This is a genomic window from Salinibacillus aidingensis (assembly GCF_039522525.1).
GTDB classification, from domain to species: Bacteria; Bacillota; Bacilli; order Bacillales; family Alkalibacillaceae; genus Salinibacillus; species Salinibacillus aidingensis.
Genome location: NZ_BAAADO010000006.1, coordinates 1 through 230,686 on the forward strand (window position 1 = coordinate 1; position 230,686 = coordinate 230,686).

The window sequence follows — 230,686 nt, forward strand, 5'->3', positions numbered from 1 at the left end:
AAGGTGTTATTACATCATCAGTACAAAAATATAAAAGTTCGGGTCGCATAAATTAGGAGTGAGCGAAGTGCTCACCCCAACATTTGACTTGGAACCATAAAAAAATTATCAAAAAGACTAAAACAAGTGGTAATCGTGTCGATATAAAAAGTGTAGTTAAATTTATTACTAAAGGCGGCCGACTTTAGTATCTACCAAATTAAAGCCACAGGGACGTGGCAAGTTAAATTTCAAGGAGGAATTTTATAATGAGAATTAATCACAACATAGCGGCGCTTAACACGTATCGTCAGTTAGGTAGTGCACAAAGTGCACAACAAAATTCAATGGAAAAATTATCATCAGGTCTTCGTATTAATAAAGCTGGAGACGATGCAGCTGGTCTAGCTATTTCCGAAAAAATGCGTGGACAAATCCGTGGTTTAGAACAAGCACAAACAAACGCACAAGATGGTATTTCTATGGTTCAAACTGCAGAAGGTGCATTAAATGAAACCCACAGCATTTTACAACGTATGCGTGAGCTGGCTACTCAAGCATCAAACGATACAAACACTGCACAAGACCGTGGTGAAATTCAGAAAGAAATGGACCAATTGACTTCTGAAATTAATCGTATTGGTAATACTACTGAATTTAATACGCAGAAGTTATTAAATGGTGGTAGTGAGAGTACTTCGTCGGTTGATATAACAACTAATGCCACTGCTGTTGAAGCTGCTAATGCAACTGTTACCGGGGAAATTAGTGATGTTACGGCAAAAGGTGAGTATGATGCAGGTACAAAAGCTTCATCAACTGCCGAAAATACTGCTGATGCTTCAGGTGATTTCTCCGGTATTACTAGTGCAAGTATAGATGTTACTGTTGGATCAACTACTTATACTATGGATAATGCTGCGATTGCAGGACTTGGTGATTTATCGTCTACAAGTGAAGCTGATTTAGCAACAGAACTAGGTAAAGCAGAATCAAGTGGTGGAGAAAAATTATCAGAAGTTGCTGATGTAAAGATTAACAGTGATGGAAAGTTAGAAATCACAGCTCAAAATGCTGCTTCTGGTACAGACGTTAGTGTGTCAGTCACAAATGCTACTGCTACTGATGGCAGTACTTCAGTAGAGGGTGTTTTTGGCTTTGGGACTACGGATGACGTTTCAGGGGCTGATGCAACACCAGAAAAATTCGATTTCTCCATTGACACACAATTTGGAGTTGGGGACCAAATTACAGTTGATGACCAAACTCTTACAGCTGTAGCTGCAGATGCAGCGTCTACAAGTGCCAATGAGTTTAAAATTGGTGAAGATAAAGAAGCAACAGCATCTAATATAGCGACTGCATTAGGTACTAGTACTAGTAATTATAATGTCTCTGAATCAGACGGTACTTTTACACTAACTCAGAAAACTGCAGCAGATCCAAGTAGTAATGAACCGACTGTTACCCTTGGAGGATCAGCAACCGCTGGCGATTATAGCTTTGATTTGTCACAACCTAAAGCAGACGATAAGATTTCAATTGATGGTGAAGAGTTTACATTTACAGATGATCCTTCACAAACCGGAGCTGGTTATGTACAAATTGGTGCAGACTCTGATGCTACAGCATCAAATCTAAGATCAGCCATTGATGGAAATGCAACTTTAAGCGGTAATTATAATGCTGCAGGTGGTTCAGGATCAACTATTAACCTTGTTCAATCCTCTGCTGATGAAACTAATGGAGCACCAGAAGTTGAAATGACAAAAGCTGAAGGAAATGGCTTTTCTGCTAATTTCCAAATTGGAGCTAATACAGGTCAAAGCCTAGGAATCGAAGTAAATGATATGCGTGCGTCTGCATTAGGTATTAGTGGTTCTGAAGATGGGTCTATTACTGTAACAAATTCTGATGGTGAACAGGTTACTGCTACTTTTTCAAGTGATTCAGATGTAACAAACGGCACTGATAATACAGGAGTAGAAGCTGGTTTAGATGTATCTACTCATGAGAATGCATCTGCTGCAATTTCTGTACTTGATGATGCTATTAATGCTGTTTCTGCAGAACGTTCAAAACTAGGTGCGGTTCAAAACCGTCTAGATCACACAATCAATAACTTAGGTACATCTTCTGAAAACCTAACTGCTGCGGAATCTCGTATCCGTGATGTAGATATGGCAAAAGAAATGATGGAACAAACGAAGAACTCGATTCTTTCTCAAGCTTCACAAAGTATGTTGGCTCAAGCTAATCAGCAGCCACAAGGAGTTTTACAACTTCTACAATAATCTATAACTTCTAGCAAGGTTTTAGTTTAGAGACCTTAGATTCTATTAAATCTAAGGTCTCTTTTTTAGATTAAACTCGGAGGAAAATGAATATGAGAATCAATCATAATATAGCGGCACTTAATACTTACCGGCAATTAGGCACAGCAAATAATGCACAACAAAGCTCAATGGAAAAGTTATCGTCAGGTCTTCGTATTAATAATACTTCTGATGATGCAGCGGGTCTCGCAATCTCCGAAAAAATGCGTGGGCAAATACGAGGGTTAGAACAAGCGCAAACAAATGCCCAAGATGGTATTTCTTTGCTTCAAACTGCTGAAGGTGCCTTAAATGAAACACATTCCATATTACAACGGATGCGTGAACTAGCGACACAAGCAGCAAATGATACGAATACAACTGAAGATCGTCAAGAGATTCAAAAGGAAATTAATCAATTGACATCGGAAATTAATCGCATAGGGAATACGACGGAGTTTAATACGAAAAATCTATTAAATGCTGGTGTAAGTGATTCTGATACTGTGAATAACATATTAGATGGAATTCAGAATAAAGGTTGGTTGACTCAAGCCGAGGATCGTATTTTTAATGAGTTCGGTTTAAAAGGGAATGGAGAAAATCTTGAAATAAAGTTAGAAACTGATTCTCCCGGTGGAACAGCAGCCTACGTAACAGGTTCGACGGGAACAACAGACCAAACCCTTACCATTGATGTAAGTGACTTCACTCCAAGCTCTGGTAATAGTGGGGATAATGGAACGGGTGGGGCAGGATATAGTGATCGAATTTTAGCCCATGAAATGGTTCACGCAACAATGAATTCGGAATTTGGTGTAGAAGACACAATTGAAATGGCAAGTTGGTTTAAAGAAGGTTCAGCTGAGTTAATTCAGGGTGGAGACGAAAGATTAGAGGGTTACATTTCAGATGGTGTAGGTGGTCTTGATTCTGATAAGGTAGATGATATGGTTTCACATGCAACAGATCTTTTAAACGGTGCTGAATGGAATGGAGACAGTAAAGATTATGCAGCAGGATATTTAATCATGAAATATGTTGATGATCAGGCAACTGGAACGATGGCAGATCTAATGGGAGATATTAAGTCATCGGTAGGTGCTAAGACAGGAAGCGAAGCGGTTGAATCTGCAATTGTAGGTAATACTTCAGCTGCAGATTTTAGTGCCTTTGTATCTAATTTTTCCTCATTAGATGCAGCTGCACTAGACGGTTTTATTAACTTTACAGATGGTGCAGAAGCAGATACGGGTCCTATAGGTGGTTCTGATAACGGAGGTTCCGCTCTTACTGCTGAAAATGTCTTTGATAACACAACAGGTGTTACAGAAGGTCAAGTTTCAAAGAATTTTAATGCCACTCTACCAGATGCAAGTGATGTATCGTCAACTATTAACTTACAAATAGGTGCTAATACAGGACAAAGTATGAGCATCAATCTAAAGGATATGCGTGCTGATGCTCTAAATGTTAGTGGTGGAGCAGGAGAAGAAGTTACTGCAGAGGATGGCGAAACAAAAGCATACTATACGGAAATTAATAATTCAGATTCGTCTAGCGGTGTAACAAATGGGACGGATAATGAAGTGGTAGAATATGCCTTAGATGTGTCTACCCATGAAAAAGCGTCCGCAGCAATTGAAGTTTATAATGATGCCATTGCGAAAGTATCATCTTTCCGTTCAGAGCTAGGGGCATCACAAAACCGTCTTGAACATACAATTAATAACCTAAATACCTCTGCAGAGAACTTAACTGCTGCTGAGTCTCGTATCCGTGATGTAGATATGGCGGAAGAAATGATGGAACAAACTAAGAATTCAATTCTTAGCCAAGCATCACAATCAATTTTGGCTCAAGCCCAGCAATTATCACAAGGAGTACTACAACTTCTACAGTAATTGTTGGCAGGGCGTCTTATCTAGTAATAGATAAGAGCATAACTAGGTGAATTGCTGGAACTTCCTAAAACTCTTTTCATCACAACGTAGCTGGAAATGGCAAGCGTGAAGGTTCAAAAAGGAAAGAGATACATGGATAATCAGCAGCCAAGCTCCTGTGCAGAAATGCTGGATAAGGTTCAACGACTAGAGAACACGGTCTAAGGTAAAAACTATGACTATGAATCTCGTAGGGTGGCAACAGCCATTCGAAGTGCCTAGCCCCACAAATGAAACAATGGTGGGTGAAGATATAGTCTATTCTATGATCGAAAGACATAGCGGCAAAGCAAGCCAACCAACAACCACAAGGAGTACTACAGTTACTTCAATAAGGTTAAATTATATAGAAGAGACTCTAGTATAGCTAGGGTCTCTTTCTTTATTAAATTCAATTTTTGTAGGGAGACACGGGAATGGATAATAACCATCAAGAACATAAAAATTTCTTAGAAATACAACTGCAATGGTGCAAGGAACAGGATAATCTATTAGAACAAATGGAAATAAAACTTTATGAAATGAGGAAAATAGCAGAATACGCTATTGAACATGACCTAACAACAATAGAGTCGATTAGGCTAAATGCCAAAATGGACATCTTGAAAAGTGAAGTGCTTGATTTGCAACAGCAATTATACTCAATTCTTCAGTAATAATAAGAGGCTTATTTTAAGCACTTTCGTCTTCGATCTTTGGCTCAGGTTGTACATAAGGCTTTTTATTTTTCATAATACTAAACACAATATTCACCAACCGTCGCTCCACATACACCATTGCTTGTTTCTTCTTTCGACATTCTTTCGCATACTTATTATCTTTTGACCAGAACTGTTCTCTACAGGCACTATTCCTGCAATTTTGGCTAACTTTGCACTGTTTGGAAACCGATTAATGTCTCCGATGTTTGCGATAAGTGTAGCAGCTATAATGGTGTCTATACCACTTATGGTTTTAATAGGATAATTTGTTTCCTGAATTAAGACGTCTCTAGCTTTTCTTTCAATTTTTCAACTTCGTCTTCAATTTGGTTACAAAGTCTATATAAGAGCGAATGAGGTCATTACGTTCTTGCTGGTATCGATTGTCCCAATAGCCACTTTCTTTCACTTCTTTTATAATTTCCTCTGCTTTATTCAAAGGGGCACTTTTGTTATATTATTGTCTTAATACATTTTTGTTCATCTATATTTTTTAGAAGATCTGGTGATGGAAAGTTATAAAAAAATCCTCTAGATGTTTTACTATTTAAGTCCTTGAAAAAAGATTTGTAGCTTGGATAATGATGACTAACAAGTTGTGTAAACTCACTTTAAAGTTTGTAGCCATATTCATATAATTGTTTCGGCTGTTTAATGTTTGTTTTAGGCCTTTCCATAGGCCAGTAGAATCCCTTCTTCGCTTACCAACCATTTTGTTGATGGAGCGCAAGGGTCAAGCGCTTTTGGCTTGACGCTTAAGTGACATCAACTACGCTTTTGGAAGCCGAAGAAGGATGTAACTCTTTGTTACTCTGAGAGACTCTAGCCTTACTCTAATTCGAAAATGTTCTCGGTTTCTAAATCCGTAAGAAATCCGTTTTCTATTTTTGATTTTGTGATTCGTACCTACTGTTTTGGCATTTGTATAGGGTAACCGAAAATATTCTAGGATATGAATTTTCCATGTATCCAGCGTTTTTGTATACTCATGAAACGCTGAGAAAGGGCTCATCCTTGCTTGCTCAATCCAAGTATTTAAAAATGCTTCAGCCTCTTCATATGTTGATTGTTCATAGAAGTCATAAAACCATTCTTTTAAGTAATAAGCATGAGCGATTTCAGGTGATTCCTCATGGTATTCTTTCAGCTTTTGATGTTGTTTTTCGGTTAGACGAAAAGGGCTCTTTAATAACGCAAATCTACCCTTTTTAAGTCCTTTAATCTGGGCATTATGAGCTTTTCTGACTTGATCAAAGGCGTGATTCACTTTTTGAACTACATGATACTTATCAATCACGATTGGGACATCTGGATATAATTGTTTGGCTACTTTATGGAATGGCCCCCACATGTCCATGACAAGGGTTTTCAACCCTTTGTCTTCCAAACTTTCAAGGATCTCTAGAGCTGATTGATATTCACGGTCTGTGCCCATTTCATGGACGTTACCCGTTATAATATCTGTCACAACGGTTTCGTAACGGTGGCCTTTTCGAACGGCAACATCATCGATGCCAACTACACCAGAAGTTTGTTCATCTTGTATTTCATTCTTTGCCATTTTGTAACAGATACGTTCGATTGTTTTGTATCTCATCGCCAATTGACGGCTCACATAACTAATCGTTGTATCACGACATTGTTCAAATATGTGTTCCTGCAATCGATAGGTTTGATGGCTTCCAGATGGTACAGATGATAAAGGTTCACTAAACACTTCCTTGCAGTTCTGACAACGCTATCGTTTGACATGAATGAGTAGATGCAAATGTTTATGAAATAGATTCATATCCCTTACTCTTCGTAGACGTTTGTCGTGTCGTTTAAGGTTTGAAAAACCGCAGTGAATGCATCGATTTGGTGGTTCGATCGTTTCCACCTCTAGTAGTATTCTTTTTTCTTGAATGGTCTGTTTTAAAATCATAAATTCCGGCAATCCTAGTGGTAAACTTATATTAGTTTGCACTCGCTATTTCCTCCATTTCATTGATTGGTCTCTATGAAAAGGATTGCCAAGAAATAGCGGGTTTTTTCATGTTTATTGTATATTTTTCACAGAAAGTGACGATAAATCATTTTTAATAAATCGATTAATCCTAGATTTTCAAATGTTGAGAAGTTCTCTTTTGATAGAATAATCTTTCTAGGTACGTTTGAATGAGTATCTATTTTTAAGTTGCCGTCATCCTGATACCTATGTCAGTAATCCGATTAAAATACTGATATAAATAGGGAAAAGGAATAATCTTTTTGCGATTGTTATACTAGATAGACTCCAGTTCAGTAACCATAGATGACGTTATAGATAAAACATAGAAACTTTCTGTAAATCCGTATTTTACTTGGTTGTTTTACGATGCTTCGGTTGGTTTAAAGGTATAGATTTTTCTAGTTCATCATAGCAATGACATACCCATTCAACATCTTTACAGGTATGAGTGAACTGAAATCTTGGCTTTCTACCTTTTTGTTTTGGTAATGGAACCATCCCCAAGCAGTTTCCCCATCATTTTAGATTTAAATGCATTATCAGCAGCTAGCTCCCCCCTCTCTACAAACGTGTGTTCCTATAAATATAATATACTTTGTCAAAAATAACTCAATTAATATATTTATAGATGTTGACAGTTTTTACATTAATATATCCAATCTGAAATGAGAAATTTTAAATCGCGAATCTCCGTTCTATTAAGTTAAATTGATTGATAAAATACAATATAAACACAAACTAAAGATTTCTGAGTAATTGCCGATATTCATAGTAGAAGAATACACGGAATGATAACCTGAGGAGTGAATCATAGATGAGCGATATGCGAATCGGTGGACTGGCAAGTGGTATGGATATAGATAAGATGGTGAATGACCTGATGAAGGCGGAGCGGATGCCGCTTCAAAAGATGGAGCAGGATCAAAAGTGGATGACCTGGAAACGGGACGCCTATCGGGAAATGAACACGTCATTGTTTAATCTTGATCAGATGGCCCTTGATTTAAAAATGTCGGATACATTTCAAAGTAAATCGACCTCATCCTCAAATTCAGCAGCTGTGACGGCAACAGCCAATACCACAGCCACAGAAGGGAACTACAATATACAAGTCGAACGTTTGGCTACTGCCGCTATTAATGTAAGTGATTCAGGGATATCTAAGCCTGATGGAGAACAAATTGATCCGGATAAGTCTTTGTCATCTCAGGCGGATAAGTTTAAAAATCCGATTGAATACGGTGAGTTTGAAATTGTTACCTATAATGAAGATGGCAATCCCAATGATCCGTTAACCGTAAATGTAACAGAGGATATGTCTTTAAACGATGTTTTAGGCGAAATTAGTGATAGTGATATTGGGGTCAGAGCCTTTTATAATACAGAATCAGATAAAGTTGTGCTGGAGCGAACTGAAACGGGCAATTTCAATCAGGATTCAAGCCGGTTTTTAGGGGCCGAGATTGGTTTTAATGGTCAGACAGCTTCGTTTCTATCTGACACATTGCAGGTGAAAAATGGAAATTATAACGACGCAGAAGGAAAATGGGAGCTGAATGAAGATGGGGGTCAGGATGCAAAATTTACGTATAATAATGCCCTGACTATTGAGACACACAATAACCAGTATAACTTAAATGGCGTAACTTTTAATTTTCACAATACAACCGCAACCTCGGACCCTGATGTTTACAACAATGTAAAAGTGTCTGTCACGAATAACACAGATCATGCCGTAGAGAAAATCACGAAATTTGTTGAGAAGTATAATGAAGTGATTGAAAAGGTTAACGGCAAGCTGACTGAGGATCGTTATCGTGACTATAAGCCGTTAACAGATAAGCAGAAAGAAGAAATGGATGAAAATGAGATAGAGCTGTGGAATGAAAAGGCAAAAAGCGGTCTTCTGAGAAGTGATAGCATTCTTAGTAACAGTCTGTATGATATGCGCAGTGCATGGTATGGGAATGTAGATACGGGCAGCAAATTCTCTCAAGTTGCCGAGGTCGGAATTGAAACGACCAGCAACTATCTTGATGGCGGTAAATTAACGATTGATGAAGATAAATTAAGGAATGCCATTAACGAAGACCCTGAAGCTGTTCAAAAGTTATTTAACAATGATGTAGAAGGTGAGTCCAGAGGGATTTTAAATCGGCTGGAGGACTCTCTTCAAGGGGTTAGAGACAGAATTTCCGAACGGGCAGGAAAGGGCGGTCAGACTCTTCAGCAATATACGATGGGAAGAAGACTTGATGACCTGAATGACCGGATAAGTGCCTTTGAAGATCGACTCGTACAGGTTGAGGACCGCTACTGGAGCCAGTTCACTGAAATGGAAAAGGCCATTCAGCGGATGAACTCCCAATCAAACTATCTCATGCAGCAATTTGGATAATAGAAGTCAGTAATAACAGGGGAAAATTTATGAATATAAAACCAATGTTAAAGTGAGCGTTTAGCTCACTTTAACTATTTTCAAGCATAACTTTTCCAGTAAATGATCTCTCTCCTCTCAAAAACTACTGAAACTACTCTTCCTCAGTTTTCTCGCAATTTATGTTGAAAATTAACCCTTCCCGCATGTCACAAAATCATCACATTTTCTTTTTTATATACTTTAAATCAATAGTAAATTTTACCGATATTGACATTGTGCCTAATCAAAGGTTCATTCAAAAACTACATACAATGGGACAAGGAGGCATGAGGATTGACAGAAAAGCAATGATCGCCGCAAAAATCCAGCAAGACTATACATAATAAAGGAGCCAGACAACAACTATGAAATTTTTATCATCAATGAAATCCAAAATGATTATATCCTTCCTGTTAATCACTCTCATACCAATCGTCATTATTGGATTAACGCTGAGCAACAAGACAGCAACAGAATTGGAAGAATCTTTTAAGAGTTCGACACAGTCACAGGTTCAGCTGATTAATGAGTCGATCAACACCTATTTCGAAGGGGTTGAGGAGAATGTCAACCTGCTGGCGGATCATGCGACCATCAGGCAGGCGGATGACAGCATCACCACCTACATAAACGCAACGAAGGCTAATGGAAATATCACCATGACCCCGTCTGAAAATGGTGGTATTGAAGCTGAGATTTTTAATGTGTACAAGAATTTTGCCGCCTCTCACCCGAATACAGCTTATGCCTACATGGGGACGGAGGATGGTGGCTATGTACAATGGCCGGAAGGGGATACAAACGAAAATTATGATCCAAGAGAGCGTCCTTTCTATAAAAAAGCTATGGAGAACCCGGGTGAGGTTGTTCGGACAAGTCCGTATTACTTTGCGGCCGATGACTCCGAAATTATCAGTACGGTCCGGACCATTGAGGATGAAGAGGGTAATGTGATTGGCATGCAGGGACTTGATGTGAGTCTTGAGGGTCTCACGAGCATGGTTGAGGATATAAAGGTTGGAGAGACCGGCTATGTCATGCTCGCGGATGCAGACGGGACCATCCTGACGAACCCGAATAATCCTGAGACCAATTTTAAAAACATCAGTGAATTGGATATTCCTAAGCTGCAAAACATAGCCAGCATGGATGACCAGACGCTTGAGGGGAACATTAATGGATTGCCGCATTTCATGAATGTCTTTACCTCTCCGGAAACCGGCTGGAAGCTTATCGCCGTTCAGAAAAAATCAGAAATTGGGGATAAGGTAAACGAAATTAATACTTATATCCTGATTATATCAGCGGTGTTTGCTATTATGGCGGCTATTTTTGCTTATATAATGGCCAAGCGTTTTTCCAATCCGATTTTACAGGTTGTCGGCCATCTGCAGACCATGGCGTCCGGTGATTTTTCCGAGGAAGTCCCTGATAAGCTGGCCCAGCGGAAGGATGAAACCGGAACATTGGCTAATGCTCTGAAGACGACCCAAAGCAGTGTGCGCAGCCTGCTGAATAAAGTGCGTGATTCTGCACTTACCGTGATTGACTCGTCCAAAACATTAGCTGAAAGCACGGAACAGACACGTACAGCCACGACTGAAATTTCACAGGCCATTAACCAGGTAGCGACAAGTGCATCCGAACAAGCAGAGAACCTTGAGGATGGCGAATCGAACCTGCAGGCGTTAAATGAGCAGATTGAAAAAGTATCCAATGAAAATAACGTCATCAATGATTTAACTGCGCAAATGAACAGCCTGAAGGAAAGTGGTCTGACAACCGTTGAGGACCTGATGAATAAAACGGAGGAAAACCGTGCATCCACGGATGAAGTGAGTCAGGTAATTGATGATATGGACCAGCTATCTCAGGAAATAGGAAACTTTACAAGTACGATTTTAGAAATAACGGACCAGACAAATCTCCTGGCGTTGAATGCATCGATTGAAGCAGCGCGGGCTGGTGAACATGGGAAAGGATTCGCTGTGGTTGCGGATGAGATTCGCAAACTGGCGGATGAATCTGCGCAGGCTGCCGATCAGATTAAATCGATTGTCAGCAAGGTACAGAGCCAGTCCAGACAAGCTGTAGAATCCATCGATAAAACGAAAGGCTTCACGTATGAGAATGAAGAAAAAGTCAATGCAACGAAAGAGCTGTTCAATGAACTATCCACCATTGTTCAGACCTTGACGGAAAACACAGGAAAAGTATCCGACTACTCGAACACGATGCTTGCGAAAAAGAATGAAATGACCGATGTGATTCAATCACTTGCGGCTTCCAGTCAGGAAACGGCATCCAGTTCTGAGGAAGTTTCAGCATCAGCGGAAGAGCAACTGTCCGTCGTTGAAGAGCTGAGTAACCATTCCGAAAATGTGAAAGAGCTGGCTGAATCCCTGCAGCAGGAAATCGGGCGTTTCCGTGTTTGATGCTACAGGTGACGGGCTCTATACATGTTTATTGGATTAGAATCTATTAAATTAGATTCTAATCCTTTTTTTAATTTCTTTTCCTCAACATCTTCCATTTCTAACCGATATATATATATAGGCACCTATTTTCTGAGAGGAAGGATTTATTACATGAAATCATTAAGAAATCAATTTTTACTCATTACACTATGTCTAACATTCTTACCAACAATCTTATTGTATTCTATTGGTAAACAGGAGATTTCCATTTTAATTTTAACGCTGAGTATCGTTTTGTCACTTTTGATCATTGCAATAGCATTTGTATTTTTACATAAAAAGGTCATGCAACCCCTTAAAAATATTCATGGTTTTTTAAGCGATGATAAGCAGGAGACGGATATTAACTTGCATCGTTCCTTACCAAAAGAATGGAAGGATCTTTATCAGGCTGTTCAAAATCCTGAGGTACGTCCACAAATGGAATCGGCTATTGCACCAGACACATTGACTGAATTGACATCCATCCAAAGTGAACTGGCCAGTACTTGCGAAAACCAAACGTATCAGGAATTAAGCGCTAGTGCACAGGATGTTTTAAAAGGTGGAAATTTACAGTCAGAAAATGTGGATAAAAGCATCCATTTAATGACAGATATCGTGGATCGGGTTTCGGATATTTCCCAAACGACTCAACACGTGACGGACTACGCCAACGATGCCCTGAATACTTCTCAGGAAGGCAGTTCCTCCATAAGTAATGTCATGAATCAAATGGAATCCATCGATGCACGCTTCCAACAATTGTCAGATGTCATTATGAGATTAGATAAGCATTCTGGTGACATCGGGGATATTATCAATGTTATCACGGGTATTTCAGAACAAACGAACCTGTTAGCTCTAAATGCCAGTATTGAAGCAGCAAGAGCAGGTGAAAATGGAAAAGGCTTTGCAGTAGTGGCAGAGGAAGTTCGAAAACTGGCAGAAGAATCAGCCACATCAGCGAAAAAAATTGAAGAGTTAATTCAAGCTATACAGACCGAATCTAAAAACAGTGTGAAGTTTATGAAAGAAGGAAAAACCCAAGTCACAGCAGGTCTTGATCTTGTTAATCAGGCCGATCACTCATTCGGTAAAATTGAAAACACAATCAATCATTTAACAACGCAAATTGAAAATGTATCCAGTTCATTGCAGGAATTAACAGCAAGTACAGATGAAGTTATCAATATTACACAGCTTACGAAAAAGTTCCAGGAAAGCGGCAATGAGAAGATTGAAAGTGTTGTGGAGCTTGTGGAAGCAGACAAACAATTATATGACAAAATTGAGGAACTCCATCGTCAGTTAGGAGCCATAACTTCAAGGTTGGGTGCGGGTTCGTCCATTTAAAGAGAAAGAATTCTATCAACCTTTTACTATTGAAAAGGAATGATAAAGAAGAATAGGAGTTTAGTCAATCATGCAACATAAAAATTTTTACACAAATGCTTTAAAATCCAGTTTTTATCAAACAAAATTTGCGAATGAGAATCCGATGAGTTGGGATAATTTACCTGTCACTACGAAAGAAGAATTACGTGAAGTGGAACCATTGGATCTATTAGGTACTGATTTCTCTCAGGTAGCCACCTATCATGAAACTAGTGGTACAACGGGAACGCCTACACCAAGCTGGTATTCTCATAATGATGTGGAAAAAGAAGCTGAAACGATTATTAGATCTGAATTAAACTTAAATGAGCAGGATTTAGTTTTAACCCGACTTCCATTTGCTCTGGCCATACCAGGTTTTATTATGTATTGGGCCTGTCAAAAAACAGGTGCTGGTCACTTAGCAGCAGATAAACTACTGCAAATTACACCAGACATTAGAGTGATTGAATTGATGAAGCGAACGGAACCAACCATTCTATGTTGTCTGCCTTCAGAAGCAGAGAAGTTATATGAAGTTTCCAGACAGGCTGGAGCGGAAAATCCTTCACCTAAACTTAGAGCTCTAGTACTGGCTGGGGAACTTATCTCACCAGCTCGAAAGGCACATTTTGAACGTCTATGGGGAGTTCCAGTGTATGGACTGTTTGGAAGTACGGAAACAGGGGGATTATATACAACCTGTGAAAACGGAAATTACCATATGGACCGGGAAGATGTCATCATTGAGATTGTAAATGAACATCATGAACCACTTGGAGAAGATAAAAAAGGGTATTGTTTAATTTCAACAAAAAGAGAAGGAATGCCTCTGGTTAAATATTCTAATCAGGATATTGTTGAAAGAAAGCAGAGCAGCTCTTGTGGCTGTGGCAATTCACATCCTGTTTTAATGCATTATGGCAGACGCTCTGATGAAATTCATTATCAGGGTCAAACGATTTCCCTATATGAACTTCAGGAAATGGTGTATACCTTAACTTATGTCCCTGTGCGCTGGCAAGTAAATGTATATAAGGATCGATATGAATTTGTCTATCAAATTGTTGGGGACAAACGTGAAGCGACCAGAGCAACGATTGAAGAGGAATTGCAGGCAAAATCAGATATCCCTTTTCAAGCTCGTACAGAGGAATTGATTGATGAGAAAACCTTGCTGGACAAGCCGGCATGGTCGAAGCATTCGTTTATTAATAAATATGAATAGATTTGCTGAGGTTGTTTTTTAGTACACTAAGGGAATCATTGGAAGTTATCCTTTTATCTTTACGATGAGTCTATTATGATGATATCAAAGGAGGGTTTACATATGGATATACCTGCTATGTCAATGGGCTTAAACCATGCAGGCCTAAAACAGGATGTAGGGTTATCGCTCATGAATAAAACGATGAATCAGGCTGAATCTAAAGGTCAGAACATGATTAAAATGCTGGAAGAATCTAATGTGAAGACGATGCAGCATGCGGCCCAGCCTCATTTAGGAAGCTCAATTGATGTAAAAGCTTAAGTAAGCGAAAACGTCCATCTGCTCAGCAGATGGACGTTTTATTATTATATTTGAATGGAGAGTTTCTTTCGACAAAATTCGGGTGGTGACAAACCCGGGTGGTGACAGGCACCTATTAAAGTTTAAACCGCTCGACCAGGTTCCGTAATTCATCGGATAGTTTGGATAGTTCATCTGAGCTGCTGGATACCTCTTCCATAGAGCTATTGGTCTGCTGTGCTGATGCCGATGCTTCTTCTACATCAGATGCCGTTTCTTCTGAGGAAGTGGCAATTTCCTCGATGGAAGATGTCATTTGCTGACTGGCAGAAGCCATGTTGGATAGGTGATTGGCAACGGTATCGATACTGTCTGCCATTTCCTCCATAGCCTGGTTGATTTGGCTAAAGGTCTGCCCTGTGTTTTGGATTTGACGGGTACCTTTTTCAACTTCAGAATAGCCATTTTCCAAGGATTCCACAACTCCGCTCGTTTCGCCCTGGATGGTTCCTACAATTTCCGTAATATCCGTCACGGAATTCGCCACCTGCTCGGCCAGCTTTCTCACTTCATCAGCTACAACGGCAAACCCTTGTCCATGTTCTCCCGCCCGCGCGGCTTCAATGGCTGCATTTAAGGCCAGCAGGTTTGTCTGTTCAGCAATATCACGAATGACGGTCACAAGCTGGGTAATCTTCTGTGACTGGTGGTCCAATTCCTGAACCTTTTCTACGGAACGCTGCACAAGGGTATCTACATTTTTCATTTGCTGTACGGATTCTTCCATAAGCTTAGCGCCGTCTTCCGTCATATGTAACACATGGGTTGAAGTCTGTTCCATCTGCTCCCCTCGTGAATTCGCCTCCTGAACATTGGAGGTAAATGATGTGGCATTTGAGGATAAAGTCTGGACATGGTTGGCTTGTGTTTCAGAGCTTGAGGCGATTTCCTCCATGGTAGCGGCGATCTGCTCTGAGCCCTGCTTCACTTCATCCGCAGATTTCGTTAATTTATCACTCTGATTGGATACGGTTTCAGTTACAGAATGGATTTTTTGCAACAGCTCCCGTGTATTTTCGTTCATTTGATTCGTAGCCTTGACTAATTGCCCAATTTCATCATGGGATTGAATGTCCAAGTAGTCATGAGATAAGTCCCTGGCCGCAATCGCCTTCATTCGATCCATCACTTTTGTAATCGGTTTTGAAATGCTGCGGGATGTCAGTAAAGCTACGATGATACCAACGATGATGATCACGATAGCCATAATGCCGCCCGCAATCCACACTGTTTGTCCGGTCGCTATAACGGATGTTCCGGATTTTTCAATCACACTCTCCTGGTTGGCCCCCATTTCTTCAAAGTTTCTCATAATCTGCCGGGCTCCGGGACTAACCTGTAAGTTCATGATATGCATGGCCTCTTCTTCATTGCCATTGTCATAGGCCGTAAAAACATCTGCAATTTTCTGATCCCATTCTTTCTTCTTATTAATAAATTCCTGTGCCTGCTCAGAATCCGTGAGGGACAGCATCTCTTTTTCCAGTTCCTTATTGATTTCCATCAGTTCGTTATAGTCCTGGCGGGAGGAGCTGTCGTTATATAATAAAAAGCTTCGTAAGGATAAGGTTCTCTCTGCGATGTTATAAGCCATTTTTTCACTAACTGTGAGTAAGGGTAAATCCTCATTCAGGATTTGTTTTACTTCCTGATTCGAGTTGTCCACGGCAACAAAGTTATAGCTGCTTAGGATGAGGACAAGGACCATAATAATGGAAAACCCAAATAATATTTTGGATTTTAATGTTTTGAATCGAAATCGAATGTTAAACGGAAATTTTTCTTTCATCTTTACACCTCATTTTCATGCTGTATTTGCTGTTCGTGTACTATTCGGTACATGGATATACAGAATATGTCAGCAGAAGGAATGGAATAGGTCTATTTTCTCTCACAAACATCCTTAAATTTCCTTTATATGAAACTTTTAGTCCACCACTAAAAGATTAAGATTTTTTCATAAAAACGTCAAATTTTTAAATTCTGCAGTAAAGATTATTAGTTTTTCTTTTGAGTGGGCTAAAACTATTAAAAAAATTACCGATATAATGATTAGAAATAAAACTGAGGAGTTGCTGAGCATGGATGTAGGTAAAGTTTTATCTGGGTCCCAACTCCTGCAGCGGTCCGAGCATCATATGAATATTTCATCAACTAGAGAGAGTACCAATGCGGATGGGAAACGTAGTGATGATCAAAAAGCAGAGGATTCATATGCAAAAACGTTAAGCCGTGAAGAAGCAAAGCACATGATTGAAGGATTAAATAAGTTTTTAGAACCAACAGATACCTCGATTCGATATGAATATCACGAGAAACTGGAAGATTATTATGTGACGATTGTTGATGAGAAATCTGATGAAGTCATCAAAGAAATTCCACCTAAGAAAATGCTGGATATTTATGCAGCCATGGCGGAATTTATGGGATTTATTGTTGATGAAAAAGTATAAAGTGAAACTTCCATCAGTGGGGTTTTCTACATCCCCCACGGATGGTTAGTTGAACTTATCAGGTTTTACTGGCCGTTTATCCCCCACATAGTCTTGTTGGGTTACCCTCAAAACTTGAAGTGGGGTATTACGGCCGGTTAATACGTGATAGATAGCAAGAAAGCCGCTTTTTTTGAAATACAAAAGGTGGCACAATGGAATGAGAGAAGGAGGACCTTACCGTGGCAAATCCATATGCAGCTAAACAGCAGGCCTATCAGAATAACGCTGTCAACACCGCATCACCAGGAGAGTTAACCTTGATGCTTTATAATGGCTGTCTCAAATTCATAAGACATGCCAAAAAAGCCATGAATGAAAAGAACTATGAGACAAAAAATACAAATATCCAAAAAGCCCAGCGAATCATTCAGGAGTTAATGGTAACCATGGATCCTGAAAGCGACATTTCCGATCAGGTCATGCCGCTATATGATTACATTAACCGTCGTCTTATGGAAGCGAATATCGAAAATGACCCTGAGATTTTAGATGAGGCGTCCGAGCTTGTGACAGAATTCCGGGACACCTGGAAAGAGGTTATTCAGATCACCCGTCAGCAGCAGTATGGCCAGGGCGGGAATGCTTAATGAGCGCTGTAAAGGAACTACATACAATCACCACAGACTTTTACAATTATCTTTATCAGCAGGAATTGGACAGAGATCAGGAATCGTTACTGGAAAGCCTGACTGATTTCCTGAATAAGAGAGAAACGTTCATGAATCAGATCAAACCTCCTTATACAGATGAGGAAAAAAAGCTGGGGAAAGAGATCGTTCGTATGGACCGTGAAATTGAAGATTCTTTCCAGGAGCAATTTACCCAGCTGAAAGGATCCATGAAGCAAATTCAGAGTCAAAAACGAAACAACCAGAAATACATTAATCCTTATCAAAATGTATCCACAGTCGATGGGATGTTTTTTGATAAAAGAAATTAGGTGAAATGGTGGCAAATTTAGAAGTACAAGAAGTGGAATTCCTGCAAAAATATCATGAACTGCTGGAGGGGATGAGTGAAGCCCTGGAGCATCTTGGCCAGATGCCGGATGTTGGAGAGTCCAGTATAGCTGAAACTCTTTTTGCCGATTTAGTCAAAGGCATGCAGCAGCTTCATGCCAGTCATGATCAGCTGGCCCCTCTGCTTAACGTAGAAACCCTTGACCAATTCGACAGGCTCGTCCAGTCCATGTCGAAATGGTTTGAGCAGGATGTGGATAAAGCGGCTCTATTATCCAATGAAGTGATCCCTGCTTTTCTTGACTGGAAACAGGATATGGATGATCGGATTGAGCCTTTGATTGCGCATTAAAATCGAATAGATAAAGAGTTGCAAGCCCCTGTCATGATGAGTTCGTGTCAGGGGTTTCACTTAAGGAAGTGTGGGGTTTGGAGACAAGGAAATCAGACGGTGTTCGACAAAACGTGACACAAGATCCTCACAAACAAACTTTTTCGTTTATAGAGGAATTTTAGGGGGAATGGTAGAATAAACAATACATAAGGATGAAAGGAGGAACTTCTTATGAACTTTAACATAAGAGGCGAAAATCTTGAAGTTACAAATGCAATTCAGGAGTATGTAGAGAAAAAGATCGGCAAGCTGAAAAAGTACTTTGACAGCAAAATCACTTCTGATGTGAATGTGAACCTTAGTGTTTATGAGGGAGAACAGCGCATTGAAGTAACGATACCTATGCAAGACCTCCTATTACGAGCTGAAGAACATCATTCCGATTTATACGCGGCAATAGATTTGGTTGTAGATAAACTTGAACGTCAAATTCGTAAATATAAAACAAAAATCAATCGAAAATTCCGTCAGCAGGGCGCACCTAAATATGTCTTTGCAGAAATGGAAAAAGAGATTTTTGATCAGGATCAAGCATACGAAGAAGACGACGATTTTGAAATAGTACGTACAAAGACATTTGACTTGAAACCAATGGCATCTGAAGAAGCTATCCTCCAGATGGATATGCTTGGACATACATTCTTCGTATTTACGAATGCGGAGACAGGTGATACAAATGTGGTTTACCGTCGAAATGATGGACGTTACGGTTTAATTGAGCCCAGCTAATCAAATATATGATACATCCTTATGCTTTAGTTAAGTCCTGCCTATGTACAGGGCTTTTTCTTTTTTATCACGCATTAACTGACCGTAATACCCCCACTGATGGATGTTTCCCTTTATAGAATTAAATCATTCAGGAACGTCCGCATTCAGCTCAATCGCCCGGCGACAAGCGAGACTTCCTTCATCCTCTGGCTCTTTCGGATTCGTTTCTTTCTGCCCTATATAGATTATACAAATGCTGTTTAAAATATGTATTCCAAAAAAATACTGCCTTTTGAAAATTTGTCCAAAATTTAATTTTAACTAAAGAAACTTCATGTAATACCCCTAAAACTGACAAAATTCGCCACAAAACCGTCAAAATCCGACCCTGTTTTTTAATTTCAGCGATTTTTCTTCCTTTCCTGTTCGTGGTATAACTATTTTAACGAAAGCAAAGGAGGCGTATTCATGTCCCACCAAAGCTGCCCTCACTGCCAAAGACAAGAGAACCGGATCAAACAGCATGAAAAGTACATAGCACAACTGGTTGAATATGTTGCTAAAATGAATCAGCGTATGACCGATTTGGAAAAAAGGCATGTAAAAAAAGTTTGATTCCTCTTATTCCACGGTTTCCAGCAGGGGGCTATCCGCTCCCTGCACACCTCTCCATTCCGTTTTGAATACGGTTCCTCAATATATGCAGCCACTGCGCTGCATTTTTTCTTTTTTATAGGGTCGCAATCTATGTGCACTACGCCTTTTATTGTCATGATGAATCCTTTAGTGTTATGATGTAGTGAGGACTATTATAATAAAGTGTGATCTTACTAAATAGAGGTGCGAATGTATGCGAGGATTATTGAAAAAAGTTTTTGGCGATGGAAATACACGCCAGCTTAAAAAACTGGAAACAACAGCAGAACAGATTGAAGCACTTGAACCCGAAATCAAAAAATTATCAGATGATGGATTAAGGAAAAAAACAGAGGAATTTAAACAACGTCTCGAAAAGGGCGAGACCTTAGATGATATTTTAGTAGAAGCTTATGCCGTTGTCCGTGAAGGAGCAAGACGTGTTTTGAATATGCGTCCTTTCCATGTACAGCTGCTGGGAGCGATTGCCCTTCACAACGGTGATATCGCAGAAATGAAAACAGGTGAAGGAAAAACGCTTGCCTCCACTATGCCCGCCTATTTGAATGCTTTATCAGGCAAAGGCGTTCATATTGTTACCGTCAACGATTACCTGGCCGACCGTGATGCGAAGGAAATGGGCGAGCTTTATCAGTTTCTTGGACTAACGGTAGGCCTGAACGCGAACGGCATGTCCAAGGAAGAGAAGAAGGAAGCCTATGCAGCGGATATTACGTACGGAACCAACAATGAATTTGGTTTTGATTATTTGCGTGACAATATGGTGCTTTACAAAGAGCAGATGGTTCAGCGTCCGTTAAATTATGCCATCATTGATGAGGTAGACTCAATCTTAATCGATGAGGCCCGTACACCTCTGATTATTTCCGGATCTGCCTCCCGTTCTGAAAATATGTATCTTCGTGCGGATCAATTTGTCCGTACATTAAAAAATGAAGAAGACTATACCTACGATGAGAAAACGAAAAACGTACAGCTGACCGAGGAAGGAAACAACAAGGCTGAGCGCTTCTTCAATATCGACAACCTGTATGATTTATCCAACGTATCCCTGACTCACCACATCACTCAGGCGTTAAAAGCCCATGTGATTATGCAGCGTGATGCGGATTATGTGGTGCAGGAAGGCGAGGTTGTCATTGTTGACCAGTTCACCGGCCGTCTGATGAAGGGACGTCGCTACAGTGATGGTCTGCACCAGGCCATTGAGGCGAAGGAAGGCATGCAGATTCAAAAGGAAAGCATGACCCTTGCAACGATTACCTTCCAGAACCTTTTCCGTATGTATCAGAAAATTGCCGGTATGACCGGTACCGCGAAAACAGAGGAAGAGGAATTCCGGAATATTTACAACATGAATGTCGTTGTGATTCCAACCAACAAGCCGATTACCCGTGATGACCGCCCTGACTATATTTACAAAACAATGGACGGCAAGTTTCGTGCAGTCGTCAACGATATTAAAGAGCGTCATGAAAAGGGACAGCCTGTGCTCGTGGGTACGGTTGCGGTTGAGACTTCGGAATTAATTTCGAAAATGCTTAAAAAAGCCCGTGTTCCGCATAACGTGTTAAACGCAAAAAACCACTTCCGTGAAGCGGAAATTATTTTAGAGGCAGGGAAACAGGGTGCCGTGACCATTGCAACCAACATGGCCGGTCGTGGTACGGATATTAAACTCGGAGATGGAGTTGTGGAACGCGGCGGTTTAGCGGTTATTGGTACCGAGCGTCACGAATCACGGCGAATCGATAACCAGCTCCGTGGACGTTCCGGACGTCAGGGAGATCCGGGTATATCCCAGTTCTACCTATCTCTTGAGGACGAATTGATGCGCCGCTTCGGATCGGATAACATGAAATCCATGATGGAGCGTCTCGGCATGGATGAGGATCAGCCGATTGAAAGTAAAATGGTTTCCCGTGCAGTGGAATCTGCTCAGAAACGGGTGGAAGGAAATAACTTCGATGCCCGTAAGACCCTGCTTGCCTACGATGATGTATTGCGTCAGCAGCGCGAAATTATTTATCAGCAGCGCTATGAGGTGCTTGAGTCAGACAACCTCCGGGAAATTGTTGAGGGCATGATTCAGTCAACCGTTGAACGTGTGGTTGGATCCTATACAGCCGAGGATGTACCGGAAGAATGGAACCTGGATGGCCTAGTTTCTTACGTGAACAGTAATCTTCTGGAGGAAAATGAGCTTTCCCAAAATATGCTGAAGGGTCTTGAGCCGGAAGAGATCACAGAGCATATTATCAATATGATTAAGCAAAAATATGATGAGAAAGAGCAGGAAATTTCCTCAGAGCAAATGCGTGAGTTTGAAAAAGTAATCCTGCTGCGTACGGTTGATACGAAATGGATGGACCACATCGACCAGATGGATCAGCTTCGTCAGGGTATTCACCTGCGCGCGTATGGACAGAACGATCCACTCCGCGAGTATCAAATGGAAGGCTACTCCATGTTTGAGCAAATGGTGGCCGATATCGAGGAAGAGGTCTCCCGCTATATTATGAAAGCCCAGATCCGTGACAACCTGCAGCGTCAGGAGGTTGTTAAAGGGACTCAGGCTGTATCAGGCGGAGGCGAAGAAAAGCAGAAGAAACGCAGGCCATACGTAAAATCCCAGGCTGTCGGTCGTAATGATCCATGCCCATGCGGCAGCGGTAAGAAATACAAACACTGCCATGGTGCATAACAATTCAAGAGACACTCCATCCCCATCTTTGGAGTGTCTCTTGAATTGTCTGTGTTAGGATAGAAGCAGTGCAGGTTATAGTAAATTAGAGATTGATTTTAGAGGTGATAATGATGGATTTAACAGATATTAAACAGGAAATTGACAAAATGAACAGGCGAATCGATGACTTTAGGGGGTCTCTTTGACTTAGAAGAGGATCGTAAGCGAATAGCTGAGCTTGAACAGGAAATGACCGCTCCGGGATTCTGGGATGATCAGGAAACGGCCCAGAAAGTCATTGGAGAGGTGAACAGTCTAAAAGAACTCGTTCAGTCGTTCGAAAAAAATGAAGAAAGTCTGGAGAACCTTGAAGCCACGTATGAATTGGTAAAAGAAGAAGATGATCCGGAGCTTAGAGAAGAGCTGGAAGAGGAAGTTAAAACTGTAACAAATGATTTAAATGAATTCGAGCTTTACTTACTTTTAAGTGAACCGTATGATAAAAACAATGCGATTCTCGAGCTTCATCCGGGAGCCGGCGGTACCGAATCACAGGATTGGGCGAGTATGCTGCTCCGTATGTATACCCGCTGGGCGGAGAGTAAGGACTTTAAAGTAGAAACACTGGATTACCTGCCGGGCGATGAAGCCGGCGTAAAAAGTGTAACGCTATTAATTAAAGGTCATAATGCCTATGGTTATTTGAAAGCGGAGAAGGGCGTTCATCGTTTGGTGCGCATCTCTCCATTTGATTCATCAGGCCGTCGTCATACATCCTTTGTTTCCTGCGAGGTTATGCCTGAATTCGATAATGATGTTGAAATTGACGTTAAGCAGGAGGATTTAAAAATTGACACCTACCGTTCCAGCGGGGCAGGTGGTCAGCACGTAAACACAACTGATTCAGCCGTTCGGATTACCCACCTGCCAACAAACATTGTGGTCACGTGTCAGTCCGAACGCTCTCAGATTAAAAACCGTGAACAGGCCATGAAAATGCTGAAATCCAAGCTGTATCAAAAAGAAATTGAACGACAGCAGGCAGAGCTGGATGAAATTCGCGGGGAACAAAAGGAGATTGGCTGGGGAAGCCAGATCCGCTCCTACGTTTTCCACCCGTACTCCATGGTGAAAGACCACCGAACCAACGTTGAAATTGGCAATACACAGGGAGTTATGGATGGGCGCATTGATCCATTTATCGATGCTTATTTACGTTCGCAAATGTAATTTATTTAATAAATGGGAAACCAGAGGGAATTTGCCCTCTGGTTTTTTTGGTTTTGCCCTCTGGTTTTTTTGGTTTCTTAAGTTGGATTAATCCATCCTCTGCTTGATTGAACAGCGGGAAGCCCAATACTACTTTTATAAAAAGAATTATTCCAAAATGCAGATAATTAAATCAAAATTCTATGAATTGTGCCTGTACCACAGGGAATTCAACCAGTTTTGAAAATAATTAAACCTGTTTTAAAAATAATCTGTCCTGCATTTGGAAAAATTAATCCGGAATCGGGGAATTTAATCTGAATTTCGCCGGATTAATCGTAAAAGTGGAAAATGAATCTCAACACAGCATCATTCGTCCTTATATGACCGGATTGATCCGTCCAAGTCAGGATTAAACCTGATCGACTGTTATTTATCCATATCGACCGGAATTCAGCCTGCCCGGCCCATGAAAAAATCCCCCGACCTCTCACTTGTTCACCGCGTTACTACTGTAAAGCGTTAATTTGCCGGCGTTCACAGGCGTTTTTTCGTATGTTATAGTTTTTAGCGGTACGCAAAGGTTTGACGGAAAAAGAGGTGTTTCTAAATGATGGAGAACCGGGAAGGCAATCGTATGCAGTTTGTTGCATTGGAATATTTATATGTCATTTTAGGTTCATTTTTTGTTGCGATTGGATTCAACTTATTTTTGCTTCCTAATGGGGTGGCTTCCGGCGGAGTGTCCGGGATTAGTACGTTAACAGATGAATTGTTCGGCTGGGAACCGGCGTTTGTGCAGGGATTTCTAAATGTTCCTTTATTTATCGCCGGCGTAGTTATTCTTGGGGCTAACTTTGGGCTCAAATCATTTCTTGGAACGATTATGCTACCGATCTTTGTTTATTTAACAAGAGAGTGGGATCCTGCAACGCTAAATCCGCTCTTAGCATCGGTGTTTGGTGGAATTTTAGTCGGGGCAGGTCTTGGTATCGTCTTCCGTGGGCGGGCGTCTACCGGCGGAACAGATGTAGCGGCTGCTATTTTACATAAATTTACCGGTATTTCTCTGGGAATCTGTATGGCATTCATTGATGGGTTGATTGTCACATCAGCGGCGTTTGTCTTTAATCTTGAGCATTCCCTTTACGCACTGGTTGGATTATTTATGACCAGCCGGACGATAGATATTATTCAGGTTGGTTTTACGACTTCAAAAAATGTCATGATTATTACGGATAATCTGGAAGAAATGCGGAAAACTATTTTTGAAGAAATAGATAGAGGTGTCACCATCCTGCGCGGGGAAGGTGGATACACGAGAGAAAATCGCAACATTATGATGTGCGTGGTCGATCAAAAAGAATTCACCAAATTGACAAAAACCGTGAACAAGGTTGATTCAGAGGCATTCGTCATTGCCATGTCTGCAGCAGAGGTACTTGGCGAGGGTTTTAAAAAACAATGAATAGGTTATAATATCCATGAGATGCAGTATTTGGCATTTCAATATACGAAGAAGGGGGATTTGTTCAAATGAAAAAAGCACTAATAGCCATGCTGTTCGGCTCTGCTCTGGTACTTGCAGCTTGTGGCGGTGGTGATGATAATGCAGGTGAAGACACTGGCAACAATGATGCTGGTACTGAGCAGCAGGCAGAAGAAAATGGCGACACAGGGAATGCAGATGGCGGAACTGTTGATACCGCAGCTGCTGAAAAAATCGCACAAAACAACTGTGCAACCTGCCACGGCGGAGATCTCTCCGGACAGGGAAATGCAGCTGACTTGACGACCATTGGATCCAGACTTTCAAAAGAGGAAATTGTAGACGTTATTCAAAATGGTAAAGGCGGTATGCCACCTGTAAACATCAGTGAAGAAGATGCAAATACCGTTGCATCATGGTTAGCTACTAAAAAATAATAATAAACAAGTAACCTGAAATTTGGCCAAGCCCATTTTTCGGGTTTTCTTTTTTTTCTCCGATATCCCCATATCATACGGTTTTTCCAGGCGATAATTACCCTTTCCTCCGATAACCTCCTTCACCACACAACACATTCTTTCCATTGAAATACAACTGTAATAAAATTCCCCCTAAAAATTTTGTAGATTGATGTTATAATAGAACATAGTAAAATTACACTAACCGATAAATTGGCCGTAGTTTCAACAACGTTATATAAAAACCAAAATTTTTCGTGAGAATGGACATGCAATGGAAGTACATAAACATACAGCTACAACAGAATTACAACCGGAGAGGCATAGGTGGTATGAAACATGATTGAATTAAGAGATGTAAGAAAAACGTATCACAATGGTGTTACGGCTCTTCAGGGAATAGATGTTAACATTCAGCAGGGGGAATTCGTTTATGTAGTTGGACCCAGCGGTGCCGGGAAGTCAACGTTCATTCGACTCATGTATCGGGAGGTTAAGCCCTCAAGTGGTGATGTCGTGATAAACGGCCACAATTTAGCAGAAATCAAAGAGAAAGAAATCCCTCATTTAAGAAGGGGCATTGGGGTTGTTTATCAGGATTTCAAGCTTTTACCCTCTCTGACAGTCTATGAAAATGTTTCCTTTGCCCTTGAAGTTATAGAAGATTCGCCCAAAAAAATCCGTCGAAAGGTGATGGATGTTCTTGATCTGGTAAATTTAAAAAATAAAGCCCGCTTTAAGCCGGATGAACTTTCCGGTGGTGAGCAGCAGCGTGTATCCATTGCACGTGCTATTGTGAATAATCCTCATTTAATGATTGCTGACGAACCAACAGGAAACCTCGACCCTGATACTTCATGGGAAATTATGAAAATATTTGAGGAAGTCAACGCGAGAGGAACGACCGTGATTATGGCAACCCACAGCAAAGATATCGTTAACACATTAAAAAAGAGAGTCATAGCAATTGAACATGGACGAGTCGTTCGTGATGAACAGCGAGGTGACTACGGATATGAAAGCTAGGACATTCAAGCGTCACCTAAGAGAAGGAAGCAAGAATATTTTTCGTAACGGCTGGATGACTTTTGCATCCGTAGCTTCGGTTACCACAACGCTGATCTTAGTAGGCGTCTTCCTCGTCATTATGCTGAACTTAAATGAAATGGCAGAAAAAGTGGAAGAGGACGTGCAAATTCGGGCCTTTATTGATCTGGCAGCGAATCAGGAGGATATTGATTCCTTAAAGAAAGAGATCACGAACATACCGGAAGTTTCCACAATTGAATTTTCTTCAAAAGAAGAGGAACTGAAAAACTTAATGTCTAGCTTAGGTGCTGACGGAGACATGATGGCGATGGTGAATCAGGATAATCCGTTAAATGATGCATTCATTATCAAAACGGAAGATCCCCTTGATACATTTGATGTTGCCAGTAAAGTAGAGTCTTTGGACCATGTTTCTTCGACGGAATATGGCGACCAGGTGATTCAGAAGCTTTTCACCTTTAATGAGTATGCGAGATATATAGGGATTGGCTTAATTACCGCACTGGTTTTAACAGCCGCCTTTTTAATCTCTAATACGATCAAAATTACCATTATGGCCAGAAGTACAGAGATTGGAATTATGAAGCTGGTTGGTGCGACAAATGGTTTTATACGCTGGCCTTTCTTTATTGAAGGACTATTAATGGGGATTCTCGGTTCGATCATTCCGATTATTTTCGTCGTAAGCGGGTATTATTACTTATTTGAAAATATGAAGGACAAGACATTCGTGCCATTTTTTGAGCTTATACCGTTTAACCCCTTTGTATGGCAGGTTTCTCTGATTCTATTAGGAATTGGCGCCTTTATCGGGGTCTGGGGAAGTATTATGAGTGTACGAAAATTCCTTAAAGTTTAAGTTTCATAGATAAAATGTTGTTTGGGGGAGGAGTCAGAGCCTTGAAAAATCGAATTTTTTCCGTACTGAGTATTTTAATGCTGCTCGCAGTAACGTTTTCTTTTTCAGGTGTGGAAAAGTCTTATGCCACTTCTGAAGGGGAACTTCGAGATGAAATTGATGATCTGGAAAATAAGAAAGATAATACCAATAAAGAAAAAGAGGAACTGGAGAACAGTGAACAGGAAATAGAAGAAAAAATAGAAGAAAATCAGGCTGAACAGGATCGTATCCTGAGCCAGATTGAAGAAATCGATCAGGAAGTAGCGGAAACACAAAAGAATATAGAAAATACTGAACAGGAAATCAGCCAGACAGAAATAGAAATAAAGAAATTAAAAGAAAACATCAAAGAAACTGAAAAACGGATTGCTGAGAGGGACGAGCTTTTGAAAAACCGTCTTCGCACAATGCAGCAAAATGGGGGATCCGTGAGCTATTTAGAGGTTCTGCTAGGTGCTCAGGACTTTGGGGACTTCCTGACTCGTACAAACGCTGTGTCTAAAATCATGGATTCTGATAAGAAAATCCTGGAAGAGCAAAAAGCAGAAAAAGAACAGCTGGAAAAGGACAAAGCTGAAGTAGAGAAGAAGAAAGAGGAGCTTGTGGCTAAGAAAGACGAGCTTGAATCTGCAAAAGCTAAACTTGATCGGCAGAAAGAGGAAAAAGCAGCTCTTGTTGCTAAGTTAAAAGAAGAAGAAAAAGAGCTTCATAAGCATAAAATGTCACTTCAGGAAGAACAGGAGATTTTACAAAAGCAACAGGAAGCTTACAAGCGCATGATTGAAGAGAAAAAAGAAAAATTAGAACAGTTAAGCACTCCACCAGCCAATAATAATAGTGGCGGAAGTGGAACTCCACCTATATCGAGTGGTAAATTTACAGTACCCGCAGAAGCGATGGTAACGTCAGAATTTGCAAGTCGCTGGGGAAGAATGCATTATGGTATAGACGTTTCTAAATATGGGAAAGTTCCTATTGTAGCATCAGCATCAGGTATGGTTTATCGGGCATATCGCTCATCCTCATATGGAAATGTGGTCTACATAACGCATAGTATGGGCGGGCAGCAATATACAACCTTATATGCACATATGAGATACTATACGGTCTCTGAAGGTCAGTACGTACAAAAAGGACAAGTGATCGGTTATATGGGTAATACTGGTAATTCTACAGGACAGCATCTTCATTTTGAATTGCATGAAGGACCGTGGACAAGTGACAAGCGTTATGCTGTCAACCCTCGTAAATACATCAGCTTCTAAAGCAGACATGTTTACGGTGACAAGTTCATATAGTAATATTAAAGGCATCGCACATATTTACGGTGGGATGCCTTTACATATTGGAGAAGGATTCATACACAAATCTTCCACAGCCAGGATGAGTGGTTATTGTTGAGGTGAGAGAAAATGAACGTGAAAAAGAGCTATTTGGCTGTACTTGTGATTGTAGCTATGGTTCTGGGATCTGCTCTGACTTATGTAGGTACAGAGGTAGTGGGCCTGGGGCAATCCGGTGAGGCCGAAAATGGTGGACAATCAGAAATAAGCACAGATGAAGAAAAGAAGGAAATCATTGAAGAGTTCGGTGACATGAATGCTTTTTCAAAAGTGATGCGTGCATATTCCATTATTGAAAGCAACTATGTTGAAGACGTGAAGCAGAAAACAATGATCGAAGGCGCGATCCGTGGAATGCTCGATTCACTGGAAGATCCCCACAGCGTTTATATGGACAAAGAAACGGTTGATCAATTTAATCAGAGTATTGAGTCATCCTTTGAGGGGATTGGGGCGGAGGTAAGCATGAGCGATGGACATGTTACCATTGTTTCCCCGATTAAAGGCTCCCCTGCGGAGGAAGCAGGGCTGCAGCCGAAAGATCAAATACTGAAGGTGGATGGAAATAGTCTTGAAGGGCTCAGCCTGAATGAGGCTGTGGCAAAAATACGTGGTGAAAAAGGGACGGAGGTTGAATTAACCATTCAGCGTCCAGGTATATCGGATACGATTAAAGTATCTGTTGTCCGTGATAATATTCCAGTGGAAACCGTTTATCCTGAAGTAAAAAATGAGAACGGTAAGAAAACAGGAGTCATTCAAATTACCTCGTTCTCTCAAAAAACAGCGGAGGAATTTAACAAGGCTCTTTCTGATTTAGAGGATAAAGGCATTGAAGGCTTAGTCATTGATGTAAGAGGCAATCCAGGCGGGTTGTTTACATCTGTGGAAACCATACTGGAGAATTTCATCCCTGAGGACCAGCCCTACGTCATTTTTGAAGAAAAGAATGGAGAAAAAGTACGCTACTACTCTGGAACGAAGGAGAAAAAAGATTACCCGATTACCGTGCTCACCAACCAGGGCAGTGCATCAGCCTCGGAAATTTTAGCCGCTGCAATGAAGGAAGCGGGCTATCCTGTTGTGGGGGAAAAGAGCTATGGAAAAGGTACCGTGCAGAAAACACTCGGTATGGGCGATGGAAGCCAGATTAAACTGACAACATTCAAGTGGCTGACACCAGATGGCAAGTGGATTAATGAAAAAGGAATCAAGCCGACTGTTGAAGTAAAGCAGCCTGAATTTTTCTACACGACACCTGTCGATATTAACAATTCATTAACCTACAACATGAATAATGAAAGTGTAGCAAACATTCAGAAGATGCTGGAGGGCATTGGTTATGAGCCGGGCAGAACGGACGGCTACTTCAGTGAACAAACGGTAGAAGCTGTGGAAGCCTTTCAAAAGGATCATGATCTTAAGGTTACCGGAGAGGTGAATCAGAAAACAGGTGAAGAAATTCAGACACTCGTCATTGAAGCTGTTTCTTCACCGGAAAATGACCGTCAATTGAACCGAGCTTTAGAAGTTTTATACCAATAGCAGTTATAGAGAGGCAGCCTGTCATTCGGAAGGAGTGACAGGCTGTTTGTTTAAAAATTTCTTCTCCAAGAATCAATATCTGGGACTAGCAGGATTAGATAATATTTTGTAGAATTTATAATAACGAATGCATTACAAATCGGAGGTACAACATGATAAATCTTTGGCTTACGGAAATTGGAGAGGGCTTCATTTGGTTGATTGGACAACCCCTGCTATATTGGGCGATTGTGTTAACCATCCTTACATCTTACTATCGAAGAAAACAGGAGCGGACGGACTTCGGTTCCAGTGTTTATAAGTCTGGTACAGAATGGAAGAGAACATGGCTGCTCTGCGTCATTAGTGGCATCGTGATTTCTGCTTCCCTGATTGTTACGGGCGGAATTTTATCCTATCCTGTCTGGTTACTGATTTCCGTGTTATCGATCATCGTTACCATTACTGGACGTCTCTATTTGCTTTCGGCCGGATATCTTATGGGAATCACGGTTATCCTCCTGGCTGTTATGCAGCAGTATACGCTGACCATTGATGTGCTGCCGGCACAGTGGATGGAGGAACTCATGAATGTCAGTCCTCCTCTTATCCTCGCTTTAACCGCCGTATTCTTAATTATAGAATCTATTTTATGGTTTACGGCCGATAAGGAGTATGCTTTTCCTAAACTTATTAAAGGAAAGAGGGGAAAGTATATTGGCTTGCACAATGTGAAGCGATTGAGTGTTGTACCTATGCTTGTGCCTGTTCCTGGCGGGGCGATTGACGGCCTGTTTTCCTGGTGGCCGCTTCTTCCCATTGGTGATCATGGTTATGGACTCATGCTGTTTCCTTTTCTCATGGGTATACAGCAGGCATTTCAGGGTCACTTCTCCAATCAGGGTGGAAAACTGTTTGGGAAATGGGTGCTGACGCTGGGGCTTATTACCGGTATTTTTGCGGCTGGAAGCTTTTATGACCCGCTCTTTATCTATATAGGTGCGGCTGTCGCGATATTAGGACGGGCGATCATACAATTATATGTCCGGTTTGTAGATCGGGAAAAAACAAGCATTTTCAGACCGCAGTCAGACGGCTTAATTATTTTAGCCGTTATTAAGGATTCACCGGCCGATAAGATGGGACTGAAAACCGGTGAAAGAGTGGAAAAGGTACACCAGATCCCCGTCACAAACGAAATTGAATTTTACGATGCGTTGCAGGAAAGCCGGACGTTTTGTAAGCTTGAGGTTCGGGATGTTCATGGAGAAATCCGCTTTGTACAGGGACCGATGTATCAGGGAGATCACCATGAGCTGGGGCTGGTGTTTGTGAAAGAAAAGCCGAGATTCAGATTGTATCAGGATTTACCTAATCATGTTGTATAATGGACAGAACGAGGACCAGGTGTTCACAGCACCTGGTTTTTTTGGTAGCTAATAGATGGACCAATTCAAACAAAAAAGTATACCAAAGTATAATTTCCACCCTTTTCCTTACGTGGTATGTTATGTGAGAAACGAGAAGGAAGGGGAATGGAGAAAATGAAAAAAGTCTTATCAATAAGTTTTTTGATTATGCTTGTTATGGTATTTACCATTGGGTGCAGCTCTATCACGATACCTGGTGAAAACGGTGAGGAAATGGAAATTGATCTATCAGAGACTGAAGATGGAAATGTAGATGTATCAATGAAGGCTTCGGAAGGAAATGAAGAAAGCTTTGAAATGAGTTCAGATGGGGAATCGGCTACAATCTCCTCCTCGGATGGAGAGACCTCATTCAGTAGTCAATCCGGAGAGAATGTGTCTTTGCCCAAAAGCTTTCCCAAGGATTTTCCGATGCCAAGTGGAGCCGAACTGATTGCGGTATCCGAAATGAATGATCTGGCACGGGAGGGTGTGGAAATAGATTCGGTGAGCTATAACTTTTCAGGCGACATTAACAAGGCTATGGATGATTTTAAAACATTTGCTGAATCCAATGGCTATGAAATTGTAGCCGAGACCAACATTAATGGCATGCTGACCATTCAAGCTGAAAAAGGCGAGAATGAGTATTTTTCCGGTTCACTCATTCCAGAAGCGGAAGATGAAACACAAATTGCAGCCGATGTACAAATTGGCTCCCCTAATTAATGCCCCATTGATGATAAATTCTAATAGGTATAAACCTTTGCCTGGATGCTTTCGTCCAGGTTTTTTTGTTTTAAGCTTAATTAAGGTAAAGAACGATGAATCCATCCCTATTTGGCAGGATTCGCTTCCTTATGGATCAATTCTCAAAATCTCCGCTCAAATGTCTCCCAATATCCATTTAATCTCTAACCACGAATCAACGTCCAGACTATCCTTTAAAAAACGATAACCTCTATTCCAGCAAAAAATGAACATGAATTTTCCCTGGAAGGTAAACCTAAAACTACAAAATGTGTGAGAAATTGTTGAACGATGGATGAAAACCTTTGCATAACTTGTATGTACAAGTTATATAACACAAAATAATCTGGAATAGATTTAGGAGGTCTTTCTGGTGATCGATAAAGAAAGAAATGATCGGGAAATGATTGTTGCGCCTCTCAGTGGTGTGATTAAAAATATTGAGGATGTACCGGATCCCACATTTGCCCAGAAAATGATGGGGGATGGAATGGCGATTGAGCCAACAGAGGGTAAAGTCGTCGCCCCTGTAGCCGGTGAGATTGTACAAATTTTTCCTACCAAACATGCCGTTGGTCTTCGCAGTGAGTCAGGTATTGAAGTGCTCATCCATATTGGACTGGAAACCGTTGCATTAGATGGGGAAGGCTTTGAAGCCCATGTAAAGCAAGGGGATAAGGTAAAAGCCGGCGACCCGCTTGTAACGTTTGATCTGGAGTTTATTAAGGAAAAAGCGGCCAGTCATATAACGCCCGTTGTGATTACCAATGGCGATGCTTTGGAAGTGTTTAAAAAAACAGAGGAAGAAAACGTAACAGCCGGAGAATCACCACTTTTCCAGGCAAAGGTGAAGGGCGATCAGGATAGTGAAAAACCGGAAGATGAAGGGGCGGAAGAAAAGCCGGCTGAACAGCCACAGGCCCAGGCTTCAAATCAAAGCGGCGGGCAGTATAATGATGAGGCAAAGGTAATTGTTGATGCTGTTGGTGGTTTAGACAACATCATGGCCGCCACACATTGTGTAACACGACTTCGCTTTGCTTTATCCGATGAAGAGAAAGTCGATGAAGAAAAACTGAAAAACATGGATTTGGTCAAAGGTCAATTTGCTGCCAATGGTCAATATCAGGTGGTCATTGGACAGGGAACGGTAGATAAGGTTTATAAAGCGATGGTCAAAGAGACAGGAATTGAAGAAGCATCTAAAGAGGATGTAAAAGCAGCAGGAGGCCAGCAGCAGAACGCATTACAGCGCGGTGTAAAAGTACTTGCTGATATCTTTATTCCGATTCTTCCTGCCATTGTTACGGCCGGTTTACTGCTTGGTATTAACAACATACTGGTTAACCCGATCTTTACGGATGAATCCATCATTGAAATGTTCCCATCCTGGTCGGGAATTGCGGACATGATTAACATTATCGCCAATACGGCCTTCACATTCCTGCCAGCATTGATCGGCTGGTCGGCCGTGAAACGATTTGGCGGAAATCCGCTATTAGGTATTGTTTTAGGTTTAATCATGGTTCACCCGGATTTAACCCCTGCCGGTGATTTTGCTCAGGGAAAAGGGGAAACATGGAATTTATTTGGATTTCAAGTTAATCAGTTAAGCTATCAGGGTCAGGTTCTGCCCGTATTAGTAGCAGGCTGGGTACTTGCGAGAATCCAAGTCTGGCTGGAAAAACGGGTCATGGACTCCCTGCAGCTGTTGATTGTTCCTCCAGTTGCTCTTTTAGTTACTGGATTCCTTGCCTTTATCATTATAGGACCCGTCACATATACAGTGGGTACGTGGATTACAGATGGCGTTGTATGGGTATTTGAGGTTGCACCTATTATCGGTGGTCTGCTCTATGGCTTCCTTTATGCACCGCTCGTTATTACCGGTATGCACCATACATTCCTGGCTGTGGACCTACAGCTTATCGGAAGTACGGGCACAACCTTCCTATGGCCAATCGTCGCTCTTTCGAATGTTGCTCAGGGTGCTGCCGTATTTGCGATTATGCTGGCGGCTAAAGATGAAAAAGTCAAAGGTCTGGCCGGAACATCGGGAATTTCCGCAATGCTCGGAATTACGGAACCGGCGATGTTTGGTGTGAATTTACAGTATAAATATCCATTCTATGCCGCTATTTCCGGTACAGCTATCGCTGGTGCGTTTATTACCTTCCAGGATGTATTAGCAAGCTCGATTGGAATTGGAGGTCTGCCAGCACCACTATCCATTCAATCCGGAGTATGGTCCTTCATTATCGGAATTGTAATAGTCCTCATGATTCCGTTTGTGATTACCTACTTCATTGCCAGAAGAAAATTTCGTTAATTTCGAACAACAGGAGTGAGTCACGTGTCAGAAGCATGGTGGAAAAAAGCAGTCGTATACCAGATTTACCCAAAAAGCTTCCGGGATACGACAGGAAATGGAATGGGAGACATTCAGGGGATTATTCAGAAATTAGACTATCTTCATAAGCTTGGTGTCGACGTTATCTGGCTGACACCGGTTTATAAGTCTCCGCAGAAAGATAATGGCTATGATATTAGCAACTATTATTCCATTGAGCCCCAGTACGGGACGATGGAGGATTTTGAAGAGCTGCTGACGGAAACCCATAAGCGGGGTATGAAGCTGATCATGGATCTCGTCATCAATCATACGTCAACTGAACACGAGTGGTTTAAACAGGCGGCTTCGTCAAAAGACAACGAGTACAGGGACTTTTACATCTGGAAGGATCCTGTTGATGGAGACATGCCGAACAACTGGCAATCCAAGTTCGGCGGACCAGCCTGGGAGTTTGATGAAAAGAGTGGTCAATATTACCTTCATTTGTTTGATGTAACACAGGCGGATATTAACTGGGAAAACCCCGTTGTTCGGGAAAAGCTTTATGACATGATCAAATTCTGGGCGGAAAAAGGCATCGATGGCTTCCGTCTGGATGTCATCAATCTGATTTCCAAGAATCAGGATTTCCCAAGTGATGATACAGGGGATGGCCGGAAGTTTTACACGGACGGACCCCGTATTCACGAATATTTACATGAGATGAATCAAAAAGCCTTTTCTCCTTACAACATGATGACCGTTGGGGAAATGTCCTCAACCAAGCTGGAAAACTGTGTGCTGTATACCAATCCGGAGCGGGAAGAGCTTGATATGACTTTCCAATTCCATCATTTAAAGGTGGATTATCCGAATGGGGAAAAATGGACGAAGGCACCTTTTGATTTTCTGGAGCTGAAAAAAATTCTTTCCTATTGGCAGAAAGGCATGCATGAAGGCGGGGGCTGGAATGCACTCTTCTGGTGTAACCACGACCAGCCTCGTGTCGTCTCCCGTTTTGGTGATGTGGAGAACTATCATGAGAAATCGGCGAAAATGCTGGGAACCACCATTCATATGATGCAGGGAACCCCTTATATTTATCAGGGAGAAGAGTTTGGCATGACCAATCCCGGGTTTACATCGATCGATCAGTACCGGGATGTGGAGTCTTTAAATGCCTATAAACTTCTGCAGCAGGAAGGAAAATCTGACGAAGAAATTATCGGGATTCTTCAGCAGAAGTCCCGGGATAATTCCCGTACACCGATGCAGTGGAACAGTAGCGAAAATGCAGGATTCACCGAGGGGACACCTTGGATTGGTGTGGCTGATAACTATCAGGAAATCAATGCAGAGAACGCTGTGCAGAATCCAAATTCAATTTTTTATCACTATCAGCAGCTGATTCAATTGCGCAAAAAGTATGATATTATTACGTATGGAGATTATCAGTTACTGTTGGAAGATGATTCACAAATCTTTGCATATACACGTAATTGGGAGAATGAGCAGCTGATTGTTGTAAGCAACTTCTACGGGCAGGAAGCAAATGTAAAGCTTCCGGTAAACGCTGAAGGAAGTATCGAGATTCTCATTTCCAATTATGACGATTCGTCCACAGCATTGGATTCTTTGCAGCTAAGACCTTATGAATCGGTCGTGTATCATGTGAAATCATGAGGGATGGGGAATGAAGAAGAAATATCTTGCTATTTATGAAGATTTAATCCAAAAAATCAGGGAGCATACTTTAGCCGCTTCTACATTGCTTCCTTCTGTGAATGAACTGGCTGGTGAATATGCGACCTCCAGAGAAACGATTCGGAAGGCGCTGGATTTACTTTCACAGGAGGGTTACATTCAAAAGATTCACGGGAAAGGGTCGGTTGTGCTTGATTTAAGTAATTTTTCCTTTCCTGTTTCCGGAATTGTCAGCTATAAAGGACTGGCTGATCGCCTAAAGCTTGACAGTAAGACACATGTAAAGGGAATGAATGTACTGGAAGCGGGTTCTGATGTTCATAAGATTCTTAAAGCGACGGATAAAAGTCAAATTTGGAAGGTTGACCGTGTAAGAGAAATTTCCGGGAAAAAATCATTCTGGACAAAGACTATTTTCTGTCTGAGTTTGTCCCCTTCTGCCCCGGGAGATTTGTGAGAGCTCGATTTACGATTATGCCGAACGGGAATTAGGCTTAACGATCAGCTTTGCGGAAAAGGAAATTACCGTGGAAGAACCAACTGAAGAGGATGCAGAGCTTCTTGATTTAGAAGGGTATTCCAGTATCGTCGTCATTAAGAGTCTTGTTTATTTAGAGGATACAAGTCTTTTTCAATATACAGAATCACGGCATCGTCCGGATAAGTTTCGCTTTGTGGACTTTGCCAGACGAGTGTAAACATGAAAGCTGTCTCCTGCAGGCAGCTTTTTACTATAAGACAGGTAAACAACAAGAACTGTTACATAGGAGGATAAATAAAAATGGAAAAAACCTGGTGGAAGGAAAGTGTCGTTTATCAGATTTATCCCCGAAGCTTTAATGACAGCAATGGGGATGGAATTGGAGATATTCAGGGAATCATCGAAAAACTGGATTATTTAAAGGAACTGGGCATCGACGTCATTTGGCTGTCTCCTGTTTATAAATCCCCAAATGATGACAATGGTTACGACATCTCGGATTACTATGACATTATGGATGATTTTGGAACGATGGAGGACTGGGAGCGTTTGCTGGATGAGATCCACGCCCGGGGGATGAAACTCATTATGGATTTGGTTGTGAATCATTCCTCCGATGAACATGAGTGGTTCCAGCAGGCGAAAAAATCGAAGGACAATCCATACAGAGACTATTACATCTGGCGTAAAGGGAAAGACGGCAGGGAGCCGAACAACTGGAAGTCGACCTTCAGCGGCTCAGCCTGGGAATATAACGAAGCGACGGGCGATTATTACTTACATATTTTCAGTAAAAAACAGCCTGACTTAAACTGGGAAAATCCGGAGCTTCGACAGGACGTTTATAAGATGATGAAATGGTGGCTCGATAAAGGGGTTGACGGGTTCCGCATGGACGTCATTAACTTTATCTCCAAAGTTCCTGGTCTGCCGGACGCTCCCAACCCAAATGGAGAACCTTATGTATCCGGCAGCCGCTACTTTAAAAATGGGCCTCGCATTCATGAGTTTCTGCAGGAAATGAATGAGGAAGTGCTGGCCCATTATGATGTGATGACTGTTGGGGAAATGCCGGGGGTTGACGTTGAAGAAGCAAAAAAATATACCCATTTTGAGCGTAATGAGCTCCAAATGGTTTTTCAGTTTGAGCATATGGATTTAGATTCCGGACCGGACGGCAAGTGGGATTTAAAGCCACTGGATTTAAGGGACTTAAAAGCGAGCATTTCCAGATGGCAGAATGGCTTAAATGGAGCCGGATGGAACAGTCTTTACTTAAATAATCATGATCAGCCCCGTGTCGTTTCACGGTTTGGCAATGATCAGGAATATCGTGTGGAGTCAGCCAAAATGCTCGCCACCTTCCTCCATATGCTGCAGGGAACCCCTTATATTTATCAAGGGGAAGAAATCGGAATGACCAATGTTCATTTTGAAGATATTGAAGATTATCAGGATATCGAAATTCGGAATATGTACAAGGAAAAAGTGGTGGAGGGAAATGCAGACCACGACCAGGTGATGGAATCGATTTATACCAAGGGCCGGGATAATGCCCGTACGCCTTTTCAATGGAACGACCTGGAGCATGCCGGCTTTACAACGGGAGAACCGTGGATCAAAGTAAATCCAAACTACAAACACATTAACGCAGAGAAAGCGACCGCTGATCCAGATTCCATTTTTCATTATTATCGTCAATTAATTCAGCTTCGGAAACAGCAACCCATCATTGTTTATGGGGATTACGAGTTAATTCTTCCGGTGCACGAGCAGATTTACGCCTATATTCGCCATTACGAAGGAGAAAAATTGCTGGTTATTACAAATTTCGGTGAAGAACCGGTGGATTTCTCTCTTCCTGAGGAGATTGAATTTGAACCGGAAGAACGATTAATTGGCAATTATGCTGATGATCAAAGTCATCCAGGTTCTTTTACATTAAAGCCATATGAGGCAAGAGTATATAAAGGAAAATAGTGCCGAATCGACAAAACACCACCATATTCTTGGTGGTGTTCGTTATATCTCATATGGTATACTGTTTTCGAAATATTTTAAATATTTTAAGGTGGTCGTTTCGTCATATGGCCTTTAAAAACTCGAACCAGCAAAATCGAATTCCCTCCTTTCATCCATCCGATTACGATTTTTTTATTGGACGGGAAGAGGAACTGAATGAATTGGAAGAATTATTGACTTTACCTGAAACATCGCCGTATAAAATGATTTATATCCATGGGATTGCCGGAATTGGAAAAACCCTCCTGGTCAGGATGCTTCAGTATCGACTGTCCCTTGAAGAGCTTCCGTTTTTTACGCTGGATTGCAGAGGGTTAAAGGCTATTCCTGACTTATTTACCCAATCACTGGAGGATATCCTGAACAATCATTCTCAGAGCTTTCCAGGCTTTACACAACGGCAGAATAAGCCTTTTCTTTTATTTATTGATCATTATGATGAAGAAAATCTGATTGCAGAATGGATTCAGGAGCATGTCATCACGGAAATTCCGGACGATGTAAAAATTATCCTGGCCGGACGGAATTCACTCCGTGGTGAATGGCTGGCATCACCAGCCTGGCAGCAGTCCATTCAGACGATAGAATTAAAAAAATTATCCTTTCAAGAAGTGAAGGAATATGTGAAACGTCGAGGCTTTCATCAAACCTCGACGATTTATAAATTATGGCATTTTACAAAAGGGCACCCGCTTGCTCTGTCCTTATTCACAGCGGCTTTGGTAAGAGATAAAAGTGCTGAGCTGAATTTCCGTGAACAGTTTGAGGTCATCGAATATCTGGTTCAGGCATTTTTGAAAGAAGTTGAACGGGACCCGGAGTTCCGCTATTTACTGGAGATTTCCACCATCCTGCACAGCTTTAATGAGGAAGGTCTGTCTTATATTAATAATAAGGAAGTGTCGAGTTTACAATTTGATCGTCTGGTTACATTGTCCTTTGTCAGGCAGGGCAAAAATGGCTGGTTTCTGGACCCTTTCATTCGGCAGGTGATGAATGAATATTTTAAACACCGCCACCCCCAACGGTTTGAAGAAATATCCAAGCGGGCTGCCGCTTATTATCGGCAGAAAATCTTTTCCAGCTCGGGCCGGAAAAATCTCGAATACTATATTTCGGAATTTATTTATCATTTAGGGGATGATTTAATAGGTACGTCTTTGTTTGATTTGGCTGAAGGCTCGAATTATCGTCTGGAAACCGGAAGCCGGCATAATTTTCTCGAGATTGCAGAGTATTTTGAGGGGCGTCAGGGGCATGCGCCCAACTATGAAGTGGATTACTATCATCCAGGTACGGATCAGAATCATCAATTTCGGGTGTCGAGTGAACACAATCAGCGTGAAAATGAATTAATTGACGTTCAGACGTTGAAGCAGCTCGGCTATGATGTTTTTAAAATGCTTAAGGACGAAAAAGGAAAAACGGTTGGCATATCGATAGTCATCCCCATCCACCGTAAAACGATCCCTACTTTAAAGAATATGCCGGTTACGAGAAGCTATTTTAATAGACTTTCAGTAGGAGAGCTGAGTGAATTAAAGGTGGCTGAGGATGAGGTGGCCGGCTGGTTTATCCGGATGATTGATGTTCATAACCCTGAAGACCCGGTGAAACGATCCTATTTGCTGTACAGACTTATGCCTCTGCTATTATCCGGGGGACGCATCATCGCATCCACACCGTTAAAAATGTATCAGGAAATGCTGCAGCGGCTGGGCTTTCAGCAGGTAAAAGGTGCTACCCACTTTGATTACGGTCCTAATGTCCCATCTCCTACGTTTATACTGGATGTCCGAGGGCCCCGGCTTGTCTCCTATTTAGATGAACTGGCTTCAAGCCTTGCACGGCAGACCAACCTGAATCTGCCGAAAAAAAGTCTTCCCTTTTCACCAAGAGAATTCGAGGTTGCTGAATTAATTGTAGAGGGGCTGACAAACGGAGAGATTGCGAATCGATTATCCGTAAGTCAGATAACAGTAAAAAAGCATGTCAGTCAGCTACTGAAAAAAATGGAGGTGAAAAACCGGGCCCAGCTCATTCGCCGCCTGCTGGATTATGTGAAGGAATCGGATTAATAGATGATGATCATTGGATAGGAGTGAAAACCCCGGCGTGGTGGCCGGGGTTTTTGCTGATTCTGGAGTTGGAGACAGGTGCAATGGTGAGGGCCATCTGTGCAATATTTTATAGGGGAAATGGCCTTCATAAAGGGAATGAAGGCCATTTAAATATAAGAATCCCTGGCTGGTTGCCTTCAACCAGGGGATGAAGGTAACTTTGGTGAACAACCTGCAGGCTATAGTCCTTCATTGCCTTTCCACTTCCTTTGCAATACGCTGCAAAAAAACATATCCTATTAATAGAACAGAAAAGAAGTGTAAAAAAATAGAATGTTTGTTCGTTTTTTGTTATACTTTAGGAAGACTTGATGAGCCAACGAAAAAAATATGTGAAACGTCGATTTCGGAACAAAGTACTGGGAAACAGGCTTTGATTATACATTGGTTGTCGGAGAATGGAGGTTCGGTGATTGGATACGCAATTTCAGTTGGAGTCAAAATACAGTCCACAGGGAGATCAGCCTACTGCTATTAAAGAGCTGGTGGGTGGAATTCAGAAAGGCACGAAGCATCAGACACTGCTTGGTGCTACGGGGACAGGGAAGACGTTTACAGTTTCGAACGTGATTAAGGAAGTGAATAAGCCTACCCTTGTAATTGCCCATAATAAAACATTGGCAGGCCAGCTCTACAGTGAGTTTAAGGAGTATTTCCCCAACAACGCTGTGGAATATTTTGTGAGCTATTATGATTATTATCAGCCTGAGGCCTATGTGCCGCAGACAGATACCTTCATTGAAAAAGATGCAAGCATTAATGATGAGATTGATAAATTGCGGCACTCGGCGACATCTGCTTTATTTGAACGCCGGGATGTCATTATTGTGTCGAGTGTTTCCTGTATTTATGGCTTAGGTTCCCCGGAGGAATATGGGGAAATGGTAGTTTCCTTACGTATAGGTATGGAAAAGGATCGGGATGCATTGCTTCGTGATCTGGTTGATATTCAGTATGCCCGTAATGATATTGATTTCCAGCGGGGGACCTTCCGTGTGCGTGGAGACTCCGTCGAAATTATTCCGGCCTCCCGTGAAGAGCATTGCCTGAGGGTGGAATTTTTCGGTGATGAAATTGATCGGATTCGGGAAGTGGATGCTTTAACCGGTGAAATTATTGGGGACCGTGAGCATGTGGCGATTTTCCCGGCTTCCCACTTCGTCACCCGGGAAGAGAAAATGAAGCGTGCGATTACGAATATTGAGAAGGAGCTGGAGGAGCGCTTATCCGAGCTTAGAGCCAATAACAAGCTTCTGGAAGCTCAGCGGTTAGAGCAGCGGACCAACTATGATCTGGAAATGATGAGGGAAATGGGCTTCTGTTCCGGAATCGAGAACTATTCCCGGCATTTGACCTTCCGTGAACCGGGAGCAACACCTTATACATTGCTTGATTACTTTCCGGATGACTTTCTTCTGGTTGTGGATGAGTCACACGTAACCCTTCCTCAGGTACGGGGAATGTACAATGGGGACAGAGCCCGGAAGCAGACGCTGGTTGATCACGGTTTCCGTCTGCCATCCGCTTTGGACAACCGTCCGTTAAAATTTGAGGAATTTGAAAAGCATATTAACCAATCGATTTTTGTATCCGCAACACCAGGTCCGTATGAGCTTGAGCATACACCGAAAATGACCGAGCAGATTATCCGGCCAACCGGCTTGCTGGATCCGGAAATTGACGTCCGTCCAATCAAAGGACAGATTGATGACTTAATCGGTGAAGTGAAGGAGCGTTCGGAGCGGAATGAACGTGTACTTGTCACAACTTTAACGATTAAAATGGCTGAGGATCTGACCGACTACTTAAAGGATGTTGGATTTAAAGTTGCCTATCTCCATTCTGAGATTAAAACCCTTGAACGAATTGAAGTGATCCGGGATTTACGCCTCGGAAAATATGACGTATTAGTCGGAATTAACCTGCTCAGGGAAGGGCTGGACATTCCTGAGGTGTCCCTGGTAGCAATTCTTGATGCGGATAAGGAAGGATTCCTGAGGTCACAGCGCTCCCTGATTCAGACAACAGGTCGTGCTGCCCGGAATGCTCAGGGTAAAGTCATTATGTATGCCGATAAAATTACGGATTCCATGCAGATTGCTATCGATGAAACCTATCGACGCAGGGAAAAGCAGATTGCCTATAATGAAGAGCATGGAATTGTGCCACAGACGATTCAAAAGGATATTCATGATGTGATCAAGGCAACAACAGCTGCAGAAGAAGAGGAAAAAGAGGATAAGGTTCAGTCGCTGACAAACCTATCAAAGGAAGAAAAGCAGAAGACCATCGAACAGATGGAAAAGGAAATGAAGCAGGCAGCGAAAGATCTCGATTTCGAACGGGCAGCAGAATTAAGAGATATTATCTTGGAGTTAAAGGCGGAAGGATGAGTGTAACATGGCAATGAAGTCAATAAAGGTACAAGGGGCAAGAGCCCATAATTTAAAGGATATAGATGTAGATATACCTAAGAATAAGCTTGTTGTGATGACCGGTCTTTCCGGATCGGGAAAATCCTCTCTGGCCTTTGATACGATTTATGCAGAAGGGCAGAGAAGATATGTAGAGTCTTTATCAGCCTATGCGAGACAATTTTTAGGACAGATGGATAAGCCTGATGTGGATGCCATTGAAGGTCTTTCACCAGCCATATCCATTGATCAGAAAACAACCAGCCGAAATCCCCGCTCAACCGTAGGAACCGTAACTGAAATTTATGATTATTTGCGTTTGCTTTATGCCCGAGTAGGACAACCGTATTGTCCGAAGCACGGGATTGAGATTACCTCACAGACCGTAGAGCAAATGGTGGACCGGATTATGGAATATCCCGAGCGGACAAAGATGCAGATTTTAGCACCGGTGGTTTCCGGCCGAAAAGGGGAACATGAACAGGTCATTGAGAACTTACAAAAGGAAGGCTTCGTGCGGATTCGTGTAGATGGGGAAATGTACGAGGTCACAGATGAACTGAACCTTGATAAAAATAAAAAACATTCCATTGAGGTGGTGATTGACCGCGTCATTGTAAAGGAAGGGGCCGAATCCCGCTTGAGTGACTCGGTAGAAACCGCTCTGAAACATGGGGACGGAAAGGTTATCATTGATATCATTGGTGATGAGGAACTGCTGTTCAGTGAGAAGCATGCCTGTCCTATTTGCGGTTTTTCCATTGATGAGCTGGAGCCTAGGATGTTTTCCTTTAACAGTCCGTTTGGTGCCTGCCCTACCTGTGATGGACTGGGGACGAATCTGGAGGTGGACGTTGATCTGGTCATTCCGGACAGGAACCTGTCTCTAAATGAACACGCCATTGCCCCATGGGAGCCAACAAGGTATCAATATTACCCGCAGCTCCTGAAGAGTGTATGTGAGCATTATGATATTCCGATGGATGTGCCTGTGAAGGATATTCCGGAAGATCAAATGAATAAGATTTTATATGGAAGCGGAAAAGAACGTATTCATTTCCACTATACGAATGACCGTGGCCACGTCCGGGATAATCACGTTTATTTTGAAGGTGTCATACGGAATGTGGAAAGACGCTACAGAGAGTCCACTTCGGATTGGGTCAGGGAACAAATGGAAAAATATATGGTTCATAAAGCCTGTCCAACCTGTCAGGGATATCGTCTCAGCGAAGAGGCTTTATCCGTTAAAATCGATGGAAAACATATCAGCTTTGTGACGGATTATTCGATTGCAGAAGCCCGTGAGTTTTTCCAGACCCTCCATTTATCTGAAAAAGAAGAGCAGATTGCCCGCATGATTTTAAAGGAAATTTCCGATCGTCTCACCTTTTTACAAAATGTCGGTCTGGAGTATCTGACCTTATCCCGTTCAGCAGGCACACTCTCAGGAGGGGAAGCTCAGCGGATCCGGCTTGCGACTCAAATCGGTTCGGCTTTAACCGGAGTGCTGTATGTACTGGATGAGCCATCAATAGGCTTGCATCAGCGGGACAACAACCGGTTGATTTCCACACTGCAGCAGATGCGTGATTTGGATAATACGTTAATTGTCGTCGAGCATGATGAGGACACGATGCTGGCTGCTGATTATATAGTGGACATTGGACCTGGAGCAGGCTCTCATGGCGGGGAGCTTGTCGCCAGCGGTACGCCAAAGCAGGTCATGAAAAGACGGGGTTCATTAACCGGGCAGTATTTATCCGGCAAAAAATTCATCCCGCTTCCGAATGAACGGCGAACTCCGGATGGCCGCTTTATTGAAATTAAAGGTGCGGAGGAAAACAATTTAAAAAATGTGGACGTTCAAATTCCGCTTGGGATTTTGAATGTCGTGACCGGTGTTTCCGGATCAGGGAAAAGCTCGCTGATCAATGAAATTTTATATAAATCCCTGTCTCAGCAGCTGTATAAAAGTAAAGTGAAGCCAGGTCAATTTGAAGAAATCAACGGTCTGGAGCACCTGGATAAAGTCATTGATATTGACCAGTCTCCAATTGGACGTACGCCCCGATCTAATCCGGCTACGTATACAGGCGTCTTCGATGATATTCGCGATGTCTTTTCCCAGACGAATGAGGCTAAGATTCGCGGGTATAAGAAAGGACGTTTCAGCTTTAATGTCAAAGGCGGCCGCTGTGAAGCCTGTCATGGAGACGGAATCATAAAAATAGAAATGCACTTTTTACCAGATGTGTATGTTCCGTGTGAGGTTTGTCATGGCAAGCGCTACAATCGTGAAACCCTTGAGGTCAAATATAAAGGAAAAACGATTGCTGATGTTTTAGAGATGCGTGTAGAGGAAGCGCTCGACTTTTTCGAAAACATTCCGAAAATCAAGCGGAAGATTCAGACGATTGCCGATGTCGGACTGGGATATATCAAGCTTGGACAGCCGGCAACCACATTATCCGGCGGGGAGGCTCAGCGTATGAAGCTGGCCAGTGAGCTTCACCGTCGTTCCAATGGGAAAACCCTCTACATTCTGGATGAGCCTACAACCGGATTACATGTTCATGATATTAAACGCTTGCTGACGGTTCTTCAGCGTCTGGTGGCGAATGGAGATACCGTGTTAATCATTGAGCATAATCTGGATGTCATTAAGACTGCAGATTATTTAATCGATTTAGGTCCTGAAGGTGGAGAAGGTGGAGGTAGCATTGTCGCTGCCGGAACACCAGAGGAGGTAGCTGACCAGGAGGACGTTTCTTATACCGGAAAATACTTAAAGCCCATATTGGAGCGTGATCGCAAACGTATGGAGGATATGGTGAAGGAAAAGGCCACTTCATAGAGGAGCATGTGATTATAGGTGAAGAGAGGAGATTTTTTGATGAAAGCAATTGAAATGGATGAAGTCCAGAAAGCACTGGAACAGTATGCTGAACAGGATGTATATATCCATGTGGAAACCACCAATGGGGCGTACGCAAAGCATTTTGACCGTAACGCCCATAACGTTGGTGCTTATGTCCGTAATACACAGGTTCAATATACACAGGCCAAAATTGTGGATGCAGAGGATGCATTTCGTGTCGGCCTGAAGCTGGAAAAAGGCTGGATTTACGCAGAAGGTCTTACCGATTGGGAATGGAATGAAAATGGAGAATTGCTGCTGGCAGGCCATGACGCAGAGGGACGGTTAATGGTAGCCCTTCAGATTAGCAAAAATCCATTTCGGTATTAATGAAAAGAGAGGGGAATTTAGTCGTGCATAAACATGTGGTTGTCATTTATCCGCATCCAGATGATGAGTCATTTGGAAGTTCAGGAACTATGACACAATTTCGGAAAGAAGGGGTTCCGGTCACTTATCTGTGTGGAACGCTTGGAGAAATGGGCAGAAATATGGGGAATCCCTTTTTTGCCAACCGGGAAACCCTTCCAGATATTCGAAAAAAAGAGCTGCTTGATGCCTGTGAAATTCTGGATGTTGATGTAAAAATGCTGGGGTATCGTGACAAAACGATTGAATTTGAATCAAGGGATGAGATGGCCGAGCATCTGAAGAGTTATTTGGATGAACTAAAGCCTACCCTTGTGATTACCCATTATCCTGGGGAAGCGGTCCATCCTGATCATGATGCCATGGGTGCCGCAGCAATTGAAGCTGTAAAGCGGATCAATCCTGAGGAGCGTCCGGAAGTCTGGGCTCAGGCGATTACCAACAGACGCTATGAAAAGCTAGGCCGTCCGCAAATTGTAAACAATGTCGCGGACGAATTCGATATAAAACTCTCGGCCATTCAGGCGCACCGCTCCCAGTTTGAAGGCATGTTCCAGAAAATAAAGCAGAGCCCTGACTTTAAAGGGCAATATGAGGACGTATTAGAACGATTTAAGCAAGAGGAATTTTATAAATGGACATTTAATAACTAATCAGCGTATGCGTACGCTGATTTTTTATTGCTGTAGGAAATTATAAAATTACGGATTTATGGATAAAAAATCAGGAGTGGCCACGTCCGGCTCCCATTCAGATGATTCAAATAACTCTTGTGTTTCCACTGACACTTTAGTACTTTAAGAGAAGAAGCGATTCAGGAAGGAGAATCATGATGGAACAGGAGCGAAAACGGATTTTAAAGCTGATTGAAGAAGGGAAACTGTCCGCAGATGAAGCAAATGAGCTTCTGCAGGCACTTGATGATGCTGAACAGGCAAAGGAAAAGGAAGAAAGCAGTAAACCGCAGTTTCCTTCAACTGTTGTTCATGAGGATCAGGAAAATCAGCACCGGGAGAGGAATGAAACATCCAGACAGGCCTCGACGAAAGAGAAGATATTTGACTTTATTGATGCCACCGTTGAAAAAATAAAAAAAGCAGATATTGATTTTAACTTTGGGCCTCATAAGCAGGTTTCGCACATTTTTCAGTACCAGGATACCTCTGTTTCATCATTTGAAATAGATGTTGAAAACGGAGGCATAGAGGTTAAGTCGTGGGATGAGAAGGATATTCGACTGGAATGTAAGGCCAAAGTGTACAAAGCAAACGATGAAAAACAGGCGAAGGAAATGCTGCTGAAGGAAATGTCAGTGGATATCGATACCGGGCAACTGAAGGTTAACCTTGATGCAAAAAGAATAAAAGCAGATTTTCGAATATGGATTCCGGAGCATATGTATGAAGCATCTTCCATAAAAGTCTTTAATGGTTCCGTTAACGTGCAGGATATGAAGGTTCCGAACCTGAAAGTGAAAACCTCAAACGGAAAAATTGAATTAAGTAATATGACAGGTGAAAAGTGGGAGGTGGAATCGGTCAACAGCAACATCCGCCTTGACAATGTAAAAGGGAACCAATGTGAAATTGAAACCTTAAACGGATCGATCTTTGTAGATGGCGAGTGGGAGGAAGTTGAGTCCCAGGTGATTAATGGCAGTATTAAAGGCTATTTACGAGGAGAGAAAGCGAAAAGTGGATACTTTAAGTCGACCACAGGCTCCATATCCTTGTTTGTCCCTTCCGATCAATCCGTGGATGGAGAGCTTTCATCCAGTGTCGGAAACGTTCAATGCTATTTACCCGGCCACACTATGCTCAAAAGTGAAAAGGAAGTGCTGAAGAAATCCATGCATTTCCAGACCAATGGACATGAGCCTGTACTGTATTTAGAAGCCGAATCCAAAACGGGTACAGTGAAGGTAAGTCCACTTGACTAAGTAAAAGCTTGGAAGGAGGAAAACCTATGATTAAAAACTGGGCGTTATCCATTGTGTTAAACGCCGTGGCCATACTGGCGGCTGCGCAATTATTTGATGGCATGATTGTAACGGATTTTGTAACGGCTATTCTTGCAAGCCTGATTCTGTCTCTGCTAAACGTCATTGTTAAACCTGTTTTAGTTTTCTTCACTCTGCCAATCACAATTTTTTCCCTGGGGCTTTTCCTGTTTGTGATTAATGCCATCACACTGATGATCACCCAGGCGATTATCGGGGATGCCTTTATCATCGAAGGTTTTGGAACCGCAATCCTGGCTGCAATTGTATTATCTGTGCTGAATGTATTGCTGCAAAAGCTGGTCGTAGATGCGTTTAAAAAATAAGCCTGCTCCTCCTCATAAGGGAATAGAATCACCAGCTGGTTAAACTTCCTGATCTTTTTGTGAAACCAAAAGCTTTAGTGTAAAATAAACGATAAATCGTGCTAAAATAAGGAGCAGCAATGGAACGCATGTAGGAGGAAAAATACATATGGCTAAAGTACGCACGAAAGATATTATAGAACGGTTTAATCTTGAACTGGTTGCAGGTAAAAATGGCATTCACCGGGAGATTGTAAAAAGTGATATTTCAAGGCCCGGACTGGAAATGGCAGGCTATTTTAAGCATTATGCCGCTGAACGTATTCAGTTATTAGGAAAAACCGAAATTTCTTTTTTCAGTGAATTATCTGATGATATGAGGCAGGATCGGGTGATGAGGCTTTGTACAGACGTAACTCCCGGGATTATCATTTCACGGGCAATGGACGTGCCACAGGAGCTGATTGAAGCGGGACAAAATGCAGGAGTTCCTATTATGAGATCCCCGCTTAAAACGACCAGTGTGATTAGTCGAATGACGAATTACCTGGAATCAAAATTTGCCCCTTTCACCGCTATTCATGGGGTGCTTGTGGATATTTACGGGGTTGGTGTTCTCATCACCGGTCAAAGCGGGGTGGGGAAAAGCGAAACGGCATTAGAGTTAGTTAAAAGAGGGCATCGCCTGGTTGCGGATGATAGTGTGGAGATACGCCAGGAGGATCTTGATACTCTTATCGGAAATTCCCCGCCACTTATTGAACATTTACTGGAAATTCGCGGTCTGGGGATTATCGATGTGATGACGCTGTTTGGTGCCGGTGCAGTGCGCAGCCATAAGAGAATAACTCTCGTGATCAACCTCGAATTGTGGGATAAAGATAAACAGTATGATAGACTTGGTTTGGATGAAGAAACGATGAAAATTATGGATGTTGAACTGCCACAGGCAACGATTCCTGTCCGGCCTGGACGGAACTTAGCTGTTATTATTGAGGTAGCAGCGATGAACTTCCGCCTGAAACGAATGGGGATTAATGCTGCCAGAGATTTTACTCAACGTCTTACGCAGATGATTGATTCTGATGATGATAAATACGAAAAATAAGGAGAGGAAATCATGTTTTTCAACATACAACCCTATGACCGAGTCTTTATTGAACTAGGACCTGTCCCTATTTACTGGTATGGCGTGATCATCGCTACCGGTGCTGCACTTGGTTTGTGGCTGGCAACCCGGGAGGCAAAACGACTGGGTCTTAAGGAAGACATTTTTGTTGATTTACTTATATTTGCGATTCCTGCAGCGATCCTGTTTGCGAGAATCTATTACGTCATCTTTGAATGGGATCGCTATGCCGGCGCGCCATGGTGGAAAGTTTTTGCTGTCTGGGAAGGTGGTATTGCCATTCATGGAGCCCTGATTGGTTCTGTTTTAACCGCCTGGCTATTTGCCAAAGTGAAAGGAATATCCTTTTGGATGCTGGCAGATATCGCCGCACCAAGTCTTTTGTTAGGTCAGGCGATTGGCCGCTGGGGTAATTTTATGAACCAGGAGGCTCACGGAGGTCCTGTGACTGAAGACGCCTATAACAATTTCATTCAGTACATTCCCGATTTTATTACCAATCAAATGATTATTGAGGGTGTCATGTATCAGCCTACTTTTTTATATGAATCTGTCTGGAACATCTTAGGACTCATTCTGCTGCTTTATTTACGTAAGGTTAATCCAAGACGCGGAGAACTATTTTTCAGCTATCTAATCTGGTATTCCTTTGGGCGATTCTTTATCGAGGGATTACGAACAGATAGTTTATATCTAATGGGAACAGATATTCGTGTAGCTCGGCTCATCTCGGTATTACTGATTGCCGCCAGTGTGGCGCTAATGTACTTTCGTCGTAAAAAAGGCTATGCAAATGTACATTACAATGGGCAATTACCATCTAAAAAATAGGAGGTTATGTTGTGTCAGGAATTTTACAGCGTGGACTTAAAAGTGGACTTTCGTTAACGTGGATGCTCGGAAAAATTATATTTCCTGTCACGTTAATCATTACCATTATTGGCCATACGCCTTTTTTTCCAATCATTATCGACTGGCTGGAACCTCTGATGAAGCTGCTGGGACTTCCTGGCGAAGCTGCAGTTCCACTGGTACTGGGGAATTTTTCTAACCTTTACGCCGGTATTGGTGCGATTATCACCTTTGATTTTACGGTAAAAGAAGTATTTATAATGGCCATTATGCTATCATTTTCTCATAACTTATTGATTGAATCGTCCATAGCTTCCAAAGTTGGCGTAAGTTGGTGGCTGATTTCAGGCATTCGAATCGGACTTGCGGTCATCTCGGCGGTCATCATCAACCTGTTCTGGAGCGGCGGACAGGAAATGGCTCAGTATGGGCTTATTTCATCCGGTCCTGAACCGGAAACCTGGGGTGGAATTCTCTATTTAGGTCTGGAAACCGCCGTTATTGCGATTCTTCAATTAGCAGCTATTGTCATTCCATTAATGGTGGTTATGCAGTGGTTAAAGGAAAAAGGCTACTTCACCGTTATGTCCAACTGGCTGGCTCCTTTCACGAAAATATTAGGAGTTGAGCGCAATGCATCGATGACCCTTGTTACAGGTCTGACGATTGGTTTAGCCTATGGTGCCGGCCTTATGTTTCAGGCTGTTCAGGAAGAGGGAATTTCGAAAAAGGATATGACTCTGGTTTTAATATTCCTTGTATCCTGTCACGCAGTTGTAGAGGATACACTTGTCTTTGCACCACTTGGGATTCCACTTTGGCCATTACTGCTCATCAGGCTGATAACGGCTATCATTCTTACCGCAACAATTGGCTTAATCTGGAATCGCATGGAACTTCATAAGAGAAAGGATACGACAGCACATGAGCATACGTACACTTCTGTTTGATCTGGATGGCACCTTAATTGATACAAATGAACTGATTATCTCTTCTTTTCTGCATACACTTGAGCAGTATGTTCCTGGTAAGTATAAGAGAGAGGACGTATACGATTTTATCGGCCCTTCCTTATGGGATAGCTTTGGTCAGGTTATGCCGGACAAAGTGGATGAAATGGTAGAGACCTATCGAAAACATAATTTGGAGCATCATGATTCCTTTGTGGTTGCCTATGATGGCGTGCCTGAAACGATTCAGAAACTGAAAGAGGATGGCTATAAGCTCGGAATTGTCACAACAAAAGTTGGGGATACCGCCAAAAGAGGACTAAAGGTTACAGAACTGGCCGCTTACTTTGATGTTCTGATCGGACTGGATGATGTCCGGCACGAAAAACCTCATCCCGAACCGATTTATCAGGCTTTATCAGCTTTGGATGCAAAAGCTGACGAAGCCATTATGGTGGGAGATAATACCCATGATATCCTTGCCGGACAAAATGCGGGTGTGAAGACTGCCGGTGTTGCGTGGACGATTAAGGGAAGAGAAACCTTAGAGTCCCTGAATCCGGATTATATGCTTGATAATATGCAGGATTTGCTAACGATTGCAGGGAAGTGATGATGTGAGAAGAACAGACCGATACCGTGTCGAGGGAGCGAATTCCTTGTGGCATGTTTATAAGACTGTACCGTTCTGGAAGGTCGTCAAAAATTTCATTGTCATTCAACTGGCACGGTATACGCCTTTTTTATCCATGAAAAATTGGATGTATCGAAAGTTTCTGAGGATGAATGTGGGGAAACAGACCTCCTTTGCCTTAATGGTCATGCTTGATGTGATGTTTCCCGAAAAAATTTCCGTGGGCCGAAACACGGTCATTGGCTACAACACAACGATTCTAGCCCACGAATATTTAATAAAGGAATATCGTCTCGGTAAAGTGGAAATTGGAGATGAAGTGATGATCGGAGCCAATTCCACCATACTTCCCGGAGTCAAAATCGGTGATCATGCCATTGTTTCCGCAGGTACCGTTGTCCACAAGGATGTACCTGCCGGGAGCTTTGTAGGCGGTAATCCGATGCAGCTGATTTATACAAAAGAGGAAATGGATGAACGGAGAAAACAGGATACCTATTTTTCTCATAAAGAGGTTTAAAACGCTGGTTTTATGAACGGAATGGTTCATAGGGCCTGCGTTTTTTATTTCGAGGATCGTTTATGGGATTCCAGGGAGGCCATAACATTCAGGTTTGATACGTCTTGAGTATATAGCATGACTTATAGTTCAATTCGACCTGCAACCAGTCGTTCATAAAGTGAAACTTCCATCAGTGGGGGTTTTCTCCATCCCCCACGGATGGTTAGTTGAACTTATCAGGTTTTTACTGGCCGTTTATCCCCCACTTAGTCTTATTGGGTTACCCTCAAAACTTGAAGTGAGGGTATTACGGCCAGTTAATACGTGATAAAACTTTAATAGAATGTCAAGGAAAATTGAGCAAAAATTCTAGTATTTCTCACATTTATATAATAGAATAAAAGTACGCGGCAGGGTTATAGAATCTAATGATTTGAATGCTGGTGTGAGCATTCAAAATCCTTGAGGAGGATATTTTCTATGAAAAAGATTGTGAATGACCCTAACAAAGTTGTTGAAGAAATGCTGCAAGGATTTGTTGCTGCACATCCCGATGATGTTAAGCAATTACCAGGTACAACCGTTATTGCACGAAAAGATGCCCCTGTATCAAATAAAGTGGGCCTTGTGAGTGGAGGAGGAAGCGGTCACGAACCCGCACACGCCGGCTATGTAGGCGAAGGGATGCTGGATGCTGCGGTTGCCGGTGAGGTTTTTACTTCCCCTACTCCGGATCAGGTATTTGAAGCGATTAAAGCCGTTGACGGTGGATCAGGTGTATTTTTGGTTATTAAAAACTATACAGGCGATGTAATGAACTTTGAGATGGCAGCTGAAATGGCTGAAGCAGAAGGAATTAAAGTCCAGCAGGTCGTTGTAAATGATGATGTAGCTGTTGAGGATAGTTCATTTACGACAGGACGCCGGGGAATTGCCGGTACAATTTTTGTTCATAAGATCGCAGGAGCTAAGGCTGCTCAGGGTGCTTCTTTAGATGAAGTAAAGGCTGTGGCCGATAAAGTGGTTGCAAACGTCCGCTCAATAGGAATGGCCCTGACCCCATGTACCGTTCCTGCTGCCGGTGAACCGAGCTTTGTCTTAGAGGAAGACGAAATGGAAGTGGGTATTGGTATCCACGGAGAGCCGGGAATTGAGCGCAAAAAAATCACAAGTGCTGATGATATTGCAACCGAGCTAACAGAAAAAGTATTAGATGATATGAATCTTACAGGCGGTGAAGAAATCGCTGTGATGGTGAATGGTCTCGGCGCAACCCCTGAAATGGAACTATATATTGTGAACAGGAAAGTAAATGAGCTGCTTTCCGATAAAGGAATTAAAATCTATGACTCATTTGTCGGAGAGTATATGACATCGTTAGAAATGGCGGGGTGCTCTGTAACCCTTCTTAAAGTGGATCAGGAGTTAAAGAAACTTTTAGAAGCAGATTCCAAGGCTCCGGCATTTCGTCGCTAAAATGGGGGGAACCATATGGAATTACAAGTCAAACACGTGATAACCTGGATGGAAAAAGCCAACGAAAAAATACAATCCAATAAAGAATACTTAACGTCCCTTGATCAGGCAATCGGTGATGGGGACCATGGGCTTAATATGGCCCGGGGATTTCAGGAGGTCGTAAATAAAGTTACGGAATCTGACTATACCAATGTTTCTGATATTCTTAAAGACGTATCCATGACTCTTTTGTCAAAAGTAGGCGGAGCATCAGGCCCGTTATATGGTACGGCTTTTCTGAAAATGTCTACTGCTGTAAAAGGAACAGAGAGCGTTGATTTTCCCCGGTTCAGGACTGCAGTAGAGGAGGCAGTTAATGGTGTGAAGCAGCGGGGAAAAGCAAATCAGGGTGAAAAAACCATGCTTGATGTATGGGAGCCCGTTGCAGAGTTGTTACAGAATCAGGAAGACCTTGAAGCAGAAGAACTTGCTTCCACAGCAAGAAAAGCAATGGAAGCAACCAAAGACATCGAAGCGAAAAAAGGTCGTGCTGCCTACTTAAAAGAACGTTCCATCGGTCATTTAGACCCTGGTTCTGTCTCATCCTATTACATTTTCTCGGCACTTGCGGAAGTGCTGGACGAAGGAGCTTAACTCATCATGTCATATGTAGGAATTGTACTGATTTCACACAGCCCAAAAGTTGTAGAAGGAATTAAAGATATTATCCGGCAAATGGTTCCGGATGTACCTGTTGAACCCGCCGGGGGTACGGATGATGATTCCATTGGTACCAATGTGGAAAAAATTCAACAGGCCATTGAAAATGCCTACAGTGAAAAGGGTGTACTCCTCTTTTTCGATTTGGGGAGTGCCATGATGAATGCGGAATTAGCGGTTGAAATGGCGGATTACGATCAGGTGAAAGTCGTGAAAGCACCACTGCTGGAAGGATCTTACGTTGCTGCGGTGGAATCAGGAATGGGAAAAACATTAGAGGAAGTTGAAAAGGCTGCTCAAAGCGTCTTAGAAGAAATGGAATGACATAAAGAGGTTCCCTCCAGAGATGTATAGATTGCTCTCTATGGAGGGATTCTTTTATATAGAGTATTATTGTAAAAGCAGAAGTACTAAAAAGAGGGGAGTGTCCTTTTGGGGGATTTTAATAGCAAAATTGTTCCTGCACTTCGGAATAATAAAGATTTTGAACGAATGTTGGAAAGTGACCATGAAATTCTTGTGTTACTTGAAACAAGGCTTTCACAATTGTCAGGATTGGTCAAATATGCGCATCAGCGAGAAAAAAAGGTATTTATTCATGCTGACCTTGTTCAGGGACTGAAGGCAGATGAATACGGAATCGAGTTTCTAATTAACAACATTAAAGTCGATGGGATTATTTCAACGAGAGGAAATGTTATTACATTAGCCAAAAAGCATCGCATCTTTGCCATTCAGCGATTATTTGTTCTCGACAGCCACGCACTGGAACATAATCTGAAAATCTGTAATCGGGTCCAGCCGGATTATATCGAAGTTTTACCTGGAATTATTCCTAAAATCATCAAAGAGGTTTATAAAAAAACAGGTATTCCTGTTATTGCAGGCGGATTGATTCGGTCAAAGCAGGATATTGATGATGCATTGGAGAGCGGTGCTGCAGCTGTGACAACCTCCAACTATGAGCTTTGGAAATAAAAAACTATTAAATCTGAATAAATTATGAAAATACTTATTGACAGCGTTTTCATATTCGTGTAATATGATAGATAACAAGTTAATGATCGTGATGGAGATAATGAGAGCCACACTTTTACCGTACTATCTTTTACGAAAGAAGTATGCAGGAAAGGTGTGGTTTTTTTATTGTTCTATCACAGCACGTGCTAAAAACTTGTTGAATCTGGTTTTATAAAATAGTATATCGGGGAGTGTTGGAGATGTCTGAATTTCTTGCAGAAGTTATTGGAACCATGATCCTGATCATCTTTGGTGGTGGCGTTGTTGCCAGTAACGTACTTAATAAATCAAAAGGGGAAGGCGGCGGCTGGGTGCTTATCACACTTGGCTGGGGACTTGCAGTTGCTTTAGCCGTTTTTGCCGTCGGAAGTGTATCAGGCGCACATATTAATCCAGCTGTTACGTTAGGATTTGCATCGATTGGAGATTTCCCTTGGGAAAAGGTACCAATGTATATCTCAGCACAAATCATAGGTGCATTCATTGGAGGCATTATCGTATTCTTCGCTTATTTACCCCATTGGAGAGAAACATCAGAAGCAGGCCTGAAGTTAGCTGTCTTCTCAACGGATCCAGCGGTTCGCAGTCCGTTATCAAACTTTGTTACAGAGCTGATTGGTACATTTGTTCTTGTTATGGGATTACTTTTCATCGGAGCTAACGAATTCACAGAAGGCTTAAATCCATTAGTTGTCGGTTTACTCATTGTTGCGATTGGTATGTCTCTAGGGGGACCTACCGGCTATGCCATTAACCCGGCTCGTGACTTAGGGCCAAGAATTGCACACACTGTATTACCCATACCAGGTAAAGGAAGTTCTGACTGGGGATATGCATGGGTACCAGTATTAGGTCCGGCATTAGGTGGTATTTACGGTGCATTGTTCTATGCAGCGATCTTTACAGGTGAGTATTCTGGAGCATTTTGGGCAGTAAGTGCTATTGTAGCTGTGGTATTAATAGCGGCAGCGGGAACAGAACTGAAAAAAGCCAATGAAGCTCCAGTTGATCATAAAGCTTCACAATCATTATAAGGAGGAGAGACACTATGAGTAAATTTATTCTATCTTTAGACCAGGGAACAACAAGTTCACGGGCGATTTTGTTTAACCATGAAGGGGAAATCGTGGAAACCGCCCAGAAGGAATTCGAGCAGTTCTTTCCAAAGCCAGGCTGGGTGGAGCATGATGCCAATGAAATCTGGACATCTGTTCTGTCCTGTATTTCAGAAGTACTTAGAAAGGCAGACGTTGAACCTGATCAGGTAGCAGGAATTGGGATTACAAACCAGCGTGAAACTACTGTAGTCTGGGATCGGAACACAGGTAAGCCAATTTACAAGGCGATTGTCTGGCAATCCCGTCAAACAGAAGGCATTTGTCAGGAGCTGCGTGAACAGGGACACAACGATCTGTTTAATGAGAAAACCGGACTTCTTCTGGATCCATATTTCTCGGGTACAAAAGTAAAATGGATTCTGGATAATGTTGAAGGGGCGAGAGAAAAGGCTGATAAAGGTGAGCTTCAATTTGGTACCATTGACACTTGGCTGGTTTACAAGCTTTCCGGTGGTAAGGCTCATGTTACCGACTACTCCAATGCATCCCGTACACTAATGTTTAACATTTATGACCTGAAATGGGACGATGAGCTTCTCGATATTCTGACTGTACCGAAGAGCATGCTTCCGGAAGTTCGCCAGTCCTCTGAAGTTTATGCAAATACGGTTGACTATCACTTCTTTGGCAAAGAGGTTCCAATTGCAGGTATTGCCGGTGACCAGCAAGCTGCCCTGTTTGGTCAGGCCTGCTTTGATGAAGGAATGGTTAAAAACACTTATGGTACAGGTGGATTCCTGCTCATGAACACAGGGAAAGAAGGCGTTAAATCGAAAAATGGTTTATTAACCACACTTGCCTGGGGTGTTGACGGAAAAGTTGAATACGCTTTGGAAGGAAGTATCTTCGTTTCCGGTTCTGCGATTCAGTGGCTTCGTGACGGTCTTGAAATCATAGATAATTCACCACAAAGTGAAGACTATGCCACAAATGTAGATTCCACAGATGGTGTCTATGTAGTACCAGCTTTCGTTGGTTTAGGTACTCCTTACTGGGATAGTGAAGCACGAGGAGCGGTATTTGGACTTACTCGCGGTACAACCAAGGAGCATTTTGTTCGTGCTACCCTTGAGTCACTGGCTTATCAGTCCAAAGATCTTGTTGATGCCATGGTCGCTGATTCAGGAATCGACGTTAAATCGCTGCGTGTCGATGGTGGGGCGGTTAAAAACAACTTCCTCATGCAATTCCAAAGTGATATCTTAGGCGTTCAGGTAGACCGGCCTGTCATTAATGAAACCACTGCCCTAGGTGCTGCTTATCTTGCTGGTTTGGCTGTGGGCTACTGGAACGACAAAGAGGAAATCGCAAAGCAGTGGAAGATTGAGCGTACATTTAAAGACAATCTTGATGATAACAAACGTAATGAACTATACGAGGGCTGGAAGAAAGCTGTTTCTGCAACCCGTGCATTCAAGTAATTAACAGATAAATTCGGTTTTAAGGGAGTCATTTGTATCTCTGTCAATCCCCTACAACACACCTAATGGGGAACCCTGCCCGCGCACACGAGATCGTTAAAATGACTTCCCATAAACCGGTTCGCGTGTTATAATAAAATTAAGTTAATAGTTTGGACGGAGAATCCTGAGAGACCACAAATACTCTATACATTGTATAGGGGACATTTGTGGTCTCTTTTTTGGTTGTATCCGTTTGCAATAAAGGTTAACCATATTATTAAGAGTTTTTTATGATAAAAGGAGCGATGGACGATGTTCTCAAGTCTAAATCGTAAAGAAATGAAAGGGAAAATGAAGGACGAATCTCTGGATTTGCTTGTTATTGGGGGAGGAATTACAGGTGCAGGTATTGCGCTTGATGCGGTAACACGAGGAATGAAGGTAGCTGTAGTGGAAATGCAGGACTTCGCAGCAGGTACATCAAGCCGATCAACAAAGCTCGTTCATGGTGGTCTTCGTTACTTAAAACAATTTGAAATCGGGGTTGTTTCCGAAACAGGTAAGGAACGAGCCATTGTTTATGAAAATGGTCCTCATGTTACAACTCCGGAATGGATGATGCTGCCATTTTATAAAGGCGGCACATTCGGTCCATTCACCACGAACATTGGTTTACGTGTTTATGATTTTCTTGCCGGCGTTAAAAAGACAGAAAGAAGGCAGATGTTTAAACCGGAAGAAGCCATAAATCGAGAGCCACTGTTAAATGCAAAGGGTCTTAAGGGGGCAGGTTACTATGTAGAATATAAAACCGATGATGCCCGTTTGACGATTGAAGTGATGAAAAAGGCTGTAGAAAAGGGAGCACTTGCCCTGAACTATACAAAAGTGACAGATCTCATTTATGACAATAACCGTGTTGTAGGTGTAGAAACAGAGGATCAAACCGATGGAAGTCATGACCAGCTATATGCGAAAAAAATTGTCAATGCAGCAGGTCCATGGGTTGATACCTTACGAGAAAAAGACAACTCCAAGCGTGGCAAATACCTGCATCTTACAAAAGGGATTCATCTTGTATTTGATGAGGACCGTTTCCCTCTGAAGCAGGCCATTTACTTCGACACCCCTGATGGCCGTATGGTTTTTGCGATTCCGAGAGAAGGAAAAACCTATGTAGGGACTACGGACACGGTTTATGAGGGCAATATTGCACATCCCAAAATGACGGTAGAGGACCGGGATTATGTCTTAAAGGCGATTGATTATATGTTCCCGACTGTTGGAATTAAAGCCGAGGACATTGAGTCAAGCTGGGCAGGTTTACGTCCGCTTATCCATGAAGAAGGGAAAGACCCTTCCGAAATCTCCCGTAAAGATGAAATTTTCGTTTCGGACTCCGGGTTCATTTCCATTGCAGGCGGAAAATTAACTGGCTACCGTAAAATGGCCGAAAGCATTGTTGATTTGGTTGGGAAACAGCTTCATGAAGAAGAAGGTAGATCATTCCCGGGAACACAAACGAAAGAGTTACGAATTTCCGGTGGAGACGTAGGAGGTTCTTCAGGCTTTGAAAGATTTGTCCCTCAGAAGATTCGTGAAGGAGCAGAAGCCGGCCTTGATGAAGGCGTTGCAGAATCTCTGGTTAAACGCTATGGTTCTAATATTGATTCTATTTATGATATATATCAGAATGAGCAGGACACAGCCAAAGCTGAAAATCTGGACCCCGTAGTCTATGCCATGCTTCGATACGGCATTGAGCAGGAGCTTGTTTATAAACCGGTTGATTTCTTTATAAGACGTACAGGTGCTTTATTCTTTGATATTAACTGGGTTCGTGAGCATAAAGATTCGGTGATCACCTATATGGCTAAGCAATTTACTTGGTCTGATGATCAAAAGAAAGAATATACCGAACAGCTTGAACAGCTAATGTATGAAGCCACACATCCAGTGGAAGAAGATTAATCATATCACGCATGAACTGGCCGTAATACCCCCACTTCAAGTCTTGAGGGTACCCCATCAAGACTAAGTGGGGGATAAACGGCCAGTAAATTCCTGATAAGTTCAACTAACCATAAGTGGGGGAGGGAGAAAACCTCCCACTGACGGAAGTTTCACTTTATACGAAGGGCTGACCACACTTTAAGGTCAGCCTTTCTTTATATATTGAGAGTGCTCATTTACTATTTATAAAGTTCTTCAAAAACCTCCTTCACACGCTCTACAGCTAAAGCACTGCCTCCATCATCCTGGACATTTTTAAGCAGCATAGAAATCATAAGGTCCTGGTTTTCGGAGTCATAGGCAACAAAGAGACCGTTTTCCTTTCCTTCTTTATCCTGACTTGCCTTTAGCTCGGCAGTTCCTGTTTTACCGGCCAGAGGAACCTGCTGGATGTTTGCTTCCCGGGCTGTTCCGTTTGTACTGGAAACGACTTTTCTCAGAGCCTGGTGAATGTAATCTGCATGTTCAGCACTGACCAGATTTTCTTTCCAGACCTTGGGTTCCTGTTCCGCCAAAAGCTGTGGTTTGATAAGATTTCCTTCGTTTAAAACAGGAGTAAACATGGCTGTCAGGTGCAAAATGCTTACCTGCAGTTCTCCTTGCCCATATCCGGTGTCAGCAAGCATAATTTCTTCATCCAAGTTCCCGCTGTTTGAAATTTTGGATTGCGGAATTCCATAGGGGTAAGGGATATCTTCATTAAACCCAAAATTCTTAAGTCCGGAAACCATATTATCAGCACCAATGTCCAAGGCCGTTTGTGCAAAGTAGATGTTATCTGAATAAACCAGTGCATCCTCCAGGTTTACAGGGTGGCCCGGATCGGTTACTCTGCGGACGGCATAATTTCCCCAGCCATCCTTTTTCCACGTTTCCCCCTGAATATTTCGGGTTTGTTCAGGTGTGATGGCTTCCGATGACAATCCAATCATCGCTGTTACAGGCTTAAATGTTGATCCTGGAGCATATAAGGATGTGAAACGGTTAAGTAATGGTTTGGTCTTATCTTCCAATAATTTAGCATAGGCATTGGACGTTAGTCCGTTTGGATCAAAAGACGGAGAACTGACAAGGGCAAGTGTTTCCCCGGTTTTTGGATGAATGGCAGCGGCCGATCCTTGTCGCTGATTCATTTTTTCATAAATCGTCTTCTGGACCTTTGAATCAATAGTGACGTGAATATCCTGGCCTGCTTTTGCCTTTTTAGAAGCAACGGTTACTTTCTGCCCATTGGCCTTTTTGATAGAAATATCTGCTCCCGGTTCACCTCTGAGTTCCTCTTCATATAAGAGTTCAAGTCCTCGTTTTCCTATTTTGTCCTGGGCAGAATAACCGCCGTCTTCATGCTCCTCTAATTCCTCTGCTGTAATATCGCCTGTGTATCCGACGAGATGGGCGCCCGCTTCACCTAACGGATAGTAACGTCCGACCTGATCCTGGTAAAAGACGCCCGGCAAGGCCATTAGTTCGTCAAATAGCTCCTGATCATTTGGATTGATGGTTCGAAGCGGAACAAATAAATCGGGCTGTACCCAATCCTGATTCAGCTGTTGTTTAATGTATTCCACATCTAAATGCAATTGCTCCGACAATGCCTTGATTGTTTCCTGCTCATGTCCTTCCATGGCTGAAGGCTTAATGCCCATTAGAGGTAACGTATCGTTTATCGCCAATCCATTACCATTCCGGTCAAAAATCTGTCCGCGGGGAGCGGCGGTTGTATCGAGGCCGACTTCATCTCCATCTTCAAGTTGTTTAAAGATATAAGTGGTATCCCAATTTACATACCAGTTTTCTTCTTCGTTACGGGTTTCTTTCACCAGTGTCATTTCATGGTCAAAAGAGACAGGACCTGCAATGGACTTCATTTCCACATGTATGGGAAATGAAGCTTCTTTCACTTTTTCATAATCGGGCTGTTCATCGTCCGACGGCTTTTCAAAACTGACTTTAATATCGTTTATTTCCAAGTCACTGTATAAATCCTTATAGCGACCAGCCATGTCCTCTTTTGCATAGTTCTCTTTAGCCGTTGCTGACAAATAATCCTCATACATTTGATCAAAATTCTGTTCATTCCACAGGCTGATGTATTCCGACAGGCGTTCATCCGGTGTCACCTGATCACCTTTACATGCGCCGAGGAATGATAATAACAAAATGGCTGAAAACAAAATCCATTTCCTTTTCATACCAGCCACATCCTTTTTATGTAATATTATTACTATTTTACCCAGTCGTTGACGTTGCTTCAAGATATCAAATGACTCAATAATAAATATATGGAAACGGTCTTCTGAACCGGGAAATTTGTTGTAAAACGATTTTCTCAATCATTTTATTCCTCACCTGAGTGTGTTATACTTTTAATGGTTATATGTGTTGATAGGAGGCACTTCATGGCAAATACCGAGAATCACCAAATTGATAATCAATTAAATGTCATCCCGTTCTTATTGGAAGGGGAGTTTTATTTTTCACAAGGTGTAAAAGCCTTTCAAAAGCATAACTTTCAAAAAGCAGAGAAATGGCTGAAGCGGGCGATTGAACTGGAACCGGACAATCCACTTTACCCAAGCCAGCTGTCTGTACTATATACTGAAACAAAAGCCTATGATCAGGCGAACCAGATGCTTATGAAGGTTCTTGATGATTTTGGCGAGTCCTATGTAGATTGTTATTATTTACTGGCTAATAATTATGCTCATCTTGGTCTGTTTCAGGATGCTCAAAAAAATATAGAAATTTATTTGAATAAAGCCCCAAATGGAGAATTTGCAGATGAGGCAAAGGAGTTACTGGAATTATTAAAGGCTTATAATGATGATATTGAGGAAGATGAGGATGAGTGGATTTTTGATGAGGAGGATGAATTATTAACTTATCAGGAATCGGCTTTTTATTATCTTGAGCATCATGACTGGGAGCAGGCACTTCCAATTATAGAGCACATGATGGCCCGCTATCCTGACTATGTTTTGGCGAAGCATGACTTTGCCTGGGCCTTGTTCTTTTCAGGTCAGCAGGAGAGAGCGCTGAAACTCGAAAAAGAAGCCTATGAAGAAGACCCTTCCAGCATTCACAGCATTGTAAATTTAGCGATATTTCATTGGGAAATGGGTGAACAGGATACATCCGGCCAGTACATAGAATGGCTGGAAAATGTTTATCCTATACATGATCAGCAACGGCTTAAAGTTGCAACAGCTTTTGCCCATACAGAACATTATGAGCTGGCATATCAACGTTTTAAAGATTTACCGAGGCATAAACTGAAAAATCACCTTTCTTACTATAAATGGTACAGTATTGCTGCTTATAAGATGGGATTGAAATCAAAGGCTGTTGAAGTCTGGAAGGAAGGATGCAATCGACATCCCCGTTTAAAAGAAATCGGCAGGCAGCATCCTATTGAAAGAAATGATTGAGCATTTCAATAGACGTTTAAATCCCTATCTAATACGATAATACTAAAGGGTAAAGAAATGTATGAACGAAGGGAATGATAGCAATGGCTTCCGAGGACAAAATTTATGATGTCATTATCGCCGGTGCAGGTCCAGCTGGTCTTACAGCAGCTGTTTACACGTCGCGTGCCGACCTGGATACGCTAATGCTTGAAAGAGGAATTCCGGGTGGTCAAATGGCGAATACAGAGGACGTTGAAAACTATCCGGGCTTTGACCATATTTTAGGACCTGATTTGTCTAATAAAATGTTCGAGCATGCGAAGAAGTTTGGTGCAGAATATGGCTATGGAGATATAAAGGAAATCAAGGACGGGAAGGAATATAAAACGGTTATAGCAGGTGAAAAGGAATATAAAGCCCGTGCCGTTATTATTTCAACCGGTGCTGAATATAAAAAATTAGGTGTACCTGGTGAAGAAGAACTGGGTGGCCGGGGCGTTTCCTACTGTGCAGTCTGTGACGGTGCATTCTTCAAAGGTCGTAACCTTATCGTTGTGGGCGGCGGAGATTCTGCTGTTGAGGAAGGCGTTTATTTAACCCGCTTTGCAGATAAAGTAACGATTGTACACCGTCGTGATGAACTGCGTGCGCAGAAGATTCTGCAGCAAAGAGCGTTTGATAATGAAAAAATCGACTTTATCTGGGATACCGAAGTGAAAGAGATTAACGGAAAAGACGGTAAAGTGGGCAGCGTAACTCTTTATAATAATAAAACAGAAGAAACGTATGAGAAGGATATCGATGGTGCATTTATCTACATTGGTATGCTCCCGCTTAATGAACCATTTAAAAATATGGGAATCACGAACGAGGAAGGCTATATTAAAACGAATGAAAACATGGAAACAGAAATTTCAGGGATTTTTGCAGCCGGAGATATTCGTGAAAAGGATTTACGCCAGATTGTAACAGCAACAGGTGACGGAAGTATTGCTGCTCAATCTGCACAGGTATATGTGGAAAACCTGTTAGAGGAATTGAAGGTTGAACAGTAATACAGATTTTAAAGGAGATTTACTGAAACGTAATTTCCTTTTAATGCTGTTGTAATGTGTGTGAAATAATTTTTGGGTACAATAGAATTAAGAAAAAATTGACCCCCTTTTAAAAGATAGATTCACTATTAGGCACAGGCCATTTTATAGCCTGTGCTTTATTTTTGTATTTCTTCATTATACCCTGACTTTAATAAAGACGAGCCTGGCAATTATAAACAGTGGGATTTCATATCGGGTTCATTGGTTTTCCTATTTTTTCGTAGTATAATAAAGGGAGAGACAAGGGGGAAACACACCCTGATGGATTTTTTCCACGCACAACGAGCTGTAATTAAGGATGATGGTGTGTGACTTTCCCATTTGAGGTGATGAATTTGCAGCGCGTAACAAACTGTGTTTTACAATATGAAGATCATATTTTAATGTTGAAGAAACCGCGAAGAAACTGGTATGCCGCACCAGGAGGTAAAATGGAGCCTGGTGAGCATATTCAGCAATCAGTCAGGCGGGAGTTTTCGGAAGAGACAGGATTAACACTCGTGGACCCGGAATTAAAGGGTGTTTTTACATTTGTTATTAAGGAAGATGATCAGACGATTGATGAGTGGATGATGTTTACCTTTTCCGGTCGGCAATATCAGGGTACGTTAAATGAATATTGCAGAGAAGGAGAACTGGAATGGGTACCGGTCAGTGATGTGCTGAACAAGGACATGGCTGAAGGAGACCAGGTGATTTATAAACATATACTAAATCGAAATGATGTGTTATATGGTACATTTACATATACATCAAACGATGAACTTATCTCATTTCAGGTCGATTAAGCAGTAAAGGGGGCAATCCTATGAGCGAACAATCACAAAAAGTGGAGCTGGTGATTATAACAGGAATGTCAGGGGCAGGAAAAACAGTGGCCGTACAGAGCTTTGAAGATTTAGGGTATTTTTGTGTGGATAATTTACCGCCCGCACTGCTTCCGAAGTTTCTGGAATTAATGAAAGAAAACGATCAGCGTACACCTAAAGTAGCTGTCGTGATGGACCTAAGAGGAAGAGAGTTTTTTGATACATTAATTGATACATTAGTTCAGGTCGGGAAAGAGGACTGGATTTCTGAACAAATCCTCTTCCTGGAGGCAGATAATGATGTACTGGTTTCCCGCTACAAAGAAACGCGTCGTTCCCATCCTTTAGCTCCGGATGGCCTTCCTTTAGAGGGGATTAAAAAAGAGCGCGAGTTACTCGATGAGCTAAAGGGAAGAGCACAAATTATTATCGATTCATCTGATAAAAAACCACGAAAATTAAGAGAGGAAATTCTGCAGGCTTTTAAGGATCAGTCCCAGCATGTTTTCTCCATGAACGTCGTTTCCTTTGGATTTAAGCATGGGGTTCCGATTGATGCCGATCTGGTTTTTGATGTTCGCTTTCTTCCCAACCCCCATTATGTAGAATCGATGCGTCCTTTAACTGGAAAGGATGCTGAAGTTGCGGAATATGTTTTTAAATGGGCTGAAACAGACACTTTTATGAATAAACTGTTAGATATGCTGTCCTTTATGCTCCCGCAATATAAAAAAGAGGGTAAGCGTCAGTTGGTTGTGGGTGTAGGCTGTACAGGCGGACAGCATCGTTCTGTGGCTATTGCCGAAAAAATAGCCGACTATTTCCAAAGCGAATATGACACATATGTAACGCACCGAGAGATTGACAAAAAGAAAGGATAGCCATGTTTATGAGAGATAAACGGAAACCCAATGTAGTGGTGATTGGCGGCGGTACAGGTATGCCGGTGTTAATACGCGGACTGAAGGACTATCCATTAGATTTATCTGCTATCGTAACGGTAGCTGATGATGGAGGAAGTTCCGGACGCCTGCGCAGCGAAATGGCCATTCCTGCTCCTGGTGATATACGTAATGTGATTGCAGCCATGTCTGACGCAGAACCGATGATATTACAGATGTTTCAGCACCGATTTGAAAATGGGAACAGTTTATCCGGGCATTCACTGGGGAATTTGCTGCTCGCTGCCATGACCTCGATTACCGGTGATTTTTACAAAGGAATTAAGGAAATTTCCCGTGTATTAAATGTAAAAGGCAGGATTTACCCGATTGCAAACCAGAATATGTTTCTCCATGCGGAAATGGAGGATGGAAGTATCATCTCAGGTGAATCCCAAATTCCTTTAGTTAATAAAACGATTAAACGGGTATTTTTAAGCCCTGATCATATTGAACCACTTCCTGAAGCGATTCAGGCTATTAAAAATGCGGATTTAATTGTGATTGCCCCGGGCAGTCTTTATACAAGTATCCTTCCCAATATTATTATTCCTGAAATTGGAGAAGCTCTGAAAAAGCGGACAGGTAAAACGGTATATGTCTGTAATGTTATGACTCAATACGGAGAAACACAGGGCTATACAGCTGCCGATCATGTGCAGGCGATTCAGGATCATACTGGAGATCAGTGTGTGGATTCTATTGTTGTTCACAATGCGCCCATCGAACATGATGTTCAAAAGCTTTACGAAGAAGAAAAGGCAGAACCGGTTGTCTATGATATTCAACGCCTGCTTAAGATGGGACTGGAAATTATCGAGGGGGACATTATTGACCACACGAAAGTAAAATTACGACATGATACAGATAAAATTGCAAAACTATTATATTCATTAATGGAAAAATGAGTGTGAGGGGGTGCGGGAAGTGTCATTTGCTTCAGATATCAAAAAAGAATTAACGAAGGTCGAAGTTGATGCATGCTGTGTTGAAGCGGAATTGTCGGCATTAATTAAAATGAACGGGTCCATCTCCATATCGAATCAGGAATATATTTTGGATATCCAGACGGAAAATGCTGCGATTGCCCGGAGAATGTACACCTTACTAAAACAATTATACAGCCATCCGATTGAATTACTGGTACGAAAGAAAATGCGGCTGAAGAAGAATAATGTGTATATTGTCCGGCTCAAAAAAGACGTTCAGCCTCTCCTCGAGCAGCTTGAGATCCTGGATTCTCCGTTTAGCTTCAACCATGAAATAGCCGAAAAGTACATGGAAAAAACCTGCTGCAGGCGTTCCTATTTACGTGGGGCTTTTCTGGCTGGCGGATCTGTAAATAATCCTGAAACATCCTCATATCATTTGGAGATTTCATCGTTACATGAAGATCACAATGAAGCCTTATGTGGCCTCATGAATAAGTTCAACTTACACGCAAGAACGCTTGAGAGACGTAAGGGTTACATTACGTATTTAAAAGAGGCAGACAAGATTACGGAGCTTTTAATTAATTTAGGGGCTCATCAGGCACTGCTGAAATTTGAAGATGTGCGGATTATGAGGGATATGAGGAATTCGGTCAACAGACTGGTGAACTGTGAAACCGCCAATTTAAATAAAACAATCGGTGCAGCTTTCCGACAGGTTGAAAATATCCGATATATTGAGCAGACGGTTGGTCTGGAAGCTCTGCCTGACCGCTTGCAGGAAATAGCTGAACTTCGATTGAAACATCAGGATGTTTCTTTGAAAGAACTGGGTGAATTGGTTTCGACAGGTAAAATCAGTAAGTCGGGTATTAATCATCGTTTGAAAAAGATTGATGAGTTTTCTGAAAAACTAAGACGTGGAGAAATAAGTGAAGTGTAATACAAAAGGTTAGGCAAAGGATATGGGTCAGTACCCATGTCCTTTGCTGTTGCTTAGGAAATTATAAAATAAGCGATTTGTGGATAATAAAGACATGAGAGGCCACGTCCGGCTCCAGCGCCCAGCGACTAGCGAGACTTCCTTCACCTCCGTACGATAAGTCAACATCGACTCACAAGGTTTCTCGTGTTTCCTTTTCCGCGAGTTAACCGGCTGTAAGACCCCCTGTAGAAATAAATGGGGGGTCAACAGACAGTAAACACCCGATTTGTTCAACTAACAATCAGTGGGAATGAACCCCACTGATTGAAGTTTCACTTTATCTCCTACGGCTCAGTCCAGTCCGTACGTCGCTAATAGAAAAGCGGAGGCGACCGTTTAGGCCCGACGGCATAAGCAGAATATCCGGAGTGGCCGCTTTTTGGCCATGGAGGTTATTCTGCTTATGACCGCTTGGGCCTGGGAGCCGCAGCTGGACAAACGGGCGCTTCCGCCTTTGTTCCATCTTAAAATGAATGAATATTCATTTTATTTTTTCGTTTTCTTTTTGCCTTTTCCATGGTATAATGGCTTTAATTAAAACGCTTTCATAAATGATTTTTTGCTGGTTTATTCCTTTGGATAGCCATTGTACATATATTATACAAACATAGATATGGAGAGCAGAGAGGAGAATACAGATTGGTAGAACGAAAGGTTACGGTTGAATTGTCAACAGGCTTGCAGGCAAGGCCGGCTGCAAAATTTGTGCAGGAGGCCAATCGCTTTTCAGCAGATATATTTATTGAAAAAGATCAAAAACGTATAAATGGCAAGAGTATTATGGGATTGATGAGCCTGGCTATTGGGAGCGGTGAGGAAATTCTTCTCCAGGCCGATGGATCCGATGAACAGGATGCCATAAATGAACTAGCCACATTCGTTATGGTGGAGTGAGTGCACACATTGAAAGACAAAAACAAAAGGCATACCAATCACAGCGATTGGTATGCCTTTTGTACGGTGTTTTCGGTTTTCAGCTAAACTGCTTAATTCTTTGTCTCCATTACCTGGTCAATAAGTCCGTAATCAACGGCTTGCTGAGCGGACATGAAGTTGTCGCGGTCTGTGTCGCGCTCGATGACTTCAATTGGCTGTCCTGTACGCTCAGACAGGATTTGATTTAACTTTTTACGCATTTCAAGAATACGCTCTGCATGAATCTGAATGTCAGAAGCCTGCCCTTGTGTTCCACCAAGTGGCTGGTGAATCATGACTTCACTGTTTGGAAGGGCATAACGTTTACCTTTTGCTCCGGCATTAAGCAGGAATGCACCCATGGATGCAGCCATACCAATGCAGATGGTGGAAACATCAGGTTTAATGAACTGCATGGTATCGTAAATCGCCATACCTGCAGTGATGGAACCACCCGGAGAGTTAATGTAAAGGGAAATATCTTTATCCGGATCTTCAGCTGCAAGGAAAAGCATTTGGGCTACGACAGTGTTGGCAACATTGTCGTCAATTCCGCTTCCCAGCATAATAATACGGTCCTTCAGCAGTCTTGAGTAAATATCATAAGCACGTTCACCGCGATTGGTTTGTTCAATAACCGTTGGGATTAAATTCATAAAGTGATCCTCCTTGTTTCCTAAGTATTTTCGTCTGGCTAACTGATTAGCTAGCTTTTACTGGTCATTTTTTTGTTGACATGTTTATCATACCTAATTGGTCAATAAAGGTCAAACGAAAAACATTCATTCTCTTTATTGTTTTCATTCGTGCTTTTCTTTATCTTTCCTGCCAGACTTTTACCTTAAATTATATGTATCACATCAGAAACTAATCCCTACTATCCTCTCCTGTATAGGATAGAGATATACAAGGGGAATTTCATCAGGTATATAGGGTGAAATGTCTTTGATTGATGATAATATTTAATTATCACGTATTAACTGGCCGTAATACCCCGACTTCAAGTTTTGAGGGTAACCCAACAAGACTAAGTGGGGGATGGAGAAAACCCCCACTGATGGAAGTTTCACTTTATTGAACAGCTTCTTATTCCCCCCTTGCGTTTTTCCTTTTTCAGCTTTATAATAAAATATGTCGCTTTCTTCTTAACATAAAAATATGCCCTCGTGGTGTAACGGATAGCACGCGAGATTCCGGTTCTCGTAATAGGGGTTCGATTCCCTTCGAGGGCGCTCATTAATCAAAAAAAGGCAGCTTTTACAGCTGCCTTTTTTGTATTTACAATTTAGTGGATTTTTGCTCGGAAATCTTAAGAGGCCACCCAGCGTCATTTCCGCCCTTGATTACACTTCCTCATCCGAGCGGAACAATAACGGCAGACAAATCAATCCGCAGATTCCGACAACGGCATAAATTATACGGGGTAATAATTCATCCTGATCACCGCCTCCTAATAGTGCAGCTACCAGATCAAAATTAAAGAACCCGATTAATCCCCAATTAATAGCTCCGACAATGGTTAAAAACAATGCGAATCTTTGCAGACCATTCATATTTTGAACCTCCTTTAAAAGTCCTTACTTTTAGGATGTAAAAAAGTGGAACATTTATGCAAAATTTTAAAACTCTTAGGAAGGCAACTTTTTGGTATAATTTATATAGATAAACTTCTTTTTTAAAGGGGAGGCGTAAGGATGAAGCCAAAATTAACGCAGGAACAAAAGCTCACCTGGAAGCTGACACAGCAGCTCGGGCAGGCTATTGAACTCCTGCAGTATAATGGTTTTCAACTTCAGCAGTTTTTAGAAAAGCAAATGAAGGAAAATCCCCTGATAGAAGTAGAAACGGAGAGGACGGTACCTGATTATACACCTGCTAAACGTGGAATGGGATTTGATGAGAGCTTCTGGATCGATGATAGCCAGGATTTAGCCGGATATGTAAAAGAGCAGTTGCTGGATAAGAAACTGTCACCTACATTTAAGCAGATTGTAGAGTATGGCATTGATTCCCTGGATGAAAATGGCTATTTAACGATTGCATTAACCGATTGGCAATTTGCTTTTCAGACAGATGAGGAAACGATAGGAGAAGCCTTAGAGCTGATTCAAAGTCTGGATCCGGCGGGCATAGGGGCCAGAAACCTCCAGGAGTGTCTTGCTCTTCAGCTTTTTCGGAGTTCAGCGCCCAGTCGCCTGGCTATAAATATCGTTACCAACCACCTGGATTGGATTGCTGATGACCGGGTGGAAGATTTAATGATGGAGTATGGAGTTTCTGAAGCAGCCATTGAGGAGGCGATTCAGGATATCCAAAGCCTTCATCCGAAACCGGGCATACTGGTTGCCGGGAATACATCGTCTCCAATCATTCCTGATGGCGAGGTATTTCAAAGTAATGGGGTCTGGAAGGTGGCACTGACTGGTTGGAACAGTCCGACGATTACGATTGTTGACTATTCTATAGATCATAGCAGATTATCCCCGGAAGAAAGAGATTTTTTTCAAAAGTATACACAAGAGGGGAAATGGCTGCAAAAAGCACTTTCCCAGCGTTTGGACAGTCTTGATCGGGTTTTTAAATCCATTGTCAGACGACAGATTGCTTTCTTTGATTATGGTCCTGAGCATTTGAAACCACTGGTACTGCGGGAGATCGCTGAAGAAACAGGCTTACATGTTTCTACTGTAAGCCGTGCTGTGAAGGAAAAATACTTACAAACCCCTCATGGCATGTTTCCTGTGAAGTTTTTCTTTCAGCCCGGACTTCAGGGGGGAACAGGTGATGTGAGTGCCTATGCAATCAAACATCTTATTAAGGAAATGATTTCGCATGAGGATAAGCAAAAGCCTTTATCTGATCAGAAACTATCAGAAATGCTGAAAAATGAGTTTCAGATTGAAGTCTCAAGGCGTACCGTGGCAAAATACCGATTAGCACTTAAGCTGCCTTCCTCGAGCAAACGAAAAAGGAGACGAAACAAATGAAGAACAACATTATTTTTTATACCAAAGAGAATTGTCCGCTATGTGATGAAGCACGCAGCCTTTTAATGCTGCTGCAGACGGAATATGAGTTTAATATAGAGGAAAAGGATATTTATCAGGATGATCAGCTACTGGAGAAATATCAGATTTCGATCCCTGTTATTCGTGTGGATGGGGAAGAAATCGACGGCTCGCAAATGAATCTTCAACAAATAAGAAAAGTTTTTGACAAAAAGCTAAGATAATTGCATAATGAAAAGTGGATTGATAAACTAAGAATTAAGAATTGATGTATTTTTTTGCAGCATTCGGGACAAAATAGTCCATGGTGGGACGAAAACAACCCGATGGTCAGCAAAGGCTTGGTCACACTGATGTATCACTTAAAAGGGGCTTGCACATGAAAGACCTGATTTCTTTACAACAGAAAGTTTTCCCGGAAGTTATGGAAATTATGGAACGGCGCACAAATTTATTAAAAAGTATAGAGTTGTTACAGCCTATTGGGCGAAGAAGCTTAGCCGAACAGGTCAAGCTTACGGAACGACTCGTGCGCGGGGAAGTTGAATTTTTCCAGAAGCAGGGCTTTGTGGACATTACTTCAAAGGGAATACATATGACAACAGAAGGAGCAAGGATTGCCGAACAGCTGGAGCAGCTTATGAGAGAGATTTCCGGTGTGAAGGTTCTTGAGCACCAGGTAAAGGAAAAACTCCAGCTGGATAAAGTAATAGTGGTACCAGGTAATAGTGACAAGGAAAGAAGGGTAAAACAAGAGTTAGGTAAGGCTTGTGTTTCCTACTTGAAGGATGTCATTAAGGACCACATGACCATAGCGGTTACAGGTGGTAGCACCATGTCACTGGTTGCTGAATCTATGACACCTTTAAATAAAAAGGATTGCCTGTTTGTCCCTTCCCGTGGTGGTCTTGGGGAGCAGGTTGAAAATCAGGCCAACACCATATGTGCACAAATGGCCAAAAGAGCCCAAGGGGAATACCGGCTTCTTTATGTACCCGATCCAATCAGTGAAAAAGCCTATCAATCCATTATAGAAGAACCAGCTGTGAAGGAAATATCCAATGAAATTCAGAATGCAGATATCGTTTTACACGGAATCGGTGATGCGATCACGATGGCGAACAGAAGAAAAACGCCGAAAAGTCAGTTGGAGAAAATAAAGGAAGCTGACGGTGCAGGAGAAGCTTTTGGATATTACTTTGATAAATCCGGAAACATTGTACACAAAGTCCGGACCGTTGGATTGCAGATGGAAGATTTGCAAAAGATAAACCAAGTTATAGCTGTAGCAGGTGGAACATCCAAAGCTGATGCGATTGAATCCTATTTCAAGCAAGGGCAAAGCAATGTTCTTATAACCGATGAAGCTGCAGCAGAAAAGCTGTTAAAGGGATAACCCTTTCACATAAAATATGATTTAAATTTCTAAGGAGGAATTATAAATGGTAAAAGTAGGGATTAACGGTTTTGGCCGAATTGGTCGTAACGTATTCCGTGCAGCACTAAATAACAATGATGTAGAGGTTGTGGCTATCAATGATTTAACTGATGCTAATATGCTGGCCCACCTTCTTCAATACGATACTGTTCATGGGAAGCTTGACCAGGAAGTAACTGTTGATGGTGAAAACCTTGTCGTAGGTGGTAAAACTATTCAAGTACTTTCTGAAAGAGATCCTGCAAACTTAGGCTGGGGAGACCTTGGCGTTGAGATTGTTATCGAATCCACAGGTCGTTTCACTCAGCGTGACGATGCTAAGAAACACCTTGATGCAGGTGCGAAAAAGGTTATCATCTCTGCACCAGCTAAGCAGGAAGACCTTACAGTCGTTATGGGCGTTAACGAAGACAAGTATGACCCTGAAAGTCATCACGTACTTTCCAATGCATCCTGTACAACAAACTGCCTGGCACCATTTGCGAAAGTGCTAAATGATAAGTTCGGTATTAAGCGTGGACTTATGACAACTGTTCACTCTTATACAAATGACCAGCAAATCCTGGACTTACCACATAAAGACTATCGTCGTGCCCGTGCAGCAAGTGAAAATATTATTCCAACTACAACTGGTGCAGCAAAAGCTGTTTCCCTTGTACTTCCAGAGCTTGAAGGCAAATTAAATGGTATGGCTATGCGTGTGCCAACACCAAACGTTTCCCTTGTAGACTTAGTGGCCGAGCTTGATGAAAATGTAACAGCTGAAGATGTAAATGCTGCGCTTAAGGAAGCTGCTGAAGGTGAGCTTAAAGGTGTACTTGGTTACTCCGAAGAGCCATTAGTTTCCCGTGACTATAACGGAAGCACAGAATCTTCAACCATTGATGCGCTGACAACTCAAGTACTTGAAGACAACATGGTTAAGGTTATTTCCTGGTATGATAACGAGTCCGGTTACTCCAACCGTTGTGTAGACCTGGCTGCATATATTGCCAGCAAAGGTTTATAATACCAGTAGAGGAAAATAACCTCCCCTAACAGGATAGATTTAACACAAAAGGAGGAAGGGAATATCCCTCCTCCTTGTAATGTTTTTAAAATAGCTTATACATATGGCTCAACAAAAGGAGGGCTTTGTCATGAACAAACAGACAATCCGTGATGTTGATGTGAAAGGGAAGAAGGTTTTCTGTCGTGTTGATTTTAACGTACCGATGAAGGATGGAGAAATCACCGATGAAACCAGAATAAAGGCAGCCTTGCCAACCATCGAATTCCTTGTTGGAAATGGTGCTAAAGTTATTCTGGCCAGTCACCTGGGGCGTCCAAAAGGTGAAGTGGTTGATGAATTACGTCTTGATCCTGTTGCCCAACGGTTGAGTGATCATCTCAACAAACCGGTTACCAAAACGGATCAGGTTTACGGTGATGAAGTAAATCAGGCGATTAAGGAAATGGAAAATGGCGATGTTGTTTTACTTGAAAATGTACGTTTTGAAGCAGGAGAAAAGAAAAATGATGCAGAGCTTGCGAAGGCCTTTGCAGATTTAGCAGATTTGTATGTGAATGATGCATTCGGAGCTGCTCACCGTGCCCATGCTTCCACTGAAGGTGTGGCTCAATATCTCCCAGCTGTAGCCGGATTCCTTATGGAGAAAGAGCTGAAAGTATTGGGCAATGCATTAGAAAATCCAGATCGTCCATTTACAGCCATCATTGGTGGTGCCAAAGTTAAAGATAAAATTGGAGTTATTGATCACTTGATTGATAAAGCCGATCATTTAATCCTTGGCGGGGGCCTTGCTTACACATTTATTAAAGCCATGGGTCATGAGATTGGAAAGTCATTATTAGAAGAAGATAAAATTGATATGGCCAAGGATTACATGAACAAAGCCAAAGAGAAGGGCGTAAACTTATACCTTCCTAAGGATGTTGTTGTAGGCGATGACTTTTCTGAAGAAGCCAATACAAAGGTGGTCTCCATTGAAGATATTCCTTCTGACTGGGAAGGTATGGATATTGGACCGGAAACACGGAAGACCTTTGACCAGGTTATTAAAGACTCCAAACTGGTGATTTGGAATGGACCAATGGGTGTATTTGAGCTCGAATTGTTTGCCAATGGTACAAAATCTGTTGCCGAATCTCTTGCTGAAACGGATGCTTATACCGTTATCGGCGGTGGGGACTCTGCAGCAGCTGTCGAAAAGTTTGGCATGGCTGACCGTATGGACCATATTTCAACCGGTGGCGGTGCTTCCCTTGAATTTATGGAAGGAAAAGTTCTTCCAGGTGTTGCAGCCTTAAACGATAAGGAGTAATTCCTATTTAAAATAGAATTTGTTGATGAGGTGATCGAATGCGCAAAAAGATTATTGCAGGAAACTGGAAAATGAATAAAGTGGTTTCTGAAGCCAAACAGTTTTTAAGTGACGTCAAAGAAAACGTTCCATCTTCAGATCAGGTTGAAAGTGTTGTATGTGCACCATTCGTATCCCTTCCAGCTTTAGTAGAGCAGGCAAAAGGAACAGATGTGAAAATTGCGGCACAAAATATGCACTTTGAAGAAAATGGCGCATTTACAGGTGAAGTCAGTCCTGTCATGCTTCAGGATCTTGGCGTTGAATATGTAGTTTTAGGCCATTCCGAGCGCCGGGAAATGTTTAATGAAACCGATGAGTCCGTAAACAAAAAGGTTCATGCAGCCTTTTCCCATGAACTGACACCTATTGTTTGCGTTGGAGAAACGTTAGAGCAACGAGAAGCCAATGAAACGAAACCTCATGTTGAAAAGCAGGTAAAAGCCGCTCTTGAGGGTCTTTCTGAAGAGCAGGTAAAACAAGTTGTTCTTGCTTATGAGCCTATCTGGGCCATCGGTACAGGCAAAACTGCAACTTCCGAACAGGCAAATGAGGTTTGCACACATATCCGTGATGTCGTTCAATCAGCCGTTTCTGAAACAGCAGCAGATGCCATTCGTATTCAATATGGCGGCAGCGTGAAGCCGGCAAATGTTGATGAATTACTTGCACAATCCGATATCGACGGTGCGCTTGTAGGCGGTGCAAGTCTTGAGGCTGACTCCTTCTTAAAATTAGTGGAGGCAGGCAAAAATGAGTAAGGATAAATTAGCAGCATTAATTATTTTAGATGGTTTTGCAATAAGGGACGAGGAAAAAGGAAATGCGGTAAAACAGGCAAACACACCTAATTTTGACCGTTACTGGAGCCAGTTTCCGCACACACAATTGCAGGCAAGTGGAAAAGCAGTAGGACTTCCTGATGGCCAGATGGGGAACTCTGAGGTAGGCCACCTGAATATTGGCGCAGGACGTGTGGTTTACCAGAGTCTGACTCGAATTAACCTATCTATTGAGGATCAGAGCTTTTTCCAGAATGAACAATTTAACGACGTTGTTGAGCATGTAAAAAGTAAGGATAAAGCCCTTCACATCTTTGGCCTCTTATCTGATGGCGGGGTTCACAGCCATATTGAGCATTTATACGCGCTTCTTAAGATGGCAGCTGACAACGGCCTGGAAAAAGTGTATGTCCATGCGTTTCTTGATGGACGTGACGTAGGTCCAAAAACCGGTTCGACATACATTAATCAGACCGAGGAAAAAATGAAGGAATACGGTGTAGGGGAATTTGCTACCATTTCCGGCCGTTATTACGCAATGGACCGTGATAAACGCTGGGAGCGTATTGAGCTTGCTTACCGTGCGATGGTCTATGGCGAAGGACCTAAATTCAATAATCCTCACGAAGCATTAGAAGATGCCTATGAGGATGAAGTCTTTGATGAATTTGTTATTCCGGCGGTTATGACGGATGAAAACGGCGATCCTGTTGCAACCATTGAAGATGAGGATGCCATCATCTTTTATAACTTCCGTCCGGACCGGGCTTCCCAGATGACCAGAACTTTTACGAACCCGGACTTTGCCGGATTTGATTTAGGAGAAAAGGCACCGAAGAATGTACAGTTTGTCATGCTTACTCAATACAGTGATGACATTGATGCCAACGTTGCCTTTGGTCCGAATAACTTAAAGAATACGATAGGTGAGGTTGTTTCAAAAGAAGGTTTAACTCAATTGCGCATTGCAGAAACAGAAAAATATCCGCATGTGACCTACTTTATGAGTGGGGGTCGTGAGCAAACCTTTGAAGGTGAAGACCGAATTTTAATAAATTCGCCTAAAGTACCAACCTATGACCTCAAACCGGAAATGAGTGTCTATGAAGTCACAGATGCATTGCTGAAGGACCTTGACGAGGATAAGCACAATGTAATTCTCTTAAACTTTGCAAATCCTGATATGGTCGGGCATTCCGGCAGGTTAGAGCCTACAATAAAAGCAATTGAAGCGGTTGATGAATGTTTAGGAAAAGTTGTGGACAAAATTTTAGAAAAGGGTGGCCATGCAGTTATTACAGCCGATCACGGCAACTCAGATGAAGTGATTACGCTGGATGATAAACCAATGACTGCTCATACGACAAATCCAGTCCCTGTTATCGTTACGAAAGAGGGCGTGGAATTACGTGAAGAAGGGATTTTGGGAGACTTATCTCCAACCATCCTTGATTTACTGAACGTTGAAAAACCGATTGAAATGACAGGTGAATCGTTAATTAAAAAATAAAAAATGATTTGGCTGACAGGATTGAATGTCAACATAACGAAATCATACATGAAATGAATAGAAAAAGGAGAGTATCAATATGCCATACATTACAGATGTTTATGCTCGCGAAGTATTGGACTCACGCGGCAATCCAACCGTTGAAGTTGAAGTATATACAGAATCAGGTGCTTACGGTTCTGCACTTGTACCTAGTGGTGCATCAACAGGTGAATACGAAGCTGTTGAATTACGTGACGGAGATAAAGACCGCTATCTTGGTAAAGGAGTTTCCAACGCAGTAAGCAACGTAAACGAAATTATTGCACCGGAACTCATTGGATATGATGCCACTCGTCAGGTGGACATTGATGAAATTATGATTCAATTAGATGGCACAAATAATAAAGGCAATCTGGGAGCCAATGCGATTTTAGGTGTATCCATGGCTGTTGCACATGCGGCTGCCGACTATGTTGGTCTTCCTCTTTACCAGTACTTAGGTGGATTCAGCGCAAAAGTGCTTCCAACTCCAATGATGAATATCTTAAACGGTGGTGAGCACGCAGATAATAACGTGGATATTCAGGAATTCATGATTATGCCAGCAGGTGCTCCAAGCTTTAAAGAGGCTCTTCGTATGGGAGCAGAAATTTTCCACAGCCTGAAAAAAGTGCTAAGCTCCAAAGGCTATAATACTGGTGTTGGTGATGAAGGTGGGTTCGCGCCAAACCTTAAGTCAAATGAAGAGGCCCTATCCACGATTGTAGAAGCAATTGAAGCAGCTGGCTATAAACCAGGTGAACAAGTGAAGCTTGCCATGGATGTTGCTTCCTCTGAGATTTATGAGGATGGAAAATATAATCTTAAAGGGGAAGGCGTTGTTCGTACCTCTGAAGAAATGGTTCAATGGTATGAAGATCTTGTGAACCGATTCCCTATTGTTTCCATTGAAGATGGTCTTGATGAGGATGATTGGGAAGGCCACAAGCAGCTTACCGAACGTATCGGTGACCGTGTGCAGCTAGTAGGAGATGATCTGTTTGTAACCAACACGGAACGCCTTGGACGTGGTATTGAGCAGGGCGTAGGTAACTCCATTCTTGTTAAAGTAAACCAGATTGGAACACTTACCGAAACCTTCGAAGCCATTGAAATGGCGAAAACGGCCGGCTATACAGCTGTTATTTCCCACCGTTCCGGGGAAACAGAGGATGCAACCATCGCAGACATTGCCGTTGCTACCAACGCAGGCCAAATCAAAACCGGTGCCCCATCCCGTACCGATCGAGTAGCTAAGTATAATCAGCTTCTAAGAATTGAAGATATTCTTGGTGCAACCTCAAACTATGCAGGTGCAGAAGCCTTTTACAACCTGAATAAATAATGATTGATATAAAAAACGGCATCCTTTTTGGGTGCCGTTTTTCTGTAGTTATAAATGTTTGATGAGGGCAAGTAAAAGGCAGCCTTTAAGCTGCCTCAATGAAAATCATATTGTACCTGATTAGTATCCGCCGCCGTATCCATAAGGGGAAAAAGGATAGAAATATGGGTATGGGAACATTCTTCCTATAAAGCGGAATGGGAATCGTTGTCTGCGGAATCGGCGATATCTTCTCCGGCGGGGACGACCGTATCCGTCGTAGCCATCTCCATTATAGCCGTACCCATAATCATTGTCTCCATAATCATAGCCAAATTGTCTGTTTGTGATTTCTCCGTCAATGTCTTCTGCGACTAATATGACGACATTTTCCGCATCGATGTCGTCGATAATCCCATCGAACTGTGAACCATCATTTAATTGTACGATAACATGATAATTCATATACGTTTGACATTGGTTTTTCATGTGGTCAGGCTGAAAACTTCCCTGAGTTTGAGTCTGATAAGGATTCATTTGATTATAGTGATGCACTTGTAAATCTCTCCCTTCTTTTCATTCATTTCCAGGATATTCAACTACTAATTAGGTTGTTAATGAATGGGAGAAAAAATCATTGATATTTTATAAAAGGCTATTTTAACTTAGTTTGTTGCTCTAGCCACCGCAGTTGAAATACACTACGCTTTCTATGGGTGAGCGGTGAGCCTCCTCGTGCTCTTAAAATTACGGTTATTGCAAGGGCCTGAATGGCAATAACGAAAATAAACGTCGGACTGATTCCCATCACATCAGAGCTAATTGAAAAAGCTGTAAACTCATCATCATAAAATCCTCCCTGTTTTGGAAATCTGCCTTACCAATGGTGATTCTTTCTATCTTCATTGTGCAGGGGGGATCTTCCGAGTTCCTTGATTTAAAATCTAGTTTTTAGAGAATATAAAAAACCGGCAAACGATTGTCTGCCGGTTTTATATCATTATGATTCCGTAATGTTTTTTACGAACTCAACAACTTCTTCTGCTGTTGATTTTGATAAGATTTCATCCTTGTAAGAGGAAATCTCTTCTTTAGATAGTTTCAGCAGCTGTGAGCGTGCGGGTAAAATAGAGGTGGCGCTCATGCTGAATTCATCCAGACCTAAGCCTAAAAGAATTGGAATCGCAATAGGATCCCCGGCCATTTCGCCGCACATACCTGCCCATTTTCCTTCTGCGTGAGCCGCTTCAATCACATTGCTGACCAGATTTAGAATAGCAGGATGGTATGGTTGATATAAGTATGAGACCTTTTCATTCATACGGTCTGCTGCCATAGTGTATTGGATTAAGTCGTTTGTACCAATACTGAAGAAATCGACTTCCTTGGCAAATTGTCTGGCAATAACTGCAGTGGAAGGAATTTCAACCATGATACCAACTTCGATATCATCAGAAACTTCTTTTCCTTCCTGTTTCAAGTTATCTTTTTCCTCAAGAAGAATGGCTTTTGCCTGTTTAAATTCGTCAATGGTAGCCACCATTGGGAACATAATTTTCAGGTTGCCATAGACACTTGCACGTAGTAAGGCACGTAACTGTGTACGGAAAATATCGTCACGTTCCAGGCAGAAACGAATCGCTCTAAATCCTAAGAATGGATTTAATTCCTTAGGTAAATCCAGGTAATCAAGCTCTTTGTCTCCACCAATATCAAGAGTACGAACAACGACAGGCTTGTCACTGCCTACACCTTCGAGAACGGCTTTATAGGCATCGTATTGCTCCTCTTCTGTTGGAAGACTGCTTTTTCCCATATAAAGAAATTCGGTACGGTAAAGACCTACACCCTCGCCACCATTACGTAGAACACCTTCTACATCATCCGGAGTACCAATATTGGCAACGAGCTCGACACGTTTGTCATCAGCAGTTACAGATGGTTCATCCTTTAATTTGGCCCATTCTGCTTTTTGTTCTTCAAACTGTGCCTGCTTTTGTTCATAGGCCTTTCGTTCACTATCATCAGGATTTATCAGAACTGTACCATCCAATCCGTCAATAATAACCATATCTCCATCATTAATGGTTTGGGTGACTTCCTTTGCACCAACTACAGCAGGAATCTCCAAAGATCTTGCCATGATGGCGGAGTGTGAAGTACGTCCTCCAATATCGGTTGTAAACCCTTTGACGAACTGCTTGTTTAACTGGGCTGTATCGGATGGAGTTAAATCCTGGGCAACCACAACAACCTCCTCATCAATTAAGGCTGGGTTTGGAAATGGCCGTTCTAATAAATGAGCAAGGATTCGTTTGGTAACGTCGCGGATGTCAGCTGCGCGCTCCCGCATATATTCGTTATCCATGTTTTCAAACATTGTGATAAACATATTAGCGGTTTCATCCAGTGCAGCCTCAGCGTTTACCTGATCTGATTTGATTTTATCTTCAATCGGCTGGATTAACTCAGGATCATCTAATACTAATAGGTGAGCAGAAAATATTTCAGCATGTTCATCACCCATTTTTTCCTTTGCATGAGCTTTAATCTTTTCCAGCTCTGATTTTGATTTCTCAATTGCGGCTTCTAATCGTTGAATCTCCTCTTCCGGATTCTGATCTTTTTTCGTCTCAAACGTAAGGTCAGGTGTTTCTAAAAGGTAAGCCTTTGCAATGGCAATCCCATTAGAAGCCGCAATCCCTGTTAATTGACTCATAAAATTACTCCCCCAGGTTTTCATTTTTCATTACGTCAGCGAGTGCGTTAATCGCGTCTTCTTCGTCGTTACCTTCAGCTGTAATTTTAACTTCTGCGCCAGTTGGAATCCCGAGAGACATAATTCCCATAATGGATTTCAGGTTTACTGACTTTTCGTTATATACCATATTTATATCTGAATTAAATTTACCTGCATTTTGTACCAATAAAGTGGCAGGGCGTGCATGAACCCCTTCAGCTGCTGTAATTTTAAAAGTTTTTTCGACCATAGTGATTTCCTCCTATATTATTGTTTCTTTATGTTTGTTACCGAATTCATAAGTGAGCAATGTTATTCATTCTTTTAGTTTCATCTACTTAATGGTAAATATTCTTATACGGTATTTAGGGTTAAAAATGAATTCAGTAGACAAACCTTTAATCACTTCTATAATTTTATCGCAAGGCCAATATGAATATCAATGAAAATCACTTACTTTTCATCAAAAAACGACATTTTGTTCACAAATTGTTCTCTTTACTTGCTTCTATGGTTTCACCTTGCTACGTATATGTTTTTATGCTACATTTAGTAGAGATATAAACATATGCTAAATAGGGATTGAGTGTTTTTATATTACTTTTTTGATATAAGTTGTCCCGCATGTTATTGGAGGTGCAGGAAATACCATGTATGGTACACTGGTTACGTTACTAATTATTGACGCTATTATTATGATTGTTCTCGTTTTATTACAATCAGGAAAAAGTGCTGGTCTGTCTGGAGCGATTTCGGGTGGTGCTGAGCAGTTATTCGGGAAGCAAAAGGCACGTGGAATTGATGCTGTACTTCACCGTGCAACGATTGTTGCTGGAATACTCTTTTTTGTCATTACATTTGCGTTAGGTTATATTGTTCAGTAAACAGCAAGATTTACTTGCTGTTTTTTTATATGTTAAATAAGGTATAGGTAAATACACCGAATTTCCCAGTACTGGTGAGATTCGTGTCTTTCTAATGGGCGAAAAATGATAAGGCGAAAAATTACATAGGCTACGAAAGAGGAGTTGACAAACATGAAAATCAAAACACCTGAACCATTTACATTTGAAGCTGGAAAACGTGCGGTGCTCCTGCTCCATGGATTTACCGGTCACTCTGCTGATGTCCGGATGCTTGGCCGATTCCTGCAAAAGAAAGGCTATACATGTCATGCACCTATTTATCGTGGACATGGTGCACCCCCGGAGGAGTTAATTAAATATGATACAGATAACTGGTGGGAAGACGTTCAGCAGGCGCTGCATCACTTGCGTATCCTTGGGTATGATGAAATAGCTGTTGCCGGGCTGTCACTGGGAGGTGTTATGGGCCTAAAGCTTGCCTATTCTGAACCAATCATGGGTGTTGCACCTATGTGTGCCCCTATGTTCTTTGATAATACCTCACAGCTGTCCAAAGGTTTTCAGCAGTTTGCCAAGGAATATAAACAGCTGGAAGAAAAGGATAGTGATCAGATTAAGGATGAAGTCCGCCAACTGATGGAAAATTCCACACATACATTTGAAAAACTTGGAGAATTTATAACCGACGTTCATGATCATATTGATGAAATTTATACGCCAACCTTTGTTGTTCAGGCCGGAAAAGACGAAATGATTAACCCGGAAAGTGCCAATTACATTCATGATCAGGTAGAAACTGACGAAAAACAAATCAAATGGTATGAAGACTCTACCCATGTCATTACCCTATCCAACGAAAAAGAACAACTATACGAAGACATTTATCAGTTTCTCGAATCCCTCGATTGGACATACTAGGTAGAAAAGCGGAAGGGGGCTGGTTAGAACCGACTGTGTAAGCAGGTCCCATGGAGTGGCGAGTTTTTGGCCATGTAATGGGAATTGCTTACATCAGCGAGGTTCTGGCCCCTGTAGCTGGACAAAGAAAAGCGGAGGCGACCGGTTAGGTCATACGGGATAAGACAAAGACATGGTGGTTTTGCCACGTAATGGCTTTGGCTTATATCCGTTTTGACCTGGGAACCCCAGCTGGACAAAGAACAACGAAGGCGAAAAAGCGATGAAAAACATTCCCCCTTCAAAGGAAGGTGAGAGAACATGAGTGAAATTAAGGAAAAAATTCTTTCCTATTTTAATGAAAATGCCAAACCACTGTCTGTACATGAAATTGAGGAAGTTCTTGAATTAGATGAGAATGTAGAATCTTTTAAAGATTTAGTCAAAACGTTAAACGAACTGGAGCAGGAAGGGGAGCTAGTTCGGACACGTAAAAATCGCTATGGATTGCCTGAAAAAATGAATTTAATCCGTGGAACCATTCAGATGCATGCGAAGGGATTTGCCTTTTTAATCCCTGATGAGGAAGAAAAAGATGATGTATTTATTAATCACCGCGATTTAAATTCTGCGATGAATGATGATCGGGTATTAGTACGGATTGAGTCAGGGGCAACTAGTGGCCAACGCCCTGAGGGAACGGTTATACGTATTCTGGAAAGGAACACAAATCGTATTGTCGGCACTTTCCAGGACAATGGTTATTTTGGTTTTGTCATTCCGGATGATAAACGAATTCCTAACGATATTTTCATCCCAAAAGGCATGACAAGCGGGGCCGTTGATGGCCATAAGGTAATTGTGGAAATTACGAAATATCCCGAGGACCGCATGAGTGCCGAGGGGGCAGTAGTGGAAATTCTTGGTCACAAAAACGATCCTGGCATTGATATTTTATCCGTTATTTATAAGCATGGAATTAAATCTGACTTTCCGGATGAAGTGATGGAGCAGGCCACCCAGGTTCCGGATACCATTGACCCGTCTGAATTGAAAAATCGCCGGGATCTTCGGGATGAATTGATTATTACCATTGATGGTGCCGATGCGAAAGACCTGGATGATGCGGTTACGGTTAATCGACTGGAAAATGGGAACTACAAATTAGGCGTCTATATCGCGGATGTTTCCTACTATGTAAAAGAAGATTCGCCTATTGATAAGGAAGCATTGGAACGTGGTACCAGTGTATATTTAACAGACCGAGTCATTCCGATGATCCCGCATCGTCTGTCTAACGGGATTTGTTCATTGAATCCCCGTGTGGATCGCCTGACGCTATCCTGTGAAATGGAAATCACGGATGAAGGTGAGATTGTTAATCACGATATTTTTCAGAGTGTTATTAAAACAACCGAGCGCATGACTTATCATGATGTAAATGAAATTTTAGTCAATGAGGATCAGGAACTGAAGCAGAAGTATGAGCATATCACACCAATGCTTAAGGATATGGAGGCTTTGGCACAGATTCTCCGGACGAAGCGGATGGAACGTGGTGCAATTGACTTTGACTTTAAAGAAGCTAAGGTCGAGGTGAATGAGGCAGGAGAAGCTACAGATGTCGTGTTAAGAGAACGCTCCGTTGGTGAAAAGCTGATTGAGGAATTTATGCTGGCTGCCAATGAAACCGTAGCTGAGCACTTCCATTGGATGCAGGTTCCTTTTATCCATCGTATTCACGAGGATCCAAAACCGGAAAAACTGGAGCATTTCTTTGAGTTTATCGCCAATCTTGGCTATGTGGTCCGGGGAACCGCTAATGACATTCACCCGAAGGCTTTGCAGTCTGTCCTTGAGGAAGTAAAAGGGACCCAGGAGGACATGGTGATATCCAAACTGATGCTCCGTTCCATGCAGCAGGCGAAGTATGATCCTCAAAGCTTAGGTCACTTCGGGCTGTCAACAGAGTTTTATACCCATTTTACATCACCAATCCGACGTTATCCGGATTTAACGGTTCATCGCCTGATCCGGACGTACCTTGTTGAAGAGAAAATGGACGAGAATACAAGGGAAAAGTGGAAGGATAAGCTGCCTGAGATTGCGAGACACACCTCGTTTATGGAAAGACGGGCTGTCGATGCAGAGCGTGAGACGGATGACCTCAAAAAGTGTGAATTTATGAAGACGAAAATTGGACAGGAATTTGACGGTGTGATTAGTTCAGTTACCGGTTTTGGACTGTTTGTCGAGCTGCCAAATACGATTGAAGGTCTTGTTCACGTCAGCTTTTTAACCGATGACTATTACCACTTTGATGAACGTCATTATGCCATGATTGGTGAACGGACAGGTAATGTCTTCAGAATTGGTGACGAGCTGACGGTTCGCTGTGTCAATGTGAATATTGAAGAGCGTGATATTGATTTTGAAATTGTCGGCATGAAACCGCGAAAAGAGAGACCTGTAAAAGAACGGCCTACGGTGATTAAAACGAAAGAAAAGAAGTCGAAGCCGAAAGAAAGCAAAAACGGTCCTAAGAAGGAGAAAAAGGGCGGTAAGAAGTCAAAGCATAAGCCGTTTTATCAAAGTGCACCGAAAAAAGGGAAAAAGAAGTAAAAAAAGCTGGAACAAATTGTTCTTTTAAGAAGTTTCTGAATTAGGGTTGGTGTTTAAAACCGCTCCGGAAATATACTTCGCTTTCCGCGGGCGGCTGGTGAGCCTCCTCGCGCTTTCGCACTTGTCCAGTTACGGCTCCCAGGCCCAAGCAGTCATAAGCAGAATCCACTACGTGACAAAAAGCGTGTCACTTCATGGATTCTGCTTATGCTGTCGGACCTAAACGGTCGCCTTCACTTTTCTTTGCGGGGTCTCACCTAGGCCTTTCTCCCGCGACGAACAGGACGTTCTAGTGTCGGCGTTGGCACAGGACGTGCCGTTTTTAGCCGACCAGGAGTCTACGTATATTTCCTGCGCTAAAATGGTTTATAAATTTCGTTATATCCACATTAGATTATGGTGAACGTTTCCCATCTGTTTCCTTCCAGACTCCGTGTAATACCCATGGCTTACGGATTTCGAATGAATCAAGGTTTTTTGCCCGGTCCAATCCTTCCTGCATGAAGTCAATCCATAGTCTGTGTTCCGTAAAGTTTGTCTCCAGTTGATTCATAACTGTATCCCAGAAACCAGGCTGTTCAAAGTGATCATTCCACGGATACATCACCATAGCATAAAGCTCTTTCTTCTGATCCTCTTTCATGATAAAGAAACGGGTTCGATCTTTATTGGCGAAAAATAGTGATTCCGCTAAATCTTCGTTTGTCAGGAAGTTATCCTGATAAGGGAATGGATAATAGCACTGATAAGGAAAAACTTCAAAATCACTTTTCTCAAATAAATTTAAAATCTCACGCTTTTCCTCTGTGGTTTCAAGCTGATCCCATAGAGGCCCAGCTGTTCCCTTAACCGTTTCCCCATTATTAAGTTTTACTGGATATAATGGAGGGTGAGATGGAAACCCGAGCTTTTCAAGAACTTTTAAAGCAGGCTTGTTATGAATTTCTGTATTGGCTCCAATCCATTTAATATCCTTTCTTTCTTTTAAATCCCTGATGATATGTTTAAGGAGCTCAGTCGCATTGCCCTTAGCTAAAAAACGCCGATCGCTTCGGAGTCTGCCGAGCATCGCATACTGACGCAAGTAGATGGAGTACCCGGCTACCGTAAGCATCTGGTTTCTATCAAACAGACCGTATAAAGCATGCTCATCGCTATGAATAAGCTTTTGGAAAATCCGGACTACATAATCATCTTCAATCCCTGTCTTCATATTTGTTAAATACTCAAAATCATTGTCATTCAGTCTGCGAATTTGCAACAGTCGATTGGTCATGATGAAGGACCCCCTAAGTATAATTTCCCCTCCTTATATTCTCATAAAGGAAAAAAATAAGTCCATGAAAATGTTTGAAATATGTGAAGAGTTCTTTTACACGCTTATTATAACCTTTGTTTTCTTTTTATGAAGGGTGACTTTTGTGTTAAAATAAGGGGTATGTGACGAATAGGAGGTTTTGCTATGCCAAAAGGTCAAGGGAATGTCATAGCGCAAAATCGTAAAGCCAATCATGATTATTTTATAGAAGAAACGTTCGAGGCAGGTATTGTGTTAAAAGGGACGGAAATTAAATCTGTCCGGGATCGCCGTGTCAATCTTAAAGACTCATTCGCCCGGGTTGAACGTGGGGAGGTCTTTCTTCATAATATGCATATTTCCACGTATGAACAGGGCAATCGGTATAACCATGATCCGGTACGTACGAGAAAGCTGCTGCTTCATCGTAAGGAAATAGACAAATTAGTCGGGAAAACCCAGCAGGAAGGGTATTCGTTAATTCCGCTCAAAATGTACATCAAAAACGGTGTAGCAAAGGTTTTAATTGGCCTCGGTAAGGGGAAGAAGAAGTATGATAAACGGGAAACCTTAAAACGCAAGCAGGCCAAGCGGGATATGGAGCGGGCGATGAAGAATCAGTTTTAACAGGAAGTACCAGCTTCAGCCTGTTGAAAATCGCTGCTGATGTGTTATAATAAGTATTGTCGTTGAAAGAGACGACATTGGCGAACTCAAGGTCGCTATCTCTTAAAATAATCCGGGGACGTTACGGATTCGACAGGGGTAGATCGAGCTTGGGTTGCGTGTCGAGGTTACGTCTCGTAAAACGTTACTCAGTTAAATATAACTGGAAACAATAATAACACTACTCTAGCAGCAGCGTAAGCTCTGCTAGGATCCTTCCTGCTATCGCCCATGTGGCAGATTGAAGGGTCTCAAACTATAGTGGGCTATGCTGTTAGTCGCCGTCTGAGGCTGACAGAAGAATTCTAATCAGACTAGCCACTTGGAAGCCAGTCGTTAGGCTGAAAAGCTGGCGAAGGACAATATAACGACTACACACGTAGATACCCGAGTGACGATATCTCTGGACGTGGGTTCGATTAGACGATAGTCGCCTTATGTGGTAACACATAAGTGAAAATCCGGCTTTATCGGTGAAACCTAAGTCACCATACGGGTGATAAGGCAATACCGAGCAGTATGTGGAGCAATCCAACAGCTGTGTATCGACTTATAGGCTGCCATTCTAAAATGGTAGTACTAGGATGTGAAATGCTGCCGGGGCAACCGGTAAATCTAAATTTCACATAAGACGCCGGAGGACCTGAGGAACAGGTTCAAGATATAGTCAGTGCCATGACGAAAGCATGGAAGTGCACGTCCCACCGTCTCCACCATACATAATATGGTGGTTTTTTTATGTCTAATATTCATAAAACACCTTCTCAATCCTGCTATCTTTGTTTGAAGCCCTCCATTAAACCAGCCATTTATTTGATTTTTCCATTCCAGGTTATGAATCGCTTTTTGGTTTGTTTTTTCCGATTAATAGAGAAACTTTTGTGAATGGGGATTCCACTTATAATTATCCTTTGAGTTCCCGTTTTGAGGAAATGGATACCATTGTTGTTTTTGATGATGTATTGGTTCCATGGGATCGTGTTTTTTTTCTACAATAATATTCAGGTTGCCAATACCTTTAAGGAACAAAGTACATTTCTTCCCTTTACCCTCCACCAAGTGGTATCCAGACAAGTGGTTAAAGTTGAATTCATTCTCGGTGTTGCCCAGTCTATTGTACACACCATTAATATCAGTGAATATCAACATGTGCAGGAGCAGGTTTCAGAAATTATCATAGCTCTGGAATCAATGAAAGCCCTGCTGACCAAGGCTGAGGTGAACGCTGCTATTGATCAATTTGGACTTATGAGGCCTGAGGTAGAACCACTCAAAGTTGCTATAAGTTATTTCCCGAAAGTCTATCCCCGATTAGTGGAAATCATACAGCTGCTTGGTTCCAGTGGGATTGTGATGCTCCCCGGTGAAGAGGACTTTGCTTCGGAAATAAGGGGAGATTTACATCAGTATTTACAAAGCGCAACGAAAAATGCTGCGCATCGGGTGAAATTATTTCGGTTAGCCTGGGATTTAACCATGAGCGCTTTTGGCACACGCCAGACCCAATATGAACGATTCTTTTTTGGAAATCCTGTTCGGCTAACCACTGATTTATATTGGAATTATGATAAAATTCAGGTGCCTGTCACTTTTGCACAAGGGAAAAAGTGACAGGCACCTATTTTTAATATCCAAATCGATTCAGTCTCTCATAGTAGTTTTTAAGGAATTCAAAAAACACCTGCTCTGATGGGGCGACTTCCCGTTTTGATGGCAGGATAATTCCGACGGTACGTGAGACGTTCGGCTCAATAATTTCAATGGATTTGGTATCCCGCATCGGCAGGTCAGTCAGGGTGATTTCGGGAAGGATGCTCACACCAAGTCCGGCCGAAACCAGCCCTTTAATCGTATCCACATCTTCCCCTTCAAAAGCAATTCTTGGCTGAAAACCAACCTGCGTACAGGCCTTCATAATAATATCCCGAATATGATATCCCTGTCTGAAAATGACAAAAGGCTCATGTCGTAATTGCATGAGTCGTAAATAGGGCTCGTTTGTTAATTCGTGACTGGCTGGTAATAAGGCCATCATTTTTTCGGTAAAGAAGATGTGCCCTTTCACATCATCGTGGCTGGTTGGAACAGGAGAAACGAAGGCAATATCGATTTGACCGGAAATTACTGCGTCTGTTAATTCTTTTACGGTTCCCTGATGTAATTGAAAGCCGATCTGCGGATGTTCCTTTCGAAAGGCAGAGATCACATTCGGCAGAGTTTTTGCCGCCAGACTTATCGGAAAGCCGAGCCGGATGGTACCACTTTCCGGATTTAAGAAATCATAAACCGCTTTTTCTGCCTTATCGAACTCAAGCATCGCCCTCTCCACATGTTCAAGGAAAAGCTCTCCGACTGATGTGAGCTGAATCTTCCGCCCCCCGCGTAAAAACAGCTTAACCCCAAGTTCATCCTCCAAATTCGCAATCTGTCTGCTTACAGCTGACTGAGCGACGTGTAATTCCAGAGCGGCCTCACTCACATGCTCCAATTCCGCGACTTTTATAAAATATTTAATTTGCCTGAGTTCCATCCTCTCACCCTTTAATGAACTGTTATCTCATTTTGCGATGAATCATATCTCATATATGTATTGAAAGCATAACAGAAAAATTATAGGATATAAATACCTTGTTGTCGTACTTTTTATAATTTTTTAAATAAATTCAAATTTGTTGGAAACATGGAAGAGACACTCGCATCTGGCGAGTTTATTTTTTCTAAGAACATAAGAATGTCTGCGAGCGATTTTTCTCGATTGGCATTCGGAAGGTTCTATGATTTGATCTGTCAGTTACAGTTCTTATTTAAATCAATGGAAAAGGTGGGATTAAGCAATGATTCAGACAGGGCTTCCGAAACAGCAGGGACTGTATGATCCCAAATTTGAAAGTGATGCTTGTGGTATAGGTTTTATTGCAAATATAGATGGTCACCAAACCCATCAAATGATTCAGGATGCCATTACGATCCTCTGTCGCCTGGAGCATCGTGGGGGGCGAGGATCGGATCCAAATACAGGTGACGGTGCAGGAATCATGATGCAGATTCCGGATGAATTGTACCGGAAAGAATGGAACCAGATGCTCCCGAAGCAGGGAGATTATGCTGTTGGGATGCTGTTTTTGCCACAACAGGAACATTTAAGGAAGAAAGCCGAGTCTGTTATAGAGCGGGTGATAGAAGAGGAACATCATGAACTCATTGGCTGGCGGACCGTTCCTGTAAATGAGTCCATTCTATCAGAGACTGCTGCATCCACCATGCCATACATCCGCCAGGTTTTTATTAAAAAGCCTGAAGAGCTGTATTCTGATGAAAAATTTAAACAATCGCTTTACTTAATTCGGCGCATCATTGAAAAGCGTGTCCATAATATGGAAGAGCTTAAAAAAGGCCCGTTTTATTTTGCCAGTCTCTCTCCTGAGACCATTGTATATAAAGGAATGCTAACCCCGGAACAGATGGATGAATTTTACCTGGACCTAAAGAATGCAGTCGCTAAAACCGCATTTGGTATGGTCCACTCCCGTTATAGTACGAATACGTTTCCTTCCTGGGAGCGGGCACACCCGAACCGTATGTTAATGCATAATGGGGAGATTAATACCATTACAGGAAATGTGAATTGGATGAAGGCCCGGGAAACTGCCGCTGTATCTCATGTTTTTGAGGAACGTCATAAGGAATTGCTGCCGATTATTGATGAGGATTCCAGTGACTCGGGGATGCTCGACCAGACTTTTGAGTATCTGGTGACCAATGGACGTTCCATGTCACAGACGGCGATGATGATGGTGCCTGAGGCCTGGGATCTGAATGAACAGATGCAGGATCCTGAACGGGCCTGTTTTGAGTATTTAAGTACCATCATGGAGCCATGGGATGGACCTACAGCCATTGCGTATACAGATGGAAAGCAAATTGGAGCATCCTTGGACCGTAATGGGCTCCGTCCGGCACGTTTTTATATTACAGAGGATAATCGCATTGTGCTGTCTTCGGAAGTAGGGGTTGTAGATATTGAGCCGGAGCGGATCGTTCAAAAAGGACGACTGGCACCAGGGGAAATGATTTTAGTTGACATAGATAAGCATCAGGTCATGTTTAATGAAGATATCAAACGGGAGATCGCATCAAAATTCCCGTATCGTGAATGGCTGAAGGATTCACAGGTGCAGTTAAAAGGATTACCGGAAACAGACGCCTTTGAGGAAATATCCGAGGATGAACTTCTTCCGTTTCAGCTGGCGAATGGCTATACAAAAGAAGAAATGATGAAAAACCTTTTACCCATGGTCACCGAAAAGAAAGACCCAATTGGATCCATGGGAAATGATACTCCGTTAGCTGTACTATCAGAGCAGCCGCAGCTCCTGTTTAACTACTTTAAGCAGTTATTTGCCCAGGTGACAAATCCACCCATTGATGCCATTCGGGAAAAAGGGGTAACGTCAACGACATCCTATCTGGGTCCCCGTCATAATTTCTTAGATGATGGACCAGAGCACTGCAAACGAATTCGGCTATATACACCGGTTCTGACAAAGCAGGAGTTTGATGCAGTGATTCATAACAGCCGAAGTGACTTCCGCTTTGAAAAAGTATCCATGACCTATCCGGTTTCACACGGAGCAAGTGGAATGGAACCTGCTTTGGAATCCCTTTTTCAGCAGGTGGAGCGGGCTATAGAACAAGGGGTTTCCATGATTGTATTAACAGATCGTGATCTATCGAGTGAGAGAGTGGCGATCCCATCATTATTGGTTGTTAGTGGTTTACACCATTACCTGGTTCGTAAGGGATTACGGACAAAGGCAAGCTTGCTTTTGGAAACCTCTGAAGCACGGGACGTTCATCAGTTCTCCGTCTTAATCGGATATGGTGCAGATATTATTTATCCATATCTAGCTTATCGTTCCATTCAAAACCTGGTGGATTATGAATTTGTTGAGGACTATAGCTACGAGCAGGCCATAGAGCGCTACAGGGATGCAGCCACTTCCGGTATCGTTAAAGTAATGTCAAAAATGGGGATTTCCACCATTCAAAGCTACCGGGGAGCACAGACCTTTGAAGCAATTGGTATTGACCGTGAAGTCATTCATAAGTACTTCTATGGTACATCTTCAAAGATTGGAGGCATTGGTCTCGAAACCATCGCCCAAGAGTCTCTGACCCGGCACCGTATCGCCTATGAAGACAGACGTTCCACATTACCATCCGGTGGTGACATGCAATGGCGTCATGATGGGGAGTACCACGGGTTTAACCCACAAACCATTCATACTCTTCAGCATGCCGCACGGATGAACAGTAAAACCTTGTATAAAAAGTTCTCTGATTTAGTAGAAAACGAAAAAGTGACGTACTTACGAGACCTGCTGGATTTTAATTTTGATAAATCTGAATCCGTGCCACTTGAAGAAGTAGAATCAGCAGAGTCCATTTGGAAGAGGTTTAAAACCGGGGCCATGTCCTATGGTGCTCTCAGTCAGGAGGCACATGAGACGCTGGCCATCGCCATGAACCGTATTGGCGGAAAAAGTAACAGCGGTGAAGGTGGAGAAGATCCGAATCGCTTCACACCAGATGAAAATGGAGATTTTAGAAGAAGTGCCATCAAGCAGGTTGCCTCTGGACGCTTTGGGGTTACGAGTTATTATTTAACCAATGCTGATGAAATCCAAATTAAAATGGCTCAGGGAGCAAAACCAGGAGAAGGGGGCCATCTGCCAGGTAAAAAAGTACACCCATGGATCGCTGACGTACGTAAATCCACACCAGGTGTCGGACTGATTTCTCCGCCGCCGCATCATGACATTTATTCGATTGAGGATCTCGCTCAATTAATCTATGACTTAAAGCATGCAAACACGGATGCACGCCTGAATGTAAAGCTTGTTTCAAAATCAGGCGTTGGAACGATTGCAGCCGGTGTGGCTAAAGGAAAGGCTGATGTCATACTTATCAGTGGCTATGAAGGGGGCACGGGTGCCTCTCCTAAAACAAGTATACGTCACGCAGGATTGCCATGGGAGCTTGGCTTAGCCGAGGCTCACCAGACCTTAGTTTTAAACGGGTTACGAGAAAGAGTTCGTTTAGAGACAGACGGTAAGCTTATGACCGGTCGTGATGTGATGAAGGCTGCCCTGCTTGGAGCCGAGGAATTTGGCTTTTCAACGGCGCCAATGGTCGTACTTGGCTGTATTCTGATGCGTGCCTGTCACCTGGATACATGCCCTGTTGGGATTGCGACACAAAATCCTGCGCTTCGGGACAAATTCGTTGGTAAGGCTGAACATGTGGTGAACTATATGCGTTTTGTTGCTGAAGAAATGCGGGAGATTATGGCCCAATTAGGTGTCCGCACACTAGATGAACTAATCGGACGCACAGATTTATTAACTCTTAGTCCCAAAAAAGCGGACCATCCAAAGGCTGATCAGCTTGACTTTGAACCATTGTTATTCACTGCGGATGCTGACTGGCTCGAAGCTGAGCGGAAAGAAGTAAATGTTTTTGATGAACAGCATATGGATACGTTTCAATTGATCCCGCAATTGGAGGATGCATTAGAGTATGAAAAGCCGCTTCAGTTAGATCTGCCCATAGAGAATACAAATCGAACAGTGGGGACCACACTTGGATATGAAATCTCCAGGCGCTACGGTGAAGAAGGTCTTAAGGAGGATACCATTGACCTTCGTTTTACAGGATCAGCGGGTCAGAGTTTTGGTGCGTTTGTTCCCCGCGGTGTAACCATGCGTGTAAAAGGGGATGGAAATGACTACACAGGCAAAGGATTATCCGGTGGCAAGCTCATTTTCCGCCCAAATTTACCTTCTGCATTGCATCGTATGGAAGAGGTCATTATCGGAAATGTTGCCTTATTTGGTGCCACATCTGGGGAAGCCTATATCAATGGTGGTGCAGGTGAACGCTTTGCCGTCCGAAATAGCGGTGCACATGCTGTTGTCGAAGGTGTTGGAGATAATGGATGTGAATATATGACAGGCGGTCGTGTCGTCGTTCTCGGTTCTATTGGGAAAAACTTTGCAGCCGGAATGTCAGGTGGAATTGCTTACATCTGGGCGAACGATATCAAGGAAGTAAAAAAGAAATGTAACAAAGAACTGGTATTATTCGAAAAGCTCGATGATCGGGAGGAACAAAATGCAGTGAAAGAGATGCTGCTTAAGCACGTGCAATATACAGGCAGTAAACGGGCGAAGTATCTCTTGAATCATTGGGATGCTGCAGTTCGCCAATTTGTGAAAATTATACCTGAAGAATATAAATCAATGCTGGCGCGTGACAAAGATTCGAGTCATGAAAAAGTGGTGCAATAAACGACAAAGGAGGGGAACAGCATGGGTTATTTAACAGGGTTTATGGAATTCAGCCGAAAAGACCAGAAAGTTCGCGATCCAATCGAGCGTATCAAAAGCTGGGAAGAGTATGTCCTTCGCTTTGATGATGAGGAATTAAAGCGACAAAGCTCACGCTGTATGGACTGCGGAACACCTTTTTGTCATACAGGTGCGGAATGGGAAGGTGCGTATGTCGGCTGTCCTGTGAATAATTTTATCCCTGAGTGGAATGAGCTTGTGAGTGAGGAAAACTGGCAGGAGGCGCTCGCACGGTTAGAGGAAACAAATAATTTTCCGGAATTTACTGGCCGCGTGTGTCCGGCCCCGTGTGAGGGATCCTGTACTCTAGCCATTAATGATGATCCTGTAACTATTAAATCAATTGAAAATGAGATTATCGAACGAGGATTTGAAAATGGCTGGGTGCAAGCTAAAGTTCCGGCACGCCGTACAGGGAAACGTGTAGCTGTTGTCGGCTCAGGACCTGCTGGACTGGCGGCGGCTGATCAGCTGAATGAAATGGGTCATCATGTGACGGTGTTTGAACGGGATGACCGGCCGGGCGGCTTGCTCATGTACGGGATTCCGAATATGAAACTGGAAAAGGAAACGGTTGACCGCCGCATCAACGTCATGAAGGAATCGGGGATTGAGTTTACATGTAACACAGAGGTCGGTGCAGATATTACCCGGGAGGAATTGAATGCCTCGTACGATGCCGTCATTATGTGTACAGGAGCTCAGAACCCACGGGATATTCCTTTAGAGAATCGTAATAGTAACGGCATTCATTTTGCCATGGACTATTTAACCGCTGCGACAAAGGCCCTTGAAACCGACCCGAAAGATACACCAATTTCAGCACAAGGCAAAAATGTAATTGTGATCGGTGGCGGGGATACAGGAGCGGACTGTGTAGCCACGGCCCTTCGCCAAAATTGTAAGCGGGTCGTTCAGTTCGGCAAGCATCCGGCAAGTCCGGAAGAGCGGACAGATGACAATCCATGGCCTGAGTTTCCGATGACGTTCAAATTGGATTATGGGTATAAGGAAGGCGTCAATGCCCAGGGAGAAGACCCGCGTAAATATGAAATTTTAACCCAGCGCTTTGAGCAGGATGAACAGGGACAAGTGAAAGCCCTGCACACGCTGAATGTGGAAAAGGTTTATGAAAATGGGAAACTGGTAACAAAAGAAATCCCGGGTACGGAACAGGTGTGGGAGGCTGATCTGGTTTTAGTAGCTATCGGTTTTACCGGTCCAGAACAAGAGGTTTTAGAACATTTTGGTCTGAAAACGGATGAACGGGGTCGCATATGGACGGCCGACGGAATGAAGGACTACCGTACAAGTGAAGAAGGGGTTTATACGGCAGGTGATGCACGCCGTGGTCAAAGCCTTGTAGTCTGGGCCATTCGTGAAGGACAGGAAGTTGCCGAACAGGTCCATGGATACTTAACAAGTGAAACCACAAAGCAGATTGTATAGGGACATGGGGACAGGCTCCTTGTCCCTTTATGCTGCCACCTCATATATACTGAATACTGATATACAGCACCCCGAAAATGACATACCTGACCTTATTATGGTATTTTATTGATGTTGTGGAAAAATGACACTAGGAATTCTATAATACGCCGAAAGGAGATTTGCATCATGGATTATGTTACCTTAAACAACGGAATCAAAATGCCACAGCTCGGTTTTGGTGTTTGGCAGGTAGAAAATGACGAAGCAACCAAAGCCGTATCAAAAGCACTTGAAACAGGTTATCGCTCGATTGATACAGCGATGATTTATCAGAATGAGAAGGGCGTCGGAAAAGCCATTAAAGATTCAGGTGTTCCCCGTGAAGATCTATTTATCACTACGAAGGTCTGGAATAGTGACCAGGGCTATGAAAATACCCTCCGTGCGTTTGATGAAAGCCTTGAAAGACTGGGGCTCGACTATGTGGATTTATACTTGATTCACTGGCCGACACCTGAGTTTGATGATTATGTGGATACTTATAAAGCAATGGAGAAACTTTATAACGATGGCCGCGTAAAAGCGATTGGAGTATGTAATTTTGAAATTGAGCATTTAGAACGTATTCTTGAAGAATGTGAAGTAAAGCCTGTGCTTAATCAAGTGGAATGTCATCCTTATCTTGCCCAAAATGAAATGAAAGAGTTCTGTGCCAAGCATGACATTTTTGTAGAAGCATGGAGTCCTCTGGATCAGGGCGGGGAAGCGTTGCGTGATGAAACAGTAAACAAAATTGCTGAAACTCATCAGAAAACCCCTGCCCAGGTAATCTTACGCTGGCATCTGCAAAATAACACGATTGTGATTCCGAAGTCCGTTACACCATCCAGAATAGAAGAGAATTTTAATGTATTTGATTTTGAGCTCACAGCTGAAGAAATGGATGGGATGCATCAGCTTAATCGAAACAGACGAAATGGACCTCATCCAAACGATATGAATAAGCGCTAGAAACAGAAATCATAATCGTTCAGGCGGAAGGACACCTCGTGTGATAAACCAGGCGGGCCCGTGCCCGCACTGGTTCTTTTTAACCCATAAGCATTAATTTCTCAAAATAATATAAACCATATAGGCGATATAAAAGGCGATGAGAATCAGCCCTTCCCGTTTTCCAACCCTGAAGTTTGTACGGGAAAAAATCAGTAAAACAACCGTTATAAGCAGCATAAGATACACATCTGTGAAAACTTTTCCGTTCACGGCAAGAGGTGTAATCGCCGAGGAAACTCCAAGTACAAATAAAATATTAAAAATATTACTTCCTACAATGTTCCCCAGAGCAATCTCACTTTCCTTTTTCAAAGCAGCGGTAACAGAAGTGACCAGTTCAGGGAGAGACGTACCAATGGAAACAATCGTCAGACCTGTTAAGGTTTCGCTCATCCCCCATCGGTAGGCAATTTCAGTCGCATTAGAGACAACCAATTCGCCCCCAATAATGATGCCCGTTAATCCAAAAATGGTAACCAGAATATTTTTTCCCCACGTGACATCAACGGCCATCGCGTCCGCTTCTGTGTTTTTTCTGTTTTTGAGTGCAACCTCAATGACATAGGACATGAAAATATAAAGAAACAGTAAGAAAATGAGACCGTCACTGCGGGTAATAAAATTATCATTTAAACCTTCCAATGTGACATCACTCATAACCACCAGTAAGGCTACACTTGCCAGTAAAGTGAAAGGAATCTCTTTACGGACGGTTTCTGTCTCCACCTTTAAAGGGAAGATTATAGCAGCCGTACCAACCACAAGTGTTAAATTAAAAATGTTACTGCCGATAACATTCCCGAGTGAAACCTCAGCACTATCCTCCAGTGCAGCAACAATACTTACCGTTGCTTCTGGTGAACTGGTACCTAAGGAAACAATGGTTAAGCCAATGATAATCGACGGCACACGTAGCAGCCTTGCAATATTAGAGGCTCCATCCACGAAAAAATCAGCACCCTTAATTAAAAAAATAAACCCAATGACTAAGAAAATGTATACGCTCATATTCCCAACTTCCCGTAAAATAGTAGTTTTCCTTTCATAACTTTACCCGATTTTTTATCTTTCATTCCATCGTCAGGTTTTCATCGTTCCTCTTCTTAAAATAATCCTATCATTAAGAAGGGATTCTTTAAAAAATAATGAATGAAATAGTAGAATGCTTGTTAAAAAGGAGAGAACGTTATGGCCACATTGGAAGACTTTCAGAACCTGGATATTCGTATTGGTACTGTGAAAAAAGCTGAACCTTTTCCGGAAGCCAGAAAGCCTGCCATTAAACTTGAAATTAATTTTGGAGAATTAGGTGTGAAGCAATCGTCGGCTCAGATCACAGAACGCTATGAACCAGAGCAGCTTATTGGCAGACAGGTGGTTGCAGTCGTCAATTTTCCACCGATGCGTATTGCCGGTTATAAGTCAGAGGTTCTGGTGATTGGAGGCGTACCTCGTGAAGGGGATGTTGTCCTGTTGCAGCCTGATCAACAGGTCCCTGATGGCACTCCTATAGCTTAAATAATTAAGTGAGTCCAGCGCAGCAGCCGGACAAGGAAAAGCGCGGGAACCCGTTTAGCCTCGACAAATGGGTACCTGCGCTTGTACATTTATCACGTATTAACTGGCCGTAATACCCCCACTTCAAGTTTTGAGGGTAACCCAACAAGACTAAGAGGGGGATAAACGGCCAGTAAAAACCTAATAAGTTCAACTAACCATCAGTGGGGGATGGAGAACCCCCCACTGATGGAAGTTTCACTTTATATCTTTGTTCTCCCGTCAATTGTCTGATTACTGCAGAAAGGATTCCCCTATAAATGTACCCCTTTTTCCCATGAGCTAAAAGACTATTATACATAATAAGTGATTGAATATTGTGAAAATTATTTATATATTAAAGTGAAGAAGGTTATATGAGAAGGACTTAATGAATCTGATTTTACACAGTTTTAGCGGGAGGTGACACTTTTCAGCCTGATTTTTCATAGCAAAAGTTAAGCGCTTACATTATTTGTAGAAGCCGTGTATTCATGATGCAGAGGAGGGCATTTATGTTTAAGTTATTTTGCAGGGTATACCAGCGAGTAAGCCGTATCGTAATGGGATTATTACCATGGCGCGAACCTGTTTTGCTGGAAGGAGAAAACAGTTTAAGTGAGCTGCCGCCATTATTAAAAAGAAAGCACCTTGATAAAGTTTTAATTGTCACTGATGAAGGGATTCGATCCATAGGATTAATGGATCAAATGCTTGAGGCTTTTAAGAAAGAAGGCATTCATTACGTCATTTATGATCAAGTTGTTCCTAATCCAACCATTGGGAATATTGAAAACGCTTTAAAGGTTTATAAGAACAATAACTGCAAAGGGATCATTGCCTTTGGCGGGGGATCTCCTATGGATTGTGCCAAGGGCGTAGGTGCAAGAGTAGCCCGGCCAGGGAAACCTGTACCAAAGTTAAAAGGCTTGCTTAAAATACGAAAGGAAATCCCGCCTCTTATAGCGGTTCCTACTACAGCGGGAACAGGGAGTGAGGCAACTGTTGCATCGGTAGTTTCCAATCCTGACACCCATGAAAAGTATGCCATTATGGATTTATCCCTGATTCCCCAATTCGCTGTGCTCGATCCATTGCTGACCCAGAAACTGCCTCCACACATAACGTCTACAACAGGAATGGATGCTCTGACTCATGCGGTTGAAGCCTACACAAATCACGGGGCCTCGGAAAAAGCAAAACAGAGCAGTCGGGAAGCGGTGAAGCTGATTTTCGATAATCTCTATGAGGCTTATGAAAATGGTGGAAATCTGGAGGCCAGGGCCAATATGCAGCGGGCCGCCTATTTGGCAGGTGTCGCTTTTACACGGGCTTATGTTGGAAATGTACATGCGATTGCTCATACCCTGGGTGGGTTTTATGGGGTTCCTCATGGCCTGGCAAACGCCGTTATTTTACCTCATGTGCTTGAGTACTACGGAAGCACTGTGAATAAACCTCTGGCTGAACTTGCTGATTTAGTGAACATTGGGGATCCATCAGATAATGAGGAGCAAAAGGCAGCGAAATTTATTGAGGAGATTAAGGGCTTAAATGAAAGGATGGAAATCCCGGACAAAATAGGCGGAATTAAGGAGGATGATCTTCCATTCATGGTTAAACGTGCACTTTCTGAAGCCAACCCGCTTTATCCTGTTCCAGAGATTTTCGGAAAAAAAGATATGCAATTCTTGTATCATACCATTATGGAATAGGGAGGAGGAGAACATTGGGAGGCTACCAGACACTTGTACGGAAACAGAGGGAATTTTTCCAAAGCGGGAAAACAAGAGAGGTTTCCTTTCGCGTGGAAATGCTCGAAAAATTAAAGCGTGCGATTCAGGATAATGAAAAGGAAATTATGGATGTCCTGAAAATTGATTTAAATAAGTCGGAATTTGAAGCTTATTCAACAGAAATCGGAATTGTACTGGAGGAAATTGGCTTTACATTAAAGCGACTGCGTTCGTGGATGAAGCCCAAAAAGGTAAGAACACCGATTACACATTTTGGCTCTTCCAGCTATATCTACTCTGAGCCATATGGGGTTTCCCTGATTATCTCCCCTTGGAACTATCCATTTCAGCTGGCACTGGTTCCTCTGATTGGAGCGATTTCGGCCGGAAACACAGCCATCATTAAACCATCGGAATATACACCGGAAACGTCAGACTTTATGGAACGTTTAATTGCCAGGCTTTATCCAGAGGAATTTGTCTCCGTTGTTCAGGGTGGGGTAGAAGCAAGTCAGGAGTTATTGAATCAGAATATTGATTATATCTTTTTTACCGGAAGTGTGCCCGTAGGAAAGATTGTGATGGAGGCCGCGTCCAAAAACCTGACACCAGTCACCTTGGAGTTAGGAGGAAAGAGTCCTTGTATTGTACACGAGGATGCCAACCTGAAATTAGCTGCCAAGCGCATAGCCTGGGGTAAATTTACCAATGCCGGTCAAACGTGTATTGCCCCTGACTACGTGTATGTTCATGAAAATATCAGAACGGAATTTTTGGAGGAATTTAAAAAGGCGGTTCACCATTTATATGGTGAGGAGCCTTTAAAAAATGAAAATTATACACATATCGTCAGTGAAAAACACTTTAACCGTCTGAAAATGTTTCTTGAAGATGGCGAAACGTTTATGGGAGGACAGATTGATTCCACAACACTTGCTATGGAGCCAACTGTGCTGACGGATATTTCATGGGAGGATCCCGTGATGAAGGATGAAATATTCGGTCCGATTTTACCCGTGATGGAATATCAGGATTTAGATGAGGTCATTGATGGTGTTTATCAGCATCCTCATCCATTGGCCCTGTATTTATTTACAGCCGAAAAAAATATCCAGTCAGAAGTGCTGAGTAAAATTTCCTTTGGAGGCGGCTGTATTAATGATACGGTCTATCATTTTGTCTCGCCTTATTTACCTTTTGGCGGCGTAAAATCCAGTGGAATCGGCTCCTATCACGGGAAGGGTAATTTTGATGCCTTTTCCCACAAGAAGAGTATCGTAAAACAGACGAACTTATTCGATATCCCTTTCCGATATCCGACGATGAAAAACGGTGTAAAAAGGATTAAATGGTTTCTTAAATAAAAGTTTTTGCAGGGGAAATAACGGCAAAACAAGTGGTTTTATTTAATTGAGAATAGAAAAATAGTGAATTTTAAAGTCAGGAGTGTTTGAAATCACAGAACACTCCTGACTTTTTTGGTTTAATATAACTAAGAAATACTTTGTGCGGGAACGCTTATACTAATCTTTATAATAAAGGAACATCTCATTTGACAACTAATACTATAGGGGGGTATAGTATAATTAGAATAGATAAGGAGGGATGCTGAGTGGGTGAATTCCTGCATGATCATCCGGTAACCCCCAGAACGGACGATGAAAAAGCAGCCGTAGTCAATCGCTTAAAACGTATTGAAGGGCAGGTCCGGGGAATTCAAAAAATGGTTGAGGAAGATCGTTATTGTCCGGATATTTTGGTTCAAATCAGTGCCATTAACGCAGCCTTGAAAAAAGTGGGCTTCTCTATTGCAGAACGACACACCAAGCATTGTGTCAGTGACGCAGTAAAATCAGGGAATGGTGACGAAGCAATCGATGAATTGATGGAAGTCATGAAGCAATTCTCTAAATAAAGCTTTGAAAAGTGACTTCCCATCATGTTCAGTAAGGAGGGAGAAGCATGAGTGAACAAGAGCATACAACCCTTGGTGTCACAGGGATGACCTGTGCAGCCTGCTCAAACCGAATTGAGAAGGTCTTAAATAAAATGGACGGTGTCGATGCTCAGGTGAATTTGACCACGGAGAAAGCAAGTATCGATTATGATCCATCCACAGCATCCGTTGATGATATAAGCGAAAAAATCGAAAAACTGGGCTATGGGGTTCAAACCGAAAAAGCCGAACTCGATGTGATGGGCATGACCTGTGCAGCCTGTTCCAATCGAATTGAAAAGGTTTTAAATAAACAAAAGGGCGTCAAACAGGCAAGTGTCAACCTTGCCACCGAGAGTGCAACGATTGAATATACGCCCGGGTTCATTGAAGAAAATGATTTTATCGGAAAAATCCAGAAGCTCGGTTATGATGCAAAGGTTAAAGCCGATCAGGAAGGGAAACAGTCACAGAAGGAAAAGCAGCTTAAACAAATGAAAACGAGGCTGCTCGTGTCAGCCTTGTTATCCGCTCCATTACTGGTGACCATGCTTGTGCACTTATTTGGGGCAGACATTCCTGATATTTTCATGAATCCATGGTTCCAGTTTGCCCTGGCGACACCTGTTCAGTTTATCATCGGCTGGCAGTTCTATGTTGGGGCCTATAAGAATTTGCGAAATGGCAGTGCCAACATGGATGTACTGGTTGCATTAGGAACGAGTGCAGCCTATTTCTACAGTCTGTATGAAGGGCTAAAAACGATAGGAAACTCAGCCTATACCCCCCATCTCTATTTTGAAACGAGTGCGATTTTAATTACGCTGATCCTGTTTGGAAAATATCTGGAGACTAACGCGAAAAGTAAAACCACTGTCGCGCTCTCTAAACTGCTGAACCTGCAGGCAAAGCAGGGCCGGGTCATCAGAGATGGAGAAGAGGTGATGATACCGGTGGAAGAGGTTACAGTCGGGGATCGCCTCATGGTTAAGCCCGGCGAGAAAATACCCGTAGACGGTACCATCGTTAAAGGAAGAACCTCTGTTGATGAGTCGATGATCACAGGTGAATCCATTCCTGTTGAAAAGGAAGCGAATGCGGAAGTCATCGGTTCGACCATGAACAAAAACGGAACCATCGAAATGGAAGCAACAAAAGTAGACAAGGATACCGCCTTAGCTTCCATTGTAAAAGTTGTTGAGGATGCCCAGGGTTCAAAGGCGCCCATTCAGCGTCTGGCCGATGTGATTTCCGGCTATTTTGTTCCGATAGTTGTAGGGATCGCTGCACTAACCTTTATTGTCTGGATATTTTTCGTTTCACCAGGCAACTTTGAAGCATCCCTTGTCGCAGCTATTGCGGTGTTAGTTATCGCCTGCCCATGTGCGTTAGGCCTGGCCACCCCTACCTCCATCATGGTTGGAACAGGCAAAGCAGCGGAAAACGGGATCTTGTTCAAAGGCGGAGAGCATTTGGAAAGAACCCACGATTTAGATGCGATTATTTTGGACAAAACAGGAACCATCACTAAGGGTAAGCCTGAGGTCACTGATTTTACTGGCGATGAGGAAACCCTGCGCCTGTTGGCCAGTGCAGAAAAAGGCTCTGAGCATCCTTTAGCTGAGGCCATTGTCTCCTATGCGACAGAACAGGAAATTCGTTTACTGGATACAGACGATTTTAACGCCATACCTGGAAGGGGTATTAAAGCAGTCGTATCCGGGAAAACCATTCTTGTCGGAACAAGAACCCTTATGGAAGAAAATGAAGTAAGGGTGGAAAATGCCGAACAGCAGCTGGTTGATTACGAAAACAATGGAAAGACCGCTATGCTTATCGCTGTAGACGGTGAGTACCGCGGCATTGTTGCAGTAGCCGATACCGTTAAGGAAACAGCTATCGAAGCAATAAAAGAACTGAAAGAACTGGGGCTTAAGGTAATCATGCTCACAGGCGATAACAAACGAACCGCAGAATCCATTGCCGATCAGGTAGGAATTGATCAGGTCATTGCCCAGGTTCTCCCGGAAGAAAAAGCCAATCAGGTAAAACAAATACAGCTCCAGGGGAATAAAGTAGCGATGGTAGGAGATGGCATAAACGATGCGCCTGCATTAGCTGTTGCAGACATCGGGATTGCCATCGGAACAGGAACAGAGGTCGCTATCGAAGCAGCGGATGTCACCATTTTAGGAGGCGAACTATTACTCATTCCTAAAGCGATTAAAATGAGTAAAGCCACCATTAAAAACATCCGTCAGAATCTATTTTGGGCTCTGGCCTATAACAGTGCCGGCATTCCGGTTGCGGCACTGGGACTGCTGGCTCCATGGATTGCCGGCGGTGCGATGGCTCTAAGTTCAGTTAGTGTGGTGTCTAACTCACTTCGATTGAAGCGAGTGAAGATATAAAATATTTAATTTTGAAAGGGGTAATGAATCATGCAAACAATATTAAACGTACAGGGAATGTCATGCGGACATTGCGTACAATCTGTAAAAGGTGCTTTAGAAAGCCTTGATGGAGTGTCATCCGTTGAGGTCGACCTAAGCACTGGCAAAGTCGACGTAACCTATGATGACTCCAAGGTTACCGTAGAAGCAATGAATGAAGCCATTGAAGAACAGGGCTATGATGTTGTAGCCTAATGAATAAATGAAAGAGCCTGATTCATGATGAAGGGATCAGGCTTTTTTTATTGTACTGGATGGGGGGATGGATAGATTATTGAATTTGATGGATAAATGAGTGAGAGTGATTGATAAAAGTGTGGAAATGACGGATACATAGAGTGAACAGCCTTGAAACCAGCATGAATCGGTGGATAAATGCAGGGATCAGAAGTGGTAGATCAGTTTTGATTGATAAATCTAAGAAACTGATTGATAAAACCAGCAAACAGCCTTGAATATAAACAGACTTGATTGATACCCAGCAGCAATTGACAGATAACCACGCCAAATGAACCGATTAAAGAACAGCCTGAATAGCAAAGGTTGATAGATTTAAAAAAAGACGTGATTCACTTCAAAATCGGTGGATAAAACCCCAAAACTAATTGATAGAATCCTCCAACCGGCGGATACCACCCCCGAATCACAAAATCCAACCAGCCAACTCCCTGCAAAAACGCAAAAAACCATCCTGGAAATCTAATTCAGACTCCAGGATGGTTCATTTGCCTGACTGTCAAAGCCAGAAACCAGCCTGTTTTAAAATTTTCGTTACCATTTAAAGCTTTACATTAATCCCTAACGCCCGATATCTTCCACAACACCCCGACCTGCTTTCCTGCCAGAAAATAAGCATCCGCCCAAAAAGGTTCCTTCCAGGGAGCGATACCCGTGAACACCGCCACCGCCGAAACCGGACACTTCCCCGGCGGCATAGAGTCCTTTGACAGGCTCACCCTCATCATTTAACACTCTGCCTGAGAGATCGGTCTGAAGTCCACCGAGGGTTTTACGGCTTAAAATGTTAAGACGTACCGCAATCAGTGGTCCGTGTTTTGGATCTAAAATTTTGTGAGGCTTTGCTACACGAATTCGACGATCACCGCGGTATTGGCGTGCTCCTCGTAAAGCTGTTACCTGTAAATCTTTTGAAAAGGAATTATCCATCGCTCGGTCTCTAGCTTCTATTTGCCTTTTAATATGAGAGTAATCAAGCTGCTGTTCTCCCGTAAGATCATTCATTCCCTTAACGAGTTCTTGAAGGTCTTTGGCAACTATAAAATCCTCACCTTTATCCATGAATGCCTGCACAGGCCCAGGAGGACCAGGCAGCACACGTGACAGGACCTTGCGAATGCTTTTTCCGGTTAAATCAGGATTCTGCTCGGATCCGGACAAGGCAAATTCACGTTCGATAATGGTTTTTGTTAAAATAAACCAGGAATAATCATAGCCTGTTGAAAGAATGGCTTTCAGCGTACTCAATGTATCAAACCCGGGTAAATTGGGTACCGACAGGCGATTGCCATTCGCATCAAGCCAGATCGAGGAGGGGCCGGGAAGAATTCGTATACCGTGCTCCGGCCAGATGGGGCTCCAATTTTTAATACCTTCCGTGTAGTGCCACATCCGATCCCGATTGACAATTTTCCCTCCTGCTTTTTCCGAAATGGCAAGCATGCGCCCGTCTACATGTGCTGGCACTCCGGAAATCATATTTCCAGGTGGCTTACCTAGTGGGGAAGGCCAGTTTTCACGAATGAGCTCAAAGTTAGCCCCAATACCACCACTTGAAACAATCACAGCATCTGCACTAAATTCAAAATCATCAACCACAGTTCGAGAGCTTTCTTCCCCTCTGGAAGCGTCACTTTCCTCCAAAATTGAGCCTCTTACCCCCACGATCTTACCATTTTCAGTGATAAGCTCATCCACCTGGTGCCGTGGACGATAATCAGCGAGTCCCTTTTTCATGGCTTCACGTAATTTATGTTCAAATGGTTCCACAATCCCCGGACCGGTTCCCCAGGTAATATGGAATCGGGGAACGGAATTTCCGTGTCCTTCAGCCAGATAGCCCCCACGCTCGGCCCAGCCTACAACAGGAAAAAAACGGACCCCTAAGGATTTTAACCAGGCCCGCTTTTCACCAGCCGCAAAATCCACATAAGCCTCAGCCCACTTTTTTCCCCAATAATCCTCATCATCTTCACGATCAAAACCGGCAGTACCCAGCCAGTCCTGCCACGCCAATTCTTTAGAGTCTTTAATTCCCATTCGCCTCTGTTCAGGGGAATTAATCAGAAATAGCCCGCCAAAGGACCACCATGCCTGTCCGCCTAAAGATGCTTCTGGTTCCTGATCTAACAGTAATACTTTTTTTCCTGAATCCGTTACTTCAGCCGCAGCCGTCAGCCCTGCCAGACCAGCTCCTACGATAATAACGTCATAGTTCATATGGTCTCCCCCCTAAATGGAACCCACGTTATTTTTCTAATGTATATTTTTCATTCCTTCTATGTATTCGACTTGTAAGCACTTTCACCTGCAATTCGCAGGACAAAAATTGAATTTTCAATTAATTAAAGGATAATCCTCATGAACCAAGAAGTTATATAAATAGAATGTTAAAAAGGCTGTGGCCAATTACGCATAAAAGAAAGGAGCAGAAATATGAAAAATGAACAAATTTTATTAAAATCCAGACCAGAAGGAACACCTGCAGAGGATAACTTTGAAATTAGAGAGACAGAAGTACCGGAATTAAAAGAGGGGCAAGTTCTGATTCAATCCCTGTATATATCTGTGGATCCATATATGAGAGGAAGGATGAGTACAGCAAAATCCTACATCGAACCATTTAAAGTGGATGAAGTGATATCTGGTGGTGTTGTAGGGGAAGTAGTTGAATCCAAAAGTGACAAACTTAAGGCTGGCGATAAGGTGACAGGTATGCTTGGCTGGCAGCGATATAATGCAATGGATGCTTCTCAGATTCGGAAAGTGGATGAACAGCTCGCTCCTCTGTCAGCCTATCTTGGAATTCTGGGAACAACAGGTTTGACCGCTTATTTTGGGTTGCTGGATATCGGACAGCCAAAAGAGGGAGAAACGGTTGTTATCTCAGGTGCTGCCGGTGCAGTTGGTATGGCTGTCGGACAAATCGCCAAAATGAAGGGCACACGAGTGGTAGGGATTGCCGGTTCAGATAAAAAGACAGAATACCTGGAAAAAGAGCTGGGATTTGATGCCACCATTAACTATAAAACAACGGAAAATATCTATAAATCTGTGAAAAAGGCGTGCCCGAATGGAGTGGATGTCTATTTTGATAACGTTGGCGGTCCGATTTCAGATGCGGTGACCAGCCTGCTGAACGATTTTGCGCGAGTACCGGTTTGCGGGGCTATTTCCTCTTACAATATCACAAGTCTCAGTGAGGATATGGGTCCTCGTATTCAGCCTAAGCTGATTAAAACACGGGCCTTGATGAAAGGATTTATTGTAAGCGACTATGCTCCACGATTTAAGGAGGCAGCAAGGGATCTTGGACAGTGGCTCTCAGAAGGAAAGTTAAAATATGAAGAGACAATTGTAGAAGGATTTGAAAATGTTCCACAGGCATTTATCGGTCTCTTTAAAGGTGAAAATTTAGGGAAGCAAATTGTAAAAATAAATCAGGAATAATGTTTTTTTACGCTATATGAAATTTAAAGTGGTGTGATTAGTAGAGGCCACGTCCGGCTCCAGCGTCTAGCGACTAGCGTGACTTCCTTCACCTTCGTACGATAAGTCAACATCGACTCACAAGGTTCGTCGTGTTTCCTTTATCTCCTATGGCTCAGTCCAGTCCGTACGTCGCTAAACGGGCGCTTGCGTCTTTGTTATAAAAAAAAGGAGGAGAGTAAAATGGCGGTGGTTCCAAGCATTCAGGCATTCCTGGATGATCTTAAGGCGTTACCTGAGATTGATATGGACCAGGTGACCCCTGAGCAGTACCGGGCCAAGGAAAAGCAGATGCTTGCTATGGCTCAAGGGGGAGAGCGTGTTGAGAAGGTGGAAAACCGGGTACTGTCTCTTGAAGGCAGAGACATCCCGGTTCGTGTTTATACACCAGTGGAAGGAGAGGCTCCATATCCGGGACTGGTTTATTATCATGGCGGTGGATGGGTGATTGGCGATCTGGACAGTCATGATTCCATTTGTCGTTTGATCGCTAATCAGGCTAAATGTGTGGTCGTTTCTGTAGATTATCGGCTTGCACCTGAGCATAAATATCCGGCTGCTGTTGAAGATGCCTATGATTCGCTCGTCTGGGTTGCCGAGCATGCCTCAGCATTTGATATGGATGGACAGCGAATTGCGGTGGGTGGCGACAGTGCCGGTGGAAATCTGTCTATTGTAACTTGTATCAAAGCTTATGAACAGGGAGGTCCTGACATCAAGCATCAATTCCTTTTATATCCTTCAACAGGATTTAAAGGAGAAACACCACCTGCATCCATGATGGAAAACGCAGACGGCTACTTTCTAACGCTGGAAATGATGCAGTGGTTCAGTAAGCATTATTTCAATCATCCAAAGGAACGCAACCATCCCTATGCCTCCCCTATAATGTTTAAGGAATTAGATAAACTCCCTTCCGCAACACTTTTGACGGCAGAGTATGATCCGTTGCGTGATGAAGGAAAGGCTTTTGCTGATGAGTTAAAGTCAGGCGGTGTCAACGTTTTCTATAAAAATTATGACGGACTTATTCATGGCTTTGGAAACTTCATTGGCTTTTCTCCTGAATCAGAGCAGGCATTAAGAGAAGGAGCAGAGCAACTGGAAAAGGTCTTTGCACATAAAAACGAACCCCAGCGGTAGGGGTTCGTTTTTGCCGTTAAATATTGATATAATTAAGATAGGGAAGATGTTAAATTTAACGGATTGTGCTTGTTATTTCATGATTGAGAATTGAGGTGAACAACCATGAGTCGTAATCACGTACTTAGAGAAAAATTATTAATTGATTTAAGGGATATTGTCGTTAAAACATTAGAAGATGAACCGGTAAAAGTATATCTTTTTGGTTCTTGGGCCCGTGAAGAAGAAAAACAAACATCAGATATAGATGTTGCGATACAATCGGATGGTGAAATTCCAATGAGAAAGTGGGTAGAACTACGAGATCGTATTGAAGAATCAACAATCCCCTATCATGTGGATCTTGTCGATTTAACTGCTGCTAATGAGCAACTTAAAGAAAGAGTAAAGGAAGAAGGGGTATTATGGAAAGATTAGAAGAAAGAATTAAACTTGCTAAACGTGCCTTAACAGCTTTTGGTGAAGTGTTAGAAATATCAAAACCCTCTAATGTAGAAAGGGATGCCGCGATACAAAGGTTTGAATTTACTTTTGAAGCATGCTGGAAGGCAGGGAAACAGTTCTTATTTGATATTGAAGGGTTGGATGCAGGTTCACCAAAAGGGGTTATTCGTTATTCACGGGAGATAGGTATGTTTACTGAAGAAGAAACCATACTGGGGCTAAAAATGGTAAATGACCGAAATCTAACGGTTCATACTTATAATGAAGAGTTAGCAGTGGAAATTTTTAAACAACTGCCCGAGTATTACGAATTACTACGAAAATGGCTAAGCCATATAATAGAAAAATTTGATAGAATGAAGTGAAAAAAGAAGCCTGCTTTCATCAGCAGACTCCTTTCACAATCCTTAAGATTCCATTATAATACATAGAAATAAACCGATAGAAAATGAGCAAGGCTGCCGAGCAGAATAAAGATATGGAAAATCTCATGAAAGCCCATATGTTTAAATTCCAGGAACTTAGGCTTGGCCCCGTAAATCACGCCACCTATGGTATACAAAACCCCGCCTGCAATGAGAAGGGTCATTCCTCCTGTACCGATCACATCTGATAGAGGGGAGAAAAAGAAAATGACCATCCAGCCCATAGCAATGTAAATAGACGTCGACAACCATCTTGGGCTGTGAAAGAAAATCAATTTATAAGCCACCCCAAATACAGCAAGGCTCTGAATAATAATAAAGAGAACCCATCCTAATGTACCTTCCATGCTGATTAAACAAAACGGTGTATACGTACCTGCAATTAAAACGAAAATCATCGAGTGATCAATCCGTCTTAAAAATGCAATGACATGATCTCTGGCCGTGACCATATGATAAGTCGCTGAAGCGGAGTATAGCAGAATCATGCTGACCCCAAAAATAATAACAGCCATTATATCTACAGCCGAAAAGCTGTTCATTGCAGCCTTTATGACTAAAGCAAGTAAACCGGCAAAGGAAAAAACAGCACCGAATAAATGGGTAAATCCATTTATTGGCTCACGAATATATGCACCCACAAAATCCCTCCAAAACGTTATGTAGTTTTAATAACTACATATAATGATACAATGATAATCACATGCAGTCAACCTTTACTGTATAAAAAGGTTCCCGTATAATAGAATCATAAAACCATTTTAATGAGGGAAATTTTATGGAAAATATCGATGAGTTACTTGAAGAATTGGAATTGTACAACCACTTAACCCCGGAGGATATACCGGACCTGGACTTATATATGGATCAGGTGATTCAATTATTCGAGAAAAAATATAAAGATTCAAAGAGACATGAAGAGGATAAAGTTTTAACCAAAACGATGATAAATAATTATGCGAAGGGCAAGCTGTTCTTTCCGATTACAAATAAAAAATATTCCAAAGACCATGTATTATTAATCAGCTTAATCTATCAGCTTAAAGGCGCTTTATCTATCAATGATATAAAAGCAGTCTTAGAAGGTATCAATCAAAAAATGACTGAGGGAGACTTTGATCTCGACCGATTTTACCGCAGCTACATTCATTTATCTGAACAAAATGCGGAGACCTTTTCCAATCATACAAGAGATAGTGAAGAAAAGGTGGAGGAAATAGCCAATCAACTGGATGAAGAGGATCTGGATTACTTAAAAAAGGTATTTCTTATTTCTTCTTTTGTAAATATGAGTAATTTTTACCGTCGTGCGGCTGAGAGACTGGTAGACGAGTTATCAGAAACTGATGATAAAAAATAGAATATAATTGAGGGAGCAGGATGAAGAAAAAGATTATCATTATCGCAAGTATTTTTTTAGGACTGGTTATCATTGGCGCAGGATTTGCCGTCAATTATTTTTATGGCGAGGCCGTTAAGCGTGGACAGGAAGTAGAGCTTTATCGAGGATCAGAGCCGGCAACAGCAGAGGTGGAAGCTGAACACCAAATTCTTCAGGAAGCAAAGCAGTGGTACCAGAATCAATCTTTTGAAACCATTACACAGAACTCCTATGACGATTTAACCTTAAAAGCGGACTTCCTGAAAAATGAGCAGTCAACAGGTAAAGCAGTGATACTGGCTCATGGCTATCGCGGTCACAAAGAACAGATGGATGATTATGTGAAATTCTATTATGATCAGGGATTTGATATATTAATGCCTGATGCACGAGGACATGGGGAAAGTGAAGGAGACTATATTGGCTACGGCTGGCATGATCGCAAGGACATATTAGGCTGGACTGATATTTTAATAGAAAAGAAAAACGCTGAACAGATCTTCTGGCATGGAAATTCTATGGGTGCAGCCACTGTTTTAATGGCAAGCGGGGAGCAGCTGCCTGAAGAAGTAAAGGGGATAGTTGCTGATAGTGGCTACACAACGGTCAAAGAGGAATTAACCCACCAATTAAAATACTTATATGGATTGCCTTCATTCCCATTGCTGGATCTCACAAGTCTGTTTACGAAGGTGCGGGCAGGCTATACCTTTGAAGAGGCTTCGGCTATGGAGCAGGTAAAGAAGAATACAAAACCGCTCTTTATTATCCATGGGGCGATTGATGAGCTCGTTCCAACTGACATGGCACACGAGATTTATGAAGCAGCAGGTGGGGAAAGGGAATTGTGGATTGTACCGGATGCAGGACACACTAAAGCATTTACAGTAGCGCCAGAAGAATTTCAGCAGAGAGTAGGTTCATTTATCGAGCAAAATACAAAGTAATCGTTTTTTTGTAAGAAAAGAGCAGGTTCATAGCAGAATCTGCTCCTTCTTAATTTTTGGGTATTGCAGCCATCGGTGATCCTTTTATAAAGGTGTGCCTGGCTGGGTACTTGGAGGATTAGAAAACAGACTATTGCAATCAGTTGTGAAAACGCATACAATATAAAGTGCATACAGTTGGTAACCGTTTTATTTTTTTACTTAAAATTTACTGAATATTAAATATTTTCAAATTACAGGAAGGGTTGATAAACAATGATGAATACGCCTTTAACGTTAGTTCAGAAGATTGAACGGGCTGAAAAGTACTTCAGCAAAAAACAGGTGATCTCCCGGACAGGTTCAACCATTCACCGTCTGACCTACAGAGATATCGGGCAGAGAGCACGTGCCCTATCCAGTGCCTTGGAAAAGCTGGGGATTCAAAAGGGAGACCGTGTGGCTACACTTGCCTGGAATCATCATCGTCATTTAGAAGCCTATTTTGCTGTACCTTGCATGGGAGCCGTACTGCATATGGCTAATTTTCGGCTGTCTCAGGAGCATTTGAGCTACATCCTGAATCATGCGGAAGATAAAGTACTGTTAATTGATGAAGATATCATTCCAGCGGTTGAACAGGTTCAGGATAAATTGGAAACTGTAAAGGCTTATGTCATTATGACCGATGGAGATCAAGTGCCTTCAACATCACTTTCACCTGTATATTCGTATGAAGACCTTATTGCTGAGGGGGATTCCGACTATCATTATAATGTTGACCTACTAGATGAAAATGATCCCGCAGCCATGTGCTATACATCTGCAACTACAGGAAAACCTAAAGGAGTGGAATATACCCATCGCGGGCTCGTCCTGCATAGTATGGCATTAGGATTAAGTGATACGCTTGGTCTGTCCGAATCTGATGTATTGATGCCGGTTGTACCGATGTTCCACGTGAATGCCTGGGGACTTCCGTTTGCTTCCACATGGTTTGGAACCACGCAGGTTTTGCCAGGACCAATGTTCACGCCAAAGCTGTTAGCTGAACTCATTGAAGAAGAAAAGGTTACTTTGACAGCGGGTGTACCAACCATCTGGTTAGGACTGTTAAACGAACTGGAGCAGCACGACTATGATATGAGCAGCTTACGTGCAGTTGTCTGCGGGGGATCAGCTGCCCCTCGAGGGATTATTCGTGCCTTTGAATCACAGCATGGGATCCCATTCTTACATGCCTATGGTTTAACAGAGACCACTCCAGTTGTGACTGCAGCAAGACTGAAAAGTTATCAGCAGGATTTACCTGAAGAAGAGAAGCTTGATGTCCGCTCCAAACAGGGAATTATTGTCCCTGGGCTGGAGGCGAAAGTAGTCAACGATCGTGGAGAAGTCAGAGCAGATGGAAAAGAGATGGGAGAACTGCTTGTCAGAGGCCCGTGGATTGCAAGTGAATATTATAATGATGAGCGCACAGCTGATGCCTTCCAGGATGGCTGGTTGCATACAGGTGATATTGCAACCATTGATGAGGAAGGAAATATTAAGTTAGTGGACCGTACGAAGGATTTAATTAAAAGTGGCGGAGAATGGATTTCTTCCGTTGATATTGAAAATGTACTTATGGCACACGAAGCCGTTTTCGAGGCTGCCGTCGTTGCCGTTCCACATCCGAAGTGGATGGAACGGCCTGTTGCATGTGTCGTCTTAAAAGATGCCTATAAGGATCAAATAGGAAAGGAAGACCTGCTGGATTATATGCGTCCTCAATTTGCGAAATGGTGGCTTCCGGATGATATTGTCTTTATGGATGAATTGCCAAAAACCTCCGTTGGTAAATTCCTGAAACGTTCGCTACGGGATCAGTTAAAGGATCATTTAATGGAGAATGCTTAAGCACATAAAATGCAATTGAAAAAAATATATGATAAAAGAAAGGTATGTGATAACGAATCACATACTTTTCTTTTTCCCGGGAATGTTCAGTGGAAAAGACCTGAAATGGAGAGGATAATCCAGAATGAAACCTATTGGGGATTTGGTTGAGAAGGTGACATTTCACAAAACAAGGATTCGTTCACATCCTGATGAGCTTATCTTAATCGGTAAAGGAAGAAGTGCTGCTGTATTTAAAGTTGCAAATACAGACAAGGCAGTTAAAATATTTTATCCCTCCTGCGAATACCTGGCAAAGCAGGAAATAAATATTTACAGGCAATTAAATAACGATCAGTATTTCCCTGCTATTTATGGTGAAGGCAGGAATTATTTTATCTTAGAATATTTATCTGGGATTACCTTTTATGAATGCCTATGTCAGGGAATTGAAATAACTCCTGAGATGGTAAAACAGGTAGATCAGGCGATGAATTTTGCCAAATCAAAGGGATTAAACCCTTCTGATACTCACTTGAAAAATATCATTCTTACCGGTCATGGGCAGGTAAAGCTTATTGATGTTGCCCGCTTTAAACAAACCAAAGAATGCAGGCAGTGGGACGATTTAAAGGCCACCTATCAGAAATTTTATCGCTTAAAATATTTCCCGAAAAAGTTTCCAAAGCTTATTATTGAAATGATTGTGCGTCTATATCGGTATAAATTGCTGCCTCAGTCTATTTTCTAACCTGATAATACGGAAACATCCTGTGTGCATAATAGTATAGCTGAAATTCCCTTTTGCTTTATTTTTGTCTAAAATTAAGGATATAATATGAAAAGATGAATTTTTAGGAGGACTAAACATGGAAGTAAAAATCAACCGCTTAGCCGGTAAGGAACTCAAACGTATGTTAGCGACCAAGGAAGCTGAAGGAAAAATGATACGGGTCAGTGTTTCCCATGTACACGGAGATCACGCCCATTATGATATTGGTATCGATACACCTAAAGAAGATGATGAAATTGTAAAGACAGATAAAGATGTAGAAATTTTATTAAGTAAACAGGAAGAAGAATGGCTGGATGGGATTTGGATTCAGTTCTTCCAGGTTCCGGAAGAAGAGTTTGTCGTTACAAATCCGAAAAAGGGACACCATCATCACCATTAAATTTCATAAATCCCTCCATTCAGTAAAACATAATGAGAGGGGGCAAGGGTTTCCCCGCAGAAAGGTCATACTCGAATCTGGAAAAGAGGAGAGATACGGATGACCGAAAGAAATAACAATAAAATTCTTGTACCAGAGGCTCGCCAAGGCCTGGACCATCTGAAGGCACAAGTTGCTCATACCAATTCTCCCGATGAGGCTAAATATGAAATCGCTGAGGAACAGGGAATACCCCTTCAGCACGGTGACAATGGGGATTTAAAAGCAAAGGATGCCGGGAAAATTGGTGGCGAAATTGGCGGCAACATGGTACGGGAAATGATAAAAATGGCTGAAGAGCAATATAACCGAAAGCAGTAATAGAAAAGGGAGCTATCATATACAGATAGCTCCCTACTTATATCCGTATTTATGTTGAAGCTGATAAATCTCATTCATCATTTCCTCACTGACAACTTCATCATCAGGATACGATTCCATCAGAACACAATAAAATATGAGGTGATAGATAATTCTGAAAACTAATCGGATTTTGTGATATAATCTTGGGAAAAGCTGGAGGTCAAATGAAATTGATTTCCAGCTTTTTTAAATCATTTACAAATGAGGTGTATAGATGGATTTGAAAACGAAGGTGACTGAACGTTTGCTTATTCAGTATCCGATTATTCAGGCCCCTATGGCTGGTGGTGTAACTACATCAGAATTGGTTGCTGAGGTATCGAATACCGGGGGATTAGGTATGATTGGAGCAGGTTATATGACTCCGGATCAAGTGAGAAAGCAAATTAGAGAAATCAAAGAATTAACGAATGCTCCCTTTGGTGTGAATCTGTTTGTTCCCGGTGAATTTGATACGACCGAAAAGGAATGGCAAGAAGCAAATCAGGCCTTACAACCTATCCGTAACCAGTTGAATATTCCTGATGATAAGACGGATGCTCCTGTATTTGATCATTTACTGGAAACCTTTCAGGAACAAATGAAAGTAATTCAGGAAGAAGAGGTTCCGATTTGCTCCTTCACATTTGGGATTCCTTCCAAGGATACCGTAAAGCAATTGAAAAGTCAGGATATTATATTAATAGGTACAGCTACAACAGTTAAAGAAGCAATAGAAATTGAACGAAGCGGTATGGATATCGTTGTTGTTCAGGGGAGTGAGGCTGGCGGACATCGGGGGGATTTCAGTCCGGATAATCAGGATGGTTTAGTTGGCTTGATGTCTTTAATTCCTCAGGTAGTTGACCAGGTTCGAATCCCGGTTATTGCGGCAGGAGGAATAATGGATGGAAGAGGCTTAATGGCATCTCTCTGTTTAGGAGCTGAGGGGGTACAGATGGGAACGGCATTTCTGACATGTAAGGAAAGTGGAGCCAATCCCCTGCATAAACAGGAAATCCTTCAAGCCCAGGAAGATCAGGTTGTTTTGACCCGGTCCTTTTCAGGTAAATGGGCAAGAGGCATACATAATCAGTTTATTTCTGAGTTCAGTCAGAAGGAAGCTACTATCCCTGATTATCCAGTACAGAATAGCTTAACAAAAGGAATCAGGAAAGCTTCTGCATCACAAGGGAATCCGGAGTATATGTCCTTATGGTCCGGTCAAAGTCCAAGGCTTGCGAAAGATCAAACGGTAAAGACATTAATGGAGAGTGTCATTACGGAGGCGAAACAGGTAAGTGTGGAATAAACAGTTCATTGTAAGATAGAAATCGTTCATTCTTAAAGCTCTCCTATCAAGCAGAAAACTGCACCCTTAAGGATCAAATCATCCTTTGAGTGCAGTTTCATTTTTTTGCTAAATTTCCGGGCTGTGTTTTTTGGTTATCTATTTGTTATTGGTCGCCTGAGTCATTTGATGCCAGACAGAACCTTTAGCTTCATGTCCTCCTTCAATGCGTTCAATGGCCATGTTAATTTGGAGACGAACTTCAAACTCAGAATCATCCGCGGCTTCATGCAAGGCAGGAAGAGCCGATTCATCGCCCACTTCATATAGGAACATGGCTGCCCTCCATCTCACCAACTTACTCGAATCTTTTAAGGTTTTAACCATTTCCGGTATAGCTTCCTTAAAACCAAGGTCTGAAAGGCAATCGCCCGCTGTCCGGCGAACCGTAACGACTCTGTCCTGCAGCGCCTTATAAAGATAAGGGAGGACTTTACGATCTTCAATCATACCTAAGTAGGCCGTTGCAATCCTTCGTACAGACATTTTTTCATCATCCAGGGCCTTATCTAAAACAGGCAAATCTTCCAAGTCTGGATCATCCATTCGATCTAATGCTGCATAGCGTACCTTCCAATCCGGGTGATCCAGTGTTTCCAAGGAGACTTTATGTTTTTCTTTCGTTTTTGCAGACTCTTCTTCCGGTTTGGGGTGAAGAGCCTGTTCGGCCAATTCATCCAGACGCTCTTCATCATAGCTCGCGGATAATTCTTCCACAACATCTTCTCCGATATCTTCGGGAGCTCCATAACGAGGACTTTGCTCCACCCATTTTCTCTCCATTACAAAAGATGGTGTCTCTGCTGAAGCTTTCATGACGGCATTCATAAACCGCTCAGGTAAGCCGAATCGTTTTTCTTCATTTCCGTCCTCAATTTTTACCTGCATGGGAATATCCCGGAACATTTGAATAAACACACTGATCTCACCAAATGGCTCCCGGTTCAGAGCACCAGCTTCCTGTGTATTTTCCGTTTCGCCGGATTCTCCAAATACTTCCCGCACTTTAGGTAAGATTTCCTCCCATGCCAGCCTTGGATTCCGATCCAGCGCAATAAAATCAGCCACATGATAAATATTTTTTACCCCTTCAATGGCAAACAGATCCTTTATAAATGAAGGAGCATTATCCAGATTGTCATCCGGTTTATAATTGTATGTTTCTCCTTCAGGCAATGGTTCACTCAGAATAATCTTCATTGAATTCGGACTTGGTGTCGGTTCAATTGAAATAATCTTCATAACTACCACCTCACTGACAGCTTCTTTGCCATTATTGTAAACGATTCGGAAGACAAAGAAAAGCAAAGGTAACCTGTTGGGTGAATGAAAGGATCTTCGTATATAAAACGGACAAGAGACATATGCCTTAGTAAAGGAATTTTCATAATTTTATGATAATTTAACAAAAATGAATGGGGTGGTTACATGGAAGGTTTCGGTCTGTTAGTGCTGATTGTTTTAGGTGTTCTCTTTATTATTTTTGCAACGGCCAAATGGAAGCTTCATCCCTTTATATCACTTATACTGGCTTCGTTTGGCATTGGTCTCTTTGGCGGATTGCCGTTAATGGATGTTGTTGAAGCTGTTAATGGCGGATTTGGAGGTTTAATGGGTGGTATCGGGTTAGTTATTGTGTTTGGAACCATCATTGGAATTATTCTGGAAAAGTCGGGTGCTGCCCTTCGAATGGCTGAAGTAATCCTGCGTATAGTTGGGGAAAAACGGCCTCAACTAGCGATGAGCCTGATCGGATCAATTGTCAGTGTACCTGTTTTTTGTGATTCAGGCTATGTGATTTTGTCGTCACTCAAAAAAGCATTGGCTAAAAAAGCTAAGGTCGCAGTCGCATCAATGGCAATTGCGTTAGCCACAGGTTTATTTGCGACCCATACGTTAGTTCCGCCAACTCCCGGACCCATAGCTGCAGCAGGAAACATTGGGGCGGAAAATTACCTGGGAACCATTATTCTGATTGGTGTAGTGGTTGCCATTCCGACAATTATTATGGGCTATATATGGTCTGTGAAAGTCGGTACAAAAATTAAAATTGAAGGAGAGGCTGATGACCAATCTCCTTACGACTATCAAACGATCATTGATCAGTTTGGAGAAATGCCGTCTGCTGCCAAATCCTTTATGCCAATTGTTGTCCCTATTCTGCTCATCGGATTTGGATCTGTGATTACATTCGCAGGGTGGTCTGGTACCATCTTTGACATATTTCTATTTTTAGGTTCACCGGTCGTTGCTTTATTGGCAGGGGTTCTGTTTGCCTTTCTACTATTGCCTAAATTCGATGAAGAGACTTTGTCTGAGTGGATTGGAATGGGCATAAAGGAAGCAGCCCCAATCTTACTTATTACAGGAGCAGGGGGCGCTTTTGGGAATGTAATCAGTTCTACTTCTGTTGCAGAATATATTCAGGGATTTGGCGACAATGCATTTTTTACCGGTGCCATGTTCCTGTTGATTCCGTTCCTGATTGCAGCAGGTTTAAAATCGGCTCAAGGCTCTTCAACGGCTGCAATTGTTATTACATCTACACTTGTTGCGCCTTTATTGATGGAAGTAAGTATTTCAGGTGCTGTTCCTCTTGCGTTAGTTGTTATGGCCATTGGAGCAGGTGCTATGGTCGTATCCCATGTGAATGACAGTTATTTCTGGGTGGTAAAAGAATTCAGTGGTATGTCCGTGACACAGGCGTATAAAGCCCAGACAGCAGCCACACTCCTCCAGGGCATCGTCGCTTTTGTTTTTACCTTTATTTTGTGGATTCTGTTCGTCTAATGTCCTGCCAGTTGATGAAGTGAGATTAAGCTTCCAAAGTCATTTGCTTTGGAAGCTTTTTTATCACGCATGAACTGGCCGTAATATCCCCACTTCAAGTTTTGAGGGAAAAACTGAGACTAAACGGCTGATTCCTCAGATGTATATCCACCAGCCCTGTTCCCGGCACAGAAGGAGCACCTCCACATCCCCAACCGACAAACTCTCCTAAAATAACAAAAAAAGTTCTCTTGAATATGTATTGACAATCATTATCAATGAGCTATAATGGAGATGTCTAATTGATAATGAATCTCATTTTCATTATTTGAAATAATTCTAATGTGGGCAGATAAAAATCAGATCAACGTTGGTCCAGATTAAAATGATTTTAATTTTTACAGGTAATGAGGAATTTACATGAAGAAGAGATATTTACTCATTGTACTTCTGATTCTTTCCGTGATATCACTGTTTATCGGTGTATCGGATATTTCACCATCCGATTTATTGAACCTGCAAAGTGAAGAGGTACAAATCTTATATGTAAGCAGGGTGCCACGCTTAATTAGCATTATTATTGCAGGGATGAGCATGAGTGTCGCCGGTTTAATTATGATGCAGCTTACAAGAAACCGGTTTGTATCGCCCACAACAGCAGGTACGATGGATTCTGCCCGGTTTGGGATCTTAGTTTCGCTGATGGTCTTCACCTCAGCAAGTCCCTTACAAAAGATGCTTGTTGCTTTTGCCTTTGCTTTACTGGGGACCTTTATCTTTATGAAGATCCTTGACCAGGTGAAATTCAAGGATACGATATTCATCCCACTGGTAGGCTTAATGTTCGGGAATATTGTGAATTCATTATCGACCTTTTTTGCTTACAAAAATAACCTGATCCAAAACATGTCGTCCTGGCTTCAAGGAGATTTTTCTTTAATTATTCAGGGTCGTTATGAATTGTTATTTCTAAGCATCCCGCTGCTGATCCTGGCTTACTTTTTTGCTAATCGCTTTACCATTGCCGGGATGGGAGAGGAATTCGCAAAAAACTTAGGCCTGAATTATCGTCAGGTCGTAAATATTGGCTTAGCCATAGTTGCGATGGTGAGCGCTGTTGTTGTTTTAACCGTAGGAATGATTCCTTTCCTGGGTCTGGTCATCCCGAATATCGTTACCATTTATCGAGGAGATCATTTAAAAAACAATCTGCCGCACACAGCGATGCTTGGGGCCATATTTGTCCTTGCATGTGACATTTTAAGCAGAGTCATTATTTATCCTTATGAAATCGCTATAGGACTTACAGTAGGTGTTGTTGGAAGTGCAATATTTGTTTATTTACTAGTTAGGAGAAAGGCATATGGGCTATAAGACAAAGATCTCCGTTTTAACTGGACTAAGCGCAATTCTTATTCTCGTATTCTTATTTACCGATATTTCCGGGAATTGGAGCTATATATTATCCAGAAGAATCACAAAACTCGCAGCTATAATCCTGACAGGAGCTGCGATTGCATTTTCAACCGTTGTCTTTCAAACGATTACAAATAATCGAATTCTGACTCCCAGTATCCTTGGCTTAGATTCATTATATATGCTCATTCAGACCTTTTTGATTTTTGCATTTGGTTCTATGAAGTTGACCATGCTCAATCAAAATATGAATTTCCTGCTTTCTGTCGGACTTATGATTGCTTTTGCGGGCCTGTTATATAAACTCCTGTTTAAAGGCGAGCAGCAGAACATTTACTTTCTTCTATTAATCGGGCTAGTGATTGGTACATTATTTGAAAGTCTATCAACCTTTATGCAGGTTTTATTAGATCCTAACGAGTTTATGGTCGTTCAGGATCGGATGTTTGCAAGCTTTAACAATGTCAATGATGAGCTTTTAATCATATCCAGTATTGGTCTGGCAGCGATAACCTTATACGCACTGAAATTTCTTAAGTACCTGGATGTTCTCTCGTTAGGTAGGGACCAGGCTGTTAATTTAGGCGTCAACTACGACTATGTAATCAAGCGTCTGCTGATTATTATTGCGGTGATGGTTTCTGTTTCCACAGCCCTTGTTGGCCCCATTACATTTTTAGGATTGCTGGTTGCCAATGTGGCCCATGAGTTTATGAGAACCTATCGTCACCATTACTTAATTCTGGGTGCTGTTTTAATCAGTTTCGTCGCGTTAATTGGTGGCCAGCTGCTGGTGGAAAGAGTTTTCACCTTCTCCACAACATTAAGTGTGATTGTCAACTTTGTCGGCGGTGTGTATTTCATCTATCTTTTGTTAAAGGAGAGTAAAAAATGGTAGAGTTAAAAAATCTTTTAAAAGAGTATGGAGATAAGCCAGTTGTAGAAGATGTATCATTAAACATTCAAAAGGGAAAAATCACTTCTTTTATCGGACCGAATGGGGCTGGTAAAAGTACCCTTGTATCCATGATTGCTCGTCTAATTGCAAGGGATGAAGGTGAGGTCTATATCGATGGAATGGAAATCAGCCGCTGTAAAAGCAATGATCTTGCTAAAAAAATCGCCATTTTAAAGCAATCTAATTTTATTAATATTCGCTTACGTGTGAAGGAACTGGTTTCATTTGGGCGCTTTCCTTACTCAAAAGGGCGTTTAACAAAAGAGGACTGGAAATTTGTAGATGATGCCATTGCCTATATGGGTCTTGAGGATATGCAGGATAAATATCTGCATGAATTAAGTGGAGGTCAGAAGCAGCGTGCATACATAGCGATGGTGCTGGCCCAGGATACAGAGTATATCATTTTAGATGAGCCGCTTAACAACCTGGATATGAAGCACTCGGTTCAGATTATGAAAACACTCAGGAAGCTTGTTAATGACATGGGAAAGACCATTGTCATTGTTATACACGATATTAATTTTGCTTCCTGTTATTCCGATTACATTGTCGCATTAAAGGATGGGAAACTGGTGAAGGAAGGAACCACAGATGAAATCATTGAGCCATCTGTTTTAAAAGAAGTATACGGAATGGACTTTAATATCGAAAACATCGACGGCAATAAAATATGTGTGTATTTTTCATAGAGTGATTCAGTGAGGAGGAGTCATATGAATATCAAAAAGATGGGAATTGCAGGGGTTGTCTTCATTTCCTTATTGGTACTTGGCGCATGTGGTGGAGGAAATTCTGATTCATCACAGACTTCAGGAGGAGAAACGATCACGATTGAACACCAGCTAGGTAAGACTGATGTACCGAAGAATCCGGAAAAGGTTGTCGTGTTTGACTATGGTATTCTGGATTCCCTTGATAAGATGGGGGTTGAAGTAGCAGGCGTACCGAAAGCGAGTCTTCCGCCTTATCTATCCAAGTTTGAATCGGATGAATATGAGAACATAGGAAGTTTAAAAGAACCGGACTTTGAAAAAATTGCCGAAATCAATCCTGATCTGATTATTATTTCAGGAAGACAGCAGGATTTATATGAGGAGCTGAACGATATTTCCTCTACAATTTTCCTTGGGGTGGATACGACCAGATATATGGCATCCTTTAAAGAAAATATGAAAACCCTGGGGAAAATCTATGAGCAGGAAAACTTCATTAAGGAAGAACTGGCGAAAGTAGAAGATTCCATAAAGGACATTCAGGATAAAGCAGAACAGGTGGAAAATTCACTTGTCGTTCTGTCCAATGAAGGAAGTCTTAGTGCTTATGGACCTGAATCACGTTTTGGTTTGATTCATGACGTATTTGGTCTTCCGGCCGTAGCCAAAGACTTGAAGGTATCCACACATGGTCAGAGCATCAGCTTTGAATTTTTAGTGGAAAAAGATCCTCAGCATTTATACGTCATTGACCGAACCGCAGCCATTGGCGGGGATGTTTTGGCAGAAGAAGCTTTGGATAACAAGCTTGTAAGAAAGACACGTGCCTATCAGAATGACCATATTACTTATTTAGATCCAAATTACTGGTATTTATCCGGTGGCGGTCTGGTTTCCGTTTCCGAGATGATCAGTGAAATTGAAAGCAGTTTGGAGTAAATAAAAGAATAACGGGCTGTTTGGCGTAAATGGTTATTTTCAGGCTGAACAGCCCTTTTTGTATAATGATATGTAATTGTAAAACATTTGTAAATAATCCCTTGCTATACCGCGAAATTGCCCATTACTTCCTTATTCTGCTTTTGATCTTACTTGAATTATGAAACCAAACATGATTCAATAGGATTTGCATTCTAAAAAGAGGAGTGAACATTCATTTATGAAAAAGCTTTTATTAAGTTTGGCTGTTATTCTGGTCCTCACCCTTGCAGCATGTTCAGGTGATGAAAATGGGGACAAGAAGGAAGAAAGCCAAAATTCCAATGATCAAGAAGTAACGAAACAAGTTGATGATGATAAAACAGTAGCAAAAGTTAATGGTGAAGAATTGAAGGGTGAAGAATTCAATTTAATTTATCAGCAATTTTCCTCCAGACTTCAGGGACAGGATGTTTCTGAAGAACAATTGGAGAAGAGAGCATTAGATCAATTTGTTGGACAAGAACTAGTGTTACAAGCGGCAGAAAAAAATGGCCTTGAAGCAACGGAAAAAGAAATTAATGAAATGTTAAATCAGCAATATAAATCTCAGTATGATAGTGATGAGGCCTTCCAAAAAGATTTAGAGAAGAATAATTTAACAGAAGAAGATATAAAAAGTAATATTGCGGATCAGTTAGCATTCAGTAAATATGTTGAAGAAAATACAGAGGTAAGTGAACCAACAGAAGAAGAAATTCAGAAAGCATTTGAACAGATAAAAAAATCATCGGAAGAAGACGTTAAACTTAAAGATGTAAAGCAAATGATTGTTTCTACAATTAAACAGCAAAAACAGCAGGAAGAAGTCCAAAAACTGTTTGATCAGCTAAGAGAAGATAATGAGGTTGAAATCCTGCTTTAAAACGGATATGAAAATGAAATAACACGGTGTTAAAAAGGCATACCTATCCACAAAGTGGCTAGGTATGCTTTTGTTTTTGAAATATTATATATAACCAGAATATAGGACTAACCTTTATCCAAATGGGCCTTTTTCTCATTTTTCCTGTTATACGTTTTGACGCATGTAAATCGGGGAAGGTATCTGCACGTAATAAACCCGTAAATGAAGTGTAATGTGATGTATCCCCATCCTGGCGATCAGGGATCCGAATACTGTAACGGATCATGATTTTGCTAAAAAGAGGTGAGCGTGATGAGGTCTGAAACAAAACGGGATCCTTATTTCGATAATGCGAGATTTATTCTTATTTTTCTTGTGGTGATTGGCCATATGATTAGTCCTTATCGCGATCATTCGCAGCTACTGGATACGGCGTATAAATTTATCTATACCTTTCACATGCCGGGATTTATCTTAATTGCCGGATATTTTGCCAAGAACGTATTCCGGAAAGGGTACACTCAAAAGCTGATGAAAAAGCTACTGCTCCCTTATTTTATTTTCCAGACGATTTTTTCCGGATTTTTTCTTGTTGTAGAGGGGAATCAGGGGTTTACCTTATTCGATCCTGAATGGACTTTATGGTTTTTACTAAGTATGCTTGGTTGGCATTTATTGTTAATTGTCTTTGCCAGAATCCCCTATTCCCTTACACTGGCACTCATAATTGGTCTTGTTATTGGGATGGTACCAATGATTGGAACGTACTTGAGTTTATCCAGAACCTTTGTGTTTTTCCCGGTCTTTCTTTTAGGCTACAAGCTGAAAAAAGAGCATTTTGAAATCTTAAGAAATCCAATTTATCAAAAAGCAGCTATTGTATTTTTAATCGGGCTATTCATCTCCTATCATACTATATTGAGTGATTTAACTACGGACTGGCTGCTGGCATCTTCCTCTTATGCAGATATTGGTGTTGAGGAAACGTATGGTATATGGATGCGTTTATTTATTTATGGAGCTGTCTTCCTGGCGACCTTTAGTGTGCTTTCACTGATTCCGAACCGAAGTTTTCCATTTACCCATCTAGGGGGGAGAACCCTTTACATTTATTTGCTGCATGGATTAGTGGTGAAAACGCTGGATTTAACGCCAATATTTGAAACAATCACGGAGTCGGGCCAGCTGTGGCTATTTCTTGTGCTATCTATTGCAGTGACGCTTCTATTAGGTTCGCGGCCTGTAACGAAATCGGTAAAGCCTTTAATAGAGCCGTATAAGGTCTTCAGTAGTTAAGCGAGGCTTTGACAAAGTGTATTCGCTAAAGGTAAATTCGAATTATGATAGGAGTAGGAACCGCCGCTACGGAAAGATACTTCGCTTTCCGTGGGCGGCTGGTGAGCCTCCTCGTGCTATCGCACTGCGGGGTCTCACCTAGGCCTTCCTCCCACGACGAACAGGACGTTCTAGTGTCGGCGTTGGCACAGGACGTGCCGCTTTTAGCCGACCAGGAGTCTACGTATCTGTCCTCCGCTAAGGTAGCCTATCATCCGGTTTATGACTAAGCGAATGAGTTATGTCCCAGTCTCGCTTTGTTTACGTTTAGCTCCTAACTAAGAGGCCTTCTTTTTAAAGGTGGGAGCAGCAGGCAAAAGGAAGCCATGAAGCCCGGAAGAGCAGGATAAAATTATTAAAGTGTCCTTCATCAGGTTGATGAAGGACACTCAGGGAAAAAGTGGAGAACGGAATGGCCTTCATAGAGGGAATTAAGGCCAAAACCCAAGCATAAGGCAAGGAGAGTGTCCGTCACAGGTGCCTGCACCACGCCCAAAATGACATTTCACCCAGATAAGAAGACCGCCAAGCCCTGTGTTATGAACTGACCATAGTGCCTCCATTAACATGAATCACTTGCCCGGATACATAAGCGGAATCGTCTGAGGCTAAGTATACATAAGCGGGAGCAAGCTCATAAGGCTGTCCGGCCCGGCTGAAGGGAACGTTTTGGCCAAATGTGCTCACATGCTGCTCGGAAAAACTGGCTGGAATGAGAGGGGTCCAGATAGGTCCGGGAGCAACTGCATTCACATGGATTCCCTGTTTGGCTAAGTTTTGAGACAGGGCTCTTGTAAAACCAACAATGGCTCCTTTTGTTGCTGAGTAATCAATCAGCTGGTCATTTCCCTCATAAGCGACAACGGAGGTAGTATTAATAATTTTTGCTCCTGTCTGCAACGATGGAAGAGCAGCCTTGGTTAAGTAAAAGTATGGATAAATATTCGTTTTAAAAGTTAAATCCCATTGTTCAGAGGTAATATCAAGAAAATTTTGCTGAGGAAATTGGACCGCATGATTATTGACCAGGATATCAATTTGGCCAAAGTGATTCATCGTCTGACTGATTACATGTTGACAGTGGGATTCATCCTTCAGATCCCCTGGTATCGGCAGACATTCTTTCCCAAGCTCTTCTATTCGGCGTTTTGTACGCTCAATATCCTCCTTTTCATAATCAGAAAAATACGGAATCACCAATTGAGCCCCTTCCTTGGCAAAGGCAATAGCGGCAGCAGCCCCAATTCCGCTGTCCCCGCCGGTAATAATGGCAACTTTGTTTTTTAGTTTATCAGCACCCTTATATGCTACATCCTCAACTAAAGGACGCGGATTCATTAACGATTCTATTCCGGGCTGCTGAGGCTGGTGCTGAGGAGGAAATGCTTTTGGCTGATTTTGTGAGGATTGATTCAAACTGGATCATCCTTTCGTTTTCATCGTGAAATTATTTTTAGCTGAATTTCAGGTAATCCTTTAAGTAGTATGTGTAAGGAACAGGAGGTTAAAAGGATTTTTTGTACCTGATGACTAAAATGTAAGGAAAGGAATTTTAATGGGAGGTCAGGATTTAATCATGAAAAGAGTAGCGCTGTTTCTTTTGATCATAATGCTGGCAGCCTGCACAAATGAAAATGAGCAGGCTCCTGACAGGCAAAAGGATAAACAGGAGGCAAAGGAGACGATTCAGTCCGAAAACCCCAAAGTGATTGCTGAAAACCTGGACATCCCCTGGAATATCACAAAGGTTGAGGATACATTTTATTTAAGCCAGCGTGGGGGTTCTATTCAACAAGTGGATGGGAAGACAGGAAGGACAGTCTTACAAAATATCAACGTTACAAAAGACATTGTTCATGCCGGAGAAGGAGGATTCCTGGGTTTTATTTTAGCGCCGGATTTTGAATCCACAAACGAAGCCCTGGCTTATCATACATACGAGCAGGAGGGAAGTCTTTATAATCGTGTCATCCGCATACAATTGCAGGAGGATACCTGGGTGGAAACTGGCATTTTACTGGAGGGGATTCCGGGTGGTCAGATCCATAACGGGGGAAGACTGAAAATAGGACCTGATCAAAAGCTGTATGTAACAACAGGTGATGCCGGAGAGGCTGACCTGGCACAGGATTTACATTCATTGGGCGGAAAAATTTTGCGAATGGAATTAGATGGAAGTATACCGAGTGACAATCCATTTTCAAATTCCTATGTGTATTCCTATGGTCATAGAAATCCTCAGGGACTGGCGTGGGATAAGGATGGTCAGCTATACAGTACCGAGCATGGACAGACCGCTCATGATGAAATCAATAGGATAGAACCCGGAAATAACTACGGTTGGCCAGTGATTCAGGGGAGTGAAGAAAAAGCGGGAATGATCCCCCCTTTTTATCATACGGGTAATACAACCTGGGCTCCATCGGGGATTGATAGCAGGGAAGGAAAACTGTATATTGCAGCATTAAGAGGTACAAAAATTATAGAATTTGATATAGACACAAAGGAACAAACGGTCATTTATGATCAAAGAGACAGAGTGCGGGATATTTTTATTCAAAATGATTCCTTGTATGCCATAACGAATAACCGTGACGGACGGGGTACTCCTAAAGAAGGGGACGATAGGCTGATTAAAATAAATTTGGAAACAGAAGGCTGAAATACTGAAGATATCAGAAAAGTTGTGCCATTTTTTTAAATCATTTAGAATAGATAGCATAAACCCTATCAAACAAATCGGAATAATATGAACAGAATGAACTTTTGAGGAGGAATTCAATTGTCAGACTTATTTTCCCCTTTTATAAAAACAGACCAGCATAAAGAACTGTATCAACTGGTAAAAGAATTATCCGGTCGTGTAAAGAAGAGAGCAAAGGAAACCGATCAGCAGGCTGCCTTTTCAGAAGATAACCTGCGTGATTTAAAAGAGACCGATTATGTCACGCTGACTTTACCAAAAACATACGGGGGCAGGGAGATTTCTATTTATGAATTGCTTCTCGTTCAGGAAAAACTGGCGGAGGGTGACGGTTCAACTGCTCTTTCCATGGGGTGGCATTTAGGGGTTGTCAAAGAACTGGCAGAGGATGATCTATGGGATGAAAGCGTCTTTGACCGGTTTGCCAAGGAACTCAGCCAGGAAAAGAAAATCGTAAACCGTATTGCGTCAGAACCAGCGACTGGCAGTCCATCGAGAGGAGGAATCCCGGAAACACGCGCTGTAAGAGAGGGGGATTCCTATATCATCAATGGACATAAAAACTTTGCAACGATGGCTAGTGTGTTAGATTACTATATTGTGACAGCCTACGTTGAGGATAAAGAGGAAATTGGGTCTTTTCTCATTCCAAGTACAGCCTCAGGGATAAAAGTAGAGCGTACCTGGGATACACTTGGTATGCGTGGAACCGCCAGTGATGATTTACTATTAGAGGATGTACGAGTCGACCTGGACCACTTAGTTGAAATGAAGCAGCAGTCGAAAAAGCCTAAAGGATGGCTTCTCCATATTCCGGCCTGCTATTTAGGGATTGCTATTGCTGCCCGTAACGATGCGATCGATTTTGCCAAAAGCTATCAGCCGAACAGTCTAAACACACCGATTTCTGAAGTACCCCATATTCAGCAGAAAATTGGAGAAATGGACTTTGAGCTTCTAAGAGCACGGCAATTTATGTATGCTGTTGCAGAAAAATGGGATCAGTATCCTGAGAAACGTATGGAGCTGGGAACTGAATTAGCTGCGGTAAAAGTAGCTGCGACAAACGCAGCCAGCAAGGTAGTGGACTTAGCGATGAGGATCGTTGGAGGAAGAGGCCTGTCCAAGCATTTTGATTTTGAACGCTATTATCGGGATGTCCGGGCCGGCCTGCATAACCCGCCGATGGAAGATGCCGTCATTCAGATGCTGGCCAGAAAAGCCATTGATTAATCTGAATTAAAGTGATGACCCTCCAAAAATATTAAATACAAAAAGCCCCGTATCACTTTTAATGGGATACGGGGGGGTCTACGTACCTAGGCATTCGCGCGCTTAAAGCTGACGGTCGACAATAAAACAAGAATAGTTGTAAAAATACCAATAAATAAAACTTCTTCAAAAATCGTAATCTGTCTTCCGAATAAGGATATGTTCAGCCCCATGGCATCCAGAACGGGTGCTGATAAATTTTCGATATCAACCATAACCTTCTTCATGACATCGACCCCGTATGTCACAGGGTTGATTTTTACAATGAAATCCATCCAAGCGGGCATATTGCTAATCGGAAATAATGCTCCCGACAGGAAAATCATTGGCATTACCAGGATTTGTACAGTTAACTGAAAGCCCTGAGTTGAATTGATTAAACTGGCAAAAAGCAAGCCGAGGGAAGACAGCGCACACCCCAGTAAAAACATAAAAGGGATCACTTGAATTAAGGCCATCACATCATAGGATAACCCTAATAACGGAATCAGCAAAAAGAGCATAACTCCTTGAATGGTGGCAACAGTCGCTGATCCCAGCATTTTTCCGATCGCAATGCTGACTCGGGAAATTGGAGATACCATAATTTCCTTCATATAGCCAAAATCCTTATCCTCAATTACAGACATGGCGGAAAAAATCGAGGTCATAAGCAGGGTCATGGCAACAATTCCTGGAAAAACGAATTCCACATAGTTGAATCCTTCTGCCCCTTTCGGCATACTACCGGCCATCATTGTCTCCATCGAACCGCTCATTCCTCCACCGAAGATCAATAAAAACAGTATGGGCATGGTGAAGGATCCGAACAGCCGGGCTTTATCCCGGAAAAACTTAAGCAGATCCCTTTGCCAAATGGCGATAATTCCTTCCATGATCAGGCCTCCTATTCTTTCACCGTTTCCCCGATTTTTCTGCCTGTGAATGCTAAAAATACATCGTTCAGAGTCGGTTTACGAATATTTAATCGGGTAATTGGAATATTTAATGTCTTAATAAAGGATGAGATAAAGGCATCACTGCTCGCTACTTTAAGGTGAATCGTATCCTCTTCAACAGTGACCTTTGCTTCCTTCACTTTTTCGTTAATTTCCTTCAGGGCCTGCTCATTGTCCTCTGTAGACAGTTCAATAATATCGCCGCCAAGCTGGTCCTTTAAGGCTGTTGGAGAATCTATGGCAATAATCTCACCCTGATCCATGATAGCCACACGATCACTGATTTCAGCCTCATCCAGATAGTGAGTCGTGAGGAACATGGTGATGCCTTCTTTTTCTTTTAAGCGTAAAATATATTCCCACAAATGGGCCCGTGTCTGCGGGTCCAGGCCGACTGTCGGCTCATCGAGAAATAATACTTTTGGATAATGAAGCAGACCTCTGGCAATCTCCAGGCGACGTTTCATTCCCCCGGAGAAGGTCTCTACCCGCTGCTTCTGTTCATTGACGAGGTCAACGATTTCCAGGACTTCCTGAATTCGCTCCTCCCGTTTTTCTTTAGGAACCTTATAAAAACGACAATGAAGCATAAGATTTTCATGGGCCGTCAGCTTTTCATCAAGTGTATTTTCCTGAAAGATGATCCCGATGCTGCCACGTACAGCATCCTTATCCTTACTTACATCGTAGTCATTAATAATAATGCTGCCTGATGTAGGCTTCAGCATTGTACAGATCATATTGATGGTTGTACTTTTTCCGGCTCCATTAGGTCCCAGAAAGCCGAAAATTTCCCCTTCTTCAACCTCAAAATTAATGCCTTTTACCGCTTCCGTATTCTTGTAGGATTTCCTCAGGTTTTTTACAGAAATAATAGATTCCAAAGTTATGACCTCCATTGGAAAAAAATAGCTATTCAATATTATCCTCTTATTGAAGGAAGAAGTCAAAAACAACCCCCCCTCAATAAACAGGGCGATGAGGATAAGGGTCCAGTATCATGTGACAAAAATTCTGATTGGAGAATTAATGATAATGTTGGGTCCACGATATGAGCAGCTAAAATGGTTATAAAATAATAAAGTGGTTTGGAATTTTATGTTAACATAAGGGTAGAGTCAATGAGAACGTTTAAGTAACGATCGACAATAGAAGGTTTAGTGATTGGATTCATTACTGGATTAGGGGGTGGCGAAAATCCGGAATATACGTATTGCCATAGTTATTTTAATGGTCATGCTGACAGGATGTTCTTCTTCACAAGGAAAAGCAATTGTATCGATTCAAGGGGAGATTGTGACGATAGATTCAGAAGATCATTCTGTCTTGGTAGGTTGCACCGATGATCTTCATTTAAAGGAAGAAGATAAGCACAATCTCATTCAATATTTATGCACGGTGAAAATTAGCGAAGAAACAATTATAAAGGCAAAAACAGGAGAGCGATTGAGTTTCAGTAACCTTAACGAGGGACAACTAGTAAAAGTGATTTTAACCAGGCCACAGGAAGTGAACAAGAATCAGGAAACCAGAGTCATGACTGCAAAGGAAATCATTGCTTATTAACCTAATATAAGGGGACTGTCCTCTCTTAATCAAGGGGACGGTAATGAAGTAATAGATTAAAAGGAACGGGGGGGAGTGGCTAATGAGTGAAAAACAGGAAACTCCTGAACAAAGAAGAGAACGGTTAAGACAAGAGGAGGGAAGAGGAAATCCTGCTGGAGATATGAATGATGCTGCGAATAGAGCAAGTAATGGAAGTCTTGTTGATTTAACAGGGAGTCTGGGTTGGAAAGGAACTGGAATTCTTGCTCTTTTTATGGTATTGGCATTTATCATTTATGCTGTATTCTTTCGCTAAAAGGGAAGGATGTAAAAGTTTGTGAAGGAATGTACTTAAGCTAACGGAGCAGGTTACTTTAATAAGGGATGAAACTAACTTGAATATTTATCGTCGTTTATATATGGGAAAAAATTTGTCGGGGATGTGTGGAATTGAGGATATACTTTCTTTTACCAGCAATAGTAATAATAGTTCTATGGTTTATTATCAAAGGTATTACCGTCATTTATAGGAAGAAAAAATTTGATTTAAAACAAGAAATAATCAATCTGCTTTTTTTGGTGAGTGTACTATGGATAATTGGAATGACCCTTTTCCCTATTGAAATTGGTATTCCTCATAGATATGGTCCATCAAATAATTTCGTACCATTTTCAAGTATAAAAGACTTACTGAGCCACTCTTATTTTATGGTACCTTTAAGAAATATTGCTGGGAATATTATTTTGTTTGTGCCGTTCGGGTTTATGCTTGCATTAAAATTCATTAAATTAAGTAGTGTACTAAGAGTTGGATTGGTGGGTTTACTGAGTTCTACATTTATTGAGTTAGTACAACTATTGATGCCAATTAGGGCTATTGATGTTGATGATATTATATTGAACACTTTAGGCTCTGTGATAGGCTTTCTTGTACTAAAAACAATTGAGAGCATCTTTCAGTTGTCTGCCAAACATAATTAAAGGTGTTCTTCAACAAACGGAGGCTTATCTGGAACAAGGGGTACAGCCTGATATTGTAAAAAGAAGCAGTAGTAAGAAGATGGTAATAAGGGGTGAAAAAAATGATTAACTTAGCTAAATTGGAAATTTTGTTGGGGTTATTAACGATTTTAACAGGAATGCTTTATTTAATAGGCGTTTTTGGTCCAACAGAGTCAATAGTCATTACTTGGGGTTTCATTGAATTGGTTGTTGGAGGAATCGTTGTTTTCTTAGGAATAAACAAGAATAAAATAGCGGACTTTGTAGAAATGGTCATAGTCTTTTCCTTGGTGTTAATTCAAGCACCTGCTATATTCTTATGGTTTGCCTTTAATGGTAATGGTATATCCGATGGAACACCACCAACCACTTTTGTAGCTCATTGGATATTTGCAACACCTCATTTGGTAACCACTTTACTCGGCATTGTTGTAATTGGCTATTTATTTAAGAGAAATACGACGTGATTTTTGAAATCAACAGGCTAATAAGACTCTTTAATTATTTCAGTAAAGGGGGCTAACCTTCAAGAGGGAAAATGACTTTTCCTATTGAAATGTAGAAACAAAGGTTCGTATAACAAATATAATTAAAAGGTGTGTATAATCATTGCTAATAAACATTCAATCAAAAGAGTTAAAATAACAAGCATATTAGTATTAGAACTAATACTTCCAACCATATTCGTTAGTTTTGACTAAAGTTTTGCTGCTTTCGGCAAAGAGTTTAACTTATAAGAACTGTAGGTGGAAAAAATGTTCGTTTTTTTACTGATTCACATAACAATAGGTTTAGCCTTAATTTACTTTTATGGAAAATTGCCTAAAGGAATTACAACATTTGCAATTGTCTTTTTAAGTATGAGTTTTATATATTTTGGATCAGTTTTCTTCAAATCATTATTATAACTTTGTTTCATTATTAGTGAAGGAAGCTTAAATGGCCAAACGAATCAGTACAGTTGAACAAAAAAATACATATTAGGAGAAGTCATGTGGAGAAATTAGTATGTTTTGGCGATAGTATTACGGCAAGAAAAGAAGGCTATGATACACCTATGCTTACAACAAAGTTAGCTGTGCAATTGGAAGGTTTTGAAGTAATAAATGCTGGTGCATCAGGTAATAACACTTACGATGCTCTATCAAGAATTGAAAATGATGTGATTAAATATAACCCCAATTTAGTAACAGTAATGTTTGGTGCTAATGATGCCGCATTTCATAAAATGGTGGATTTAGAAACTTATAAAACGAACATTTATAAAATCACACAAATGATTAAACCTAAAAGAACAATTTTAATAACACCAGCCCCAGTTGATGAAAAAGTTCAATTTGCGAGAACTAATGAAGTTTTATTCGATTATGCTTTGTCAGTTAATCATGTAGCAGTGGAAACTGGATGCCATTTCATCGATTTTTTTTCAAAGATGATTGCTTTGGATAACTATCCTCAAATGCTTAAAGGGATAAGAAATGATGGACTTCATTTTGGAGCCAAAGGTTATGATTTTCTTGTTGGCTTATTATTAGAGAAGATTAGAGAGGTTTGTTATTAAGCTAACGGGTGATGGATGCTGAACAAGGGTATTCCCTCCCATCAGTTTAAGGCAGAACATTGGAATAACACGAAACATTCCTTCGATGAAAGCCGTCTAATTGATGGGAGGGATAGGTACATATGAAACCAACAAAGATTTTATTTGTTTTAATAATTATAGTGTTAATGGCAGGTTGTCAGAATACAGAAAACTTAACTAATACAAATCAGAAAGAAGATAACATTCCAGATTACCATCCTTCATCTGAAGATATTGTGGATATGCACGGGGACATTGAAAATATAGATAGATTTAAAAAATTTATAAACAATTTTGACAAGGGACAGAAGGATAGTATTAGGGTAATCAGATATACAACAGAAGGTGACCCAGTGCTTCGTGACCTTGAATATGATGGTGATGCTATCATATCAACATCCGACATACGAAGGGATAGATATGGGAAGGGGAGCATAAATACTGCAACTTGTGAATCAATTGAAGTGGTCGAAACTGCAGAAAGAACGGATTACTTACTTGATGATTGTGAAAATATTGCAGATCATACGCTTTTAGTGATTTGGAAATAGCAAGAAACTCTTTGTTCGACAAACGGGTGGTGTTTTTTCAATAAGAAGGGCGCAGTATTGAGAAGTAAACGGGTTGCAAAGTTAAATGAGGAACAGGGTGTCTGACAGTGACGAGAAGGTATAGCTGACTTTCCGAATCAATTTGCTATCTGACAGGATTTTTAAAGAAGAACATTAGAATTCTTAGGGAAGGAATTTATTATGGATATAGATTTGAAAGATAATATAAAGGGAGTCATTCGACCATATAAAGAAAAGGACTTTAATAGAATACAGGATTTAAACAAAGAAGAAGGATGGACGAATTTAGTCGAAAATGCTTTGAATACAAAGGAAGCGTGGAAAAATTCAAATGTAGCCTTTGTTATTGAAATAAAGGGTAAAGGAGTAGTTGGCTATTTAAGAGGATTTACTGATACTCGTATAAGCCTGTTTATTTGTGAATTGCTAATTGATAAAAAGTATCGGGGATTAGGATTAGGAAAAGAATTCCTTCACTACTTACATAATGAATATCCAGCCACAAGGATTGAATTACTTGCAAATTGTTCATCTCGTTCATTTTATGAAGGACTTGGTTTTCGATCGTTTTATGGATTTAGGAAATCAAGACAAGAATAAAGTTTTTCTTCTTGTTCTTAAGGGACTTATCTGGAAGAAAACAATAGATGAAATATAAGGAGAGGAATTATGCTTTATAGTGTCTTAGTAGTCTTGGCTTCACTTATTCTGGGGTTTATACTATATCAAGTTCCACTGGTTCAAAGTATTTTAGACATTTCAGGAATGTTCCAAATTGCTAATTTTATAATGTTGGTTGTTATTCTGTATTTGCTATTAGAAAAACGTAGTGAGTAATAAGCTAACGGGGCTTGTCTGGGTAAATGGCCACTTTATGTTCGAAGCATCATTTCTTATATAGGGATATTCAATACAAAACTTTTTATACTGGGAACAAGCTATTCATGGGTCAGGATGCATCAATGTTTGTTCTGAATTCAAAAAAGGGCATCGGTAATGAATAGAGGTATAGACTTCACGGATAAAAGGGATTGTTGTGAACTCTCAGGTGCGTTCATTCAATTCAATTAAAGGAGTTCCATGCTAAAGGGACCTGGAAAAATTCCAAGTCCCTTTTTATAGTGATAACTAATATTTATACAATGTGAATTTCATTGTCGTTGTTGATGCAAAATTTTGTGTTTTCCCTTATAGCGGAACCCCTCTAATACTTCGGCAATGTCGTTCCATTTACATAAAGGGAAGGGGTTGGATTTTTTACATAGAGTTCTCTTGGAAAATCAGCAAGAGTTTCACAGCCGTTATCGGTGATCCTGATTGCCTCGCTGATTTCAACTCCAAAATCGTGATACCATAATCCCGGGATTAAATGCAGGGTCATGTTTGGCTGAATAACTGTCTGATCTCCAGGGCGAATGCTGATTGTATGCTCTCCCCAGTCAGGCGGGTAGCTTAAGCCTACGGAATATCCGAGTCGTGATCGCTTATAGAACCCATGTTTTGCAATGTTGCTTTGCCAGACTTCCTCAATCTCCTCACTGGTTACTCCGGGTTTGATGAAATCAAGCGTCTCATTAAGGGCTTCCACAATGACTTTAGAAGTCTCTGCCAGTTGATAGGATGGTTCGCCTATGACCATGGTTCGGGCAAGAGGGGAATGGTAGCGGTTATAACAGCCAGCAAGTTCAACAATAACCGGATCATTCACCTGATAGCGCTCATCGGTCCACGTGAAGTGAGGAGCTGATGTTTTTCTTCCGGACGGGATCATCGGTACAATGGCTGGATAGTCGCCGCCATGTTCGGCTGTTCCACTGATTTGCGCCTGAAAGATATTGGCAGCCACATCACATTCCCGGACATTGGCATCAATCGTTTCATAGGCTCTTCGCATCGCCATTTCAGCATTTTGAGCGGCCTTTTTCATATAGGCAATTTCCTGTGGAGACTTAATGCATCTTACCCAATTGACGAGCTGATCAGCGTCCTTAAAAGTTGCATTAGGTAAATGATGGATTAATTTTAAATAAGAGAGCGCACTGAAATAATGGGTTTCCATTTCAACTCCTATATATCGGTTGGCCTGCCCAATTTCTTTTAAAATATTCGCTACAAAATCCATAGGATGCTTATTGTCGGATTGTATATAGTCATCAGGATAAGGGATAATGTTATCATTGTTCATCCACGTCGAAATGCGGGCACTATTGGCATCCATTTCTCTGCCGATCCAGATCGGCTGTTCCTCATCAATCATCACAATAATCATCTGGTGAACGTAAAAAGACCAGGCGTCATATCCACTTAAATAGTTCATGTTTGAAGGATTAACCAGCAATAAGACTTCGATTCCTTGTTCGTTCATTTTTTCCTTTGTTTTTCGCATTCTTTCTTTGTATTCTTCCACCGTAAACATCCTTTTCACTCCTTTCGTGCAGCTTTCTGACATCAAAGAGCCTATTGACCGGGTTGAAATGCTTTAAGGTAAATTGAAGCAAACAACTTTAGGGTCTGTCATTTCATGGATGGCAAATTGAATGCCTTCCCGGCCAAGTCCTGAATTTTTCACACCTCCGAAAGGCATAGCGTCAATGCGATAATCACTGCTGTCATTGACCATAACTCCGCCTACTTTTAGTTTATGAATCGCTTCAAATGCGCGTTCCAGGTTTTTTGTAAAAATTCCAGCCTGCAGTCCAAAATCAACATTGTTTGATTTTGTGATTGCCTCATCAAGGTCAGAGACAGAATAAAGAATAACGACAGGTCCAAAAACCTCTTCTGAAGCAAGGATACAGTTATCAGGTAACTGCTCCAGTACGGTAGGATCATAATAGGCTCCGTGCCGTTTACCGCCACAAAGTAAAGCAGCTCCATGATCGACGGCATCATTTACCCAATTTTCGACCCGGATGGCCTCACTCTCTGTAATGAGCGGACCCATATCCGTTTCCGGTGACATTTTATCGCCGGTGACATACTGTTTCGTACGCTCTACAAATTTTGTTTTAAAGTCCTCGTAAACGCCTTCTGCTATATAGATACGCTGAACACCTATACAGTTTTGACCGGCAGCTGCGTAGGATCCGGATATCGTCGATTCAACAGCCTGATCAACATCGGCATCATCCAGGATAATGGACGGGGAATTTGAGCCAAGCTCCATCCCAAGTTTTTTCACACCAGATTTTGCGGTAATTTCCTGGCCTGTTTCCACGCCTCCTGTAAATGAAATCATTCGTATATCCTCATGCTCAATCAGTAAATCGCCTATTTCGCTTCCACGGCCGGTGATGACACTGAGTACTTTTTTGGGCAATCCGGCCTCTTCCATTAAAGCGGCCAGTTTAAGAGCACTTAAAGGAGTTGTGGATGCAGGCTTTACAATTAATGCATTTCCACTTGCTACAGCCGGCCCCACTTTGTGTGCGACCAGATTTAGCGGATCATTAAAAGGAGTGATGGCGGCAATGAGTCCAATTGGAAAACGGTAGTAATATCCTACACGATTCTCACTGCCTGGTCGCTGATCAAAGGATATGGTTTCACCTTTGATACGCCTTGCTTCCTCGGCACTGATCTGCAGCGTTTCAATGGCTCTGTTTACTTCGCTACTGGCTTCTGTAATCGTTTTGCTTCCTTCTTTCGCAATGGTTTCCGCAAATTCCCGTTTCCGTTCAGATAATAGACTGGCAGCCCGATTCAGGATGGATATTCGTTTATGAACAGGCAGTTCTGCAGCATTGTCCACCCCTTTTTTCGCTTCCTCTATGGTGTTGATCATGTCTTCTTTGCTTGCGGAGGGGACACTGGCAATCAGTTCATTATTTTGTGGATTGAACACATCAATCTTCTGTTCACGATTCACCCATTCACCGCCGATACACATTTTCACTTGCTCCACTTGTGCCTTCATACTTTAACACTCCTTTCGATTCAAATTTTCATCCATAAAGGACTGTCTATTGAATGACCTTTCGTTCCATATTAATGATGTCAATTAAGAGAGAATATCCGGTTTCAATAATGCCGGCACCCGCGCCCATTAAAGTAATCGGTCCTGATAAGTCACATTCATAGGTGGTGGCGTTTATGGCACCTTGAACACCGGCAAGGGGATCCGTCATATCTACTTTTTCAGGCTTTACGGATGCATAGACTTGATCATCCTGTCTGGTGATGCGCCCGAGCATCTTCCAGCGTTTGTTTTCCTGCTTTGCCTCGTGAACATCATCTATGGTCAGGCTGGAGATTCCCTTACAGAGTACATCTTCTTTTGTCAGAGGGATTCCCATAATGACATTAGCTAAAATGACAACCTTATAGAGGGCATCATAGCCTTCCACATCACTTGTCGGATCGGCTTCGGCATATCCGAGGTCCTGGGCCTGCTTCAGTGCTGCTTCATACGTCATTCCTTCTTCCATTTTCGTCAAAATATAGTTCGTTGTTCCATTAAGGATGCCGCGAATCTCCTGTATTTCATTTCCTGTCAGGGAAATCAGGGGCATTCGAAGTGCGGGTGTTCCGCTCATGACCGTACCTTCAAAGCCCCAGCTTACACCTCTATCTTTTGCAAGCTCACTAAGCTCATCGTAAGCAATGGCTACGGGACCTTTGTTGCTCATAACGACATTTTTGCCATTCTCGAAAGCAGCTTTACAGTGGTTAATTGCGGGCTGCCCCGTCTGAACATCTGTATAGGTGATTTCGACAATGGTGTCTGCGTTAGACTTTTCAATGGTCGTTAAACTATCCCAGCCTTTGATGAGTCCATCTTCCTCGGGGTAATCCTCTAATTGGCCTGATTCATCCATAATGGCAGCGATTCGCTGTAAATCAAGGCCATCAGGATGGTAAATGGAGCCTTTTTTTAAGTCAGAAATCGCTACAACCTCGATGTCTAATCCTAAATTGTTCGCCAGATTTCTTCCTTTGTTTAACAATATGTCCAATAACCCCTGCCCGACTCCACCAAAGCCGATAAAGGCAATTTTATGGGTCATAATCATTCCCTCCCTTATTGAATGAATGAATAGCTTCCTTTTAAAAACCGGCAGGCTGTTTCGGCAAGGATACTAACCCCATATATCAGAGCTTTCTCATTAATATCAAATTCAGGCATGTGAAGCCCGCGGTTTGGCTGATCATCTATTTTTGCTCCAAGAAACAACATGGCACTCGGTACCGTTTCAGCTATATGACTAAAATCCTCTCCTGCCATCCCAAATGGTTCATGCTTAATCGTAAACGAAGGGAATAAATCACAGACTGTGGTTTCAAACCAGTCTGTGATAGCAGGATGGTTGTACAGGACAGGCTCCCCGTGAGTGATGTCTAATTGATAGCTTCCTCCCATAGATTGTGAGATTTTTAGTGTCTGTTCCAATTCTGCTTTAAGCTGTTTGCGAATATCCGGATGATAGCTGCGAATGGTTCCCTGGAGATGGACTTCATTAGGTATGACGTTATAGGATGGTGTCGTTCCAATGTGTGTTACCGATAAAACGGAATGTTCAAGTGGAGAAACCGTCCGACCTGAAATACTCTGGATAGCAGGTAAAATACTGCCTAACATTCTGATAGGGTCGGAAGTCTGCTGTGGATAAGCGGCGTGCCCACCTGAACCATAGATTGAGGCTCTAAAGGTATCGACACTTGCCATACTGTATCCTTTATTGATTGTAACTGTGCCTGCTGGTTGAACAGGATCCATATGAAGGGCAATCGCTGCATCTGCATCATCCAGAATTCCTGCACGAACCAGGTAGGGGGCTCCGGTCCATCCCTTTTCATCGGTGTCCTCTTCAGCAGGCTGAAAAATAAATTTGACCTTTCCCGTCAGCTCTTTTTTCCTTACTTTTTGTGCCAGGATTTTGGCAGTACCGAGGGCAATAGTGGTGTGAGCATCATGACCACATGCATGCATCACACCATCATTCTGTGAACGGTATTCATGCTGATTTTCTTCTAAGATGGGTAAAGCATCGATATCAGCGCGAATGGCGATTGTCGGTCCACTCCCATTGGAAATGGAACCGACAACACCTGTTTCTAATCCAATCGCTTCTTTCCCTGAATGAACGGTTAATCCTTCGATGCTTTGAAGATATCTTTTAATAAATTCAGTTGTTCTATATTCTTTAAAGCTTAATTCCGGCTGACGATGAAGGTTTCGTCTGATGTTGATTAATTCATCGTGAATCGCCTGAGCTTCCGGGTGTATGTTCATGCAAAGGATCACTCCTTGAAACAAAGCTTCATTTACCTAGCTTTTTACCGTAATATAGGACAAGGCATTTTCAAGATCAGCAATCAGGTCATTTACGTCCTCAATCCCCACAGAGTAACGGATTAACCCTTCAGGAATTCCGAGGGCTTTTCGTTCTTCAGGTGTGCATTCAATATGGCTGGTTGTACGGGCAGGACCTACAACAGTTTCAACGGCACCAAGGTTGGCGGCCCGATTAGCGTATTGAAGTTTTGGTAAGAATTCCCTTACTCCATCCAGACCATCTTTGAGGGAAAAGCTCAGCATCCCTCCAAAATTGCTCATTTGCTTTTTAGCAATGTCATGATTCGGATGATCTTCAAGTCCTGGATAGAAAACATCCTCAATGGCATCATGCTGTTTTAAATAGTTGGCGATTTTCATTGCACTAGCACATTGGCGTTCATTTCTTATATCAAGTGTTTTCATACCGCGTAAAAGTAAATAGGCAGCCATTGGGTCAAGGGTGGCCCCGTTAATTTCCCGGTAATGGAAAATCTGCTCGACTAAATCCTCACTGCCAACAACGACGCCGCCAAGAGCATCGGCATGCCCGCCTAAAAATTTGGTAGCACTGTGAATCACTAGGTCAGCACCCAGTGCAAGCGGATTCTGATTCATAGGTGTTGCAAAGGTATTGTCAACAAACACAAGTGCATCCACGGCTTTAGCCGCTTTAACCATTCTTCTAATATCCGTAATTTTGACCGTTGGATTTGTAGGTGTTTCTAAATAGAGAATATTGCATCCCTTTGCAATTTCTTCTTCCATCTGTTCATGGTTGGCTGTTTCACAAAGTTCGACATCAATATTCAGCTTTGGCAGAAATTCAGAGAAAATCTTGTTCGTTCCCCCATAGGTATCCTTAATCGTTACAACCCGATCACCAGGCTGCAGGAAGGTAGCAAGGGAATTACTGATGGCGGCCATTCCTGTTGAGAAGCTTGTGGCACTTTCTGCTCCTTCTAAAATTTTCACCTTATCCTCAAAGGACTGCACGGTTGGATTGGTATTTCTCCCGTAAATATGTCCGTCTTTTTCTCCAATAGCTACGTCAAACCATTCGTCAATGTCTTCGTAACCAAAGGAAACGCTGTGTACAACCGGAACCTGTGTGGCTCCATGAACCAAATATTCTTTCTCGCCAGCCCAAACGGTTTTTGTTGCATTTGTCAGGTTATGATCCTTTGTCATGGGTCAACCTCTCCTTTCATATTTGTGAAATAAAAAGTTTTTTTAACAAAGAGATTTGCGATGTTTGCTGTAAAAGATAATGTGATAGGAATCGATTTATTTTTATGGTATGATACAAATAAAAAATTGAATATTCGCAAATTTGTATGAAAATATTCTTTTTTCTTTTGTCATTTTGCAAAAGGAAACGGGAGGGATCCTGATGAGACTGGCGATGGAGGAGATTTTACAGCTGGATTTGCTTGATGAGGGTTCCGTTGTTACTGATGAGCACACCATTCGTGATTCCATTGTAGAGTGGATATCTGTGATTGAAATGCCGGTAGAAAATTTTGTCCGGAAAAATGAATTTGTACTAACTACAGGTGTGGGATGTAAGGATGATGAGGAGTTACTCTTTCAGTTTGTGAAAGAGGTAATTGAATCAGAGGCATCTGGTCTCGCGATTGCGATTGGACGATACATTCATAAGCTGCCAGAAAGGATTATTCATTTTGCGAATCAGCAGGACTTTCCTATTATTTTGCTGCCCTGGGAAATTCGGTTTGCTGATGCCATCCAGGTGGTACTGCATGCATTAAAACAGGAGGAAGAGCGTCTTGTCGAAAAAAATAAAGAGACCCAACAAGAACTGCTGAACCTTATTTTAAAAAATGGCAGCCTGTATGATGTTGCGGATTATATTGAAAAGAAGCTGGGTAAAGGTGTCATTATTACGGATACAAGAGGACGGGTAAAAGGAAAAAGCAGAGGTGCATCAAAACTGGAAAAAACCTGGACAGAATTTCTCCAATCAGAGGACTATCGCTTCATGGTCACTTCTTTTGAAAATAACCATCCTTACAGTACTTCACCGAATGCCCGTGTAATGTCGATTGAAGGAAAAAATGTCCTGCAATTTCTTGTTCATTCAGCCAGTGAAATCCAGGGTTTTGTCATTGTGGAAGGGCTGACAGATGATGACGTGGATTATTTATTGGGACAGCAGACCGTACACCTGCTGGAGCACGCCGTCACAGCCATAGCCCTCTGTTTTTTAAAGGAAAATACCATCATAGAGACGGAACTAAAGCTAAGAGATGATTTTGTGTGGAGTTTAGCAAAGGAAAAGGATACCTCCTGGGATCAGGTGCTATCAAGGGCTAAGTCCTTAAAATACAATGTAAATCTTCCCTATGTGTGCATCATTGGCTATCCTGAAAATTTTATGGACGTATTTCAGAAAAACCTGGACCAATCCACCTATGAAAATTGGGAGCAGACGATTACGAGAAGAATTGAGGATGAAATTTATTATTCCGGAAAGTCGATGGCCAGTCAAACGATGATCACCTTTCAGCGTAATCATTTCATTATTTATCTGGAGGTAAACCATCATCAGGTTACAGAAACCGTTGAACAGTTTTTTCAGCATTTGGATAAACGGTTAAATCAATTCATACCTGAGCTGGTTTTTAGCTGGGGAATTAGTAAAACGGCAGGCCTCCGCCGTTTTTATGAAAGCTATCAGGAGGCACAGAAAGCGTTGGAAATAGGTCGTCGTCAAAAAGGACCCGGCTTTCAGAATATGTATGCAGATACGAGGGTGGACCGGGCTCTCATGAATCTTGTTCATGACAAGGAACTGAAGAACATTACAGATCAGACGATTGGGACGTTATTAAACTATGATCAGGAGCGGGGCATTAATCTTGTGCATACCTTTTCAGTTTATAACAAGAACAGGGGAAATGTCAGTCAAACAGCCAGAGAGCTTAATCTGCACCGGCAGTCGCTCCTTTACCGTTTACGGAAGATTGAATCACTGACCGACTGTGATCTGGATAAACCTGATGATCTCTTTCTTATTAATCTCTGCATAAGACTCTGGACTTTAGGGATTCTGGAGAACCGCAATGATGTCATTTAATTTGTAGAAGAAAGTAGGGATATCATGAATTCAGTACAAGCTAAAATAACCAAAGGAATCAACGCAATCAAAAAGGTAATTATGGGACAGGATGATGCCATTGAGCTTTTATTTGCAGCCTTATTAGCCAATGGTCATGTTCTGTTGGAAAGCGTACCGGGATCCGGTAAAACGAAGCTGGCGAAGACCTTTGCCGAAGTAGTCGACGGCCGGTTTGGACGTGTACAATTCACCCCGGATGTTCTGCCTGGAGATGTTACAGGCATTCAATTTTATAATCCAAAGACACAGGAATTTGAATTACGAGCAGGGCCGGTGATGACCAATGTTCTGTTAGCCGATGAAATCAACCGTGCGACTCCTAAAACTCAGTCAAGTCTGTTGGAGGTCATGGAAGAAAAACAGACGACCATAGATGGGGAGACCCTTGTTTTGGAACCCCCATTTATGGTGATTGCAACCCAGAATCCGATTGAGTCAAATCAGGGAACCTTTCCTCTTCCGGAAGCCCAGCTCGACCGATTCCTGCTGAAGGTAAGTATGGATTATCCTTCTTTTGATATAGAGAAGGAGATTCTGCATATATACCGGACGGACGAGCCCTTAAATGATATTGTTTCGCCAAGTTTATTAAAGGAAGAAATTTTGTCTTTGCAGGAGGAAGTCAAACTCATACGTATGGGAGATGCTGTCACCGAATATTTATTAAATATTGTAAGGCAAACCAGGCAGCACGCAGATGTTGAGGTCGGAATCAGTACAAGAGGGGCCCTTGCCCTTATGCGGGTCTGTCAGGCCAGAGCATTTATCAGAGGAAGAGACTATGTGAGACCTGAGGATATAAAGGAAATGGCTCCTTACGTTTTTGCTCATCGGCTTGTGTTATCCATGGAAGCATCGCTGCAGAAGAATCCGTCAAAGGTGATCGCTGATATTCTGGAATTAATAGAAGTTCCGGTAGAGATTGGAGAAAGCGAGTAATATGCAGTGGGACAAACAGTTTGAGGATAGCCAAAGCCAGTATTATGAGCTTCTCACCATTATTACGGTTCTCACGTTCTTTTTAAGTTTAATTTTCCAGCGTTCTTTATTGTTTCTGCTTGTAGGTTTATTACTGGCCTTAATCATACTCAGTAAGGGATATGACCGTATTGCAGGTAAAGGCTTAACGCTGGATGACTCCAAGCAGCAAATCAGGCTTTTTCCCGGGCAGGAGTCCACGATTCATTTTGTTTTTCAACATCAATCCCAGCTTCCTATGGTTAATGGAAAGCTTTCATTCCGGGCCGAGGATGTTATCGAGGTCGTTAAGTTTAAGGCAACAAGGGTGAGGGGCAAGAATCATTATGAAATTCCGTTGTCTGTTCTTTCAAAAGGTGAGACAAGGTTGAGGGTCGCCATAAAGGCTGTAAACCGAGGGGTTACTCGAATGACTAATATTCAATACGAATTTCCGCATCTTATCCATTTCCAGTCCGTTTTCTTAAAGCTTCGTCCCTTTTATCCGACAGAAATACTTGTGTATCCAGCCACGCTACCTGTTTCTGGAATGGAGGAAACCAATTACGACACGATAGGGGAGCAGAGGGCCCGATTTTCACCGTTTGAGGATGTAATGCAGCCAATTGGAACAAGAGATTATCACAATGACGCCTTTCATCGGATTCACTGGAAGGCATCGGCCAAAAGACAAAATCTACAGACGAAAGTGTTTGAAAAGACAAGGGATCACACCTGGGTATTAATCGTTAACCTCAGTGCCAGAACACGATTGGGAAATATTCATTGGGATGAAAATATGGAAAATCGATTATCTTATGTAGCTTATGTTTGTCAGTACCTGACGAGGAAGGGAATTTCCTATGAGCTCTGTATCAATACCAATCAGGGAAAACTTCAATCAGGAATAGGAAAGGAGCATTTACGTAAGGCGTTAGAGATATTGGCAAAAATATCGGGAGAACAAAATCTCATTCATCCTTCCCGGTTATTTCAGCAAGTGGACCAGCGAATGGAGCAGCCCCAAACAGTCGTCTGCTTTGGGGATTTATATGAGGAAAATCAATTCTATCTGCTTAAATGGCAGAAGCAGGGCATGAATGTCTATCAAGTAAAGGAATTTGAATCCGGGGCACAACTGGAGCCGGCACTTAAAGCAGGTGAACAGTATGGATAAGTGGAACTCTCTCCTGTTATTTTTGCAACAGACACTCGTGATTTATCTGATAGGTGTGCCTGTCCTATATCTGCTGAATGAGTTTTTGCCATTGCCGGAATATTTACTGATGGTTTTTCTCATCGGTTTCGTTCTGATTGAAATGAGGCAAAGGGTTAAAACGTATGCTCCGTATATTCTAACAGTACCGGTTGTCATTCTGTTTTGTACTCAATTATTAAAGTTATCCTGGTTCAGTTCCATCGTGCTGGCACTCACCCTGATCCTCTTATTTATCCATCAACTAAAAGAGGGAAGTTTCGAAAACGAAAAAAACGTTTTGCTTATAACTTTTTCACTAGCAGTTATAGAGGTGCTGATTTTTTCCCGACCTGAAGTGATCTGGGTAGCGGTTCTGCAATTTTTTCTGCTGTATGCAGGGTTTTATGTGAGGCAGTATACATCCATTCAAAGGCATACAGCGGAGGATGTCCCTGTTCAGCAGGTTATGAAGCTTCCCGGGCTGCTCGGTATTATTTTTCTGTCCATGGGCCTTCTCGTTTTTATGGTTTTCACTCCTGTACGAGCGGTTTTTCGGCTAATGCTTGAGGGAGTAGCTGTTATGCTCACAGCGGTTTTACAGTTTATCGGGCTTGGGATTGATTTAACAGGCATAACTGAGTTAGAGGTGGAGGATTCAGAGCAGTCTTCTATGAATACCTTGAACGAAGACATGAATCAAAATCAGTATCAATTTGTCAACGACGGGGCAGCTTCCGTCATTAATCAGTCCGTAAATGTATTGTTATGGATTGGAATGATTCTGCTGTTTATCGTGGCTATTTTGCTTGCAAAGAAGTTTTTCGGCAGGGAGCTCGTTGGCTATCAACCGAAACAAAATCCGTCTGATGTTGAATATATACTGGAAAGTAGTGAAAACGATCGTCTGCGAACCTCACTTTTAAAGCGCTTTTCCAGAAAACCGAATCATCAGGCGCGGCGGTTGTTTTTTCAGTTTGAGCAATTTGCCATAAAGCATGGATTTGGTCGCAAGCCGCATGAAACCATAGAGAATTGGTTTACGCGAATTGATTTGCCTTTATCTTCCGTCGATACTTATCAAAAGGTACGTTATGGAGAAGAGGAGACTACACCTCGGGAAGTAAAAAGATTAAAGAAAGAACTGGACAAGAAGAAACAGGAATTAATGAACAGGGAAAAGAAGAAGGAGGATGACCAGTAGGAAACCGGTCACCCTCCTCTTCAGATTTGGAAGAAATAAAAAACACTCAACACTATGATAAGACTTAAACCAACTGACGTAGTTAAATATAGAAAAGCAGACGCCCATTCCCGCTGTTCAATAAGTTTGATGGTTTCTAAACTAAAGGTTGAAAAGGTGGTAAACGCCCCGCAAAAGCCAATACCAAGGATATGTACCCATTGTTGCTGAATATCGATTCCAAGAATAATCCCCAGCAGAAGCGAGCCGACCACATTGACCAGCCAGGTCCCCCATGGATAATCATATTTATTTAGCCAGTGACTTATCCATGCTCTGGAAAAGGCACCCAAACATCCTCCAAGAAAGACATAGCCAATCATGATGGTTCACTTCCTATACGTTTTACCATCCATGTATAACTCAAACCGCTAAGAAAGAGTCCCCCGATTATACTTCCGAAAATATACAAAACAAAGAGCAATGTGCTGCCACTCTGGAGCAGCTCGATGCTTTCAGTGGAGAAGGTAGAAAAGGTGGTGAAGGACCCAATCATACCTGTTCCTATAATCTTTTTTAAATGAGGGTGCATACGGGGTAATAACAGAACAAACGGCAAGAAGAGGCATCCGATGTAATTGGTCATTAATGTGGCCCAAGGAAAGGCTGAAGCATCCAGTATGACTGATAATGCATAACGCAAAGCAGCACCAATTCCTCCACCAATCGCAATCCCTAACCAAATTAGTTTTGACAAAAGTCTTACACCACTCTTATTTTCGTGATTTTAAAAATAGAACAATCCCTAAAATAAGGGCTAACGCTACTACGATAGTGCCACCAGGCGGTATTTCAAAATAATATCCGCTGATAAGACCTGTAATAACGGAAAGTTCACCAAACAGGATACTATAAAAAATCGCCTGTTTAAAGCTTTTCGCCATTCGAATGCTGGAGGCAACCGGCAGAGTCATTAATGCTGATACCAGCAATACCCCAACAATTCTTATGGAAGCCGAAATAGCAAGAGCGGTTAACAGGATAAATAAAAAGTGGATCCATTTGGCATGAATTCCGGAAACCCGGGCATATTCCTCGTCAAAGGATACAGCAAACAGCTCTTTGTAAAAAATGATGACGGCAGCGACGATAAATAAGGAAATCCCTAAAATAAAATATAAATCCTGCTGACTAACCGCTGCCACAGAGCCAAATAGATACGCATATAAATCTGTGTTAAATCCGTCTGCCAGAGAAATAAAAATAACACTGAGTCCGACCCCTACAGATAAAATAATTGGAATGGCAATTTCCTGAAACGATTGATAAACACTCCGCAGATATTCAATGATAATGGCGCCAATAATAGAAAAACCAATCCCTGTATAATAAGGGGATATCGCTAGGAATGCTATTTTCTTTTCTAAAAACAGACCAAAGGCGATACCGGACAGTGTCACATGGGAAAGCCCATCCGCGATCAGGGATAAACGCCGTACAACGATAAAGGTACCCAATAGAGGAGCAATCAGACCGATTAACAATCCTGTATAGAAGGTATTCCGTAAAAACTCAAATTCTAAAAAGCTTTCTATCATTTTTGTTCCTCCCGTTAATGGTTATGAGAAATGGAGTGCATGGAATGGCCGTAAAACTGTGACAGCTCATCATCTGATTTTTGATGAAACTCAGAAGGATTTCCATGATAATGAATCGTTTTATTTAAACATAATAAATCCGAAACATAGGATGTGATGGTTCCGATATCATGAGAGACTAATAAAAGGGTAATCCCTTCCTTTTCATTTAATCGGGCGAGCATTTTGTAAAAACGCTCCACATTTTCTGTATCCACTCCTACAGTTGGTTCATCCAGAATAAGCAATTCAGGCTGGCTGACCAGAGACCGGGCAATAAATACTCTCTGCTGCTGACCACCGGATAAATCCCCGATGTTCCGATCTGCATACTCCCTCATTCCCACGTTTTCAAGTGCACGGTAAATTTGTGCTTTATGTCCTTTATTTAAAAAACGAAAATAGCCGACTTTACCGGTCAGACCCATGGATACCACTTCATACACCGTAGCCGGGAAGCCACGATTAAATGTATTGGCCTTTTGGGATACAAAGCTGACTTTGTTCCAATTTTTGAACTTATGAATCGGTGTCCCGAATAACTCAATTGTTCCTTTCTGCAATCGTAAAAGCCCAAGAATGAGTTGAATAAGTGTCGTTTTTCCTGAACCATTTGGCCCGACCAGACCCGCAAAGGATCCTTGCTGAATCGTAAAGTTAACACCTTCAAGCACATTCTGCTGTTCGTACTTATAGTCTAGTTGTTGTACTGATAGAACAGGAGCAGAAGCATCCATTCCCAATCCTCCCTTTTAATCTGGTGATACCGACTACTGATAAATGATATGTTTTAAATCAGCTGAATCCTGATCATAACTCTATCGTAATCATTGTCGTCACAAATCATTCATTATAAAACGTATTTAATTTTACCGAACTATTTTTAATTTGTAAATCATAATGGTTACGATTTATTATTGGGAAAAGCGGAGGCGACTGTTTAGGCCCGACGGCATAAGCAGAATCTCCGGAGTGGCCGCTTTTTGGCCATGTAGGGTATTCTGCTTATGAGGGCTAGGGCCTGGGAGCCGTAGCTGGACAGAAGAGGCTTCCGCTTTTGTTCATAAACATATTACTTGCCTGAAGCCTTTCTATGTCCTACGATAACTATATTTGAAAAGAATAGATTTAGGAGATGACAACATGAAAGGCATACTTCAAAATAAATGGTCGGTTATTGCTATAGCTGTGTTTTGTTCCATCCTGTGGGGCAGTGCATTTCCGGTACTGAAGATAAGCTATGTGGAAATGCAAATGGCGGCAGATGATATCATTGCAAAAATTGTGTTTGCGGGGATGCGCTTCTTATTAGCCGGACTTATTGTGTTATTATTTTTAGTTTTTATGAATCCATCCAGCATTCTCGTTTCCCGTAAACACTTCATGATTTTACTGATTTTAGGGATTGTACAAACAGCCCTTCAATATTTTTTCTTTTATAATGGATTAGCCAAAGTTTCAGGAATGCAGGGGGCTATTTTGAGCTCAAGCGGGACCTTCTTTACCGTACTTCTGGCACACTTTTATTATAAAAATGACCGGTTAAGCTGGAAGAAGGTTGTAGGATTGCTTGCCGGCTTTTCGGGTATTGTGATTGCCAACTGGGGCCAGGAGTTTCAGCTCAGCTTTCAATGGGATGGAGAAGGATTTATGATCCTGTCAGGTGTTACGAGTGCAATTGCGACAATCATGGCCAAAGAGCTCGCGACAGGTATCCATCCCATTGCTGTCACTGGCTGGCAGTTGTCCTTAGGCTCTATACTTATGCTGCTCGTTGGTGTTCCACAATTAGCGGAGGGTGCAATTGTATTTACAACTTTTGGATGGGGTTTACTAATTTATTCTGCCTTCCTTTCAGCTATAGCCTTTACCCTTTGGTATTCACTGCTGAAATACAACAATGCAGGAATTATCAGTATGTATAAATTCATCGTTCCAGTTGCCGGTACGCTACTTTCTTCCATATTTATACCGGAAGAACAGTTGAATATTTTCATATTATTGGCTATCGCAATGGTTGCACTGGGAATAATTATCGTGAACTTTAAAGGAAGAGAAAAAGCCCACCTGCAGCAGAACGAGGCTGTGGGAGTTAAGTGAGATTAGGGCTGCATGAAGAAATTCTTAAAATTAATAAGATGATTGATAAGCCTATCCAGCTATGTGTTAGGTAGGCTTTGTTTGTGAAATTTAGGGATTCACGCTTGATTGGCTGTGGATGACGGGTGAATCCGCCGAGAGAAGGAGAGTCACGGTAGATTCAGATGAAAAGGAGAATGAATCCGCCGAGAGAAGGTGTGTCCCGGCAGATTCAGGTATAAATTCAATAAGAAAGAGCCGTGATAGGAGCAATCACGGCTTATATCTTTTTTATACCAGCCCTTCCCCGCTCGCCTACGCTTTTCTGTGTCCAGCTCCAGGGCCCTTCCGCTTTTCTTCACTGCAAATAGGGCAATTGGTTTTTGTAACCGGCGTATTGCTGATAGCTTTGTTGCATTTTCTGCTGGTCGGCAACTTCCAGGCTATACCAGCCATTTTTAAACATAAGATCGAACAGGTTGCGCTGGCAGTCCTGAGTTTCTTTAAAAATTAAGGAAACGTCCTGATATAACCTCTGATTACTGACCTCGTTCATAGCTGTGGTATAGGATGCGGTCATGTATTTTTCTGTAGCAAGCATATCATTTACAAAATCACGTTCGTTCATTTGAGGGGTTTTTGGTACTTGGGTTTCCTGATTGGAAATGGTTTGACTCTGTTGTAGATTTTGTATCTGTATGTTCCGCTGCGCCTGCTGTTTTAATTGATCTTCGTTTGTCATATCATTCACCCTTTCTATCATTCACTTTTAATGATTTACCTGAGGACTGGGATTCTGATTTAAATACTGCAGGATTTTCTCATAATGGCGCTGATGCATTTCACCAGCGGATTCCAGTGCTGTTTTCACTTCCTGATTCTGACACTGCTGAGCAAAGAAATGTGCTTTTTTACTTGCAAGCAGATTCCATGAAAGCATATCTGATAAGTAGGACTGATCTTTGGTACTGATCATATTTGGCGGTGCTGGCATAGGATTGGTTTGCTGATATTGATTATTTTGCTGTTCCTGAGTCATTTTCAATAGCCTCCTTTTAATAATGTCACTATTTTTTAGCATGTCACATATTTTTGAGAAAAAACCGTTGCGAAAAGTCTGAATATATTTTATAGTTAAATTAAGACTTGGATAGGAAACTATCTAATTTTTTTCGCACAAAAATGAATGAGTATTCATTCGAAAGGGATAGGGGGAAATAGCATGGAGCGATCAATCAAGCGCGCAGCTGTTTTAGGCTCAGGAGTGATGGGGTCCGGAATTGCTGCACACTTGTCGAATTTAGGGATTCCTGTACTAATGCTTGATATTGTACCTCGAGAACTGACTGACGACGAAAAGAAAAAGGGATTAACCCTTGAGGATCCAAAAGTTAGAAATCGTATGAGTAACCAGAGTAAACAGCAGCTGAAAAAGCAGAAGCCATCGCCGATTACCAGCAAGAAGAGTCTTGATCTTATTGAAACCGGAAACATGGAAGATGACATGGAAAAGCTTCGGGAAGTGGACTGGATTATTGAGGTTGTTGTTGAAAATCTTGATATTAAGAAGAAGGTATTTGAGCAGGTAGAACAATATCGGAAAGAAGGAACGATTGTCAGCTCAAACACGTCAGGAATATCCATTGAAGGGATGGCTGAAGGTCGATCCGATGACTTTAAAAAGCACTTCCTGGGTACACACTTTTTCAATCCGCCACGCTACTTAAAGCTTTTAGAAGTTATTCCAAATAAGGAAACTGACCCGGATGTATTATCCTTTATGAAAAAGTTTGGAGAAGATGTCCTTGGTAAAGGTGTAGTAGAAGCGAAGGACACACCAAACTTTATTGCCAATCGAATCGGTACGTACGGGTTATTGGTTACCGTTCGGGAAATGCAAAAAGGCGGATTCAGTGTCGGTGAGGTTGACTCTGTTACAGGCCCATTAATTGGACGTCCAAAAAGTGCTACCTTCCGTACATTGGATGTTGTAGGTCTGGATACCTTTGCCCACGTAGCCAAAAACGTTTATGACCAGGTTGAAGGAGAAGAAAAGCAGGTATTTGCAGTGCCTGACTTTATGAATCAAATGCTTGAAAAAGGCTGGCTGGGTGCAAAGTCAGGCCAGGGATTCTTCCTTAAGAAAAAAGGAAAAGATGGAAGCGTTATTTATGAGCTGAATCCGGAAACGTTAGAGTACGAAGACCGTAAAAAACTTAAAACCTCTGCTACAGAGGCAGCTAAACAGGAAAAAGGACCTAAACGTAAATTGAAAGCGCTTGTTTCGGCAAAGGGAGATCGTGCCGGAGACTTAGTCTGGTCTATCTCTAAGCCAGCACTCATCTATTCAGCAGAACTTCTGGGTGAAATTGCCGATGATATCACTGCCATTGATGATGCGATGAAATGGGGCTTCGGCTGGGAGCTCGGTCCATTTGAAATGTGGGATAGCATTGGTGTAAGGAAATCTGTTGAACGTATGAAGGAAGAGGGAGAATCTGTTCCACAATGGGTAGAAGACATGCTGAACAAAGGCTATGAGTCTTTCTACAAAACCGAAAATGGAAAAGTCTATTATTACGACCAGGGTGAATACAAAGAAAAACAAGTAAATAAAAAGGAAATAAATCTAAAATTACACAAAGATCAGGCAGGTGTCATTAAGAAAAATAGTGGTGCCAGTTTAATAGATCTTGGTGATGACGTAGCCTTGCTGGAATTCCATTCACAGAGCAATGCCATTGGTTTAGATACGATTCAGATGATCAACAAAGCCCTTGAAGAAGTTAACCAAAATTACCGAGGATTGGTTATTGGTAACCAGGGTAAGAACTTCTGTGTCGGTGCTAATTTAGGCATGATGTTAATGGAAGCACAGGACTATAACTTCATGGAATTAGGAATGATTATTAAGCAATTCCAGCAAGCCATGATGAATATCAAATACAATGAAAAGCCTGTTGTAGCCGCTCCTTTTGGAATGACACTTGGTGGAGGTACAGAGGTATGTCTGCCGGCTAGCTCCATTCAGGCATCTCCTGAATCCTACATGGGTCTTGTTGAAGTCGGTGTAGGTCTTATCCCAGGAGGAGGCGGTAACAAGGAGTATTATATCAAGGAATTAAAAGGACTTCCTGAGGGTGTGGACTTTGACCTGCAAAAAGTGGCCAATGATGTATTTGAAAAGATTGCCATGGCTAAGGTGTCAACGTCTGCCGAGGAAGCAGGAGAGAATGGGATTTTAAACAGTAAGGATGCTATCAGTAACAACCCGGATCATTTAATTTATGATGCAAAACAAAACGTTCTGTCACTGGATAAAGCCGGCTATCAAGCACCTAAGAGAGATAAAGTACCAGTAGTTGGGGAAGCAGGATATGCAGCCATGTTGCTTGGTGCCAAACAGCTGAACATCGGCGGATATGCGTCTGATTACGATTTTAAGATTGCTGAAAAACTGGCATTCGTCTTAGCAGGTGGCAAATTAAAACAAGGAACACTGGTAGATGAGGATTATTTGCTGGATTTAGAGCGGGAAGCGTTTCTTAGTTTAATAGGAGAGCCAAAGACTCAAGAGCGTATGCAGCACATGCTTTTAAAAGGAAAGCCGCTTCGCAATTAATTAGTTGAAAAAACTCCAATAAGCAGAGGGGGAAGAAATGTGAAGGAAGCTGTAATTGTTTCAGGTGCCCGTACACCTGTTGGAAGAGCAAAAAAGGGTTCACTTGCCAACACACGCCCTGACGATCTTGCGGCGCTTACTGTAAAGGAAACATTAAAGCGTGCAAATAACTATGAGGGCAATATAGATGATGTAGTCATTGGATGTGCAATGCCTGAAGCTGAGCAAGGGATGAACATGGCACGTAATATTGCGGGTCTTGCCGGTTTATCCATTGATACACCTGGAATAACGATTAATCGTTACTGTTCATCAGGACTTCAAAGTATTGCTTATGCAGCAGAACGGATTATGCTTGGTCACAGTGATACCGTTCTTGCGGGTGGTGCTGAATCAATGAGTCTTATCCCAATGGGAGGGCATGTCATTAAACCAAACCTTGAATTGGTAGAAAATGCACCCGGCTATTATATGTCAATGGGACACACAGCGGAGGAAGTGGCAAAGCGTTTTGATATCTCCCGTGAAGATCAGGATGCTTTCGCTGCAAGAAGTCATGAAAGAGCAGCAAAGGCTCTTCAGGAAGGTAAATTTGATGAAGAAACGGTTCCGGTTGATGTCACCGTTCGTGAACTGGGAGATGACAACAAAGTTCAGGAAAAAACATTCACGTTAAAACAGGATGAAGGCGTACGTCCGGGGACCACTCCGGAGGTCCTCGGGAAGCTGAGACCTGCCTTTTCCATTAATGGAAGTGTAACGGCTGGAAACTCATCACAAATGAGTGATGGTGCCGCAAGTGTACTGGTTATGGATCGTGAAAAGGCAAACACAGAAGGCCTGGAACCTCTGGCTAAGTTCCATTCCTTCGCCGTTGCAGGTGTGGAACCGGAAATCATGGGTGTCGGCCCGATAAAAGCAGTCCCTAAAGCACTGGACATCGCCGGACTAAGTCTATCAGATATAGGCCTGTTCGAATTAAATGAGGCCTTTGCTTCTCAATCTCTGCGTGTAATCAGAGAGCTTGGTTTGGATGAGGATAAAGTGAATGTTAATGGTGGAGCGATTGCTCTTGGTCACCCACTTGGATGCACCGGTACAAAGCTCACCTTATCTTTAATCCATGAAATGAAGCGCAGAAACGAGCAATTTGGTGTTGTTACGATGTGTATCGGCGGCGGTATGGGAGCTGCTGGTGTAATTGAACTTTTATAATGGGGAGGAAATAACATGAGTGAAACGAAGGATAAGTTAATTAAAGGTGGAGGCTTTTTAGTAGAGGATTTAGCTGGTGAGGATATTATTACTCCAGAGGATTTCTCTGAAGAACATCATATGATTGCTAAAACAACAGAGGATTTTGTTGAGGGTGAAGTTGTACCAAAAATTGATCAGCTTGAAAATCATGAATTTGATGTATCTGTCAAATTGCTAAAGCAGGCAGGTGAACTTGGTCTGCTGGGGGCTGATGTACCCGAGGAGTATGGAGGACTTGGACTGGATAAAATCAGTTCCTCACTCATTACGGAAAAAATGTCTCGTGCAGGTGGTTTCTCGATTTCCCACGGCGGACACGTAGGAATTGGTTCTCTTCCTATCGTATTCTTTGGTAATGATGAGCAAAAGAAAAAATATCTGCCTGACCTTGCAACTGGTGAAAAACTGGCCGCCTATGCGCTAACAGAGCCAGGCTCAGGTTCAGACGCCCTTGGAGCAAAAACAACAGCAAAATTAAATGAAGCCGGTACACACTATATCTTAAATGGGGAAAAGCAATGGATTACCAACTCTGCATTTGCTGATGTTTTTGTTGTCTATGCAAAAATTGATGGGGATAAGTTCACTGCATTTATTGTTGAAAGAGAATTCCCTGGTGTGTCTACTGGACCAGAGGAAAAAAAGATGGGGATCAAATCTTCCTCTACCCGTACACTCATTTTAGAGGATGCAGAAGTTCCAGTGGAAAATGTACTTGGTGAAATTGGACGCGGACATGTGATTGCCTTTAACATCCTGAACGTTGGTCGTTATAAGCTTGCCATAGGTGGTGTAGGTGGATCCAAGCGTGCCTTTGAAGTAGCGGTTAAATATGCGAATGAGCGTAAACAATTTAAGACACCTATTTCAGGGTTTTCACTAACTAAGGAAAAGTTCGGTACAATGGCTTCCGAAATTTATGCTAATGAAAGTGCAGTATATCGCACAGTGGGTCTGTTTGAACAGCGCTTAGGAAATCTTTCTCAGGAAGAATTAAATGATGGTGGGGAAGTTGCGAAAAGCATAGCTGAATATGCCATCGAATGTTCCATGACCAAGTATAGTGCAACAGAATTACTTGATTATGTGGTGGATGAAGCGGTACAGATTCATGGTGGTTATGGATTTATGCAGGAATATGAAGTTGAGCGTGCCTATCGTGATTCTCGTATAAACCGTATTTTTGAAGGTACGAATGAAATTAATCGTCTAATTGTTCCAGGCACATTATTAAAGAAAGCGATGAAAGGCGAACTTCCTCTATTACAAAAGGCAACCGCCCTTCAGGAAGAAATTATGATGATGATGCCGGAGCAAGTAGGCGATGAGACACTTGAACAGGAAAAATATCTATTAACGAATGCTAAGAAAATTGGCTTGCTTGCAGCAGGTGTTGCAGCTCAGAAGTATGGCGAGAAGTTGGAAAATGAACAGGAAATACTTGCCAATATTGCGAATATGGCTGCTGAAATCTATAATATGGAATCAGCCATTTTACGTACGGAAAAAGCGATCAATAATACAGGTGAAGAACAAAATAAGCAAAAGCTTCTATATACACAGGTCTTTACTCAGGAAGCATTTAACCGTATCGAAGCTCATGCAAAAGAAACATTAGTAGCCAGTGAAACAGGGGATCAGCTGCGCATGATGCTATCTGCCTTAAGAAAGCTTACCCGTCATGACCCTACGAATGTCATTGCAAAGAAACGTGAAATTGCAGAAACAGCCATTAATGAAGAGAAGTATACCGTATAAGCTTTGTTTGACTGATAAACGGACCCTTTACCCTAAAAGTAAAGGGTCTGTTTTTTGTTAGGTCTCTGGCAATGGACTTGGACCAACGGGCGCTCTCGCTTTTGATTCATGAAAGGTGATAATGGGAGCAGGAATATGTTAAAATATTGATAATTGAGCTGGAGGGGGTAAAACGATGTCCTTAAAAGTATATCAGTATCCGAAATGCGGGACTTGTAAAAAGGCCCTTAAGTGGCTGGACGAACATAAGATTGATTATGAATCCATACATATCGTCGACAATCCACCATCAAAAGAGGAGCTTGCATCTCTTGTCGAGAAAAGCGGTCTTCCTACTAAGAAATTCTTTAATACAAGTGGAAAAAAGTATCGTGAACTCGGTTTAAAAGATAAGATAAAAGAGGCAACGAATGAAGAAATGATTGATTGGCTGGCATCAGATGGAATGCTAATCAAAAGGCCAATTGTTACAGATGGTGACCAGGTTACGGTAGGTTTTAAAGAAGATTCATTTGAACAAGCATGGAATTCATAATATAGGAATAAATTGGAGGGAATAGAATGAGTTTACCAAAGGATCTATACTATTCAGAAGAACATGAATGGGTAAAAGTGGAAGGGAATAAACTTCGTATAGGAATCACGGAATTTGCTCAATCTGAATTAGGAGACGTCGTATTTGTGGAACTTCCGGAAGTGGGGGATGAAGTAGAGGCCGATGAACCATTCGGAAGTGTTGAATCTGTGAAGACCGTTTCCGAGCTGTATGCCCCGGTAGGAGGAAAAGTGGTTGAGATTAATGAGGATTTGGATGATAGTCCGGAATTTGTTAATGAATCTCCATACGAAAAAGCATGGATGATCGTTATTGAACCGGACGGAGAGCCAAAGTTAGACCAATTAATGTCAGCAGAAGCGTATGAAAAAATGGTCAACGAAGAAGAATAATATGTGGCTTAAAGAGACAGGCAGTGTGCACACGCTGCCTTTTTATTACGCATTAACCGTCCGTAATCCCGTACTTCAAATCTTAAGGGTAACCTAACAAGACAAAGTGGGGGATAAGCGGCCAGTAAATGCCTTATAATTTTCCTATCTATAAGATTAATAATTACATATAATGTTGTGGTGATTGTTATGATCGAGGTAGAGAAAGTCATCATTGTCGAAGGGCGTTCCGATTATAAAAAAGTGAAAGAAATAATCAACGAGCCTCTGCAGATTCTTTACACAAATGGTACGATAAGTATGGATCGGTTGGAAGCTCTTGTAGACGAACACTTCCTGAATGACAAGGAAGTTTATATTTTAGTGGATGCAGATGATCCTGGACATAAGCTCAGAAATCAACTTAGACAAGAGCTCCCCCATGCTATTCATTTATATGTAGATCGTTCTTTTCGGGAAGTAGAAACAACCCCGAATCATGAATTAGCCTCTGTCTTAGCATCCGCAAATCTTAAAGTACACACGGATTTTCTAAAGGGGTATGGTTATCATGCAGGAAATTAACGAAAAAGACTTGCCCATTATTCTGGAAAGTCAATATAAGCAATTTATTTTTCTATACACACCTTTTTGCGGGACGTGTAAAGTGGCGGGGAAAATGCTGGAGACGCTGGAGAATATAGAAAATCTCCCAGACTTTCATACGATGAATGCCTCGCTGTTCCCTGGTTTTATGCAGAACTATCAAATTGAAAGTGTTCCATGTCTGGCTATTATACAGGAAGGACAGATTTTAGATAAAACCTATGCATTCCATTCTGTCCCATTTATGTATGAGAAACTGCTTAAGTATACAGCTGACAAAGAATGACAGCATATGTCAGATTTCCCGGGAAATAAATACGTGAAAAAACAAAAGATATTCAGCGAAAACTGTTGACTGGTTCTAACAGACTATGCTAATATATCAATTATTCAATAAAAATATGAATCTCGTCTTATCAAGAGAGGTGGAGGGACTGGCCCTGTGAAGCCCGGCAACCTTCAAATCATTCTTTGTCTATGATTTGAAACGGTGCCAAATCCTTCAAAGTTAGAGCGCTGGCTTTGATAGATAAGAAGAGAGATAATCGGTTTGTGTTTATCCCTCTTCTTATGGAAGAGGGATTTTTAATTGAATAAGTGAATAGATCTCTTATCACGAGTGGCGGAGGGACTGGCCTGATGAAGCCCGGCAACCATCAGACAAAAATGTTTTGTTTGAGAAGGTGCCAATTCCTGCAAAGCGTATAGCTTTGACAGATAAGAGAACAGAAGATAATCCAGGCTTTTCTGTTCTCTTGTGAACGGAAAAGCTTTTTAATAATTGTTTAGGAAATTATAAAATAGGCAAATTGTGGATAAGAAAAACAAATGAGGCCACGTCCGGCTCCGGCGCCCAGCGACTAGCGAGACTTCCTTCACCTCCGTCCGATAAGTCAACATTGACTTACAAGGTTCGTCGTGTTTCCTTTATCTCCTACGGCTCAGTCCAGTCCGTACGTCGCTAAACGGGCGCTTCCGCCTTTGTTCTAATCAAAACGCAATCATGAAGAGGGTGAGTAAAAGTGATTTCCATTAAAAACCTTTCAAAAATATATAAAAGTAAAAACCGGGATGATGTAACGGCCGTTGATAACATAGACCTTTCGATAAATCAGGGAGAAATCTTTGGAGTTATCGGCTATAGTGGTGCCGGTAAAAGTACATTTATTCGTCTGCTTAACCGTTTGGAAGAGCCGACAGACGGCAAAATCATCATGAATGAAAAGGACATGACGAATTTAAGTAATAAAGAATTACGTAATGAAAGACAAAAAATTGGAATGATTTTTCAGCATTTCAATCTCCTGTGGTCCAGAACTGTATTTGACAATATCGCCTTTCCACTTGAAATTGCCGGGATACCAAAGGAACAACGGAAAAGCAAGGTTCAGGAGCTGATTGAGCTTGTTGGTCTTGCAGGCAGAGAAGATTACTACCCTTCACAGTTAAGTGGAGGGCAAAAGCAAAGAGTGGGAATTGCAAGAGCCCTTGCCAATGATCCGAAAGTTCTTTTGTGTGACGAAGCAACTTCTGCGCTGGATCCGCAAACAACCGATGATATTTTGGATCTGCTGGTGAGCATTAATCAAAAGCTTGGGCTTACCATTATTGTCATCACACACGAAATGCATGTCATTAAAAAGATTTGTCAGCAGGTTGCCGTTATGGATAATGGGAAAGTCATCGAGCAGGGTGAGGTTCTGGAGGTCTTTATGCATCCGAAAGAGAAAACGACTCGCCGTTTTGTACAGCAGGTGATGGGCGAACAGGTGGAGCAGAGCCCCATTCATTATTTCGTGAAGAATTATGAATCTGGCAAGGTTCTCCGGCTTCACTTTGTTGGTGAAACAGCAAATCAGGCTATAATCAGTAAACTTGTAAAAAGGTTTAATGTTGAAATCAATATTTTACAGGGGAACATTACGCAGACTAAAGATGGAGCCTATGGTACTTTGTATGTCCATATGGATGGTCCAGAAGAAGTAGTGAATGAAGCTATTAAATATATACAGCAAACCTCGGTAGAACTGGAGGTAGAAGAGAATGCTTAGAGAATTGTTTCCGAACGTTGTTATGGAAGATTTGAAAGTCGCGACAAATCAAACACTTTATATGACAGGGATATCAGTCCTTGGAACATTGATTCTCGGAATTTTACTTGGATTATTACTGTTTTTGACGGATCGCCAGGGCATACTTAACAGGAGTTTGAATTTTATTACAGCTACTATTGTGAATGTCTTTCGTGCGATACCGTTTATTATATTGATCCTCCTCTTATTCCCTTTTACAGATTGGCTGATGGGAACAATTAGAGGACCAAAGGCAGCTTTACCAGCTCTTATCATTGGGGCTGCACCATTTTATGCAAGGCTTGTGGAAATTGCACTGAAGGAGGTGGATAAGGGGGTAATTGAAGCAGCCAGAGCAATGGGAGCAAAAACGAGACACATCGTATTTAAGGTTCTTTTGCCAGAATCTATGCCCGCTTTAATTTCAGGCTTAACGGTAACAGCCATTAATTTAATTAGCTTTACAGCTATGGCAGGAGCAATCGGTGCCGGTGGTTTAGGAGACTTAGCTTATCGGAAAGGGTTTCAGGCCTGGGACTTTGATGTTGTGTTTGCATGTACTGTACTTATTGTAATTATTGTGTTTATTTTCCAATTTGCAGGGGATTTCTTATCTAAAAAAATTGATAAACGATAAAGGAGAGAGAAAAAAATGAAAAAATTGTTCACATTATTATTTGTTTCCTTGTTTGTTTTTGTTTTAGCAGCATGTGGTGGCCAAGATAGTACACAGGAAGACACAAATGGCGATGATAGCCAAACGGAAGGGAATACTACTGAGCAGGCGGAAGAAAGTGAAGAAGAAGCGACAACCATTACGGTAGGAGCTACAGCCATTCCTCATTCGGAAGTATTAGAAGAAGCGAAACCATTACTTGAAGAAAAAGGCATTAACCTGAATATCGAAACCTATGATGAATATATCCTTCCAAATCGTGATTTGTCTGAAGGACGTATTGATGCTAACTATTATCAGCACACCCCATTTTTAAATCAGCAAAAGGAAGAATTTGACTATGACTTTGCCAGCCTTGGCGGCATTCATATCGAACCAATGGGTGTTTATTCCAAGAATATTAACAGTGTTGAGGAAATTCCTGATGGTACTACTGTTATTTTAAGTAACTCTGTAGCTGATCATGGACGAATCCTTGCCCTTTTTGAGCGTGAAGGACTTATTTCCTTTAAAGATGGTGTTGATCCACAATCTGCTACGTTGGATGATATTACTGAGAATCCAAAAGACCTGAAATTTGATGCAAAATACGAAGCAGCTACTCTTCCGCAATATTACGAACGTGAAGAGGATGTACTTGTTGCCATTAATACAAACTATGCGATTGAAGCAGGGCTGCAGCCTAGTAAGGATGCATTAATCCTGGAGGGTTCTGAGTCCCCTTATGCGAACCTTGTTGTAACGAAGAGTGAAAATAAGGACAGTGAAGCTCTTCAAACATTGGTGGAAGTTCTTCGATCAGAAGAGATTCAATCTTTCATGGAAGAAAAATATAACGGGGCTATTGTTCCTGTCAGCGAATAAAAAGAACAGTAGAGTTATAGGAAGAATCACGTTCTATTTATAAAGAAAGGAGATGTAATTTTCGTATAAGAAGTTACATCTCCTTTTATATGTTCTAAGATTTGAATCTGCCCTTTGTTTTAACAGGAAATGAAGTGGTATACTTCTTACATATAATATTGAAAGGATGATTTAGTTATTTCTTCTGACAGTTTAGGATTACAGTATACTGGTGAAATGGAAAAAGCCATGCAGCAGTCCCATGGGATGGGATATATGGAGTATAGCCGTAAGCTTGATAAAAGAATGTTAGTTGAAAAGCGAAGGGAAATGAGCTATCAGAAAAGCAGGCAGGTTGTTGCTGAATATGATCGTCAATTATTCAGATAGACTTTAAAGGAAAAGGGCTGGGCCAGCGGAATTTGGTCTCAGTCCTTTTCTTTTTAAGTTTTACTTCATTAGATCCTCTCATAATTTTTTTAATTACAACGAAAAAGTGTTATAGTTAATTTAGATATAATTCTCAATTCTATAAGCTTACATATCAATGGTGGACAAGTTATCAAACTGAGAATTCCTGTACCATGGATCATGCAATGTCGCTGGTTCACTCCCTGGTTAAAAGTGGGATATTTCGCCTATTCTGCTAATGAGGTCCTGTATGGATTCGGTTGCCCATGTTTTCTTTATAGGAATACAGGTGCTCATTGTTGAATCCAGTTTCTATTTGTTATAAGATTGTAATGAGAATAGATTGAGAATAATAGTTATTTTATTAAATACAATAAATGGAGGTATCGTTATGGCAGGTTCAACATTAGAAATCAAAGATCTTCATGTCGAAATTGAAGGAACAGAGATTTTGAAAGGGGTTAACCTTACAATAAATAGCGGAGAATTCCATGCGGTAATGGGACCTAATGGTACAGGTAAATCCACTTTAGCTTCTGCTATTATGGGGCACCCGCATTATGAAATTACTCAAGGAAGTGTAACCCTTAATGGAGAAGACGTTCTTGAGATGGAAGTGGATGAGCGTGCAAAAGCAGGATTGTTCCTGGCGATGCAATATCCAAGTGAGGTCAGCGGAGTAACGACATCTGACTTTCTGCGTTCTTCCATTAATGCACAGCGTGAAGAAGGCGATGAAATTCCGCTTATGCAATTCATTAAAGAAATGGATGAAGCATTGGATTATCTTGAAATTGATAAAAACATGGCACAGCGTTACCTGAATGAAGGATTCTCAGGCGGTGAGAAGAAGCGTAATGAAATTTTACAGCTTCTTATGCTGAAACCGGAAATTGGTATCCTTGATGAAATTGATTCTGGTCTAGATATCGACGCCTTGAAGATTGTTGCCAAAGGAATTAATAAGCTGCGTGATGAAAACTTTGGCTGCTTGATCATCACTCACTATCAGCGTTTGCTTAACTATATTACACCAGATAAAGTTCATGTAATGATGAACGGTCGTGTTGTGAAATCCGGCGGTCCTGAACTTGCACAGCGTCTGGAAGCTGAAGGGTACGATTGGATTAAGAAAGAACTAGGAATTGAAGACGAATCGGTAGAACAAAAAGCGTAATCAGATAGGAGGGTTATCATGGCCGTAGAAACGAAATTACCATACGATAAAGAGTATGTGAACCAATTTTCTGAAGGACGGGGCGAGCCGGATTGGATGAAAGATTTTCGTTTAGAAGCACTGGAGCAAGCTGAAAATCTTCCAATGCCTAAACCGGAAAAAACGAGAATTAAGAATTGGAACTTTACAAACTTTGATCATAATGTTTCCGGGGATAAGGTAAATTCCATCGATGAACTGCCAGAGGATATAAAAGTCTTTTTAGATCAGGATCCTGAAAATGTAATCATTCAGAGAAACGGCAGTGTAGCCTTTTCATCCGTAGCTGAATCGCTAAAGGAAAAAGGGGTTATCTTTACCGATATTCGTACTGCCTTGATTGAACATGCAGACCTGGTTAAGAAATATTACATGAAAGATGCAGTTAAAGTTGATACCAATCGGTTAACAGCACTTCATGCGGCATTGTTAAATGGCGGAGTTTTTATCTATGTGCCGAAAAATGTAGTTATTAAAGAACCTCTGCAAACCATTTTCTGGCAGGAGGATAATGAATCCGGCCTGTTCAACCACGTTTTACTTGTAGCTGACCAGGGCAGTGAAGTAACTTATGTTGAAAATTACCTTTCTCAAAACCATGAGAAGAGTGCTGTTGCAAATATTATTTCTGAAGTTATTGCTCATGATCAGTCCAAGGTTCTATATGGTTCAGTTGATAATTTTGCACAGGGAACCACAACTTATGTAAACCGTCGTGGTGTTGCTTATCGTGATGCAAAAATTGAATGGGCATTGGGACAAATGAATGACGGCAATACTGTTTCTGAAAATCTTACTTATTTAATGGGGGATAATTCCTATTCTGAAGCAAAATCTGTCTCTGTAGGACGTGGAAAACAGAAACAGGATTTCGTCTCCAATATTACACACTATGGTAAATTCACAGAAGGATATATTTTACAGCATGGGGTTATGAAAGACCAGGCAAGCTCAATCTTTAGTGGAATTGGAAAAATTGAATATGGAGGTTCCAAGTCAAATGCCGAGCAGGAGTCCCGTGTTTTAATGTTAGATCACGGAGCAAGAGGGGATGCAAACCCAATTCTGCTCATTGATGAGGATGATGTTGAAGCTGGTCACGCAGCGTCGGTCGGACGTGTTGACCCTGTTCAATTATATTATTTAATGAGCCGTGGAATTTCCAAGAAGGAAGCAGAAAGACTTATTATCCATGGATTCCTTGCTCCCGTAGTAAACCAGCTTCCTATTGAGTCCGTTAAGAATCAGCTTACGGAAGTTATTGAAAGGAAAGTATACTAATGGATGTAAAAGAGATTCGAAAAGATTTCCCGATATTAAATCAGGAAATTAATGGCCATCCTTTGGTTTATCTCGACAGTGCTGCAACTTCACAAAAGCCACAGCCTGTGATTGAAAAGATCAATGAATATTACTCTATGCACAACTCAAATGTGCATAGAGGTGTTCATACCTTAGGCAACCGTGCTACGGAAGGATATGAAGGGGCCAGGGAGAAGGTAAGGAAATTTATTCATGCAAAAAGTACAAAGGAAATTATCTTTACCAGAGGAACAACAACATCCATTAACACCATTGCCTACAGTTATGCACGTACCAATTTGACTGAAGGTGATGAAATTGTTCTTACTCCAATGGAACACCACAGTAATATTATCCCGTGGCAGCAGGCGGCAAAAGCTGTAGGTGCAGAACTGAAGTATCTCCCTTTACAATCTGATGGAACGATTCGTTTAGAAGATGTGGAAAACACTGTATCAGAACGAACAAAGATTGTGGCTATGGGGCATGTTTCCAATGTTTTAGGCACCATTAATCCCATAAAGGAAACAGCTGAGATTGCTCATCGTAACGGTGCAATTATGGTTGTGGATGGAGCCCAGAGCACTCCTCACAAAAAGGTAGATGTTCAGGATCTGGATTGTGACTTTTTCACCTTTTCAGGACATAAGATGTGCGGTCCAAGTGGAGTTGGAGTTTTATATGGAAAAAAAGAACTTCTGGAGGAAATGGAGCCTGTTGAATTTGGTGGAGAGATGATTGACTTTGTTGGTTTATACGATTCCACCTGGAAGGAACTGCCATGGAAGTTTGAAGGCGGTACACCAATTATTGCCGGTGCAATTGGACTCGGAGCTGCCATTGACTATCTGGAAGATATAGGTCTGGAAAACATTAATAAACATGAGCAGGAGCTTGCTGCTTATGCATTAGATCAATTTGATAAGATAGAAGGTGCTGAGGTATACGGTCCTAAAGAACGGGCTGGCTTGGTCACATTTAACCTGGACGGAGTACATCCTCATGACGTGGCTACAGTACTGGATCAGGATGGTATTGCCGTTCGTGCTGGTCATCACTGTGCACAGCCATTAATGAAATGGTTAAATGTAACAGCTACAGCAAGAGCCAGTTTTTACCTTTACAACACCAAGGAAGATATTGATATACTAGTAGCAGGACTTCAAAAAACAAAGGAGTTTTTTGGTGATGTCTTTTAATAATCTTGACACACTATACAGGCAAGTCATTATGGACCATTATAAAAACCCAAGGAATCGTGGTACCTTGGAAGGTGAAGATCACTTGAGCATTGATATGAACAATCCGACGTGTGGTGACCGCATTCATCTTCAATTACAGGTAGAGGATGGAAAAGTGACGGATGCCAAATTTGAAGGTGAAGGTTGCTCTATCAGTATGTCATCTGCTTCCATGATGACACAGGCGATTAAAGGGAAATCCGTAGATGAGGCATTAACACTTTCTAACTTGTTTTCTGATATGATTCAGGGAAAAGAAATTGATACAAATGGTTTAGATATAGGAGACATTCAAGCCTTAGAAGGAGTGTCCAAATTTCCTGCACGAGTGAAATGTGCAACCCTGGCATGGAAAGCCATGGAACAGGGTGTAGGAGAGGACAGTAAGGAATAGGATTTGGCAATGGAGTTCGGTTTCTTGCGTTTTTAAGAAGTGAGAGTTTAGCTCTTTTCTAAATTAAAGGAGGTATGAAACATGGCTAAAAAGGCACCAGAGATTGGTGATTACAAGTACGGGTTTCATGATCGGGACGTTTCTATTTTCCGTACTGAACGAGGCCTGACTGAAAATGTTGTTCGTGAAATTTCCAGAATGAAGGAAGAACCAGAGTGGATGCTTGAATACCGCCTTAAAGCATTGGAACACTTCTATTCAAGACCAATGCCACAATGGGGTGGAGATTTAAGTGAACTTGATTTTGATGAAATTACCTATTATGTAAAACCATCCGAGCAGACACAGCGTTCATGGGATGAAGTACCAGATGAGATTAAACAGACATTTGATAAACTGGGAATTCCTGAGGCTGAGCAAAAATATCTTGCCGGTGTTTCAGCACAGTATGAATCAGAGGTTGTTTATCACAACATGAAGGAAGATCTTGAAAACCTGGGAATTGTATTTAAAGATACAGATACAGCTCTCCGGGAAAATGAAGATTTGTTTAAGGAGTACTTTGGTAAAGTTATTCCATATTCCGATAACAAATTTGCTGCATTAAATTCAGCTGTCTGGTCCGGTGGTTCTTTTATTTATGTACCAAAAGGTGTAAAAACGGACACACCATTACAAGCGTACTTCCGTATTAACTCAGAAAATATGGGACAATTTGAGCGTACGCTGATTATCGTTGATGAGGGTGCTTCTGTTCATTATGTTGAAGGCTGTACAGCGCCTGTTTATACAACAAACTCCCTTCACAGTGCGGTTGTTGAAATTTATGTGAAGAAGGATGCGTACTGCCGTTATACAACAATCCAGAACTGGGCGAACAATGTTTATAACCTTGTAACTAAACGTGCAGAAGCACATGAGAATGCCACCATGGAGTGGATTGATGGAAACCTTGGTTCTAAGTTAACCATGAAATATCCATCTGTACACCTTAAAGGTGAAGGTGCCCGGGGAAATACACTATCCATTGCGTTTGCCGGAGAAGGACAATTACAGGATGCGGGTGCGAAAATGATGCATTTAGCGCCAAATACTTCTTCCACTATTGTTTCAAAATCCATTTCTAAAAATGGTGGTAAAGTAACGTATCGCGGAATTGTACACTTTGGTAAAAAGGCAGATGGTGCCCGTTCCAACGTAGAATGTGACACATTGATTATGGATAAAGAGTCCACATCAGATACCATACCTTATAATGAAATCTTAAACGAGAACATTTCACTTGAGCACGAAGCCAAGGTATCAAAAGTATCTGAAGAGCAGCTCTTCTATCTCATGAGTCGTGGTATTTCTGAAGAGGAAGCAACTGAGATGATTGTTATGGGCTTCATTGAGCCATTCACAAAAGAGCTTCCAATGGAATATGCAGTGGAAATGAACCGTCTGATTAAATTCGAAATGGAAGGTTCTATTGGTTAATCCTTCACACACATTATAAAATAAAGAAAAACCCGTTTCCGGTTATCCAATCGAAACGGGTTTTTCTTTTCCAAACAAACCAAATCATGTAAACTGGGTAATAAGAAAAGCGAAGGCGACCGATCAGAACACGATCGCATAAGCAAGCAGGCTTAGCTTGTTTGCAGAACATATAGACATAAAGCAGGGATGGTATTTTGGTATACATTATAATGTTAGCATTAGGATTTCTATCTGCCTTTGTAGGAAGTATAGCAGGCCTGGGTGGAGGACTGATTTTTGTTCCAGGAGTGTTACTGCTCTCCGAATACTTCTCATTTTTTTCATGGGCTTCCCCGCAGGTTGTTGTAGGGATGTCCCTGTTAGTGATGATCATTACAGGTTTCTCATCGACATATACATATTTAAAATATAAGCGTGTAGACTTAAAAAGCGGTGGAATCTTTTTGGCAGGAAGTATTCCGGGAGCTTTAAGCGGGGTATGGACCAACCGTTTTGTTGAAGATAGTTCCTTTCAACTGTATTTCGGTATTTTAATGATTGTCCTGTCCCTTATGTTTTTTCTCAGAAAACAGGGGGATCCGAATCCTCTGATAAAAAACGGAAGTGGAATCAATCGTGAGTTCATATTAAATGGAGTCACATATCGTTACAGTTTTCCTGTTTCATTGGCTCTCATTATTTCTTACGCTGTAGGCTTCTGCTCAGGTTTATTTGGCATTGGCGGAGGCTCTCTTATGGTCCCTGCCATGATTCTGATATTTGGTTTTCCGGCAAAGATTGCAGCACCGACATCCATGTTTATGATCTTTGTTTCCAGCAGCGTCAGTTCGATTGCCCACATATCACTGGGACATATTATATGGGAATATATTTGGTTTTTTATACCAGGTGCATGGATAGGTGGGACGGCAGGGGCCATCATAAGTCAGCGTTTAAAAGGAAATACAATCGAATGGATCTTACGTATTCTCATGATCATCGTAGGCATTCGTCTCATATGGAATGGTTACACAAATCTGTAAGGATAAAGGCTTTAGATGGAACATCAGGATAGGTTTTTGACGTAAGGAGAATGCTCTATGAAAGAACATCTTTATTTATATTTCACGAGTGATTTACATAGCCATTTTGAAAACTGGCCTAAGGTTGTCCACTATTTAAAGGAACAGACCGAGAGACATAAGCGGAACGGAGAATCGTATTTTATCCTGGACAATGGTGATCATTTAGATCGTGTCCACCCTATTACGGAGGCTTTTCTGGGGCAGGCAAATGTAGACTTTCTCAATGAAGCCCGGTTTGATGCGGTGACGATTGGAAATAATGAAGGAATCACATTACCTGATGAAGATTTGTATAATCTCTACAATCAAGCCAAGTTTGAAGTCGTGTGTGCAAATTTACATAAACAGGACCGGCCATCACCAGACTGGCTAAAACCTTATACAATTCTTACAGCTGAAAGTGGTTTAAAACTTGGAGTACTGGGACTAACGGCTCCATTTAATCTTTATTACGAGGAAATTGGCTGGCACGTGAATTCTCCTTATGAAGCGCTGGATAAGTATATTCCTGAATTAAGAGAAAACTGTGATATTCTTTTACTCCTTTCTCATTTAGGTATAAATGAAGATGAGTACATCAGTTTGAACTATGATGAAATCGATCTGATTATAGGTGGCCATACGCATCACCTTTTTAAAGATGGTGAGCACATCCATAACACATTAGTAGGTGCTGTAGGGAAATTTGGACGTTATGTGGGTCGGAAGAATTTAGTCTGGGATCATCAGAAAAAAAGGCTGATAAAAAAAGAGGGTTCTGCCATAGATATCCTTGAAAGAGAAGATGATACGGAAACCTTTGACTTGATTCGCCGTTATCGAGACAAGGCTGCCGAGGTCTTAAATGAACCTGTTGCTATTATAAACAAGAACTATGATATTGATTGGTTTGAAGAAACCGAACTCATGAAACAGCTGGTTCACACGTTAAGAGAGTGGACGCAGGCTGACTTTGCCATGCTTAATGCCGGGATTGTTCTGGATGGCATTCCAAAGGGGAAGGTCACTCGTGGAGATCTTCATCGGATATGTCCTCATCCAATTAACCCATGTAAGGTTCGGCTGACAGGAGAAGTCATTATTGAAATGATTCGTATGGTGCGTTCTCAGAGGTTCGCTGAATTCAAGCTGATTGGATTAGGTTTCCGCGGAAAAGTAATTGGAAAGATGATTTTTTCCGGCATTGAAGTGAGTACAGATGAAGATGAAAATGAATATATTCATGAGGTTTGGATCAATGACACTCCCATTGAAAGGAAGAAGGAATATGATGTCGCAACGGCTGACATGTTTACACTCGGGAGACTCCTTCCTCCATTGGCATCAGCCTCGCATAAGAATTACTATCTTCCGGAATTTATACGGGACCTGCTCGGGGAGACCGTAAAAAAATTAAAGAATTAGTTCACCTTCACGCTCTTTCCTCATACATTGTAGCAGAAGGGAGCGTGATGCATGTTGGTAACCGTTGAACCTTTATGGATCAAGGATAAACCTTTTACAGCAGTACAGGTTAAATTACCGAAAACAAATTTATTGGTGGTCTCGAATGAAGTCGGGTACATTATGTGTGGCGCGCTGGATGTTGACTTATTAAGTGATCGATTATATGAAAGGGAAATTGTTGCCGGCCGGGCTTTAGGAGTGAAAACCATTGATCAGCTTCTTGAAGCCCCTCTTGATAAGGTAACCATTGCAGCTAAGGAGAAGCATGGCTGGGAGGAAGGCATGAACGCAAAAGAGGCCTTGCTCCGTTTATAAATTTCGTATAAAAGCCCGTTGGATGGTTCATGAATGCCATTCAGCGGGCGCTTCTGATGGATATACTTCTGTAATTTGGAATTAAACGTCAAACATGCTTTTTAAAAATGTGGTCAACCCCTCAGGAAATTGTGCATATATATTTCTCAAGAGGGGGCTATTTCATGAGGAGAAAAATGCTGTTACAACGTAGACCAGGACGGCCTCGTGTGGGTCAAGTTTTTATTTTAACCTTATTAGTTTTTTTTGCTACTGTGTTCTTAACTTTATGGCTGATTGATGAAGGCATCGAGCCAACACTGATGAACATTGCAGAAACAAAAACCAGACAGGTTGCCAGAGAAGCAATCAATGAAGCAGTTGATAAACGAACCGCAGATGAATTGGAAAATGAAAACATGATCGAATATAGAACTGATGATGAAGGAAATATTGTCGGGGCAGGCTGGAATTCTGAATTAGTCAATGAAGTACATAGAAATACAACAATAAGAGTACAGAACTATTTAAAAAAAATCGAAAATGGGGAGATAACCCCGGAGCAATCGCTGGATATTGAAGCCCAGCAGGAAAGTGAAAGTGGTGTAAATACCGAAAATATTAATGAGCATCCTGCTATTGCTGAGATCCCTCTTGGTCAGGCAACCAATAATACGATTCTTGCAAATTTAGGCCCAAGAATACCTGTGCATTTTCAACTATTAGGTGATGTGCAGTCGGATATCGTTGATGAATCCGAGCCTTTAGGTATTAATGGTGCTATTTTAAGTCTGTATGTAGAACTTCGTGTTTCCGTCCGTATTGTTGTACCATTTTCAACGGATACTGCAAAGGTTACGCAAAAGGTTCTGGTGGACAGACGAGTCATTCATGGAGATGTTCCTGAATTTTATGGTGGGGGAAGTGAAGGTGGTGGCAGCAGCCCTGATGTGACGGTTCCATATGATTCCTTGCAATAGTTCAAAGGTCATGATAGAATTTAAGAGTGAAAAATGAATAATGACTTTAACCTTATCAGAACGATGAGGTAGAGGTGCAGTTTTCAAGAGTACTCAATGGGAGGATGACAAACGGTGATCATTGAGGAAAGGGGAAGTCTGCCGAAGTGAAAATGAGGATCACCGAGTTTTCGCTGGTATATTTCTAAATAGGAAATATACTGTCATGCAAGGAAATGGATTGCATGAAGCGCTACTGATCGTGATTAGGACAACATATTACTGCGAGGTAATGATTGGTTGCTAATCATTGCCTCGTTTTTTTATGCTCAGTAAGCTTCCTTCATCAATCCTGACAATTTTGAAGGGAGAGATACACATCATGACAGGAACGATTTATTCATTAATTCCACCACTTATTATGATCATCTTAGTATTACTAACGAGGAAGGTTCTCCTTTCCTTGGGTGCAGGAATTCTTCTGGGGGCACTCTTTATTCATCAATTTGATATAGGTGATTCACTGAAAGAAGTTTGGAATTCTTTTTATGGAATCTTTATTGATGGAAACGCCCTTAATATCGGCAATTTCTATTTGCTATTATTTTTAATTTTCCTTGGGATGATGACGGCATTTATGACTGCTTCAGGCGGCACACAGGCATTCGGAGCGTGGGCCAGCAAGAAAATAAAGACCAAAAGAGGAGCTCAATTACTGCCTTCTGTCTTAGGAATTATTATTTTTATTGACGATTATTTTAATAGTCTTGCCGTTGGACAAGTTTCCCGTCCACTTACAGACCGTCATAAAGTTTCCCGGGCAAAGCTTGCTTATCTGATTGATTCAACATCTGCACCTATGGCGGTATTATCACCTGTTTCAAGTTGGGGTGCTTATATTATTGGTACGATTGGAATTATCATTGCGGATCATGAATTGACGAATTTTCAGGCGTTAGGTTCCTTCGTTCAAATGATTCCGATGAATATTTATGCCATTATCGCTATCGTATTGGTCTTCTTTGTCACCCTGTTCGAACTTGATCTGGGCGCTATGAGAAAACATGAACAGCGTGCAGAGGAAACAGGTGATTTAGTTGATCCGGAAAGAAAAGATATACCAGGTGACCTTAAGGATCAATTCGCACAGGTTGAGTCCGGCCGTATTTTCCACCTTCTTGTACCGATTATTGTTCTTGTTATCTCCACGGTTTCAGCTATGATTATCACAGGTATGCAAAATAGTGGGGCAGGCGCTACATTGCTTACAATCTTTGAAAATACGAATGTAAATAAGTCTTTATTTAGTGGAGGACTTATAGCCGTTTTACTTGCATTTTTATTTTATCTCTTACAGGGTGGAAAGAAATCTCCTTCCCTTAAAGTTCTTGCTGAAGGAACAAAATCCATGCTTCCGGCTATCTATATTTTAATTCTGGCGTGGATGATTGGTACGATTATTGAAAACCTTCAGACTGGCGAATATCTGGCACAGGTCGTACAGGAATCTGAATTAAGTTTAGCTTATTTACCATTAATTATTTTTCTCGTTTGTGGATTTATGGCGTTTGCTACAGGTTCTTCCTGGGGAACATTTGGCATTATGCTTCCGATTGCAGGGCAAATTGCCGTTGCCATTGATGTGAATATGCTTCTGCCAGCTCTGGCTGCGGTGCTGGCTGGTTCAGTATTTGGAGACCATTGTTCACCGATCTCTGATACAACCATTCTGTCTTCTACAGGAGCAGGTTCGCACCATATCGATCACGTCATCACTCAAATTCCATACGCCGTCATTGCAGCACTGGTTACAGTGGTAGGATATCTTATCTTAGGATTTACCGGCTTTGTATGGATTTCATTATTCGCTTCCATTTTACTGTTGCTTGTCATTGTTATGGTTTTAAAACGAATAGCAGGATAATATACTGAAGAGCAAGGCTTAGGCTTTGCTCTTTTTTCTTGGCCTAGGAAATTATAAAATAAACGATATTTGGATAAGAAAAACAGGGGAGGCCACGGCCGGCTCCAGCCCCCAGTGACTAGCGAGACTTCCTTCACCTCCGTCCGATAAGTCAACATCAACTCTCTACGTTCGTTGTGTTTCCTTTTCCGCGTGTTAACTGGCTGTAAGACCCCCTGTAAGAAATAAGTGGGGGTCAACAGCCAGTAAACACCCGATTTGTTCAACTAACAATCGAACCCCCACTGATTGAGTTTCACTTTATCTCCTACGGCTCAGTCCAGTCCGTACGTCGCTAATTTAAAAGCGGAGGCGACCGTTTAGGCCCGACGGCATAAGCAGAATCTTCGGAGTGGCCATATTTTGGCCATGGAGGAAATTTTGCTTATGATCGCTTGGGCCTGGGAGCCGTAGCTGGATAAACGGGCGCTTCCGCCTTTGTTCTATTCGTCATGATGAAAAGAATTTCGACATTGAAAACGCATACTCAAAAATAATCCTTTGACACTAGGACTATTTGTTGTATAATACAGACAAGTTAAAATTATCTGAAAACAGGTAATAATCTAAATAAAGGGAGGTCCTATTCATGCAAAATCGTTCACAATGGGGAACAAGATTAGGTTTCTTACTTGCTGCCATGGGTTCAGCTATTGGACTTGGCAACATCTGGCGTTTTCCCGCAACAGCTTACGAAAATGGCGGGGGAGCATTTTTTGTTCCTTATTTATTTGCATTACTAACAGCAGGTATTCCATTGCTTATTATGGAATATACAATTGGGCATAAGTATCGTGGCTCTGCACCAAAATCACTTGGCCGTGTAAGTAAAGGCTTCGAATGGATTGGATGGTGGCAGGTATTAATTTCCTTTGTCATCTCTACATATTATGGAGCCATTATCGCATGGGCAATTATGTATTCCTATTATTCCTTTGGGCAAGTATGGGGAGATGATACTACAGGATTCTTTACTGGTGATTTCCTGCAAATGACAGATGCGGGTGCATTTGGAGGATTAGTTCCAACAATACTAATACCTCTCATAATCGTTTGGGTATTAGTATTAGGTATTCTGCTTGCAGGTGTAAAGAAAGGGATAGAACTTGCTAATAAAATTTTCATCCCACTACTTGCGGTATTATTCTTGATTATTGTTATTCGTGCTGTAACACTTCCAGGTGCTGCGGAAGGATTAAATGAATTCTTCCAGCCAAACTGGAGTGAAATCATGAATGGATCAGTTTGGGTAGCTGCATATGGACAGATTTTCTTTAGTTTATCGATTGGTTTCGCTATTATGATTACGTATTCATCTTATCTTAGCAAGAAATCAGACATTACAAATAATGCCTTTATTACAGGTTTTGGTAACTCTTCTTTTGAATTACTGGCAGGTATAGGTGTGTTTGGTGCCCTTGGGTTTATGGCACAATCTACTGGTCAGGAGTTTACCGAAATAGTTCAAGGAGGAGTTATGCTGGCGTTCTCGGTATTCCCGCAAATTATTAATGAAATGCCGGTAATGTCAGGTCTGTTTGGTTTCTTATTCTTTGCCTCTTTAACATTAGCAGGTTTATCATCGCTAATATCCATTTCTGAAACCTATGTAGCTGGTGTTCAGGAGAAATTTAATGTTTCAAGAACTGCTTCAGTGCTCATTGGCGGCGGTATTGCAGCTGTTATTTCGATTGCCTATGCCAGTCAAGGTGGTCTGGTTCTCCTTGATACCGTTGATTACTTTATCAACAATTACGGTGTAGCACTGGCCGGCTTGTTTGAGGTAGTTGCAGTTGCCTGGTTCGCCAGAGGATTGAAGGATCTGCAAAACCACGCCAATTCGGTATCAGATATTCAACTTGGCGGATGGTGGCGTTTCTGCCTTGGTTTCATCACTCCGATTGTACTGGGGTACATGATGCTGCAAAACATACGTAATGAAGTTACAGGGGAGCCATATGAAGGCTATCCAATTGAGTTCCTGTTTAACTTTGGCTGGATTGTTGCTCTAGGTGCAATGATGCTAGGAGCGGTTATCACCATAAAGAGATGGCCGAATCGTGATTTGGATTATAAACGCCATTCATCTGTAGAAACATCAGAAGATAAGGAGGTTGCGCAATAATGACAGGAAGCGCCATTGCAATGTTCGTTATCGGTGGGGTGATTATCTGGGGCGGCCTGCTTGGAAGTGTATTTTACGCAAGAAAGGTTGCCAAAACGAAAAAATAAGGAGAAAAAAGCTGTTTCACTTTTGTGAGGCAGCTTTTTTTCTCCTTATGCAGTCGGGTCTAATCAGTCGCCTCCGCTCTTCGTTGTCAAGCTCCGGCTCACAGGTCTGCGCGGATATAAGTTAGAGCCATTACGTGGCAAAATCGTACCACTTCATGTCTTCGTCTTATCCCGCGAGCCCTATTCGTTCGCCTCCGCTCTTCGTAAATAAGGATAGGGGTCAAAGGAGTGTTCGGTTTCTCCGGTGTCTTTGTACATTCCATAGTGCAGATGGGGAGGGAATTTGCCGGATGTTCCCTTAGGACCATAGCCTGATGCTCCTACATATCCGATAACATCCCCGGGTTTAACAACCTGACCGACCTTAATATTGTCCTCGTATCCATTTAAGTGAGCGTAATAATGATAAATGTTGTGTGTATCCCGGATTCCTATGCGCCAGCCTCCGTAACGGTTCCAGCCTTTCATCTCAACTACACCATATGAGGTGGAACGGACGGGGACACCATAATTGGCAAAAATATCTGTACCTTCGTGAATACGTCTCCCGCCAAATCCGCGTGGATCTCCCCATGTATTACGGTAACTGTAATTGTAGCCTTTTGGTAAAGGGAAAGCGTGTTCCTCTAAATTCAGCGTTTTAAAAGATTTATAAACCTTTGCCGTATTCATAATGGTCTGTACAGATAATTCCCGATTATAAAAATCCCAAATAGCAATTTTAATGTCCTGTTTTGAATGACCACGTCTGGAGAACCAGTCTGCCATCGTCTGGATAATATCTTCATCATCGGTTCTGTCAGCAATGTTATCACCGTTTCCGTCTGCTCCAATTCCGTTAAAGAGGTCAATGAATGCCTTATGCTGTTGATCATTTTCAGAAGGATTGGTCTTGCCATTCCATAAATTTTTTGGAAAGGTGATACTGATAATCCCGCTTTCTGAAGCATATTCATCATGGATATTTCGTTCATATTGATCTATGGCAGCATAGTAATACCAGGGGATTTGAGAAATGGCCTCTGCTTTTTGATAAAGTGCCATGCGCATTTCCTGTTTTTCTTCATCTGTTAATTCTTTTTCTTCTGTATCTGATTCAGCCATTGTATAATGCGGAAGAAGTACGATTGCAATCATAACGGCCAGAATTTTTACTGCGAATTTCATACTTTCACCCCGTAAAATCAAATGATATGTCTATTATTTGATAGTTATAGGAAAACATAATTGGAACATTTATCCTTGAGAAATGTGAACTCAGGATTTAAACTTTCTTAATGATAAAAAGGCTGACAGTGATTCCTTTATGATCCATAAGATGAAAAGCGATTAGAATCAAAGGAAATCCCTTGTCTGATTCTGACAAGGGAGAACGTTTTTTTCACGCATTCACTGGCTGTAATACCCCACTTCAAGTCTTGAGGGTAATTCACCAAGAACTAAGTGGGGATAAACGGCCAGTAAATTCCTGATAAGTTCAACTAACCATCAGTGGGGATGGGGAAATCCCCACTGAAGGAAGTGACACTTTATTTTGCTTAGGCCTGTTACATTTGATTTTCTGTTTCATGGATCCCCTCTTCAGGGGCTTCTTCCTTTATTTGTTCAATTAATTCATCAACTGCACGCTTGGGTCCGTCCTCTGTTGTTGTATTGTTACTTAAACTCTGTAAATCATCAAAGGTATGAGATTCGGTTGAAATGTAGATATTGTACCATTGAGGGAGGAAGGACATCGCTGTTTTTTTGACTTGTTCGGTTGTATGCCCGGTATCTTCTGATTCTTCAGAAGGAGTATAGGCAATGAATGTGTGGCTGTCTGTTATTAACGTCGCAGCTTCTTCAACAGTCGGCATTTGCAGTAAGGTTTTCGTAATCATATCTGCCATCTGCTCCCGATCGATTTCAGGCTCGAAGTTCTGTTCCCTTTCTGTATTCAATTGTTTTTCATTGTAACGGACATATCCATATTGGGAATTCTGTTTTTCTTCAGTTGTTCGAGTATTCATATTATCAGGTGTTTTCCCCTTAAGTGTGCCATTGTCAGCACCCTCCTGCATGGTACATCCTGACATAAACAGTATGAAGATACTCATTCCACCATAAAAAATGGCTTTTTTCATAGACGAAACCTCCTGTATATTCAATGTTCTAATGAATGGGTCCATCCTATTCATACTATCCCTTAGCTTGTTTCAAAAATTTCTGTTCATGCTAAGAATTATGCTCTCCTGTAAAATGGAAAATATGATACACTGTATACAGGTGATAAAGATGTTAGAGTTTTACGGAAAACAATATGAAGTGCTGGATAATTACCGAAACGGTTTTCAGGAGGATGCTGTTAAGGAAAGATTTAGTGATATTTTAACGAAGTATGATTTTATCGTAGGAGATTGGGGTTATGGACAGCTGAGAATGCGAGGCTTCTATGATGATCAAAATCCCAAGGCATCCTTTGATACGAAAATTTCCACGCTGGAAGATTACTTGTATGAATACTGTAACTTTGGTTGTGCCTATTTTGTTATGAAAAAGCAGGATGTTTAAAACCCGTTGGATGTGGTTGTCCAACGGGTTTTATTAACTTCTGCTGTAATCCATTTCAGTCTTCTTCATCGTGGGTAGGATGTGAATGGGGGAACTGTCTTGGTAAATCTTCATGTAAGTGTTTATTTTCATAGTTGAAGCCGGTATAATGCCTTTGTCCTTCAACAATCTCTTTATTTTCAACTTTTGAGTGTTTACGGATGGGTGATCCATAAGGTCCATCAGGTAATTCTTCAGGTACCGCATATTCTCTTTGGACCTCGGCGTTAGCAAAATCATCATAGTCCTTCTTTTCACGATCACGACGTTTATAACTCAAATGCAAAACCCTCCTTTGAACTATTATTATAGCCCGGGAAGGGGATTTTCATGAGTAATCAAAGAACCTCAAAAAGGAACTCCCTGAATTCTTCTGCTTCAATTTCGGTTAAATGGAAGGCATGCTCTAAGTATCCCTTCTCTCTTAAATCATCCTCACCAATTATGGCAAATCGACTTCCCTGGAGATCCATGACCACCTTTTTCCCATAGTAGCGATCTGTTGTAATAATAGCGAGATCATAACGGCTATCCTGTCCCATAAAACTGACATAACGAATATCCGCCTGTTCCTGTTCATCATACAAAAAGAATCTTTCTTCCGCCATGTTCGTACACTCCTTTTATTACGAATGAACGAGCTGTAATTCTTGCCACAAGATATGTGGAAAACAACGGTGAAGTTGGCGCTTATCAGCTCGTAACTGGATCTTGTTCCTTATCATAGCAAATTTAAGGGATAGATGAAATATAACTTCCTTTATTCAACAATAAAATTAATTTATGGTAAGATGTTATGGAGAAATAACTTCAGGAAGCCACTAATTTGGAGGGGTTAACCATGTATTTTGTTGATCGGGATAAAATTGAACGGACGTTATTATATAACGAAGTGGTGCTGCAGCAGTTTCAGCAAAATCATTATGAGACATTTTTGGAAAAGATGGCCCTGGAACGTATGGCTCAAATGTTCATAGAATCTGTTATTGACGTAGGAAATATGATGATTGACGGGTTTATTATGCGTGATCCCGGCAGTTATGAGGACATTATTGATATTCTGGTTGATGAAAAGGTTCTTCCGGCTGATGAACAGGATCAATATAAAGAAGTGTTTCAATTACGAAAAACAATGGTAAGAGATTATTTAAATGTGGATCATGAAAAGATAGAAAATGTGCTTAAAAAGAATTTGAATGCTTTTAGTACGTTTAGTGAAAGGGTTCGTACATATCTGGAGAATGAATTAGGCCCTGTAACTGCCTTTACAAAATCTACGGATGAACAAACCGACGTTTGATAAGGAGATTGGAATGAAAAATTATCAAGGCTATTTGATTGATTTAGATGGAACTGTATATCTTGGAAAAGAACGTATTCCCTATGCTCGGGAGTTTATTAATGCCCTCAATGAGAAAGGGCTTCCTCACTTATTTGTGACTAATAACTCCTCTAAACGTCCAGACCAGGTAGCAAAAAAATTACGGGATATGGATATTCCGGCTGAAACAGATCAGGTCTTTACAACCAGTATGGCTACAGCAACGTTTTTGTCTAAAAAGAAGCCGGATGCCAGTGTTTATGCCATTGGAGAGGTAGGGCTATTGGATGCACTTAGTGACCATCAGCTCGAGCTTGTGGACGAAGACGCTGATTTTGTTGTGATTGGGATCGACAGGGATGTTACCTATGAAAAACTGGCCAAGGGCTGTTTGAATATTAATGATGGCGCGGGTTTTATTTCTACAAATGCTGATGTAACCATCCCGACTGAACGAGGCTTTTTACCTGGGAATGGTTCACTGACTTCTGTTCTAGAGGTTGCGACAGGACAAAAGCCAACATTTATAGGAAAACCTCAGGCGATTATTATGGAGCAGGCCTTGGAAAAGCTTGGACTTCCTAAAGAAGAAACATTAATGGTAGGGGATAACTACCCGACTGATATTTCAGCCGGAATGAATGCCGGCCTGGATACCCTGCTTGTTTTAACAGGAGTGACGAAAAGAGAGGATTTAAAGCATGTTGAAAAACAGCCAACTTATGTGATGAATCATCTTAAGGAATGGCTCGATCAAATGAAATAGAAAAGATGGAAAAAACCAGTACCCTGAATAGGGACTGGTTTTTGTTCTTCATAAATAAGGTTAATCATCCTGAAATAGCTCATCTTCATAGGTATGGGCTAGTCGGCTTGAGGCGGCGGCTGCGATTGCCCCAACGATATCGTCTAAGAAGGTGTGACATTCCCCGGAGGATTTGTCATTAAGCTTCTTCAGGATGCCTGGCTTTTGTTTATCGATATATCCATAATTGGTAAAGCCAATTGACCCGTAGACGTTAATAATGGAAAACGCAATAATTTCATCCACGCCATACAAGCTTTCATCTCGTTCGATAATATCCTGCAGGGGCTGCTCCAATTTATTTTGCTCGGCCAGCAGATCTAACTGGATTCCAGTAACGATGGCATTTTGGATTTCGCGTTTTTTTAAGACTTTGTCAATGTGCCGCTCACATTCTTCCATTGTTAGTTCCTCATGGTAAGGAGACTGAAGGTAGTGCACTAATTCTCCGATATCGTGAATGGTTACGCCTCTTTCCTCCATCCAGGTTCTTGCTTTCTGCTCTAAAGGCTTCATCTTGTTTTTGCTCATTTTTTACCCACCTTACACATTCATAAATATTTCTCCGCATATAGTTAGTATAGTCAGTTTGAACAAAAATCTTGTCCACTTTAGGAAAGAATTTTTTTGTTGTTTAAAAAGGAGAATGAAAATGAGGGAGCTTTTGAAGGAGAAGTTTTTATTCCACAGCGAGTCCGAGACGAATCTGCTGGGTTTTCCTGCCTATAGAGGTTCAGATGGATATGCTGTTGTCATTCCCGCTGATTATACAGATGAGAATTTTATTACGGAACAATATGTTATTGCAGATTATTTGAACCAGAGTGGATTTTCACATATTGCCAAGCCCTTGTATTCGAATGAAGGAAAATTTATTGTGCCGATTGACGAAGAGTCTTCTGTTTATACGTGTCATGTAGAATCAATACCTTCATCTGGTGAGAATCTTCAGGAGCTGATTTCCTTTTTATCTTCCTTTCATCAGGCGGGTCATGGCTTTCCGTATTCACCTGTTCATTTAAACCGATATGGACAATGGAAAAGCAACTGGGAGCAAATCATCAATCAGCTGGAATGGATTCGCAGTGTGATTATCGAAAAGTCCTACATATCAGACTGGGAACGGTTATGGCTGGAAAGCTGTTTTTATTTTATTGGCATAGGAGAGAATGCCATTCAGTTTCTTCAGGAAAGTGAGCAGGAAAACCTTTATAACCAGTATGACCAGCCTGTTTTTACATTTGAACGGATGACTCCCTTTCCTCATCAGGAGATTGTTCTTCCCAATCGAATTGTTCATGATCATCCATCCCGGGACCTGGCTGAGGTTATGCGTTATTATATCCTTACACAAGGCATAGAAAGTTACTCTAATCTATCAGGTATGCTGAATACTTATCAGAATCATCGCTCACTTAGTGTCTTTGGATGGAGACTGTTATTTGCCAGGCTGGCGTTTCCGATTCATTTTATTGATTACACGGAACAGGTTTTAAGCAAAGAAAAAATAACTCAGCAGGATTACGATGATTTTCAAAAGCTATTAGACCATCAATCCCGTCATGAGAAAGGACTTCAGTTTGCTGCCCGCGAAATGGAAAGAAGTCTCGGTTTTGATTTAGAAGTCATGGACTGGATTTTTAACAGTTAAAGAATATGCTACGATAAGCGCAGGAGGTCTAATGATGAAGCCAAAGATATATATTTCCAGAAAAATTCCTTCCCGGTTTATTGAGCCATATAAGGACAGTTGGACGATTGAAATGTGGCCGGAGGAAGATGAGGTAGTGGAACGGGATGTTCTGCTGAAGCATGCCAGAGAAGCAGATGCTTTATTTACCACGCTGACAGAAAAAGTGGATCGGGAGCTGCTTGATCAGGCAGTAAATCTAAAGGGGGTTGCAAACCTGGCTGTGGGCTATGACAATATTGACGTTGAATATGCACGGGAAAAAGGGATTGTCGTAACCAACACTCCTGATGTCTTAACAGATACAACGGCAGATTTAACGTTTGCTCTCCTGATGGCCACCGCAAGACGAATCGTCGAAGCTGAAGCATTTATCAGAAGCGGAAGGTGGACAACCTGGACTCCATTTCTTATGGCAGGTGCGGATATCCATCATAAGACGATAGGAATCGTTGGAATGGGCAGGATAGGTGAAGCTGTAGCCAGACGTGCACGAGGATTTGAAATGAATGTTTTATATCATAACCGCAGTCGTAAAGAAGAAGTTGAAAACAATCTTGGTGTACAGTATGTATCCTTTGATGAACTTATCCGTACAGCAGATTTCGTTGTCAGTATGACGCCACTTACGAAAGAAACTGAACATATGTTTGATGATTCGGTATTTAAAAAAATGAAGTCCTCCGCCATTTTTATAAATACATCCAGAGGCGGCGTGGTCAATGAAGAGGATTTATATCAAGCTTTAAAGAACCATGATATTCAGGCGGCCGGATTGGATGTCTTCAGAAATGAACCGATTGCTGAAAACCACCCGCTTTTAAAATTAGATAATGTAACAGCCCTGCCTCATATTGGTTCAGCTACTTACGAGACCAGATCAAAGATGATTGAATTATGTCTGAAGAATATTGATCACATATTAAAAGGCGAAGAACCGGTGACACCTGTTCAATAGGAAAGAACCTGCTGTATGGGCATAAGCCAGTTTTTCCTTCCTTAGAAAATAACGATGGATATAGCCTGTCAACTCACCCAGTGGTTGATAGGCTATTTTTTTTATTTGTATAAAAGATTAGTTGAGTGAAAGAGCCTCGTGATGGAATCAGCCGAAAGTGTTCCTGATCTCCCTGATTACTGATAAAATTTTAACAAAAATTCGCACTTTTCTTATTGATACATTGTTTCATTCGCGTTATAATGTCTATCATATATAAACAAATGTACTTTTGAAGTGTATACATCCGGGATTAGGGGGAAATAAAATGGCTGCATGGAAAGGATTGCTTCAGGAATATAAAGAATTTTTGCCTGTTGGAAACGAAACACCACTCAACACGCTTCATGAAGGGAATACCCCTTTAGTGAAGCTTCATCGTTTATCTGACAAGTTGAATACAGAGGTTTACACAAAAATTGAAGGATTAAATCCGACAGGCTCATTCAAAGACCGTGGAATGGTGCTCGCGATTGCCAAGGCATTAGAGGAAGGCTCAAAAGCTGTCATTTGTGCATCAACAGGGAACACTTCAGCATCAGCAGCAGCATATGCGGCGAGAGTTGGATTAAAATGCATTATTGTGATCCCGAACGGAAAAATTGCTCAGGGAAAACTTGCGCAGGCCGTCATGCACGGGGCTGAAATTGTTTCAATTGAAGGCAATTTTGATGAGGCCCTGAATATTGTCCGAACAGTAAGTGATACAGAGCCGATTACCCTCGTTAATTCGATTAACCCTTATCGAATTGAAGGTCAGAAAACGGCTGCATTTGAAGTATGTGAACAATTGGGATCAGCTCCGGATTATTTGTGTATTCCGGTTGGAAATGCAGGAAATATATCTGCCTACTGGAAAGGGTTTAAGGAGTTTCATGAAAAATTTAACTATGATTTGCCAAAGATGATGGGATTTGAATCCAGTGGCGCAGCAGCAATCGTCCGTAACCAGGTAGTGGAACAGCCTGAGACGATCGCTACAGCCATCCGGATTGGAAACCCTGCCAGTTGGAACATGGCCATAGATGCCTATCAGGAGTCAGGTGGAAATATTGATGAGGTAACGGACGAGGAAATCATAGAAGCCTATCATTGGCTGGCAAAACATGAGGGCATTTTTGCTGAGCCTGCCTCCTGTGCCTCAATAGCCGGGTTATTTAAGGCCAGCAAACAAGGAAAAATAAAGCCAGGTTCGACGGTTACCTGTGTTTTAACAGGAAATGGACTCAAGGATCCTGATACGGCTGTCGAAACCAATCAGTTTGAACCTAAGGTACTGCCTAATGATCCGGATGTCATTTACGAAAATATCAGAAGGCGTGTGTCATCATGAAGAAAAATGCCTTTAAAATTAAAGTTCCCGGTAGTACGTCGAATTTGGGCCCAGGATTTGATTCTATCGGTGTTGCATTAAATCTTTATTTAACCATCTACTGTACAGAGAGTGACGAATGGAGATTTGTTCAAAAGGAAGAATCCAAGCAGCATCTGCCGACGGGAAAGGATCATCTATTATATCAATGTGCAAAATTTGTTGCCGATAAGTTCGGCTATGATTTGCCTCCTTATAAGGTAGATGTGGAAAGTGAAATACCGATAGCCCGGGGATTAGGAAGCAGCGGTGCGATTACAGTTGCAGGAATCGAAATGGCCAACCAGATTTTGAATCTCCAGCTATCCCTGAAAGATAAAATGCTTATTGCTTCTGAATTAGAGGGTCATCCCGACAATGTTACCCCTTCTTTTGCAGGTGGATGTGTGGTTGCTTATTATCATAATGATGACCTTTATTATATGAACAAAAAGGAAATGGAGAAGGTAGATTTTGTTGCCATGATTCCATCCTTTGAACTGAGAACAAAAATGGCACGGGAAATTCTGCCTGCAGAGCTTCCATTTATGCAGGGGATTCAGGGAAGCGCCATCGGAAATGTCTGTGCAGCGGCTATATTTCAGGAGGATTATGTGTTACTTGGAGAGTTAATGGAAAAGGACCTGTTTCATCAGAATTATCGGAAGAAGCTGATTCCACACTATCAGGAAGTAACAGCCTACATGAAAAAGGAAGGAGCCTATGGGACGTTTCTGAGCGGTGCAGGCCCTACGATGATTAGTATATGCGAAAGAGGATGGCCGGCAGAGCAAGGACAAAAGTGGAAGGAAGACTTACCTGATTTGGAATGGAGAATTTTAAAGGTGGAAGACGAGGGAGTCCGTGTCGAAAAAAACTAAGCTGGTGCCATTGAGCACCAGCTTAGTTTAATCTGGGAAAATATAAAATAAAAAACAGGAAAAGCCGCGTCCAGCTCAAGCGCCCGACGAGTCTTCCTTCATCCCGGGCGCCTCTGCTTTTAGTTTAGAATACTTGTTCAACTTCTCGAATGCCTGGTACTTCAGCTGTCAGGGCGCGTTCAATACCAGCTTTCAGGGTAATGGTTGAACTTGGGCAGCTTCCACACGCTCCCATCAAACGTAGACGTACAATACCATCTTCCACATCAACTAGTTCCACATCCCCGCCGTCACGAAGTAAGAATGGACGGAGTTTGCCAATTACTTCATTTACTTCTTCAAACATCAACCATCTTCTCCTTTCTTACTCTTACACTTATTATAAAACGTTTACGTGAAAAAATCTATTCTTGATGACCAGGAATCTTAAATTACTTGAGAATCATTATCATTTTAACTTTTTCTGCGTATTTTGTAAAATATAATTAACCAGGAATGAAGGGGGAACTGCAAACGATGGAAAAGGAGATTACAATTACGGTTTATGGTGCGGATCAGATTTGTGCAAGCTGTGTGAATGCACCCGGTTCAAAGGATACGTATGAGTGGCTTCAGGCTGCTATTGCACGTAAGTATGGGGATGCCAATATTCATTACACTTATGTGGATATATTTTCTCCTCCAGAAGATGAAAAAATACAGGACCTCGCCCGGCGTGTAGCAGACGATGAGTTTTTTTATCCCCTGGTGCTTGTAGACGATGAGATTGCAGGAGAAGGGAATCCTCGCTTAAAAACGATCTATTCCAAATTGGAGGAAAAAGGTCTGCAGCCAAAAATGTAAAAGAAAATCAAACCAGCAGCTAATTTTAAGGATGGAGTGGGTGTCGTGAAAATCAATTTTACCAAAATGCATGGGCTGGGAAATAATTATATTTACATTAATATGTTTCAGGAGACGTTAAAAGAGGAAGATCTCCCTTCCATTGCAGTGGATGTGTCCAATATAAATACGGGTATTGGTTCAGATGGGCTGATTCTCATTACCCCTTCAGACAAAGCGGAAGTCGGCATGAGAATTTTTAATAAGGATGGATCTGAAGGCAGAAACTGCGGAAATGGTTTACGGTGTGTTGCTAAATATGCCTATGAGCATCACCTGGTCCATTCCGATCATTTTACGATAGAAACGAAAGCAGGGATTGTGGATGCTTATATAACGCTGGAAAATGGTGACGTTTCTGCTATTACCGTTGATATGGGGATTCCCGAACTAAATAGAAGGAATATTCCTATGATAGGAACCAATAGGGAAAAGGTTGTTTCCGAGCCCTTTGACATTGGTGCAGAAACGCTGGAAGTAACAGCTGTATCAATGGGGAATCCACATGCTGTCTTTTTTGTTGATGATATTGAAAAAAGCCCGTTATATGAATTAGGACCTTCTATTTCTACCGACCATCGTTTCCCTGAAGGTGTTAATTGTGAGTTCATTGAAGTTGTTAATCCCCGTGAAATTAACTTTCGGGTGTGGGAAAGAGGTTCAGGCGTGACGCAGGCCTGCGGAACAGGTGCCTGTGCATCTGTAGTCGCTTCTATATTAAATGGATACAGTCGTAAAAACGAGGAGGTTTGTGTTCATTTAGGCGGAGGAGATTTATGGATCAAATGGGCAGCCGATGGTCATGTCTGGATGAGAGGACCTGCTGAAACCGTAGCGAAAGGGGAATATTACTGGTTAAATGGATAAATTCATCATTTTATTTCGATTTAGAGAACCAGAAAATTGAAGTAGCCATTTAAAAATGTTACTATACTGACTAAGAAAAGGAGGTTTTAGTAAATGGCTATAACCATCACGGAAAATGCAAAAATGCAAATTAATGAAATGATGAAAAATGAAGACGAGCAAAGTGTGAATTTACGCTTTGGTGTAAAAGGGGGAGGCTGCAGTGGCCTATCCTATGCACTTGGTTTTGACTATGATATTACCGATGAAGATGAACAAATGGAGGTAAATGGCATTCCGGTTGCCATTCGCAAAGAGGATATCCCTATTGTTGAAGGAACAACGATTGATTTCAAACAAAACATGATGGGCGGCGGTTTTACGATTGATAATCCGAATGCCATTGTATCATGCGGATGCGGCTCCTCATTTAAGACGAAAACAAATGTAGGATCACCGGAGAAGTGCTAATACATGTCCGCTGAAAGTCTGCCTGAATGTTCATGAAATACACATTTAGGCAGACTTTTTTTATTTAATAAAATTCCGGTGACAGGGTTTGTGTTGTTTGGCAAAAGATTATTTTTCACAAATGTGGACGTGTTAGAAAAAATGGACAAGGTGATAAGGATAATGGAATAACCGAATGAATAGATTTGGAAATAAACGTTAATACCTTCTCAAAAATGAACAGCCATACTCGAATGATTTAATAACATTTACATATTCAGATAACTTTAAACAGGTCCAAGTGTATTTTCCAAAAGATTTCTGCGGGATCATCGTTGTTCACAGAAGGTTAGGGAGATTTACCAAGAAGAGAGAGGAGCAGGGTACTTTATGAAAAAACCAAGTTTATTAACGCAAATTTTACTGGCTTTTGTTATTGCCATTATTTTGGGGGCAATAGTAGGACCGGATATTAAGGTTGTACAGCCCTTGGGAGATTTATTTCTCCGTCTCATTCAATTTATTATCGTTCCGTTAATTTTGTCCACACTAATCGTTGGTGTAGCAGGTACCGGAAATGTGAAAAAACTGGGACGTATGGGTGGTAAAACCATTATTTACTACCTGGCAACCTCGGCAATTGCTATCACTATTGGACTGGGAATTGGTTATGTTTTACAGCCTGGAGCTGGAGTTGACATACCTTCTGAATCTGTTGGGGATGAACCAGTGACGGAAGAACAGAACGTGACGGACACCCTTCTGAATATTATTCCACAGAATCCATTTCAGGCTATGGTTGAGGGAGAAATTCTCCAAATAATCTTTTTCGCTCTTTTTGTGGGTATAGCGATATCCCTCGTCGGTGAAAAAGCACAGACTGTCTACCGATTCTTTGAAGGCTTTGCGGAAGTGATGTACAAAATCACAGGAATGATTATTCTCCTTGCGCCTATTGGTGTGTTTGGATTGATTGCACCGGTAGTTGGAGAATATGGTATTGGTGTTATTCTGCCTTTATTAAAAGTTATTTTAGGTGTACTTATTGCTTGTCTTCTTCACGCCATCATTACCTATTCCATGGTTGTCAAAGCTTTCGGTAAAATGAATCCGCTCGTTTTCTTTAAAGGAATTGCTCCTGCCGGGTTATTTGCGTTTAGTTCTGCCAGTAGTGCAGGTACATTGCCGTTAACCATGAAAAACGCACAGGAAAATCTGGGCGTGTCTCAGAAAACCAGTAGCTTTGTCCTTCCACTCGGGGCAACCATAAACATGGATGGTACGGCCATATATCAAGGTGTAGCAGTGCTTTTTATTGCCCAGTTCTATGGGATTGAGTTAAGCATCTCACAGCTTTTATCTGTCGTTCTTATTGCAACATTAGCTTCTATTGGAACAGCAGGGGTGCCAGGTGCGGGGATGATTATGCTGACCCTCGTACTCACGAATATCAATTTACCGCTTGGGGGCATTGCGCTTATTGCCGGTGTGGATCGTATTTTGGATATGTTCCGGACTTCTATAAACGTCATTGGTGACGCTGCCGGAGCTGTAGTTGTAGATCGTACAGAGAAAAAGCATGCGGATGAAGATAAGAATCTGGAATATAGTGTGTAATAGCGAATAGAATTTATTATTTAACAAAAACCCCATTCACATGAAAAGAATGTGAATGGGGTTTTATCACAATAAATGGTGTATTCTACTTATGCCGTCGGACCTAACCGCTCGCCTCCGCTTTTAATTGTCCAGCTGCGGCTCGCAGGCCCAAGCGGTCATAAGCAGAATCCCCTCCATGGCCAAAAAGCGGCCACTCCGGAGATTCTGCTTATGCCGTCGGACCTAACCGCTCGCCTCCGCTTTTAAATCTACTGCGGGAACATGCTTGTGGAGTGTTTTGGCTGGATTTTTGCTTTTGGGTCCATGTATTGTTTGGCATTGTTTACCGCTGTTGGACCTTCTCCAAACCCTGATGCAATGAGATTTACTTTGCCAGGATATGTACAGATGTCACCGGCTGCATAAATGCCGGGGATGTTTGTTTCCATTTTTGAATTGACAACGATGCTGTTTTTCTCGATTTCAAGTTCCCAATCTTTTATCGGTCCCAATGATGAAATGAATCCATAGTTTACGATGATATCATCAACAGCTATGGTTTCTGTTTCTTCTGATTTGGCTTTTTGTAGTACGACTTTTTCAATTTTATCCTCACCAATCAGCTCATTTGGAGCATAAGGCGTTTTAATTGCAACTGATGAATTCATCAGACGCTCTACACTGTGTTCATGAGCACGGAATTTATCCCGACGGTGAACCAAAGTGACTTTTTTGGCGATTTCCTCTAACATTAAGGCCCAGTCGACTGCTGAATCTCCACCTCCGCAAATCATGACTTCACGATCTTTAAAGGCTTCCATATTCGGAACATGGTAATGAAGGTTGGTCTCCTCAAACCTTTCACTGTCTTCTATTTTTAATCGACGAGGCTGGAAGGCACCATTTCCTGCTGTAATAATTATCGTTTTTGTGTAATGGACTTCCTTATTGGTTACCAGTTTAATCGTACCATCTTCTAATCGGTCAACAGTGTCAACCGATTGCTCCAGGACAATCTCAGGATCAAACTGATTGGCCTGCTCAAGCAGGTCATCCACTAATTTTTGTGCGCGAACCTTTGGAAATCCGGCAACATCATAAATATATTTTTCTGGATACAGTGCGGACAGTTGCCCTCCTACATGTGGAAGACTTTCAATAATTTTTACACTAGCCTGCCGCATTCCTCCGTAAAAGGCTGTGAATAAGCCAACAGGGCCAGCGCCGATGATGGTTATATCATAAATCTGATCTGACATGGTTATTCCCCCAATCTGAAAAATTCAGTGTATGAAAATAAACTTATCCCGAATAAGTGTAAAGAGCTAAAGAGCTTAAAGACAACGTACATCCTATATTGTAGCATATTGTTATTTTGAATTCTTTTCTTGTTTCATGTCTATTCATGAATTTTATTAATAAGATATATAAATTTATAATATATCAGAATAATCAGAATAATTTCAACATGGATATTGAACTATAAAGGGTTGAAAATAACATAAAAAAGTTCTATTATTGTCATGGGTAAATCATTATAACACTTTTGTGACAGTGCTTTCGTCTTTATATCTTTATTTACATTTACATAAGTGAATGATGTCACAAGCGGTCGTATAAGACTAAGGCTATGTATACCTGGAAAACAAAAATAGCAAATGGATGTGATAAAAAATGAGAAATCCCAGAGTTGTGATTTTGGGCGCCGGTTATGGCGGAATCATGACAGCTGTCAAATTGCAAAAGATGGTGGGAACAAATGAAGTAGATATTACTTTGGTGAACAAGCATGACTACCACTATCAGACCACATGGCTGCATGAAAATTCAGCTGGTACGTTACATCATGATCAGACAAGAATTCCAATTAAAGATGTTGTTGATTTTAACAAGGTGAACTTTGTACAGGATACCGTAGAATCTATTGATCCAAAATCTCAAAAGGTTCAATTAGAGAATGGGGAACTGGAATATGATTATTTGGTCGTAGGATTAGGCTTTGAAACAGCAACCTTTGGCATAAAAGGCTTAGAAGAAAATGCATTAATGATTAGTAATATTAATAATGCCCGCTTAATTCGCGAACATCTTGAATATAATTTCTCCCGTTATAACAATGAACCTGAAAAACGTGACGATTTGATTACGATCGCTGTTGGAGGAGCAGGCTTTACTGGTATGGAGTTTGTTGGTGAGCTGGCCAACCGTGTACCTGAACTATGTAATGAATATGATATTCCACGTGAGAAGGTACGTATCCTTACTATTGAAGCTGGTCCTACTGCATTGGCAGGCTTTGATGAAGAGTTAGTGGAATATGCCATGAATCGTCTGGAAGCTAAAGGCGTGGAATTCTTAATTGGTACCCCTGTTAAGGAAGCTACTGAAGACGGAATCATTGTCGAGAAGGATGGTCAGGAAGAAGAGATTAAAACGAAAAACTTCATCTGGGCTGCAGGTGTTAAGGCGAATTCCATCGTAGCAGAGTCCGGTTTTGAAGTGAACCGTGGAAAAGTGGAAGTACGTGATGATATGCGTGCTCCTGATTATGATAATGTATTTGTGGTTGGAGACTGTGCTCTTATTATGAATGAAGAAACAGGCCGTCCTTATCCTCCAACTGCACAAATTGCTATGCAGGAAGCTGAAGTTATTGCTCATAACCTGAAAGCACTGGTTCGTGGCAGCAATGAACTTGAGTCCTTTGAATTTAACAATCGAGGTACCGTTGCTTCCCTGGGCTCACGTGATGCCATCGGTGTTGTCTTTGGGGATAAGAAGCTTTATGGCTGGACAGCATCCGCAATGAAAAAAATTATTGATAACCGTTATTTACTGAAATTAGGTGGAATTGGTCTGTTACTGAAAAAAGGGAAGTTTAACTTTTTTCATTAATCGTTAAATAAGGTCTATGAAATAGCAAAGGCTTTTGGATGCCTTTGCTATTTTTTTGTGATATCTTTTATAGTATACATACCTATGTGTAGGGGGAGAAGACTTTGGAGTTTAACATTCTGCATCTGATCGTGGGTTCATTACTGTTTTTTGTCCTGTTCTTTGGAATTGCTTTTATACTGAATATGCTTTTAAGAAAAACCTGGGTAATGGCTTTTATTTATCCCTTTATTGTATTTCTGATTGTGGATGATTTTACATTTGGAAATTATTTTACAAATACTGCCTGGGCTCTGCAGGAATTAGGTACGAACTTGCTGCAATTAAAAATGATGGATATTGTGATGCTATCTATGGGATTTATAGGAACCATTGTCTCGGGTATTGTAATCAGGACCCTGAGGTCAAAAGGTTATCAAATGTTTTAACAGACAGAAAAACTTCGCTAAGAAAATGTTGGCGAAGTTTTTCTATTTAATGCAGAAATTAATCTCTAATTTGTATAAAAAAACGTAAAGTGGACATGATGACATCCAGAGAGGTGTTATCATGAAAAGGAAGATTTTGAGAGGAACCATTACTGGAATTCTTCTTTTAAGTGCCTTGTTCACAACGTATATGAGCGTTGCAAATCTATCTGCAGAGGACTTAAAAGCCTGGTTCCGTAATGATGGGGAAACCATAGTAGTCTCTGGAAGTATGAATGATTTGAAGCATGAGAAGAAGACACTGGACCTTAAGGAAAAGAATATTAACAACATACGTCCAAGTAAACGATACATTTCGAGTCAAAAGGTAAATGCACCAGAAAGTCTTCGTGACGCTATTGATTTTTCAAAATATCCAACAGAAACAGTAATGGCTACAGGATATACAGCAGGTGCAGAATCGACAGGGAAAAACCCCGGCCATAAATTGTACGGAATTACGTACTCAGGTGTGAAAGTGCGCCGGGACTTATACTCAACGATTGCTGCAGATTTGGATAAGTTCCCTATTGGCACGATTTTGTTTATCCCTGATTATGGATATGGGGTCGTCGCTGATAAGGGTGGAGCTATTCAGGGAAATAAAATTGACTTGTATTATGAGACTGTTGAAGACGTTTATGATCACTGGGGTAAAAGGAAGGTAGAGGTTTATGTTGTCAAAAAAGGCGACGGTACCCTTACTTCTGAAACGCTGAATAAACTCAATGAGAATGAAGCCCTGCAGGTGTTTCGTGAAAGAATTAAAAAGAACTAAGGGCAATCCATGAAGGAATACTGATGAAAGAAGTATCCAGACAACTTTAATTGGTGGCATTAGCAGCCAAAGCGCTCCGAATACTGAGCGCTTTGTTGCGTTTAGATTGAAAAATCATAGAAAGAAAATCAGGCCAGCTTTGAAATAAAGGATACTCGTTTGACTAAAATGACGGCCAGAGATGCCACTAGAAATGTCAGACCGGTGTCTTTAATAAGAAAAGGCAGCATTATCACCCAGGCTCCTCCGTATGAAATAGCTCCTCCAATCCAGGTGTTTAAAGCAAGATAAAGAAAGGAAGTTCCTATTCCATAATTTACGAGAAGTCCGGCAAAACTTGCAGTGATGTATGTAGCGAATGAGGGAGAAGAGCTTTTTTCCACAATGTAACCGGCAATCCATGCAACAAAAATGAAGGACAGAATAAATCCCCCTGTAGGCGTCATTAACTGAGCAAAGCCCGCCTGCATGTCAGCAAAAACAGGTACCCCGATAATTCCAACCATACAATAGACAAACATTGAAAATGCGCCAAGTCTTCTGCCTAACATTAAACCGGCGAGAGTTGCAAAGAATGTCTGAAGTGTGATTTCTACGGTGGCACCTCCAAAAGTAACCTTTAAAAAGGGCAACCATACAACAATATTTGCACCTATTGCCATCAAACCTACAAATAAGGCACCAAGTGTTAAGTCTATTGTATGGAAGTCATTTTTTGATCTGTTAACCATGCTCCTCACTCCTTTATAACATATCTTAAAGGGGAGCACGCCTATTGTCAACTTCATATTTTAAAAGGTTAACAATAATGGTCATTTACCAGTGTAATTCCATAACCAGCCTGCAGCAGTCCATATCCTTTGTTTGTGCAATTAAGGTAATCCGAATATTATCGGGATTAAAATCCACTTCAGCCGGATGGGAAATATCCAGACTGTTAATGAGATTTTTAACTTTTTCATGCTCTGATTTTTGCGCAGCATCCATAACTTTAAAGGCAAATTCCTTTGAATGGGCAAATTCCTCAATAATGATTTCAGCATCCTGCATGAGAACCTGAAATGCCTGAGCTGATTCTGTGAAATTTGTGGTGTCAATGTCCGGATAGGGATTCTGTCTGAAGACTTTTGGCTTGTGATCTGTATGAAAAAAGCTAGGGATATAAAAGTAAGGGGGTAACAAATAATGCATTGTATCAGCCTCCTTTATCATCACTATATGATGAAGGAAGGCGGGTGTGTAAAAAAGTGGATTTATAAAAAATGCTCCATGGTTATTGCTTAATAAACCGGAATATAGCAAAGGTTTATTGAAGACCGAAACCTCTATACTATTGGCCGATATAGGCTTGAAATTAATTGATACATTTTGCTGCCTGACGGATATTTGCACGACACGGAACGAATACATAAGCAAATCGACCAATAAATTCATTGAATCGATTATTAGCTCTTTTTATAATTTAATTAAAAAAAAAACTATCACGGTGATCATGCCGTGATAGGGGAATTGTGATTGATTAACTGAATTTTCGGCCCAACCTGTCGCCTTCGCTTTTCTACTTAATAATCGTGTCCAAGGCGATTTCCATCATGTCGTTGAAGGTGGTTTGTCTTTCTTCTGCTGTCGTTTCTTCACCGGTAATAATGTGGTCACTCACTGTCAGGATGGACAGGGCTTCCCGATTGAATTTAGCAGCAAGTGTATACAGTGCTGTAGTCTCCATTTCAACAGCCAGCACATTATATTTAGCTAACAACTGATTTAGTTCCTGTGCGTTGTCACGATAAAAGCTGTCACTGGTAAATACGTTACCTACTTTTGGTGCGATATCTTTATTTGTACTTACATCATATGCATTTTTAAGTAAATGAAAATTTGCAGAAGGAGCAAAATCGATGTTCCCAAAAGTCACTCGATTCATTTGGGAGTCAGTTGTTGATGTGGATGCTAAAATAACATCGCGCACATTTACATCCTTCTGTAAAGCACCACAGGATCCAACACGGATGAGCTTCTGAACATCATACTCCTGAATCAGCTCGTTTACATAAATCGATATGGAAGGGACACCCATTCCTGTCCCCTGAACAGACACTTTTTCACCTTTGTAAGTTCCTGTAAATCCATACATACCACGAACCTCATTGTAGCAGACCGGATTTTTAAGATAGGTTTCAGCTATGTATTTAGCCCGCAGCGGATCGCCGGGTAACAGGATTTTATCTGCTATTTCACCTTTTTTTGCGCCAATATGTACACTCATGAATATCTACCTCCTGATTAATCTAAGTTAAAATTATCACATACCCATTCGAAACACAAATAAGGAAGGGTCAATCAATTTTGCTCTTTTTCGTTTTTTGTTATAATACATTTAAATAGGTACTGAAAAAGGTTGTGACTGCAGAATGGAATTTTTATATTTCCCTGAAGATAAAATGGAATACTTCCCCGGAATCATTGTTGTTCTGTTTTTCTGTGTTATTGCCGTTATTGTGACACGGATGTTTATTAAAATTTCCAAGAGAGAAGAAGCAAAGTTTGATGAACAATATGGTGAAAAAATGGACATTAACCGCCAGAATAAGCAGGATGAATAAATGACTCACCTCAACTCAAAAACTGGAGTTGAGGTGTTTTTCTTTGTCCGGTTTAATTTAACAGCTCTTTGGTAAAACTACCCTTGTAACCTAACGATGAGAAAGGTAGTTGTTCGTTGTGAAATATGTACGTACCTTGTTCATGTTCTTGATTTTGATGGCTTTAACTGCTTGTCAGGATGAAAGCCGTTCTCCTATTGAAATTGACATGTACAATCCAGATGGTGATTCCCTTGGCAAAGCCACTTTAGCGGAGGATCCAAATGGAGTTAAAATTACGCTTAATTTATCTGGTCTTAAACCTGGGTTGCACGGAATTCATGTTCACGAATTCCCAAAATGTGATGGCCCTGATTTTAAGTCTGCGGGAAACCATCTGAATCCTGATTCCAAGCTGCACGGATTAATGCATCCGGAAGGTCCGCATCTGGGAGATATGCCAAATATTGAAGCGGATCCGGACGGAAAGCTGTCCGATGTTGAAGTCACTGTGCAGGAAGCTACATTAAAAGATGGAAAGAAATCGTTATTAAAAGGCGAAGGGACGTCTTTGATTATTACCGAAGAGCAGGACGATGGAATTACCCAGCCGGCAGGAAATTCTGGGAAGCGTATGGCGTGCGGAAAAATTACGTTAGGAGAAAGCAATGAATCAGAGACGCCATCAAACCCTGCTGATGATGGGCCGCAGAAAGAAGAATAAATAAGAATGGGAAGTAAAAAATGCTTGGGTTACCCAAGCATTTTTTGTGGATTTAATTACATATCTTTTAAAGCTGCTAAAATACGATTTACACCTTCTACCACGGTTTCTTTAGGACAGGCAATATTCATTCGCATAAAACCATCACCTTCATGCCCAAAAGAAAGTCCGTCGTTTAATCCGACCTTTGCTTTGGATTGGAAAAACTGTTTTAATTCACTGGAGCTTAAATTCATGCTGCGACAGTCGAGCCATAGCAAATATGTACCCTCTGAATCTAAAACGTTTATGAGATTTGTATTGTCATGAAAAGCTTTTTGTACATATTCTTTGTTTTCATGTAATACCTCAAGCAGCTTGTCAAGCCATTCCTCGCCATGTAAATAAGCAGCTTCCATTGCGACAATCGCGAATGTATTCAGCATACCAAGACCCTGGCTGGAAAACTGGTCCTTGATCTTTTGGCGTTTATCTTTATTAGGGACAATTAAATAGGACCCCTGCAGCCCCGCTAAATTGAAGGTTTTTGAAGGTGCCATACAGGTAACAGCATTCTGACTGAATTTTTCTGATAGGGAGGCAATGGGTACATGAGTATATTCTTTATAGGTTAAATCCCCATGTATTTCATCTGAAACAATGGTTACGTTATGTTTTAAACAAATGTCAGCCATTGTCGTAAGCTCCTCCTTCGTCCAGACACGTCCCAAAGGGTTATGAGGACTGCACAGAATAAACATGGTTACCTGATGATCAATGATCTGCTGTTCAAAATCATCAAAATCAATCTCGTACTTTCCTTCTTTTAACTGTAGACTGTTTTTTACAACATGACGATTATGCTTTTTCACGGCATCATAAAATGGTGGATAAACAGGAGTCTGAATTAAAACATGATCTTCTTCATTTGTTAAAGCCTGAACCACCATATGTAAAGAAGTGACGACTCCTGGACTGAAAAGAAGCCAGTCTGTATTGATTTCCCAGTGATGCTGCTTGTTCACCCACCCATGGATTGCGTCCTTTAAAGGCTGGTCAGTCACACTGTAGCCGTAGATATTATGCTTAGCGCGCTCGGTGATAGCCTCCTGAACGGCATCGACGGAAGGAAAGTCCATATCAGCAACCCACATAGGCAGTACATCTTTATCTTTAAAGAAGGTTTTCGTTAAATCCCATTTCACCGATCTGGTTCCTTTACGATCCCATTTCTGCTGAAACTTTTCCACTTTAATCACCTCTCCTAACTACAATATGATATTATTATCATAACGAATAAGGAACAAAAAGAGAAATGATTCATACAGAAGTCAGGCAAAGCAAAAAAAAGCAAAGCGCCTAAAACGCTTTGCTACACAGGGGGAATACGAGAAAGTCTTACGTTATATAATATAACCGCATTATACAATTCTTAAACATGATTTTTTAAATTTTTTGTGGGTGAATCGAACTAAATTATACTCTGTACCAAATAAAATTCAGGCTGCAAGTCCTTTTGCCTGCCACCTCAGTTTATGATAAAATCATATATTGCGTAAAGAATCGAGAAAAAATAGTCGGGAGTTGTTTTGTGATGGAAGAGAAAATAGAAGTTGGTCAGGTCATAGAAGGTAAGGTGACAGGAATTCAGCCTTATGGTGCCTTTGTAGCACTAAATGATCAAACACAGGGGCTTGTTCATATTTCTGAGGTTACTCATGGGTATGTAAAAGATATTCATGAACATTTAAAAATTGGGGATGTCGTCCAAGTTAAGGTTCTCAATATTAATGAAGAGGAGGGGAAGTATTCTCTTTCAATTCGTGCTACAGAAGAGCCTCCTAAAAAACAGCCGGTCCAGGAACAAAAACCAGCACGTACTAAAGAACAGCCTGATACAAACGCGGCAGTTGGCTTTAACACACTTAAGGACAAGCTGGAGGACTGGATTCAGCAATCAAAAGAACGTGAGGAAACCTATCGTCATTAAGAACTAAGACGTACTATTTCGTACATGATAAAAAAACGGCATCGACTGATTCTCAATCAGTATCGATGCTTTTTTTAAGAAAGGAGCTTATACAATGGAAAACTTCACTTTTTATAATCCGACAAAGCTTGTATTCGGCAAAGGACAAATGGAAAATTTGAAAACCTTCATCCCTGCTCACTCAAAAAATATATTGATCGTATACGGTGGGGGAAGCATAAAGAAAAATGGAGTTTACGACAAGGTAGTAGAAGAGCTGACATCTCTGAATCTTAATATTCATGAGTTAGCTGGTGTTGAACCTAATCCCCGATTAGCAACAGTAAAAAAAGGTGCTGAAATTTGTAAACGGGAGAATGTTGATTTTATCCTTGCAGTAGGAGGCGGCAGTGTGATTGATTGTACCAAAACCATTTCCGCTGCAGCTAAATACGACGGAGACCCTTGGGATTTCGTTACGAAAAAGGCCAGACCTGAGGATGCTGTACCATTTGGAACCGTGCTGACATTGGCGGCAACAGGTTCTGAGATGAACGCCGGAGCTGTGATTACCAACTGGGAAACGAATGAAAAGTATGGCTGGGGTAGTCCATTGTTATTCCCGCAGTTTTCCATACTTGATCCGGAGAATACATACACCGTGCCTGAGAATCAGACGGTTTACGGGATTGTCGATATGATGACTCACATTTTTGAACAATATTTCCATCAGCCAACCTATTCACCGGTTCAGGACAGAATGTGTGAAGGGGTGCTTCAGTCCATCATTGAAACTGCACCTAAACTGCTGGAGGACTTAGAATCCTATGATCATAGGGAGACCATTCTGTATGCAGGTACGATAGCACTAAATGGCATGCTTCAAATGGGTTACAAAGGGGATTGGGCAACTCATAATATTGAGCATGCCGTATCAGCCGTGTATGATATTCCTCATGCAGGTGGATTGGCCATCCTGTTCCCAAATTGGATGAAGCATAATGTTGAAGTGAATACAGAACGTTTTAAACAATTAGCCGTTCGTGTCTTTCATGTGGATCCGGCAGAGAAATCGGACGAGCAGATTGCCTTGGAAGGTATCAATGAGCTCCGTAAATTCTGGGATTCACTGGGTGCACCTAATCGTCTTGCAGATTATGATATTGATGAATCCAAATTTGATCAAATTGCTGAACACGCAATATTTAACGGCGCATTCGGAAACTTCCATAAGCTTGAAAAGGATGACGTTTTAGAGATTTTACGCAAATCGTTATAATTTTGCGGTTTGTCCTTGTTTATTCGCGATATAATAAGAGTGAACCAACACAGCAAAGGAGTAATAGCTATGACACATGTTAAGTTTCGCTACAATTATGCAACAGATTATGTCCAGGAGCATGAGATTGACTATATGAAAGATGCTGTAAAAACAGCTCACCATACTTTACATAACCAGACGGGTGCCGGGAATGACTTTTTAGGATGGCTTGATCTTCCAACGAACTATGATAAAGAGGAATTTGCAAGAATTGAACAGGCGGCTAAAAAGATTCAGCAGGACTCCGATGTTTTACTTGTGATTGGAATTGGGGGCTCCTATCTTGGGGCTAAAGCTGCTATTGAAGCTTTAAACCATTCCTTTTATAACATGCTATCCAGTGAACAGCGCAAATATCCACAGGTGATTTTTGCCGGTAATAACATTAGTGGTCCTTATGTAAAGGAATTGTTTGATGTATTAGAAGGTAAAGATGTTTCGGTGAATGTTATTTCCAAAAGTGGAACTACAACGGAACCTGCGATGGCGTTTCGTGTATTCCGTAAGTTCTTAATTGATAAATACGGGGAAGAAGAAGCGAAAAAACGTATTTTTGCCACTACAGATAAAGAAAAAGGTGCCCTGAAGAAACTGGCAACCGATGAAGGCTATGAAACCTTTGTTATTCCGGATGATGTCGGAGGCCGTTATTCTGTACTGACAGCTGTTGGTTTACTGCCTATTGCTGTAACAGGCGTGGACATTTCCAGTATGATGCAAGGGGCGGAACAGGCCTCGAAAGATCTTAACCATGAAGATCTGTCTGAAAACCCTGCTTATCAGTATGCAGCCATTCGAAATATTCTGTATCGCAAAGGAAAGTCCATTGAGCTGTTAGTTAACTATGAGCCGGCTCTTCAATACTTTTCCGAATGGTGGAAGCAGCTCTATGGAGAAAGTGAAGGGAAGGATCATAAGGGTATTTATCCATCATCCGTCAACTTCTCAACAGACCTCCATTCCCTGGGACAGTTCATCCAGGATGGACGTAAGCAAATGTTCGAAACGGTCTTACAGGTAAATGAGCCACGTACAGACATTGACATGCCGGAAGATGACCAGAACCTTGATGGATTAAACTACCTGGCAGGAAAAACCTTTGATGATGTCAATAAAAAGGCATTTCAGGGTACATTGCTCGCCCATACAGACGGTCAGGTTCCAAACTTAATTCTGGAAGTACCGAAACTGGATGCTTATACATTCGGCTATCTTGTTTACTTCTTTGAAAAATCCTGTGCCATCAGCGGATACTTGATGGGCGTAAACCCATTCGACCAGCCAGGCGTAGAAGCCTACAAAAAGAACATGTTCGCCCTCCTCGGCAAACCAGGCTTTGAAGAGGAAAAAGAAAAACTCGAAAAACGATTTAAGTAAGAAGAAAAGCGGAGGCGACTGTTTAGGCCCGACAGCATAAGCATAACCCCCGGAGTGGCATGGTTTTGGCCACGTAGGGGGTTATGCTTATGACTGCTTGGGCCTAGGAGCCGCAGCTGGACAAAGAAAAGCGGAGACGACTGTTCAGGATCTAAAAAACCGCCATTTCATATTTATGGAATGGCGGTTTTTCATATTTCGGCTCTGATTGATAGTGGCCGGAATTTTTTATCCGTCAAATTACGAGTTCTATCGGTCGATTTCTCCTTGGTATCGACCGATTTACACTTTAATCGCGTCAACTAGTTGCATTTATCAGTCAAAGATCAATTTTAAAATAATCCATCAGTTGATTTTGAGCTGATATCAGTCACCTGTAGAAGGGTATCCACGAAATTAAGCCTTTATCCACCGATTTTCCAATGACATCAGTTGAAATGCAACATGAATCAGTATAATGGAATCCTATCGGTTATTAACCTCCATTAATCAATCAAAATCATGGATCAATCCGTCAGTTTTATGGATTAATCAATCAGTAATACGGATTTATCCGTCAGAGCACTCCAGAATCCAGCCCCCACCCCCAATAGCAGGTCCAGTCATAATATGGCAACTCATATATTCATGGGAACAAGAAGGAACGGTTATACTATGCCTAACATTCCTATAGAAAAGGTGAGTTGTTATGCTTCAATTAGATTCAGCTATTGAAAATCAGGTATTTTCGTTAAATGAATTGGAAAATAAATTAAAACCCCTTAACTTTACAATAGGCAGTAACTGGGAATACGATCATGGTTATTTTGATAATCAACTGCAAAGTGAGGGTACCTATTATTTTTTGCGTATTCCCTTTAATGCAGAAATTGGTCAATTGGATGAGCCGGGTGTCCAGGTAAGAGTAGGCAGACCCTTTTTGTTAGGACACCAGTATGCTTCGGGTACGGATGAGGATGCTGTGATTGGAAATATGACAGCCATTGTGAACCAGTTCCAATCCCCTGTTGATCCTGATACTGAAGTACCTGAGGATATTCAGAGCAAGGGTGATGAGCTTATAAAAACAGTGGAACAGGCATTACTCTCTTAAGGAAACGAGAACAATCAGCTTATCTCCTTTTTCCAAATCCATCTGGAAGGGCGGATTAATCAGTACATCCCCTTTCCGGATGATTCCCAATAATAATTCATCTTTTTTTACATAATCATTCGAGCATTCCAGAAATGTCCGTCCTATCTGCTCGTCTGGCAGTTCATGCTGATTATATTGCTGGCTGGCCAATTGCTCCAGCATAATGTCAAACGGTTTGACTGGCTGTTCACGGTAAACCTCATGGAAAAAAAGCGTACTCATAAAATCATTTGACCGAATAACCGTATCCGCACCTGCTCTCTCAGCATTAGGAATTTGGTTTTTCGTTAAAATTTCCGTACTAATCGGTACCTCGGGGTTTACTCCTCTGACGGCAACCGTTGACAATATGGCCAATTGATCGGCTTGTTTTTCAGGTCTTGATTGATCAGAAGTAATAATCACGTGTCTTGCTTCAGATATATTTGCTTTTTTTAACGTATCATCCAAAGAGGCGTCCCCGTGAATAAAATGGAAATGGTAATGATGTTTAGGGCTTTTGCTCAGGGAATTATCAACCAGCACAACCTCTTCCGTTGGTTTAAAATCATTAATCATATTTAATAGTTGCCTTGACCTTTCATTCCAGCCAATGAGAACGACATGATTTTTTCCTTTATAAGCGACATTGCCTTTTTCCATCTCTTTTTCACGTTCCACGGCCCCTGAAGCTACCGTCACCATGTAGTATGTAACAATTCCTCCTCCTGCAAGAATCATCAAAATACCAATAACCTTTCCCAGAATGCTATTGGGTACAAAATCTCCATATCCTACCGTTGAACCCGTAACAAAGGCCCACCAAAGCCCGTCAAAAAGGCTGGGAAAATTAACAGGTTCCACAAAATGCATGACACTGCCAAATAAAAACATGAAGAAAATGACCGTTAACAAAAGCCGTAAATATATAGGAATCTGAAAATACCAGCGAAACAACATTTGAAGCATTCTTCCCCGCACCTTTCAACGATCTGTTAAGTTTGATATACTTTTTTGGCCAGATGTGCTATTTTTTCTCATATGCACTAGTTTGACTAAAAGCATTTCAATACATACATGAAGGAGTGAAACCTATGCTTGAAAATCAATCTTTTTTAATGGATTTATTAAAAACCCCATCTCCATCCAGTATGGAAATGGAAATTCAGAAAAAATGGATGAACTACATCAGACCGTATGCAGATGAAATTAAAACTGACCATGCCGGAAATGTGATTGGTGTATTAAACCCGGACGCAAAGTTCAAAGTTTTGCTGGCCGGTCATTCTGATGAAATTGGGTTTGTAATTACAAGAATTGAGGATAATGGCTTTCTTCGTATAAGCAAGATGGGTGGTATAAGTCCTAAGATTGCAGTTGGGATGAAGGTACATATTCTCGGAGAAAACCAGACGTTAACAGGTGTGATTGGGGCTAATGCCGAGCATCATGGTGGCGTGAAAGAAAAGCTTGAATTTGAAGATTTGTACATTGATTGCGGTGCGAAATCCAAGGATGAAATCGCAAAATCTGTACAAATTGGTGATCTGGCCATTTATAAACGGGAACCAGAAGTACTGATGGATCGATATATTACAGGCAGAGGACTCGATAATCGGACAGGTGCCTTTATGGTTGCTGAAGTGCTACGAAAATTATCTGAAAAGGACATTCAGGTAGGGGTTTACGCGGCTAGCACTGTAAATGAAGAAACCAATATGGGAGGAGCTTATTTTGCTGCAGCTGGTATTAAGCCGACGATGGCCATTGCCTGTGACGTCACCTTTGCTACAGATTACCCAGGTGTAAATACGACAAAACATGGGGATATCCAATTGGACAAAGGACCTGTACTCGCGAAAGGGGCTCCTATTAATCGTAAAATAAACAAACTGCTGCAGCATTCAGCTCAAAATTTAAATATGGCTGTTCAATATGAGCTGACACCAAGAAACACAGGTACCGATGCAGATAAGATGCGTTATACAGGTGCAGGTGTCCCTATAAGCCTGGTTTCCCTGCCGCTTCGGTATATGCACTCACCTGTTGAAACTGCCAGCATGAAGGATATGGAGGAAGAGATTGATTTAATCGTTCATATGATTGAAGGATTAAAGGGGAATGAATCGTTGAATCCATTGGAGGACGAACATTAAAAACTTTAAGCAAAACACTATGCATATGAGGATAAGTACGCTATAATATAGATAAATAAAAAAATGAATAGCCATTCAATCTTCGGGGCAGGGTGAAATTCCCGACCGACGGTGATGAGCTTCACTGAAGTTCTAAGTCCGTGACCCGTGAGGTAATAACCGAGCGGCTGAGCCAGTGTGAATCTGGGACCGACAGTAAAGTCTGGATGGGAGAAGATGTGAAGCGATATAGGAAAAGCGGAGACGATAAGGCAGGATGTAAAAGCTTGCTTTGGTACTCATTGACGGCTTCTATATATGGTTCAGAACCTTTAATACAGGCCATTGCTGAATTGTCCAGTTTTGTGCAAATAACGGACAAACGATTATGTGGAAGTACGTTCATCATATGTCTCCGGACTTTATTACCCGCTGCTTGCAAACCCTAAAGCCCCTTATAGCTTTAGGGTTTATTATGTTTTGGCAGGTTTTGGGGGTCGCTTCCCTTCACTTTTGAGATTTGAATGGTAAAGTGAGGGAGGAGAAGGATCGATGCAACAATCATCAAATTTATTAAAGCTTATTATTTTAGCTATCTTATCAACTATTGCCATGGTATTAATGCTGCTCAATTTTCCCTTGCCGTTTTTACCAGGGTACCTGAAAATTGACTTTAGTGATGTGCCGGCAATTATAGCAGCCTTTATATTTTCACCTGTAGCCGGTGTAATTGTTGAAGCAATGAAAAATGTCATTTATTTTCTTTATTCAGGAGCAGGAGATCCGGTAGGCGTTGTTTCAAATTTTATTGCCGGTGCAATGTTCGTATTACCGGTTTCCATCTTGTATCACAAATATAAGTCAGTAAAAAGTGTTATTTCAGGTATCGTTACAAGTACAGTAATTATGGCTATTGGGATGTCGGTCTTAAATTATTTTCTCATTCTGCCTGCCTATTCATGGTTCATGGGCTGGGAAACGATGAGTGATACAGTGAAATTATCCACAGTATTAGTGGGGATTTTACCGTTTAATGCCATTAAGGGAGCAGTTGTTGCCTTGCTGCTGATTCCTTTATTTGTAAAAATCAAGCCATGGATAGAGGAAAAGCAAATGAATCTGGCCAGGTAAGAACTAATGTGGAAGCCTCCGTTTAAAATTTCTATACAACAAAAAAAGGAGTTGTCTCCCTTTCAGAGATAACTCCTTTTTTCATAAACTTGCCGCAACTGGACAAAGAAAAGAAGTGGAGCCGGAGCTGGATCAACGGCCGCTTCCGTCCTTTGTAGGCTCTAGTCACGTTTGGAGACAACACCAAGTGTACATCTGGATATGGAAATTAATTGGTTATTCTCATCCTCAACTTTAATTTCCCATACCATGGTCCGGCTTCCGATATGTATTGGCTCAGCCGTACCTGTCACCATTCCTGAACGCTTACTTCTTAGATGATTGGCATTGATTTCAATTCCAAATACGTTTTGCGTTTCGATGTCAATATTTAAAGCACCGCCAATGCTGGCAGCGGTTTCAGCCAACGCAACACTGGCACCGCCATGCAGATAACCAAAAGGCTGATGGGTTTTGGGACCTACAGGCATGGATAAAACCACTCGATTTGGATTCATTTCAACCATCTCGATATCTAAGGCTTCAAGCATTGTATTGGAAGTCTGCATCATATCCATATGGTTTCTTCCCTCCCGGAGCAATTTTTTATTACGCATTAACTGACCGTAAATTTAGTTTACCATGCGTGAATGGGAAGTGCTACTCTTTACAAAGAAACATCCGTAAAAATTTAACAGTCAACAATTGAAGCGTTCCACAATCCTGTTGTAAGGGGAACTGCTTGAGATACAGTGAAAAAGGGATTAAAATAAGATTGGATTTTAAGTTCCGTGTTAAAATAATAAAAGTGTGTGTAAGAAGTCCCTTTTGTTTTGGAGGTAGTGAAAATGATCGAAACCCGACAGCAACGGTTTACCGAGTCTATAAGTGAAGCACTTGATTATCAGGCTCACAAGGATACACCACAGCTGTTTAGCTATACAGAGAAAATAGCAGGTGTTGAGGAGATCAACCCGATTGCTGTTTTTCAATATACACAGTCTTTCAAAGGATCGAGATTTTTCTGGACAAGTCCTGAAGACGGAATGGTCCTTATCGGTTTAGGGTCGGCCTATCAGTTTAAAGAGAATAAAACTAACGGAGACCGTTTTGAACATGTCCACTCTGAGTGGAATGACTTGCTGAAATCCGTTTACATCGATAACCCATATAACCAGCCTGGCACAGGACCCGTCATCATGGGTGGTTTTTCCTTTGATCCTGAAGAATCCAGTGAGCTTTGGGAAAATTATCCGAGCAGTCAGATGACGTTACCTGAGTATATTATTACGATAGATGACAGTGACGCCTATCTAACCTGTCATATCCGGTTCGATGGACAAGTGGATATAGAAAATTGCAGGGCGTCATTTACTCAGATGATAGAGACAATGAAGCAGCATCCACAACAAGGTTCTAAGGATCCTGAATGTGTAAATCAGCAGGCGAAAAGTGCTGAGGAATGGAAAGAAACGGTGAGATCTGCAACAGAACGTATTGAAAATAAACAGATGAATAAGGTAGTCCTGGCTCGGGAATTGCGGGTATCCTTTACTCAGACGATCCCTGTTTCCAGGGTGCTGGAAAACCTGCTGGAGCAGCAAAAGCAAAGCTATATTTTTGCATTGGAAAGCGGAGAGGACTGTTTTATTGGAGCAACTCCCGAAAGATTGGTGAAGGTGGAAAATGGAGAACTCCTTTCCACCTGTCTCGCCGGTACCTCCCCGAGAGGTGAAACACCCCAAGAGGATGAGGTGTTAGGAAACGAACTGCTTTATGATGAGAAAAATCGGATGGAGCATGCTTTTGTGGTTGATATGATTAAGCAAGCTATAGAAGCCTGCAGTGACAATGTAGAAGTGCCGGAATCTCCTGTACTGTACAAACTTCGAAATCTGCAGCACTTATATACACCAGTAAAGGGGAAGTTACGGGAAGGACATTCTTTATTAGAGGTAGTCAGAAGTCTCCATCCTACACCGGCTATGGGAGGGGTACCCCGTGAAGAAGCCCTATCATTTATAAAAGAAGAGGAGAAGGCGGACAGAGGCTGGTATTCAGCTCCTATTGGATGGATGGATGCGATGGATAATGGTGAATTCGCTGTAGCCATCCGGTCTGGTTTAATCCAAAAAAATGAAGCTTCTTTATTTGCGGGCTGTGGTATTGTTAAGGATTCAGATCCGGAAAAAGAATTCCAGGAAACCCAGATAAAATTTTCACCTATGCTAATGGCGCTAGGAGGATTACAATGAGCCACCAGGAAAAACTAACCTATTATATTGCACAATTCGTAGATGAGCTTGCGAGAAGTGGGATTACAGACGTTGTCATTTCTCCGGGCTCACGTTCCACTCCTCTGGCGCTAACGTTCGCTGAGCATTCATCAATCAAACACTGGGTCAATCTTGATGAACGGTCGGCAGCGTTTTTTGCTTTAGGCATGGCAAAAGAACAAAATCGTCCGGTCGCATTAGTCTGTACTTCCGGAACGGCTACCGCTAATTACTATCCGGCTATTATTGAGGCCTATTACAGCAGGGTTCCGCTGGTTGTTTTGACAGCTGATCGTCCGCATGAGCTTAGGGACGTGGGAGCTCCTCAAGCAATTGACCAAATCAAAATGTATGGGGATTACGTCAAATGGTTTCATGAAATGGCCTTACCGGAAAAGCATGAATCGATGCTGAATTATGCACGAAGTATGGCTTCCCGTGCTGCAGCAACAGCATATGAAGGTAATCCCGGACCGGTACAGTTGAATTTTCCATTACGCGAACCTCTCGTCCCTGATTTTCATCTTCCGGATATTTGGGAAAGTCCGACAAAAGATGTTTATTTTCCCCATGTTTCGGGTATACGTACATTGGATGAACGTCAGCTTGATCGAGTACTCACCCAGCTTGCCGACAGAAAGCAGGGGTTATTAGTCTGTGGTCCGCAAATGGATACAGGGCTGCGTGAGAGTATTGCCAGGCTCGCTAAGACCTGGAATATCCCGATTTTAGCGGATCCCCTTTCCCAGATCAGAACAGGACCTCATTCCAAAGAGCTCGTGATTGAAAGCTACGATTCTATTTTAAAAAGCTCCAAGGTTCGCAGTTCGCTAAAGCCTGACTTCATTATACGCTTTGGTGCTATGCCTGTTTCCAAGCCTTATCGTTTCTTTATGGAGGAAAATCCGGACATCCTTCACATTGTGGTTGAGGCATATGAGGGCTATCGGGAACCAACCCTTACAAACACACATTACATATACAGTGACCCTGCCCAATTCTGCATACAGAGCGCTGATTACAGTGCTGGTATGGAAATGGATCCCGATTGGACAGATAAATGGAAAAAACTGAATCAGATGGTAAGACGGAAATGGGCAGAAGGGGAAGAATTAACGGAAGGTCATGCTGTGTCCATTCTTAATCAGGTGATAAAGGATCAGCATCTTCTGTTTGTCGGAAATAGTATGCCTATCAGGGATGTGGATACATTCTTTACCGCTATTGACCGGGATTGTGTCATTGCGGGCAACCGGGGAGCAAATGGAATTGATGGAACGATTTCCTCTGCTGCTGGAGCTGCGGCACATGGGAGAAAGGTTACATTATTACTGGGGGACTTAACCTTTTTCCATGACTTAAATGGCTTACATGCGGTCAAACAATATGGAATTGATTTAACCGTGATTGTTATTAATAATAATGGCGGGGGAATATTTTCCTTCCTCCCACAAGCGAAGGAATCATCGGACCATTTTGAGGTCTTATTCGGTACACCTCTCGACTTGGACTTTCAGCACGCGGTGACCATGTATGGAGGTCATTATGAAAGAATAACCTCTCTGGAACATTTAAAGTCTTCTTTAAATCAGGCCTATAATAATGGAGGATTAAAGGTTCTAGAGGTTCAGACCAACCGAGAGGAAAATGCGGAGTGGCACCGTAAGCAATGGAATGAAATCGAAGCGTATGCCCTGGAAATTTCAGGTGAAAACTGATGTATATGAACGTTGATGGAAAAAAATATTGGGTAGAAGAGGAAGGAACAGGGGAACCCCTCGTTCTTTTCCACGGGTTTACAGGTTCAACGAAAACCTGGGCTTCCTTTATTTCGCAATGGTCAAAAAATTTTCAGGTCATTAACCTTGATCTTCCAGGGCATGGGAAAACCATTGTTCAAGAACCATTTTCCATGGAAAGCGTTTGTGATGATTTAGATCAGGTATTGAAAAAACTTGGTCTGAAGAAGGTCCATTTGCTTGGTTATTCGATGGGAGGAAGGACGGCTCTATCTTTTGCCCGTTTTTATCCGGAAAATATAAATACCCTGATTCTGGAAAGTGCCTCACCAGGATTAAAGACGCAGGAAGAGCAGGAGAAGCGTCAAAATAGGGATGAACAGCTGGCCAAAAAAGTGGAAACAGAAGGGCTGGCTTCGTTTGTGGATTACTGGTCGGCCATTCCTTTATTTGAAACCCAGAAATCCCTTCCTAAGCGGGTTCAAAATCAGCTGAAACAGGAACGTCTCAGTCATGAACCAAAGGGACTGGCAGCCTCGCTTCGTTATATGGGGACAGGTACACAGCCCTCGTGGTGGAAGGAACTACGTGAAGTTCATGCACAAACGTTATTATTGACAGGCGCTCTTGATGCGAAATTCACTTCCATTAATCATGAGATGCAGGAAAGGCTCCCCAATGCACAGCATCAGATCATTAAGGATGCCGGCCATACAATTCATGTGGAAAGACCCCGAATTTTTGGTAAAATAGTAAGTGATTTCATCTTACATAAATAAGTTTTAAGGATTAGAAGGAGGATTTTTATATGGCAGTTGAATGGGTTAAAGAACGCGAATATGAAGAAATTATGTATGAAACGTATAATGGTATTGCTAAAATTACCATTAATCGTCCAGAGGTTCTTAATGCATTTACCCCTCTGACTGTAAATGAGCTTATTGATGCCTTTTCCAGGGCTCGTGACAACTCTGACGTAGGTGTGATTATTTTAGCAGGTGCCGGGGATGAAGCATTTTGTGCTGGCGGTGACCAGAAAGTACGCGGTCACGGAGGCTATGTAGGAGATGACCAGATTCCACGTCTGAACGTATTGGATTTACAACGCCTGATTCGTGTCATTCCTAAGCCGGTTGTAGCGATGGTCAGCGGCTATGCTATCGGCGGCGGTCACGTACTGCATGTAGTCTGTGATTTAACTATTGCCGCGGATAATGCTGTATTTGGACAAACAGGGCCAAAGGTAGGAAGCTTCGATGCAGGATATGGTGCAGGTCTTCTTGCCCGTATGGTAGGTCATAAGCGTGCCCGCGAAATTTGGTATCTGTGCCGTCAATATTCCGCTGAAGAAGCGTATGAAATGGGCTTAGTAAACACAGTTGTTCCTCTTGATCAATTGGAGGCTGAAACGATTCAGTGGTGTGAAGAAATGCTTGAGAAATCTTCAACCGCTCTTCGTTTCCTGAAAGCATCCTTTAATGCGGATACTGATGGTTTAGCCGGATTACAGCAAATGGGCGGAGATGCCACCCTTCTTTACTATACAACCGATGAAGCAAAAGAAGGACGAGACGCCTTTAAAGAAAAAAGAAAACCGGACTTCAAGCAATTCCCGCGTTTCCCTTAATGGTTTCGTTCCCTTATTTTACAGAACCCTTGTCGTATCCAGCGATAAGGGTTTTTGTAAGTGAATAAGTTTAAACCCGAAAATGAAATTAAGCAGAAACAAAGAAAGGATGCAAACGAGTGACATATATTCCGCACTGGCTGGAAAAGCGCTACGATTTAACGCCGGAAAAAACAGCCATTCAATTAAAAGACCGGACGAAAATCCCCTTTTCAAAGCTGCGACAGGATTCCCTTGAGATGGCCGGAAAATTAAATCAAATAGGCATTTCCCAAAATGACCATGTAGCTCTGTTATCCAAAAACAGCTATGAAATGGTAACAATCATCCATGCCATTACCTATTTGCAGGCGACCGTAGTGTTACTGAATACGCGCTTAACAGCAAATGAGTTATTATATCAATACGAAGATTCCGAAAGCAGCTTTTTCCTATACCAGGATGATTTAGAAGAGAAGGGAACAGAAATTCAAAAGAAACACCCTGATCAGATGTACAGCATTCAAACAATCAAACAGCAGCAGTCCAAGTCCTTCGCCATCCCCGAGGAAATGAATCTGGAGGACACGTTTACCATTATTTATACATCAGGCACAACCGGTTTTCCAAAAGGTGTTCAGCTTACGTACGGAAATCACTATTGGAGTGCCGCTTCATCCGCGTTAAATTTAGGGCTTTATGAAAATGACCGCTGGCTCGCGATGCTTCCGCTCTTCCATGTCAGTGGCCTCTCGATTCTTGTAAGAAGTCTTCTCTATGGAATGCCTGTTCACTTACATGAAAGCTTCAATCTGGAGGAGGCTTTCCGTGAGATTACAGAGGAAGGGGTAACCATTGCATCTGTTGTTACCATTATGCTCGAACAAATGGTGGATCAATTAGGTCATCGGTCCATTCCGGATACATTACGCTGTTTTTTACTAGGAGGGGGACCTGCTCCCAAGCCATTACTGGAAAAATGCAAGTCAAAAGATATACCCGTATTTCAGAGCTATGGGATGACGGAAACAGCTTCTCAAATTGTTACGTTAAGCTCACAAGATGCCCTGAGAAAACTTGGTTCTGCTGGTAAACCCCTGTTCCCGGCACAGCTTCGGATCCAACAGGAAGATGAAGGGAGCAATCGACCTCATGAAACAGGAGAAATTATGGTAAAAGGTCCGATGGTTACAAAGGGGTATTATAAACGTGAGGAGGCTAACCGGAAGTCTTTTGATCAGAATTGGCTGAAGACAGGGGACCTGGGATATCTTGATGAGGATGGCTACCTCTATGTAGTGGATCGTCGCAAGGATTTAATCATATCCGGCGGGGAAAATGTGTACCCGGCTGAAGTGGAATCTGTATTAAAAGAAATAAACGAGGTTCAGGATGCTGGCGTAGTAGGGACTGAAGATGATAAATGGGGACAGGTTCCAGTAGCCTTTGTTGTGGGAAGAGAGAACCAGAAGATGGATAAGGACCGAATCATGGAGTATGCCGGGACAAAGCTTGCTTCCTACAAAGTCCCAAAAGAAATTTATTTTGTGGACACTTTACCTCGCAATGCATCTAAGAAATTGCTCAGATCAACCCTTTTGGAGTGGACGAAAGGAATCCATAACCATGATGAATCTTAAATATATACAGCTTAATCAGATATCCATGCCTCTGAAACAGCCCTTTACTACACATGCTGGGGCTGTCAAGGAAAGGGAGGTTATTTTAATTGAAGCTGTTGATGAATATGGGACAAGCGGATGGGGAGAATGTGTTCCGTTTGCCACACCATTTTATACAGCCGAAACCATTGACACTGCCTGGATGTTATTAACGGATTTACTGATTCCCATGATCCTAAGTGCGCCTATAGAGCACCCTGCAGATATTGCGCACCGGCTGAAGGCTTTTAAAGGAAATCAAATGGCAAAAGCAGGTGCAGAAGCGGCTATATGGGATCTGTTTGCCAGACAGCAAAAGATGAGTCTGGCTAAATGCATAGGAGGAGTCAGAGATAAAATAGATGCCGGGGTTGTTATCAGTCTGGGTGAGGACTTAAAGGAAAGACTGGCAGAGTATGAAGCGGCAGGTTATAAACGATATAAGCTTAAAGTGGAAAAAGGAAAGGAACGTCATCTGCTGGATCAGGTTCTGTCAATCAATCCAAATTTACCGCTAATGTTTGATGGAAATGGCATGTATGGCGAAAAGGATATCGACCATTTAGTTTCCCTTGATGATTTAGGTCTGCTGATGATTGAACAGCCCTTTCCGCCCGGTGATTTCGTTTTGCACAAACAGCTTCAGCAGCGAATGCAAACACCTATCTGTCTTGATGAAAGTATTGAAAGCTATCATGATGCCTGGCAGGCTATACAGCTCAAAAGTACGGAAATCATCAATGTCAAACCGGGAAGAGTAGGAGGACTTACAGAGGCTCTCAGCATTCATAACCTTTGTGCGGACCATCATATTCCGTTATGGTGCGGGGGTATGCTGGAAACAGGTGTTGGCAGGGCTCATAATATTGCCCTGGCATCCTTGCCTCAGTTTACTATACCAGGAGATATTTCAGCCTCTGATCGTTACTATGAAAGGGATATTATTACTGAGAAAATTGAAGTAACAGAAGGTGAAGTTCAGGTTCCTGAGGGCTATGGCACAGGTGTTAAAATTGACCGTGAATATGTAGATTTTTTGACAACTCGAACATTGACCCTTTAAGAAGGTGATTATTGATAGAAAACTCTTGAAACGATAATCATTTTCAATTAAAGTATAAAGTAAGAAGAGTTTTCATATACATGAGTTGTGAAGAATTTGTTCGAACATAAAAAAAGTCCGGCTACTTACGCTGAATACTAACGGACTTTACAATTTTTATTCTCTCACTTCAAAGGAGAGGTTTCAATGGAATCACTTGCAGCCAATCAATTAACACTTGGATATGGTGACGAAATTATTATAGATGATTTGGATATTACGATTCCAAAGGGAAAAATGACTGTTTTTATCGGAAGCAATGGATGCGGAAAATCTACGTTGCTGCGCTCATTGGCCCGTTTAATGCAGCCTAAAAATGGTGAGGTTATATTGGACGGTACGGATATTGCCAGTTTGCGTACAAAGGAAGTAGCCAAAGAAATGGCCATCCTTCCACAGAGCCCTTCGACACCTGAAGGATTAACTGTTCAACAGCTTGTAAAATTAGGACGTTATCCCTATCAGGGTCTGATGAAGAAGTGGAGTAAGGATGATGATGAAGCTGTTGAAAAAGCTCTGGAATCCACCAATATGCTGGATTTAAAGGACCGTCTGGTTGATTCCTTATCCGGTGGTCAAAGACAGAGGGCATGGATTGCCATGACATTGGCCCAGGATACAGATGTTATTTTTCTCGACGAACCGACAACATACCTGGATATGACCCATCAAATAGAAATTCTGGATCTCCTATTTGAATTAAATGAAACCGATAACCGTACCATTGTGATGGTTCTTCATGATATTAATCTTGCCTGCCGATACGCAGATCATATTGTTGCCCTAAAGGATAAAAAAGTATGGGAGCAGGGGAAACCTGAAGATATTGTAACGATTGACTTTGTCCAGAACGTTTTCCGTATGGCCTGCGACGTAACCTATGATCCTTTATTCGGTACACCAATGTGCATCCCTCACGGTAAAGGAAGATGTTTGATTAAGCAGGAGATGCAAAAAGCAAGGTAACTTATAAATAATGATATTAAGCATAGCCCAGGTCTAGTGTACTTGGGCTTTTTTACGTGAGATTTCATCAAGTCTCTCTATTCTGGACAACAAGAAAGCCTCTGTGAATTTACATTGCACGAGAAAATCCGTATATCATTTATATCCCCACTATTAGGAAGTCATTGAACTACCCACTACCTTAGCGGAGGGAATATACGTAGACTCCTGGTCGGTTAAAAGCGGCACGTCCTGTGCCAACACCGACACTAGAACGTCCTGTTCGTCGTGGAGGAAGGCCTAGGTGAGACCCCGTAATGAAAAGTGAAGGCGACCGTTTAGGCCCGACAGCATAAGCAGAATCCATGGAGTGACACGCTTCCTGTCACGTAGTGGATTCTGCTTATGACTGCTTGGGCCTGGGAGCCGTAACTGGACAAGCGCGATAGCGCGAGGAGGCTCACCAGCCGCCCACGGCAAAGAAGACACTATGAAAACGACCTTTGGGAGTTTGAATAGATGTCGCACTTGTGCCCTTGGGTGAAAGCGAAGTATATTCCCGCAGCGGTGGTTAAGTGCGCTCATTTAAATTTAAAGATTCCACGCAAAAAACGATTCATAATTATCCCGCCATTGTAAAAGGTATAAATAGGAGGGATAGTTATGGACAAGGAAAAGTATTATGTAAGCCTGGGAACTCAGGAAATTTCACGTTTAAAAGCCTTCAATAATGAGGACTTTGTCATATATGCAACTCCGGAAGAAGTCATTGAACTTCGGGAGTTATTTGATGAAATGTACGACGCGGATCGAGGTGCATTCTGGCGTGCCCATGTCCCAATCAGGGAATACCACAATGATGAAGTGAATGACGATTTTGATGATGGACTCATTAATGTTCTGCAAGTGCTTTATCGTTTAGGTGACGATCAGACCAGGGAACATATTGCTTCAATGGGTGTTCTGGAAAATCCGGATGATTAGAGATGAAACCTGAAGTACCATATGATAAGTAGAGTAAAACCCTTGCCAGTATTACTGACAAGGGCTGTTTTATTTTACTGAAATTACGCTTCCGCCTGTTCTTACGGCTTTAATTCCTTTGCATTATTTTTTACGTTTTCCGGTAGTTTAATATCACCTATTTGATTAAATTGGCTGTAGGTAGCATCGATGGCCGTATCTGTTTTTGTTGTCTTTCCATTCTGTTTGCTATTGGTTTTCATTGACATGGAATAGGTTTGAGGATAGTATGTTTCCTTGTCAACTTCTAAGGATATTTCTACGTCATGAATAGTAATATTTTGCAGTTGTTTTTCGGTAAATTGTTGATCTGGCAGTTCATTTTGCCTAAGCTGTTCCAGGACATAGCTTTTCATTTTATCTCCTGAAGCTGTAATGGAAAATACGTAATTGTTCTTCTTTTCCTCCATATTTAATTCATCGACAAACTCCTCCAACTGAGAAAGCTGTTCATTTGGGGAGTGTTGTGACTGTGTTAACTGATTGATTTGGTCGACTACCTCTTGCGGAGCCTTCATCCAGTTTTCCTCATCGGATGGTTTTAAATAAAATTCATCATTTACATAATATACTTTTACTTTCTGACCCATCATATCCATTTCCTGATACATGGCTTCCGGATCAACTTGAACCTTTGTTTTGCTTGTCATGCTCATTGGCAGCGACTGATTCATGTCAGACATTTTGATCTTCTGCTCCATTTCCATATCTACCTGGAAGCTTTGTATATTTTCACTTTCCTTTAATGCCTGCTGAAAGACATCTTCCGGTATCTCAGCTGTTCCACATCCTGTTATAAACAATGGAACAAGAAGCAGCGTCAGAATAAATATTCTTTTCACAAATTTTCCTCCTTAAAATAAAAATATCATGAAAGATTTGGACAAAAGTTTATATATATGAAATCAAGGTATATAACTTATGGGAGGTATTCTTCTTGGACTTATTAGGTACAAAATCACTATTACTTATCGTAAGTTTTGTTCCATTTATTAGCTTATCTCACCATGACAATATTTTACAAGAAATTCAAACGAAAAATATTCCAGTAGAAGAGAGTCATGCATCATCCATGCATGAAGAGATAAAGGAGGCTGATGACTTAACACATGAACAGATTAAAGGATTAACAGAAAAATTTATGGATATCCTGGTTCAGGAAACGAATCAGGAAAACAGGGTTCTTTCATACAATACAAAGGATCAATTAGTGCAGGAACTTAAAAGTATCGCCAGCTTATCGCTTGCAAAAAAGTATGTAGATTTATATTATAAAGAACGGAATCAACAATTATATATCATCCCAACAGAAACTCCACCCTGGTTTATCCCGGATAACTCATATGATATACAGACAGAAAATGGACAAGCCACCATTGTTCAGTCTAATAGCAGCGAATTATATGGGAATTATAAGATAAGGATAGAGTTCAAATATAAAGAGCAAAAAGGCTGGGTTATTCATAATGTATATTACCCCTGACATGTTATAAGAGACTCAGGGCTCTTTGATAAAGTGCAGGAGGGAACATCATGCGCTACTCCCTCCTCATAAGTCCCGCTTAATAAAGGTAGTGAATAATATATGATAACGTTCAAGGATTATTATCAAAATAATGTTAAGCTTTCTTTTACAAAAAATCCATTTTCTAAACAGCCCAAGCATGTATGGGTCATTACAAAATATAAACACCAATGGCTTCTGACTAAACATAAAGACCGCGGGTTGGAATTTCCGGGTGGCAAAGTGGAAGAAGGAGAAAAGGCTGAAGACGCTGCTGAACGAGAAGTTTATGAAGAAACAGGAGGTATTATATCGAATCTTAAGTATATCGGCCAGTATTTTGTGGACGGAAAAGGTGGGGAGGTTATCAAAAACGTTTATTACGCTGAGGTCGATCAGCTGATAAAGCAGCCCACTTATTTTGAAACGGATGGTCCTGTACTTTTAGATACGCTTCCCGAAGATATTCAGGAAAGCTCCCTGTTCAGTTTTATGATGAAGGATGCTGTATTACCCCAAAGCTTAAAAGTGATTAAAAAAATGGAGGCCAATTCCTTAAGGTAAACATTCGCTCTGCGATTTGATCTTACCTTAAGGAACAGCCTCTTTTTATTTCACTTCCGGTCTCGTTTATCACGCATTAACTTTATGATTTATGGTTAATAAGTTTGTTTTCAATGGCTTCCACGATTTTGTACATTACTGCGGCAAAAATGGCAATAACAATAAGACTTAACAGGACAAGGTTAAAATCGAATACCTGGAAGCCGTAGACAATCATATAACCTAATCCTCTTTCAGATACTAAAAATTCTCCCACAATAACCCCGACCCAAGATAAACCGACATTGACTTTTAATGTGGAAATCATCGTTGGGAAGGAGGACGGTAAAATGGCTTCTTTAAAGATTTGTGCTCGGGTAGCCTGGAAGCTTTGCAGCACTTTAATATAGTTTTGATCCACTTCACGAAAAGCCGAATAAACATGAATAGTGGTAATGATAACAGATACAAGAATCCCCATGGAAATGATGGATGTGTAACCAGGACCCAGTGCTACGATAAGGATAGGTCCTAAAGCCACTTTAGGCATGGCATTAAGAACCACTAAATAGGGATCCAGGATTTTTGACAGGGTGGAAGACCACCACAGAATGGTCGCCATAATAATCCCAAGCAGGGTGCCTAGAATAAAGCCTGCAATCGTTTCCAGTCCGGTAATTTGCAAATGGCTTAGCAGGGATCCGTCATTGATCTTTTCAATAAATAAACGCCCTACTTTGGAAGGTGAACTGAAGATGAGCGGGTCAATCCAATGAAGTCTGCTGGCTGTCTCCCACAGAATGAAAAACACAATGAAGATGATTCCCTGCCATGATAGCACAAAACGTTTTTCCTTCTTCTTTTTTTGCCGGTATTCTTCGTATAGACGTTGATCATCTGTATTACTCAAGACTCTCCAGCTCCTTCCATACAGTTTGGAAAAAATCGGAGTATACTGGGCTTTGTCTGGAATCAAAAGGAGTTGTTTCTACAATCTCTTTTGGTACATCAAATATCTGTGCAATGCGACCTGGATTTGAATTCAGTAATACAATACGCTCACTCATTGCGATAGCTTCTCCGATATCATGGGTTACAAGTACTGAGGTCATTTCATATTTTTTCAGGATTTCCAGTACCAGGTTTTCCAGTTTAAGCTTCGTCTGATAATCAAGAGCTGAAAAGGGTTCATCCAGCAACAACAGCTTCGGATCTGTAATCAAAGTTCGTGCCAGGGCTACGCGCTGTCTCATACCACCTGATAATTGGCCTGGATAGGCATCTTTCGTTTGCCCAATGCCAATTTCCTCCAGCAAATTTGCTGCTTTTTGTTTGATTTCCTCTGTAATATTTTTTTGAATATGCGGGCCAATCAGTACATTTTCCATAATGTTTTTCCAGGGAAATAAATAATCCTGCTGCAGCATATAGCCGATTGATGAATTCTGGTGATCAATTGGCTCATTTTCCAGTAGAATTCTTCCTTTTGACGGCTTAATTAACCCTGCTATGATGGAAAGCAGGGTTGTTTTTCCGCAGCCGCTCGGGCCGATAATTGATACAAAGCTTCCTTTATTAACATCCAGCGAGATTTCCTCAATAGCTTTTGTATAATCCTTTTCTGTAAAATATAAGTGAGAGATTTCTTCTACCGTCAGATATGCCAATGATCTTCACCTCTACTCATTCATAATTTTTTCGGCGATTTCGGTGTTTACAAGAGTATCATGCTTGATATCCTCAGGAAGTTCGCCTGCTTCATCCATGATATCCTTCAGATTATTCCATTCCTCTCTATCGAGTACCGGGTTTAAGGCATAGGCTCCTGAATCTTTGTATCTTTCCACAGAATCAGCAATAATGTCTGAATCAGTATCCTCAAAGTAAGGCTGAATGACTTCTGCCACTTCTTCACTACTATGGTTTTCCACCCATTTTTGTGCTTTGAAAATGGCTCTTGTAAATTTCTCAGCTGTTTCCGGATTATCGTTCAAAAAAGATTGCTTTGCCATGAATACGGTATACGGAACCTTCCCGGATGCTTCACCAAAGGAAGCAAGCACGTGACCGACTCCCTGCTTTTCAAATTTACTTGCGGTAGGTTCAAATAGCTGAACGTACTCATAGTCGCCGCTTTGAAATGCCCCGGGAATGTTGCCGAAATCGACATTCTGGGATAGGTTCAAGTCCTGGTGAGGATCAATTCCGTTTTGTTTCAAAACAAATTCACCTACCATCTGCGGCATTCCACCTTTACGCTGACCGAGGAAGTTACTGTCTCTCAAATCATCCCAGGAAAAATTATCGTGTGCTTTTTTGGATACTAAAAAGGTTCCATCCTTTTGAGTCAATTGAGCAAAATTTATGACTGGATCATTCGCACCTTGAGAATGAACATATATAGAGGTTTCAGAGCCTACCAATGCGATATCCGAACTGCCGGAAACCAGGGAAGTCATTGTTTTGTCGCCACCCCAGGTAGTGGTTAAATCTACACTCAGGCCTTCCTCCTCAAAAAATCCATTTTCAAGGGCAACATATTGCGGTGCATAGAAAATACTTCTTGTGACTTCAGCCAGTTTAATGGATGATTTTTCATCCTGGCTGTTATCGGAAGAACAAGCTCCAAGAACAGCTGCTAATAAAAGGCTGCATACGACCGTTACAAAACCCCGTAGACCTCTCATGTATTTAAATCCTCCTTGTTTGTTAAGTAAATCTAGATGTATCCTATGCGAATGCCTATATTTGTGTGACCAAAAAAAACTGCCTGCAATTTATGCAAGCAGCCTCAAATCTATATAAAAGGATATGAGAGAAGCGAAGTTTATTGCGGGGTATAAAGTGGTCCCGCATTTTTAATGTCATCTGTGATGTGGTTGAATTTCCTGAAGTTTTCATGAAATTTCACAGCCAGCTCCCGGGCTTTTTGATCATATTGTTCCGGCTGATCCCAGGTTTTCTTTGGGGTCAAAACCTTGCTTGGTACACCAGGACAATGAGTTGGAATGTTGAGCCCAAACACATCATCCCTGACTGTTTCTGTCTGATTTAGTTCTCCATTTAGAGCGGCATGGATCATTGCTCTTGTATAAGACAGATCGATACGATTTCCTGTACCATAAGGTCCTCCAGTCCACCCTGTATTGACGAGATAGACGTTTGCGTTAAACTGATCAATTTTTTCGCCGAGCATCGTTGCATAGGTCACAGCAGGAAGAGGGAGAAATGGTGCACCAAAACAGGTGGAAAACGTAGCCTCTGGTGAAGTTACTCCTCTTTCTGTGCCTGCAAGCTTACTGGTATAGCCACTTAAAAAATGGTACATGGCCTGTTCTTTTGTTAATTTGCTGATCGGCGGAAGTACGCCAAATGCGTCAGCAGTAAGGAAGATAATTGTATTCGGATGTCCGGCGATACTTGGCTGTACAATATTATCAATGTAATCGATCGGATAAGCGGCACGGGTATTCTCTGTTAAAGTTGTATCGTCATAATCGGGTAATCGCGAATGTAAATCAACCATCACATTTTCCAGCACAGAGCCAAATCGGATGGCATTATAGATTTGCGGTTCTTTTTCAGCTGAAAGATTAATACACTTTGCGTAACAACCACCCTCTATATTAAAAACTCCATTATTGGACCAGGCGTGTTCGTCATCTCCAATCAGTTTTCGCTCCGGATCTGCCGATAAAGTGGTTTTGCCTGTGCCTGATAAACCGAAAAATAAGGCTACGTCACCCTCCCGACCAACATTTGCAGAACAATGCATAGACAAAATATCCTGATTAGGAAGTAAGAAATTCATTACTGAAAAAATCGATTTTTTAATTTCTCCTGCATATTCGGTTCCTCCAATCAGAACCATTTTATGCTCGAAGGAGATCATTACAAAACATTCTGAATGAGTTCCATCTGTTTTCGGGTCTGCTTTAAAACCTGGAGCAGAAATGACAGTAAATTCAGTTTGATGGTCAGTTAATTCATCGTCATTTGGCTTAATGAACAGCTGCCGGGCAAAAAGGTTGTGCCAGGCAAGTTCCGTTACTACGTCTATTGGTAAACGATAATGAGCATCAGCGCCAGCGAATCCCTTAAAAGAATAGAGTTCATTTTGTTGTTTCAGGTAATCCATAACTTTATCATACAAATTGAAGAAAATATCCTCAGAAATAGGCTGGTTAATGGATCCCCACTCCACCGCACTTTCACTCAATGAATCTTTTACAATAAATTTATCTTTAGGTGAACGTCCTGTATATTTTCCCGTAGTCGCTCGTATCGCACCGTTAGACGTCAGAATTCCTTCCTTACGATTTAAAATTTTTTCAACTAAATCAGCAGTAGATAAATTGGTATGCATAGAGCCCATAACATCTTCCAGACTAGTTTTCATGGCCTTTTGACTCACTTTGTTCATTTCGCGTTTCCCCTTTATCAACATATTTGAATGAATCTGTCATATTATTTTTAATTAGTATAACATATTTATATTAATCGTCCATACTATTTGTGCAAAAAATTTATGGCATCTTTTTTATCACGCTTAACTGTCCGTAATACCCCACTGATGGAAGTTTCAGTTTATGGATGATTCCGTTATGTCGAGCGGTTGACATTCTGATTCCTTAGCGCTATTATTATTGTTGCGGAATAGCGTCTGAAAACTTCGTACAGCTAAGTTTTGGATGCTAATAAGGAGGAAATAAAAAATGGCTGTAAAACGCCGGCTTTTTACATCAGAATCTGTTACAGAAGGTCATCCTGATAAGATTTGTGATCAGATTTCTGATGCTATATTAGATGAAATTATTAAAGACGATCCGAATGCACGAGTAGCCTGTGAAACAACTGTGACAACGGGTCTTGTTCTTGTTTCAGGGGAAATTTCTACAACTACATATGTAGATATACCTGCCATCGTGAGAAATACGATAAAGGATATTGGTTATACACGTGCAAAATTTGGATTTGATGCAGAAACGTGTGCTGTTTTAACGGCTATAGATGAACAATCCCCGGATATTGCTCAGGGCGTTAATGAAGCATTGGAAGCCAGAGAAGGCAGTATGTCAGATGAGGAAATTGAAGCTATTGGTGCAGGTGACCAGGGATTAATGTTCGGCTATGCTTCAAACGAAACTTCCGAACTCATGCCGCTCCCTATTTTCTTAGCGCATAAGCTGTCCAAACGCCTGGCTGATGTGAGAAAGGACGGGATTATTGAGTATCTTCGTCCTGATGGAAAAACACAGGTGACAATCGAGTATGATGAAAACAATCAGCCCGTTCGTGTGGATACCATTGTTATTTCTACCCAGCATCATCAGGATATTTCGCTGGACCAAATCAATCAGGATATCCGTAAGCTTGTCATTGATGAAGTGGTTCCGGATCATTTACTGGATGAACAGACAAAATATTTCATTAATCCTACAGGACGATTCGTCATTGGTGGTCCTCAGGGTGATGCCGGATTAACCGGACGTAAAATTATAGTGGATACGTATGGTGGATATGCGCGACATGGGGGAGGAGCCTTTAGTGGTAAGGATCCGACAAAAGTGGATCGTTCAGCCGCTTACGCTGCAAGATATGTAGCCAAAAATATTGTTGCCGCAGGACTGGCTGACACCTGTGAGGTTCAATTAGCCTATGCAATAGGTGTAGCACAGCCGGTTTCCATATCCGTTCACACATTTGGAACAGGGAAGGTAAATGAGGAAGATATGGTCCAGGCGATACGCAATACATTTGATTTAAGACCAGCAGGGATTATCAAAATGCTCGACCTGAGACGACCTATTTATAAGGACACCGCCGCATATGGCCACTTCGGCCGCATGGATAAGTCCTTCCCTTGGGAACAGACCGATAAAGTAAACGAATTAAAAGCTTCCCTTAGCGTATAGTTATATCATGCCGTAATGTGCTGTAACCCCCACCTTTATGATTTGTGAAACGAATTGTGAGTATGGGGGACAAATCGAAAGTGCCTTGATGTGTTTCGTTAACAATCAGTGGGAAGGTAACTCCACTTATTGGATTTTCTCTTTAGTGATTGAGCCCTTGATTTTTAAAATCAAGGGCTTTCTTATACTTTCCTTCATAAAGCATCAGTTTTATCGAGTGTGGGGGTGAACGACCAGTAAATTCCTGATAAGTTCAACTAACCACCTGTGCCCCCCACTGCTGGAAGTTTCACTATATGGATTGTCGTATACCGTAATACATAATTAATATGATATACTAAAAATAATAAGGGTAAGAACAACGAAAGAGAGGACAAACATCATGTGTGGTTTTATTGGAATGATTCGGCACAGCAATAAACAATTAAATGATGCGGAAATGAATCAGTTTCAGCAGCAAAATAATATGATTACACATAGAGGACCTGATGATGAAGGCTACTTTCATGATGAATTTATTTCCTTAGGATTCAGGCGATTAAGTATTATTGATATAGATAGTGGAAAGCAGCCGTTCAGCTATGAAGATGATCGCTACTGGATGGTCTTCAATGGTGAAATTTATAATTATCTGGAACTGAAAGCAGACTTGCAAAAGGAAGGATATGAATTTACGACAGAGTCTGACACAGAAGTGATATTAGCCATGTATCAAAAATATGGAGAAAACACCTTCGAGCATCTGCGTGGCATGTTCTCCATTTTAATCTGGGATAAAGCTGAGCAGATGTTGACTGGTGCACGGGATCCTTTTGGTATTAAACCATTGTTTTATTTTGAAGACGATGAACGTACCTTCTTCAGTTCTGAGAAGAAAAGCCTTTCCATGATCCTGAATCAGGAGAAAGTGGACTTGGAAGCTTTACAGCATTATTTGAGCTTCCAATACGTCCCTGAGCCATTAACGTTAACAGATGGAATAAAGAAAGTAGAACCAGGCCATTACTTTATTCAGAGGCCAGGTGAACGTCCAAGCTTTCATCGTTATTTCCATGTGCAGTTTAAGCCTCTTCTGATGGATAAAAAGGATTGGAAGAAGCGGATTCAAAACGTGCTGTACAATTCCGTGAATGTTCATATGCGCAGTGATGTTCCTGTAGGCTCTTTCCTGTCAGGAGGTATTGATTCCTCTATCATTGTGGCATTGGCCAGAGAATTTAACCCGAATATTAAAACCTTCTCTGTTGGCTTTGAGCGTGACGGCTATTCGGAGGTTGATGTAGCGAAGGAAACAGCAGAAAAACTTGATGTGGAAAATATATCCTATGTCATCACCCCAGAGGAATACATGAATAAGCTTCCTAAAATTATGTGGCATATGGAT

At 41.6% G+C, this 230,686-nt stretch carries 210 protein-coding genes, 1 tRNA gene, 1 other RNA gene, 3 pseudogenes and 4 riboswitches (1 of these 219 cut by a window edge); of the genes and pseudogenes, 167 read left to right on the forward strand and 48 right to left on the reverse strand.

All coding sequences use genetic code 11. The features are described 5' to 3' along the window. Positions 1–248: 248 nt before the first annotated feature. From ABD006_RS13800 to ABD006_RS13810, 3 genes are all read left to right on the forward strand, one after another. The gene (locus ABD006_RS13800) at positions 249–2,273 is read left to right on the forward strand and encodes a flagellin N-terminal helical domain-containing protein (RefSeq protein ID WP_343842231.1); all 2,025 of its coding nucleotides are present in this window, start codon (positions 249–251) and stop codon (positions 2,271–2,273) included. 92 nt (positions 2,274–2,365) lie between these two features. After that, positions 2,366–4,198 carry a flagellinolysin gene (locus tag ABD006_RS13805; RefSeq protein ID WP_343842233.1) on the forward strand — a complete coding sequence of 611 codons (1,833 nt, stop codon included), beginning with the start codon at positions 2,366–2,368 and terminating at the stop codon, positions 4,196–4,198. A gap of 455 nt (positions 4,199–4,653) precedes the next feature. Continuing rightward, a complete protein-coding gene (locus tag ABD006_RS13810) occupies positions 4,654–4,893 on the forward strand; it encodes a hypothetical protein (RefSeq protein WP_343842236.1) in 240 nt (79 codons plus the stop codon). A gap of 93 nt (positions 4,894–4,986) precedes the next feature. On the opposite strand, the gene ABD006_RS18020 is transcribed toward ABD006_RS13810, so the two are convergent. From ABD006_RS18020 to ABD006_RS18025, 3 genes and pseudogenes are all read right to left on the reverse strand, one after another. Continuing rightward, positions 4,987–5,244 carry a transposase gene (locus tag ABD006_RS18020; protein ID WP_425542231.1) on the reverse strand — a complete coding sequence of 86 codons (258 nt, stop codon included), beginning with the start codon at positions 5,242–5,244 and terminating at the stop codon, positions 4,987–4,989. A 463-nt stretch (positions 5,245–5,707) separates the two neighbouring features. After that, a pseudogene (locus tag ABD006_RS13815) lies at positions 5,708–6,664 on the reverse strand (ISL3 family transposase); the annotation flags it as partial. Positions 6,665–6,676: 12 nt separating this feature from the next. Further along, entirely contained in the window at positions 6,677–6,862 is a 186-nt protein-coding gene (locus ABD006_RS18025; RefSeq protein WP_425542232.1) for a transposase family protein, read from the reverse strand. A gap of 880 nt (positions 6,863–7,742) precedes the next feature. On the opposite strand from ABD006_RS18025, the gene ABD006_RS13820 reads away from it, so the two are divergent. The 5 genes from ABD006_RS13820 (at position 7,743) to ABD006_RS13840 (ending at position 14,711) form a co-directional block, all read left to right on the forward strand. After that, positions 7,743–9,326: a flagellar hook-associated protein 2 gene (locus ABD006_RS13820; RefSeq protein ID WP_343842238.1), complete on the forward strand. Its 1,584-nt coding sequence runs from the start codon at positions 7,743–7,745 to the stop codon at positions 9,324–9,326. Positions 9,327–9,712: 386 nt separating this feature from the next. Then, a complete protein-coding gene (locus ABD006_RS13825) occupies positions 9,713–11,782 on the forward strand; it encodes a methyl-accepting chemotaxis protein (RefSeq protein ID WP_343842241.1) in 2,070 nt (689 codons plus the stop codon). A gap of 153 nt (positions 11,783–11,935) precedes the next feature. Then, positions 11,936–13,159, forward strand: coding sequence for a methyl-accepting chemotaxis protein (locus ABD006_RS13830; protein ID WP_343842244.1), 1,224 nt, complete (start codon positions 11,936–11,938; stop codon positions 13,157–13,159). 70 nt (positions 13,160–13,229) lie between these two features. Beyond that, entirely contained in the window at positions 13,230–14,408 is a 1,179-nt protein-coding gene (locus ABD006_RS13835; protein ID WP_343842246.1) for a phenylacetate--CoA ligase family protein, read from the forward strand. Between the two features lie 102 nt (positions 14,409–14,510). Next, on the forward strand, positions 14,511–14,711 hold the full coding sequence (locus ABD006_RS13840) for a YjfB family protein (RefSeq protein ID WP_343842248.1): 201 nt from the start codon (positions 14,511–14,513) through the stop codon (positions 14,709–14,711). 115 nt (positions 14,712–14,826) lie between these two features. On the opposite strand, the gene ABD006_RS13845 is transcribed toward ABD006_RS13840, so the two are convergent. Further along, positions 14,827–16,539 (reverse strand): methyl-accepting chemotaxis protein, encoded by a 1,713-nt coding sequence (locus ABD006_RS13845; RefSeq protein ID WP_343842249.1) that lies wholly within the window; start codon positions 16,537–16,539, stop codon positions 14,827–14,829. Between the two features lie 292 nt (positions 16,540–16,831). Between ABD006_RS13845 and flaG the strand changes: the two genes are divergently transcribed. The 39 genes and pseudogenes from flaG to ABD006_RS14040 all read left to right on the forward strand — a co-directional run bounded on the left by flaG (position 16,832) and on the right by ABD006_RS14040 (position 61,208). Further along, on the forward strand, positions 16,832–17,203 hold the full coding sequence (flaG, locus tag ABD006_RS13850) for a flagellar protein FlaG (RefSeq protein ID WP_343842252.1): 372 nt from the start codon (positions 16,832–16,834) through the stop codon (positions 17,201–17,203). A 221-nt stretch (positions 17,204–17,424) separates the two neighbouring features. After that, complete coding sequence (gene fliS, locus ABD006_RS13855) at positions 17,425–17,832, forward strand: flagellar export chaperone FliS (RefSeq protein ID WP_343842255.1); 408 nt, start codon at positions 17,425–17,427, stop codon at positions 17,830–17,832. Beyond that, on the forward strand, positions 17,832–18,185 hold the full coding sequence (gene fliT / locus ABD006_RS13860) for a flagellar protein FliT (protein ID WP_343842257.1): 354 nt from the start codon (positions 17,832–17,834) through the stop codon (positions 18,183–18,185). The genes fliS and fliT overlap by 1 nt, the downstream gene beginning before the upstream one ends. An 8-nt stretch (positions 18,186–18,193) precedes the next feature. Continuing rightward, positions 18,194–18,556 carry a DUF8042 domain-containing protein gene (locus ABD006_RS13865; protein WP_343842258.1) on the forward strand — a complete coding sequence of 121 codons (363 nt, stop codon included), beginning with the start codon at positions 18,194–18,196 and terminating at the stop codon, positions 18,554–18,556. Between the two features lie 213 nt (positions 18,557–18,769). After that, complete coding sequence (hpf, locus tag ABD006_RS13870) at positions 18,770–19,327, forward strand: ribosome hibernation-promoting factor, HPF/YfiA family (RefSeq protein WP_343842260.1); 558 nt, start codon at positions 18,770–18,772, stop codon at positions 19,325–19,327. Between the two features lie 450 nt (positions 19,328–19,777). Beyond that, entirely contained in the window at positions 19,778–19,924 is a 147-nt protein-coding gene (locus ABD006_RS13875) for a hypothetical protein (protein ID WP_343842262.1), read from the forward strand. A 235-nt stretch (positions 19,925–20,159) separates the two neighbouring features. Continuing rightward, positions 20,160–22,670: a preprotein translocase subunit SecA gene (gene secA / locus ABD006_RS13880; protein ID WP_343842265.1), complete on the forward strand. Its 2,511-nt coding sequence runs from the start codon at positions 20,160–20,162 to the stop codon at positions 22,668–22,670. A gap of 113 nt (positions 22,671–22,783) precedes the next feature. After that, positions 22,784–23,882 (forward strand): peptide chain release factor 2 gene (gene prfB / locus ABD006_RS13885; protein ID WP_343842266.1). Its coding sequence is split into 2 segments (ribosomal slippage): positions 22,784–22,855 and positions 22,857–23,882, totalling 1,098 coding nucleotides; the frame shifts between segments, so codons are not numbered across the junction. A gap of 589 nt (positions 23,883–24,471) precedes the next feature. Beyond that, positions 24,472–25,329, forward strand: a complete 858-nt coding sequence (locus ABD006_RS13890) for a YitT family protein (RefSeq protein WP_343842267.1) — start codon at positions 24,472–24,474, stop codon at positions 25,327–25,329. Positions 25,330–25,397: 68 nt separating this feature from the next. Then, positions 25,398–25,787: a cytochrome c551 gene (gene cccB / locus ABD006_RS13895; RefSeq protein WP_343842270.1), complete on the forward strand. Its 390-nt coding sequence runs from the start codon at positions 25,398–25,400 to the stop codon at positions 25,785–25,787. Positions 25,788–26,147: 360 nt separating this feature from the next. Then, positions 26,148–26,834 carry a cell division ATP-binding protein FtsE gene (ftsE, locus tag ABD006_RS13900; protein WP_343842272.1) on the forward strand — a complete coding sequence of 229 codons (687 nt, stop codon included), beginning with the start codon at positions 26,148–26,150 and terminating at the stop codon, positions 26,832–26,834. Beyond that, positions 26,824–27,717 carry a permease-like cell division protein FtsX gene (ftsX, locus tag ABD006_RS13905; RefSeq protein ID WP_343842273.1) on the forward strand — a complete coding sequence of 298 codons (894 nt, stop codon included), beginning with the start codon at positions 26,824–26,826 and terminating at the stop codon, positions 27,715–27,717. The genes ftsE and ftsX overlap by 11 nt, the downstream gene beginning before the upstream one ends. Before the next feature lie 41 nt (positions 27,718–27,758). Next, positions 27,759–29,024, forward strand: coding sequence for a murein hydrolase activator EnvC family protein (locus ABD006_RS13910; RefSeq protein ID WP_343842275.1), 1,266 nt, complete (start codon positions 27,759–27,761; stop codon positions 29,022–29,024). 147 nt (positions 29,025–29,171) lie between these two features. Continuing rightward, positions 29,172–30,647 (forward strand): S41 family peptidase, encoded by a 1,476-nt coding sequence (locus ABD006_RS13915; RefSeq protein ID WP_343842277.1) that lies wholly within the window; start codon positions 29,172–29,174, stop codon positions 30,645–30,647. 152 nt (positions 30,648–30,799) lie between these two features. Then, complete coding sequence (locus ABD006_RS13920; protein ID WP_343842278.1) at positions 30,800–32,014, forward strand: PDZ domain-containing protein; 1,215 nt, start codon at positions 30,800–30,802, stop codon at positions 32,012–32,014. Between the two features lie 189 nt (positions 32,015–32,203). After that, on the forward strand, positions 32,204–32,764 hold the full coding sequence (locus ABD006_RS13925) for a hypothetical protein (RefSeq protein WP_343842280.1): 561 nt from the start codon (positions 32,204–32,206) through the stop codon (positions 32,762–32,764). A 424-nt stretch (positions 32,765–33,188) separates the two neighbouring features. Continuing rightward, complete coding sequence (gene treP, locus ABD006_RS13930) at positions 33,189–35,114, forward strand: PTS system trehalose-specific EIIBC component (RefSeq protein WP_425542233.1); 1,926 nt, start codon at positions 33,189–33,191, stop codon at positions 35,112–35,114. A 24-nt stretch (positions 35,115–35,138) separates the two neighbouring features. Then, complete coding sequence (gene treC / locus ABD006_RS13935) at positions 35,139–36,800, forward strand: alpha,alpha-phosphotrehalase (RefSeq protein WP_343842285.1); 1,662 nt, start codon at positions 35,139–35,141, stop codon at positions 36,798–36,800. 10 nt (positions 36,801–36,810) lie between these two features. Beyond that, positions 36,811–37,519 (forward strand): annotated as a pseudogene (treR, locus tag ABD006_RS13940) (trehalose operon repressor). 83 nt (positions 37,520–37,602) lie between these two features. Next, a complete protein-coding gene (locus tag ABD006_RS13945; protein WP_343842288.1) occupies positions 37,603–39,282 on the forward strand; it encodes a glycoside hydrolase family 13 protein in 1,680 nt (559 codons plus the stop codon). 107 nt (positions 39,283–39,389) lie between these two features. After that, positions 39,390–41,402: a LuxR C-terminal-related transcriptional regulator gene (locus tag ABD006_RS13950; protein WP_343842290.1), complete on the forward strand. Its 2,013-nt coding sequence runs from the start codon at positions 39,390–39,392 to the stop codon at positions 41,400–41,402. Between the two features lie 455 nt (positions 41,403–41,857). Further along, entirely contained in the window at positions 41,858–43,837 is a 1,980-nt protein-coding gene (uvrB, locus tag ABD006_RS13955; protein ID WP_343842293.1) for an excinuclease ABC subunit UvrB, read from the forward strand. 7 nt (positions 43,838–43,844) lie between these two features. After that, a complete protein-coding gene (gene uvrA, locus ABD006_RS13960) occupies positions 43,845–46,715 on the forward strand; it encodes an excinuclease ABC subunit UvrA (protein ID WP_343842295.1) in 2,871 nt (956 codons plus the stop codon). 39 nt (positions 46,716–46,754) lie between these two features. Then, positions 46,755–47,108, forward strand: coding sequence for a YojF family protein (locus ABD006_RS13965; RefSeq protein ID WP_343842297.1), 354 nt, complete (start codon positions 46,755–46,757; stop codon positions 47,106–47,108). Positions 47,109–47,131: 23 nt separating this feature from the next. Further along, positions 47,132–47,800 carry a bacillithiol biosynthesis deacetylase BshB2 gene (bshB2, locus tag ABD006_RS13970; RefSeq protein WP_343842300.1) on the forward strand — a complete coding sequence of 223 codons (669 nt, stop codon included), beginning with the start codon at positions 47,132–47,134 and terminating at the stop codon, positions 47,798–47,800. Positions 47,801–47,979: 179 nt separating this feature from the next. Then, complete coding sequence (locus ABD006_RS13975; RefSeq protein ID WP_343842303.1) at positions 47,980–49,086, forward strand: DUF4097 family beta strand repeat-containing protein; 1,107 nt, start codon at positions 47,980–47,982, stop codon at positions 49,084–49,086. Between the two features lie 26 nt (positions 49,087–49,112). Then, entirely contained in the window at positions 49,113–49,472 is a 360-nt protein-coding gene (locus ABD006_RS13980; RefSeq protein WP_343842306.1) for a phage holin family protein, read from the forward strand. Positions 49,473–49,620: 148 nt separating this feature from the next. Next, complete coding sequence (hprK, locus tag ABD006_RS13985; protein WP_343842308.1) at positions 49,621–50,559, forward strand: HPr(Ser) kinase/phosphatase; 939 nt, start codon at positions 49,621–49,623, stop codon at positions 50,557–50,559. Between the two features lie 12 nt (positions 50,560–50,571). Beyond that, entirely contained in the window at positions 50,572–51,411 is an 840-nt protein-coding gene (lgt, locus tag ABD006_RS13990) for a prolipoprotein diacylglyceryl transferase (RefSeq protein ID WP_343842311.1), read from the forward strand. 11 nt (positions 51,412–51,422) lie between these two features. After that, positions 51,423–52,382, forward strand: coding sequence for a nucleoside recognition domain-containing protein (locus tag ABD006_RS13995; protein WP_343842312.1), 960 nt, complete (start codon positions 51,423–51,425; stop codon positions 52,380–52,382). Beyond that, positions 52,357–52,995 (forward strand): pyrophosphatase PpaX, encoded by a 639-nt coding sequence (gene ppaX, locus ABD006_RS14000; RefSeq protein WP_343842315.1) that lies wholly within the window; start codon positions 52,357–52,359, stop codon positions 52,993–52,995. The genes ABD006_RS13995 and ppaX overlap by 26 nt, the downstream gene beginning before the upstream one ends. Before the next feature lie 4 nt (positions 52,996–52,999). Next, positions 53,000–53,536, forward strand: coding sequence for an acyltransferase (locus tag ABD006_RS14005; RefSeq protein WP_343842318.1), 537 nt, complete (start codon positions 53,000–53,002; stop codon positions 53,534–53,536). Between the two features lie 462 nt (positions 53,537–53,998). Further along, positions 53,999–54,994, forward strand: a complete 996-nt coding sequence (dhaK, locus tag ABD006_RS14010) for a dihydroxyacetone kinase subunit DhaK (RefSeq protein ID WP_343842321.1) — start codon at positions 53,999–54,001, stop codon at positions 54,992–54,994. 15 nt (positions 54,995–55,009) lie between these two features. Continuing rightward, positions 55,010–55,630 (forward strand): dihydroxyacetone kinase subunit DhaL, encoded by a 621-nt coding sequence (gene dhaL, locus ABD006_RS14015; protein WP_343842323.1) that lies wholly within the window; start codon positions 55,010–55,012, stop codon positions 55,628–55,630. A gap of 6 nt (positions 55,631–55,636) precedes the next feature. Further along, complete coding sequence (dhaM, locus tag ABD006_RS14020; protein WP_343842325.1) at positions 55,637–56,020, forward strand: dihydroxyacetone kinase phosphoryl donor subunit DhaM; 384 nt, start codon at positions 55,637–55,639, stop codon at positions 56,018–56,020. 108 nt (positions 56,021–56,128) lie between these two features. Further along, the gene (locus ABD006_RS14025; RefSeq protein ID WP_343842327.1) at positions 56,129–56,674 is read left to right on the forward strand and encodes a glycerol-3-phosphate responsive antiterminator; all 546 of its coding nucleotides are present in this window, start codon (positions 56,129–56,131) and stop codon (positions 56,672–56,674) included. Between the two features lie 242 nt (positions 56,675–56,916). After that, entirely contained in the window at positions 56,917–57,750 is an 834-nt protein-coding gene (locus ABD006_RS14030; RefSeq protein WP_343842330.1) for an MIP/aquaporin family protein, read from the forward strand. A gap of 14 nt (positions 57,751–57,764) precedes the next feature. Beyond that, positions 57,765–59,255, forward strand: coding sequence for a glycerol kinase GlpK (gene glpK, locus ABD006_RS14035; protein WP_343842332.1), 1,491 nt, complete (start codon positions 57,765–57,767; stop codon positions 59,253–59,255). 294 nt (positions 59,256–59,549) lie between these two features. Next, positions 59,550–61,208: a glycerol-3-phosphate dehydrogenase/oxidase gene (locus ABD006_RS14040; protein WP_343842334.1), complete on the forward strand. Its 1,659-nt coding sequence runs from the start codon at positions 59,550–59,552 to the stop codon at positions 61,206–61,208. 221 nt (positions 61,209–61,429) lie between these two features. On the opposite strand, the gene ABD006_RS14045 is transcribed toward ABD006_RS14040, so the two are convergent. Next, a complete protein-coding gene (locus ABD006_RS14045) occupies positions 61,430–63,442 on the reverse strand; it encodes a penicillin-binding transpeptidase domain-containing protein (RefSeq protein ID WP_343842335.1) in 2,013 nt (670 codons plus the stop codon). Between the two features lie 207 nt (positions 63,443–63,649). Here ABD006_RS14045 and ABD006_RS14050 point away from each other — a divergent pair, with 207 nt between their 5' ends. The 7 genes from ABD006_RS14050 to ABD006_RS14080 all read left to right on the forward strand — a co-directional run bounded on the left by ABD006_RS14050 (position 63,650) and on the right by ABD006_RS14080 (position 70,318). Further along, on the forward strand, positions 63,650–64,678 hold the full coding sequence (locus tag ABD006_RS14050) for a tetratricopeptide repeat protein (RefSeq protein WP_343842338.1): 1,029 nt from the start codon (positions 63,650–63,652) through the stop codon (positions 64,676–64,678). 83 nt (positions 64,679–64,761) lie between these two features. Further along, positions 64,762–65,715 (forward strand): thioredoxin-disulfide reductase, encoded by a 954-nt coding sequence (gene trxB, locus ABD006_RS14055; protein WP_343842341.1) that lies wholly within the window; start codon positions 64,762–64,764, stop codon positions 65,713–65,715. A gap of 368 nt (positions 65,716–66,083) precedes the next feature. Then, positions 66,084–66,545 carry an 8-oxo-dGTP diphosphatase gene (locus ABD006_RS14060; RefSeq protein ID WP_343842344.1) on the forward strand — a complete coding sequence of 154 codons (462 nt, stop codon included), beginning with the start codon at positions 66,084–66,086 and terminating at the stop codon, positions 66,543–66,545. A 20-nt stretch (positions 66,546–66,565) separates the two neighbouring features. Continuing rightward, a complete protein-coding gene (rapZ, locus tag ABD006_RS14065; protein WP_343842346.1) occupies positions 66,566–67,447 on the forward strand; it encodes an RNase adapter RapZ in 882 nt (293 codons plus the stop codon). Positions 67,448–67,455: 8 nt separating this feature from the next. Next, positions 67,456–68,415 (forward strand): gluconeogenesis factor YvcK family protein, encoded by a 960-nt coding sequence (locus ABD006_RS14070; RefSeq protein WP_343842349.1) that lies wholly within the window; start codon positions 67,456–67,458, stop codon positions 68,413–68,415. Between the two features lie 19 nt (positions 68,416–68,434). Continuing rightward, entirely contained in the window at positions 68,435–69,382 is a 948-nt protein-coding gene (gene whiA, locus ABD006_RS14075) for a DNA-binding protein WhiA (protein ID WP_343842351.1), read from the forward strand. Between the two features lie 681 nt (positions 69,383–70,063). Continuing rightward, the gene (locus tag ABD006_RS14080) at positions 70,064–70,318 is read left to right on the forward strand and encodes an HPr family phosphocarrier protein (RefSeq protein ID WP_343842353.1); all 255 of its coding nucleotides are present in this window, start codon (positions 70,064–70,066) and stop codon (positions 70,316–70,318) included. Between the two features lie 92 nt (positions 70,319–70,410). On the opposite strand, the gene clpP is transcribed toward ABD006_RS14080, so the two are convergent. Then, complete coding sequence (gene clpP, locus ABD006_RS14085) at positions 70,411–70,995, reverse strand: ATP-dependent Clp endopeptidase proteolytic subunit ClpP (protein ID WP_343842355.1); 585 nt, start codon at positions 70,993–70,995, stop codon at positions 70,411–70,413. A gap of 504 nt (positions 70,996–71,499) precedes the next feature. Between clpP and ABD006_RS14090 the strand changes: the two genes are divergently transcribed. Further along, positions 71,500–71,571 (forward strand) — tRNA-Arg (locus ABD006_RS14090). A 111-nt stretch (positions 71,572–71,682) separates the two neighbouring features. Here ABD006_RS14090 and ABD006_RS14095 read toward each other — a convergent pair. Next, on the reverse strand, positions 71,683–71,892 hold the full coding sequence (locus tag ABD006_RS14095; protein ID WP_343842356.1) for a DUF378 domain-containing protein: 210 nt from the start codon (positions 71,890–71,892) through the stop codon (positions 71,683–71,685). Positions 71,893–72,033: 141 nt separating this feature from the next. On the opposite strand from ABD006_RS14095, the gene rpoN reads away from it, so the two are divergent. From rpoN to eno, 8 genes are all read left to right on the forward strand, one after another. Beyond that, positions 72,034–73,326: an RNA polymerase factor sigma-54 gene (gene rpoN / locus ABD006_RS14100; protein WP_343842358.1), complete on the forward strand. Its 1,293-nt coding sequence runs from the start codon at positions 72,034–72,036 to the stop codon at positions 73,324–73,326. Continuing rightward, positions 73,323–73,571 (forward strand): glutaredoxin family protein, encoded by a 249-nt coding sequence (locus tag ABD006_RS14105; protein WP_343842361.1) that lies wholly within the window; start codon positions 73,323–73,325, stop codon positions 73,569–73,571. Before rpoN ends, ABD006_RS14105 begins: the two co-directional genes overlap by 4 nt. A 155-nt stretch (positions 73,572–73,726) precedes the next feature. Beyond that, a complete protein-coding gene (locus tag ABD006_RS14110; protein WP_343842363.1) occupies positions 73,727–74,743 on the forward strand; it encodes a sugar-binding transcriptional regulator in 1,017 nt (338 codons plus the stop codon). A gap of 46 nt (positions 74,744–74,789) precedes the next feature. Next, entirely contained in the window at positions 74,790–75,794 is a 1,005-nt protein-coding gene (gene gap / locus ABD006_RS14115) for a type I glyceraldehyde-3-phosphate dehydrogenase (protein ID WP_044163105.1), read from the forward strand. A 130-nt stretch (positions 75,795–75,924) separates the two neighbouring features. Then, positions 75,925–77,109 carry a phosphoglycerate kinase gene (locus ABD006_RS14120; protein ID WP_343842367.1) on the forward strand — a complete coding sequence of 395 codons (1,185 nt, stop codon included), beginning with the start codon at positions 75,925–75,927 and terminating at the stop codon, positions 77,107–77,109. Between the two features lie 38 nt (positions 77,110–77,147). After that, a complete protein-coding gene (gene tpiA / locus ABD006_RS14125; RefSeq protein WP_343842370.1) occupies positions 77,148–77,909 on the forward strand; it encodes a triose-phosphate isomerase in 762 nt (253 codons plus the stop codon). Next, complete coding sequence (gene gpmI, locus ABD006_RS14130) at positions 77,902–79,440, forward strand: 2,3-bisphosphoglycerate-independent phosphoglycerate mutase (protein ID WP_343842373.1); 1,539 nt, start codon at positions 77,902–77,904, stop codon at positions 79,438–79,440. The genes tpiA and gpmI overlap by 8 nt, the downstream gene beginning before the upstream one ends. A gap of 79 nt (positions 79,441–79,519) precedes the next feature. Beyond that, a complete protein-coding gene (eno, locus tag ABD006_RS14135) occupies positions 79,520–80,806 on the forward strand; it encodes a phosphopyruvate hydratase (protein WP_343842376.1) in 1,287 nt (428 codons plus the stop codon). 120 nt (positions 80,807–80,926) lie between these two features. On the opposite strand, the gene ABD006_RS14140 is transcribed toward eno, so the two are convergent. The 3 genes from ABD006_RS14140 to ABD006_RS14150 form a co-directional block, all read right to left on the reverse strand. After that, positions 80,927–81,322 carry a hypothetical protein gene (locus ABD006_RS14140; RefSeq protein WP_343842380.1) on the reverse strand — a complete coding sequence of 132 codons (396 nt, stop codon included), beginning with the start codon at positions 81,320–81,322 and terminating at the stop codon, positions 80,927–80,929. Between the two features lie 463 nt (positions 81,323–81,785). Then, positions 81,786–83,504, reverse strand: a complete 1,719-nt coding sequence (gene ptsP / locus ABD006_RS14145; protein ID WP_343842383.1) for a phosphoenolpyruvate--protein phosphotransferase — start codon at positions 83,502–83,504, stop codon at positions 81,786–81,788. 4 nt (positions 83,505–83,508) lie between these two features. Further along, positions 83,509–83,775, reverse strand: a complete 267-nt coding sequence (locus ABD006_RS14150; RefSeq protein ID WP_343842386.1) for a phosphocarrier protein HPr — start codon at positions 83,773–83,775, stop codon at positions 83,509–83,511. 400 nt (positions 83,776–84,175) lie between these two features. On the opposite strand from ABD006_RS14150, the gene secG reads away from it, so the two are divergent. From secG to rnr, 3 genes are all read left to right on the forward strand, one after another. After that, a complete protein-coding gene (secG, locus tag ABD006_RS14155; RefSeq protein ID WP_343842388.1) occupies positions 84,176–84,409 on the forward strand; it encodes a preprotein translocase subunit SecG in 234 nt (77 codons plus the stop codon). Between the two features lie 153 nt (positions 84,410–84,562). Beyond that, positions 84,563–85,309: an alpha/beta hydrolase gene (locus ABD006_RS14160; protein WP_343842391.1), complete on the forward strand. Its 747-nt coding sequence runs from the start codon at positions 84,563–84,565 to the stop codon at positions 85,307–85,309. 300 nt (positions 85,310–85,609) lie between these two features. Next, positions 85,610–87,910, forward strand: coding sequence for a ribonuclease R (gene rnr / locus ABD006_RS14165; RefSeq protein WP_343842394.1), 2,301 nt, complete (start codon positions 85,610–85,612; stop codon positions 87,908–87,910). Between the two features lie 394 nt (positions 87,911–88,304). Here rnr and ABD006_RS14170 read toward each other — a convergent pair whose 3' ends face one another. Then, entirely contained in the window at positions 88,305–89,186 is an 882-nt protein-coding gene (locus ABD006_RS14170) for a GNAT family N-acetyltransferase (protein ID WP_343842396.1), read from the reverse strand. A 186-nt stretch (positions 89,187–89,372) separates the two neighbouring features. Between ABD006_RS14170 and smpB the strand changes: the two genes are divergently transcribed. From smpB to ABD006_RS14185, 3 genes and pseudogenes are all read left to right on the forward strand, one after another. Continuing rightward, positions 89,373–89,834: an SsrA-binding protein SmpB gene (smpB, locus tag ABD006_RS14175; protein ID WP_044163128.1), complete on the forward strand. Its 462-nt coding sequence runs from the start codon at positions 89,373–89,375 to the stop codon at positions 89,832–89,834. Between the two features lie 122 nt (positions 89,835–89,956). Then, positions 89,957–90,295, forward strand: a transfer-messenger RNA (tmRNA) gene (gene ssrA / locus ABD006_RS14180). Positions 90,296–90,673: 378 nt separating this feature from the next. Further along, positions 90,674–91,484, forward strand: a pseudogene (locus ABD006_RS14185) (4-hydroxyphenylacetate 3-hydroxylase C-terminal domain-containing protein); the annotation flags it as partial. A gap of 13 nt (positions 91,485–91,497) precedes the next feature. Here the strand turns inward: ABD006_RS14185 and gltC are convergent. Further along, a complete protein-coding gene (gltC, locus tag ABD006_RS14190) occupies positions 91,498–92,403 on the reverse strand; it encodes a glutamate biosynthesis transcriptional regulator GltC (RefSeq protein WP_343842401.1) in 906 nt (301 codons plus the stop codon). Positions 92,404–92,707: 304 nt separating this feature from the next. Between gltC and gltB the strand changes: the two genes are divergently transcribed. The 3 genes from gltB to ABD006_RS14205 all read left to right on the forward strand — a co-directional run bounded on the left by gltB (position 92,708) and on the right by ABD006_RS14205 (position 99,724). Beyond that, the gene (gene gltB, locus ABD006_RS14195; RefSeq protein WP_343842404.1) at positions 92,708–97,222 is read left to right on the forward strand and encodes a glutamate synthase large subunit; all 4,515 of its coding nucleotides are present in this window, start codon (positions 92,708–92,710) and stop codon (positions 97,220–97,222) included. 21 nt (positions 97,223–97,243) lie between these two features. Next, positions 97,244–98,731: a glutamate synthase subunit beta gene (locus ABD006_RS14200; protein WP_343842406.1), complete on the forward strand. Its 1,488-nt coding sequence runs from the start codon at positions 97,244–97,246 to the stop codon at positions 98,729–98,731. Positions 98,732–98,899: 168 nt separating this feature from the next. Then, positions 98,900–99,724 carry an aldo/keto reductase gene (locus ABD006_RS14205; RefSeq protein WP_343842410.1) on the forward strand — a complete coding sequence of 275 codons (825 nt, stop codon included), beginning with the start codon at positions 98,900–98,902 and terminating at the stop codon, positions 99,722–99,724. A gap of 93 nt (positions 99,725–99,817) precedes the next feature. On the opposite strand, the gene ABD006_RS14210 is transcribed toward ABD006_RS14205, so the two are convergent. After that, entirely contained in the window at positions 99,818–100,774 is a 957-nt protein-coding gene (locus ABD006_RS14210) for a calcium/sodium antiporter (protein ID WP_343842413.1), read from the reverse strand. A 180-nt stretch (positions 100,775–100,954) separates the two neighbouring features. Here ABD006_RS14210 and csaA point away from each other — a divergent pair, with 180 nt between their 5' ends. From csaA to copZ, 6 genes are all read left to right on the forward strand, one after another. Further along, positions 100,955–101,284 carry a chaperone CsaA gene (gene csaA / locus ABD006_RS14215; RefSeq protein ID WP_343842416.1) on the forward strand — a complete coding sequence of 110 codons (330 nt, stop codon included), beginning with the start codon at positions 100,955–100,957 and terminating at the stop codon, positions 101,282–101,284. Positions 101,285–101,817: 533 nt separating this feature from the next. Continuing rightward, complete coding sequence (locus ABD006_RS14220) at positions 101,818–103,017, forward strand: iron-containing alcohol dehydrogenase (protein ID WP_343842419.1); 1,200 nt, start codon at positions 101,818–101,820, stop codon at positions 103,015–103,017. A gap of 14 nt (positions 103,018–103,031) precedes the next feature. Beyond that, positions 103,032–104,402 carry an aldehyde dehydrogenase gene (locus ABD006_RS14225; RefSeq protein WP_343842422.1) on the forward strand — a complete coding sequence of 457 codons (1,371 nt, stop codon included), beginning with the start codon at positions 103,032–103,034 and terminating at the stop codon, positions 104,400–104,402. A 248-nt stretch (positions 104,403–104,650) separates the two neighbouring features. Beyond that, positions 104,651–104,953 (forward strand): metal-sensing transcriptional repressor, encoded by a 303-nt coding sequence (locus ABD006_RS14230; RefSeq protein ID WP_343842424.1) that lies wholly within the window; start codon positions 104,651–104,653, stop codon positions 104,951–104,953. Positions 104,954–105,000: 47 nt separating this feature from the next. Beyond that, positions 105,001–107,385, forward strand: coding sequence for a heavy metal translocating P-type ATPase (locus ABD006_RS14235; protein WP_343842426.1), 2,385 nt, complete (start codon positions 105,001–105,003; stop codon positions 107,383–107,385). A gap of 30 nt (positions 107,386–107,415) precedes the next feature. Beyond that, on the forward strand, positions 107,416–107,622 hold the full coding sequence (gene copZ / locus ABD006_RS14240; protein WP_343842429.1) for a copper chaperone CopZ: 207 nt from the start codon (positions 107,416–107,418) through the stop codon (positions 107,620–107,622). Between the two features lie 603 nt (positions 107,623–108,225). Here copZ and ABD006_RS14245 read toward each other — a convergent pair. Then, a complete protein-coding gene (locus ABD006_RS14245) occupies positions 108,226–109,884 on the reverse strand; it encodes an FAD-binding dehydrogenase (RefSeq protein ID WP_343842431.1) in 1,659 nt (552 codons plus the stop codon). A gap of 216 nt (positions 109,885–110,100) precedes the next feature. Here ABD006_RS14245 and ABD006_RS14250 point away from each other — a divergent pair, with 216 nt between their 5' ends. From ABD006_RS14250 to ABD006_RS14265, 4 genes are all read left to right on the forward strand, one after another. Then, positions 110,101–111,114, forward strand: a complete 1,014-nt coding sequence (locus ABD006_RS14250; RefSeq protein WP_343842434.1) for an NADP-dependent oxidoreductase — start codon at positions 110,101–110,103, stop codon at positions 111,112–111,114. Positions 111,115–111,336: 222 nt separating this feature from the next. Beyond that, positions 111,337–112,296, forward strand: a complete 960-nt coding sequence (locus ABD006_RS14255; protein WP_343842437.1) for an alpha/beta hydrolase — start codon at positions 111,337–111,339, stop codon at positions 112,294–112,296. A gap of 105 nt (positions 112,297–112,401) precedes the next feature. Then, the gene (locus ABD006_RS14260; RefSeq protein ID WP_343842440.1) at positions 112,402–112,713 is read left to right on the forward strand and encodes a nucleotidyltransferase family protein; all 312 of its coding nucleotides are present in this window, start codon (positions 112,402–112,404) and stop codon (positions 112,711–112,713) included. Further along, complete coding sequence (locus ABD006_RS14265; protein WP_343842442.1) at positions 112,701–113,105, forward strand: HI0074 family nucleotidyltransferase substrate-binding subunit; 405 nt, start codon at positions 112,701–112,703, stop codon at positions 113,103–113,105. Before ABD006_RS14260 ends, ABD006_RS14265 begins: the two co-directional genes overlap by 13 nt. 53 nt (positions 113,106–113,158) lie before the next feature. Here the strand turns inward: ABD006_RS14265 and trhA are convergent, their stop codons facing one another. Continuing rightward, positions 113,159–113,806: a PAQR family membrane homeostasis protein TrhA gene (trhA, locus tag ABD006_RS14270; RefSeq protein WP_343842444.1), complete on the reverse strand. Its 648-nt coding sequence runs from the start codon at positions 113,804–113,806 to the stop codon at positions 113,159–113,161. A gap of 137 nt (positions 113,807–113,943) precedes the next feature. Here trhA and ABD006_RS14275 point away from each other — a divergent pair, with 137 nt between their 5' ends. The 7 genes from ABD006_RS14275 to ABD006_RS14305 all read left to right on the forward strand — a co-directional run bounded on the left by ABD006_RS14275 (position 113,944) and on the right by ABD006_RS14305 (position 120,218). Further along, positions 113,944–114,525, forward strand: a complete 582-nt coding sequence (locus tag ABD006_RS14275) for a DUF1836 domain-containing protein (protein WP_343842447.1) — start codon at positions 113,944–113,946, stop codon at positions 114,523–114,525. A gap of 20 nt (positions 114,526–114,545) precedes the next feature. Continuing rightward, a complete protein-coding gene (locus ABD006_RS14280; RefSeq protein WP_343842449.1) occupies positions 114,546–115,493 on the forward strand; it encodes an alpha/beta hydrolase in 948 nt (315 codons plus the stop codon). 255 nt (positions 115,494–115,748) lie between these two features. Continuing rightward, positions 115,749–117,371: a long-chain fatty acid--CoA ligase gene (locus ABD006_RS14285; protein WP_343842451.1), complete on the forward strand. Its 1,623-nt coding sequence runs from the start codon at positions 115,749–115,751 to the stop codon at positions 117,369–117,371. A gap of 124 nt (positions 117,372–117,495) precedes the next feature. After that, positions 117,496–118,101 (forward strand): serine/threonine protein kinase, encoded by a 606-nt coding sequence (locus ABD006_RS14290; RefSeq protein ID WP_343842453.1) that lies wholly within the window; start codon positions 117,496–117,498, stop codon positions 118,099–118,101. Between the two features lie 118 nt (positions 118,102–118,219). Continuing rightward, positions 118,220–118,525 (forward strand): iron-sulfur cluster assembly accessory protein, encoded by a 306-nt coding sequence (locus ABD006_RS14295; protein WP_343842456.1) that lies wholly within the window; start codon positions 118,220–118,222, stop codon positions 118,523–118,525. Positions 118,526–118,624: 99 nt separating this feature from the next. Continuing rightward, entirely contained in the window at positions 118,625–118,885 is a 261-nt protein-coding gene (locus ABD006_RS14300; protein ID WP_343842459.1) for an alpha/beta-type small acid-soluble spore protein, read from the forward strand. Positions 118,886–119,141: 256 nt separating this feature from the next. Further along, on the forward strand, positions 119,142–120,218 hold the full coding sequence (locus ABD006_RS14305) for an NAD(P)H-dependent flavin oxidoreductase (protein ID WP_343842462.1): 1,077 nt from the start codon (positions 119,142–119,144) through the stop codon (positions 120,216–120,218). A 138-nt stretch (positions 120,219–120,356) separates the two neighbouring features. On the opposite strand, the gene ABD006_RS14310 is transcribed toward ABD006_RS14305, so the two are convergent. Next, complete coding sequence (locus tag ABD006_RS14310) at positions 120,357–121,499, reverse strand: conserved virulence factor C family protein (RefSeq protein ID WP_343842465.1); 1,143 nt, start codon at positions 121,497–121,499, stop codon at positions 120,357–120,359. A gap of 186 nt (positions 121,500–121,685) precedes the next feature. On the opposite strand from ABD006_RS14310, the gene ABD006_RS14315 reads away from it, so the two are divergent. From ABD006_RS14315 to ABD006_RS14345, 7 genes are all read left to right on the forward strand, one after another. Further along, a complete protein-coding gene (locus tag ABD006_RS14315) occupies positions 121,686–123,047 on the forward strand; it encodes a GntP family permease (RefSeq protein WP_343842468.1) in 1,362 nt (453 codons plus the stop codon). A 399-nt stretch (positions 123,048–123,446) separates the two neighbouring features. Then, positions 123,447–124,400 (forward strand): ABC transporter permease, encoded by a 954-nt coding sequence (locus ABD006_RS14320; RefSeq protein WP_343842471.1) that lies wholly within the window; start codon positions 123,447–123,449, stop codon positions 124,398–124,400. Beyond that, a complete protein-coding gene (locus tag ABD006_RS14325) occupies positions 124,390–125,340 on the forward strand; it encodes an iron chelate uptake ABC transporter family permease subunit (RefSeq protein ID WP_343842474.1) in 951 nt (316 codons plus the stop codon). The genes ABD006_RS14320 and ABD006_RS14325 overlap by 11 nt, the downstream gene beginning before the upstream one ends. Continuing rightward, a complete protein-coding gene (locus ABD006_RS14330) occupies positions 125,334–126,092 on the forward strand; it encodes an iron ABC transporter ATP-binding protein (protein WP_044163184.1) in 759 nt (252 codons plus the stop codon). Before ABD006_RS14325 ends, ABD006_RS14330 begins: the two co-directional genes overlap by 7 nt. Before the next feature lie 30 nt (positions 126,093–126,122). Beyond that, a complete protein-coding gene (locus ABD006_RS14335) occupies positions 126,123–127,055 on the forward strand; it encodes a siderophore ABC transporter substrate-binding protein (RefSeq protein WP_425542234.1) in 933 nt (310 codons plus the stop codon). Between the two features lie 220 nt (positions 127,056–127,275). After that, positions 127,276–127,959, forward strand: coding sequence for a SurA N-terminal domain-containing protein (locus tag ABD006_RS14340; RefSeq protein ID WP_343842482.1), 684 nt, complete (start codon positions 127,276–127,278; stop codon positions 127,957–127,959). A 294-nt stretch (positions 127,960–128,253) separates the two neighbouring features. After that, a complete protein-coding gene (locus ABD006_RS14345; protein WP_343842484.1) occupies positions 128,254–129,237 on the forward strand; it encodes an acyltransferase family protein in 984 nt (327 codons plus the stop codon). A 576-nt stretch (positions 129,238–129,813) separates the two neighbouring features. On the opposite strand, the gene ABD006_RS14350 is transcribed toward ABD006_RS14345, so the two are convergent. Beyond that, positions 129,814–130,692 (reverse strand): SDR family oxidoreductase, encoded by an 879-nt coding sequence (locus ABD006_RS14350; RefSeq protein ID WP_343842487.1) that lies wholly within the window; start codon positions 130,690–130,692, stop codon positions 129,814–129,816. Between the two features lie 160 nt (positions 130,693–130,852). Here ABD006_RS14350 and ABD006_RS14355 point away from each other — a divergent pair, with 160 nt between their 5' ends. Then, a complete protein-coding gene (locus ABD006_RS14355; RefSeq protein WP_343842490.1) occupies positions 130,853–131,938 on the forward strand; it encodes a PQQ-dependent sugar dehydrogenase in 1,086 nt (361 codons plus the stop codon). 120 nt (positions 131,939–132,058) lie between these two features. Next, on the forward strand, positions 132,059–133,213 hold the full coding sequence (locus ABD006_RS14360; RefSeq protein ID WP_343842493.1) for an acyl-CoA dehydrogenase family protein: 1,155 nt from the start codon (positions 132,059–132,061) through the stop codon (positions 133,211–133,213). An 86-nt stretch (positions 133,214–133,299) separates the two neighbouring features. On the opposite strand, the gene ABD006_RS14365 is transcribed toward ABD006_RS14360, so the two are convergent. Together ABD006_RS14365 and ABD006_RS14370 are read right to left on the reverse strand one after the other, a co-directional pair. Beyond that, positions 133,300–134,127 carry an ABC transporter permease gene (locus tag ABD006_RS14365; protein ID WP_343842496.1) on the reverse strand — a complete coding sequence of 276 codons (828 nt, stop codon included), beginning with the start codon at positions 134,125–134,127 and terminating at the stop codon, positions 133,300–133,302. An 11-nt stretch (positions 134,128–134,138) separates the two neighbouring features. Beyond that, positions 134,139–135,074 carry an ATP-binding cassette domain-containing protein gene (locus tag ABD006_RS14370; RefSeq protein ID WP_343842498.1) on the reverse strand — a complete coding sequence of 312 codons (936 nt, stop codon included), beginning with the start codon at positions 135,072–135,074 and terminating at the stop codon, positions 134,139–134,141. A gap of 304 nt (positions 135,075–135,378) precedes the next feature. Between ABD006_RS14370 and ABD006_RS14375 the strand changes: the two genes are divergently transcribed. The 7 genes from ABD006_RS14375 to ABD006_RS14405 all read left to right on the forward strand — a co-directional run bounded on the left by ABD006_RS14375 (position 135,379) and on the right by ABD006_RS14405 (position 139,494). After that, the gene (locus tag ABD006_RS14375) at positions 135,379–135,756 is read left to right on the forward strand and encodes a hypothetical protein (RefSeq protein ID WP_343842501.1); all 378 of its coding nucleotides are present in this window, start codon (positions 135,379–135,381) and stop codon (positions 135,754–135,756) included. An 82-nt stretch (positions 135,757–135,838) separates the two neighbouring features. Beyond that, on the forward strand, positions 135,839–136,054 hold the full coding sequence (locus ABD006_RS14380) for a DUF6366 family protein (RefSeq protein WP_343842503.1): 216 nt from the start codon (positions 135,839–135,841) through the stop codon (positions 136,052–136,054). Positions 136,055–136,188: 134 nt separating this feature from the next. Then, complete coding sequence (locus ABD006_RS14385; protein WP_343842505.1) at positions 136,189–136,719, forward strand: VanZ family protein; 531 nt, start codon at positions 136,189–136,191, stop codon at positions 136,717–136,719. A 101-nt stretch (positions 136,720–136,820) separates the two neighbouring features. Next, positions 136,821–137,207: a hypothetical protein gene (locus tag ABD006_RS14390; protein ID WP_343842507.1), complete on the forward strand. Its 387-nt coding sequence runs from the start codon at positions 136,821–136,823 to the stop codon at positions 137,205–137,207. A gap of 527 nt (positions 137,208–137,734) precedes the next feature. Next, positions 137,735–138,301 (forward strand): GDSL-type esterase/lipase family protein, encoded by a 567-nt coding sequence (locus ABD006_RS14395; protein WP_343842509.1) that lies wholly within the window; start codon positions 137,735–137,737, stop codon positions 138,299–138,301. Between the two features lie 122 nt (positions 138,302–138,423). After that, entirely contained in the window at positions 138,424–138,873 is a 450-nt protein-coding gene (locus ABD006_RS14400) for a DUF4362 domain-containing protein (protein ID WP_343842512.1), read from the forward strand. Positions 138,874–139,074: 201 nt separating this feature from the next. After that, complete coding sequence (locus tag ABD006_RS14405; protein WP_343842514.1) at positions 139,075–139,494, forward strand: GNAT family N-acetyltransferase; 420 nt, start codon at positions 139,075–139,077, stop codon at positions 139,492–139,494. A 604-nt stretch (positions 139,495–140,098) separates the two neighbouring features. On the opposite strand, the gene ABD006_RS14410 is transcribed toward ABD006_RS14405, so the two are convergent. The 5 genes from ABD006_RS14410 to ABD006_RS14430 form a co-directional block, all read right to left on the reverse strand. Beyond that, positions 140,099–141,310: a M24 family metallopeptidase gene (locus tag ABD006_RS14410; RefSeq protein WP_343842516.1), complete on the reverse strand. Its 1,212-nt coding sequence runs from the start codon at positions 141,308–141,310 to the stop codon at positions 140,099–140,101. Positions 141,311–141,373: 63 nt separating this feature from the next. Continuing rightward, on the reverse strand, positions 141,374–142,810 hold the full coding sequence (locus tag ABD006_RS14415; RefSeq protein WP_343842519.1) for an aldehyde dehydrogenase family protein: 1,437 nt from the start codon (positions 142,808–142,810) through the stop codon (positions 141,374–141,376). A gap of 46 nt (positions 142,811–142,856) precedes the next feature. Next, entirely contained in the window at positions 142,857–143,900 is a 1,044-nt protein-coding gene (locus ABD006_RS14420) for a homoserine dehydrogenase (RefSeq protein WP_343842522.1), read from the reverse strand. Between the two features lie 14 nt (positions 143,901–143,914). Continuing rightward, positions 143,915–145,126: a M20 metallopeptidase family protein gene (locus tag ABD006_RS14425; protein WP_343842523.1), complete on the reverse strand. Its 1,212-nt coding sequence runs from the start codon at positions 145,124–145,126 to the stop codon at positions 143,915–143,917. A 36-nt stretch (positions 145,127–145,162) separates the two neighbouring features. Then, the gene (locus tag ABD006_RS14430) at positions 145,163–146,359 is read right to left on the reverse strand and encodes a cystathionine gamma-synthase family protein (protein ID WP_343842525.1); all 1,197 of its coding nucleotides are present in this window, start codon (positions 146,357–146,359) and stop codon (positions 145,163–145,165) included. Positions 146,360–146,561: 202 nt separating this feature from the next. Between ABD006_RS14430 and ABD006_RS14435 the strand changes: the two genes are divergently transcribed. The 4 genes from ABD006_RS14435 to ABD006_RS14450 are packed head-to-tail and all read left to right on the forward strand — an operon-like array spanning position 146,562 to position 151,666. Further along, positions 146,562–148,268 carry a PucR family transcriptional regulator gene (locus ABD006_RS14435; protein ID WP_343842527.1) on the forward strand — a complete coding sequence of 569 codons (1,707 nt, stop codon included), beginning with the start codon at positions 146,562–146,564 and terminating at the stop codon, positions 148,266–148,268. 24 nt (positions 148,269–148,292) lie between these two features. Beyond that, positions 148,293–149,249 carry an AAA family ATPase gene (locus ABD006_RS14440; RefSeq protein WP_343842530.1) on the forward strand — a complete coding sequence of 319 codons (957 nt, stop codon included), beginning with the start codon at positions 148,293–148,295 and terminating at the stop codon, positions 149,247–149,249. 1 nt (position 149,250) lies between these two features. Then, positions 149,251–150,444 (forward strand): DUF58 domain-containing protein, encoded by a 1,194-nt coding sequence (locus ABD006_RS14445; RefSeq protein WP_343842532.1) that lies wholly within the window; start codon positions 149,251–149,253, stop codon positions 150,442–150,444. Beyond that, on the forward strand, positions 150,437–151,666 hold the full coding sequence (locus tag ABD006_RS14450; protein ID WP_343842534.1) for a hypothetical protein: 1,230 nt from the start codon (positions 150,437–150,439) through the stop codon (positions 151,664–151,666). The genes ABD006_RS14445 and ABD006_RS14450 overlap by 8 nt, the downstream gene beginning before the upstream one ends. Before the next feature lie 20 nt (positions 151,667–151,686). Here ABD006_RS14450 and ABD006_RS14455 read toward each other — a convergent pair whose 3' ends face one another. Genes ABD006_RS14455 through ABD006_RS14470 form a run of 4 tightly spaced genes read right to left on the reverse strand, consistent with a single transcriptional unit; the run spans position 151,687 to position 154,019 of the window. Continuing rightward, positions 151,687–152,028 (reverse strand): fluoride efflux transporter FluC, encoded by a 342-nt coding sequence (locus ABD006_RS14455; protein WP_343842536.1) that lies wholly within the window; start codon positions 152,026–152,028, stop codon positions 151,687–151,689. Beyond that, positions 152,025–152,402 (reverse strand): fluoride efflux transporter CrcB, encoded by a 378-nt coding sequence (gene crcB / locus ABD006_RS14460; RefSeq protein WP_343842538.1) that lies wholly within the window; start codon positions 152,400–152,402, stop codon positions 152,025–152,027. The genes ABD006_RS14455 and crcB overlap by 4 nt, the downstream gene beginning before the upstream one ends. Before the next feature lie 16 nt (positions 152,403–152,418). Further along, positions 152,419–153,243, reverse strand: a complete 825-nt coding sequence (locus ABD006_RS14465) for a metal ABC transporter permease (RefSeq protein ID WP_343842540.1) — start codon at positions 153,241–153,243, stop codon at positions 152,419–152,421. 14 nt (positions 153,244–153,257) lie between these two features. Beyond that, entirely contained in the window at positions 153,258–154,019 is a 762-nt protein-coding gene (locus ABD006_RS14470) for a metal ABC transporter ATP-binding protein (RefSeq protein WP_343842543.1), read from the reverse strand. A gap of 406 nt (positions 154,020–154,425) precedes the next feature. On the opposite strand from ABD006_RS14470, the gene ABD006_RS14475 reads away from it, so the two are divergent. Further along, positions 154,426–155,382 carry a DMT family transporter gene (locus ABD006_RS14475; RefSeq protein ID WP_343842545.1) on the forward strand — a complete coding sequence of 319 codons (957 nt, stop codon included), beginning with the start codon at positions 154,426–154,428 and terminating at the stop codon, positions 155,380–155,382. 337 nt (positions 155,383–155,719) lie between these two features. On the opposite strand, the gene ABD006_RS14480 is transcribed toward ABD006_RS14475, so the two are convergent. Together ABD006_RS14480 and ABD006_RS14485 are read right to left on the reverse strand one after the other, a co-directional pair. Next, positions 155,720–155,989, reverse strand: coding sequence for a spore coat protein (locus ABD006_RS14480; protein ID WP_343842743.1), 270 nt, complete (start codon positions 155,987–155,989; stop codon positions 155,720–155,722). Positions 155,990–156,130: 141 nt separating this feature from the next. Further along, positions 156,131–156,400, reverse strand: coding sequence for a hypothetical protein (locus ABD006_RS14485; protein ID WP_343842547.1), 270 nt, complete (start codon positions 156,398–156,400; stop codon positions 156,131–156,133). Positions 156,401–156,583: 183 nt separating this feature from the next. Here ABD006_RS14485 and ABD006_RS14490 point away from each other — a divergent pair, with 183 nt between their 5' ends. The 23 genes from ABD006_RS14490 (at position 156,584) to ABD006_RS14600 (ending at position 181,126) form a co-directional block, all read left to right on the forward strand. Further along, on the forward strand, positions 156,584–158,983 hold the full coding sequence (locus ABD006_RS14490; protein ID WP_343842549.1) for a 3-hydroxyacyl-CoA dehydrogenase/enoyl-CoA hydratase family protein: 2,400 nt from the start codon (positions 156,584–156,586) through the stop codon (positions 158,981–158,983). Positions 158,984–159,022: 39 nt separating this feature from the next. Next, positions 159,023–160,198 carry an acetyl-CoA C-acetyltransferase gene (locus ABD006_RS14495; protein WP_343842551.1) on the forward strand — a complete coding sequence of 392 codons (1,176 nt, stop codon included), beginning with the start codon at positions 159,023–159,025 and terminating at the stop codon, positions 160,196–160,198. 15 nt (positions 160,199–160,213) lie between these two features. Next, positions 160,214–161,998, forward strand: coding sequence for an acyl-CoA dehydrogenase family protein (locus tag ABD006_RS14500; RefSeq protein WP_343842553.1), 1,785 nt, complete (start codon positions 160,214–160,216; stop codon positions 161,996–161,998). Positions 161,999–162,173: 175 nt separating this feature from the next. Continuing rightward, the gene (locus tag ABD006_RS14505; protein ID WP_343842555.1) at positions 162,174–162,533 is read left to right on the forward strand and encodes an arsenate reductase family protein; all 360 of its coding nucleotides are present in this window, start codon (positions 162,174–162,176) and stop codon (positions 162,531–162,533) included. Positions 162,534–162,559: 26 nt separating this feature from the next. Continuing rightward, positions 162,560–162,946, forward strand: coding sequence for a glycine cleavage system protein GcvH (gene gcvH / locus ABD006_RS14510; protein WP_343842557.1), 387 nt, complete (start codon positions 162,560–162,562; stop codon positions 162,944–162,946). Between the two features lie 189 nt (positions 162,947–163,135). Continuing rightward, positions 163,136–163,510 carry a toprim domain-containing protein gene (locus tag ABD006_RS14515; protein WP_343842559.1) on the forward strand — a complete coding sequence of 125 codons (375 nt, stop codon included), beginning with the start codon at positions 163,136–163,138 and terminating at the stop codon, positions 163,508–163,510. Next, on the forward strand, positions 163,497–163,817 hold the full coding sequence (locus ABD006_RS14520; RefSeq protein WP_343842562.1) for a thioredoxin family protein: 321 nt from the start codon (positions 163,497–163,499) through the stop codon (positions 163,815–163,817). The genes ABD006_RS14515 and ABD006_RS14520 overlap by 14 nt, the downstream gene beginning before the upstream one ends. Positions 163,818–163,941: 124 nt before the next feature. After that, positions 163,942–164,067: riboswitch (SAM riboswitch) on the forward strand. A 71-nt stretch (positions 164,068–164,138) separates the two neighbouring features. Then, a riboswitch (SAM riboswitch) is annotated at positions 164,139–164,255 on the forward strand. A 298-nt stretch (positions 164,256–164,553) separates the two neighbouring features. Beyond that, positions 164,554–165,582 (forward strand): methionine ABC transporter ATP-binding protein, encoded by a 1,029-nt coding sequence (locus ABD006_RS14525; protein ID WP_343842565.1) that lies wholly within the window; start codon positions 164,554–164,556, stop codon positions 165,580–165,582. Beyond that, on the forward strand, positions 165,575–166,240 hold the full coding sequence (locus tag ABD006_RS14530) for a methionine ABC transporter permease (RefSeq protein WP_343842566.1): 666 nt from the start codon (positions 165,575–165,577) through the stop codon (positions 166,238–166,240). Before ABD006_RS14525 ends, ABD006_RS14530 begins: the two co-directional genes overlap by 8 nt. Positions 166,241–166,255: 15 nt before the next feature. Beyond that, positions 166,256–167,143 (forward strand): MetQ/NlpA family ABC transporter substrate-binding protein, encoded by an 888-nt coding sequence (locus ABD006_RS14535; protein WP_343842567.1) that lies wholly within the window; start codon positions 166,256–166,258, stop codon positions 167,141–167,143. Between the two features lie 216 nt (positions 167,144–167,359). Next, positions 167,360–167,512, forward strand: coding sequence for a YuzK family famiily protein (locus ABD006_RS14540; protein WP_343842569.1), 153 nt, complete (start codon positions 167,360–167,362; stop codon positions 167,510–167,512). A 412-nt stretch (positions 167,513–167,924) separates the two neighbouring features. Then, complete coding sequence (gene sufC / locus ABD006_RS14545; protein ID WP_343842570.1) at positions 167,925–168,710, forward strand: Fe-S cluster assembly ATPase SufC; 786 nt, start codon at positions 167,925–167,927, stop codon at positions 168,708–168,710. Positions 168,711–168,728: 18 nt separating this feature from the next. After that, positions 168,729–170,030, forward strand: a complete 1,302-nt coding sequence (sufD, locus tag ABD006_RS14550; RefSeq protein WP_343842572.1) for a Fe-S cluster assembly protein SufD — start codon at positions 168,729–168,731, stop codon at positions 170,028–170,030. After that, positions 170,030–171,250: a cysteine desulfurase gene (locus ABD006_RS14555; protein ID WP_343842574.1), complete on the forward strand. Its 1,221-nt coding sequence runs from the start codon at positions 170,030–170,032 to the stop codon at positions 171,248–171,250. The genes sufD and ABD006_RS14555 overlap by 1 nt, the downstream gene beginning before the upstream one ends. Beyond that, a complete protein-coding gene (gene sufU / locus ABD006_RS14560; RefSeq protein ID WP_343842576.1) occupies positions 171,240–171,686 on the forward strand; it encodes a Fe-S cluster assembly sulfur transfer protein SufU in 447 nt (148 codons plus the stop codon). Before ABD006_RS14555 ends, sufU begins: the two co-directional genes overlap by 11 nt. 81 nt (positions 171,687–171,767) lie before the next feature. Beyond that, entirely contained in the window at positions 171,768–173,165 is a 1,398-nt protein-coding gene (gene sufB, locus ABD006_RS14565; protein ID WP_343842578.1) for a Fe-S cluster assembly protein SufB, read from the forward strand. Positions 173,166–173,377: 212 nt separating this feature from the next. After that, positions 173,378–174,190 carry a sulfite exporter TauE/SafE family protein gene (locus ABD006_RS14570; RefSeq protein WP_343842581.1) on the forward strand — a complete coding sequence of 271 codons (813 nt, stop codon included), beginning with the start codon at positions 173,378–173,380 and terminating at the stop codon, positions 174,188–174,190. Between the two features lie 57 nt (positions 174,191–174,247). Continuing rightward, a complete protein-coding gene (locus ABD006_RS14575) occupies positions 174,248–175,636 on the forward strand; it encodes a bifunctional metallophosphatase/5'-nucleotidase (RefSeq protein WP_343842583.1) in 1,389 nt (462 codons plus the stop codon). A 51-nt stretch (positions 175,637–175,687) separates the two neighbouring features. Then, positions 175,688–175,993, forward strand: a complete 306-nt coding sequence (locus ABD006_RS14580) for a YunC family protein (protein ID WP_370521696.1) — start codon at positions 175,688–175,690, stop codon at positions 175,991–175,993. Positions 175,994–176,157: 164 nt separating this feature from the next. Next, positions 176,158–176,952 carry a sporulation protein YunB gene (gene yunB / locus ABD006_RS14585; protein WP_343842586.1) on the forward strand — a complete coding sequence of 265 codons (795 nt, stop codon included), beginning with the start codon at positions 176,158–176,160 and terminating at the stop codon, positions 176,950–176,952. A gap of 61 nt (positions 176,953–177,013) precedes the next feature. Beyond that, positions 177,014–177,195: riboswitch (Lysine riboswitch) on the forward strand. 118 nt (positions 177,196–177,313) lie between these two features. Next, positions 177,314–178,855 (forward strand): Na+/H+ antiporter NhaC family protein, encoded by a 1,542-nt coding sequence (locus ABD006_RS14590; RefSeq protein WP_343842588.1) that lies wholly within the window; start codon positions 177,314–177,316, stop codon positions 178,853–178,855. Between the two features lie 628 nt (positions 178,856–179,483). Then, a complete protein-coding gene (locus ABD006_RS14595; protein ID WP_343842591.1) occupies positions 179,484–181,019 on the forward strand; it encodes a sodium-dependent transporter in 1,536 nt (511 codons plus the stop codon). Further along, positions 181,019–181,126 carry a MetS family NSS transporter small subunit gene (locus ABD006_RS14600; RefSeq protein ID WP_343842594.1) on the forward strand — a complete coding sequence of 36 codons (108 nt, stop codon included), beginning with the start codon at positions 181,019–181,021 and terminating at the stop codon, positions 181,124–181,126. Before ABD006_RS14595 ends, ABD006_RS14600 begins: the two co-directional genes overlap by 1 nt. Before the next feature lie 180 nt (positions 181,127–181,306). On the opposite strand, the gene ABD006_RS14605 is transcribed toward ABD006_RS14600, so the two are convergent. Together ABD006_RS14605 and ABD006_RS14610 are read right to left on the reverse strand one after the other, a co-directional pair. After that, a complete protein-coding gene (locus ABD006_RS14605; RefSeq protein WP_425542229.1) occupies positions 181,307–182,293 on the reverse strand; it encodes a M23 family metallopeptidase in 987 nt (328 codons plus the stop codon). A 380-nt stretch (positions 182,294–182,673) separates the two neighbouring features. Beyond that, positions 182,674–183,249: a YhcN/YlaJ family sporulation lipoprotein gene (locus tag ABD006_RS14610; protein ID WP_343842597.1), complete on the reverse strand. Its 576-nt coding sequence runs from the start codon at positions 183,247–183,249 to the stop codon at positions 182,674–182,676. Between the two features lie 151 nt (positions 183,250–183,400). Between ABD006_RS14610 and ABD006_RS14615 the strand changes: the two genes are divergently transcribed. Beyond that, the gene (locus ABD006_RS14615) at positions 183,401–183,676 is read left to right on the forward strand and encodes a YutD family protein (protein ID WP_343842600.1); all 276 of its coding nucleotides are present in this window, start codon (positions 183,401–183,403) and stop codon (positions 183,674–183,676) included. Between the two features lie 55 nt (positions 183,677–183,731). On the opposite strand, the gene ABD006_RS14620 is transcribed toward ABD006_RS14615, so the two are convergent. Both ABD006_RS14620 and ABD006_RS14625 read right to left on the reverse strand, forming a co-directional pair. Further along, positions 183,732–183,995 (reverse strand): cytosolic protein, encoded by a 264-nt coding sequence (locus tag ABD006_RS14620; RefSeq protein WP_343842603.1) that lies wholly within the window; start codon positions 183,993–183,995, stop codon positions 183,732–183,734. A gap of 58 nt (positions 183,996–184,053) precedes the next feature. Then, positions 184,054–184,323: a DUF3055 domain-containing protein gene (locus ABD006_RS14625; protein ID WP_343842606.1), complete on the reverse strand. Its 270-nt coding sequence runs from the start codon at positions 184,321–184,323 to the stop codon at positions 184,054–184,056. A 233-nt stretch (positions 184,324–184,556) separates the two neighbouring features. Between ABD006_RS14625 and hepT the strand changes: the two genes are divergently transcribed. Both hepT and ABD006_RS14635 read left to right on the forward strand, forming a co-directional pair. Next, positions 184,557–185,015, forward strand: a complete 459-nt coding sequence (hepT, locus tag ABD006_RS14630) for a type VII toxin-antitoxin system HepT family RNase toxin (protein WP_343842609.1) — start codon at positions 184,557–184,559, stop codon at positions 185,013–185,015. 13 nt (positions 185,016–185,028) lie between these two features. Then, positions 185,029–185,802, forward strand: a complete 774-nt coding sequence (locus ABD006_RS14635; protein WP_343842612.1) for a TIGR01457 family HAD-type hydrolase — start codon at positions 185,029–185,031, stop codon at positions 185,800–185,802. A 60-nt stretch (positions 185,803–185,862) separates the two neighbouring features. On the opposite strand, the gene ABD006_RS14640 is transcribed toward ABD006_RS14635, so the two are convergent. After that, complete coding sequence (locus ABD006_RS14640) at positions 185,863–186,372, reverse strand: phosphatidylglycerophosphatase A family protein (RefSeq protein ID WP_343842615.1); 510 nt, start codon at positions 186,370–186,372, stop codon at positions 185,863–185,865. Between the two features lie 121 nt (positions 186,373–186,493). Here ABD006_RS14640 and ABD006_RS14645 point away from each other — a divergent pair, with 121 nt between their 5' ends. From ABD006_RS14645 to thrB, 4 genes are all read left to right on the forward strand, one after another. Beyond that, positions 186,494–187,492, forward strand: a complete 999-nt coding sequence (locus ABD006_RS14645; protein ID WP_343842618.1) for a protein kinase family protein — start codon at positions 186,494–186,496, stop codon at positions 187,490–187,492. Positions 187,493–187,523: 31 nt separating this feature from the next. Continuing rightward, complete coding sequence (locus ABD006_RS14650; protein ID WP_343842621.1) at positions 187,524–188,489, forward strand: 2-hydroxyacid dehydrogenase; 966 nt, start codon at positions 187,524–187,526, stop codon at positions 188,487–188,489. Between the two features lie 307 nt (positions 188,490–188,796). After that, on the forward strand, positions 188,797–189,861 hold the full coding sequence (gene thrC / locus ABD006_RS14655) for a threonine synthase (RefSeq protein WP_343842624.1): 1,065 nt from the start codon (positions 188,797–188,799) through the stop codon (positions 189,859–189,861). Beyond that, positions 189,858–190,760 carry a homoserine kinase gene (gene thrB / locus ABD006_RS14660; protein WP_343842627.1) on the forward strand — a complete coding sequence of 301 codons (903 nt, stop codon included), beginning with the start codon at positions 189,858–189,860 and terminating at the stop codon, positions 190,758–190,760. The genes thrC and thrB overlap by 4 nt, the downstream gene beginning before the upstream one ends. A 124-nt stretch (positions 190,761–190,884) precedes the next feature. On the opposite strand, the gene ABD006_RS14665 is transcribed toward thrB, so the two are convergent. Continuing rightward, complete coding sequence (locus ABD006_RS14665; protein WP_044163291.1) at positions 190,885–191,106, reverse strand: NifU family protein; 222 nt, start codon at positions 191,104–191,106, stop codon at positions 190,885–190,887. Between the two features lie 170 nt (positions 191,107–191,276). On the opposite strand from ABD006_RS14665, the gene ABD006_RS14670 reads away from it, so the two are divergent. The 4 genes from ABD006_RS14670 to ABD006_RS14685 all read left to right on the forward strand — a co-directional run bounded on the left by ABD006_RS14670 (position 191,277) and on the right by ABD006_RS14685 (position 194,555). Beyond that, positions 191,277–191,603, forward strand: a complete 327-nt coding sequence (locus ABD006_RS14670) for a YuzD family protein (protein ID WP_343842634.1) — start codon at positions 191,277–191,279, stop codon at positions 191,601–191,603. A gap of 45 nt (positions 191,604–191,648) precedes the next feature. Further along, a complete protein-coding gene (dapF, locus tag ABD006_RS14675; RefSeq protein ID WP_343842637.1) occupies positions 191,649–192,509 on the forward strand; it encodes a diaminopimelate epimerase in 861 nt (286 codons plus the stop codon). A 93-nt stretch (positions 192,510–192,602) separates the two neighbouring features. Continuing rightward, positions 192,603–192,959 carry a HesB/IscA family protein gene (locus ABD006_RS14680; RefSeq protein ID WP_343842639.1) on the forward strand — a complete coding sequence of 119 codons (357 nt, stop codon included), beginning with the start codon at positions 192,603–192,605 and terminating at the stop codon, positions 192,957–192,959. Between the two features lie 369 nt (positions 192,960–193,328). Then, positions 193,329–194,555 (forward strand): dicarboxylate/amino acid:cation symporter, encoded by a 1,227-nt coding sequence (locus ABD006_RS14685; protein ID WP_343842641.1) that lies wholly within the window; start codon positions 193,329–193,331, stop codon positions 194,553–194,555. Positions 194,556–194,806: 251 nt separating this feature from the next. Here the strand turns inward: ABD006_RS14685 and ABD006_RS14690 are convergent, their stop codons facing one another. Further along, positions 194,807–195,796 carry an NAD(P)/FAD-dependent oxidoreductase gene (locus ABD006_RS14690; protein ID WP_343842644.1) on the reverse strand — a complete coding sequence of 330 codons (990 nt, stop codon included), beginning with the start codon at positions 195,794–195,796 and terminating at the stop codon, positions 194,807–194,809. A gap of 415 nt (positions 195,797–196,211) precedes the next feature. Between ABD006_RS14690 and ABD006_RS14695 the strand changes: the two genes are divergently transcribed. The 3 genes from ABD006_RS14695 (at position 196,212) to ABD006_RS14705 (ending at position 198,677) form a co-directional block, all read left to right on the forward strand. After that, positions 196,212–197,432, forward strand: a complete 1,221-nt coding sequence (locus ABD006_RS14695; protein ID WP_343842646.1) for an NAD(P)/FAD-dependent oxidoreductase — start codon at positions 196,212–196,214, stop codon at positions 197,430–197,432. A 104-nt stretch (positions 197,433–197,536) separates the two neighbouring features. Then, on the forward strand, positions 197,537–197,860 hold the full coding sequence (locus tag ABD006_RS14700; protein ID WP_343842649.1) for a YuiB family protein: 324 nt from the start codon (positions 197,537–197,539) through the stop codon (positions 197,858–197,860). Between the two features lie 121 nt (positions 197,861–197,981). Beyond that, a complete protein-coding gene (locus tag ABD006_RS14705) occupies positions 197,982–198,677 on the forward strand; it encodes a 3D domain-containing protein (protein ID WP_343842652.1) in 696 nt (231 codons plus the stop codon). Positions 198,678–198,805: 128 nt separating this feature from the next. On the opposite strand, the gene ABD006_RS14710 is transcribed toward ABD006_RS14705, so the two are convergent. The 3 genes from ABD006_RS14710 to deoD all read right to left on the reverse strand — a co-directional run bounded on the left by ABD006_RS14710 (position 198,806) and on the right by deoD (position 200,943). Beyond that, positions 198,806–199,408: a biotin transporter BioY gene (locus tag ABD006_RS14710; RefSeq protein WP_343842654.1), complete on the reverse strand. Its 603-nt coding sequence runs from the start codon at positions 199,406–199,408 to the stop codon at positions 198,806–198,808. A gap of 85 nt (positions 199,409–199,493) precedes the next feature. Further along, positions 199,494–199,868, reverse strand: coding sequence for a YuzC family spore coat inner layer protein (locus tag ABD006_RS14715; RefSeq protein ID WP_343842657.1), 375 nt, complete (start codon positions 199,866–199,868; stop codon positions 199,494–199,496). Positions 199,869–200,235: 367 nt separating this feature from the next. Then, positions 200,236–200,943: a purine-nucleoside phosphorylase gene (deoD, locus tag ABD006_RS14720; RefSeq protein WP_343842660.1), complete on the reverse strand. Its 708-nt coding sequence runs from the start codon at positions 200,941–200,943 to the stop codon at positions 200,236–200,238. Positions 200,944–201,088: 145 nt separating this feature from the next. On the opposite strand from deoD, the gene ABD006_RS14725 reads away from it, so the two are divergent. Both ABD006_RS14725 and ABD006_RS14730 read left to right on the forward strand, forming a co-directional pair. After that, complete coding sequence (locus ABD006_RS14725) at positions 201,089–201,280, forward strand: hypothetical protein (protein ID WP_343842663.1); 192 nt, start codon at positions 201,089–201,091, stop codon at positions 201,278–201,280. Positions 201,281–201,398: 118 nt separating this feature from the next. Further along, positions 201,399–201,983 carry a superoxide dismutase family protein gene (locus ABD006_RS14730; RefSeq protein ID WP_343842750.1) on the forward strand — a complete coding sequence of 195 codons (585 nt, stop codon included), beginning with the start codon at positions 201,399–201,401 and terminating at the stop codon, positions 201,981–201,983. Positions 201,984–202,039: 56 nt separating this feature from the next. Here ABD006_RS14730 and ABD006_RS14735 read toward each other — a convergent pair whose 3' ends face one another. After that, the gene (locus ABD006_RS14735; protein WP_343842666.1) at positions 202,040–203,212 is read right to left on the reverse strand and encodes a MalY/PatB family protein; all 1,173 of its coding nucleotides are present in this window, start codon (positions 203,210–203,212) and stop codon (positions 202,040–202,042) included. A gap of 344 nt (positions 203,213–203,556) precedes the next feature. Between ABD006_RS14735 and yugI the strand changes: the two genes are divergently transcribed. From yugI to ABD006_RS14755, 4 genes are all read left to right on the forward strand, one after another. Further along, positions 203,557–203,952 carry a S1 domain-containing post-transcriptional regulator GSP13 gene (yugI, locus tag ABD006_RS14740; protein WP_044163313.1) on the forward strand — a complete coding sequence of 132 codons (396 nt, stop codon included), beginning with the start codon at positions 203,557–203,559 and terminating at the stop codon, positions 203,950–203,952. A 94-nt stretch (positions 203,953–204,046) separates the two neighbouring features. Then, complete coding sequence (locus ABD006_RS14745) at positions 204,047–205,210, forward strand: iron-containing alcohol dehydrogenase (RefSeq protein ID WP_343842671.1); 1,164 nt, start codon at positions 204,047–204,049, stop codon at positions 205,208–205,210. Positions 205,211–205,279: 69 nt separating this feature from the next. Beyond that, positions 205,280–206,629: a glucose-6-phosphate isomerase gene (locus ABD006_RS14750; protein ID WP_343842674.1), complete on the forward strand. Its 1,350-nt coding sequence runs from the start codon at positions 205,280–205,282 to the stop codon at positions 206,627–206,629. A gap of 688 nt (positions 206,630–207,317) precedes the next feature. Then, a complete protein-coding gene (locus ABD006_RS14755; protein ID WP_343842677.1) occupies positions 207,318–207,722 on the forward strand; it encodes a YugN-like family protein in 405 nt (134 codons plus the stop codon). On the opposite strand, the gene ABD006_RS14760 is transcribed toward ABD006_RS14755, so the two are convergent. Further along, positions 207,711–208,712, reverse strand: coding sequence for a potassium channel family protein (locus tag ABD006_RS14760; protein ID WP_343842680.1), 1,002 nt, complete (start codon positions 208,710–208,712; stop codon positions 207,711–207,713). The genes ABD006_RS14755 and ABD006_RS14760 overlap by 12 nt on opposite strands. Before the next feature lie 125 nt (positions 208,713–208,837). On the opposite strand from ABD006_RS14760, the gene ABD006_RS14765 reads away from it, so the two are divergent. Both ABD006_RS14765 and ABD006_RS14770 read left to right on the forward strand, forming a co-directional pair. Continuing rightward, on the forward strand, positions 208,838–209,899 hold the full coding sequence (locus ABD006_RS14765; RefSeq protein ID WP_343842682.1) for a M20/M25/M40 family metallo-hydrolase: 1,062 nt from the start codon (positions 208,838–208,840) through the stop codon (positions 209,897–209,899). Positions 209,900–209,973: 74 nt separating this feature from the next. Then, a riboswitch (FMN riboswitch) is annotated at positions 209,974–210,121 on the forward strand. A gap of 309 nt (positions 210,122–210,430) precedes the next feature. Continuing rightward, the gene (locus ABD006_RS14770) at positions 210,431–211,009 is read left to right on the forward strand and encodes an ECF transporter S component (RefSeq protein ID WP_343842685.1); all 579 of its coding nucleotides are present in this window, start codon (positions 210,431–210,433) and stop codon (positions 211,007–211,009) included. A gap of 161 nt (positions 211,010–211,170) precedes the next feature. On the opposite strand, the gene ABD006_RS14775 is transcribed toward ABD006_RS14770, so the two are convergent. Next, positions 211,171–211,557 carry a hotdog fold thioesterase gene (locus tag ABD006_RS14775; protein WP_343842753.1) on the reverse strand — a complete coding sequence of 129 codons (387 nt, stop codon included), beginning with the start codon at positions 211,555–211,557 and terminating at the stop codon, positions 211,171–211,173. Between the two features lie 279 nt (positions 211,558–211,836). Here ABD006_RS14775 and ABD006_RS14780 point away from each other — a divergent pair, with 279 nt between their 5' ends. The 8 genes from ABD006_RS14780 (at position 211,837) to ABD006_RS14815 (ending at position 221,301) form a co-directional block, all read left to right on the forward strand. Continuing rightward, positions 211,837–213,243 (forward strand): isochorismate synthase, encoded by a 1,407-nt coding sequence (locus ABD006_RS14780; protein ID WP_343842688.1) that lies wholly within the window; start codon positions 211,837–211,839, stop codon positions 213,241–213,243. Next, complete coding sequence (gene menD / locus ABD006_RS14785) at positions 213,240–214,982, forward strand: 2-succinyl-5-enolpyruvyl-6-hydroxy-3-cyclohexene-1-carboxylic-acid synthase (RefSeq protein WP_343842691.1); 1,743 nt, start codon at positions 213,240–213,242, stop codon at positions 214,980–214,982. The genes ABD006_RS14780 and menD overlap by 4 nt, the downstream gene beginning before the upstream one ends. After that, a complete protein-coding gene (gene menH, locus ABD006_RS14790) occupies positions 214,982–215,782 on the forward strand; it encodes a 2-succinyl-6-hydroxy-2,4-cyclohexadiene-1-carboxylate synthase (protein WP_343842693.1) in 801 nt (266 codons plus the stop codon). The genes menD and menH overlap by 1 nt, the downstream gene beginning before the upstream one ends. 29 nt (positions 215,783–215,811) lie before the next feature. Then, positions 215,812–216,630: a 1,4-dihydroxy-2-naphthoyl-CoA synthase gene (gene menB, locus ABD006_RS14795; protein ID WP_343842696.1), complete on the forward strand. Its 819-nt coding sequence runs from the start codon at positions 215,812–215,814 to the stop codon at positions 216,628–216,630. 119 nt (positions 216,631–216,749) lie between these two features. Continuing rightward, positions 216,750–218,249, forward strand: a complete 1,500-nt coding sequence (locus tag ABD006_RS14800) for an o-succinylbenzoate--CoA ligase (protein WP_343842698.1) — start codon at positions 216,750–216,752, stop codon at positions 218,247–218,249. Further along, a complete protein-coding gene (gene menC, locus ABD006_RS14805; protein ID WP_343842700.1) occupies positions 218,236–219,333 on the forward strand; it encodes an o-succinylbenzoate synthase in 1,098 nt (365 codons plus the stop codon). The genes ABD006_RS14800 and menC overlap by 14 nt, the downstream gene beginning before the upstream one ends. A 186-nt stretch (positions 219,334–219,519) precedes the next feature. Further along, positions 219,520–220,338 carry an ABC transporter ATP-binding protein gene (locus ABD006_RS14810; protein WP_343842703.1) on the forward strand — a complete coding sequence of 273 codons (819 nt, stop codon included), beginning with the start codon at positions 219,520–219,522 and terminating at the stop codon, positions 220,336–220,338. Between the two features lie 642 nt (positions 220,339–220,980). Continuing rightward, positions 220,981–221,301: a hydrolase gene (locus ABD006_RS14815; RefSeq protein ID WP_343842705.1), complete on the forward strand. Its 321-nt coding sequence runs from the start codon at positions 220,981–220,983 to the stop codon at positions 221,299–221,301. 101 nt (positions 221,302–221,402) lie between these two features. Here the strand turns inward: ABD006_RS14815 and ABD006_RS14820 are convergent, their stop codons facing one another. Beyond that, positions 221,403–222,182, reverse strand: coding sequence for a DUF6612 family protein (locus ABD006_RS14820; RefSeq protein ID WP_343842707.1), 780 nt, complete (start codon positions 222,180–222,182; stop codon positions 221,403–221,405). A gap of 95 nt (positions 222,183–222,277) precedes the next feature. On the opposite strand from ABD006_RS14820, the gene ABD006_RS14825 reads away from it, so the two are divergent. Then, complete coding sequence (locus ABD006_RS14825) at positions 222,278–222,823, forward strand: hypothetical protein (RefSeq protein ID WP_343842708.1); 546 nt, start codon at positions 222,278–222,280, stop codon at positions 222,821–222,823. Positions 222,824–222,925: 102 nt separating this feature from the next. After that, a complete protein-coding gene (ytkD, locus tag ABD006_RS14830) occupies positions 222,926–223,408 on the forward strand; it encodes an RNA deprotection pyrophosphohydrolase (protein ID WP_044163339.1) in 483 nt (160 codons plus the stop codon). A gap of 82 nt (positions 223,409–223,490) precedes the next feature. Here ytkD and ABD006_RS14835 read toward each other — a convergent pair whose 3' ends face one another. The 4 genes from ABD006_RS14835 to pckA all read right to left on the reverse strand — a co-directional run bounded on the left by ABD006_RS14835 (position 223,491) and on the right by pckA (position 227,810). Next, positions 223,491–224,297 carry an ABC transporter permease gene (locus tag ABD006_RS14835; RefSeq protein WP_343842712.1) on the reverse strand — a complete coding sequence of 269 codons (807 nt, stop codon included), beginning with the start codon at positions 224,295–224,297 and terminating at the stop codon, positions 223,491–223,493. Next, the gene (locus tag ABD006_RS14840; protein ID WP_343842714.1) at positions 224,290–225,054 is read right to left on the reverse strand and encodes an ABC transporter ATP-binding protein; all 765 of its coding nucleotides are present in this window, start codon (positions 225,052–225,054) and stop codon (positions 224,290–224,292) included. Before ABD006_RS14840 ends, ABD006_RS14835 begins: the two co-directional genes overlap by 8 nt. A 12-nt stretch (positions 225,055–225,066) precedes the next feature. Then, complete coding sequence (locus ABD006_RS14845) at positions 225,067–226,074, reverse strand: ABC transporter substrate-binding protein (protein ID WP_343842715.1); 1,008 nt, start codon at positions 226,072–226,074, stop codon at positions 225,067–225,069. A 140-nt stretch (positions 226,075–226,214) separates the two neighbouring features. Next, positions 226,215–227,810 carry a phosphoenolpyruvate carboxykinase (ATP) gene (gene pckA / locus ABD006_RS14850; protein WP_343842717.1) on the reverse strand — a complete coding sequence of 532 codons (1,596 nt, stop codon included), beginning with the start codon at positions 227,808–227,810 and terminating at the stop codon, positions 226,215–226,217. A 292-nt stretch (positions 227,811–228,102) separates the two neighbouring features. On the opposite strand from pckA, the gene metK reads away from it, so the two are divergent. Both metK and asnB read left to right on the forward strand, forming a co-directional pair. Beyond that, a complete protein-coding gene (gene metK / locus ABD006_RS14855) occupies positions 228,103–229,302 on the forward strand; it encodes a methionine adenosyltransferase (protein WP_343842719.1) in 1,200 nt (399 codons plus the stop codon). 382 nt (positions 229,303–229,684) lie between these two features. Beyond that, positions 229,685–230,686, forward strand: the 5' portion of a protein-coding gene (asnB, locus tag ABD006_RS14860; RefSeq protein WP_343842721.1) for an asparagine synthase (glutamine-hydrolyzing). Its footprint extends 906 nt past the window's final position; 1,002 of the gene's 1,908 nt are visible here — the first part of the coding sequence; it begins with the start codon at positions 229,685–229,687; its stop codon lies off the right edge, out of view.

Bases quoted from the DNA above. Each gene is read 5' to 3' on its own strand.
- ABD006_RS14420 (WP_343842522.1), bottom strand. From the start codon at position 143,900: ATGACCCATAAAATTGCCTTTATCGGCTTTGGTGGAGTCGGGCAGGGG.
- ABD006_RS14260 (WP_343842440.1), top strand. From the start codon at position 112,402: ATGAGTCGTAATCACGTACTTAGAGAAAAATTATTAATTGATTTAAGG.
- ABD006_RS14300 (WP_343842459.1), top strand. From the start codon at position 118,625: ATGACCGAAAGAAATAACAATAAAATTCTTGTACCAGAGGCTCGCCAA.
- ABD006_RS13800 (WP_343842231.1), top strand. From the start codon at position 249: ATGAGAATTAATCACAACATAGCGGCGCTTAACACGTATCGTCAGTTA.
- ABD006_RS14445 (WP_343842532.1), top strand. From the start codon at position 149,251: ATGCAGTGGGACAAACAGTTTGAGGATAGCCAAAGCCAGTATTATGAG.
- gltB (WP_343842404.1), top strand. From the start codon at position 92,708: ATGATTCAGACAGGGCTTCCGAAACAGCAGGGACTGTATGATCCCAAA.
- ABD006_RS14170 (WP_343842396.1), bottom strand. From the start codon at position 89,186: ATGACCAATCGACTGTTGCAAATTCGCAGACTGAATGACAATGATTTT.
- ABD006_RS14760 (WP_343842680.1), bottom strand. From the start codon at position 208,712: ATGCTTCAAATGTTGTTTCGCTGGTATTTTCAGATTCCTATATATTTA.
- ABD006_RS14615 (WP_343842600.1), top strand. From the start codon at position 183,401: ATGTTAGAGTTTTACGGAAAACAATATGAAGTGCTGGATAATTACCGA.
- ABD006_RS13830 (WP_343842244.1), top strand. From the start codon at position 11,936: ATGAAATCATTAAGAAATCAATTTTTACTCATTACACTATGTCTAACA.
- ABD006_RS14595 (WP_343842591.1), top strand. From the start codon at position 179,484: ATGCAAAATCGTTCACAATGGGGAACAAGATTAGGTTTCTTACTTGCT.
- ABD006_RS14710 (WP_343842654.1), bottom strand. From the start codon at position 199,408: ATGGTTAACAGATCAAAAAATGACTTCCATACAATAGACTTAACACTT.
- ABD006_RS14470 (WP_343842543.1), bottom strand. From the start codon at position 154,019: ATGGATGCTTCTGCTCCTGTTCTATCAGTACAACAACTAGACTATAAG.
- ABD006_RS14530 (WP_343842566.1), top strand. From the start codon at position 165,575: ATGCTTAGAGAATTGTTTCCGAACGTTGTTATGGAAGATTTGAAAGTC.
- ABD006_RS14770 (WP_343842685.1), top strand. From the start codon at position 210,431: ATGCAACAATCATCAAATTTATTAAAGCTTATTATTTTAGCTATCTTA.
- ABD006_RS14665 (WP_044163291.1), bottom strand. From the start codon at position 191,106: ATGTTTGAAGAAGTAAATGAAGTAATTGGCAAACTCCGTCCATTCTTA.
- lgt (WP_343842311.1), top strand. From the start codon at position 50,572: ATGTTTTTCAACATACAACCCTATGACCGAGTCTTTATTGAACTAGGA.
- ABD006_RS14345 (WP_343842484.1), top strand. From the start codon at position 128,254: ATGAGGTCTGAAACAAAACGGGATCCTTATTTCGATAATGCGAGATTT.
- ABD006_RS13825 (WP_343842241.1), top strand. From the start codon at position 9,713: ATGAAATTTTTATCATCAATGAAATCCAAAATGATTATATCCTTCCTG.
- ABD006_RS14535 (WP_343842567.1), top strand. From the start codon at position 166,256: ATGAAAAAATTGTTCACATTATTATTTGTTTCCTTGTTTGTTTTTGTT.
- ABD006_RS14305 (WP_343842462.1), top strand. From the start codon at position 119,142: ATGGATTTGAAAACGAAGGTGACTGAACGTTTGCTTATTCAGTATCCG.
- hepT (WP_343842609.1), top strand. From the start codon at position 184,557: ATGTATTTTGTTGATCGGGATAAAATTGAACGGACGTTATTATATAAC.
- rpoN (WP_343842358.1), top strand. From the start codon at position 72,034: ATGAAGCCAAAATTAACGCAGGAACAAAAGCTCACCTGGAAGCTGACA.
- ABD006_RS14810 (WP_343842703.1), top strand. From the start codon at position 219,520: ATGGAATCACTTGCAGCCAATCAATTAACACTTGGATATGGTGACGAA.
- ABD006_RS14380 (WP_343842503.1), top strand. From the start codon at position 135,839: ATGAGTGAAAAACAGGAAACTCCTGAACAAAGAAGAGAACGGTTAAGA.
- ABD006_RS14295 (WP_343842456.1), top strand. From the start codon at position 118,220: ATGGAAGTAAAAATCAACCGCTTAGCCGGTAAGGAACTCAAACGTATG.
- ABD006_RS14775 (WP_343842753.1), bottom strand. From the start codon at position 211,557: ATGCAGACTTCCAATACAATGCTTGAAGCCTTAGATATCGAGATGGTT.
- ABD006_RS13890 (WP_343842267.1), top strand. From the start codon at position 24,472: ATGATGGAGAACCGGGAAGGCAATCGTATGCAGTTTGTTGCATTGGAA.
- eno (WP_343842376.1), top strand. From the start codon at position 79,520: ATGCCATACATTACAGATGTTTATGCTCGCGAAGTATTGGACTCACGC.
- ABD006_RS18025 (WP_425542232.1), bottom strand. From the start codon at position 6,862: ATGATTTTAAAACAGACCATTCAAGAAAAAAGAATACTACTAGAGGTG.
- ABD006_RS14280 (WP_343842449.1), top strand. From the start codon at position 114,546: ATGAAGAAAAAGATTATCATTATCGCAAGTATTTTTTTAGGACTGGTT.
- flaG (WP_343842252.1), top strand. From the start codon at position 16,832: ATGGATGTAGGTAAAGTTTTATCTGGGTCCCAACTCCTGCAGCGGTCC.
- ABD006_RS14455 (WP_343842536.1), bottom strand. From the start codon at position 152,028: ATGATTGGCTATGTCTTTCTTGGAGGATGTTTGGGTGCCTTTTCCAGA.
- ABD006_RS14415 (WP_343842519.1), bottom strand. From the start codon at position 142,810: ATGAAGGCACAAGTGGAGCAAGTGAAAATGTGTATCGGCGGTGAATGG.
- ABD006_RS14120 (WP_343842367.1), top strand. From the start codon at position 75,925: ATGAACAAACAGACAATCCGTGATGTTGATGTGAAAGGGAAGAAGGTT.
- ABD006_RS14210 (WP_343842413.1), bottom strand. From the start codon at position 100,774: ATGAGCGTATACATTTTCTTAGTCATTGGGTTTATTTTTTTAATTAAG.
- ABD006_RS14600 (WP_343842594.1), top strand. From the start codon at position 181,019: ATGACAGGAAGCGCCATTGCAATGTTCGTTATCGGTGGGGTGATTATC.
- deoD (WP_343842660.1), bottom strand. From the start codon at position 200,943: ATGAGTGTACATATTGGCGCAAAAAAAGGTGAAATAGCAGATAAAATC.
- ABD006_RS14645 (WP_343842618.1), top strand. From the start codon at position 186,494: ATGAGGGAGCTTTTGAAGGAGAAGTTTTTATTCCACAGCGAGTCCGAG.
- ABD006_RS14465 (WP_343842540.1), bottom strand. From the start codon at position 153,243: ATGATAGAAAGCTTTTTAGAATTTGAGTTTTTACGGAATACCTTCTAT.
- sufB (WP_343842578.1), top strand. From the start codon at position 171,768: ATGGCTAAAAAGGCACCAGAGATTGGTGATTACAAGTACGGGTTTCAT.
- ABD006_RS14430 (WP_343842525.1), bottom strand. From the start codon at position 146,359: ATGACAAAGGATCATAACCTGACAAATGCAACAAAAACCGTTTGGGCT.
- cccB (WP_343842270.1), top strand. From the start codon at position 25,398: ATGAAAAAAGCACTAATAGCCATGCTGTTCGGCTCTGCTCTGGTACTT.
- ABD006_RS14435 (WP_343842527.1), top strand. From the start codon at position 146,562: ATGAGACTGGCGATGGAGGAGATTTTACAGCTGGATTTGCTTGATGAG.
- hprK (WP_343842308.1), top strand. From the start codon at position 49,621: ATGGCTAAAGTACGCACGAAAGATATTATAGAACGGTTTAATCTTGAA.
- hpf (WP_343842260.1), top strand. From the start codon at position 18,770: ATGAACTTTAACATAAGAGGCGAAAATCTTGAAGTTACAAATGCAATT.
- clpP (WP_343842355.1), bottom strand. From the start codon at position 70,995: ATGAATTTAATCCCAACGGTTATTGAACAAACCAATCGCGGTGAACGT.
- menH (WP_343842693.1), top strand. From the start codon at position 214,982: ATGTATATGAACGTTGATGGAAAAAAATATTGGGTAGAAGAGGAAGGA.
- ABD006_RS13980 (WP_343842306.1), top strand. From the start codon at position 49,113: ATGATTAAAAACTGGGCGTTATCCATTGTGTTAAACGCCGTGGCCATA.
- treP (WP_425542233.1), top strand. From the start codon at position 33,189: ATGATTGTTGCGCCTCTCAGTGGTGTGATTAAAAATATTGAGGATGTA.
- ABD006_RS14040 (WP_343842334.1), top strand. From the start codon at position 59,550: ATGTTCTCAAGTCTAAATCGTAAAGAAATGAAAGGGAAAATGAAGGAC.
- ABD006_RS14590 (WP_343842588.1), top strand. From the start codon at position 177,314: ATGACAGGAACGATTTATTCATTAATTCCACCACTTATTATGATCATC.
- ABD006_RS14685 (WP_343842641.1), top strand. From the start codon at position 193,329: ATGAAAAAACCAAGTTTATTAACGCAAATTTTACTGGCTTTTGTTATT.
- uvrA (WP_343842295.1), top strand. From the start codon at position 43,845: ATGGCAATGAAGTCAATAAAGGTACAAGGGGCAAGAGCCCATAATTTA.
- gap (WP_044163105.1), top strand. From the start codon at position 74,790: ATGGTAAAAGTAGGGATTAACGGTTTTGGCCGAATTGGTCGTAACGTA.
- ptsP (WP_343842383.1), bottom strand. From the start codon at position 83,504: ATGAGTCAATTAACAGGGATTGCGGCTTCTAATGGGATTGCCATTGCA.
- ABD006_RS14425 (WP_343842523.1), bottom strand. From the start codon at position 145,126: ATGAACATACACCCGGAAGCTCAGGCGATTCACGATGAATTAATCAAC.
- ABD006_RS14475 (WP_343842545.1), top strand. From the start codon at position 154,426: ATGAAAGGCATACTTCAAAATAAATGGTCGGTTATTGCTATAGCTGTG.
- ABD006_RS14095 (WP_343842356.1), bottom strand. From the start codon at position 71,892: ATGAATGGTCTGCAAAGATTCGCATTGTTTTTAACCATTGTCGGAGCT.
- ABD006_RS13975 (WP_343842303.1), top strand. From the start codon at position 47,980: ATGGAACAGGAGCGAAAACGGATTTTAAAGCTGATTGAAGAAGGGAAA.
- ABD006_RS14605 (WP_425542229.1), bottom strand. From the start codon at position 182,293: ATGAAATTCGCAGTAAAAATTCTGGCCGTTATGATTGCAATCGTACTT.
- menD (WP_343842691.1), top strand. From the start codon at position 213,240: ATGAGCCACCAGGAAAAACTAACCTATTATATTGCACAATTCGTAGAT.
- ABD006_RS14570 (WP_343842581.1), top strand. From the start codon at position 173,378: ATGTTAGCATTAGGATTTCTATCTGCCTTTGTAGGAAGTATAGCAGGC.
- ABD006_RS14490 (WP_343842549.1), top strand. From the start codon at position 156,584: ATGGAGCGATCAATCAAGCGCGCAGCTGTTTTAGGCTCAGGAGTGATG.
- ABD006_RS14500 (WP_343842553.1), top strand. From the start codon at position 160,214: ATGAGTGAAACGAAGGATAAGTTAATTAAAGGTGGAGGCTTTTTAGTA.
- ABD006_RS14650 (WP_343842621.1), top strand. From the start codon at position 187,524: ATGATGAAGCCAAAGATATATATTTCCAGAAAAATTCCTTCCCGGTTT.
- ABD006_RS14515 (WP_343842559.1), top strand. From the start codon at position 163,136: ATGATCGAGGTAGAGAAAGTCATCATTGTCGAAGGGCGTTCCGATTAT.
- ABD006_RS14540 (WP_343842569.1), top strand. From the start codon at position 167,360: ATGGAAAAAGCCATGCAGCAGTCCCATGGGATGGGATATATGGAGTAT.
- ABD006_RS14250 (WP_343842434.1), top strand. From the start codon at position 110,101: ATGAAAAATGAACAAATTTTATTAAAATCCAGACCAGAAGGAACACCT.
- ABD006_RS14480 (WP_343842743.1), bottom strand. From the start codon at position 155,989: ATGAACGAACGTGATTTTGTAAATGATATGCTTGCTACAGAAAAATAC.
- ABD006_RS13875 (WP_343842262.1), top strand. From the start codon at position 19,778: ATGTCCCACCAAAGCTGCCCTCACTGCCAAAGACAAGAGAACCGGATC.
- ABD006_RS14205 (WP_343842410.1), top strand. From the start codon at position 98,900: ATGGATTATGTTACCTTAAACAACGGAATCAAAATGCCACAGCTCGGT.
- ABD006_RS14410 (WP_343842516.1), bottom strand. From the start codon at position 141,310: ATGTTTACGGTGGAAGAATACAAAGAAAGAATGCGAAAAACAAAGGAA.
- ABD006_RS14290 (WP_343842453.1), top strand. From the start codon at position 117,496: ATGAAACCTATTGGGGATTTGGTTGAGAAGGTGACATTTCACAAAACA.
- ppaX (WP_343842315.1), top strand. From the start codon at position 52,357: ATGAGCATACGTACACTTCTGTTTGATCTGGATGGCACCTTAATTGAT.
- dhaK (WP_343842321.1), top strand. From the start codon at position 53,999: ATGAAAAAGATTGTGAATGACCCTAACAAAGTTGTTGAAGAAATGCTG.
- dhaM (WP_343842325.1), top strand. From the start codon at position 55,637: ATGTCATATGTAGGAATTGTACTGATTTCACACAGCCCAAAAGTTGTA.
- ABD006_RS14405 (WP_343842514.1), top strand. From the start codon at position 139,075: ATGGATATAGATTTGAAAGATAATATAAAGGGAGTCATTCGACCATAT.
- sufC (WP_343842570.1), top strand. From the start codon at position 167,925: ATGGCAGGTTCAACATTAGAAATCAAAGATCTTCATGTCGAAATTGAA.
- gpmI (WP_343842373.1), top strand. From the start codon at position 77,902: ATGAGTAAGGATAAATTAGCAGCATTAATTATTTTAGATGGTTTTGCA.
- ABD006_RS14070 (WP_343842349.1), top strand. From the start codon at position 67,456: ATGAGAGATAAACGGAAACCCAATGTAGTGGTGATTGGCGGCGGTACA.
- rnr (WP_343842394.1), top strand. From the start codon at position 85,610: ATGAGTGAAATTAAGGAAAAAATTCTTTCCTATTTTAATGAAAATGCC.
- ABD006_RS14520 (WP_343842562.1), top strand. From the start codon at position 163,497: ATGCAGGAAATTAACGAAAAAGACTTGCCCATTATTCTGGAAAGTCAA.
- ABD006_RS13925 (WP_343842280.1), top strand. From the start codon at position 32,204: ATGCTTGTTATGGTATTTACCATTGGGTGCAGCTCTATCACGATACCT.
- ABD006_RS14110 (WP_343842363.1), top strand. From the start codon at position 73,727: ATGAAAGACCTGATTTCTTTACAACAGAAAGTTTTCCCGGAAGTTATG.
- trxB (WP_343842341.1), top strand. From the start codon at position 64,762: ATGGCTTCCGAGGACAAAATTTATGATGTCATTATCGCCGGTGCAGGT.
- secG (WP_343842388.1), top strand. From the start codon at position 84,176: ATGTATGGTACACTGGTTACGTTACTAATTATTGACGCTATTATTATG.
- ABD006_RS14750 (WP_343842674.1), top strand. From the start codon at position 205,280: ATGACACATGTTAAGTTTCGCTACAATTATGCAACAGATTATGTCCAG.
- ABD006_RS14555 (WP_343842574.1), top strand. From the start codon at position 170,030: ATGGATGTAAAAGAGATTCGAAAAGATTTCCCGATATTAAATCAGGAA.
- ABD006_RS14150 (WP_343842386.1), bottom strand. From the start codon at position 83,775: ATGGTCGAAAAAACTTTTAAAATTACAGCAGCTGAAGGGGTTCATGCA.
- ABD006_RS14690 (WP_343842644.1), bottom strand. From the start codon at position 195,796: ATGTCAGATCAGATTTATGATATAACCATCATCGGCGCTGGCCCTGTT.
- menC (WP_343842700.1), top strand. From the start codon at position 218,236: ATGATGAATCTTAAATATATACAGCTTAATCAGATATCCATGCCTCTG.
- secA (WP_343842265.1), top strand. From the start codon at position 20,160: ATGCGAGGATTATTGAAAAAAGTTTTTGGCGATGGAAATACACGCCAG.
- ABD006_RS13920 (WP_343842278.1), top strand. From the start codon at position 30,800: ATGATAAATCTTTGGCTTACGGAAATTGGAGAGGGCTTCATTTGGTTG.
- ABD006_RS14755 (WP_343842677.1), top strand. From the start codon at position 207,318: ATGCTTCAATTAGATTCAGCTATTGAAAATCAGGTATTTTCGTTAAAT.
- ABD006_RS14450 (WP_343842534.1), top strand. From the start codon at position 150,437: ATGGATAAGTGGAACTCTCTCCTGTTATTTTTGCAACAGACACTCGTG.
- ABD006_RS14325 (WP_343842474.1), top strand. From the start codon at position 124,390: ATGGGCTATAAGACAAAGATCTCCGTTTTAACTGGACTAAGCGCAATT.
- ABD006_RS14340 (WP_343842482.1), top strand. From the start codon at position 127,276: ATGAAAAAGCTTTTATTAAGTTTGGCTGTTATTCTGGTCCTCACCCTT.
- ABD006_RS14390 (WP_343842507.1), top strand. From the start codon at position 136,821: ATGATTAACTTAGCTAAATTGGAAATTTTGTTGGGGTTATTAACGATT.
- yunB (WP_343842586.1), top strand. From the start codon at position 176,158: ATGAGGAGAAAAATGCTGTTACAACGTAGACCAGGACGGCCTCGTGTG.
- ytkD (WP_044163339.1), top strand. From the start codon at position 222,926: ATGATAACGTTCAAGGATTATTATCAAAATAATGTTAAGCTTTCTTTT.
- ABD006_RS14845 (WP_343842715.1), bottom strand. From the start codon at position 226,074: ATGAGAGGTCTACGGGGTTTTGTAACGGTCGTATGCAGCCTTTTATTA.
- ABD006_RS14625 (WP_343842606.1), bottom strand. From the start codon at position 184,323: ATGGCGGAAGAAAGATTCTTTTTGTATGATGAACAGGAACAGGCGGAT.
- ABD006_RS14105 (WP_343842361.1), top strand. From the start codon at position 73,323: ATGAAGAACAACATTATTTTTTATACCAAAGAGAATTGTCCGCTATGT.
- ABD006_RS14365 (WP_343842496.1), bottom strand. From the start codon at position 134,127: ATGGAAGGAATTATCGCCATTTGGCAAAGGGATCTGCTTAAGTTTTTC.
- ABD006_RS14580 (WP_370521696.1), top strand. From the start codon at position 175,688: ATGTTGGTAACCGTTGAACCTTTATGGATCAAGGATAAACCTTTTACA.
- ABD006_RS14715 (WP_343842657.1), bottom strand. From the start codon at position 199,868: ATGCATTATTTGTTACCCCCTTACTTTTATATCCCTAGCTTTTTTCAT.
- ABD006_RS14695 (WP_343842646.1), top strand. From the start codon at position 196,212: ATGAGAAATCCCAGAGTTGTGATTTTGGGCGCCGGTTATGGCGGAATC.
- ABD006_RS14355 (WP_343842490.1), top strand. From the start codon at position 130,853: ATGAAAAGAGTAGCGCTGTTTCTTTTGATCATAATGCTGGCAGCCTGC.
- thrC (WP_343842624.1), top strand. From the start codon at position 188,797: ATGGCTGCATGGAAAGGATTGCTTCAGGAATATAAAGAATTTTTGCCT.
- ABD006_RS14705 (WP_343842652.1), top strand. From the start codon at position 197,982: ATGAAAAGGAAGATTTTGAGAGGAACCATTACTGGAATTCTTCTTTTA.
- ABD006_RS13835 (WP_343842246.1), top strand. From the start codon at position 13,230: ATGCAACATAAAAATTTTTACACAAATGCTTTAAAATCCAGTTTTTAT.
- thrB (WP_343842627.1), top strand. From the start codon at position 189,858: ATGAAGAAAAATGCCTTTAAAATTAAAGTTCCCGGTAGTACGTCGAAT.
- ABD006_RS14275 (WP_343842447.1), top strand. From the start codon at position 113,944: ATGGAAAATATCGATGAGTTACTTGAAGAATTGGAATTGTACAACCAC.
- pckA (WP_343842717.1), bottom strand. From the start codon at position 227,810: ATGAACAAAGTGAGTCAAAAGGCCATGAAAACTAGTCTGGAAGATGTT.
- ftsE (WP_343842272.1), top strand. From the start codon at position 26,148: ATGATTGAATTAAGAGATGTAAGAAAAACGTATCACAATGGTGTTACG.
- menB (WP_343842696.1), top strand. From the start codon at position 215,812: ATGGCAGTTGAATGGGTTAAAGAACGCGAATATGAAGAAATTATGTAT.
- glpK (WP_343842332.1), top strand. From the start codon at position 57,765: ATGAGTAAATTTATTCTATCTTTAGACCAGGGAACAACAAGTTCACGG.
- ABD006_RS14160 (WP_343842391.1), top strand. From the start codon at position 84,563: ATGAAAATCAAAACACCTGAACCATTTACATTTGAAGCTGGAAAACGT.
- ABD006_RS13805 (WP_343842233.1), top strand. From the start codon at position 2,366: ATGAGAATCAATCATAATATAGCGGCACTTAATACTTACCGGCAATTA.
- ABD006_RS13840 (WP_343842248.1), top strand. From the start codon at position 14,511: ATGGATATACCTGCTATGTCAATGGGCTTAAACCATGCAGGCCTAAAA.
- ABD006_RS13810 (WP_343842236.1), top strand. From the start codon at position 4,654: ATGGATAATAACCATCAAGAACATAAAAATTTCTTAGAAATACAACTG.
- csaA (WP_343842416.1), top strand. From the start codon at position 100,955: ATGGCCACATTGGAAGACTTTCAGAACCTGGATATTCGTATTGGTACT.
- ABD006_RS14575 (WP_343842583.1), top strand. From the start codon at position 174,248: ATGAAAGAACATCTTTATTTATATTTCACGAGTGATTTACATAGCCAT.
- ABD006_RS13950 (WP_343842290.1), top strand. From the start codon at position 39,390: ATGGCCTTTAAAAACTCGAACCAGCAAAATCGAATTCCCTCCTTTCAT.
- ABD006_RS14400 (WP_343842512.1), top strand. From the start codon at position 138,424: ATGAAACCAACAAAGATTTTATTTGTTTTAATAATTATAGTGTTAATG.
- ABD006_RS14505 (WP_343842555.1), top strand. From the start codon at position 162,174: ATGTCCTTAAAAGTATATCAGTATCCGAAATGCGGGACTTGTAAAAAG.
- copZ (WP_343842429.1), top strand. From the start codon at position 107,416: ATGCAAACAATATTAAACGTACAGGGAATGTCATGCGGACATTGCGTA.
- ABD006_RS14255 (WP_343842437.1), top strand. From the start codon at position 111,337: ATGGCGGTGGTTCCAAGCATTCAGGCATTCCTGGATGATCTTAAGGCG.
- yugI (WP_044163313.1), top strand. From the start codon at position 203,557: ATGGAAGAGAAAATAGAAGTTGGTCAGGTCATAGAAGGTAAGGTGACA.
- ABD006_RS14330 (WP_044163184.1), top strand. From the start codon at position 125,334: ATGGTAGAGTTAAAAAATCTTTTAAAAGAGTATGGAGATAAGCCAGTT.
- ABD006_RS14220 (WP_343842419.1), top strand. From the start codon at position 101,818: ATGTTTAAGTTATTTTGCAGGGTATACCAGCGAGTAAGCCGTATCGTA.
- tpiA (WP_343842370.1), top strand. From the start codon at position 77,148: ATGCGCAAAAAGATTATTGCAGGAAACTGGAAAATGAATAAAGTGGTT.
- ABD006_RS14780 (WP_343842688.1), top strand. From the start codon at position 211,837: ATGATCGAAACCCGACAGCAACGGTTTACCGAGTCTATAAGTGAAGCA.
- ABD006_RS14285 (WP_343842451.1), top strand. From the start codon at position 115,749: ATGATGAATACGCCTTTAACGTTAGTTCAGAAGATTGAACGGGCTGAA.
- ABD006_RS14045 (WP_343842335.1), bottom strand. From the start codon at position 63,442: ATGAAAAGGAAATGGATTTTGTTTTCAGCCATTTTGTTATTATCATTC.
- ABD006_RS13820 (WP_343842238.1), top strand. From the start codon at position 7,743: ATGAGCGATATGCGAATCGGTGGACTGGCAAGTGGTATGGATATAGAT.
- ABD006_RS14050 (WP_343842338.1), top strand. From the start codon at position 63,650: ATGGCAAATACCGAGAATCACCAAATTGATAATCAATTAAATGTCATC.
- ABD006_RS14440 (WP_343842530.1), top strand. From the start codon at position 148,293: ATGAATTCAGTACAAGCTAAAATAACCAAAGGAATCAACGCAATCAAA.
- ABD006_RS14745 (WP_343842671.1), top strand. From the start codon at position 204,047: ATGGAAAACTTCACTTTTTATAATCCGACAAAGCTTGTATTCGGCAAA.
- sufU (WP_343842576.1), top strand. From the start codon at position 171,240: ATGTCTTTTAATAATCTTGACACACTATACAGGCAAGTCATTATGGAC.
- ABD006_RS14140 (WP_343842380.1), bottom strand. From the start codon at position 81,322: ATGAATCCTTATCAGACTCAAACTCAGGGAAGTTTTCAGCCTGACCAC.
- ABD006_RS13965 (WP_343842297.1), top strand. From the start codon at position 46,755: ATGAAAGCAATTGAAATGGATGAAGTCCAGAAAGCACTGGAACAGTAT.
- fliT (WP_343842257.1), top strand. From the start codon at position 17,832: ATGAGCGCTGTAAAGGAACTACATACAATCACCACAGACTTTTACAAT.
- dhaL (WP_343842323.1), top strand. From the start codon at position 55,010: ATGGAATTACAAGTCAAACACGTGATAACCTGGATGGAAAAAGCCAAC.
- gcvH (WP_343842557.1), top strand. From the start codon at position 162,560: ATGAGTTTACCAAAGGATCTATACTATTCAGAAGAACATGAATGGGTA.
- ABD006_RS14320 (WP_343842471.1), top strand. From the start codon at position 123,447: ATGAAGAAGAGATATTTACTCATTGTACTTCTGATTCTTTCCGTGATA.
- ABD006_RS14245 (WP_343842431.1), bottom strand. From the start codon at position 109,884: ATGAACTATGACGTTATTATCGTAGGAGCTGGTCTGGCAGGGCTGACG.
- ABD006_RS14670 (WP_343842634.1), top strand. From the start codon at position 191,277: ATGGAAAAGGAGATTACAATTACGGTTTATGGTGCGGATCAGATTTGT.
- ABD006_RS14200 (WP_343842406.1), top strand. From the start codon at position 97,244: ATGGGTTATTTAACAGGGTTTATGGAATTCAGCCGAAAAGACCAGAAA.
- ABD006_RS13945 (WP_343842288.1), top strand. From the start codon at position 37,603: ATGGAAAAAACCTGGTGGAAGGAAAGTGTCGTTTATCAGATTTATCCC.
- ABD006_RS14235 (WP_343842426.1), top strand. From the start codon at position 105,001: ATGAGTGAACAAGAGCATACAACCCTTGGTGTCACAGGGATGACCTGT.
- ABD006_RS14680 (WP_343842639.1), top strand. From the start codon at position 192,603: ATGGCTATAACCATCACGGAAAATGCAAAAATGCAAATTAATGAAATG.
- ABD006_RS14265 (WP_343842442.1), top strand. From the start codon at position 112,701: ATGGAAAGATTAGAAGAAAGAATTAAACTTGCTAAACGTGCCTTAACA.
- rapZ (WP_343842346.1), top strand. From the start codon at position 66,566: ATGAGCGAACAATCACAAAAAGTGGAGCTGGTGATTATAACAGGAATG.
- ABD006_RS13845 (WP_343842249.1), bottom strand. From the start codon at position 16,539: ATGAAAGAAAAATTTCCGTTTAACATTCGATTTCGATTCAAAACATTA.
- ABD006_RS14725 (WP_343842663.1), top strand. From the start codon at position 201,089: ATGGAATTTTTATATTTCCCTGAAGATAAAATGGAATACTTCCCCGGA.
- gltC (WP_343842401.1), bottom strand. From the start codon at position 92,403: ATGGAACTCAGGCAAATTAAATATTTTATAAAAGTCGCGGAATTGGAG.
- sufD (WP_343842572.1), top strand. From the start codon at position 168,729: ATGGCCGTAGAAACGAAATTACCATACGATAAAGAGTATGTGAACCAA.
- ABD006_RS14815 (WP_343842705.1), top strand. From the start codon at position 220,981: ATGGACAAGGAAAAGTATTATGTAAGCCTGGGAACTCAGGAAATTTCA.
- ABD006_RS14485 (WP_343842547.1), bottom strand. From the start codon at position 156,400: ATGACTCAGGAACAGCAAAATAATCAATATCAGCAAACCAATCCTATG.
- ABD006_RS14765 (WP_343842682.1), top strand. From the start codon at position 208,838: ATGCTTGAAAATCAATCTTTTTTAATGGATTTATTAAAAACCCCATCT.
- ABD006_RS14610 (WP_343842597.1), bottom strand. From the start codon at position 183,249: ATGAAAAAAGCCATTTTTTATGGTGGAATGAGTATCTTCATACTGTTT.
- metK (WP_343842719.1), top strand. From the start codon at position 228,103: ATGGCTGTAAAACGCCGGCTTTTTACATCAGAATCTGTTACAGAAGGT.
- ABD006_RS14315 (WP_343842468.1), top strand. From the start codon at position 121,686: ATGGAAGGTTTCGGTCTGTTAGTGCTGATTGTTTTAGGTGTTCTCTTT.
- ABD006_RS14030 (WP_343842330.1), top strand. From the start codon at position 56,917: ATGTCTGAATTTCTTGCAGAAGTTATTGGAACCATGATCCTGATCATC.
- smpB (WP_044163128.1), top strand. From the start codon at position 89,373: ATGCCAAAAGGTCAAGGGAATGTCATAGCGCAAAATCGTAAAGCCAAT.
- ABD006_RS14640 (WP_343842615.1), bottom strand. From the start codon at position 186,372: ATGAGCAAAAACAAGATGAAGCCTTTAGAGCAGAAAGCAAGAACCTGG.
- ftsX (WP_343842273.1), top strand. From the start codon at position 26,824: ATGAAAGCTAGGACATTCAAGCGTCACCTAAGAGAAGGAAGCAAGAAT.
- ABD006_RS14310 (WP_343842465.1), bottom strand. From the start codon at position 121,499: ATGAAGATTATTTCAATTGAACCGACACCAAGTCCGAATTCAATGAAG.
- ABD006_RS13915 (WP_343842277.1), top strand. From the start codon at position 29,172: ATGAACGTGAAAAAGAGCTATTTGGCTGTACTTGTGATTGTAGCTATG.
- ABD006_RS14635 (WP_343842612.1), top strand. From the start codon at position 185,029: ATGAAAAATTATCAAGGCTATTTGATTGATTTAGATGGAACTGTATAT.